This is a genomic window from Biostraticola tofi, from assembly GCF_004343195.1.
Taxonomy (GTDB): domain Bacteria; phylum Pseudomonadota; class Gammaproteobacteria; order Enterobacterales; family Enterobacteriaceae; genus Biostraticola; species Biostraticola tofi.
On the sequence record NZ_SMCR01000003.1, the window covers coordinates 344179 to 545474 of the forward strand.

Here is a 201296-nt window from a genome sequence, read left to right on the forward strand (position 1 = left end):
GCGCTTCGCGTTCTCCTTCAGGCATATCGGGAAAACATAATTCCAGATTGCGTCGGGCAATATGCACTCTGCGCTTGATAAATCGCTTCGCCCCCCGTCCGAATGCGGTACCGATGCGATAGAGCAGAGGATAAGGCAATAACACCAGCAGATACAGGAATCCGATCCCCAGCCACGTCAGCCAGTAACGCGGATGGAGCAAAGCAGGGGTAAATGTGGGGATGTTTGTCATGGTTTCTCGTTTGGAATATAAACGGCTCGCCACCGTCGTCAAAAAAACTGTTCTGTTAATAATTTTAGCTGTTATTTTGACATTATTTTACTAAATCATCAGTAATGCGTGGCACATAATGTGGTATTGCATCATAGGCCACGCATTCTATAGGGGGGGAATGCAATTTCAGTGATTATTCTCTGGCAAAAAGACCTTTGACATAATGGGGCTCACAGCGCAGATACTGGTCGGGCGCAATGGCGGGCGCACCGAGTCTGGCTGCCGCATGCCACGGCCAGCGCGGATCGTAAAGTATTCCACGCGCCAGTGCCACCATATCAGCTTCGCCGGTGGCGACAACCGCCTCCGCCTGTTCAGCTTCGGTTATCAAGCCTACCGCGATGGTTGCCAGACCGGTCTCTGCTTTGATTTGGCGTGCGAAGGGGACTTGATAACCGGGTCCGACCGGAATATGCTGCCGCGCGTCCAGTCCGCCACTGGAAACATGGATGTAATCACATCCCAGGGTTTTTAATGCCTTGCCCAACGCCACCGATTGCTCAATATCCCATCCGCCATCAACCCAGTCACTGCCGGAAATCCGCACGCCAATCGTGATATCCGATGAAATAGCCTGACGTACCGCCTGATAGATTTCAACCGTCAGGCGCAGACGGTTTTCCAGACTGCCGCCGTACTGATCCTGGCGTTGATTGGACAGCGGTGAAAGGAACTGATGAAGCAGGTAACCATGGGCGGCATGAAGCTCGATCAGCTTGAAACCGATGCGTTCGGCGCGCTGGGCACTGGCGACAAAGTCAGCTTTAACCTGTTTGATTTGCGCGATCGTCATGGCCTGCGGCACCAGTCCGGTTTCACCGAAGGGCAGGGCGGAAGGGGCCAGCGTCTGCCAGCCATTCTCTGTGGCGGTGATATAGCCGCCGCCTTGCCAGGGCGGCAAAGTGGAGGCTTTGCGACCCGCATGTCCCAACTGTATACCCAGAGGGATAGCGGAGTGCCTCTTTATCTGGTCAACCACGGTCGTCAACGCCAGTTCGGTTTCATCATCCCAAAGACCCAAATCCTGCGCAGTAATACGCCCGGCAGGATTGATGGCGGTGGCCTCAACGATCAGCAGGCCGGCACCGGACAATGCCAGATTGCCCAAATGAATGGTATGCCAGGAGGTGGCCTTGCCTTCATCGGCGGAATATTGGCACATAGGCGCAATCACAATGCGATTGGGCAGCGCTAACTGGCCAAGCCGGAAGGGTGAAAACAACTGACTCATACACTTTGCCTCTTTACTGTTCATATCATTCAATGCTCGAGCTTCCAGTGTTAGCTAAAAGCAGGATCCGTCAAGCCGTCTTTATGAATTAGTCGGTTAACAGCTGTCTGCCCAGCGATAAAAAAGCATTAAATGTGAGTTTCAAGGATGAAATTCGGCCAAAAGGGGAAGCTGTGTTCGGCGGCAGTTTGAGGTATCATGCTGCCGCTCAGGCTTCTGACCGATCTAGGTCGGTATTTTAATCGCCAACAGGAAACGTACACCATGCCAGTGTTACATAACCGTGTATCCAATGAAGAATTGCGGCTGCGCATGCTCGCGGAAACCGAGCCGCGCACCACCCTCTCTTTCTACCAATATTTTCATATTGCCGATCCCCGGGCCTTTCGTGATGACCTCTACCACGCATGGGTGGCGCTGCAGGTATTTGGCCGGGTCTATATCGCCAATGAAGGGATCAATGCGCAGGTCAGTGTGCCCCAGAGTCTGTTTGAACGTTTGCGGCAGACACTGTATGCGGCCGATCCGGCACTGGCGAATCTGCGCCTGAATGTGGCCCATGAAGATGATGGGAAATCGTTCTGGGTGCTGAGGATGAAAGTCCGCCCGCGTATCGTGGCCGATGGCATCGACGATCCCAGTTTTAATCCAGCCAATGTCGGTCATTATCTGCAGGCTGCTGAGGTTAATGCCATGGCGTCTCGTCCGGATACACTGTTTGTCGATATGCGTAATCATTATGAATATGAAGTGGGTCACTTTGATAACGCGATTGAAATCCCCTCCGACACCTTCCGCGAACAATTGCCGATGGCCGTTGAGATGCTGCAGCATGATAAAGACAAAAATATTGTGATGTACTGCACCGGTGGCATCCGCTGTGAAAAAGCCAGCGCCTATATGCTGCACAATGGCTTTAATAATGTATATCACGTGGAAGGCGGCATTATTGAATACGCCCGCCGGGCAAAAGCCGAGGGGTTGCCGCTAAGATTTACCGGTAAAAACTTTGTCTTTGATGAGCGCCTTGGCGAGCGGATTACCGATGATGTGATTGCCCACTGCCATCAGTGCGGCGTCCAATGCGACAGCCATACCAATTGTCGCAATCAGGGATGCCATCTCCTGTTCATCCAGTGCCCAGCCTGTGCGGAAAAGTATCAGGGCTGCTGCAGTGTTACCTGTCAGGAAGAACTGGCGTTACCTTTTGCCGAGCAGCGCGCCCGCAGGGCAGGTCGCGAAAACGGCATGAAAATATTCAATAAATCACGCCAGCAATTGCGCAACACCTTGCCGGCGGCAGACACTGACGACAAGCAGGCTAAGTGATGCGTTGCGGTCCCGGCGCTAAAGCGACGGGACCGGCGATAGCCGTTTCAAGGCGTCGTTATTGGCGAACGCCTTCGAGGGAAATCTGTAGCTCTACCTGACTGGAAGCCGGGCCCAGATCGGTGGTGATATTATAATCTTTCAGCGTCAAAGTGCCTTCGGCTTCGAAACCGGCCCGGTAGCCACCCCAGGGATCTTTACCCTCGCCTAGCAGCTTGGCCTCAAGCGTAATCGGCTTGGTGACACCGTTCAACGTCAGGTCACCGGTGATATCCAATTCATCACCGTCTTTCTTTACTGACGTCGACACAAAGGTGGCCTGCGGGAATTTAGACACGTTCAGGAACTCTGCGCTGCGCAGGTGCTTGTCACGCTCGGCATGGTTGGTATCGATGCTGTTGGTATTGATCACCACATTGACTTTATCCGCAGCCGGATTGGCCGGATCAAACGTGAAATTGCCGTCAAAGTCTTTAAAGGTGCCATATATCCAGCTATAGCCCAGATGTTTAATCTTGAACTGTACAAAGGCGTGCTGGCCGGCTTTATCGATTTTATACTCCGCAGCTCGGGCTGCTCCTGCCGAAAAGAGAACGGCTGCGCTTAAGGCCAGGCCGAGGGTGGTTTTTTTAAGCATGATACTCTCCGGAATGTGAAAGATAATTACGGTGAAGGATGCCCGAACATCCGCTTGAGCGTGATATCGCCATCCACAAAATGATGCTTGAGAGCGGCCAGGCCGTGCAGTACCGACAGTACGACCACTGTCCAGGCCAGCCAAAGGTGAATATCGCCGGCAAAATCAGCCTGTGCGGCGCCACCGCTGATAAGGGCCGGAACGTCGAGCCAGCTGAAGACGCTAATCGGCTGTCCATCAGCGGTTGAAATCAGATAACCGGTAATCAATATGGCAAACAGCGCTATATACAGGGTCAGATGGGCCACGATAGCGCTGATACGGGTCAGACGGCTATAGCTGCTCAAGGGCGTTGGCGGCGGCGAAACGAAGCGCCAGATAAAGCGGATGACCATAATGGCAAACAATATGCAGCCAATGCTTTTATGGATTTCTGGCGCATTGTGATACCAGGCATCATAATAGCCGAGGGTCACCATCCAAAGACCGAGGGCAAACATGCCATAAACGACCAGCGCAACGGCCCAGTGGATAAACACACTGATCGCGCCAAAATCTTTAGTGGTATTACGCCAACGCATTGTTAACCTCGCCGCAATGTTGATTTGATAAAAACTAAAACAAACTGAAACATAAAATCAACCACAAATATAATGATTTAAAATAAATATTCTTTAAATCAAAAAATTTGAATTAACTAATCAATAATGGCCTTATAAAACGAATGACTTGGCCTGATTCAATGAGTACGTAAAGAAATGTCAGCCTTTTTCGCAGCTTGCCGATCGTTCGCAATAGAGGGTAAAGCGGAAATGGGTTCTTTTTTTTTGAGCAAAAATGAGTAATTGCGAAGGAAACTATTAAAAAATTAATAAAAGTCTTGAGGCAACAAAGTTGAAATAAATATTACGCTAAAAAACTGAGGTAATACTCAGCTTTTACTAACGCCAGAATTATTTAATGATTATCTAAAATTGATATTTATCCAGGCGCTACACATCAGGCCAAAGTGGTGAGTCACTTTGGCCAAAGCTATGCTTGATTCAGCCAAAACGCTTCAGTGAAAACGGGCTCAAATCAAACGCGCTGGTTTTTCCCTGCGCAAACTGGGTCGCGATTTCACCCAGTACGCTGGCAAATTTAAAGCCATGGCCGCTCAAGCCGGTAACCACCATGATCTTGTCATTGTCCGGCAAGGTGTCGATGATAAAATCCTCATCCGGTGACAAATCATAACTGCAGGCCTCACCGCGCAGGCAAACGCCAACCCCTGGCAGGAAGCGGCGCAGGAAATCAAATACTTCGGTGCCATCACTCGGATGGCGGCCAAACGGGGTACGCTGCTCCGCATCGGTTATCGGCTGGCCGCCGTCATGTCTGCCGACTTTAAGCTCGTTCTGGATTGCTGGAAAACCATAATATTGACTGCCGTTGGGCGCGCAGACGGTAAAGGCCGGGAAACGGTTATCCTCGCTGAAACGTCCATCCGCCTGATGCCATGAAAAGACTTTGCGCACCGGGGTCATCGGTAACCATGGCAGCAGCTGCTTTACCCAGGTCCCGGCGGACAGCAGAAGTTTGTGTCCCTTATAGCGACTGCCTTCCTGGGTCATCACTTCAACATGGCTATCGTGGTTGCTGATTTCAGTAACGCTGCAGTTGAATAACTGCGCTCCGCCGGCTTTCTCAGCCAGGGTGATGTAACTGGCGATGGCCTGTTCCGATTTAAGATAGCCGGACTGAGGTTCAAACACGCCAATATAGTCCTCAGGCAAACTGAATACCGGCCAGCGCGCTGAGATTTCACTACTGTTCAGCGTTTCACTGGGCAGTTTCCATGCCTGGGCGCTTAACATGACATTTTTAATAAAGGCGGACTGGCGGGAAGCAAGATTGATGACGCCGCTGCGATGGAAAAGCCGGACACCGCTGAGAGTTGCCAGCTCATCCCATAATGTCTGGGCACGCAACACCAACGGCACGTACTTTTCCCCTTCACCATAGGCATGGCGTATGATACGCGTGTCGCCATGATGGCTGCCACCCTGATGGGGAGGAAAGGCCGAGTCGATCATCAGCACATTGAGACCGGCCTGGGTAGCATAATAGCCTGCCGCTGATCCTACTGAACCACTGCCGACAATAATCAAGTCATAAGTCATTATAATGAGTCCTGTTGCTCCGCCTTTGGGCTGAAACCTGCAGGGCCATTGTACCCTCTTCGGGCTGTCGGTTGTCACCGCTAACTGTCTGAAAATGTCCTGCTGCCGCCAAAAAAAAAGCACCGGCAGAAAACTGCGGTGCTTTGGCAACGGTTAATGAGATTAATGTCTGCGATGATCACGTTCCTGGTACTCGTTTGATTCAATCTTGGCAATACCCGCTTCAAGAATTGAAATAAGCTGCTTGGCGACATCCGTGGTGAGCCACAATGTTCTGTCTACTTCAGCATCTTCAGTCGCCTGGTCGGTGGTATTAAGATAATGCAGGCGAATCATCATAGCGTTGTAAACATCGACGGTGCTGATGTCCCATCCCACTAATGGGTGGGTGTGAATGATATCGTTCTTTCTGTCCATAAATACCCCATATTTGACTCGTTATTAATAATGAGTAACTGCGAGGTTCATGCGGCTTTTTAATAGTAAGCCTATAGAGTATACCCGTTTTACAAAATTTTATCGAAATTACAGATTTTTTTTAACAGGTAGCCTGCGCCGACAAATGCAGCAGGGGAAATCACCCCGTTATTTTCGATGATTCCCGCTATAACGCTCACTCGCAATGGGGTTACTCCGCGGCGGGTGGGATCAGCGGGCTTACTCGCCGGGTCAATTCTTCCGCCAGCTGGGAAAAATATTTTTGCATAGTGGCATCGCGGTTTTGGTTTTGTGACTCCAGCAGCAGATTGTGCACCAACAACTGATTGGCCTTTTCATCCAGGCTGAATGAAAGGTAAGAGAATGCAATCTCCAGGACATTCAGGCGGCGCTGTTGCTCGCTGATTAACTGTAACAACTCACCGAAGGTCATGGTTTCTTCAGGCTTGTCGGCTGTCATGTTACTTCTCCTCACACCCTGAGATGCAGGGTCATTGATAAAAGGACGATGGGTAAGGCTGATTACAAACCAGAAAGAGATATTTGCCAATAGTCACAATGAGAAAAGGTGTCCTGAGTTTCTCCTATTTCAGCTGTCGCAGGCATAAAAAAGCCGGGTAGCGAACCCGGCAAAGCGACAGGACAAAAATTTACTGCGGATCAAACCAGTCATCGGCGCTTTCCCACGTCTCTTGCAGGATATCCGTGATAAGCGCTTTATCTTCTTTGCTGCCACCCATAACGGTGATGCCATTTGAGCCGGCATAGCGAACCTGAACGTGAGTATCGGTAAACTGCTTATCGATACGTGAGGACAATTCCCTTGTTAACGCCTCAAGAGCACCGGCGGGTAACGGGGTAGCTTTGGCCAGAGTAATTTCTACACGCATATAAGATTCTCACAGTAGTGATGCCTGGTTATTTATACAGTAACGTCATCTCACCTGCAAGAGACTTTCAATGAAAATAATTATTCATAAAACCATTTAGGCCTTAACTGACCAACTGAGGGTTTGCCCGGCGAGAAACGGCACCAGACTGTCGCCTACCAGGGCGATATTATCCGGCTGGGTCTCAGGCTGCCGCACCAGTTCTATAGTCTGCTGATTGGCCGGCAGGCCATAGAAAGCCGGACCATTCAACGAGCAGAAGGCTTCCAGGTGCTGCAGAGCGCCGATCTCCTCAAACACCGTCGCATAGGCGGCCAAGGCTGAGGGTGCGTTGAATACCCCGGCACAGCCGCAGTCAGCTTCTTTGCGATGGCGCGCATGGGGGGCAGAGTCGGTGCCGAGGAAGAACCGATCTGATCCTGTGGCTACCGCATTACGCAGCGCCTGCTGGTGGATATTGCGTTTGAGAATCGGCAGGCAGTAGAGGTGAGGACGAATTCCGCCGACCAGCATATGGTTGCGGTTAAACATCAGATGCTGTGGGGTAATGGTTGCCGCCAGATAGCGGTCGGCCGCCAATACATAATCTGCCGCTTCCCGGGTGGTAATATGCTCAAGGACGACTTTCAACTGTGGAAAGTGGCGACGGATCGGCACCAGCACCTGATCAATAAACCGGGCTTCGCGATCAAAGATATCGATTTCGGGATCGGTGACTTCACCATGGATAAGCAGTGGAATACCGTGGTCCTGCATCGCACTCAGCAGTGGATAAATCGCCGTTGCATCGGTGACGCCATGGCTGGAATTGGTGGTGGCGTTGGCCGGATAAAGCTTGGCTGCGGTAAAAACCCCTTGCCGGAAGCCTTCAACCAGCTCTTCCTTTGCCAGGCTATCCGTCAGATAGCAGGTCATTAAGGGGGTGAACTCATGATCGGCCGGCACTGCGGCCAGGATCCGCTGACGATAGGCGATCGCCTGGGCAATGGTGGTCACCGGTGGAGTCAGATTTGGCATGACAATGGCGCGGGCAAAATGCTGGCTGGTGTAGGGGACCACGGTCTTAAGCATGTCATCATCACGCAGATGCACATGCCAGTCATCGGGCCGGCGGATGTTCAGTACGTCAGTTTTTAAGATCATTGGCAAAGCTCCGGCTGGATATAATGCCGCCTGAGAGTATCGTCTCAGGCTAATGCAGGGATAGAAAAAGCCCGCCAATGGCGGGCCTTGTTATACAGTCACTTCTGAATGATTACGCCTCATCGCCCGAGTCGGGCCGCGTGGCCGGGGCTGTCGCCTGGGCTGCTGCGGCATGGCCACCGGCGGCGCCATTGCCCTCGAACTGATAGTCAGGACGCTGCCAGTTGCTCTCTTTAACGGGAGCTGGCTGGTAAGCCGGCGCGGGTGCCTTGGTCATCGGCGCACTGGCATAATGCTTAAAGCGCGTCAGGACCGGTTGCGGCTGTGGCGGCACCGTTACCGCCGCTTTTACCTGCGGCAACGGTGTTTCATCAACTGCAGGCTGGTCGGCAATCGGATTGGCCGGAACGATAGCCTCATGAACGCCGGAGCCAGCCTCGATGTCTTTTTCCGTCCTGACATCATCGTCGGTCGCAACCAGCGTCGCCTCGGCCAGCGGACGGTCTTCAACCGAAGAGGGGATTGGCATCGGTTTAACGCTGTGCTTAACGGTATCGTCAACCGTGGCATCAGCGCTATGTCGGACTGCGGCATGTTCGGCTGCTGCTTCAGCTGATTGCTGAGCGGCGGCATGTTCGATTGCTGCATCGGTTGCCGGTTGAGCGGCGGCATGTTCAACGGCTGCATCAACGCGATGATTGATGGCGGCATCGTCGGCCGCTGCATCAGCGCTGTGCTGGATAGCCGTATTCTTAACCACGTCATCAGCCTGGACAGATGCGCCATCGGCAGAAGGTGCTACATCCGCTGATAACAATGGACCGTTGTCCACGGCGGCAGCAGGCTGCTGCCGTGGAGAGTGCTTATCGGCAACTGCTGCCGGTTGAGCGTTGTCCAGCGTTTGCTCAGCCAAGGACACATCTTCAGGGTCGACAACTGACGGCACCTGGTCAGCGGCTGCTTCCTGAGCGGGCGTCGGCTCCGACGGCACCAATGTGGAACCAGGCTGTTCGGCTGGGGTCAGCGCTGGAGTGGTGTTAACCCCTGTAGACCCATCTGTATCCCTGGACTCATTGACAGAGGCTTCAGCCAACACAGGCAGACTGGCTGCGGCGACCTGGCTTTGTTCAGCCCGGGCCTGCGCTTGCTGGGCGTTGGTCTCCATCTCTGCGACCGAGACGAAGGGGGTATCGGTACGTTCGGCCTGCGCGACCGGATAGCTTATCCATATTTTACCGGAGGCCATTTCAGGTGAAACAAAGGCCCCGGCCAGCGGCATCGGTGATACCGACGGATAGCGCTCATCACGATAGCGACGACGACGCTGACCACTGACGCGCAGATGGCGCGGCGAACGACGTGAGCGACGCGGCAGCCCGGCTTCATTGCCGTTACGGTTGTCGTTCTGGCTTTCAGCAGCCGCTTCAGCATTGTCGCTCTCGGCGACTGGGGTGCTTCTCACGTCGTCAGTCGGGACAGTTGCCGGCAGTGCCATGACGTGCTGTTCGTCGGTGACACGTACTTTCTGACTCAGGGTCCGACGCTGGCGACGCGGCACCAGCGGGGTCGGCTTGTCGTCGTCATTCACGACTGCCTGTTCCTCAACCGGCGCTTCTAGCGGAGCGGCCGTCACTTCCAGTTCAGGCTGTCGACGATCATCCTGACGACGGCGTGAACGCTCACCGCGAGATTCACGACGCGGTTGCTGTTGTTCTTCAATCAGCGGCTGGCCGGCATCTTCGTTAAGCGCATCGACAACGGCGGGGGTCACGTTACGTTTATTTTTACGGTTATCCTCGCGAGGCTCTCTGCGTTCACGAGATTCACGAGGCTCGCGAGGCTCGCGGGGTTCACGCGCCTGGCGGCCTTCCTGCGTTGGACGCGGTTCACGATCGCGGTTTTGTTCACCGTTGCGATCACGGCGACCATTCTGACGACGCTGACCGCGGCGATCCTGGCGACGAGGCGTTGGGGTTTCAACAGTCTCTTCGCTTTTGGCCGGTTCAACCGGCGCCGCTTCCGGTGCCGGAGAGGAGAACCAGCCCTTGATGGCAGACGCCAGGCGACTGATAAGTCCAGGTCCCGCAGGCGTTGCTGGCGATGCCGACTCAGTACTATTGACCGGGGCAGGGGGAGTCGCTGCCTGGGCGGCGGGTTTTTCCTGCGACATCGGTTCAGGCATCACAAAAGCCGCCAGTGCCGGCTGCTCAGGACGTTTACGCTCAGCGGCAATCTCTTCAGAAGGTTGGGCCATTTCGGCTTCATGCAACTGAGGAAGCAGGTAGCTCAGCGTCGGTGCTTCTTCGCCTTTACGTACGCGCAGCACGGCATAATGCGGTGTCTGCATCTGATCGTTAGGCACGATGACGGCTTTAACACCGCCCTGGCGTTTTTCGATAGCGTTAACCGACTCGCGTTTCTCATTAAGCAGGTAAGAGGCGATCGGCACCGGCACGATAGCGTGAACTTCGTGGGTGTTTTCCTTTAGGGCTTCTTCTTCAATCAGGCGCAGGATCGACAGCGACAGGGATTCATTATCACGAATGGTGCCGGTGCCGCCGCAGCGCGGGCAGACATGGTGGCTGGACTCGCCCAGAGACGGTGAGAGTCGCTGACGGGACAGTTCGAGCAGGCCGAATCGTGAAATCCGACCAATCTGGATGCGCGCGCGATCTTGGCGGACCGCTTCTCGCAGGCAGTTTTCAACTTCACGCTGATGACGAACCGGGGTCATGTCGATAAAGTCGATGACGATAAGTCCGCCCAGATCGCGCAGGCGTAACTGGCGGGCGATTTCGTCGGCGGCTTCCAGGTTGGTGTTGAAAGCCGTTTCTTCTATATCGCCGCCGCGGGTTGAGCGCGCAGAGTTGATATCAATCGCCGTCAGCGCCTCAGTGGTATCGATAACGATTGAACCACCTGAAGGCAATCGCACTTCTCGCTGAAAAGCTGATTCGATCTGGGATTCGATCTGGTAGTGGCTAAACAACGGAATTTCGCCGCTGTAGAGTTTAATCTTGCTGGTAAAGTCAGGACGACCTAGTGAGGCAATGTGCTCTTTTGCCACATCCAGCACTTTAGGATTGTCAATCAGGATCTCGCCGATATCCGGGCGCAGGTAATCCCGGAAGGCGCGCACGATGACATTGCTTTCCTGATGAATCAGGAACGGCGCATTACGGCCTTCGGCCGCCTTCTTGATCGCTTCCCAGTGCTTGATGCGGAACGCCAGATCCCACTGCAGCGCCTCGGCAGACTTGCCAACGCCTGCGGTGCGAACGATAAGGCCCATGCCCTCGGGCAGTTCAAGGGAGGAAAGGGCTTCTTTGAGCTCGGTACGATCATCACCTTCGATGCGGCGCGAAATGCCGCCAGCACGGGGATTATTCGGCATCAGTACCAGATAGCTGCCGGCAAGGCTGATAAAAGTGGTCAGAGCAGCGCCTTTATTTCCGCGCTCTTCTTTATCAACCTGGACGATGACTTCCTGGCCTTCACGCAGCACATCCTTGATATTAGGACGGCCATGAGCTGAATACTGGGAAGGAAAATACTCGCGGGCGATTTCTTTCAGGGGAAGAAAACCGTGACGTTCGGCGCCATAGTCGACGAACGCCGCTTCAAGGCTGGGTTCAATCCGAGTAATTTTGCCTTTATAGATATTGGCTTTTTTCTGTTCATGACCCGGACTTTCAATATCCAAATCATACAGTTTCTGGCCATCTACCAGCGCTACGCGCAACTCTTCCTGCTGAGTTGCGTTTATTAACATTCTTTTCATCTTAACTTACTCTTTTTTATGCATTGGCATCAGAGCTGCGGGCAAAAAAACCCCATGACCGGGTAAACACCGACGGCCCCGTGACTTGTCGCAAAGCCGTCAACCTCACGGTTGTCGCTTGCAGAGGGGCGCATTATTTCGGTAGCCTGTCTTTCTACATGAACGACAGCACATTTACAGAAGGAACCACACCTGAGAAATGATGCACAGGATGCGTTCCTTATGCCGGCCAAGCTGCAATCCGCAGCCCGCTAACTGCCTGATTAACCATTACGTCTTACGCCATTGCTGCGTTGAGGCATAATCAGACAAATTTAAAAATTCCTCGCTTTATCACCATTACCGGGATCAACGTGGAAAGTTGAAGCATTATTCCACTCTCGATACACATATAGCAAGGTGACTTTACCCATCGTTAACAAGATTCAGAATTACCGGCTACAACGTCATTGCCTGAACCATGCAATGCCTGAAAAAACCGGTAAAAAACCTTTTATCGATGAAAGAACAGTTAAGCACAGAAAAAGAGGTGGCGCTATGCTGGCGGTATATTTAGAATCGCGCACCATGAAAGAAAATAATCCAGCCGTACAATTTATCACCATTTCTGCCGACAGCGCCGGTCAGCGGATCGACAACTTTTTACGCACTCATCTCAAAGGCGTGCCAAAAAGCCTGATTTATCGCATCGTGCGTAAAGGCGAGGTACGCATCAATAAAAAGCGCATCAAGCCTGAATATAAACTGCAGGATGGCGATGTGATGCGCATCCCGCCAATCAGGCAATCTGAGTCCGAAGACGCGCCGATATCCGTCGGTCTGGATAAAGTGGCAGCCCTGACCGAGGCCATTTTATACGAAGATGAGCATCTGCTTATTCTTAACAAACCTTCGGGTACCGCCGTGCATGGCGGCAGCGGCCTGAGCTTTGGCGTGATTGAGGCTCTGCGCGCACTGCGGCCCGACGCCCGTTTCCTTGAGCTGGTGCACCGCCTGGACCGCGACACGTCCGGCGTGTTGCTGGTTGCCAAGAAGCGTTCTGCCCTGCGCTCGCTCCATGAACAGTTGCGTATGAAGGGCATGCAGAAGGATTACCTGGCGCTGGTGCGCGGCCAGTGGCAGTCTCACACCAAATCGGTGAGCGCTCCGCTGGTAAAAAATATTCTGGCCAGTGGTGAGCGCATTGTGCGCGTCGGCAGCGATGGCAAGCCGTCGGAAACCCGTTTCAAGGTCGAAGAGCGTTTTGATATTGCCACCCTTATCAAAGCCAGCCCGGTTACCGGACGAACCCATCAGATCCGCGTTCACGCCCAGTATGCCGGTCACCCCATCGCCTTTGACGATCGTTATGGCGAGAGCGAGTTCGATCAGCAACTGCGCGGCAGTGGTCTTGGTAGACTGTTTCTGCACGCGGCCGCGCTAACCTTTACCCATCCGGACAGCGGCGACACCCTGCGCATAGAAGCGCCGCTGGATAATCAGCTGCGCCACTGCCTGCTGTGGTTGCGGGCCGGTCACAAAGGCTGAGTGCCATCCCTCTGCTCCAGGCCGGTCACAAAGGCTGCGTGCCATCCCTCTGCTCCAGGCCGGTCACAAAGGCTGAGTGCCATCCCTTTGCTCCAGGCCGGTTACAATGGCTGCGTGCTATCCCTCTGCTCCCGGCGGAGCAGGGGATTGATTCCCTCCTGTCTGAGCATTGAGGTCAGCGCAATAAGCGGCAAGCCGATAAGTGTATTGGGATCGCGTCCGTCCAGGGCGTCAAACAGCGTAATGCCCAGCCCCTCGCTTTTAAAGCTCCCTGCGCTAGTCAGCGGCTGCTCCGCATCCACGTAGCCTTCAATTTCCTCTCGGGTCAGCACTCTAAAACTGACGATAAAGGGTTCCACGCATTGCTGCAGTGTGCCGGTGCGGCTATTCAAGAGCGCCAGACCGGTATAAAAGGTGACTTTATTGCCGCTGGCCTGCTCCAACTGACGAACGGCATTTTCCCGAGTATGGGGCTTGCCGGTAATTTTACCGTCCAACACGCAGCATTGGTCAGAACCGATAATTAAATGATTCGGCCAGCCGGCGACAAGCGCTGCCGCTTTGAGGTGGGCCAAGCGCAGCACCATTTGACCAGGTGATTCGCCTTCAAGGGGTGTTTCATCTATATCTGGCGCAGCCGTGCTGAAAGGCAGCTTGAGTTTTGCCAGCAGTTGGCGGCGAAAGGGGGATGATGAAGCCAAAAGAATTTCACACATTTATTTTTACCGGATGATAGCGTATTTGCGCCGGTCATTTTAAACTGTGTACCGCTATGGAAGCGAATAATGGTCAAAGGAGAGCTAAATTAGGCTTTTTCTTTGACTCCAGGTCATTACAAAGTTAATATGCGCGCCCTATGCAAAAGGTAAAATTACCCTTAACCATTGATGCGGTACGTACCGCTCAGAAACGTCTGGACTACTCCGGTGTCTATACGCCTGAGCTGGTAACCCGTGTTGCCGAATCTGTGGTGAGTGTGGAAAGTGATGTTCAGGCCTCATTGTCCTTTGAAATTGATAATCAGCGCCTGGCGGTTATTCGTGGCAGTGCCGACGTAGCGGTGACGCTACTTTGTCAGCGTTGCAACTCGCCGTTTGCACATCAGGTTCACACGACATTTTGTTTCAGTCCGGTCGTCACCGACGAGCAGGCTGAGGCATTGCCGGACGCGTATGAAGCAGTTTATGTCGACAGTTATGGCGAAATAAACTTGCTGGCAATGATTGAAGATGAAATTATTCTTTCTTTGCCTATCGCTCCGGTTCATGATCCTGAACACTGTGAAGTGTCCGAAGCGGAACAGATATTTGGTCAACTGCCTCCAGAGGTGGAAAAGCCAAATCCATTTTCCGTATTAGCCAGTTTAAAGCGTAAGTAATCAAGGAGTAAGGTCCATGGCCGTACAACAAAACAAACCCACCCGTTCCAAACGTGGCATGCGTCGTTCTCATGACGCCCTGACCACCACCACTGTATCAGTGGACAAAACTTCCGGTGAAACTCACCTGCGTCACCACATCACTGCCGACGGTTTCTACCGCGGCCGCAAAGTTATCGCCAAGTAATTCTTTACTTTACCAAGGCGATACATTGATTCGTCTAACCCTTGCGTTAGATGCAATGGGCGGTGACTTCGGTCCCGCCGTGACAGTGCCTGCTGCATTGCAGGCACTGGCTTCTTATCAGCAACTCGAGTTGCTGCTTGTCGGCTCCCCCGCAGCGATAACCCCTTTACTGGCAAAAACCGATTCCGTTCTGTTGGAGCGCCTGCAGATTATCCCTGCCGAATCCGTTATTGCCAGTGATGCCAGACCTTCCCAGGCGATAAGAGCCAGCCGGGGAACGTCGATGCGCATTGCCCTTGAGCTTATCAAGGAAGGGCGGGCACAAGCGTGCGTCAGCGCGGGTAATACCGGCGCGCTGATGGGGCTGGCCAAATTGCTGATAAAGCCGCTGGATGGCATAACCAGGCCGGCGCTGATGACCGTTCTTCCCCATCAGCAACGAGGCAAAACCGTGGTGCTTGACCTTGGCGCCAACATTGAATGCGATGGCGAGATGCTGGCCCAGTTCGCCATTATGGGCGCTGTGATGGCGGAAGAGATACTCGGCGTGGTTAATCCAAGAGTGGCATTGCTGAACATTGGTGAGGAAGAGACCAAAGGTCTTGACAACATTCATCAGGCAGCATCGATTCTCCAGAGTATTCCGTCGATTAACTATATCGGTTATCTTGAAGCGAATGAGTTATTGACAGGGAAGACCGATGTCATGGTGTGTGACGGTTTTGTAGGCAATGTCACATTAAAAACCATGGAAGGTGTAATAAGAATATTCCTGTCTTTGCTTAAATCCTCCGGGAACGGCGACAGGCAGAGTTGGCTGATGAAGTGGGTCAAGCGCTGGATGCGGGCGCGATTGACACGTCAGTTCGGCCATCTTAATCCCGATCAGTATAATGGCGCTTGTCTGTTAGGTTTACGTGGCATAGTCATCAAGAGCCACGGCGCGGCAAATCAGCGCGCGTTTGCCGTCGCAATCGAACAGGCAATGCAAGCGGTGGAGCGGCAGGTCCCGGAACGGATCGCTGCACGCCTGAATGCGGTACTACCCAAGAGTGATTAAGCGTACATGTTTACAAAGATTCTCGGCACCGGCAGTTATTTGCCGGAGCAGATCAGGTCAAATGCGGACCTCGAAAAAACAGTGGACACCTCCGATGAATGGATCGTGACCCGTACCGGTATCCGTGAACGTCGCATTGCCGGTGCGGATGAAACTGTGTCCACCATGGGGCTCCATGCGGCTCAGAATGCGCTGGACATGGCGGGCGTCAGTGCGGACAAGATCGGTATGATTATCGTCGCCACGACGTCGTCAAGCCATGCATTCCCCAGTTCCGCCTGCCAAATCCAGCAACAGCTCGGGGTTAACGATGCCATTGCTTTCGATATGGCCGCTGCCTGCGCAGGCTTTGCTTATGCCCTGAGCGTCGCTGACCAGTATATCAAGCACGGCTCGGTAGAATATGCCCTGGTGATCGGTTCAGACGCCCTCAGCCGGACCCTGGATCCGGAGGATCGCGGCACGCTGATTCTGTTTGGCGATGGCGCCGGCGCAGTAGTGCTTGGCCGCTCTGAACAGCCGGGAATCATTTCGACCCATCTCCACGCGGACGGCCGTTATGGTGACCTGTTAACGCTGCCTTACCATGATCGAGTCGATCCCGCCAAGCCGGCCTATCTCACCATGGCAGGTAATGAAGTATTTAAAGTGGCCGTCACAGAACTGGCACATATTGTTGACGAAACGCTTACCGCCAATAATATTGACCGCAGTCAACTGGACTGGCTGGTGCCCCATCAGGCGAACCTGCGTATCATCAGCGCTACCGCCAGGCGTCTTGGCATGAGCATGGATAACGTCGTGGTTACGCTGGATCGCCATGGCAACACCTCCGCTGCGTCAGTCCCGCTGGCGCTTGACGAGGCGGTCCGTGACGGACGTATCAAACGCGATCAACTGGTACTGCTGGAAGCGTTCGGCGGCGGGTTCACCTGGGGTTCAGCGCTGCTGCGGTTTTAGTATTACAGGAACGGAATAATGACGACATTAGCTATGGTTTTCCCCGGGCAGGGATCACAGACGGTTGGTATGCTTGCCGCCCTGGCCCTTGAGTATCCGCTGGTGGAAGCCACCTTTGCCGAGGCTCAGGCGGCGCTGGGATACGATTTATGGCAGTTGGTCCAGCAGGGGCCGGCAGAAGAACTGAACAAGACCTGGCAGACCCAACCTGCATTGCTGGCAGCGTCCGTCGCCATCTGGCGAGTATGGGAACAGCAGGGCGGAAGCCGTCCCCAGCTTATGGCCGGCCACAGTCTGGGTGAATACTCGGCACTGGTCTGCGCCGGGGTAATCGATTTTTCGGCGGCGATAAAACTGGTCGAGTTGCGCGGACGCCTGATGCAGGAAGCGGTGCCGGCCGGTACCGGCGCCATGTCAGCGATCATCGGACTCGACAATGCCGCCATTGAGCAAGCCTGTGCCGATGCGGCCCAGGGCGAAGTGGTGTCGCCGGTAAACTTCAATTCGCCGGGGCAGGTGGTCATAGCCGGCCACAAAAATGCGGTTGAACGAGCCGGTGCCGCCTGCAAAGCTGCTGGCGCCAAACGTGCACTGCCGTTGCCAGTCAGCGTGCCGTCACACTGCGCGCTGATGCGCCCTGCGGCGGACAAGCTCGCCCTGGCATTGAATGAAATCGAATTTTCGGCCCCGCTGATACCGGTGGTGAATAACGTTGACGTTAAAGCTGAAACCGATCCTTCGGCGATCCGCCAGGCCCTGGTTCGTCAGCTCTACAGCCCGGTACGCTGGTCCGAATCCGTAGAATATCTCGCCGCCCAGGGCGTCGAGGTATTGATCGAAGTTGGTCCCGGTAAAGTGCTGACCGGTTTGACTAAACGCATTGTCGATACGTTGTCGGGCGTAGCGGTTAACGATCCCGCTTCCCTGACAGCGGCGCTGCAACAATATTAATGGGGAATTGCATGAGTTTCGAAGGTAAAATCGCTCTGGTAACGGGAGCAAGCCGCGGAATTGGCCGTGCGATAGCTGAATTACTGGCTGAGCGCGGCGCCACGGTTATCGGTACCGCCACCAGTGAGAAGGGCGCTGACGCCATCAGTGCCTACCTTGGCGCACAGGGTAAGGGCCTTGAACTTAATGTTTCCGATGCCGCTTCCATCGACGCCTTTTTAGAGAAAGTGCGCGCAGAATTTGGCGAAGTCGACATTTTAGTTAATAATGCGGGTATCACGCGTGATAACCTGCTTATGCGTATGAAAGATGACGAATGGCAGGACATCATTGATACTAATCTGACCTCTGTATTCCGTATGTCAAAAGCGGTAATGCGTGCGATGATGAAAAAACGCCACGGCAGAATCATTACCATCGGTTCTGTTGTCGGTTCCATGGGTAACGCGGGGCAAACCAACTATGCCGCTGCCAAGGCCGGTTTAATCGGCTTTAGCAAGTCTCTGGCTCGTGAAGTGGCCTCTCGTGGCATTACCGTCAATGTCGTTGCGCCAGGTTTTATAGCAACTGATATGACAGAAGCGTTGACAGATGAACATCGCGCGGGCATCTTGTCGCAAATTCCGGCAAACCGCCTCGGTTCCCCGAAAGAAATAGCCAGTGCTGTTGCTTTTTTTGCCTCTGATGAGGCGGCATACATTACCGGTGAAACGATACATGTCAATGGCGGCATGTATATGCTGTAAAAAGCACGAAAATCATTTGCGTTATTTGTGGCAATAACCGCAAAATAGCATAAAATCGTGGTTTGACCAGCCGGGATTTAGTTGCATCTTTTTCAACATTTTATACACTACGAAAACCATCGCGTAAGCGAGTTTTGATAGGAAATTTAAGAGTATGAGCACTATCGAAGAAAGCGTTAAGGCAATCATCGCTGAGCAACTGGGCGTTAAGAAAGAAGAAGTGGTTAACAGTGCTTCTTTTGTTGACGACCTCGGCGCTGACTCACTTGACACCGTTGAGCTGGTAATGGCACTGGAAGAAGAGTTTGATACTGAGATTCCGGACGAAGAAGCTGAAAAAATCACTACTGTTCAGGCAGCAATTGATTTCATTCAGGCAAGCCAGCAGTAATCGAACATCCCTGGGCGGTCATTCGACCGCCTACGTTTTCTGTCCCACAGTTAAATATTATCCCTCCCTGGAGGACAAACGTGTCTAAGCGTCGAGTAGTTGTGACCGGACTTGGCATGTTGTCTCCTGTCGGCAATACCGTAGAATCTACGTGGAGTGCGCTCCTTGCCGGACAGAGTGGCATCGGCCTGATCGACCATTTTGATACCACTGCCTATGCAACACGTTTTGCGGGCTTAGTGAAAAATTTTAATTATGAAGATTTCCTTTCTCGCAAAGAAGCACGCAAGATGGATCCTTTCATTCAGTACGGCGTAGTTGCCGGTATTCAGGCAATGCAGGATTCCGGGCTTGTCGTGACTGAAGAAAACGCGGTGCGTTTTGGTGCAGCCATCGGTTCCGGTATCGGTGGGCTTGGGCTTATCGAGGAAAACCACAGCGCGCTGGTCAGCGGCGGTCCCCGTAAAATAAGTCCCTTTTTTGTTCCGTCCACCATCGTCAATATGGTTGCCGGTCACCTGACCATTATGCTGGGGCTGCGCGGTCCGAGTATATCCATTGCGACTGCCTGTACCACCGGCGTGCACAATATCGGCCAAGCGGCGCGCATCATCGCCTATAACGATGCTGATGTCATGCTGGCTGGTGGGGCTGAAAAAGCCAGTACGCCACTTGGCGTTGGCGGCTTTGGCGCCGCCCGAGCCCTGTCGACCCGGAACGATGATCCCCAGGCTGCCAGCCGTCCATGGGATCGCGACCGTGATGGTTTCGTCCTGGGTGACGGAGCCGGAATGATGGTGCTCGAAGAGTATGAGCATGCTAAAAAACGCGGTGCCCGGATTTACGCCGAGCTGGTCGGTTTTGGCATGAGCAGCGACGCTTATCATATGACTTCCCCGCCGTCCGACGGTGCCGGTGCAGCGCTGGCAATGACCAATGCCCTACGCGATGCAGCCATCACGCCTGAACACATCTCTTATATCAATGCCCACGGAACGTCGACGCCTGCCGGCGATATCGCTGAAACCTTCGCCGTGAAATCGGTATTTGGCGAAGTGGCGCACAAAGTGATGGTCAGCTCGACCAAATCCATGACCGGTCATCTGCTTGGTGCCGCTGGAGCGATTGAATCAATCTTCAGTGTGCTGGCGTTGCGCGATCAGGCGATTCCCCCTACGATCAACCTCGAAAACCCTGATGAAGGCTGCGACCTGGACTATGTTCCCGGGGAAGCGCGTCAGGTTTCAGGGATGGAGTATGCGCTCTGTAACTCTTTCGGTTTTGGCGGCACCAACGGTACGCTGGTATTCCGTAAGATTTAATCGTAAAGTGCTTGATAATGGCCCGTTTAACGGGCCTTTTTTTTTATTTTCGGCGATTGTCTGTTGGGTAAGGAGGGAGAATGAACTGGATAAACGGCGAACCTGCCCTGCATTTGCCCCTTGGCGACCGTTTAATCCAGTGTGGTGATGGTTTTTTTACCACCGCCCGGTTGCGGCACGGACGCATCAGTCTGCTGCCTTATCACCTGGAGCGCTTGTCACTGGCTGCCCAGCGTCTGATGTTTGCTCCGCTTGATATGGCGCTGTTGGCTGAGGAAATACAGCTGGCCGCCGAGTCGGCCGTGGATGGCATCATCAAAGTCATCATCAGCCGCGGCGGCGGCGGCCGTGGCTACAGCATGGCCGGCGTGAGTGTACCGGTGCGAATTATTTGCCACAGTCCAGCGCCAGCGCATTATCCGACCTTGATGCAGCGCGGCGTCGAAATGGCGCTGAGCCCGGTGAGACTGAGTCGTAATCCGCTGTTCGCCGGGCTGAAACACCTCAACCGGCTGGAACAGGTGATGATACGTGCTCATCTTGACCGGGATGGCAATGCCGATGAAGCGCTGGTGCTGGATACTGCTGGTCAGGTGGTGGAATGCTGCGCCGCCAACCTGTTCTGGCGAACTGAGGATCGGGTGTTTACACCACGGTTGAACCAGGCTGGGGTTGAGGGTGTTATGCGCCGGCATATTATCGATACACTTCAGCGTTCGACTTACACTTTTTCAGAAATTGCCGCAGGACCTGAGGCACTCTACGCTGCTGATGAGGTCATAATCTGCAATGCTTTGATGCCCGTGCTGCCGGTCAAACGAATTGAGGCCCGTCGTTATTGTTCGCATCAGCTTTTTAATTATCTTGGCCCATATTGTTAAACAGAGTTTCAGAATGAAAAAAAAGAATCGGATTATAAGCTTCATCATTCTCGGTGCCGCGGCCGCAGCGGCATTTTGTTTTTTTCAAATCAAATACTTCGCTTCTTCTATTCTGACCATCAGCCAGGAAACCATCTTCACTCTGCCCGCCGGCACTCATCGCCAGGGACTTAGCGCATTACTGACCGAGCAGAAAATTGCCAAGGACACCCGCTGGCTGCCCTGGCTGCTGCAGTTGGAACCTGAGCTGGCCAATTTCAAAGCCGGCACATATCGCTTTATGCCGGGGATGACCAACCGGCAAATGCTTGAACTGCTGGCCAGCGGTAAAGAGGCTCAGTTCAGCATCCGCTTTATCGAAGGATCAAGTTTTGCTGACTGGCAGGTTATTTTGTCTGACGCCCCCTACCTCAAGCACCAACTGACCGGCATCAGCGAGCCGCAGCTGGCTGAAAAAATCGGCGCCGACAAGCATAAGCCGATTGAGGGCCGACTGTATCCTGACACCTATCTTTACACGGCCAGTACTACCGATACTGCGTTGCTTAAACGGGCCTGGCAGCAAATGGATAAAATCCTGCAGCAAACCTGGCAAGACCGGGCCGAAGGATTACCCTATGCCTCTGCCGATGGTCTGCTGACCATGGCTTCCATTATCGAAAAAGAAACCGGCGTACCAGAGGAAAGGGCCAGGGTTGCGTCGGTGTTTATCAATCGTTTGCGTATCGGCATGCGACTGCAGACCGACCCGACGGTCATTTATGGCATGGGAAAAAAATATCAGGGCATCCTTACCCGACAAGATTTAAATACCCCGACGCCGTATAATACTTACCAGATTTCTGGACTGCCGCCGGGACCGATTGCCATGCCCGGCAAAGGCGCGCTGAACGCCGCCGCCCATCCTGATAAAACGTCCTATCTTTACTTTGTGGCTGATGGCAAAGGCGGGCATGCCTTTACTACCAATCTGGCGAGCCATAACCAGGCCGTACAGCAGTATCGTAAAATCATGAAGGAAAAGAATGCACAGTAAATTTATCGTAATTGAAGGGCTTGAGGGCGCAGGTAAAACCAGCGCTATCAATGTCGTGGTTGAAACCCTGAAACGTTACGGTGTAGAGAATGTGGTATATACACGCGAACCCGGGGGAACTCCGCTGGCGGAAGCGTTGCGCCAGCTTATCAAAGAAGGCATCGACGGTGATGTGGTCAGCGACAAAGCGGAAGTGCTGATGCTGTATGCCGCCAGAGTGCAGTTGGTTGAACGTGTTATCAAGCCGGCGCTGGCGCGTGGCGCGTGGGTAATAGGCGATCGCCACGACCTTTCTTCCCAGGCCTATCAGGGCGGTGGTCGCGGTATTGATCAGCAGTTGCTTACCCGCTTGCGGAATACGGTGCTGGGCGATTTCAGGCCGGATATGACGCTTTATCTGGATATTCCTCCGGCGCTGGGGCTCAGTCGAGCCAGGGCCAGGGGGGCGCTGGACCGTATCGAGCAGGAGTCACTGGACTTTTTTGACCGCACCCGGGCCCGCTATCAGGCGCTGGCCGCTGAGGACCGGTCTATTCTGACGGTGGATGCTTCCGGCACGCTTGCACAGGTCAGCGCTGGAGTCCGCGGGCAACTTGAACGTTGGCTGGATGCCCAGGGATGTAAGCCGTGAAATGGTACCCCTGGCTCAGCGCGCCCTACCGGCAGATTCTGGCGCGTTATCAGCAAGAGCGTGGCCACCATGCGTTGTTGGTGCATGCTCATGCCGGCTGTGGAGATGCATCGCTGTTTTATGCCATCAGCCGCTGGCTGATGTGCCGGCAGCCGCAGGGCAGTAAAAGCTGCGGCCATTGCCACAGTTGCCAACTGATGATTGCCGGCAACCACCCGGATTTTTATCAGCTTGAGGTCGAAAAAGGCCGCTCGAGCTTGGGCGTCGATGCTGTCCGTCAAGTGGTGGAGGCGTTGTACGGTCATGCTCAGCAAGGCGGGGCCAAGGTAATCTGGCTTGCCAACAGCGAGCTTTTAACCGAACAGGCAGCCAATGCACTGTTGAAAACCCTTGAAGAGCCGCCTGAACACACTTTCTTTCTGCTGGGGTGTCGGGAGCCTTCTCGCCTGCTGTCAACCTTGCGCAGTCGCTGCCTGTACTGGCATTTGCCGGCGCCGGACGAACAGTCCGGCCTTTACTGGCTCGGCCAGCAAGGCGGCCAGGAGCCAACCGCTGCCCTGACGGCGCTGCGTATGCATTATGGCGCGCCGCTGGCGGCGCTTGAACTGCTTGAACCGGCGCGCTGGGCTGAACGTAATGCGCTTTGTGACGGCCTGCAGCGGGCGGTGGTCAACCAGGATTTTATAGCGCTGTTGCCGCTTATCAGTAAAGACAAGGACGATGCGCCGCTTCACTGGCTGCTCAGTCTGCTGACGGATGCGCTGAAATGGCAGCAGGGGGCTTTTGCCTTCGCTATCAATCAGGACAAACCGGAGCTTTTGCAGCTACTGGCGGCGGCTTTTCCGGCCGGCACGCTACACCATCAGTTGCATCAGTGGCTTGATTGTCGCCGGCAATGGCGCGAGATTACCGGCGTCAATCGCGAGTTACTGCTGGTCAACCAATTGCTGAATTGGGAAAGCGACACGCCTGACGGGCGCGCGCATCCCTGGACTTTATAAAAGGGTAGAGTATGTTTTTAGTTGATTCCCATTGTCACCTGGATGGCCTGGATTATGAAAATCTTCATCTGGACGTGGCCGATGTAGCGGATAAAGCCAAGGCCCGGGATGTCCGGCTGATGCTGGCGGTTTCCACTACGCTTGCCGGTTTTGGCAAAATGAACACGCTGATCGGCGAACGTGACGATATCCTGTTTTCCTGTGGCGTACATCCGCTTAATCTGGATGAACCTTACGATTTTGCTACGCTGCGCGATCTTGCATCAGCACCGCGGGTAGTGGCGCTGGGTGAAACCGGTTTGGATTATTATTATCAGCAGGATAACAAGGCCGAGCAGCAGGAGAGCTTTCGTCAGCACATCCGCATTGGTCGAGAACTCAACAAACCGGTTATTGTGCATACCAGAGCGGCGCGGGAAGATACGCTGGCGCTGTTGCAGCAGGAGCAGGCGCGGGAATGCAGCGGGGTGCTGCATTGTTTTACCGAGGATATCAACACGGCTAAAGTACTGCTGGAAATGGGCTTTTATATTTCGTTTTCAGGCATTCTGACGTTTCGTAACGCCGAAGCACTGCGCGATGCCGCTCGATACGTGCCGCTGGATCGGCTGCTGGTTGAAACCGACTCACCCTATCTGGCCCCGGTACCTTACCGAGGGAAAGAAAACCAGCCCGCTTATGTACGGGATGTGGCGGAATATATGGCGGTGCTCAAAGGCGTATCCATTGAAGAGCTGGCGCGTCTGACCAGCGAAAATTTTGGCCGCCTGTTCCATGTGGATGTCAAAACCCGGATGGCCGCTGCTGATGCCCAAGGGTGACGGTGAGCACCGTCTATTTCACATTCGTATTAATGCATGAATAGGGTTATTCTTCCGTCCCAACGGCACTGGCGGGGCGTGCTTATTAGCAGCATCCCCTTCTTTATTCGGCGCTAATAATTAATTTTAGAAGGTTTTTATCCGCAACGTGATTATCGTCAACGTAGCCCATGGCGATTTATTTTACTCTTCGAAATAAATAACAGGCCTCAACCTGAATGAGCGCAAAACCCATGAGTTTTGCGCCGGCGAGAGAAATTTTTTACTCAGGAGTACAGTTCATGTTCAAAAATGCATTTGCCAACCTGCAGAAAGTGGGTAAATCGCTGATGCTGCCAGTTTCCGTATTGCCCATCGCGGGGATCCTGCTTGGCGTGGGTTCAGCGGATTTTACCTGGCTGCCTGTCGTGGTTTCTCATGTTATGGCACAAGCGGGCGGTTCGGTATTTGCCAATATGCCGCTGATTTTTGCCATCGGCGTAGCGCTCGGTTTTACCAATAACGACGGTGTTTCCGCGCTGGCCTCAGTGGTGGCTTACGGTATCATGGTCAAAACCATGGCTGTGGTGGCGCCATTGGTGCTGCATCTATCCCCGGAAGAGATAACCCGCCAGCATTTGGCCGATACCGGCGTACTGGGCGGGATTATTGCGGGCGCGGTAGCGGCCTACATGTTTAATCGCTTCTATCGTATCAAATTGCCGGATTATCTCGGTTTTTTTGCCGGCAAACGTTTTGTTCCCATTATATCCGGCTTATGCGCTATTTTCCTCGGCGTGCTGCTGTCATTTATTTGGCCACCGGTCGGCGCCGCGATCCAGGATTTTTCCCAATGGGCGGCTTATCAGAATCCGGTGGTGGCGTTTGGCATCTATGGGCTGGTGGAACGTGCCTTGGTACCCTTCGGTCTGCATCACATATGGAACGTCCCCTTCCAGATGCAGGTAGGGGAATTTACCAATGCCGCAGGTCAGGTATTCCACGGCGATATCCCTCGCTATATGGCCGGGGACCCAACGGCGGGCAAACTGTCCGGCGGCTTCCTGTTTAAAATGTATGGCCTGCCGGCGGCGGCGATTGCCATCTGGCACTCAGCCAAACCTGCAAACCGGGCCAAGGTCGGCGGGATCATGATCTCCGGCGCCTTGACGGCCTTCCTTACCGGCATTACCGAACCGATTGAATTTGCCTTTATGTTCGTTGCCCCGGTGCTGTATATCATCCATGCTATCCTGGCCGGCCTGGCTTTTCCGCTCTGTATCCTGCTCGGCATGCGTGACGGTATCAGCTTTTCCCACGGCCTGATTGATTTCGTGGTGCTGAGCGGCAACAGCAGCCGTATCTGGCTGTTCCCCCTGGTAGGCATCATCTATGGTCTGGTCTACTACACGCTGTTCCGGGTGTTGATTGTCAAATTGGACCTTAAAACGCCGGGACGCGAAGCCAGCACCACTCAGCAAATCCGGCAGGGCGGCACTGAAATGGCGGCAGCGCTGGTCACTGCCTTCGGCGGTAAAGACAATATCACCAACCTGGATGCCTGCATAACCCGACTACGTATCAGCGTCGCCGACGTGTCCCGAGTCGACCAGGCCGGGCTTAAGCAACTCGGCGCTGCGGGTGTGGTCGTCGCCGGGTCGGGCGTACAGGCTATCTTTGGTACCCGCTCCGACAACCTTAAAACCGACATGGACGAATACATGCGTCAACGTTGACAGCATTCCACACCTGTAACAGGGAGGCGTAAGCCTCCCTGACGGTATCGTTTCTCCCTGCATGACTCGACATTCTGCCAACCCGCGTAATTTCAGGTGACTGGGCGGTTTGAGCCGATAATGGCCTCTTTAAAATCTCACCTAACGCACCGCCTTTTGCTATTGTTACTGGGATAACGAATAATTCGACCAGCAAGGTTGAAACCCGGACAATGAGTCCCGCATACTTGAGCCACAACCTCATGAAACAAGGAAAGAGAACATGGCCGAAGAGACTATCTTCAGTAAAATCATCCGTCGGGAAATCCCCAGCGAGATCCTGTACCAGGACGATCTGGTCACCGCTTTTCGGGATATTACGCCTAAAGCGCCGAGCCATATCCTTATCGTCCCCAATGTGCTGATCCCCACCGCAAACGATGTCCTGGCTGAGCATGAAGCTGCCCTGGGACGCATGATAACCACGGCGGCCAAGATTGCCGAACAGGAAGGCATCGCAGATGATGGCTACCGCCTGATCATCAACTGCAATCGCTACGGCGGACAGGAAGTCTACCACCTCCATATGCACCTGCTCGGCGGCAAACCGCTCGGCCCGCTGCTGGCACACTGATTGGGGTCTATCATGCGTATTGCACTGCCGCTGTTAGCCGCACTGCTGGTTGTCACTGGCTGTAGCAGTAATAAGGCGTTGATCATCAATGATCAACAGTCACTGGTCATGGACTCCAACGTGTTAACCGCCGGCATCACGGCCTCAAGACCGTCCCTGGACACCGATAAAGGACGCAAGCAAGCCTGGGCCGACATCAGCAACGGCCAGAACCATGCCGTCACAATACACTACCGCTTTTATTGGTATGATGAGCAGGGTCTGGATGTGCTGCCCTACCCAGAAACCCATACGTTGGTGGTGCCCTCTGACTCCAGCGTGCGGGTTCAGGCTGTCAACGGCAACCTTGAAGCTCGGCGGGTCCGCCTCTATCTTTACCTTTAAATGATGCTTATGTTGAATATGATGAAAAAATATCTGTTTGTCGTCGTGGCCGCGCTACTGCTGGCAGGCTGTCCCTCTCGTACGCCGGAACCCGAGCAGCCGCCCGCTACCGTCGAGCCGGCTGAACCGCAGCCGCCGGTAACGGTGCCAGAACAGCCTCAACTGCCGCCTCTCCAGCCTGTGCCTTCACCGCCCAAGATAAAAACCATCGACTGGCAAGCCAGCGTCACTCCGCTGGTCAAAAAAATGCTTAATGCCGAGGGTGTCGAACCGGGCAGCGTGCTGCTTATCAACAGCGTAAAAAACAATACCAATGGTAATCTGCAGACCGGCAAAGCCACCGCCAGTCTTTATCAGGCACTGGCGCAGGAAAGTAAATTCAGCGTGATAGGCGAAGAAAAGCTGGCCAATGCCAAGATGACGCTCGGTCTCTCGGTTGATGATAGCCTGGAATCCCGCAGCAAGGCGGTGGGCCTGGCCCGTTATCTCAGCGCCCAATATGTGCTTTACAGCGATGCCAGCGGCGATGCCCGTCAACCTTCACTGGAAATGCAGCTGATGCTGGTGCAGACCGGTGAAATTATCTGGTCAGGTAAAGGTGCAACGCAAGAATAACCCGGAACTGCAGGCGGTGGTCGCCCAGTTGTGTCCTGATAGTCGTCCGGCAAGCGTGACCTATGAACCGGTGTCGGGGCTCACCGGGGAAAGCTGGCGCTTTGACACCGGCCGCCTGCAGGGCTTAGCCAGGGAGGCTTCGCAGGCCAAGAGCCTGCTCGGCGCCAGCCGGCGCCAAGAGTATCGGATTCTCAGACGGCTGCGTCACTGTCACCTGGCCCCCAGTGCTTGGGCTCTGACCCCCGGCTGGCTGCTGGTTGAATGGATAAAGGGCAGGGCGTTTTCAACTGACGAGTGGCAGAACACCCTGGCCGACGGCGGTCTGGCGCGTTGCCTGTCCGGCCTGCATAAGATGCCGTTGCTGGGTTATCCGCTGGCGCTGCCTCAGCGCTTGTTGCGCTGGTGGCATTATGTCGATCCCTCGCGGCGCACGCCTGCCTGGCTCAAGCTGCATAAGCGCTTTACCCGCAGTACGTTGCCCCGGCCGCTGCTGGTAGCGCCGTTGCATATGGATATCCACGCCGGCAACCTGATTATCGGCAGCTATCCTGCACAGCCGATGCATTTTATCGACTGGGAATATGCCGGCGATGGCGATATCGCCCTCGAGCTGGCGGCGCTGTTTCGCGGCAATGATGTGAGCCGGCCGCAACAGATGCAGTTTATTGACGATTACTGCCAGGCATCCGGGCTGCACTATACTGCGCCACAGCTGCTGCGCCAGATCGCCCGGTGGCTGCCGTGGGTCGATTACCTGATGCTGATGTGGTACGAAGTCCGCTGGCAGCAGACCGGCGAAAAAGCGTTCACGGAACTGGCGGACTGTCTCGGCGCCCGTATGGGCCTGCGCCGCTGAAACATCTTCACCGGACGGCCCCCGGCGAATGCAAAATCTGTCGCTGATCAAAGTGATCCCCGGCCTGACGTTGTACCATCAACAGGTATTTGCCGATCGTTCCGGCTATGCTGACTACCCTGAATACAGCGTGAGGCAGCAGTGGCCTCTGCGCTCCAGTTAATGGTTTCTGACGTTTTCAGGCGACTAACATCGACGAGGATATGCATGATTATCTATTTACCCGGCTTTGATTCGAACAGTCCCGGCAACCATGAAAAGGTGCTGCAACTGCAGTTTATCGATCCTGATGTCCGGCTGATTGGCTACAGCACGCTGCATCCCCGCCATGATATGCAGCACTTGCTGAAGGAAGTCGATAAAATGCTGCAGCTGTGCGCGGATGAACGGCCGTTGATTTGCGGGGTAGGCCTAGGCGGATTCTGGGCTGAGCGCATCGGTTTCCTTTGCGATATCCGGCAGGTCATCGTCAATCCCAATTTATGGCCCGAGGAGAACATGCCGGGCAAGATCGACCGGCCGGAAGAGTATCTGGATATCGCGACCAAATGTGTCAGCAATTTTCGCGAGAAAAACCGCGACCGCTGCCTGGTTCTGCTCTCCCGTACCGATGAAGCGCTGGACAGCCAGCGCAGCGCCAAACACCTGTCGGCCTATTATGAAATCATCTGGGACGATGTTCAGACGCATAAATTTAAAAATATCTCCCCGCACCTGCAGCGCATTCAGGCATTTAAAACGTTGGGATAATGCGTCAGCTTTATCCAACTCGCCGCCGTTAGAGCCTTGGAGCTGTAACGAATTTGCCAAGGGAGATATGTTAGTTTATTGATTATCATCAGATAAAGCTTTCCGGCGTTTTCCGACATTCTTAAATAAATTGATATATATCAATTTTGGTATGACCAAATGACCTCAGCATGATATTCTGGCGCCAGCAGATGTTTAATGTAGAGGAACCCTATGTTATCTAAGGATATTTTAATTTACCTTCAGTTAACTTTTGGTTCACATTCCAGGGGGTCGTTTTGACATCACCATTAAAAAAAATCGTTATTGTCGGCGGCGGCGCCGGCGGTCTTGAACTTGCCACCAGCCTGGGCCGCAAGCTCGGACGGAAAAACAAAGCCGAGATCACACTGGTTGACCGGAACAACAGCCATCTCTGGAAACCGCTACTGCACGAAGTCGCTACCGGCACCCTGGATGACGGCGTGGATGCATTGAGTTATATGGCTCATGCGCGTAATCACCATTTTCATTTCCAGCTCGGCAGCCTGACCGATATTGACCGGCAGCAGAAGGTGCTGCATCTGGATGAGATCCGAGATGGCGCAGGTGATCTGTTGGTACCGGCCCGTGCATTGCCTTATGATCTTTTGGTGATGGCGCTGGGCAGCACCTCGAATGACTTTGGTACCCCCGGCGTCAAAGAGCACTGTATTTTCCTCGACAGTCCGGTGCAGGCCAAACGCTTCCATAACGAAATGATTAACTTGTTCCTGAGATTCTCGGCCCAGCATGACGGGGAGGAACGGGTCAATATCGCTATCGTCGGCGGCGGCGCCACCGGCGTGGAATTGTCCGCAGAGCTGCACAACGCGGTTCAGCAACTTCACAGCTATGGCTTCAAGGCGCTGGACAGTAAAGCCCTCAATGTGACGCTGGTGGAAGCAGGCGAACGTATTCTGCCCGCTCTGCCGCCGCGTATATCCGCAGCCGCGCATCAGGAGCTGACCAAGCTGGGCGTAAGCGTACTGACGCAAACCATGGTGACCCAGGCTGATGCCGCCGGGCTGCATACCAAAGACGGTCAGTTGATCCCGGCCGAACTGATGGTATGGGCCGCCGGCATCAAGGCACCGGACTTCCTCAAGGATATCGCCGAACTGGAAACTACCCGCACCAACCAGCTAGTGGTAGGGCCGACACTGCAGACTACTCGGGATGCGGATATTTTTGCCATCGGCGACTGCGCATCATGCCCGCTGCCCAGCGGCGGCTTTGTACCGCCACGTGCCCAGGCGGCACATCAGATGGCTTCGCTGGCTCACAACAACATCCTGGCGTTGCTCAAAGGCCAGCCCCTGAAAGACTATACTTATAAAGACCACGGATCGCTGGTTTCGCTCTCGCGCTTCAGCACCGTTGGCAGTCTGATGGGTAATCTGATGCGCGGTTCGATGATGATAGAAGGACGCATTGCCCGCGCCGTGTATATCTCCTTGTACCGAATGCACCAGATAGCATTGCATGGCTATCTCAAGACCGGCCTGATCATGCTGGTAGGACGTATCAATCGAGTCATCCGCCCTCATCTTAAACTGCACTGACAGATAAACGCAGAACACAGTCGTGTAGCTCAGGCCTGGTGACAACGTCACCAGGTTTTTTTTTGCCTGCTACAAATCCTCGCGTAGTGATAGCCGCTTAGGAATCTTCTCAAACTTATCTTTTTGCCCACCGCGGCTATGCTTTTAGGCAAATAGTCTTATTGCTGACGCCTTAATGTTTGTGCAGACTTCATGTCAACGGCAGGAACTGGTCACGCTCGTCCGCCGTGCAGTACAGGCGTTATGCCAATGACATGAACATCGCCGCAGCATGAAAATATCGCCTGTCCGTGCCGGTGATGTTCAAAGCGTGGTAACACATCAGGAGGATTTCCCGTGAATAAATCAATGTTAGCAGGCGTGGGCATCGGTATCGCCGCAGCATCAGGGATAGCGGCAGTGGCTGGTCTGGATGTCTTCTCCTCCAGCCCTAAATATGCCCAGGTTGTATCGGCATCGCCGATTAACGAAACCATCAAAACGCCTAATCAGCAATGCCGGACCGTCGCGGTGACCCATCGCCGCCAAGTGCAAGACGAAAATAAAATTGCCGGATCGGTGCTGGGTGCCGTGGCGGGCGGCGTACTTGGGCATCAGTTCGGCGGCGGACGAGGTAAAGATGTCGCAACTGTAGCCGGTGCCTTGGCGGGCGGCTATGCCGGCAATCGGGTTCAGGGAAATCTGCAGAATGGCGACACCTACACCACCAATGAGCAGCGTTGTCGCACCGTATATGAAAAATCTCAAAAGCTAATTGGCTATGATGTCACCTATAAGATTGGCGACGAGCAGGGCAAAATCCGCATGGATCGCGATCCAGGCATGAAAATCCCACTCGACAGGCAGGGCCAGCTGATTCTTAACCGCCAGGCCTGACCGGCAAGGTCACGCAGCCGTCATTCCATGACCCCCGCCCCGGCGCTATCCCCGTGGCGGGGGCTGACTTCTGCACTGGCTGGACTTGCCCGGTCAGCAAATGCAGTTGCAATCGTTCAATTAATCCATTGATGCTTATCCGGGCAGCAGATGCTGCTGCAACCCCTCAATCAATCCATTGATGTAGGTGAGCCTCTCCATACGATCCGGCAGCATTTTGATGAACTTCAATCGGCTAGGACCATCCAGGCGATAGGTTTTCGGGTCGCGCTGCAGCAGGCCGATGAGGTAGCCAGGGTCAACTCGATTGTGGTCACTGAATTCGATAAAGCCACCTTTCTCGTTACCCTCGATACGCTTGATGCCCAGCGCCTGTGCCTGCTGTCGCAGTACCGTAATGTCTAGCAAATGCCGGGCAGGGTCCGGCAACTTGCCAAACCTGTCGATAAGTTCCACCTTGATGTCGTCTATTTCTCGGGCATCGGCCGCGCTGGCGATCCGTTTGTAGAACGACAGCCGAGTATTGACATCAGGGATGAACTCTTCCGGCAGCAGCGCCGGCATACGCAATTCCACATCGGTCAATTGGCTGGTGAGATCTTCAAGTGAGGGTTCACGCCCGGCCTTGAAGGCTTCCACCGCACTCTCCAGCATTTCCATATACAGGGTGAAACCGATGGTTTCCATCTGGCCGCTCTGGCCTTCGCCCAGCAATTCACCGGCGCCGCGAATTTCCAGATCGTGGGTCGCCAAGGCAAAACCCGCGCCTAAATCTTCCAGTGAAGCAATGGCCTCAAGCCGTTTATGGGCATCCTGGCTCATTGCCTTGGGCGGCGGCGTCAGCAGATAGGCATAGGCCTGATGATGGGAGCGCCCGACGCGGCCGCGCAGTTGATGCAGTTGCGCCAGTCCAAAATGGTCTGCGCGTTCGATGATGATGGTATTGGCATTGGCGATATCAATACCGGTCTCGATAATCGTGGTGCAGACCAGTACATTGAAGCGCTGGTGATGGAAATCGTTCATTACCCGTTCCAGATCACGTTCCCGCATCTGGCCATGGCCGATGGCGATCCGCGCTTCCGGCACCAGTTCCTGCAGCCGGTGCGTGGCCTTTTCGATATTTTCCACATCGTTGTAAAGATAATACACCTGGCCTCCACGCAGCACTTCACGCAGGATGGCTTCACGCACCACCAGGTTGTCATACTCGCGCACAAAGGTTTTTACCGCCAGGCGGCGGGCCGGCGGCGTGGCGATGATCGACAGATCGCGCATGCCGCTCATTGCCATATTCAGCGTGCGTGGGATCGGCGTGGCGGTGAGGGTCAGGATATCGACATCAGCCCGCATTGCCTTGATGCGTTCTTTATGTCGAACACCGAAGCGATGCTCTTCATCGACAATCAGCAGCCCCAGGTCGCGCCATTTGATGTCATTTTGCAGCAGCTTATGCGTGCCTATCAGAATATCGACTTTGCCCTCACGCGTAAGCTCAAGTACCTGGGCCTGTTCCTTGGCGCTGCGAAAACGCGAAATCATTTCAATGCGAACCGGCCAGTTGGCGAAACGGTCGCGGAAATTATCGTAATGCTGCTGGGCCAGCAGGGTGGTGGGTACCAATACCGCGACCTGTTTGTGATTTTCAATAGCCAGGAAGGCGGCGCGCATCGCTACTTCGGTTTTACCAAAACCGACATCGCCGCAGACCAGACGATCCATCGCCAGCGGCTGGCACATATCGCTCAACACCGCATTGATGGCTTGGGCCTGGTCCGGCGTGGTTTCAAACGGGAAGCCTTCACAGAACAATTGATAGTTTTGCCTGTCGTGTTTGAAGGCAAAACCGGTTTTGGCCGCGCGCTGGGCATAGATATCCAGCAGCTCAGCCGCCACATCGCGCACACGTTCCGCGGCTTTCTGGCGCGCTCGGGCCCAGGCATCGCCGCCCAGCTTGTGAAGGGGTGCGTTTTCATCGGCACCGCCCGCATAGCGGCTGATAAGGTGCAGGGAAGAAACGGGCACATAGAGCTTGTCATGACCTGCATAGGTCAGCATCAGATATTCGGCCTTGATGCCGCCTGCCTCCAGGGTGGTCATACCTGCATAGCGGCCAACGCCATGTTCCAGATGCACCACCGGCTGACCGATATGCAGCTCCGCCAGATTACGGATCAGGGTGTCGACATTGATGGTGCGGCGATTATCCTGCCGACGGCGGCTAACTCGCTCGCCTAATAAATCACCTTCACAGATCAGCGCCCGGTTGCCGGGTACATCAATAAAACCGCGCTCACTGGCACCGATTATCAGGTAAAAACCATGTCCCTCGGCTTCTTCAAGCCGGCTGATAAGTTTGGGGCCAAGCTTGATGCGAGCCAGTAATTCCTGCAGGGTTTCGCGACGCCCCTCGCTTTCGACGGAAAAAATGACGCTGCCTGTGAATTGTTCACAGAATTGGCGCAGTTTTTCCAGCGGCCCTTTACTCTGCGCCTCAACCGCCAGATCGGGCAGGGGCCGGTAATCCATATTGACGTTGCCTGCCTTTTCCGGCAGCAGCTCATTGACCATTTGCACCCGGGGCCACTGCTTGAGCTCGCTGAAAAGGCCGTCCACTCGAAGCCACAGCGACTGGGGCGCCAGCAGGGGGCGCATCGGATCTACTCGGCGATTCTCATAGCGCTGCTCGGCGTCCTGCCAGAAACGCTGAGCGCCGCTTTCTACGTCCCCGGTATTGATGAGCAAGGTATTGGCTGGCAGGTAGCTGAACAACGGCGTCAACGCCTCGGCAAAGAACAGCGGCTGCCAGTATTCGATGCCGGCCGGCAGGGTGCCTTTGCTGACCTGCTGATAAATATGTTCAGCATCGCGCCTGACATCGAACTGCTCGCGCCACTGGCTGCGGAACAGTTCGATGGCCGCTTTATCGGTAGGGAATTCATGGGCCGGCAACAGATTGATGTGCTCGACTTCCTGCAGCGTGCGCTGAGTGTCGACGTCGAAAAGGCGTAGACTGTCGATTTCATCATCAAAGAAATCAATCCGGTAGGGGACATCGCTGCCCATCGGGAACAGGTCGAGCAGGGCGCCACGGGTGGCAAATTCTCCGTGCTCCATGACTTGATCCACACTGCGATAGCCTGCCTGCTCCAGCTGGGCGCGCAGTTTATCCCGGGAAAGGCGCTGGCCTTTTTTCATCAGTAATGCATGGCCGCGCAGGAACGAGTGCGGACATACCCGCTGCATCAGTGTATTGATCGGCAGGATAATGACGCCGCGCTCAAGCGATGGCAGCAGATACAGGGTGGAAAGCCGATCCGAGATAATTTCCTGATGGGGCGAGAAGCTGTCATAAGGCAGCGTTTCCCAATCGGGCAGGGTAAGTACCGGATGCCGGGTAAACTGACGAATTTCATCATACAGTCGCAGGGCGCTCTGCATATCCTGGGCTATCAGCATAACCGGTCCATCATACCGATCGACGATGGCGGCGCATTCCACGGCCGAGGAGGCACCGGTCAGTTGTCCCAGGATCCGCTGTTCGCCCGGACGGGTGGGTAAGGCATAGCGATATGGTTCAGACATAAACAAAGTCAAATCTCTTCTCTTGCAGCGGATGGCTATTACAGCATAGCCTGCGGCGATAGGTTCATGCAGTGGGCATGATGGCGTATGTTGTTAAGCCGGACAAGAATAAAAGCCGGTTTCAGAGGTGGTTAGTGGTTCCATAATAGAGTTGTACCCTTTATTATCCTTGTCAACTTTGCTTTAGCAACCGCACCAGACGGAATTCAATGTATCAACCTGTCGCATTATATATTGGCCTGCGTTATATGCGCGGGCGGGCTTCAGACCGCTTTGGGCGGTTTGTGTCCTGGCTATCTACCATCGGCATCACTCTGGGCGTCATGGCCCTGGTCACGGTATTATCGGTGATGAATGGCTTTGAGCGCGAGCTTGAACATAATATTCTCGGCGTCATGCCCCAGGCGCTGCTGACCACGCCGGCCGGTTCGCTGGATCCGCGCCGTATCACCCTTGATGTCGCGGGCAGGCTAGACGGCGTGAGTCAGGCTGCGCCGCTGACCACCGGCGATGTTATCCTGCAAAGCGCCAAGAGTGTCGCAGTGGGCGTTATGCTCGGCGTTAATCCTGAAGATGATGAACCGCTGTCGCGTTTTCTGGTCAATACCCGCATGGATCAATTACAACCTGGCGGTTACAGGGTGATTATCGGCGAACAGCTGGCGAGCCAGCTGGGGATAAAACGCGGAGATCCGCTGCGTCTGATGGTGCCCGGCGCCAGCCAGTTCACGCCGATGGGGCGTATACCCAGTCAGCGGCTGTTTACCGTTGCCGGCACGTTTAATGCCAGCAGCGAAGTTGATGGCTATGAACTGCTGGTCAATCAGCAGGATGCTTCACGGCTGATGCGCTACCCGGCGGGCAATGTCACCGGCTGGCGCCTGTGGCTGGATAAACCCCTGGCGGTGGACCAGTTCAGCCGGCAGAGCCTGCCTGAGGGCACGGTGCTGAAAGATTGGCGTGAACGCAAGGGTGAATTGTTCCAGGCGGTCCGCATGGAAAAAAACATGATGGGTCTGCTGCTGAGCCTGATTGTTGCCGTCGCCGCCTTTAACATCATAACCTCCCTGGGACTGTTGGTGATGGAAAAGCAGGGTGAAGTCGCGATTTTGCAGACCCAGGGTCTGACGCGTCGGCAAGTGATGCTGGTGTTTATCGTACAGGGCGCCAGCGCCGGTATTATCGGCGCAGTGCTGGGAGCCGGCCTGGGCGCACTGCTTGCAAGTCAATTAAATAATCTGATGCCGTTAATCGGTACCCTTCTGGACGGCGCGGCTTTACCGGTAGCGATTGAGCCGTTGCAGGTGGTCACCATTGCCATCCTGGCCATGGTTGTCGCACTGCTGTCTACGCTTTATCCGTCCTGGCGCGCGGCCGCCGCTCATCCCGCTGAGGCATTACGTTATGAATAACACACCCTTATTACAGTGCAATCACCTGACCAAGCGCTATCAGGAGGGTAAGCTTTATGCCGATGTGCTGCGCGACGTCAGTTTTTCCATGCAGCCTGGCGAGATGATGGCGATCGTCGGCAGCTCTGGCTCAGGCAAAAGCACCTTGCTCCATCTGCTGGGCGGGCTGGACCAACCGACCAGCGGGGAAGTGATTTTCGAGGGCCAGGAATTGAACCGGCTTTCGTCGCCGGCTCGCGCCCAGATGCGTAACCGCCGGCTGGGCTTTATCTACCAGTTCCATCATCTGCTACCGGATTTCAGCGCTCTGGAAAATGTGGCCATGCCGCTGCTGATTGGCGGAGGCACTCCCCAGCAGGCGCAGAAGGATGCGCGTGAAATGCTGGCGGCGGTGGGTCTTGAAAAGCGCAGCCAACATCGCCCGTCCGAGCTGTCCGGCGGTGAGCGTCAGCGTGTCGCTATTGCCCGGGCATTGGTCAATCGCCCCTCGCTGGTGCTGGCCGATGAACCGACCGGTAACCTGGATAAACGCACGGCGGACAGTATTTTTGAATTGCTGGGCGAGCTGAACATGCGACAGGGCACGGCATTCCTGGTCGTGACCCATGATCTGCAGCTGGCTGGCCGATTAAACCGCCAGTTGGAAATGCGCGATGGGCAGTTGCAGGCCGACAGTAATCTGTTGGGAGCCCGCGGATGAGGGGCATGCCGCTTTCATTGCAGATTGCCTTGCGCTTCAGCCGCGGCAGGCGCCGGGGCGGCATGGTCTCGCTGATTTCAGTGATTTCCACTATCGGTATTGCGCTGGGCGTGGCGGTGCTGATTATCGGTCTGAGCGCCATGAACGGTTTTGAACGTCAGCTGGATGAGCGCATTCTGGCGGTGGTGCCCCATGGCGAGATCGAACCGGTAAATCCGCCTTTCGCAGACTGGCAGGGCGTTATAAAGCGGGTGGAGAAGGTTGCGGGCATAGTGGCCGCAGCGCCGTATGTTAATTTTACCGGACTGATTGAACGGGGCGCCAAGCTGCAGGCCATTCAGGTAAAAGGGGTGGATCCGGCAAAGGAATCCCGGCTGAGCGCTCTGCCTTCATTCATTCAAGGTGATGCCTGGCAACAGTTTACCGCTGGAAAGCAGCAAATCATTCTTGGTAAGGGCGTAGCGCAACAGCTAGAGGTCAAGCCGGGTGATTGGCTGACCGTGATGATCCCCAATGCCGACCCGCAGATGAAATTGTTGCAGCCCAAGCGCATTCGCCTGCAGGTCAGCGGCATTCTTTCCCTGAGCGGTATGCTGGATCACAGCTTCGCCATGGTGCCGCTGGCTGATGCCCAGCAGTATCTTGACAAGGGCCAGGATATCAGCGGCATTGCCATCAAGGTCAACGATGTGTTCGCCGCCAATAAGCTGGTGCGCGATGCGGGCGAAGTGACCCAGGCCTACGTCTATATACGAAGCTGGATAGGCACCTATGGCTACATGTATCGGGACATTCAGATGGTCCGCGCCATCATGTACCTGGCGATGGTACTGGTCATCGGGGTGGCCTGCTTTAATATCGTGTCGACGCTGGTCATGGCGGTCAAAGATAAAAGCGGCGATATCGCGATATTGCGCACTCTGGGCGCCAAGGACCGACTGACACGTGCTATTTTTATCTGGTACGGACTGTTATCCGGTTTTACCGGCAGTATCTGCGGCGTGGTAGTGGGTGTACTGGTGGCGCTTAATCTGACGACACTGGTCAAGGGCATCGAGAATGTGATGGGGCATCCGTTGTTATCCGGGGATATCTATTTTATCGATTTCCTTCCGACCGAGCTGCACTGGAGGGACGTCGCAGGCGTTCTGGCCACGGCGCTGTTGCTAAGCCTGCTGGCCAGCTGGTATCCAGCCAGGCGTGCAAGCCGCATTGATCCCGCTAAAGTACTGAGTGGCCGATAATCATGTCTCAAGGATATAAGATGAATGCGTAATCATCGAAGGTTGATCCGGTTTCGTAAAAGTAAACGCCTTCGGGTACAGCGACTGCGATTACGTATTTTCCACCGTGACACGATGGCGGTAACCAAGATGAAAAAACCTTTTGTGGTGGTACTGACAGGAGCGGGCATTTCGGCGGAGTCGGGCATCAGGACCTTCCGGGCAGCAGACGGCCTATGGGAGGATCATCGGGTGGAGGATGTTGCTACCCCCGAGGGATTTGGGCGAGATGCCGCTAAAGTCCAGGCGTTCTACAATGCCCGTCGCAGACAGCTTCAGCAGCCGGATATCAGGCCTAATGCGGCCCACTTTGCGTTGGCAGAACTTGAACAGGTTTTAGGCGACAACTTTCTGCTGGTCACGCAGAATATAGATAACCTGCACGAGCGTGCCGGCAATCGACGAGTGATTCATATGCACGGTGAACTGCTCAAGGTACGCTGTACCGGCAGCGGTCAGATACTTGAGTGGGACAGGGACATCCTCGAGGAGGATCGCTGCCACTGCTGTCAGTTTCCTTCCATACTGCGTCCTCATGTGGTGTGGTTTGGTGAAATGCCTTTGGGAATGGACGATATTTATCAGGCAATCACTAAAGCGGATTACTTCCTTTCGATAGGCACCTCTGGCCATGTATATCCAGCAGCAGGCTTTGTGCATGAAGCCAGGCTCAGCGGAGCCAGAACGGTCGAGCTTAATCTGGAGCCAAGCCAAGTAGAGAGCCAATTCGAAGAAAAATTTTATGGGCCGGCTAGTCAATGCGTTCCTGACTATGTGGATCAATTTATTACCGGTCTTGCCGCCCAGCGCGGATAAACAGATACTCACTCCAATGGAGCGGAAATTTAGAGGCTATACTGACAGCAACAGTATAGCCTCTGCTGATTTTGCCTCTTATTTATTTTAGCCTATCCTCATTGGTTATTTGCCTTTTAAGGCAAACTACCGGGAGTATAGGTTTATAGCTTGATTTGAGCCTCTTTTAACCATGTTGCCGGAATAGTTAATCTTAGAACTTAACGCTATACGGTAATGCCAGCTCGTTTATCGCATCCAGTCCCGGACTAATAATGCCGAGAACCATTAAGCGCACCGGCCATTGCGCCCAATATGGGTGCCTGGGGCGTTGCTAAAAGCCCATTAATCGCGCCTGCTACAACTGATACCGGCTTTTTATGGTGCATCTTATCTTTCAGTATTTGATGGGTAACATTACAGACATCCCTTAGCGCCGCATTGTGCGATGGGCCATTCTAGATACAAGGGCGGGAAGAATCGGGTCTTTGGACAAAATTAACGTGACTAGTACCTGTACTGTAGCATCCTGGCATGATTATTTCCTTTTTGGTTGTTTGAGGGAAAAACGTGTCAAGGGCGTTGAACTCTCACTGAGATTAAGATTAGGGACTCAGGCATCGCTTATTTATCGTGTCTATTCCCTGGCTGAAATCAGGCAAACAAAATAGATTCTTTCAGCAAAGAAATCATAAATAGCCATGGAGCATTTTTCTTTTGATGCGTTCTCAGCGTTTCCCGTTACCTTAAGCACTACACTAGCAATTGCGTCGGGAATGCTCAAACCGAATGCATTGGTCTGAAAATCGCCAGAATTTATTAAATTCTGTAAATAATAGCCGGATACTTTGGCGGATTAGCAATGATTGGTGGGTTATAGAGTTTGTCGCCTCAGCAGGTTATGTTAAGGTTTTGATTGAACCGGGCGTAAGTTTTTTCCCTAACGCGGTGAAAACTGACCTGACACAATATTTGAAATATCGTCGCTGCCCATAATAGGCGAAAGTGAGGCGACAGGCGGAACAAATGGATAAATTACTCGATCGTTTTCTGAATTATGTTTCTTTTGATACCCAATCCAAACCGGGTGTGAAACAAGTCCCCAGCACTGAAGGACAATGGAAGCTCGCCCGCGCGTTGCAGGATGAACTGACCTCGCTGGGATTCGAGCATATTACATTGAGCGATCACGGTTGCCTCATGGCAACGCTGCCGGCCAATGTGGCCTGGCAAGTGCCGGTGATCGGCTTTATTTCCCATATGGATACTTCACCGGATTATACCGCCAAGCATGTGAATCCCCAAGTCGTGGAGAACTATCGGGGCGGCGATATTGCGCTTGGCAACGGAGATGAAATTTTATCTCCGGTGATGTTTCCGGTACTGCATCAACTATTGGGACACACGCTGATTACCACTGATGGTAAAACCCTGCTGGGCGCCGATGATAAAGCCGGGCTGGCTGAAATCATTACCGCCATGGTCCGGCTTCGGCACCAGCAAATTCCCCACGGCGATATCCGGGTGGCGTTTACCCCTGATGAAGAGGTGGGCAAGGGGGCGCAGTTCTTCGATGTTGAGCGTTTTGGCGCTGAATGGGCCTATACCATGGACGGCGGCGGTATCGGCGAACTTGAATATGAGAATTTTAATGCGGCATCAGTGACGATAAAAATTCTGGGTAACAATGTGCATCCGGGCACTGCTAAAGGTGTGATGGTGAATGCGCTTTCGCTTGCCGCTCGCTTTCACTCTCGTATGCCGGTGAATGAAACGCCCGAAGCAACTGAAGGCTACGAGGGTTTTTATCATCTGACCAGCCTTAAGGGTACGGTTGATCGGGCGGAAATGCACTATATCCTGCGTGATTTTGATCGCGCCCGTTTTGAACAACGTAAACAGTTGATGCTGGATCTGGCTGATGAACTGGGCAAAGGAATGCATCCTGACTGTTATATTGAACTGACGATCGAAGACAGTTACTACAATATGCGCGAGCATGTAGTGAGATACCCGCAAATCATAGAGATAGCCACTGAGGCGATCAAAGATTGCGGCCTGGAGCCGATCATAAAACCCATACGGGGTGGCACCGATGGGGCGCAGCTTTCCTTTATGGGCCTGCCTTGTCCGAATCTATTTACCGGCGGTTATAACTATCATGGCAAGCATGAATTTGCCTCCCAAGACGGGATGGAAAAAGCGGTGCAGGTCATCATGCGTATTGCCGAATTGACAGCGGTACACAGTAAAGGTAAGCCACATAAATCATGAGAGTGCGTTAACGCCTGAATGCCTAATATACTGAAGCGCTGAGGTATTGAAGTGCTGCTTAAGCGGTCAACCCCCTCGTGGTTTTCAGGTAAAAAAAACGGACGTCAGGTCCGTTTTTTTATAGGCAGCGGCCGACAGGCAATTCACTGTCTGACCGGCTAGTTTACAAAAAACCAGTACCCACTGTTGATAAGCGCCGCCAATAAGGCCAGAAAGGAGGGATCGTCCAGCGCCTCACCCAGCAGATCGCTATTTACCTGATAATGACTTGCCATTACGCTTGCCGCCTGGTGCTGACTGGTGACCATTTTTTCACCGTTGACAAAACAGGCATCACCTACTTTCAGCACCCGTAAACCGCCAGCACGATGCAAAACTTCGCCCTGCTGCAGTAAATCGTAAATTTCACCTGCCTGATAGGGGGGTTCAGGGGGGGCGAGATCCAGCTCGTGGCGAGACTGGGAAATAAACTCGCCGAACCAGTTATTGAACTCAGTAGGCTGATTGACCAGATCCAGCATCATGTTGCGCAGTGCATCCACTTCGGCAGGCTGCACCAGCGCCGGATCCTCTCGCAGCTGAATATCTGGATCGGTGTAGCGATAACTTCCCAGCTCCTGGGCCAGCACATAATCGGCAAAACCGCTTACCAGCTCCCGGCTACTGGGCGCCCTGAACCCAACTGAGTAATTCAGCGCGTTTTCAAGAGCATAGCCTTCATGAGGGAATCCAGGCGGGATATATAGCACATCGCCAGGTTCCATTTCCTCATCGATAATCGCTTCAAAGGGCTCAACCTGCAGCAGGTCAGGATGAGGACTATGCTGCTTCAAAGGCGTTTTATCGCCGACTCGCCAATGGCGACGACCAGCGCCCTGGATGATGAATACGTCATATTGATCGAAATGGGGACCGACGCCGCCGCCGGGGACCGAGAATGAGATCATCAGATCGTCGATCCGCCAGTCTGGCAGCCGGCGAAAGGGCCGCAATAGTGCGGCGGAGGGCTCGTGCCAGTGATCTACGGCCTGAACCAGCAGCGACCAATTGGTCTCGCCCAGATGATCGAAGCTTTCAAATGGACCGTGACTGACTTGCCAGCGGCCGTCATCATGACTGACCAAACGACTATCGACTTCGTTTTCCATGGCAAGGCCGGCCAGTTCGTCAGGCGAGAGCGGATCGATAAAACCCGAGAATGCGCGTTTGATAATCACCGGCCTCTTTTGCCAGTAGCGCTGCAGAAATTCGTTCCAATCGAGATCGAGTTGATAGTCCATAGTCAATTCCAACAAAGGGGGAAACACTATGGATTATAACGGATAGCCGGGCACGGCGCGGTTTAAATTATCCGACCGGCCGAAAAGCGTTATCCTTTTCGGCCGGGGATATCAGTCTTCATCAGGATGAGATCCCTGCTGACGCTTGAAGATGACTTCAATCAATGCGCCGCCGAGGGCGCTTTCACCCACCAGTATATCACCTTCATATTGTTCCAGAATTTCGGCCGCAACCGATAATCCCAACCCCTGTCCCGGACGGAGGGTATCGGCGCGCTGGCCGCGTTTGAAAATCATCGTTCTCTTGGATGCCGGAATGCCGGGGCCGTCGTCGTCAATCAGCACGTGCAGCTCGTTATCACAGGCTCGGGCGCTCACTTCGACGAATTCCAGGCAATACTTGCAGGCGTTATCCAAAATGTTGCCCATGACTTCCATAAAATCATTTTTATCGCCGATAAAGGTGAGCTCAGGCGAGATATCCAGCGAAATCGACACCCCCTTGCGCTGATACACTTTGTTAAGCGCTGAGCAAAGGCTGTCGAGCAGCGGCGGAACCGAATGCAGCTCACGGCTCAGCACATTGTGATCGGAATGGACGCTGGCGCGATGGAGGTAATAGCCGATTTGCTGGGAAATACGGCTTATCTGCTCAAGCATGATAGGCTCAGCCTGCTCGATATTACTGCCTTTTTCGGTGCGTACCGACCTTAGGGTGGTCTGCATCACCGCAAGCGGGGTTTTCAGGCTGTGGGTCAGATCCGACAGGGTGGAGCGGTATTTCTGGTATCTCTGGCGTTCATTATTAAGCAGAATATTCAGATTGCGCACCAGGATACCCAGCTCGCGCGGCGGATTTTCATCCAGTCTGTCGCGTTCTCCGAGTTCCAGTTCATGCACCTGCTGCACCAGATTTTTAATCGGCCTGAGACTCCAGTGCGCAGCCAGCCACAGCAATGGCATCACCAGCAGCAGGTTGGCCAGCAGTACATAGCTAAACCACTCCCATACCAGGTCGGTACGTTGGAGTTCATGGGGAATGGTATCGACCACAACCACCGTTAACGCGGGCAGACGATCGGTCGCCGAGTAGCGATTAACGGCGACCGAATGGGTCAGGGCATTGCTGTCGTTGCTATCAAATTCCTTCAGCCGATTCTGCGCTCGTGGGTTATCTCCCAGCACCGCGCTTGAGGTGCGGGTATCGGTATCCAGCTCGAAATAGCCGTCCCTCGCCAGCCAATCCTGCTTCAGTCGAGACTCCAGCGCGGGGACATAGCGCTGGCGCCATAAAATATGGCCATGTTCGTCGTAAATCAGTACCAGAGCGGCAAAATTGATATCTATGTTCGGTGGAACCGCAATGGAAAGACGATTGTCTTTCCATTGGGCAAGGCTGAAAAACAGATTACTCTCGCCACGCAGCAGCCGAAAAGAAGCCTTGTCAAAACTGACGCTGTAGCCAATGACTGCGACCATTCCATAGCTTAGTGAAAGCGACATGACAACGAACGCGGTAGCCAATAAAAATCTGACCCGAAGCGAAAACGGTTTTTTATGGTGATACTTGAAAAGGGTCATAAAGCCTAGTTAACATCAAAGCGATAGCCCTGGCCACGAACTGTCGTAATGACTTCATTCGGGTAGTCGGCCTGCATTTTCTTGCGTAAACGTCCCATCAGTACATCAATGGTATGACTTTCCCGCAGTTCGGCATCAGGATAAAGCTGCAGCATCAGCGAATCTTTGCTCACGACTTTGCCGGCATTACGGATCAGCGTTTCGATGATGGTATATTCGAAGGCGGTCAGTTTTATCAGCTCTTCGTTGATCGTCAGCTCGCGGCGCGAGAGGTCGATTTGAAAGGGCGGCAGGCTGATGACCTGCGAGGCCAGCCCGCTGTTACGACGCATCAGCGCCTGCATTCGCGCAACCACTTCTTCGAGATGAAACGGCTTGGTGACATAATCATCCGCACCGGCTTCCAGCACGGTGACTTTGTCTTGCCAGCCCTCACGGGCAGTCAGCACCAGAATCGGGATTTTTACCTGATGAGTGCGCCAGCGACGGATCAGATTCAGTCCATCCTCGTCGGGAAGGCCAAGATCGACGATAGCTATATCAGGCGGATGCTCATGTAAAAAATAATCCGCCTCTCTTGCATCGGCAGCCGCATCCACCTGATGACCCATTTCACGCATTTGTACCGTCAGGTGGTGACGAAGAAGAGAATTATCTTCAATGACCAGAACTCGCATCGCAACTCCTAAATCTAATCGCCAGTAACAAGCCACAGGAGCCTGCCTCTGTAAGCCAGTAAGACCATTCCTCTCATAACGGACGTCTTAAGGAAGGAGTATCCCAGAAGACGACTAAACTTTACTTAAACAGAGCTGGAACCGACTCGGTGCGCCGGTTCCTTTTAAGAAGCGTGATTATTTCAGGTCATCAACCAGGCGTGTAGCGTCGCCGAGATAATTTGCCGGGGTCATCGCTTTCAACCGGGTCTTTTCCGCCGCCGGCAGCGGGAGGCCATCAATGAACACCTGCATATCGGCAGCTGTGACCCGCTTGCCGCGTGTCAGCTCTTTGAGCTTTTCATAAGGTTTCTCAATACCGTAACGGCGCATTACCGTTTGTATCGGCTCAGCCAGCACTTCCCAGTTCTGATCCAGTTCAGCAACAACGTGGGATTCATTGACTTCCAGTTTACTGATGCCTTTCAGGGTTGCCTGGTAAGCAATAGCCGCATAGCCAATGCCGACGCCCAGATTACGCAACACGGTTGAATCAGTAAGATCCCGCTGCCAGCGCGACACCGGCAGTTTGGCTGCCAGGTGCCCCATGACCGCATTGGCTAGCCCAAGATTGCCTTCTGAATTTTCAAAGTCGATCGGGTTGACCTTGTGGGGCATGGTTGACGAGCCAATTTCACCGGCGACAGTCCGCTGTTTAAAGTGATTCAGCGCCACGTATCCCCAGATATCCCGGTCAAAATCGATAAGGATGGTATTGAACCGGCACAGGCAGTCAAATAGCTCGGCGATATAGTCGTGCGGCTCGATCTGGGTGGTGTAGGGGTTCCAGCTTATCCCCAGCCCAGTGACGAATTCCTCACTAAAACGATGCCAGTCAATATCGGGGTAGGCGATGATGTGCGCATTGTAGTTCCCAACGGCTCCATTTATTTTCCCGAGGATTTCCACTTGCGATAATTGGCGGTACTGTCGCTCCATTCGATAAGCGACATTGGCCATCTCTTTGCCGATGGTCGAGGGGGTAGCCGGCTGTCCATGGGTGCGTGACAGCAGAGGAATATCGCGGTATTTGGCAGCCAGAGCCTTGATGCCGTCAATGATTTGACGCCAGTAGGGCAGGATGACGGTTGCACGGGCTGACTGCAGCATCAGCGCATGGGAAAGGTTGTTGATGTCTTCCGAAGTGCATGCAAAGTGGATAAATTCCGATACGTTGTTAAGCGCCGGCACGGCGGCCACTTTTTCTTTCAAAAAATATTCTACCGCTTTGACGTCGTGATTGGTCGTACGTTCAATCGTTTTAATACGCTCAGCGTCTTCAACCGAAAAGTTGGCGGCTATGCTATCAAGGTAATCGTTTGCGTTCTGATCAAAAGGCGGAACTTCCCTAATGTCGGCGCACGCTGCCAACTTCTGCAGCCAGCGGACTTCAACCAGCACGCGGTTTTTCAGCAAACCGTATTCGCTGAAAATAGCGCGCAAGGCGCTGACTTTCTCGCCGTAGCGGCCGTCAACCGGAGAGACGGCGGTCAGAGAGGATAATTCCATCAATTGCAACTCCTGGAGTGATGTTAACATTGTTCAAGAATCTGTGTTGCCTGCTTGAAAAGGCGGTTACGGCCGAACATTAACTGAAGACGGCCACCTCCCACCTGCTGCCACAGGACGGTTGAGCGTATTCCCGCCAGCAGCGTAGCGCGGACCTTTGCCTGTATCTGCGTATTCTGCAACAGGGCGGGCGTTCCGGTAACCTGAATACGCGGCCCCAGTGGGCTGATGACATCGACGTAAATGGCGGCCAGGGCGCTGATAAGGGTATCGGACAATAAATCGTAATGGGACAGCTGACGGTCAAGCTGGCCGATACGCTTCGACAGTTCGCTTAAAGCATCCTGGTTGGCGTTAAGCTTTCGTTCAAGCACCATCAATCCTAGGGTATAGCGCGTCAACTCAGCGCCAAGGCCCTCGCGGTTGGCATTAAGCACCCCCATCATCGCTTCAAGCCCGAGTTTGAGATTGGACTCGGCGTTGCCGAAGACCGCCAGGGTTGAGGGAGGATTGGGATCCAGCAGGCTGTTTAACGAGACACTGAACGGCTGCTCGTCGCACTGACCCTGATGGGCCAACTGCTGTACCAGACGGGCGCTCTGGCAGATACCCGCCAGCGCCAGCGTAATGTCATAATAATTCTTAGCCAAGATATCTCCCGTGCACATCCTGATTATGCGCTAACGCCTGTCCGTCCGACGGGGTGACAGATGCCATATTCATTATAAATAAACCTGTACAGCTTTGTTGTCGATCATGCCACAAATCCAGGCGTAAACCCAGACATGGATAGGGCGCGGCAGCGAATTTATGCCGCGTCGACAAGAATAAACCCGCTTCTCGGGTTGCCGGCGGAGGGTGTCAGGTCCGGCGGTCGCCTGGCCGCTAGCCAGCGTCAGTCGGTAAGCTTTATCCGGCTTTCAATCACGCCGCCGCCGAGGCAGCGCTCCGCCAGGTAAAATACCGCTGACTGGCCAGGGGTTACCGCTGCCACCGGCTGGCTGAAGGTGATAAGCAATTCATTGTCACCGCGCGGCTCGACGGTGCAGGGGATATCGTTCTGGCGGTAGCGGGTCTTGACCACGCACTGCAGGGGGCCGGTCAACGGTTTGCGATCTACCCAGTGAAGCTGACCGGCTATCAGTCCGGTTGACATCAGTCTGGGGTGCTCATGGCCCTGGGCAACCACCAGTTGATTGGCTTCCATATCCTTGTCCACCACATACCAGGGGTCTTCACTGCCTTCGCGTGTGCCGCCGATGCCCAGGCCTTTGCGCTGTCCAAGCGTGTGGTACATCAGTCCTTGATGCTGGCCGACCACTTCGCCATCGGTGCTGACGATCCGGCCCGGCTGTGCCGGCAGATAACGCCCGAGGAACTCCCGAAACTTGCGCTCGCCGATAAAACAGATACCGGTGGAATCTTTTTTATCAGCGGTAACCAGTTCCAGCTCGGCAGCAATGCGCCTTACCTCCGGCTTGGCAAGCTCGCCGACCGGAAACAGGCACTGGGCAATCTGCGCTGAACTGAGGGTGTAGAGAAAATAGCTCTGGTCCTTATTGTCATCCAGACCGCGCAGCAGGTGGCTCTGACCTTGTTCATCATCGACGCGCCGCACGTAGTGGCCGGTCGCAATATAATCTGCCCCCAGGTCTTCGGCGGCAAATTCCAGGAACGCCTTGAACTTGATCTCTTTATTACAAAGGATATCCGGGTTGGGGGTACGGCCGGCCTGGTATTCAGCCAGGAAATGCTCAAACACGTTATCCCAGTATTCTGCGGCGAAGTTAACGGTGTGCAGCGCTATACCCAGCTTGTCGCATACCGCTTGCGCGTCGGCCAGATCGTTGGCGGCGGAGCAGTATTCCTGGTCGTCATCCTCTTCCCAGTTCTTCATAAACAGCCCTTCCACCTGATAACCCTGTTGCATCAGCAGGTAAGCGGAAACGGATGAGTCGACGCCGCCGGACATACCGACGATCACTTTTTTCTGACTGTTTTCTGACATGGGATTCTCACGAACGGATAAAACGGATGACGGGAACAAGCGAGTGATTTTATCACTGTTTGGCACCGGCTCGCCACCTGAACGGGCAACCACCGGCACCAAAAGGCCATTATGCGCTAAATGGCCACTGAAACGCTTTGAGAATATCCAGTGGATACCGGCTCTGTTGCTGGTAACAGCGAATACTTTCCGCCACCAGCGGCGATCTCAACTGAGATGAGGACAGTATCTCATCCGCTTTCAGCCAGTGGCACTGATCGATGTCGTCATCCTGGGGAATGGCGGTGATGCGCCGGGGAAGATCGATGGCGAACAGGAAGCGCATAAACGGGGTGCTGTCCGGCGCAATCCATTGATGCATGGCCAGAAAGCTTTGGGGAAGCGCCTTGATACCCGCCTCCTCCCATAATTCGCGCGAGGCGGCCTGAATAATGGTCTCATCCGCCTCAAGATGGCCAGCCGGCTGGTTCCAGCGCGGATTGCCATGAATGGTCTCTTCGACAATCAGGAAATGATCTTCCGCCTGCACCACACAGGCCACTGTAACGTGAGGTTTGAACATGCGTACTCCTTGGCATTCTCATGGGGGCTGCATGGGGGCTGCCGGCCAATACCAGCCGATCATATCATTTCGATTTCTCGCCATTCGCCGGGTGCCAGGTCAGCCAGGTCCCGATTACCCAACTGGAACCGTATTAGGCGAAGCGTGGGGAAGCCGATATGGGCGGTCATCCGCCGTACCTGGCGGTTGCGGCCTTCGTGAAGCGTAATTCGCAGCCACTGAGTCGGGATGGCCTTACGCTCTCTGATCGGGGGCGTGCGCGGCCATAGCCACTCCGGTTCGTCCACGCACTCGGCCTCTGCAGGCAGGGTCTTGCCGTCGGTAAGCATCATGCCTCTGCGAAAGGCTGTGAGGTCGCTCGCAGTAGGAATTCCTTCAACTTGAGCATAATAGACTTTTGTGGTCTTTTGTCCCGGCTGGGTAAGTCTGGCCTGCAGCTTGCCGTCGTTGGTCAGGATCATCAGCCCTTCGCTGTCGCGGTCCAGCCGGCCTGCGGCATAGATATCAGGCAGTGGAATAAAATTTTTCAGCGTCGTGCGTCCGCTGTCGTCACTGAATTGCGGCAGGACGTCATACGGTTTATTGAATATGACCACAACACGCGGACCGCGCATCACAGGCGCCTCCTTTCGGTGGCTGAATCGTTTAACGTTGTGATTTTTAATAGGGAAGTTCGCCATTGTCTATGCATCAGTTAACATTAAGGGCATTATACTGCAAATCAGTTTGAATTGGCTCAGCGATATTATTCGAGTATTATTGACACGAATCTTACAAGTCATTAACAAAAGTGCGCCTGAAGGAGAGGTTGATGGAAAGCAAAGTCATTGTTCCCGCAGAAGGTCAGAAAATCACGGTTGACGCTCAGGGTAAGTTGGAAGTGCCGGTAAACCCCATCATTCCCTTTATTGAAGGTGATGGCATCGGTGTCGACGTCACCCCCGCGATGATCCACGTTGTTGACGCTGCGGTTGAGAAAGCCTACCAGGGCAAACGTAAAATCTCATGGATGGAAATCTATACCGGTGAAAAATCCACTCACCTCTATGGCGACGACGTCTGGTTACCTGAAGAAACCCTGGAGCTGATTCGCGAATATCGCGTGGCGATCAAAGGCCCCTTGACCACGCCGGTCGGCGGCGGCATTCGCTCGCTTAACGTAGCCCTTCGCCAGCAGCTTGATCTGTATATCTGCCTGCGTCCGGTCCGCTACTATCAGGGCACGCCAAGTCCGGTCAAGCACCCTGAACTGACCAATATGGTGATTTTCCGTGAAAATGCCGAAGATATCTATGCCGGTATCGAATGGAAAGCAGGCAGCCCAGAAGCTGAAAAAGTCATCAAGTTCCTGCAGGAAGAAATGGGCGTCAAGAAAATCCGCTTCCCACAGCAGTGCGGTATCGGTATCAAGCCTTGTTCCGAAGAAGGCACCAAGCGTCTGGTAAAAGCCGCCATTGAATACGCCATCACCAACGAGCGCGACTCGGTGACGCTGGTGCATAAGGGCAACATCATGAAGTTCACCGAAGGTGCCTTCAAGGACTGGGGCTACCAACTGGCGCGCGAAGAGTTTGGCGGCGAGCTGATCGATGGCGGCCCATGGGTGAAAATCAAGAACCCCAACACCGGCAAAGACATCATCATCAAGGACGTCATTGCCGATGCCTTCCTTCAGCAAATCCTGCTGCGTCCGGCAGAATATGATGTTATCGCCTGTATGAACCTCAATGGCGACTACATTTCCGATGCTCTGGCCGCCCAGGTCGGTGGCATTGGTATCGCCCCTGGCGCCAATATCGGCGACGAATGCGCCTTGTTCGAAGCCACTCATGGCACTGCGCCGAAGTATGCCGGCCAGGATAAGGTCAACCCCGGTTCGGTCATCCTGTCTGCGGAAATGATGCTGCGTCATCTGGGCTGGTTCGACGCTGCAGATCTGATTGTGAAGGGTGTGGAAGGGGCAATTGCGGCGAAAACGGTAACCTATGATTTTGAACGTTTGATGGAAGGGGCTAAGCTATTGAAATGTTCTGAATTTGGTGATGCCATTATCAATCACATGTAACAATCAGCTTACCTCGTTGAGCCAACATGGGCCTGAAGCCTATGTTGGCTTTTTTATGACTATTACAACGGTCTAGATATATAGAGCCACAATATGTGCTAAGCATATTCCTATCATTACCCGCCGAACCGGCGATAAGTCAAATTTTCTCACAACCGCCATCTCTGTCGGTTTAAACCTTTATTTTCACCGGCCGCCAATTCGCAAAATTTTCATAAACTGGATTGCCGGGTGAAATGGTCGTGCTATGACCAGGCTTGCCCGCTAGGGCTATTCAATCACTCAGAGTCTTCGCTGCGAACCGGCGGCATCCGAGCCTATCAGGGTGAAAAGTTAATGATGTGCAGTGTGGAATTTCTATATGTCATCTTTAGCTAGTTTTACTCACTTTACTGTAAACTAGGTTTATTAAATGGTAGCATTTCCCGCAAAACCCAAACGTAACGATAAGCCTGGATGTATAGGGCGTAATTGAATTTTGTAAGACTGTTCTTATTGACTTTGGGCGACTGCTTCTCACAATGTGCGAAAAGCAGTACAATTGATGAGCTAAGTAAGCATTCTGGCACAGGGCAGATAAAGTCAGGGGCGGTAGCGTGATATTTTCTAGCTGCCATTTATCATGTGAGTGATGATTTGATGAACAGCCAGGCGGGTTGATACTTATACTTTATCACGAAAATGGGGGGCACTTTTCGAGTTAATCTCAACAGATCTCTGGGATAGCAATGAGAGTGTCTGGATGAGCTTGATAATACGCCTCGAACTATTTTGCACAGCGTAAGTATTGCGTTAAAAGATAAAAGGTTTTTCAAGAGTAAGAGTAGCATACATCAAATCCTCGAGGTTAACCAACACCTACTGGTGATATGTAATAACGCCAAAAAATATGAACGACATCAAGCAATGACATAAGAATGAATTAGTTAGCTAGTTAATTATGTGGGAAATTTAAATGATAAGAATTTGTAAAAGTATGATTGTAAGCTTTCTCAAAAATAGAGATCTTATTTGGCAAATGACCAAGAGAGAGGTGACAGGCCGTTATAAAGGATCATTTTTAGGTCTTGCCTGGTCATTGTTTAATCCACTGATGATGCTGGTTGTTTATACTTTTGTATTTTCGGTCGTCTTTAAAACTCGTTGGGGCACTGACCCGAATGCCGGAAAAGCAGACTTTGCTATTGTGTTATTCACCGGGCTGATCGTTTTTAATCTATTTTCAGAATGTATTGGACGAGCACCTTCCTTAATAACATCAAACGTAAACTATGTAAAGAAGGTTGTTTTCCCATTAGAGATTTTATCTTTTGTTAATTTTTTTGCAGCTCTTTTCCATGCATCTATAAGTCTGGTTGTCCTATTCTTGGCCATTATAATATTCAAACACTCCGTTCATCTTACTGTCTTATTATTGCCAGTAATCATGCTACCGCTGATGTTGGCAATACTTGGTGCCAGTTGGTTCTTGGCCTCTTTAGGCGTATTTGTCAGAGATGTGGCACAGACAATCGGTATTTTAATCAGTATATTAATGTTTATGTCCCCTGTTTTCTATCCTGTCAATGTTTTGCCAATAGCATTTCAAAAGATAATCATGTTGAATCCTTTAGCTTATATGATTGAAGAAGCCAGAAAAGTTGTATTTTTTGGGGTCTTACCTAATTGGGAAATGTTGATAATAAATCTTGTTGTAGGAGCCGTTATCTGCATATCAGGCTACGCATTCTTCCAGAACACCAGAAAAGGATTTGCCGATGTGCTCTGATAAAATAGCTATTTCAGTTGATAATGTTAGCAAGTGCTACCAGATATATGCGAATCCGCGCGATAGACTGAAGCAGTTTTTTGTGCCGAAAGTACAAAATCTCTTCGGGCGGGAAAGAACTAGATATTATGATGAATTTTGGGCATTGAAGGATATCAATTTCGAAATTGAACGTGGTGAGGCTGCGGGCATTATTGGTCGTAATGGTTCCGGTAAAAGCACATTATTACAGATTATCACAGGCACGCTGACACCCACTACCGGAACAGTTAAAACCAATGGCAGAATCGCGGCATTGCTGGAGTTGGGATCAGGGTTTAACCCCGAATTTACCGGCCGTGAAAATATTTATCTTAATGGTTCGGTAATTGGGCTCTCTCGCAAAGAGATCGATAATAAATTCGATGCCATAGCTGGGTTTGCGGATATCGGCGTTCATCTCGATCAGCCTGTTAAGACATATTCAAGCGGTATGATGGTTCGTTTGGCTTTTGCGGTTCAGGTTCAGCTTGAGCCAGATATATTAATTGTTGATGAAGCCCTCGCTGTGGGTGACGCTTTATTTCAAAAGCGGTGCTTTCGGCAGATTGAAAAATTGACCAGCAATGGAGTTACTCTCCTTTTCGTGTCGCATGATCAAGAGTCTGTGAGAACATTAACGAATAAATCGGTATTGCTCGATCGGGGTATCCAACGAAGAACAGGCTTATCTTCAGAAGTTTTGTTGGAATATCGCCGCTTGCTTCACGAAGAAGAGAACCAATATTATGCCAATTTAACTACCGATATTTCTGAAAGAGCTCAGCTAGAGCAGGAAACGGATGTGTCGGAAATAAACATCAAGCCAAGCGAAATCGAAAGCGATGGTTCGCCAGTAGTAGTATTAAGATCTGACAAGCTTTCATTTGGCGAAGGCGAGGCGGTAATCAATCAGGTTGAATTGTATAATGAAAGCGGAGATAGAGTTAATGTATTCAATCCTGGAGAAGTCATCACCATACGTATACACTTTCAAGTAAATCGCGATATAGATAAACTCAATGTAGGTTTGAGGATACGGAACAAAGAAGGGGTAAAGGTTTATTCTTGGGGAACTTTGAATCAGGATATGCAAAATATCAGCTCTGGTACTGATAGTGAACTGTTCTGGAAGCGTAACTTCTCTGCTGGCGTTAAAGAATTTGTTGATCTGCGTTTTGAATGTACTTTAGGCAGCAATCTTTATGAAGTGCAAGCTTCTGTGTCTTATGAAGAAACACCCGATTACTTTTCACAGAAAATATTGCATTGGCGTGATGAAGCCGCTTTCTTTCACGTGCATATATTGCGTGATAGTTACTTTTTTGGTGGCCTGACAGACCTGAAAATGAAAGCCATATGGTGAAAACATGATTGATATTGATACGATTGATAATCTGTATGGGGTTGGACACTATTTACTTATCAACTGTTCAGATAGCACTATACAATATCTAAATAGCCAAGGCTATCTTACCACATCATTACAAAGTGATGTGATTTTCGAAATCGATTGGGAAATAATAAAAAAATCGAATTTACCCTTTGATTTCATAGTGATAGATAATCTGGTTTTTAACGATCTGGATCAAATCGCTACGCTGTTTGATAACATCAAAAATATCTTCAGCGAACAGACGAGAATGGCTATTTTCTTTAATCATAATCAGGGTGCAGTATGTAAAACAGACGTCCTGGATCAGATGGTTACGGCTGGATTTCGCGAAGACATTTCATTCATTGCTGAACCAAAATATAGCCTCAATAACGATACAGGGTATTATGTTGCAATAACCTTAGAATATTATCCACTTGACACGACATTATATTTAACTGCAAATGAGTTGTATAAACAAACCGCCTTTTGTGAGAGCATTAAATATTTGCTTCGACAGAATGAAAGAGTTGCGGTGGTTGGTCTTGATGAGGGCATTGCCGATTCGATCTTGAACCGACGCACTGCCATAAGAGAATGTCATTTATTTCCGCATCTATTGCAATTTTCAGACTTTTTAACCGATGATATATCTTTAAATGGACCATTGGATGATCAGCAAGTTCATTATCCTAAATTTGATTGTATAGTAATCTATTACAGTCATGATAATGATATTAGTGAGATCATGCTTAAAATCATAGATAATATGACTCCTGGTGGCCGCCTAATTATCTCTCGGCCTACTGCCATGAGCATTTCTATTGATCCAGCTTATTTTGATTTAGAAGCAGTTTTTGGATGCTGCAATCGGTTTTCTGAATGGACTTCACTGAATGTTGAAGAAATGTTGTTAGCAAATTTAGTATCTTCAGATTATGACTTTATAACTAGTTGTTACATGAAAAATCCATTCATCGATTATGAAAATTTCAAATACAAAGAAATCAATTATCAGTATAGTTACCCCCCTGAGAACCTGCTTGCCTTTGAAAGAGACTATATTAATCCTTGGATTGTTAAAGCCATGGTAGAGTTTCCATTTCGTAATAAAATTTCATCTACTTTAGAAAAGTATGCTAAATATATCCTATCAAATTATGATGCTCTTTCCCCTGATTATGGTGCAGCACTGGCAATTATAGGCTACCAAAGAATCGGTAATTCGATACAAGAGAATGAAAGTGATATATTAAATATAATCATGCGTTACTGTTCAGGAATTGTTTCGTTACCGAATGCCAGTCCTCATCAAATTCGCTGGTTGATATCTCTTTATGTTCTTAGCGCGGAATTATATAAAAGTAGAGGTCAATTTGATTTGGCTATGGCTTTATATCTCAAAGCGATTGATGTAAAGTACGAAACTTTTAGTTCAACTATAGGAACTAAGATTCTGCAGTCATATTATAACTTGGCGGTAATGTTTTACAGTAGAAAAGAATATTTAAAATCGGAAGAATCAGCAGTCAAAGGAATACTAGAAGGGTATAAAATACTTTCAGTACCTGCCTTGGAGTTATATGGCGATATAAATAAACCCCTGCAGTTCACCTTGTATATCTATCACGACATAGTAGACTGGTTGATAAAGCTAACTAACGCTAAAAACTTATTAAGTTGGAAAAGCGGTTTGCTGAAGTCCATAAACAGTAATTCATGGTCATCTGTGATAAGTGAGCGTTTAAAAATTATCAATAAAATGGATTCATTGGTCCGTGAAAAGGATAGCGCAATTAAAAGTCAAGCTGAAATCCTGGATGACAGATTTGAGGCTATCAAAACCATGGATGCAATGATCAGTGAAAAAGATCAAGTTATCGAAGCCCAAGCCGATATGCTGCAAAAGCGATTTGACATTATTAAGAATATGGACTTAATGATCAAAGAAAGAGATGAGGCAATAAAAGCCCAAGCCAATATTATCGATGAGCGCTGGCAGGCAATGAAAGCAATGGAGAAGATGATAGCGGAACGTGACAATAACATACGCAACTTGGAAAATATTATTAGTAACTCGGATATCAATAATAATCATTGAAAGGGCAACTAAAATTTTACGACCCATCATTTGATTATGTCGTTTCGCTATCCGCTGATTCTAGTTGTTACAATGACAAAATTACGCATGTATTAGGTAAATTATGGCTATAATTTCATGGTTTATACCAAGTTTGATCAAAGGCTCTGGTGGACATCGTACGATGCTACAGCATGCCGAATATCTTGAAAGCAAAGGGCATGTTTGCCATATTTATCTTGAAGACGAAACGGGCATTGGCCAGGCTGCAGATAAGATAAAATCTCTTTTTAGTTTAAGGTTTAACAACGTTTTTTATGGGTGGAATAGCGCAACACCTTCAGATATATGCATCGCGACTATTTGGTATTCTGCAGCTTTTGTAGCAGCTCTCCCTTTTGATTGTAAAAGAATCTATTTTGTCCAAGATTTTGAAGCATGGTTCAATCCCATGGGCGATGCTTATTTGATGGCTGAGAACTCCTACCAATACAATCTTACCCCCATAACCATTGGCCGCTGGTTACGACATGAACTTAAACATCGCTTTAACGTGTATGGATATCATTTCGAATTCGGGGCTAATTTAAGTATTTACCATCCTGTAGGAAACATAAAAAAAGAAAAGGCGATCTGCTTTATTCACCAACCCGATAAACCTCGCAGGTGTTCAAGACTTGGTTTAGAGGCATTGGGCATTGTTAAGCATAGATATCCTGATGTGAATATATATCTTTATGGGTCTGATGGTAAAAGCGATGCCTGGTTCGAACATACAAACTTGGGACTTATAAATCTTGAACAATGCAATGAACTCTATAATAGATGTAGAGTAGGTTTATGTATCAGTTCTTCAAATCCTTCCCGTATTCCATTTGAGATGATGGCAGCGGGCTTACCCGTTGTAGAAATATGGCGAGAAAACAACCTTTATGACTTTCCTCCTGAAGCGGTATTGCTGGCAAACCAAACGCCGGAAAGTCTCGCTGAAGCAATGATTAAAGTATTAGCTGACGAAGACCTGAATGATAAAATGTCCAACTTTGGTGCTGCGTACATGTTGGATAGGGATTTAGCGATAGAGACGCAGCAATTTTACGATTCTATTAATAAGATCATATCGGGTGAGTCAACTCCAACCCATGATATATCCAGAATGTATAATATTCGACCAATAAAAGTTCCAGCGACACGACATGATGGTATGGCGGCATTCAATAGGGTTAAGCCCTCTTTGTTGCGTCGGGTAGCAATGCTCCTTCCGCCTTCATTAAATGGACCATTACGAAAAATCTATCGCTTCATTAAGAAGTAAACGGTACTGATAATGTATAAACTTAAAACTGTAGACGTATGGGACACACTTCTAAGAAGAAAATGTCATCCAGATTTCATAAAGCTTGCTACTGCGAGATATTTTTACTACAAATATTTCAAGTTACATAAAATTACGGACCAGCGTGAGTTATTCAGCTCGAGAGTGTCAATCGAACAGCAACTGGGTGCTCAACATGTGCTGGCTGGGTTTGATGATGAATACCTATTTGAGAATGTATTATTCCAATGGGTAGAAAAATATTTACCTGGCCATGCTCATGAGACCGTACAGCAAATCTCTCATGAGCTTTGTGAGTTTGAATTTTCGCTGGAAATGTCGCTGACCGATGCAGATGAAAATATAAAGGACGTTCTAGCTGCTTATCCTGCAAAAGCAACAATATTTTTGTCAGATTTTTATATGGGAAAAGAAAGATTAGCTAAATTGCTTGAAAAAAACGGGTTTTCATCAATTTTGCAAGGAGGTTATTCTTCTGCTGATATCAAATTGAATAAAAGATCTGGCAAGCTCTTCGAGTACATTCATGAGCAACTTGGAGTTGCTTATGAGGATTGGATTCATTTTGGTGATAATGAATGGTCTGACTGTATCAAACCTGCTGAACTGGGTATCAAGTCTGTACGTTTTCTCCCTGAATATGGGCATAATAAAAGGCTGGAAACTGAGCATGTTTTTTCAGATTCTAATAAATTATTTGCCAAAATATTGAGCGGTGCAGACCAGTCTTTAAAATCCGTCGGTTCTGATGACAAAATTTTCAGTCTAGGGGTGCGTTCTTCACCATTCATCGTAGGTTATAGCCTGTTTATCCTTGAAAAAGCTATAGAATCCGACTCGCGTAAAATATACTTTTTTACCCGTGAAGGAGAGTTTTTTTGTGAGGCTTTTTCAGCAATAATTGACTCCTTAAAAAGTGAAATGCCTGATATTGAATTCCCCGAGTATCAAATTTTGGAAGTGAGTCGTATTGCGACATTTTGCGCGTCATTACAAGACGTTTCAACCGATGAAATGATGAGGCTCTGGAATCTTTATAGCTCTCAGTCTTTGAATGCGCTGTTTAAAACGCTAGATGTAGAACAACATAAATATTCTGTATTTGCCAACAAGCATCACATTCCTCTCGAGGAAGTTATACGTTACCCATGGCAGGATAGCCGCATTATTTCTTTATTTGCCGATGAAGATTTCAAAAAATCTTTGTTAGAAGACATTGAGATAAAAAGAAGCCTGCTGTTGGGCTATTTTATGTCAAAAGGGCTCACAAACCAGCAGGAGAATATTTGTGTCGTTGACGTCGGTTGGCGTGGGACAATACAGGATAATATCGCATTAATATTACCCAAAGTGAATTTTACCGGCGTCTATCTTGGGTTGGCTAAGTACTTAAATCCACAGCCAGGCAACAGCAAAAAATATGCCTATGGCCCTGATCTCAATCTTTCAGACGAATTGCCTTTCTTCCTTGATTCTGTTGCTCCGATAGAAATGATAACAAATTCACCTGCAGGCAGCGTAGTGGGCTATGAAATTGTCAATGGCTCTTACTGCGCTATACGTAAAATTGATGAAGCTGAAAATAAAGCGTGGTACGACTTTACCGCAAAACTACAGAAGGGTGTACTAGCGTCTCTGAATAGTTGGGCTGATTACCTTATCTCACACTCACTTACCAGTCACGATCTCAGACCTCTATCAATGAAGATCTGGGGCGATTTTATTCAGGGAAGCAGTCAAGAACTTAATTCTACCTTTGATTCATTGAACCATAATGAAACGTTCGGGCTGGGTGATTATGTCGCAAAAAGTCATACTCCTACCGTTTCTGATATTTTGAGTTCAACTTACAACTGGCGCAAACGCGCGCAATTGATTGATTTCATTGTGGCTAACCAATGGAGCGAGGGTATCAGGAAACGTAAGGAGCTTTCATTTGTTCGTAAGCACCTGTTAGCCTTTGTTATTGATTTAGCAATATTTTATAAACGCCGATTTCATCGACGTCGCTAATGATAAAAGCCAATCTCGCGCATAATTACACGTTATCAAGGATTGACCTGATGTCATCCCCTTTGTACATGTAACGAGGTATAGGCGGGGTTATTGTTGCCAGTTACAGGACGAGTGATATAGACCTGCTGAATACGGCAATTATACGGTTATTGAGACGGTGCATCAGGGCCGGATATTTCTACCCGAGATGATTCTGAGGCCGCCGTCAGCCAGCCCTTGTCCGACAGAATATGCGTAATCTATACCGGGAGCCCTTGCGGCTCCTTTTTTTTGCCTGTCGGGGGTAAATGTCTCTGTTTAAATTTCGAGCTCTGCTTATAATGATAACAACAAGTAATATCTTGTACCGGGTATGATTATTAACTTACAGTAATCGACCATAACTGCCGGGCTCCTCCGAAGCCTATCGCCTGCTGTCGCAAACCCGCCGTTTCAATTCGGTGGCGGTAGTTGAGGCTCGGGGAATCGTCAGGTCGACTTTTCCGCAGTCCTTCCCTGGGGTCGGCACACATCTGAACACTGAAGGCGCGATTACCGCGCTGAAATCGAGGCAGTTCTTGATCTCGGAACCCGTTGTTTCGGCGTCGGCAGTCTGTTGGCCGGTTATGCCCAAGTGCCGTCCTCACAGTGGAAGGTGGTGACGATAAGGATCACCTATAATACGCTGCTGTCGCTCAAGGGCCTGATGCTCAGCGTACTCTATAAAACGGCTCCTTTAACCCGGGTTACCCTGTTGTCGATCTGGCTGTTATGTCGCCTGATATCCAAGCCGTTATGGCATTTGGCACAGCGCGCCAACGACAGGGATCACCCGCTGGTATTTGAAAAAATCAAACGTATTTCCTCCTGGTACTTCGAAGCCGCACAGCTAAAAAAGGCCATGCCGGTAGGGATCAGCCTGTTGCATAAGAAGATTACCCATCTTAAATCCGAGGTACAGACCGACCCGATGACCGGCTTATATAACCGTTGTGGGCTGAAGCTGGCGGTAGCAGCGCTGCGTGAAGCCCAGCAGCCTTTTGCGATTATCGCCATGGATATCGATCATTTCATAAAGATTAATGATACCTGGGGTCATGATATGGGCGATGAAGTTATCAAACGGCTAGGGCAACTGATCCAGTCCTGCTCTCGGGAAAGCGATATTAGCTGTCGGAGTGGGGGGGAAGAGTTTTTGCTGTTGCTGCCCGCGGCCGATCGCGTAGCCTTCCTCGCTATCGCCGAACGGCTTCGCACTCAGGCCGCGGCCGAACATGTCTCTGGCATCAAGGACATTACCCTGTCCTTGGGGATCGCATTTTATCACCCCAGGCAGGACAAGTCGGAGAACGTCTTCAAACTTGCTGACAAGGCGCTGTACCTGGCCAAGTATGGCGGGCGCAACCGCACCGTAATGCTGGAACAGTGATTACCTCGGCCGCACTTATCAGAATAATGAGAAGAGTAATACGACCGGCAGACTCATGGGCCAGGTCAGGCCGATTATTTTTGCCGTGAACAACTTTACTTTTATTGAGGGGTCATGGCTCAGCAGGTAGGTTACGATCGTGGCAACCACCAAACCAATGAGATAAATACGTTCAATCACTTCCCACGCTGACGACATCTTGCTTACATATTCCTTAACGGTGTTTAACAGCGCGGATTCTAGAGGTTCAACATGCTATATGCAATTATTTATCACTACATCTACAGCTGAATGACGTTATCAATACAATTGGGTCACTTTTGCGGGGCAATGATGATGAGCTACACGCTTTATGGCTATAGAGGTTCAGGATCTGCGGCGGTCGAAATGGCGCTGAACGCGGCCGGTCTGGCGTATACTGTTGTTGAAACCGCCAGTTGGGCTACAGACAGTGACCGGGTGGCGCTTAAACAGGTCAATCCACTGCAGCAGATCCCGACGCTGGTGTTTCCTGACGGCGCGGTGATGACGGAAAGCGCGGCCATGCTTATCCATCTGGGGCTCTGTCATACCGAATCAGGCATTGTTCCTGTTGAGCCCGCTCGTCGCGCTCAAGTACTGCGGGGATTAGTCTTTCTGGCTGCCAATTGTTACAGCGCCGTCGGCATCATCGATTATCCAGAGCGTTGGCTGACGGCAGATGATGATGCCCTTAAGCGTCTGAAAGAGGGAACCACCGGGCGTCTGCATTATCATTGGCAGATGTTTGCCGATACCTTCTCCGGCTGGCCTTTTCTGACCGGCGACCAACCCGGCGCCCTGGATTTCCTGGCGGTAGTGGTATCGCGTTGGTCAGGCACCCGCGCCTTCCTGGCTGAAAAACGGCCGCAATTCAGTCAATTACTGCAGCGAATTGCACAACATCCACGAGCGGCCAGCGTGCTGGCACGGCATGAAATGTGTTAACCCACGGCCTGCTCGGATGCGAGTAGCGCCCCCTCATCCATAACGTTGTTGATGGGACCGCTTGCGACGCAGGTAGTCTTCATCGGCGCGGATTCGGTCCCAGTATCGCTTGAAGATGTCGGCCGCTGCGGCTTTTTTCTGGTCCAGCTTGAAGGGCAGCAGATTGCGCTGCGCATCATACTTTCGACCCCCCGGATGATTAGCATAACGCCTGGCCCGGGTATAGCCCATCTGGATAAATTTGCGCGCCATATCCATGCCGACAAAATCATCCTGGCGGCGATATGCCTCGAACAGCGCATAAATTTGCTCGGCGGAATGACGTGCGCTTTCGACATCCTTGAAGCGCCAGTGCGGCAGGATTTCACGCTTGTAAGGCTGCACCAGCAGCACGCCCTGCTCGCCGCGGCCGACCTGGTACCATTCCGGGTGGGTACGAAAATCAATATTGTCAAAATCCTGCTGATAATTAAAAGGACGCATAGACCTCCTAAGAGCCGCCGGGATTGAGGCGTTAAGCGAGCCGTCGATACTGAAGCCAGCGCTGTTAATCTTCACGCTACTTTCGCATGAAAACAGCATGATCCTGCACATTGGGTGCAACTTCGTGTTTGTTCCTTACACTGCATTATAAATCCACTGCACTAATCCAGATCATTGTTTCTCGATTAAAAGGTCATTATGATGCGTCGCTGGCCACCGTCGGATGATAAAAACACCCTGCGATGGACGGTAATTTAAGGAACAGTTGTTCCGTTTTTTTTGACCTTTGTCTCTGAGGATATATGCATACCAATACGTTGGCGAACCCCGGCCCGCTGGGATTGTTGGGCTTTGGGATGACCACAGTCCTGCTTAATCTGCATAACGCAGGCTTTTTCCCTCTTACTTCAATCATTATCAGTATGGGCATTTTTTATGGTGGTATCGCACAGATTATCGCTGGCCTGATGGAATACAAACACGGCAATACTTTTGGTATGACCGCCTTTACTTCCTATGGCGCTTTTTGGCTGAGTCTGGTGGGAATTTTACTGCTGCCGCGTATGGGCCTGGCTGAACCCAGCGACCCGGTGTTCCTGGGTGTCTTCCTGGCGCTTTGGGGCATATTCACGCTGTTCATGTTTTTAGCCACTCTGCGCGCTAATCGCATGCTGCAATTTGTTTTTGCCAGCCTGACGGTGCTGTTTGCGCTGCTGGCTGTCGGTAATATTGCGGGTAATAGCGGAATTATCGTTATTGCTGGTTATGTGGGGCTGGTCTGCGGTTTCAGCGCCATTTACCTGGCGGTCGCTCAGGTTATCAATGAAAACCTGGGTCGCGTGGTACTGCCAATCGGCGCACGCTGAAACAGGTCATAATCAAAAACGCACCCAGGGCGCTCAGTCGGCACAGGCCGATGTCCACCCTGGGTGCGTTATCGTTATCCGCCGGTCAGAAATGGGTATTCAGGCTCAGATAAAAAGTACGCCCCGCTTCATTATAGGTCGCCGCTCCGGCGCCGTTCATCACTGAACCGGTTGCAGCATTGCCGGTGGTCTGAGCGTTGCCCGCGCGGTATTGACGCTTGTCAAACAGGTTATCGATGCCGACGGTGACGCTGGCAGATTTGTTGACGTCATAAGTCCCGCTTAGACCGACGATCGCATAAGGACTGACTTCATGCCTTTCAGTCCCGGTAACGGCATCCCCCTTGTAGTTATATTTTTTCGGCTTCTGCCGGCCATACCAGGTCAGCGTAGATTGCAGCGACAATGCGTCCATCGCTTGCCAACTGAGCGTTGAATTGACGGTATATTCCGGTATGACCGACAGATAATCGCCGGTGGTTTTGTTCTTGGTTTCGAACATGTAAGTGAAATTATTATTCCATGAAATACGATCGGTGACCGGCACATTCAAGGTGCCCTCCAGCCCCTGAATTACCGCCTTGGGCACATTTTCCCAGCGGTATACATCGGTGGCGCCGGTGCTGGATACGCCGTGCGGCGTATAGCCAGCTTCAATTTTATCGCGGTAATCGTTGTGGAAATAGGTTACCCCAGCCTGATAACCATTGCGGTGAAACTCCAGGCCAATCTCTTTGTTGATACTGGTTTCAGCCTTGAGATCATCATTGCCTATCAGGTAACAGCCGCCGGTGCTGGCTGCACAGCCCTGGCCACGGCTGTAAAGCACATAGTTCGGGTTGGTCTGGTAAAGATTAGGCGCTTTATAGGCGCGGGCTATGCCCATTTTGAGGGTGAAATCATCGCCTAATTCCTGGGATAGGTTAAGCGATGGGCTCCAGTTGGTTCCTGATACCGAGTGATGATCGAAACGCAGCCCCGGCACCAGCATGGTGGTATCGGTCAGTTCCAGATTATCCTCAGCGAACAGAGAAAATATTCGGGCTGATGCGTATGGACTGCGATGGGTGCTGTCCACGCCCTCGATGTCGCCACCCTGCATTGCCTGAGTATTGGACGCCAGGTCCTTCATTTTTTGCTCATTCCACTCAGCGCCAAAGGTGGCGGTCTGCTGCACGCCAAGCTCAAACGGTACGCTGAGTTCGCTATGGCCCAGCAGACTACCCAGATCAATGGAAGAAAATCTGTTTTCTGAAAAAATGCCTTCAGTACCGCCTGCCAGGCCTTCGTTCATACGGTTGTTGCGGGTACGCTCGTACTGCACATAGTTTAGGGTGCTGATGCCATTATCCCAGGCGCCACGCCAGGTCAGAGCATGAGTCTGGCGATAGAGGCGGTTGGTCTCTTCGCCATAGTTGTTTTTGACCAGCGCATTGGTATTGGTGTTCTGAGTATCCCCGGCATACAAGTTCCCCTGCCGGCTGTAGGTGGTTTCAACATCCAGTGTCTGCTGGGGAGCGAATTCCCAGCTCAGCAGGGCATCGATATTTTTATCCACCACGCCTTCGCGCCCGGCGGGCAGGGTATCGGCATAGGTGCCGGTGCGTAATGACTGGTGACCCTGGTTAATATCCTGGGCATCGGCCTGGGTTTTGCTCAGGCCGCCGGATAACCTGAAGCTGAATGCATCGCCCAGCGGACCGGACAGAGAGAAGTCGGTACGCTTGGTCGAACCCTCTTTTTTATGCTCAGGGGCATTCAGGTAAGTATTCCATGAGCCGTGCCAGTCGCCGGTATCGCGCTTGGTGATAATATTGACGACCCCACCGGCGGCGCCGTTGCCATAGCGCGCCGCTGCCGGTCCGCGCAGCACTTCGATACGCTCTATCATCTCGGGCGGTACCCAGGAGGTGTCGCCTCGGGTATCGCGCTCGCCGCGCCAGCCTTGCCGCACCGAGTTTCGGCTACTGACCGGCAGGCCATCTATTAAAATCAATGTATTTTCCGGTCCCATACCGCGGATATCTATCTGGCGGTTATTGCCGCGCTGGCCGCTGGTCGAGTTGCCGGTCAGGTTGACGCCTGGCATGGTGCGGATAATTTCTGAAACGTCACGGGCCGGGGGCCGTTTACGGATTTCATCGGCGCTGATGGTGGATACCCCGGGGGCCTGGAGATTTTGCTGGGCAGCGGTTACCACCAGCGTTTCGCCATCACCGTTGCCAGCGGCAGCATCAGGCGCAGTGGTTGAATCAGCCGATGCGGGGGCCGATGCGGGGGCCGATGTTTTTTCCGAGCTGTTCAGGGGGGGCGCGGCGACGGCCGCACTGCCGCCCAAAGCAAACAGAATCCCTAAAGCGCAACGTGATACAGGGGTATTCATGCCATTCATTCTCCATTGTTTCTGTGCATAGCAAGGCCGCCTAAGCGGCAAATAAAAAAGGCGGCGCAAAATTTTTTATACCATATTGTAAATAGGAATAATTATCAATGGCATTATCCTTTGCAGAGTCAATTAAAATGGGTGGACGCAGACAAGGGGTTAAATAAGGAAGGTAATTGTTAAATATAAAGAAAAATAATGAGGTACTTTATAGTTTATGTGAAACTGCACGGCGCTGAATGGACTAAAGTAAACGGGGCGGACTGCAGTCCGGCGAGCGAGCCTGTAACGGGTGCGATAGCTTATTACCGCAACATCATCGCCTAATACATGTGCCAGGACCGCCGGCAGAATACTGACGGTCCCGGGTCGTTTTAGGCCAGGCCTACAGCGGGCCGCCGCGATCCTGAACATCCTTTATCAGCCGTTTGATCACCTCGGATGATTGGCGCAGGCCGTCATGCTGGAACTCATTGGTCACCCAGGCATTAAGATTACCGACGCGAGCGGCGGTAGCAAGCGACAGTCCGGCATCGACGAACATATCGTCATGATAGATAACCGCTGCTACCGGCACCGGGTTGTCAGCCAATCGCCGGTTGTCATAAAGGGGCGCAAAATCGGCGCGCTGCGACAGCGCTAGCGCTCCGGCACGAAACGGACGCAGAGAACGAATTTCATCAAACATCCATGGATAAATCATTTCCCCGGTAAACAGCAATGGCCGGGCCTGTGTGTCAAATGCCGGGAAGTCGCTGCGTATCCGCTCGGCCGAGCCGTCGGCTGCTTTGTCGCCTTGAGCGTAGAGAACCTCTTGCAGCACGGCATACAGCGGATTGCTGTCGTAGGAAGTCAGCGTCATCATCTGGGCGAGGAAATGATCAGACAACCGGCTTTGTGCGCTATCACTAAAGGCTTCATCGACCAGCCAGTGAACATTCTCAAAACCTGGGGCCATACCGAAATCATTGCCCAGCGTCTGGAAACGCCTGACGCTCAACCGATCGCCGTCCGGCAGCCGGACGTCATGGCTGTCTAGATAATCGGCAATGGCGGCAATCTTGGCGCGGTCATCAGGATACCGTCGGTAGTATTGGGCGTTTTTTTCCATCACCCGCGGATAGGTGCGTCGGTAAACGTCGTCAGCACTGGCATCAAGACCGGAAAGCCCGCCGGTAACATAGCAGGCCGACAGCCCTTGTGGTGCTTGGGACAAATAGGTCAGGGTAAGAAACCCGCCGTAACTTTGCCCCAGAGTCTGCCAGCGCATATCACCGAACAGGGTTTTTCTGACGGCTTCACAGTCGCGGACGATGCTGTCGGCGCGAAACAGGGAGAGATAATCGGCCGCAGGCTGGTCCTCCAGCGCTGCAATGGCTGCGCCTTCCACCGGGCTGCTGCGCCCGGTGCCGCGCTGATCGAGCAGTATCACCCGATGCGTCTTCAGCACCTCGGCCAGCCAGACCGGTCCGCCCCCCACCGGTCGTGGTCCTTTGCCGCCAGGTCCGCCCTGGAGAAAAGCCATTATTGGCAGCGAGGCCTGCTTTTTCGTCGGGCTTACCACTTCGCGGGCGAAAATATCCAGGGTCCTGCCATCTTCGGGACTGGACCAATCAAGCGGAACGGTAAAACGATGATCGCGGATATGCATAGCCGGAAGGGTATATTCAGAAAGCAGCATTAATGCTCCTCAAGCGTGTCTGGCGCAGTATGCCGATAAGGCAGGGTGCCATGATTGTATTTACGATTGCCACAGGGGCATTCAGTCAAGGCGAGGGACCTCCCTTTGGAAGCCCATGCCGATAATACGTCCGGCCAGCAACGGCAACCAGGGTCGTCGTCGCAGCCAGCGGGCCAACGCAGGGGGGTGGCGCACAGGTGCATCAGCAGGTCGGTCGCCTTTGCGGGTCATCATAAGCTGGATCTTTTGTAATGCCCAGGTCGGAAACCGGCGACGGCGCTGTACCCGGCTGAGCTGGCGCAGGCTGACGGACCCGTTTCTCAGCGGCGCTACCAGCAGATTAGCCGCCGCCACCGCATCCTGGATGGCAAGGTTAACCCCGACGCCACCGATAGGCGACATGGCATGAGCGGCATCTCCAATACACAGTAGCCCGGGGGCGGCCCATTGTTCAAGGCGGTCAATGCGAATATCCAGCAGCTTAACCTGTTCCCAGTGAGTAATCTCCTGCTCAAATCGTTCCAGGCTGAAGGGGGAAACGGCCGCGATGTCGGCCAGCAAATGGCCGAGTGGCCGCTGGCGCAGTGCCGGATAGCTGCCTTTGGCAATGCTTACGCCGCACTGCCAATAGTCCCCGCGATCCAGCAGGATGAAATTATTGCTGGGTCCGCCATGCCCACTGGCCCTGGCTTGATCTTCACTACGACGTGGCAGCTTAAGCCATAATACATCTCTTGGGGCGCCGAATTCACGCCGGGGCAGGGCGGCCAGCTCACGCACCACTGACTGTCGACCATCGGCGCCGACCACCAGACGGGCGTGGATAATGCGCTCTACGCCATCAGGCCCATGGCAGGCGACGCCTGTCACCCGGCCATTAGTTTTCAGCAAGGCGCTGACTCGGGTCTGCTTATGCAGGGCAAACGACGGCAGAGTTGATGCTTTATTAGCCAGAAAGTTCAGAAAGTCCCACTGGGGCATAAATGCCATGAATTTGCACCGGGTCGGTAATCGGGTGAAATCCGCCAGGGTGGTGGTGCGACCATTCTTTTCACTCTCCAGCCTTTCAACTCGCTGATGGGGTAGGGTAAGGAATTCATCCAGCAGCCCGAGATGATGCATGATCTCAAGCGTAGAAGGATGGATGGTATCACCGCGGAAATCACGAAGAAAATCAGCATGTTTTTCCAGTACCGTGACGTTGATGCCGGCACGCGCCAGCAGGTAGCCCAGCATCAGTCCGGCCGGTCCGCCGCCGACAATACAGCAGGTGGTATGGTTTTCAGGTGTTTGCAGCACATCGGTCATGGCAGATTCAGCCCGGAATAAAGATGATATTCATCATAGTCTTTAAACCGCTGTCCTGTAAGCGCCCGGCTGATGATTAATAAAGCGTCACTCTTAGTCTTGGCCCGTTTCAACGCCCATCGGCCGCGACGTCCGGCCGATGGGCGCAGCTGAATCACACCGCCGGTTTACTTACCCTGTTTATCATCCAGCTGCGGCAGGCCGGTTTCGTCCGGCGCAGACAGTAGGCCAGTACTGATATAATTGATGAGCTTTTCTCGGGTATCGGTTATATCCAGATTGCGCATCGTCAACTGGCCGATACGGTCCTCTGGAGAGAAGGTGGACTCGCCCTTTTCCATGGTTAGGCGTTCGGCCATATAGGTCAGATTATCCGATACGGTATTCAAAATGGAGTAGTCATTGCCACGGCGCAGTTCCAGCGTCACTTCACCGGTGACGGCGCTGGCTACCCAGCGCTGCAGAGAATCACGCAGCATTAGCGCCTGCGGATCAAACCAGCGGCCCTGGTACAGCAGGCGGCCCAGCTGACGCCCGCTGGCATGATACTGCTCTATGGTGTCTTCGTTATGGATGCCGGTGACCAGTCGCTCGTAGGCGATATGCAGCAGTGCCATGCCCGGAGCCTCATAGATGCCGCGGCTCTTGGCCTCGATGATGCGGTTTTCGATTTGATCGCTCATGCCAAGACCGTGCCGGCCGCCGACTCGGTTGGCTTCCAGCATCAGCTCTACCTGGTCTGTAAACGTCACGCCATTGATCGCGACCGGCAGGCCACGCTCGAAACGCACGGTCACTTCCTCGGCCGGCACCTTGACAGACTCGTCCCAGAATTTGACCCCCATAATCGGATTGACGATTTTAACGCTGGAATTAAGGTATTCCAGCTCCTTGGCTTCATGGGTGGCGCCAAGAATATTGGAGTCAGTCGAATAGGCCTTTTCAGCCGACATTTTGTAGGCAAAACCGGCTTCGTTCATAAATACCGACATCTCATGACGGCCGCCCAGCTCATCGATAAAGTCAGTATCCAGCCAGGGCTTGTAAATCTTGAGCTCAGCGTTGGTCAGCAAGCCATAGCGATAGAAGCGCTCAATATCATTGCCCTTGTAGGTGCTGCCGTCACCCCAGATATTGACGCCGTCTTCTTTCATTGCGGCGACCAGCATGGTGCCGGTTACCGCACGGCCCAGCGGGGTGGTGTTGAAATAGGTCACGCCGGCGGTGGTGTTATGGAATGCGCCGCACTGCAGCGCAGCCAGGCCTTCGGCGACCAGCTGCTTGCGGCAGTCAATCAGGCGCGCTTTCTCGGCACCGTACTCCATCGCATGACGCGGGATGGCATCATAGTCGTCCTCATCCGGCTGACCGAGGTTTGCAGTGTAGGCATAAGGAACCGCGCCTTTTTTACGCATCCACAACAGCGCAGCGCTGGTATCCAGCCCCCCTGAGAAAGCAATGCCGACGCGTTGATTAACCGGTAGGTGCCTGAGAATTGTTTCCATTGATGTACGCCCTTTAAAATACCCTGCGAAAGAATTGATTGCCCACCTAAGTGATAACTCAATTTAACAGTGGCAGTCAAAGCTCTTTGCCTTGAAAATGCGGGATTTTCCGCAATTTAGCCTCTGCCGTTTGCGTCGTTCCTTGGCGGCAGGACCACCCTGACGCTAGTGTAAGAAACTCTGCCGCAAATGCCAATGCATATTTTTGCGATTTTTATGAATTTATATTCGAAATTGACGAGGGTGGCGTGCGCAATTGTTAATGTGACAGTTTGAGCTATATCGATTCAGCTACATCGCCGGCACAGTGTTGCCCGGCGATAGCTTAAGGCAGTTATTCATTCAACAAGCGATACTTCTTTCGGTGCTTCATCTCACTGAAGCGGTTGGGTAAGCGGTGCCTGCTTTTGGTGCGCTGGTGCATCAACAATGAAAAGATCATCAGGGCGATGAGTGAAAGTAGTCCGACAACTGAAAGGATTGTTTGCATAGTAAGATTTCCGGTGATGTCTGAGGGTGGTCCAGGCCTGTTATTTTTGTTTTTGGCGTTGCATCCCGCTGCAAGGGCAGGCAATGCCGCTTGAGCTTGAAGCATACAAGCTCAATATCGGAATGATTCTAGGCATGAGAAAGGGGGTAACGCATACCCTGTTCAGGGTATTCGCTATCTATTGGACAGCGCAGCAGGCGTTATAGGAAACAACAGCTCAACCTGGGTACCGCTTGCGCCACCGTTTATCGCTAACGCCGCGCCTATTTTTTCTGCTCGGGTCCGCATGCCATTTAATCCGCGCGAGCCAGGATGGCTGTCGGCCGGTATCAACCCGTTGCCGTCATCGCTGATAACAATGCGGATATATCTGCCGGCCGGTATTACCGTCAGCGTTATGCAGGAGGACTGTGCATGCTGGATAACATTATTGACCGCTTCCTGGACAATGCGCAGGATAGACAGGGCCGCGTCGGGCGTCAGATCGGGCAGCAGCGGTAAAGGGGTTACACGCCACTCAAGGCGAATACCGAGTGCTTGCAGTCTGGGTTCAAGGCGAAAACGCAGGTTGCCCAGCAGCGGCAACAAGTCCTGCTCGGTCAAATCCAGCGAGTCGATTATGAGCCGCAGATCCTGCAGCGATTCTTCAATATAGCGCGCCAGTTGTTCCCGACTGCTGTCCTGCCGACGGGCAAGGCGCAAGGCGGTTATCAAATGCGCGCCCATGCCGTCATGCATATCCTGCAATATCCGTGAGCGTTCTGTAATGATCGCCGCCCGCTGCTGACGCCGGTTCTCATCATGATCGGCAATAAAACGCTCGGCAAGCCGATAAATCAATACCAGGCTGAAGGGCAGGGCGCCAATAAAACTCAATCTGTAGCTATCCCACTGCAGCCAGTCCATCATGACAAGATTAGACTGGGCAATTGATAGATTCCAGATAAAAGCCGTTGCTGCCAGCAGCCATAACTTGGCCGATCCGAGCCGAAAGCCTTGGTAACACATCTGACCGATGACCAGCATCCGCAGCCCGATATGCGGCCAGGTGAGCAGCCACAGGCGATCGCTGGCCTCACCTCGGGCGATATAGATTAAGGTTATCAGTAGAATAACAGCCGATGTGGCGTGCAGCAGCGGTTCGAACCAGCGCCATTTGCCGGCTGCCAGCCGCCATCCTGCCAGAGACAGCACCCAGAACAGCAAGGTGGTGGCGATTATCCTCAGCCCCTGGCTGGTGCCGACGCCGACCGCCATCGTCGACAGATAGCTCATCAATCCCAGCAGTGACAGCAGCAGCGCCAGCTGCAAGATAAACAGCCGACGCTGTCGCCAGGTATATGCCAGCAGAAAAAAAACCGACCCGGTCATCAGCAGCAGAATCACATAGGGGCTGATGACCTGAATCAGATATCGGCCGAACCAGATGTCATGCAGTGTCTCTGCTTCGCCCAGCGATAGCGCCGATATGCCGCTGCTGACCGCGCTGTTTCCCTGTACGCGAATCGCCAGTTCATTCACGCCAGCATGAAATAACCCGCTGGGAAGCACCACATACAGCGGCTCATCGCTCATCGGCCGGCCCCGCGCGCCATCGCCAAAGCGAACGCCTGGCGTAAGCAGGGAACCATTCAGCCATAGTTCACCGGCCACCGACAGATGTGGTAGATATACCGCCAGCGGACGATCAGGCACACTATCCAGAGTGAACGGCAGCCGATACCAGGCAAAGCCGTTCAGCGCTGGAGTGCGCAGTCGCCAATTATCCGGCAGCTTTACCGATTCACCGATGTCATCGGGTGGCGTAGCCGAGTCGCTGACAATAAAACGGGCGGATTCCAGGCGTAGAGTTTCCGGCAAGCTGGTCGCCGCCCAGGATGCAATCCCCCAGAACAGCAGGGTCAAAAACAGCGCAATCAGCAGCCGTTTACCACGACTGCCGCTTTTTTTCATCAGATAAAGCCCTGGATGCGAGCCTGGATGATGGCGGCGACCCTATTGTGTACGGCCAGTTTGCTGTAGATATTTTTGATATGGGTAGCCACGGTATGGGTCGAGATGTTCATATTCTTGGCGGTTTCGCTGACACTGTACCCTTGAGATATATGACGAAGAATATCGATTTCCCTGGCGGTAAGGCTATCTATTTCGCTGCGGGGTGAGATTTTTTCACTGGGACTGAACCGTTTAAGCAAATGCCGGGCAATCTGCGGTGACAGGGGTGCGCCGCCCTGCTGCAGTAATTTGATGCCGCGGGCGAATTCGTCAATCGCGGTATCCTTGAGTAGATAGCCACGAGCTCCGGCTTCAATGGCCCTGACAACATGCGCTTCATCGCCGAAAATAGTGGCCACCAATACCGTGGTATGTGGCCGCTGCTGCTGCAGCCAGGCGATGAGCTCGACGCCGTCGCCATCAGGCAGGCCCAAATCAACCAGCGCCACATCGGGTGTTTTCTGAGCCAGCAGCAGCCGGGCCTCTGCTAGGTTAGCCGCACTGCCGCAAAGGCTTAAGTCAGGGTGCGAAGCAACCATGGACTCGAATTCCCGTCGCATAGCTTCGTCATCTTCTACCAGTAACACCTTTATAGTGCCAGTATTCATGATTGCGCTCGTTGATCAGGCATCGATCGGGGATGGCAGGTAGTTGCGAGAGTAAGTAATAATTATTCAAATTACACTACCAAAAAATAATGACAAGCGTTTGAATCATTCCGGCGGAAATTTCGTTTCAAGTATCAAAAAGTCAGCCGGACATCGGCATAGGGCGAGTGCGCCAGTGCGGGAACACTGACGCCTTGAGAGGCCTATTTTGGCTTATAACAGGGCGCTGCGTTTTGCCTGCAGCGACTGCCGGCGGCGCTTATATGAAACCTTCATCTGCACTACCAGGAAAATGATGGCCTGGATGATAACGATGCAGGGGCCGGTGGCGGCATCGATATAAAAGCTGACCAGGGTGCCGGCAATACAGGAGAATACCGATACCAGCGTGGCGACGATAAGCATCCGATCAAAGCTGCGACAAAGCTGAAAGGCGGTAATGCCGGGAGATATCAGCATGGCGATGACCAGTATCACGCCGACCGCCTGCAATGAGGCGACAATGGCCAGCGCCAGCAGGCATAGCAGGCCATAGTGCAATAGCTTGACCGACAATCCCAGCACCTTTGCCTGCGCCGGATCGAAACAGTAAAGCATCAGATCCCGGCGTTTCACCAAGATAATCACCGATACCAGCAGCGAGATGACCAGCGTCTGGGTCAGCTCCGCATGGGTAATGCCCAGCACATTGCCGAACAGGATATGGGTAAGGTGCTGATCGGAGTCGACACGCGAAAACATGACCAGCCCCAATGCAAACATGCCTGAGTAAACGATACCCATGACGGTATCTTCTTTGACCCGGCAGTTATCCTTGATATAGCCGGTGGCGGCGGCGCAAAAAATTCCTGATCCGAACGCGCCGAACATCAGCGGCACGCCGGCAAGATAGGCCAGTACAATGCCGGGCAATACGGCATGGGAGATGGCATCCCCCATCAGCGACCAGCCTTTGAGAACCAGAAAGCAGGACAGGATGGCGCAAACGATGCCGGTGGCTACCGCTGCAATCAGCGCACGTTGCATAAAGTCAAAGGCCAGGGGCTCAAGCAGATAATGGATGATATCCATCAGGCCGTACCTCCGGGCTGTTTATTGCGACGCCGGTTGGCCAAGAGCCCGTGCTTGGGTGCAAAAAAGAAAGCCAGCAGGAATACCAGGGTTTGCAGCGTAACGATGACTCCACCGGTTGCGCCATTCAGGAAGTAGCTTATCCAGGCGCCAAGCCCGCTGGTTACCGCACCAGTGATAACGGAAATCATGATAAGTCTGGGAAAGCGGTCGGTCAGCAGATAAGCGGTGGCGCCTGGGGTAATGACCATTGCTATCACCAAAATAGCGCCGACGGTCTGCAGGGCAGCGACGGTACAGGCGCTAAGTAGGGTAAAGAAAATGATTTTCAGGCGAAGTGGCGACAGGCCGATGGACGAAGCGTGTTTTTCATCGAAAAATGTCGCCAGCAAATCTTTCCAGATAACGCAAAGTACCAGGAAAGAAATACCAATAATGATTTGCACCTGGATAACGTCGGCGTCGTCGATACCCAGGATATTGCCGAACAGGATTGACTGCACATTCACCGAGGTAGGGTTAAGCGAAACAATAAGCAGCCCGACGGCAAAGAAGGTTGAGAAAACGAAGCCGATGATAGCATCTTCGCGCAGACGGGTGAAATGCCGCACCAGGGTCATGGACAATGCCGCCAGCATGCCGGTAATAAATGCGCCGGCAGCATAGGGCAGTCCCAAAGCATAAGCCCCGGCAACCCCCGGCACTACTGAATGGGACAGCGCATCGCCCATCAGCGACCAGCCTTTGAGCATCAGATAGGCCGAAAGGAAGGCGCAGACTGCGCCGACGATGGCGCTTACCCAGATGGCTTTGACCATATAGTTGTATTCAAACGGCTGCAGCAGGAGTTCAATCATGATGATAATGCTCGCCGGCGACCCGACGTACTGTGGTCGACTCCGGCTGCGGTAATGTTATGGGGCGATTATCCAGGCGGTCTGCCGCCGGCGACTGACCATTGCCGGCCGGGAGCTCGGAAAGATTGAGGTGGCGCAGCACGCCGCCAAATACCCGCTCAAGATTTTCACGAGTGAAGGTGTCGCCGGTCAGGCCGGCAGCCAGCACCGTACGATTGATCATGACCACCCGATCGCAAAACTCAGGCACGCTGCCCAGATTATGGGTCGAAACCAGCACCAGATGGCCTTCATCTCGCAGCGCGCGCAGCAGATCGATAATGGCATTCTCGGTTTGCACATCGACGCCGGTGAAAGGCTCATCCAGCAGCAACACCCGGCCCTGCTGAGCCAATGCGCGGGCCAGGAACACCCGCTTGCGCTGGCCGCCCGACAATTCACCAATCTGGCGTGCGCGCAGTTCGGTCATGCCGACACGAGCCAAGGCCGTATCGACCTGACGTCGATCCTCGGCGGAGGGGATACGCATAAAAGACATTTTGCCGTAGCGGCCCATCATTACCACATCTTCGACCAGCACCGGGAAGTTCCAATCGACTTCTTCCGACTGAGGCACGTAGGCAATCAGGTTTTTACGCAATGCCCGGGCTACCGGCAGACCGTCCAATGTGACGCTGCCGCGGGAGGGCTTCACCATACCCATGATGCTTTTGAACAAGGTGGATTTACCGCTGCCGTTGATGCCGACCAGCGCGCAGAGGGTACCGCCCTGCAGGCTGAAACTGGCGTCACTTATCGCCGTATGACCATTGTTATAGGTGACGGTAATGTTATCTACCCTGAGCTCGGGCTGGTGGCTGACTTGACTCATTTGCCGAATCCTTTGGCGATGGTATTGACGGTGGAATTAAGCAGGTCAATATAGGTCGGCACCGGGCCATTAGCGGTAGACAGGGAGTCGACATACAGTACGCCGCCGTACTTGGCGCCGGTTTCCTTGCTGACCTGGCGCGCCGGTTTATCGGAAATGGTGCTTTCGCTGAACACCACCGGTATCTGGTTGGCGCGGACGATATCAATCACCTGGCGAACCTGCTGGGGTGTACCCTGTTCATCGGCATTAATCGGCCAGAGATAAGCTTCTTTCAGGTTGTAGTCACGCGTCAGGTAGGAGAAGGCCCCTTCGCTGGTCACCAGATAACGCTGGGCAGCGGGAATCTTATCCAGACGGGCGCGCAGCGGCGCATCGATCTGGTTGATTTTCTGAATATAGGCCGCGGCGTTGCGCTGGTAGATCTCCGCATTGGCCGGATCATACGTGGCCAGGGCCGCACGGATGTTTTCCACATAGATGCGGGCATTGGCCGGCGACATCCAGGCATGCGGGTTGGGATTGCCGTTATAGGGACCTTCACGGATCGGCAACGGCGTGATGCCTTCGGTGACCACTACTGACGGGACGTCATGAACGTTTTCAAAAAAACGGCTGAACCATCTTTCCAGATTCAGGCCGTTCCACAAAATCAGGTCGGCTGACTGTGTTTTGACGATATCGCGCGGTGTTGGCTGATAATCATGAATTTCAGCCCCGGGTTTGGTGATGGACTCGACGTCCGCCGCATCACCGGCAACATTGCGGGCAATATCCTGAATGACCGTGAAAGTGGTAATGACTTTGAATTTCTTACCGCTATCGGCTCTGGCCTTCGCCTCTTCTGCCTGCAGCGCGCCGCTGAACAGGGAGATGACCATACCGATAAGCATCAGTCGTAGCGTAAAAGGGGACCGTAATAGAAATCCGGATTTTTGCAGCGATACAGGCATAGGCATATAGGTGATCCCATGTTGGCGTTAAAGAGAGATACTCAAAAAAAACGGTACTGGTGTCATTGTTGTTATTGATTTGGCGGTGGCGAGTGGGTCAGGGCGGATCATCCCGCTCGCTTAATAAACAGGTATAGCATAGGCTATAATAGATAGCAAAAGCAATTATTGAAAATTTTGTCCTGGTGCCCACTTCGTTTACAATGCACAGCCTATAAGGGTCCTACTCCAATGCCGGGTAGAGAAGAGACCGTAAATACTGAGGAAAAGCATGACCCCTGATAATCAAAAAGAACTGACCGATCCACTGACGCAACTTGTGGATGTGCAGGAACACGTTCAGGGCTTCCTGCAGGTGCGTGAAGCCCACCGTCGTGAGCTGATTGATGACTATGTCGAGCTTATTTCTGATCTGATAAGGGATTGCGGCGAGGCTCGTCAGGTCGATCTGGCGGCCCGTCTGGGCGTGTCTCAGCCTACCGTTGCAAAGATGCTGAAAAGGCTTAATTCAGCCGGCCTGGTTGAGCAATTACCCTACCGGGGGGTTTTTCTCACACCCGAAGGCGAAGCTCTGGCGGAGCAGAGCCGAGCGCGCCATCATGTCGTGGAATCTTTTCTGCTGGCGCTCGGTGTCAGCCCGGACACCGCCCGACGTGATGCCGAGGGCATAGAACATCACGTCAGTGATGAGACCTTGTCGATTTTCAAAGCGTTTACCGTGCGTAACACCATTGAAGGTTAGCGCCGCTTCATTCTGGCAGAGATACTGCGCCGCCTGTATCTCTTCCAGTAAGCGCTAATATCGTTAAGTAAGCGCTCAAACCGTTACGTTTTTACTCCTTCGACATAACCTGCCGCTTTTCTGCCGTTAGATCGTTTTTCTGTGTGCTATAACCCCCGCGATATCCGTTTGCGATAACCCACGACGATTGAAACGATAGAATTCGGGAGTGCCCTGTGTTTTTAACCCCTTTGCTTTCCGCAGTTGCGGTGATGCTAATGACGCTGTCCCTGCAGGCGATGGCGAATTCTCATGTCGGGACGGCTATCGGTCGCTTTCAGGCGGCGGATATCCCCCCCCGGCTGGATGCCGAATCCTGCAGCGGCAAGATGTACGACAATGCCCGTATCGAATGGGTCAACCCGGTGTTTCGCCCCGGACTCGCCCTGTTTGCCATCAGAAGCAGCCTGACCGGCGTCGATGCGTTCACCGTACCGCTGAGTGCGCCGGATTACCGGATTCTGCTGGCCCAGGTGGCGAAGCAAAACCAGAAAATCGATTTTTGCCTGTCATCAGTCCTCACCCTGGAATCGTACCGGTTCCGTCATTAAGAGATGGACGCCTATATGCGCTCAACTGAACCAAAAATGATCCAGTTGCCGATACATCGCCTGGCGTTTGTCGTCAGAAATGAATGAGGCCTCCAGGCTGTTGCGCAGCAGGGTGTAGCACTGCTGTTCCGTCAGATCCAGCGCATCGATCAGCGCCCGGTAATTCTGGTTGACGTGACCGCCGAAATACGCCGGATCGTCCGAATTTACCGTTACCGCAACGCCTTTTTCCAGCAGGGTTTTCAGGTTGTGGTCGGAAAGGGAATCAAAGACGCACAGCTTCAGGTTGGACAGCGGGCAGACCGTCAGCGCGATACGCGATTGGGCTAGTCGTTCAACCAGTTGAGGATCTTCCAGGCAGCGGACGCCATGATCAATACGTTCCACCCGGAGAATATCCAGCGCTTCATAAATATATGAGACCGGACCTTCTTCCCCGGCATGAGCGACCAACCGCATTTTTCTGCCGAGGGCCTGGCTGAACACCCGGGCGAATTTTGCCGGCGGATGCCCCAGCTCAGAAGAATCCAGTCCGATACCTATCAGTCGATGGGCGTACTGTTCAAAATAGGGCAGGGCCTGATTAAATGTCCGCAGCGCATCTTCTTCAGACAGATGACGCAGGAAACAGAGAATCAGACGGCTGCTGAGGCCGCGTTTTTCGCCCTCGGCCAGGCCTCGTTCGATACCGGCCAGCATGGTTTCCATACTGACGCCTCTGACGGTATGCGTCTGGGGATCAAAGAATATCTCGCTATGGATAATGCCGTTGTCCAGCGCCTGGTCTACATAGGCGCAGGTCATATCGTAGAAATCTTCTTCATGAATCAGTACACTCGCGCCGGCATAGTAGATATCCAAAAACGATTGCAGACTGGTAAAGGCATAGGCGGCTTGCAACGATTCTACCGAGGAGTAGGGCAGAGTAATGCCGTTACGTTCGGCCAGTGAAAAGATCAATTCCGGCTCAAGGGAGCCTTCAATATGGATATGCAGTTCGGCCTTGGGCGCCCGATCAACTTTTTCCTTCAGTTTCAGACGTGCGGCGGCACTGGTGGACTGTGGGGTATCGGGTGTGGTGTCAACCGGGACATTCTGGTTTGAAATCATGAAAGCGCATCCATAAAAGTCGTGCTTGTGCAGTGAGTGAGGTCCTACAGCTAGAAATCAGACGATGTTCGACCCTTTTTGTCAAGCAAGGCCGCGTGGGGCAAAGACTTTATGACGGTATTTTACGCAGATGCAACTGCGTTAAACCTAAATGGCGTCTTTTACGGCAACACTTACGCCGCAACCTGGGGAGGAACGGCGATAACACCGGCAGGAAAGTGATAATGTCGGCAGCCCGGCGCTGGCGGCATGCAACCGCTGAAGACCGGCTTGCCGCTATTACCCGCCCAGCGAGAAGCGGTGACGATACTGGGCGGGGTTAACGCCATAATGGCGCTGGAACAAGCGGCGCAGATTTTGCTCATGGCGTAGGCCCACCTGGTCGGCCACGGTTTTGATGCTGCTGCCGGTTGTCTCCAGCGCCAGCCTTGCGGCCTCGAGACGCATAAGCTCCACCGTTTTGGCAGGGGTCGTCCCCATGGTGGCGGCGTAGAGTCTGGCAAAATTGCGTGGCGACATGCAGGCGGCCTCTGCCAGCCGTTCAATCCGTAAATCATCTTCCAGATGACTGGCGATCCAGGCGTGCAGATCGGCAAACAGCCCCTGGTCAGCATACTGGGCGCTCAGCGGAGCCGAATACTGGGACTGACCGCCGGGCCGTTTCATATAGACTACCATGTCCCGGGCGCAACTGATGGCGGTCCGGTGGCCGTAATCACGTTCAATCAGCGCCAATGCCAAATCGATGCCCGCCGTGACGCCGGCGGTGGACCAGATATTGCCCTGTTCCAGGAAAATAGCGTCTGCCTCAACGCGCAGCGACGGATATCTGGCGGCCAGTTCATCAGCCCAGCGCCAGTGGGTAGTAACCCTGCAGCCCTCCATCAGACCGCTTTCAGCCAGAATAAACGCGCCGGTGCACACTGAGCAGATTCGGCCGAACTGGCCGGCGTGACGGCGAACCCAGTCGGCGATTGCCGGCTGATCGGGTGGGATGCCATTGCTACTGCCGCCCGGCAGCAGCAGGGTATCGACGTCTTCAGGGAGGCATGCCTCCAGCGCTTCACTCCATAACGTCAATCCTGCTCCGCTGATAACCGCCCCGCCGGCCACAGAGGCCACTTTGACCCGATAGGCATTGCCGGGCGGATCCTGCAAACGATTGGCTTCTTCAAATGCCTGTATCGGGCCGGTGACATCCAGCAGGTTTACCCCCGGGTAAATGACAACCAGCAGCCGATGCGGCGTCCCTTTGTGGCTACGACTCAATGGAAACCTCCGGCTTGCCCTGTTGTTTGGCGCGTTCATCCCATACCCACCACGCGGTCATCAAGGCCGCCAGTATAATCAGGGGAACAATAATGATGTTGACTGTCTGCCAGCCAAAATAGGCCAGTACCGGTCCGGCGGCAAGTGTAGCGACTGTGGTTGCGCCATAGCGAATAAATTCCGCCAGACCCTGGGTACGGGCCCGTTCGGCCGGTCGGCAGGCATTGCTGAGCAGAGTGGTTCCGCCAACGAACATGAAATTCCAGCCCACCCCGAGGAAGAACAGCGCGGCGTAAAAGGCATCCAGACTCTCAGACAGCATTGCCACCGCCACGCAGACCAGGTTCAGCAGCATGCCGGTGAATAGCATCACCGGCAGTCCTAGCCGGCTTATCAGGTAACCGGTTATCAAGGAGGGGGCATACATGCCCACCAGATGCCACTGAATGATTGATGCGCCATCGCTGACCGAATGATGACTGGCCATCGCCGCCAGCGGGGCGGCGGTCATCACGAACATCATGGTGACCGCGCCGATAATATTATTGCCTATAGACGCGATAAATACCGGCTGCCGCAGGACTTCCCGTTGCGGCCTTGCCGGTAACGCCGCGTCAGCCGGCATGGCGGCAGGTGCAGTTGCAGTCGGCGTTTGGCGGTATAACAGCAGCAGCAGGCCCGAGAGGACGCAAAGGACAAACACCATCAGATAGGCGCCGGTAAAGATACCGGTGGTAAATAGGCCTTGGCTCCATGAGGCTACTGCCGGGCCGAGGACGGCGGCAATCACCCCGCCGGTGAGCACCAGGGAAATAGCCTGACTTTTGCGGGCGGCGCTGACCGAATCGGCTGCGGCCAGTCGATAATACTGGGCAAAGGCTTGATAAATACCCACGCCGGCGGTTCCGGCACAGAACAGCCAAAAATTGCCGTAGGAGACCGCCACCGTCGAGATAAGCCCACCGGCGGCGCCGATCAACGAACCAAGGATAAATCCGCGCTGGCGGCCCAGTCGATGTATCAGTTGGGAGGCATAAAGCGTGGATACCGCGCCGGCCACGGTAATCAGGGCGAACGGCAAGGTGGCCAGGTTTTTATCAGGCGCCAGCTGATAGCCGGCCAGCGCGGTCAGCGTTAAATCGATAGAAATGGCGCAGGTAAACAGGCCCTGACATAGGGCGAGAATCAGTGCATTCCTGCCGCCGTTAGCCTGCAGATAGGTGCTGAGCCCTGAAAATGTTATCGACATTTTTAGCTAATCTCGTTGCATAGTGAACCGCTATATCATCATAACCCGGGCCAGGGATTCACTGACAACGATCCTTCAAATCCTGCCATTCAATTAATCTGGCCTGAGCTTAATCGGCGTTTATCCGGGCTTTTGCGCCGCCATTCCAGCGGCCAGATTTTGCACAGCATGCACACCACTTGGATCATTCTGCTGCATAGGTTAATAAGTTATTTACCGAAACCGGGCTATGCTGCACACCAGATGCCTCTTTGTCATGCTAAGGAGAAGTAATGAATGGCGTATGTCGGTCTGGACTCATCCCGATAATTGGTTTTATGCCGGTGCCGCCGGCGCCGGAGCCATATGATAAATTCCTGCTGGCACTGCTAAACAACGCTGTGGCTTTACACCGTCTGGAACCGGTAAAAGGTCTGGAGGGCTTTATTAAGGGTTTTAGTGATGTTCAAAAAGAGATTGGCGAGATGCTGGGTTGTGAACGTCATGTCGATATTTTACATACCCGTTTGTATAGTTTCAACGCCATGATTGAGCAGTGTTACCGGTCGTTCAGTCAGCCCGAGGGTCAAACCATTGAGCAGCGTTTCGTCGCTGCCCGGGCCCTTGGCTCGACAATCCGATCTCTGGGACCCTGGCTGGCTCACTTGCTGCAAAGACCTGAGAGCCTGTTTTGTTATCCGTTGGTATCGCCGCTTGATCTCTCATTTCGCCATGCAACGTTGGGATATGATCGCTATCTCAGTGATATTCAGCAGCAACTGGAGCATTTGCACAGCCAGTGGGCTCATCAGGGAATAGCCTGCCTGATGATGTCGCTGAAACTCAGCGAAGATTATCTTGTCACTTGTCTGTCAAAGCGTATCTGTATCCAAAATCCCTCCCCAGACCGCCCCAGTTCAACCGACACTGAAAAATTAATCAGTTTACACCTGCGGCTTTTTGAATTTACCGGCGTGATGGAAAGGCTGCTCCTGAGTTTATATTGCGGGACGCTCTATGAGGGCGAGTTTGAAACGGGATTCACAGCGATTGATGAGCAAATAACAGAGATAGAACTGCTGTTCAAATTTGATCATGAACTGCCGCTGAATTGACCGTGAGCAAAATAATGAGCTGATGTTGTGAAAAAGGCGGGCACTCCCTGCCCTGAGAATCACTTCCTGTTATTTCTGTGCACAGCTGAAATCGCCATAGCTCGGTTCTGCCAGTAGCCCCGGAATCATAAAGGTTTTGCAGGCAAATTTGCGTCCCCTGGCGGTAGTCGCATCAAATGTTACGGTACTGCCGCCCAATGCATCAGGCGTGCCTTTCTGTACATTACTCAGGGTGACTTCATCGGTGGATGCCAGGCCCAGCAAGTTGGCGGTTCCCTGATGTAATTTCAGCTGATTAGGGGTCGAACTGCAGCCCGCTAATAGCGTGACAGCCGAAAAGACCAGGCAGGCGGCAAATTTCCTGTTCATTTGAATATCCTTTTATTATTAGTTATGACTTCACTAGTGGTTGCTGTAATAAATAATCGAAACTAAATATTTTTTCAAGATATTAATATAACAAAATTTAATACTGCCAGGTCATGATTATGCTGCCTGGGCAATGCGTTATGCGCTATTAAGTCAAGAATACGGACAATGCTGGATTTTAATTCTTTTTTCGTATTAATTGATAGATTAAAGTCTTGTGATGATGGTTTTTTTATTTAAGTTAAATAAGCGTGTAGAAAACAAATAGGCTGCTCTAAAGTTCCTGTCATCAATAAAGCAACCCCACCGTGGGGGGGTAATATCTCGCCAGGCGAACTATTATTTCGCCAGGCGAACTATTATTTCGCCGGAGAGTATGATGGCAGCAAACTGCCCGGCGAATTTTGATCTGAAGCGGGAATCAATGCTTGATGATATACATTTGTCGGGCGAAGTATTCACCCGACGCAGAGGCCTTGAATCCACCGACCCAGGGTTTGACTAATTGAGGTTGTACATAGTGATAAACCGGAATGGCCGGGGCCTGCTCCGCCAGTATGGCTTCAGCCTGGTTGTAGTTTATCTCCCGTTCAGCCTGTGTTGTTGCCGTCAGAGTGCGGTTCATGGCCGCATCGTATTGCCGGTCGGAGAAGTGGGATGAATTGTTGCTGTCATGGGTCATGAAATTATTCAGAAAGGTCGACGGGCCAGCCAGTCCACCAATCCAGCCATATCGCACCAACTGGTAATCACCACTTCTTTTGGTATCAAGCATGGTTTTCCATTCCTGGTTTTTCATCTCCACCTCGACACCCAGGTTCTTCTTCCACATAGAGCTCGCGGCAATGGCTATCCGCTGGTGGTTTTCACTGGTATTGAATAATAACGTCACTTTCAGCGGGTTTTGGGGGCCAAAACCCGCCTCCGCCAACAGCTTTCTCGCCTGTTGAATGCGTTTTTCCCTGGGCCACTGACTGTAAGGGGCCGGGGTAATGTGATAGCCGGCGATATTCTGCGGCGTAAAATGCCAGGCCGCGGTCTGGCCCTGACCGACCACTTTGTCGGCGATGATATCTTTATCCAACCCCATGTTCAGCGCCCGTCGCACGCGAGCGTCATCATAAGGCGGTTTCTGGGTATTGAATTCATAGTAATAGGTCGCCAGCAGGGGAGACACCCGCACTTCGTCACCCAGCTTCTTTTTCAATTGGGCAAACTGGGTCGTGGGAATGGTGGCGGTAACATCAATCTCGCCGGCACGGTAGCGGTTAACTTCGGCAGTTTCGGCGCTTATCGGCAGATAAGTGATTTTATTGATCACCGTTTTTGCGTTATCCCAATACTGTTGGTTGCGCACGCCTACCAATTTCTCGTTAACAGACCATTCAGAAAGGGTATAGGCACCACTGCTGACCATATTTTGCGGCTGGGTCCATTTATCGCCAAATTTTTCCACGGTCTGCGGGTTAACGATAAATAACGAAGCTTGCTCTACCATCTGCAAAAACCAGGGCAGCGGCGCATTAAGGGTGACCTGTACCGTCTGGGCATCCAGTGCTTTTACCCCCAGATCCGCAACCGGCTTGGTGCCCTTGATGATGGCGTCGGCATTGAGCACGTTCATCGATTCCAGGTAGGTAGCGAAGGGAGAGGCATTCGCAGGATTAACCAGTCGCTGCCAGCTCCATACCCACTGTTCGGCGGTGATTGGCTCGCCATTGGACCATTTAATGCCCGGTCGCAAATGAAACAGGTATTCGGTCGGGGTGGGTTGTTCCCAGCGCTGGGCCAGACGGCCTTCCAGCGAACCGTCATCATTGACATGCAGCAGGGGTTCAAAAAAATCGGCCAGTATATGCATTTCCACATTGCTTTCCGCCTTAAGCGGGTCGAGAGTTGCCGGTTCGGAACCATTGGACTCGACCAGCTCCTGGCGTTCGGCAAGCACCGTACCGGCCGGAACCTCGGCTGCTACCGCGCTGTTCCAGACCGGTATTGCTGCACCGAGCAGGCATAAGACCCTTAACCTATTCTTGTGCGATACAACCTCTTGCTCTTCCATCTGCAACTCCTGTCATCGAATAAGAACCGTTTTGACGTGATTTCATTCAGTTCTTATTTTCACTACAGTAATTATTGAAGAAGGTCAAACAGGTTGTCCGTCAGGCTGCCTCCGCCAGCACAAACATGCCATAGGGATGGATTTTCAAGAATAACTGATCGCCTTCGCTGGGCTGCAGTTCAGTCGCATTGACCTGCAACAGCAAGGTCTGACCCTGCCAGTCAACCATCACTTCATACTGCGGACCCATATAGGCGACATGCCGCACCGTGCAACTCTGGCTGTCCGATCCCTGCTGGCTCAGGGTGATGGCTTCCGGCCTTACCCCGACGGTGCAGCGCTCGACACCTACGGCAAAACCGGTTGGCCTTGGCAGTCGATAGCCCAGGATATCCACGCTGTCTGGATAAATCGCTGCCGGGAAGACATTGGCGTCGCCCATGAAATTAGCCATAAAGCGCGATGCCGGACGGCGGTAGAGATCCTGCGGGGCGCCCATCTGCATTATCTGGCCTTTATTCATTACCAGTACCGTATCCGATACGGCAAAAGCTTCGCTTTGATCATGGGTTACATACAGTGAGGTGATATTGAACTGACGCTGCAGTTGGCGGATTTTTTCGCGCATACTGCGGCGCAGATTAGCATCGAGGTTGCTCAGGGGTTCATCAAACAGCAGGACCTTGGGCTTAAGTATCAGCGCCCGCGCCAGAGCGACCCGCTGCTGCTGGCCACCTGAAATCTGATCCACATAGCGATCGGCAAAGCCTTCAAGATCGACCAGCGCTAATGCCTCATTTACCCGTTGGCGAATTTCCGCCTGCGGGCGTCCCTGCATTTTCAGCCCGTAACCGATATTTTCTCCCAGCGACATATGGGGAAACAGCGCGTAGGACTGGAATACCATGCAGATATCCCGTTGCTGGATGGAGCGGTCGGTGACATCTTCGCCATCAATAAAGATACGGCCATCGCTGGGTTTTTCCAGGCCGGCGACCAATCGCAGCACAGTGGTTTTGCCGCAGCCGGAAGGCCCCAGCAGGGTAACCATATGTCCTCGGGGGATGCGCAGATCCAGGTTTTCCAATACCCTATTGGTCCCAAAGCGCTTGGCGATCCCTTTCAGTTCGACGAAGGCGGTTTCGGTGGTTGAGTCATTCATGTCTAGGTGCTCCGAAATTAGTGGCCAGTATTGGCTTTTGAGCGGGCAGTGCGCGCTTCGCCGACCAGGTAATCAAACAGGAAGATAATTGCCAGCATCACCACAATCAGGATTGATCCATACGCAATAGCCACGCCGTATTCGCCGTCCTCGACCCGGTTAAGGATATAGGCGGTCGCCACACGGGTGTCCGGCGTTACCAGAAAGACGATGGCGCTGACGGTGGTAATGGCGCGCACAAAGCTATAGACCAGCGCCGACAGAATGGCCGGGCGCAACAGCGGCAGCAGGATGTACCAGATGGTGCGCATCGAACCGGCGCGCAGGCTGAGGGAGGCTTCGTCCAGCGATTTATCCAACTGGCCCAGCCCGGCGATGCCGGCCCGGATGCCCACCGGCACATTACGCATGATCATAGAGATGATAACGATGGCGGCGGTACCGGTCAGGTACACCGGGGCGCCGTTAAACGCCAGGATATAGGATATGCCGGCCACGGTGCCCGGTACTGCGAAACACAGCATGGTGGTGAATTCCAGGGTCTTCTTGCCGCGAAACTGCTGGCGCACCACGATGTAGGCAATCAGTAGACCGAAAAAGGCGGTGATGGGCGCCGCGATGCCGGCATAGAGCAGGGTGTCCAGCAATGAAGGCCAGGCGCCGTCGCTGAATCCACGACCGAACAGATTGCTGAAATTATCCAGCGTCAGGGTATAGTCAACCCCCCAGTTGACGGTGAAACTGCCGTAAAAAATGCTGCCGTAAAGCAGGGCATTGAAACCGATCCAGACCAGCACCAGCAATGACACCATCCATACCAGTGATACTGGCAGCGGCTGAACGTCACCCCGGGAGGATTTGCCTGAAATAGTCACATAGGAGCGCTTTCCAATCCACATATACTGAATGCAGAACACCAGCAGCGAGAACACCAGCAGTATTACGCCGAGGGTACTGGCAGCCGGGTAATCCAGTTGGGCGCCGGTGATGTAAAAATATATCTGCGTTGCCAATACATCAAAATTGCCTCCCAGCACCAATGGATTACTGAAATCCGCCAGGGATTGAACGATAACAATCAGAAAGGCATTGGCCAGCGCCGGCTTGAGCAACGGCAGGAAAATACGATGAAAGGTCTGATAGCGGTTAGCGCGTAGGGTATAGGAGGCTTCTTCCAGCGACGGATGAATGGTTTTGATCGCACCGTCGAGGATCATGAAAGCCATCGGAGTGAAGGCCAGTACCTGGGCCAGCCAGATGCCGGTAAAACCGTATAGCCAGTTGGTATTGGTCAGGCCGAACACGCTGACCATCAATTCGGTAACATAGCCTGAACGGCCCATCATTAACGTGACGCCAAGACCGACGATAAAAGGCGGGGTGACTATCGGCAGAATGGAAAAAATACGACCAATCACCGCCGAACGCCGGGCAATACGGGTGGTATAAATGGCCAATACCAGTCCAAAGAAGGTGCAGCCGACCCCGACCGCCGCCGCCAGCAGGAACGAATTCCAAATCACCTGGATAATATGCGATTGGCTGAGGATCTGCATAAACTGCAGTGGCGCGAACTGGCCGCTGTCGTTGGTGAACATCGGAACAAATATCGCAATGCTGGGATAAAGAATAAACAGCCCGACCAATGAGACCACGGTGACCAACGCGCCCAGCACAAAGCGATCACCGCCCAGCCATTCAAGCTTTGCCAGTGCCTGGCTGATGATAGCACCCAGGGCGACAAAAATGCCCAGGGTGGCATAGCCCAAGCCCCGTTCCGCCAGGGTAGCGCTGACCAGCATAAACAGCGCACAAAATACCGCCCAGCCGGCATCAAACAGATGCCGGCGACGCGACGGGACGTTGCCGCCGGCAAATCTCGGTAGCAGCGCCATAGGTAATACCAGCCACAGCAGGCTGATATTCAGCCCTGACCAGCCGTATGCGGCCAGTATTTCCTCAGCGGAGGAATCAACCAGGCCATAATCCAGGCTCCAGGCCGGCAGCAGGGCGAACGAAACCACTATCAAACCTAGCCAGGCGAATACGGCATCCCGACCCTTGCGAGAACGTAGGGTTAAGGTGTCAGACATGGGAAAACCCTCAATATGAAAAATAACAGACGACGCAAAAAGCCCGGTATTGAAACCGGGCCAGGCAAGCATTACTTGCTCATTTTGACTTCATTGACCCAGCGGGTGATCAACTGTTTGCGCGTATCCGCAGCCCCGTATTTATCCATGTCATAATTAATAAGTTTAAGATCGCTCATCTTCAGCGAATTGGGTGAGGTGTCGGCCTGGGTATTGGTCAGGATTTGGTAAGATTGTCCCTTTTTCCATGACAGCTCCTGCGCCTCTTTGGATAAAGCCCAGTCAACAAACAACTTGGCATTATCCAGGTTGCGTGCTCCTTTCAGGATACTGATGCCGCCCACTTCATAGCCTGAGCCTTCACAGGGTGAAATCAGTTTCAGCGGCGCGCCTTTTTCTTTTTCCAGCGAGTAATCGTGCAGGAAGCCAATGCCGATGGCGGTTTCGCCTCTGGCAGCGTTACGGGCGGGAGCAATGCCCGACTTGGTGTATTGGGAGACGTTGGCGTTCAGTTTTTTCAAGTAATCAAAGGCCGGTTCATCGCCCCACAGCTGGGCAAAGGTGGCCAAGGCGGTGTATGCGGTCCCGGAACTCTGCGGGTCGGCTATCTGGATTTCCCCTTTATAGATGGGATCTGTCAAGTCCTTCCAGCATTTGGGTTCGGGCAGATTTTTTTCTTTCAGCCGATCGGTGTTAATACCAAAGCCGAGAATGCCGACATACACCGCGGACGAGTAATTGCCCTTACGCTTGGCCGGATCTCGGAACTGCGGCATGATGTGCTCAAGATTGGCGGATACATAGGGAATGAGCAAATCCATTTCACCGGCCTGGGATTGAGGATCCAATGTGCCGCCATACCAAACATCCGCCTGGGGGTTCCTTTTCTCTGCTTCAACTTTGGCGAGGGTGCTGCCGGAGCCATTGCGGATAAAGGAGGTTTTGACGTCGTATTTCTCACCGAAGGCGCGGGTTTCTTCTTCGCAGAAGGTGTTGGTCGCGCTGCAATAGACCACCAAACGGCCTTTTGCCAGGGCTCCCCCCGGTAAGGCGGAAGCCAGCAGTGTAGCGGCAACGGCAGTAGCAAGCAGGGTACATTTCATGATGGTGTCCTTATAGGGTTAAAACATCGATTGTCCGATGACTGACTACCTGACCGGCGCTCTGCACCGGAGAGCCAGACGCTCAATCGATGCTTTCCATACTCGCCGATCGCTCTTTCTTATTGACGCTTGCCATCAGCAATGGCATCAGCAGCAAGCCTATACAGGCCGCCGCAGCCGTGAGCAGGGCGAAGAAACCGGGCCATCCGGCCTGCTGTATCCATTGTGCCAACGGCCAGCCGGCCAGGGCGGCACCCAGGTAAGCAAACAGGCCGAGAAAGCCGGTTACCGTGCCTGCTGCCTCTTTATGGGCATATTCGGTTGCCGCCAGTCCAACCAGCATCTGCGGGCCGAAAACAAAAAAACCAACGCTGAACAGACAAAGGGCCAACAGCGGACTGTGCTGCACCGGTGCCAGCCATAGCGCCGCTACGCTTAGGAACAATCCCAGGGCGAACAGCAAAATCATCGGCGCCCGCTGGCCACGAAACAGTAAATCCGATCCCCAGCCGGCAAACAGCGCCCCCAGCAGTCCACCCAGTTCGAAAAGCAACATGGTGGCATTAGCGCCGAGCAGATGTCCGCCGCGGCTTTCCGACAGCCAGAGAATCCCCCAGTCGTTGATCGCGATACGAATCAGGTAGACCAGCACATATGACAGACCCAGCAGCCAGATGGCCCGATTCTGCAACACCGTCAGCCTGAACATGTTCCCCAGCGACATCCGTGGGCTCAACTGCTCCTGTCTTAATTCCAGCGGGTCGCGCCGCCAGCGTCCGACACTCGGCAGTCCCATTTCCTGCGGCGTTCCTGCCAAGGCGCGGCATAGCCAAAGTCCCATCGCTATGCCGATAACGCCCGGTACCATCATTGCCGCCTGCCACCCCCACAGGGTGGCAACCCAGCCGGACAGCAGCGGCATGGCCGCACCGCCGATATTGATGGAGGTATTCCAGCCGCCCCACCACAGGCCGCGCTCATTGCGTGAATACCAATGGGTCAGCAGCCTGGCGCAAGGCGGCCAGCCCCAGCCCTGAAAGAACCCGTTGAGCGTCCAGATAAGCAGCAACAAGCCCAGCGAATCAAACAATGTAAACAGCAGATTCAGTAAGCCGGTCATCAGTAGGCCGACGCCCATAAACCACCGGGCGCCGATAACATCCTGCACCATGCCTGATACAAATTTCGAACCGCCATAGGCCAGGTAGAACAGCGTCACCATCAAGCCGATATCGCTTTTATCCAGCCCAAGTTCCGCCTGCATCACCGGCATGGCGTAGGTCAAGCTGCGCCGGGTCAGATAGAAGGCGGCATAACCGACCGCCATCGATATCAGCAGACGTATGCGCCAGTAGCGGAACTGCTGCCCAATGGTTTGTCTACCGGATGATGTCAGCGGCATGGTCAGTCTCCGATAAGTGAGGCGAGTGTAGCCATGAAAGGCAGGGCAGGGCATGAGAGCGGGTCGTAGTCACCTAGGAAAAAGTCCTGGATCAGCGGTAATTTGTTCTAAATGTGTGGGCAGCTTAACAGTTATCCGGGTACCCGGACGGCGGCTAAGGGTCCATTCCCCCCCCAGCGCCTGCACCCGTTCACCAATACCTCGCAGTCCAAAGCCGGAAGAGAGGTCGTCGGGCAGGCCGATACCGTCATCGCTGACCATCAGAATGATCATTTGCTGTTCCTGACTGAGGGAGACCCGAATGCACTGGGCATCGGCATGTTTGTTGATGTTATTGAGCAATTCCTGCACCAGCCGGTAGAGCGTATATATCAGCGTGTCATCAGTCGGGCAGGGCGACAGCCTGAAATCAAGCCGGAAATCGATCTGCTGTTCGGCAAAGGCGAATTCATCAGCCAGGTGGCGGAGCGCATTTTCCAGTGACATTTCATCAAGCACCGGTGGCCGCAGCTGGCGCAGCAACTGACGGGTAGTCTGATGAATACGCTGGGATAACTGGCCGATTTGCCTGGCCGCCAACTGGACGGATTCTGTTTGGCGGCCGCGGTCCAGCAGCATCGCCTGAATCTGGATAGCCGTGATGTTTTGGCCGATTTCATCATGCAACTCCCGAGCGATGGTTTTACGAATGGCCTCTTCGGTGTGCACCTGACGCTTTAGCAGCAGGCGCCGGTTATGCAGCTCCAGCTCCAGCCGCTGGCGATAGCGTTGCAGATGATCAGCCAACTGTTGCTGACGACTGACGGCAATACCCAGACCGATACCGAGCAGCGCCTGGGTGGAGATAAACAGTTCCAGTTCGGTCAGGTCATTAAAAGCCCCGCCCCACTGCCGAGTTACCGCAATGATCAAACTGCCGACCAATGCCGCCAGCACCCCGCCTTGCCAGCCAAAGGCGTAGGCCATCGCGACATTAGGCAGGAACATCAGCAGCAGCAGCAGCCGTTCCAGGACGGGAGAAAGCATCATCTGGATGCCGACGGCAATGGCAAAAAAAAGGGAACACCAGATCAGCAGTGACGTCCGCAGGGGCGGGTCCGGTATAGCCTGAGCCAGCAGGCTTTGCAGATGCTGCTGTTTAAGGTACTCATAGATAAGGTAGATAAAAGGCGCCAGCAGGACCCCGCCGGTAAAGGTCGCCAGAAAGGTCTGATAGGCAGGGGCGGACAGCCACAGTCCGGGCACCAGGGTCTGCAGCACACTGTTCAATGTAACGGCGGCCAGCAGCACCAGCAGGCGTTGCCAGTAGAGCGTGACCCGATGCCAGTGTCGCTGTACCAGCCAGGCTATCGCCAGGCTTAGCCAGGGTGACAGCAGCAATATCTCGCCGTTACCGGTAAAACCGGTCGCCAGCAGCCAGCAGAGCAATGCGCTTTCGACCATCAGCATTGCCGGCCAGTAACGACGGGACAGCAAAATCATCAATGCCATCCGCAATCCCTGGGGCAATAGCAGCACCGCCTGCTGGCCCTGCTGATTCAGGTAGAAACTTATCACCCATAATGAGAGCCAGCACAGGCTGTAGAACATCGCCAGGAACAGCGTCAGGGCGCTGTGTCGTTTGGGGCGCATCGCTTCAGCTTCCGGCGATCAGTTGATGATGCAGGGCAAAATGCACCAGCTCCACCGTGGTTTCGCACTGCAGTTTACCCAGCACATTGGCGCGATGGACATGGACAGTTTTATGGCTGAGCGCCAACCGCTCGGCAATGGTTCTCACGCTGATACCCGACACCAGCAGATTGAAGACTTCCCGCTCCCGAGGCGTCAGGCTTTGCAGCACCGGGGGCGTTTGCTGGATGCGACGCAGCGCCAGCAGCGCATCAGCACACAGGTACTTGCCGCCGGCATGCACCGTTCTGACCGCCTGGACCAGCTCTTCCGGCCCGCAGCGTTTGGTCAGGTAACCACTGGCGCCGGCATCCAGGGCACTTTGTACAAAGGCGGTAGAATCATAAATACTGAGGATAATCGCCCGGAATGACGGGCGGTGTTTTCGCAGACGAGCCAGCAGGCTGAGCCCGCTTTCGTCCGGCATGGCGATATCCATTATGGCTACATCGATATGCAGCGTCAGCAATGCTGACCAGGCTGAGGCGGCTGAAGCATACTGGCCGGCAATCGTCATATCCTGTTCCAGAGACAGCAACTGGGCGAAACCAGAGCGAACCACTATATGGTCATCAACAAGGGCAATATTAATCATTTTCAGGCTGCAAGGAGGATTTTTCACGCATCATGCTTACAGATAGGTCGTTAAGCAAATATAGACCTGGAAAATGATAATCAGCTTGCAAAATTAACCGGTAAAACGGTTGAATAATCGTTTTATGCAATAGTGATTCCGTCAGGCGATAATGCTGATGGTGGGCGCTGGACTCATTGACGGATGCGGCGTTATCCTGAGCGCAATTGAGGTCATATTTAAAGGAAATTACATGTCGCGCACGGTGTATGTCAACGGCAGTTATGTCGCAGAGCAGGATGCGAAAATATCCATATTCGATCGGGGATTTCTGTTCGGCGATGCGATCTATGAAGTCACCGCCGTGCTGAACGGCAGGTTGGTGGATAATCCGGGGCATCTGGCGCGGCTTGAGCGTTCATGCGGCGAATTGGGACTGGTACTGCCCATTCGGCAGGATCAACTGGTCGCTATCCAGCATAAGCTTATCGATATCAACCAACTGCAGGAAGGGTCAGTGTATATTCAGCTTTCCAGGGGGACTGACGGCGATCGAGATTTTCATTTTCCCCAACCTTCGGTACAGGCCACGCTGGTGGTGTTTACCCAGGCGCGTAAGCTGGTGGACAATTCGCAGGCGCGTAATGGAATCAGGGTCGTTACGCTGGACGATATCCGCTGGCAGCGCAGGGATATTAAAGTGGTTGCGCTGCTGGCCGCCTGCCTCGCCAAGCAGCAGGCGCAGAGCCTGGGCGCAGATGATGCTTTCCTGGTCGCCGAAGACGGCACCATTACCGAAGGCAGTTCCTGCAATGCGTTCATTATCGATAAACAGGGGCATATCATTACTCGTCCGCTGGGACGGGACCTGCTGCACGGCATTACCCGCCGGGCACTGCTGGAACTGGCCGACCAGCAGGGAATAGTCCTTGAAGAGCGTCCTTTCACCCGCGAAGAAGCCTATCAGGCCGCAGAAGCATTTATCACCTCGGCCACGTCATTTGTCTGGCCGGTGACCCATATTGATGGTCACCGGCTGGGCGACGGCGCGCCAGGCCCGATGACCCGTCGCCTGCAGCAGCTTTACCATGCCGTTGCTGCAGGCGCGGCTGAACCGCCGCCAAGCTGAATAGCTCTGGTAACGCAGGTGCTGGGTAATTGCCTGCAACAGATGCCGCCCCTGCCGCGGCGGCTACTCCATCTGTTGTTAATCGGGATGAGGTTCTGGCTGAACCCGACACCAAGGACGTCCAGGAACAACTACCTCCTGTCCTGCGACCTTTTACACCCTAGCGATGTCGGGTCGCCGGCTGGGCATCATAGAAACTGACGATACTGGCAGCAATGGCGGAGGCGATTTTATCTCTGAAAGCATTGCTGCCGAGCAGCCGTTCTTCTGCCGGGTTGGTGATAAAAGAGGTCTCCACCAGCACCGAAGGGATCGACGGGGACTTGAGCACCGCAAAGGCAGCCTGTTCAGTATGCTGGCTATGCAGCGTGTGCACTGGGCGGATATGATTCAGGATATGCTTACCCAGAATCAGGCTGTTGTTGATGGTATCGGTCTGCACCAGATCGAACAGCGCGGTTTTCAGATAATCGTCAGTGGTCGGGGTTTTGATGCCGCCCAGCCGGTCAACCGCGTTTTCCTTCTGCGACAGGTAGCGCGCCATGGCGCTGCTGGCGCCCCGATTGGACAGGGCGAATACCGATGCGCCATGGGCGGCAGAATCGGTAAATCCATCGGCATGAATCGACATAAACAGGTCGGCGCCGTGCTGGTGCGCAATCTCCACCCGCTGGGCCAGCGGGATGAAGTGATCGCTCTCACGGGTCAATCGGACATCATAACCGGCCAACCCGTTTAATTTAGCGCGTAAATGGTTGGCGATTTCCAGCACGATATGTTTTTCTTCCGCTCCGCCATGGCCGATAGCACCGGAATCAATACCGCCGTGACCGGGGTCCAGCATGATGATTTTTTTGCCGCCGGCAGGTTTGGCAACTGATCGGGCGGTTTTTCGCGGCAGTAATCGGGATGCGGTCTGTTCAGCATGGGCAAAAACCGGCGGCAGTCCGGCAAGGGCCGCCGCCAGGCCGGTCAGTAATAGCTGGCGCCGACGCAGGGAAGAAGGGTGACGGCCATTGTTTTTCATAAGTAGGTGCCCGGAAATCCCTATAAGGATAGTCGTGCGATGTTATAACACTTTGATGCATACAAATGTGTCTAACCTTAAGCTTATCTTTCTTGGGCTATCTATCTACCCGCCAGCGGATAACCCCCCCCAAAGGGATGGCCGGTCTTAACATATCGAGCGGCATACCGGTTCGCAAGCGCCTTGCCTTAGCCCGCCGCTTCAGCTTTTGGCGGCAATCGGCCATTGACTGAGGGTGATGCCCGGGCATCGGCGCTGTCGCCGAAATCCTGCAGCACCGCCGCCAGGCTGGCCAGCGGAATTATCTTTGCCCAGGTCAGGATTGCGGAAATGTTTGAGCCGGCGCGGCCAATACAGTCAGCCGTCACAACCGGCTGCGGTCCTGGGTAAGCGTCGCAGAGACATTTTTTGCCTTGGCCGGCCGCGGGTATTTATGCAGCCAACGGCCACTGACCATACGCCAGTAAAAAAACGCGCCGCGTACAATCCAGTCCAGGAACATCCCCAGCCAGATACCCACCACACCCATGCCCAACATGATGCCAAGCGCATACCCTGCCAGGATACGGCAGCCCCACATGCCCAGCAGCGAAATCCACATGGTAAATCTGGCATCCCGGGCACCTTTCAGGCCAGCGGGCAGGACCCATGAGGCTGCCCAGAACGGCATAAAGGCGGCGTTGAGCCAGACCAGTATTTTCACGACATCTATGACATCAGGTTCATTGGTATAGAAAGCGGCCAGCAGACCGGCAAACGGTGCACTGACTAATGCCAATGCGCATAATCCCAGTGTGGATAACCAGAATATATGTGTCAGTTGCCGTTCAGCCTGTCCTATCTGTCCTTTGCCAAGACGAGTACCGATAATAATGGTGGACGCCGAACCCAGGGCATTACCGGGAAGGTTGATTAAAGACACGATAGAGAAAGCAATAAAATTGCCGGCGATGACATTGGTGCCCATGCCGGCGACAAATACCTGAGTCAGCAATTTACCGCCATTAAACAGCACAGATTCGATACTGGCGGGCAATCCAATACCCAGTACCTCTTTGAGGATGCCCAGATCCAGACGGCCGAAATAACTTTTAAGTGAAATCTTCAGCGCCGGGTTAAATCCCACCATCAGGACGACGATGACGATGGCCGCGCCGATATAGCGCGAAATCGTCATGCCGAGGCCAGCACCGATAAAGCCGAGTCCTCCCCAGGAGAAACAGCCATATATCAATACGCTGCTGAGCATGATGTTGAGGATATTCATACCGCCATTAATGATCATCGGAATTTTGGTATTTCCCGCCCCTCGCAAAGCGCCGCTGCCGATAAGAACAATGGCGGCGGCCGGATAGCTCCAGGCGGTAATGCGCAGATAGGTCAGCGCCAGGCTTTTGACTTGCGGGTCGGCGCTGCCGGCAATGACATCGATAATACCCTGACCAGAAAATTCGATACCGACCGCCAGCAAAACAGCAATCAGGGTCATCAGCGTCAGCGATTGGCGGGTGGCCGCCCGAGCCCGTTTCGGGTTGCGCTTGCCCAGGCTGAATGCCACCACTACCGTGGTGCCAAGATCAACAGCGGCGAAAAAGGCAATGACCACCATGCTGAAACTTTCCGCCAGACCGACGGCTGCCATTGCCTCCTTGCCCAGCCAACTGACCAGAAAGGTGCTCAATACGCCCATCAGCAGCACACACATATTCTCAAAGAAAATGGGTACCGCTAACGGCGTGATTTCACGCCAAAACAGCACGCGATAGGAACGACGTTTGGGATACCACTTGGTTCGCTGTATCAGGTGGGACACTGAACTTCTGATGTTATGCAAGATCATTTCAGCCACTGAGGGGATTAAGAATCGCTCTAACTATGATCATGGTAAATGTAACGCCATTATGCAAAGTCTTTTTAAGGAATTGGGGTGATAAACAAGCGGATATTTCTGCTGCGGGTACTGAGCTAACCGTTTTTCCGTTTTAGTCCCGCCAAAATACCCTTATACGATGGTCGGCGATCCTCGGCACTGTCTGCGACAGTGACTGACGATGATGTCTACCGCTACCGATAATCATTTCTACAGTGACTGACGATGACTGTGAACGTCACTGATGATGTTTTGGATCACAGCCGTTACGTCGACAACCACCGTATTGCCAGCCACAGGGACTGAAAAGGCGTTCAATAGTCGATAATGATGTTATTAACTGAATCTCACCAGGCTGTGGTAAAGAATTAGCCTTTCTACACCTTCGCAGACAGCGTCATATTCGAGGTTATTGACTGCCATTATGCTCGAGGTTAATGGCTAGCATTTTTACCAGGCCACTGCGCTCCCCTACGGGCCTGAAAATAACGATGAAAGCAGGGTAAAATATATCCCATACTTATTACATGGAATATATTTTCAGGTTTTTTTATAAATAAAATGTAATTTTTTAATGCAAACGTAGTATATTCCATTCCCACGTTAATCGCAGTTTAGTGCTATTTTTTATAGGGTTATTCTCTGCGTAACCCCTCATTAAAATAGCGCTTTTTTTAAGGGGATTATCTGCCGTTTGCTTGGTCGGCCCATTAATCGAAGGGTTGTTTTTCTGCGGTGCCAGGGGGTGCCGGATATATCTGCATATATAAATAATAATTGGCAAGGATTGCCGCTGCATTGCTGTAAGACTTTGTATGAGCATAAATATAATACGCCATTGTTATGAGGTAAGGCATGTTCGCGCATACTCAAAAAATAACATTACATACGTTCATCTCTACCAGGCTGGTTACCGGTGCAGTGACCTTGACCTTATGCGCCTATGCACAGGCCGAAACAACCGTGACAGCCCAACCGATAAAGGGCCACGCCGGCAATCAGAAAATGTCAGTCAATCCGCCCGTCGAAAACCCTGCAGCCAAAGATTCCACCGGGGAAATATTAACGGTCTATGCTGCTATGCTTGATGATCGCCCAGGCAGCACTACCACCCTTACCGCCAATGAGATGCAGAAAAACGGCGGCAATGATTTTGGCTCGATAATGCGTTATCAGCCACTGATCAGCGCCACCGGATCCAGTACCGGTTCAAGTTCTGGCAAAAGCGGCTATGACCGATCGGGCTATACCGGTTATAACATCCGTGGCCTTGAAAGCAATCGGGTCGGCATTGATGTGGACGGTATTTCTCTGCCGAATGCCACCGGCAGAAGCTATGCCAGCCGGGCAGGGCTTAATACTTTTGGCATTGGCCGCGATTATATCGATCCTTACCTGTATGGCTCAGTAAACATCGAGTCCGGTGCAACCCCGGTAGACCGGCCGAATACCGCTATCGGCGGCGCGGTATCTTTCCATCCCAAATCAGCTGACGATTACCTTACTCCGGCTAAATCGAGCTATTTCGGCTATCAGAGCGCCTATGATTCAGCCAACCGCGGCTGGCATAACGGGATAACCGCAGCGGCGGGAGATGAAACCCTGCGCGGCATCGTGGTTTTCAGTCGGCGCGATGGACAGGAAACGCGTAATAACAGCGGCAGTCGGCAGGCATACCCAACCAACTGGCATTCCAATGCGGTCCTGGCCGCCGGTATCTGGCAGCCTAATGACCAGCATAAACTGACTGCCAGCGCTGATGTCTATGACAAGACCAGCCATAGTCATTTCGATTCCTGGGATACGTCAGGCAGCGCAATACTCGGCACGGCCCGGCAAAGCAGCGACACCCGTCGCTGGAGCGTCAGCCTGAAAGACGAGTGGACGCCTTACAATGGGTGGATCGACAGCGTTGAATCGCGTATCTACTACCAACAGGCCCAGGCACACGATGACACCTACCTGCCGCAAACCGCCGCCACTTGGCAATCGGTGCTTTCTGACTACAATGTCGCTTCCCTGGGCGCAGAAACCCGGTTGGCCAAGACGCTGGGCCGCCATGACCTGAGCCTGGGGTTCAATGCCAGGCAGATCCGGACTGAACGTCCCTTCAGTCAGCGGCCGGCGCAGAATATGTTGAGCGTCATCATGCCGCCGGAAGCCGACAGCCGCAGCTATACCCTGGCCGGCTTCCTGCAGGATCAGATCAACTTCGATCTGGCCGGACATGACTTCAGTGTTGTGCCTGGCCTACGGATAGTTCATCAAACCACCAAAGCGGATAACCTGTCCAGGCTGACCACCGGCAGCACGGTTGTCGATACCGATGAGGTGACCACCCTCTATGGCGATAACAACCGTGATACCAAAGTGCTGCCCTCGCTGGCGCTGATGTACAGCATCACGCCCCGGCTGATGACCTATCTGCACTATAAGCGTGGGGTGCAGTTCCCCGACGCCAGCCAGCTTTACGGCTCCTGGAACCTGGGGTCATCCTATGCCGGCCCTGCGCAATATGCGCTGATTGGTAATACCGGCCTCAGGAGCGAGACCAGCAATAACCTGGAATGGGGTCTTAAAGGAGAAGCGGTAGCAGGGGTGACGGTGAAAACGTCGTTATTCTACAATACCTATAAAGACTTTATTGCCAACACGCGCTATACCCGCTCGGCTCATCCAGGCGCGTTTACGCATGTTCCGTCCAATATCTATACCATTTATCAGGCTGAAAACCGCGATAAAGCCTATATCTGGGGCGGTGAAATCAGTACCAGGATAAATTTCGGCAGTTGGTATGAAACGGCTGATGGCCTGAGCGCAATCCTTGCCGTCGGTTATAACGAAGGCAAAGCTAAATCGAGTTATGAGGGTGATAAATATGTTGATCTGGACAGTATCGCGCCGGTGAAAGCGGTGGCCGGGCTTGCCTGGGATGACCCGGCTAAACGCTACGGCGCCGCGGTAACCGCGACCTTCCAGAAAGGGAAACGCGCCAGCGCCACCACGCGACAGAGCTATAATAACAGCGGTTCGGCAATGACCGACCCCACGGCTGAATACATGCGAGTGCCGGGCTATGGGCTGGTCGATCTCACCGGCTACTGGCAGGCGACCAGGCACGTCAAGCTCAGCGGTGGCATCTATAACCTGACCGATCGCAAATACTGGGATTACCTGAGCAGCCGCCAACTGACCCAGACCACTCAGCAGGACGGCTATAATAAAGTGCTGGCGGTCGAGCCGGGACGTTCGTTCCAGGTTGGCGTCAATATCGACTTCTGACCCACGACTCTGCTGTTTGCCGGACAGGCTGTCGGCAGCGGCTATCTCAGCCTTCACATCTCAAGCCCCCGCCATCGACGGGGGCTTTTTGCCATCATCGGCACCGGCATACGCAATAATGAAGATATGACAAATAATATCGCCTAAACATTTTGCATTTATTATTGTTAGCATATTAACAATGCACTACCATGAATTACCTTTATATTATAACGTTCATGGATTATCGATGCGTTTACTGGCTACGTTGTTCCCCCTGATTTTACTGCTTTCCGCCTGCAGCAGTAAGCCATCGTCTACTGCGCCGGGGCCTTCAGGTGCGACGGTAACCGGGGGATTCCTGCTGGAGCCCGATCACAAACGCCTGCTCAACGATGCGTCCGGTCCGCTTGCTACCGGTGACTATGCATTTAACCCGGCGGCAGAAGCGTTCGTCGATAAACTGGTGAGGGAACACGGTTTCGATCGCCAGCAGTTGCACAGTGTACTGGCTCAGACGCGCCGACTGGATTGGGTGATCAAACTGATGGACCGACAGGCACCGGTTGGACGCCCTCCTTCAGGGCCGAATGGTGCCTGGCTGCGTTACCGAAGCAAGTTTATTACTCCTGATAATATACAAAACGGTGTCGCTTTCTGGGACCAATACCAGGATGCCCTGCAGCGGGCCTGGCAGGTCTACGGCGTACCGCCCCAGATTATCGTCGGTATTATCGGCGTCGAAACCCGCTGGGGACGCGTGATGGGAAAAACCCGCATTATCGATGCCCTGGCAACCCTGGCATTTGCTTATCCGCGCCGGGCCGAATACTTTGCCTCTGAGCTTGAAACCTTCCTGCTGATGGCCCGTACCGAAGGCGACGACCCGCTGGATTTGCGTGGCTCATACGCCGGTGCGATGGGATATGGACAGTTTATGCCCTCTTCCTTTAAAAATTACGCGGTGGATTTCAATGGCGACGGACATATTAATCTGTGGGATCCCGAAGATGCCATCGGCAGCGTAGCGAATTATTTCAAAGCCCATGGCTGGGTCAAGGGCGGGCCAGTCGCGGTTCCGGCGACCGGGCAGGCACCGATGCTTGACCAGGGGTTCCAGACTCGCTATGCCGTCAGCGAACTGACCGCTGCCGGCCTGCGTCCTCAGTCTTCACTGGCTGGCTATCCTGAGGCCAGTCTGCTGCGACTCGATTACGGCAGCTACTACCAGTATTGGTTCGGCCTGCCGAACTTCTATGCGATTACCCGTTATAACCACAGCACTCATTATGCCATGGCAGTGTGGCAGCTCGGGGAAGCGGTAGGGCGCGCGCGTCAGGGTCAAGGATTGTTGGACTAAGGATCGCCAAACGGAATTGATGGGCTCAGGCAAGGGTTCACCTAAAAAAGGCCTGATTACGATCTTTGCAACAGGGATCACCGACAGCGCAGCGCAGAACCAGTCAGGTTGTTCACCCTGCGCATCCCTGACGTCTTCAGGTGGGCGGCCCATTGGTAGAATGGCGATGGGTATATTTTCATTCATGGATTACGGTCCAATTTTTACCCGCATTGATGCGGGAAATTCATTTATTAGACGAGCATTATTCCAGAAATACGCTTCACTCAGTAAACGTTATTGCAGACAAATTACCGTAATTTAAGGTGAAGGGACTGAACACGATGAACGGTGTGAATATGTCTCAGCACTCTCTTTCACAACACGATGCGCTGTTTAAGAAATTCCTTGGTGATATTGACATCGCCCGCGATTTCTTCCAAATACATTTACCGGCAAACCTGAAGCAAAAATGTGATTTCAGCACGCTGTCGCTGATGCCGGGGTCATTTATTGAAGATAATCTACGCCACCAGTGCAGCGATATGCTTTATATGCTGCAGACCACCGCGGGTAATGGATATATATATTGCCTGCTAGAACACCAGAGCCGTCCTGAAAAACAGATGGCGTTCAGGCTAATGCGCTATAGCATCGCCGCCATGCACCAGCATCTCGGACAGGGACACAGCCTGCTGCCGGTGGTTATCCCGCTGCTATTTTACCATGGCAGCACCTCGCCTTATCCTTACAGTAACTGCTGGCTTAACGGTTTTTCGGATCCTTCGCTTGCCGCACTGGTTTACGCCAGCGATTTTCCTCTGATTGATATCACCGTCATTCCGGATCAGGAAATACTGACCCATAGACATGTGGCGTTACTGGAGCTGGTACAAAAGCACATTCGCACGCGTGATATCGCAGAAATCGGCCATGCATTAGGAGATTTAATGCGGCACCAGTCGCTAAAGCCTGAGATTTTCCGCGCGCTGATGTATTATATTTTTGAACGGGGTTTTGTTTCAGATCACGGCCAGTTTTTGCAGGCTATTACCGAACGGACGAATGTAAATCAGGAGGATATGATGGCCATAGGACCTACATTAAGAGAATGCGGTCGCCAAGAGGGCTTACAAGAGGGCTTAAAAGAGGGACGCCAGGAATCAACGCGCTTTATTGCCTGGCAACTGATGGTCAATGGGGTCGAACGCGAGGTTATCAAACGATCGACCGGCCTGACCGAAAAAGAATTGGCACAAATTACACGCCCCTGATATTTTGGCGGTAACCTGAAAGTGTTACCGCCTTATTTAACGATTGCAGCAATTGCCAATTCAGGTTGTTCATATTATCGCCGCGTTGCGGTGAGGAAGACTTTCCCCTGAGAATATCGCTGCAGTACTGGTTGTTATTTTTTCCCTCCCTCCCTTATTCTATTTCGGAGAACTTCAGGCGCGTCGAGCACATCGGGTGCCGGGCGTAAAGGCAGCATCTCGTTAACGTGAAAGAAGGAGAGCACATAATGTCCCGTCTTACTGCTAAAGATTTTCAGCCAGAGTTGCTTGAATTGTATGATTTTTACGCCCATGGAAAGATTACCAAACGCGAGTTTCTCGAGCTGGCGGCCAAATACACTGCCGGCGGCCTGACGGCGCTGTCTTTACTGTCTCTAATGAGTCCGAATTACGCGCTGGCCCAGCAAGTTGAGTTTACCGATCCCGATATCCTGGCCGAATATATTACCTATCCGTCGCCCAATGGCCATGGTGAAGTCCGTGGCTACCTGGTTCGGCCGGCCAAGCTGGTGGGCAAGGCGCCCGGCGTGGTAGTGGTCCATGAAAACCGCGGGCTTAATCCTTACATTGAAGACGTCGCCCGCCGGGTGGCCAAAGAGGGCTTTATCGCCCTGGCGCCGGACGGGCTGAGCTCGGTTGGCGGCTATCCTGGCAACGATGATAAAGGACGGGAGCTGCAGCAGCAGGTGGACCCGACCCGACTGATGAACGACTTTTTCGCCGCCGTCGAGTTCATGATGCAGCACCCCCAGTCCACCGCCAAGGTGGGCATTACCGGCTTCTGCTATGGCGGAGGCGTCGCGAACGCCGCTGCGGTGGCATATCCTGAGCTGGCCGCAGCGGTGCCGTTTTATGGCCGCCAGCCCAATCCGCAGGATGTGCCGCGTATCAAAGCGCCGCTGCTTATCCATTATGCAGCGCTGGACAGCCGTATCAATGAAGGTTGGCCTGCCTATGAGGCGGCCCTCAAAGCCGCGGGAAAAACCTTCGAAGCTTATATTTATCCAGGCGTTAACCATGGCTTTCATAACGATTCCACACCACGTTATGACCAGGCAGCGGCCAAACTCGCCTGGGATCGGACAATGGATTGGTTTAAACGCTATCTGGTCTGATCCGGCAAAAAAAACATGCCGGGCTGAACAGCCCGGCGATCACCACCTCAGAGATTAATTAATGACAGACAGTGCACAGCGCAAAGCGCAGATAAAATACCCCGCTCGGGTACGCAATGAACTCAGTTTTCGTCAGTTAACAGTCAGTGAAAGCCGCCGGATAGCCAGCTGCTTCCAGCGGATTACTGTTGTAGGCGCAGACCTGGAAGGCTTTACATCACCAGGCTTTGATGACCACATCAAACTGTTTTTCCCCGATGCTGCAAACGGACCGGTCACGAAACCCACCATGACCGATGCAGGCATATCATGGCAGGGGGATATACGCCCTCCCGCCAGGGACTATACGCCGTTGTATGATGCTGAGCGCCAACAGCTGGCGATCGACTTTTATATTCATGATGGCGGCCTGGCAAGCCAGTGGGCGCTCAACGCCAAGTCCGGTGACAGTCTGATTATAGGTGGGCCGCGCGGTTCGCTGGTGGTGCCAGAAGACTATGCCCGGCAGATTTATGTCTGCGATGAGTCAGGCATGCCGGCGCTGAGAAGACGCCTTGAGGCCCTGGTCCTTTCCGGTCATACCCGTGGCGTAACGGCATTAATCAGTCTGTCCGATGCCGCAGCAAAAGATTATCTTGCCCACCTGCAGCAATGTGATCTGCAGTGGTTTGCGCGCAGCGAAAACCCCGGCGCAACCGCCGCACTCCGTCAGCGGTTGAGTGAACTGGATATTGCCGCGGCCGATTATTTTATCTGGCTGACCGGGGAGGCCAGCGAGGTCAAACTGCTGGCGGGAGATACCGAAGGCCGAGGCCATATCGATGCCGACCTGCTGCGTAGCGTGGCTTATTGGCATAAAAAATAACAGCACACAGCCAGGCTGGTTGTTACGTAAGCACGGTATCAACAGAGTATCCGTTAGCAAAAAAACCGGCATTAGCCGGTTTATCTTACCTAGATCTTATGCGTGCTGTCCGCCGACGATAGCCGGAGGCTGAGTTATTCTGTCGGGGTGGTGCGGATCAGATAGTCAAAGGCGCTCAGTGATGCCTTAGCGCCTTCACCGCTGGCAATGATGATTTGTTTATAAGGCACCGTAGTACAGTCTCCGGCAGCAAATACCCCCTTAACGGTGGTTTCGCATTTGGCGTCGATCAGGATTTCACCGATACGATTGCGCTCTACCGTGCCTTCCAACCATTGTGTGTTGGGCAGCAGGCCTATCTGGACAAATACACCCGCCAGAGTCAGTTCCTGTACCGCATCTGTCAGCCGGTCTTTATACTGCAGCCCGGTCAGTTTGGTACCGTCGCCTCTAACTTCAGTGGTCTGGGCATTGAGGACGATATCGACGTTATTCAGGCTGCGAACCTTGGCCTGCAGTACCGAATCGGCCTTCAGCTCTGGCGCAAATTCCAGCAAAGTAACGTGTTCGACGATGCCTGCCAGGTCAATTGCGGCCTCAACTCCCGAGTTGCCTCCGCCAATCACCGCCACGCGTTTGCCCTTGAATAACGGACCATCACAGTGAGGGCAGTATGTCACGCCGCGGGTACGGTACAGTTCCTCGCCCGGCACGTTCATATTGCGCCAGCGGGCGCCGGTGGCGATGATAATGCTGCGGGCTTTCAACCGTGCGCCAGAAGCGGTTTCAATCTGATGCATCTGGCCTGCTTTGGCTGCTGGAATAAGTCGGGCTGCGCTCTGGACGTCGATCACATCGACATCATATTCATCCACATGGGCTTTCAGTGAATTGGCCAGCCTGGCCCCTTCGGTTTTAGGCACCGAAATATAATTTTCGATATCCACCGTATCCAGCACCTGACCGCCAAAACGCTCGCCCATCAGACCGGTGCGGATGCCTTTACGGGCAGAGTAAATAGCGGCCGCTGCGCCCGCCGGGCCGCTGCCGATAATCAGCACATCATAAGACGTTCGGGCCGACAGTTCAGATGCTGCGCGTTTTTCAGCCCCGGTGTCGATTTTATTGACGATTTCACTCAACGTCATACGACCCTGACCAAATTCCTTGCCGTTAAGGAATACGGCCGGAACGCCCATGATATTGCGTTCCTGAATTTCGTTCTGAAACACGCCGCCATCAATCGCGGTGTGGCTGATGCGCGGATTAAGGATAGCCATCAGGTTCAGTGCCTGCACCACATCCGGGCAATTGTGGCAGGTCAGGGAATAATAGGTTTCAAAATGGTATTCACCGTCGAGTTGGCGGACTTGATCCAGCACCGACTGGGCTTCTTTGGACGGGTGACCGCCCACCTGAAGCAGGGCCAGCACCAATGAGGTGAATTCGTGTCCCAGTGGGGAACCGGCGAATCGCGGCCCTACCTCTCTCCCGGGGTTGGTCACCAGGAACGAGGGCTTACGCACTGGCAACAGGGTGTTTTCAATCAGGGTAACTTTATCTGACAATTCGACAATCTCTGCCAGGAGCTCCCTGATATCGGATGAACGTGCGCTATCATCCAGTGTAGCAATCAACTCAACAGGTTTGGTCAGTCTCTCAAGATAGGCCTTGAGTTGGGTTTTCATTGTGTTGTCGAGCATGGGTGTCTCCCCGGCAGAAAAAAACGGGTGCCAGGCACCCGATTATGATGAAGATACAGGAAATGGCGCGGTAGATCAGATTTTGCCGACCAGGTCCAGCGACGGTGCCAGGGTGGCATCGCCTTCTTGCCATTTTGCCGGGCAGACTTCGCCGGGATGGCTGGCAACATATTGAGCCGCTTTGATTTTACGCAGCAGATCGGATGCATCACGGCCAATGCCTTCAGCAGTCACTTCCAGTGCCTGGATAATGCCCTGAGGGTCAACGATAAAGGTGCCGCGATCGGCCAGACCTTCGTCTTCGCGCAGGTTTTCAAAGTTGCGGGTCAGCGCACCGGTCGGGTCACCGATCATCGCATACTTGATTTTAGCGATAGTGTCAGAGCTGCCGTGCCAGGCTTTGTGAGTGAAGTGGGTATCGGTCGAAACAGAGTAAATTTCTACACCCAGGCGCTGGAATTCGTCGTAATGGTCAGCTACATCGCCAAGTTCGGTCGGGCAGACAAACGTAAAATCGGCAGGATAGAAGAAGAATACGCTCCACTTGCCTTCCACACTTTTCTCGGTGACTTCGATAAATTCACCGTTTTTAAACGCTTGATTTTTGAATGGCTTGATTTTGGTATTGATTAAGGACATCGCTGTTCCCTCCTGGTGAGTGATAAGGAAGAAACTACAGAGTTTTGTGATCCATATCCAATACGTATGCTTTATCGATTAGATAGGTAATAGCTAACAACAACTGCGCCCAGGGGATGCTAAATCCACTAGGGGCAGCATTCATCAGTCACCCGGTGTTAGTTGGCAGGATAGCGCATTTCCGCACACGGGAAGTCACTCATGACCGGTGGCGGGTTTATCGGAATGTCCTAAGGGGCGGTCAGGGAAACAATGGTCGCGCAGCCGCCTTTTGAGTTCGGCCGCATCAGGGAAGCCGCCGTCAGTCTTTCTGTCCCAGATAAGCATGCCGTCGACGGTGATCTGATAAATACCGCCGGTGCCCGGTAGCAGTGTCACGGAAGCAAGCTCAGTACTGAAAGTATTCAGCAGTTCCTGGGCCATCCAGCCGGCACGTAATAGCCAATTGCATTGGGAACAATAGTGAATAGTGATCGCTGGCAAGCTTTTCATAGGCAGGATCTATTGGATAAAGGAAAGCGATATGTTCAGATATCGTATTGTGCTTGTCAAGTCACTGACATCACGCTGGGTTAATCGTTAATCGTTAATCGTTAATCGTTAATCGTTAATCGTTAATCGTTAATCGTTAATCGTTAATCGCCATTAGCCATTAGCCATTAGCCAATAGCCAATAGCCAATAGCCAATAGCCAATAGCAGATAGTTAAATTGGGGTGCTGTTAATCAGCAATTTGTACACAATGAAAACCATTAGACTTTAATTGCTGAGTCTCCCTTGCAGTAGGGCAGGGGTAGCAGCAGAAAGCACCGCCCGGTTGGTCCGGGAGGCGCTCTGCCTTGGCGTGTATATCAGTTAGCAACTACCTGCCCTAGAAGGAGGTTGTGACACCGGCATAGTAGGCGCGGCCCGGTTCATTATACGTCGAAGCACCGTCATTGCGGCGATAGATGCGCTTATCAAGCAGATTGCTGATACCCGCATTCAACCGCACATGCTCAGTGATTTCATAATTCACGCCTATGCCCGCCACAGAATAGCTGCCGATTTCGCTTTCTGATAAACCCTTTCTTTCAGCATAGATTTCTGGCGTGGTCCGGGGTTTCTGTTTTCCATACAGGGTCCAGCTGATATGGGTGGACAATTTGTCATTGACTTGCCAGTCCAGCAGGGTATTGACGGTATACTCAGGAATAATGGATAACGGATTGCCGGTATCCTTTAGCTTGGATGTCATCATATAAGTGGCATTCGTGTTCCAGCTCAGTTTATCTTCAACCAACGGTACCAGCAAGTTAGCCTCCAGTCCCTCAACCAAAGCCTTACCCCCATTTTCCCATCTAAGTACCTTGGTCCCTTTTGATGTCGTACTGATCACCTCTGTTCCTGAAACCACTTTATTTTTGTAATCGTTGCGGAAATAAGTGATGCCAGCGTGATAGCCGTTATGGGTAAATTCGAGGCCGATTTCTTTGTTGATGCTGATTTCGGGCTCCAGGTCGCTATTACCCATAAGGTAGCAGCCTTCTTTGCCCATAGTTATCGGGCAGCCATTGCCTCGGGAGGTCATCAGATAGCCCTGGCTGGATTGATACAGATTGGGGGCTTTGAACACGCGGCCAATCCCGGCCTTCACCGTCAATTGGTCGCTCAGCTGCTGCGAGTAGTTAAGACTCGGACTATAGTTGGAGCCGAATCTGCTGTGATAATCAAAGCGCAGGCCCGGAATAAGCTTACTCCCCGGAGTGACTTCAATATTATCCTCAAGGTAGATAGCACTCAGTTCAGCGCTGTTTTTACTGCTTCGGTGCGCAGGATCTCCAGAGACTGAACCTATTGAGTTTTCAGATGCGTGATAGCTGGTAGCAGAGGGATCGTTCAATTGCTCCCGGTTCCATTCGGCACCCAGAGTGGCTGTTTGTTCCCAGAGCAAATTAAAGGGAACAGTCAACTCCCCGGTCATCGAATAATTTCGCAGTCGGCTGGTAGAATAGGCCAGATCATTTTGAATCCGACCTTCACCACTGCCTGCCATGCCTTCTTTCAACCGGGTATTGTTGGTTTTTTCGTAGTAGAAACCGGTTTTGGATTGTCCCCAGTCCCAGAGGCCATTATGGGTAACGCCATAGTTCTGTCGATACAATCTGTTGGTTTCAGCCGCCGATTTTGCCAAGTTCTCGGTAGCGGCGCTACTGCTGCTGTATTGGGTATCGCCGGCGTAGATATTACCTTGCCTGCTGTAGCCGGCCTCAAAGTCAATGATTTGATTGGGCGTCATTTTCCATGAAACAACGCTGTTGATATCTCTGTTGCGTACCCCTTCACGACCTGCTGCCTGGGAGCCGTTTTGCTGGGTATTAAGATCCCAGCTATCTCCGTCGGTTTTATTCAGGTTGCCGTAAAGCCGCAGGGTAAGAGTATCGTCCACCAAGGGACCGCTCAGGCTGAAGTTGGCGCGTCGGGTGGCGCCTTCTTGGCTGTCTTCAGGCTGATTGCCATAGATCGACAATGATCCGCTCCAGCGATTAGTGGGTCGTTTGGTAATGATATTGATTACGCCGCCAGCCGCACCGGAACCGTAGCGCGACGCCGCTGGGCCACGAATGACTTCTATCCGCTCGACCATTTCCGCCGGTACCCAGTTACTGTCGCCCCGGGTATCCCTTTCACCACGCCAACTGTAGCGTACTGCATCCCGGGATCGAACCGGATGGCCATCAACCAAGATAAGGGTATTCTCCGGCCCCATGCCGCGGATATCAATCTGCCGGTTATTTCCCCGGCTGCCGGTGGCACTGTTGCCGGTCAGATTAACCCCGGGCATTTTGCGAATAATGTCTGATAAATCGTTGACTGGCGGTGATTTTTTTATATCGTCGGCGGTAATGATTGACACGCCCGGCTGCTGTTTTAGCGCCTCTTCTGCCGAGGCTTGAACGATCAGTTCTTCTTCATGGACGGCTTCGTCCTCTGGCGTGGCATAGACATTGTGACTGAGAAGGCCCATCAGTATTACGGCGAGGGGGGATTTCACCTTTATTATTGTTGATCCATACATATATTTTGACCACTCCTGGTGTATAAATTCCTTGTGTAAGCTGGGAATACTAATGATAATGATTATCATTGTCTACATTTGGTAAGCAAATATCACTAAATATGTCATAATGATTCGTGTAATTGAATTTTCAATATATTGAATTTTATGATATTTTTAATTTTTGGCTAAAGTATATGGAGTGATTTGGAATAATTTGGCCAACATAGCCAGCCATTAGACAGTAGCGAGAAGCGCTCAGCCGACGCAAGGCTGTTTGCTGAGCTTAACCTCAACAGAACCTTAAAACCTGTCACGACCCGCTCTCACTGTTAGAGGAGAGGTTATGAAACAGTGGTGATTCACTTTATGAAGAGATATTACAATATGATCGAGATAATTAATATTCAGGGTGCATTCATTACTCCTGCCGAAGCCATGTTCAATGGCCTGACATTTTGATTAACAGCTGCTTGAAGGTGTAAATACATTCCTCGTTTTTTTTAAATTGGTATTGTCAAAATGAGGATCACATTGCTGGTATGCATTGATTATCAACCAGCATTTGCTGATATCTCCGGTCAAAAAAAATAGACTTGCCGACAAATACGCTTGTGAATCCCAAGGAGATTACGTTTTTCTCGTCTGAGATGCTAAATGATCATTTTAGCACCCCTCTCCCTCAGCTGCGTAACAGCAGGCGAATGAAGGGCCGGGCGAAAGTGATGCGCGGCAGCGGGTTATTTCGCCTAAGCGGAAAATAACCCTTAAGACGAAGCCGCTGAAAGACGAAGCCGCCGATTGACGATAAGCCGATTTTTTTAAAACATTTTATCTGAATAATTAGTTGAAAAGTGTATATCATGACGGTAATTTCGAAAATTACTTAATTATTATTAACGATATTAATTTTAAATTAATTATAGTATTAGTCGGTGTTTTGCTGTTCTTTTAGTGCTTGACATTGAATTGCTGGCTGTATAAAAATGAAACACAAGGAGTTCAGATTTATTATAGGCAGTGAAATACTTTATCTAAAACAATATATTTTTATGTGAGCCGATGAGGTAGATGACATTTATTTTTAAAATTGCAAGCGGCTCAACACTATCTTGTTAAAATGTCACTCATCAAACTCTGAATATAATCAGTCCGGCTAGCTCCGGTGTCTATCAATTTAGATTTTATCCGTGGGCCGGTTTACATAAACCAAGGACGATGGGATGAGGAATGTGTGAAAAAAACGATCAGGGGCAGGTCATCTTCCGTTCAGATTCGCCCTCGGCACTCTGGTGCTATACGCCCGCCATTCTGAAAACCTCTAGCGGAAGACTGATCGTGACAATGGATGTTGGCGGGCCCGCTCTTGATGATGCTGACCTGAATCTGGCCTATAACCCGCTGTCTTCTGCTACCAAGCGAAAGGGAATCGGAAAAATCTTGTCATCCGATGATCAGGGGTACAGCTGGAATGAAGTTTGCACATATCCATTCTGGCATGCGCGACCGTTTGAAAGCCGGGGGATGCTGTATGTGATAGGCAACGCCGGCGGGCTTTATATTATTAAATCCGAGGATGACGGTAATACCTGGTCAGCACCTCATGCCCTGACCGAACAGCGATTATGGCATGCGGCGGCGACCAATGTACTGCAGGAAAACGGGTTTATTTATCTTTGTATGGATCTGCGTTCGGATCGCAGCATCAAAGGCTGGAACGTGGCCGGTCTGACGCCAGTCATATTGCGAGGAAATGAAAGCGGTTGTTTGCTTGAAAAAACATCATGGACATTTTCCCATGGCCTTTCGTTCATTGATATGTTCGGCAGTATCAGCAGGGGAAGCGGGGAATATTTCGGTATCCCATTTTATCCATCGCATGTCGACCGCCCGATGGCATTGGCACCGGATATTCATGCATCGCCGCCAGGATGGCTTGAAGGGAATATCGTGCGTATCACTGATCCCAGGCATATTTGGTACGATCCAAATCAAAAGACGCTGCACATTATTCTCAGGGCCAATACCAATGGGGCGGGCTATGCCGCCGTCATCAAGGCGGTGGAGCGACAAAACGGGGATATATTCTTACAAAGAATAATCGCACCCTCTGGCAGGACAATACTCTTTATCCCCTTTCCCGGCGGTGGGATGAAATTTTATATTGCCTATGACCCGATAAGTTCTCTTTATTGGCTGGCGACGTCGATCGTGACCGATTCCATGTGTGTTCTAACGGCTAGGCCCAAGGGAAGATATAATCTTCCCTCTAATCAGCGCAATATCCTGGGTTTATTTTATTCAATGAATTGCGTGGACTGGTTATTCGCAGATGTCATTAGTAAGGGTAAAAACGAATTTCATTCCAGAAATTACCCGGCATTTATCTTTGATGGAGAGGATATTCTATTGGTTTCAAGGTCCGGTGATGATTTGGCCCGGGACGGGCAATATACCAACCTGATAACGCTCCACCGTATAGAGGGATTTCGCCGTTTGGCGAAAATATAGGCTTCAGACAAGGAGAGTGAGATGCCAGAACGCTATCAGATATCCAGGCAATTGCATAAGCTTGCCTCGCAGGTTATTCCAGGCGGTGTTTCCAGTAATAATCGAGCCAGCTGGCAGCCGCACCCCTTATTCTATCTGCGCGGGGAAGGCGCTTATGTCTGGGATGTCGACGGGCACCGTTATATTGATTATGTGCTGGGCAGGGGGCCGCTCATTACCGGTCATTCCCATCCTGCCATTATTGAGGCTATCGTCAGCCAATATCGGCAGGGGCAATTCTTTGCCGGTCAAACCGAGTTGGAATGCGCGCTGGCGCATAAAATCAGGCAATTAGTGCCCGGAATGCAGATGACGCGGTTTTGTAATTCCGGATCTGAAGCCGTGCATGTTGCCTTGCGACTGGCAAGATCGGTCACCGGGCGAGAGAAAATTATCCGCTTTGAAGGGCATTACCATGGATGGTTCGACAATATTGCCTGGGGTTTTGCTGCGCCGGCTGAGCATGAAACTCGCCATCAGGGCATTTTGCCGATGTCATTGGGTCAGGCGGCAAGCGATGTCGGTAATATTGTCTCCTTGCCCTGGAATGACGCTGATGCCTTGGAGAGTGCCTTATCCGTGCACGCCGGAGAAATCGCAGCGGTTATCACCGAACCCATCATGTTCAACAGTTTCTGGAGCAATATCCTGCCTGAGAAAGGCTTTTTATCCAAAGTACGCGAGCTTTGCGATGCTCATCAGACGCTACTCATTTTTGATGAGATACAGACTGGTTTCAGGACCTCGATAGGCGGCGCCCAGTCAAGCTATGGTGTCGTACCCGATATGTCTACCTTTGCGAAAGCATTAGGCGGTCCTGTATGTCTCGGCGCTGTGACCGGCAAACAGCATCTGATGGAACGGCTGTCCAGTACCCAGACAATACATACCGGAACCTATAACGCATTTCCCCCTTTCCTGGCGGGTGCATTGGCTCATCTGGAGGTGATTACTCAGCATAATGCTGCTGCGTTGACTCAGATACACCGCCTGAGCGAGCGGCTGTATAACGGTTTGCAGCAACTGGCCATGCAATCGCCGCTGCCGCTGCAGGTACGCTGCAGCCCCGGGGCGGTCACAACTCTTTTCAGGCACAGCTCAGCCAAGGTCTCCGACTATCGTACTGCCCGCCAGCAACTAATGCAGGATCTTACCGGCCGCTGGCATGCCGCCTTGCAAGTGCAGGGCATCAGGATTACACCGGAAGGGTTGTGGTATCTGTCGGTAATCCATACGGAAAACGACATTGCTCAGACGCTTGAAAAGGCCGCCAGGGCATTGACTGAACTGGAACAGACCAGGAGCGAATAATGACAGCGCGAACAAGGAATGTGATAGCCAGACTCGATCGGCCAGGCCGGTTTAACTTCCATTATCCTGAATTGGATGATGATATAGCTGCTGGATTTATCAGGGTAAAAATCAGCCATTGCGGAGTCTGCGGTACTGACCGTTCTTTTTATCTGGGCCATCGCGACGAAGGTTACCCCATTTCACTGGGGCATGAACATTGCGGCGTGGTAACGGCGACAGGTGAGGGTGTCAGCGCGTTTAAGGAAGGTGAACGGATCGCCATCGATCCGAATTATCGTTGCGGCCAATGCGCATTCTGCCTGAGGCGAATGGGGCACTTATGCGTCAAAGGCGCGGAGCAGCACTATTCCAACCGCGGTTATGCGCGCTTTATCGATATTCATCATTCCTATGCACAAGTGATGCCTGATTATCGCAGCGATCACATCGGTGCGCTGATTGAACCTCTTTCGGTTGCCCTGCATGGCCTGGCGCTGAGCACCCTGGATGACCGTGAAGGCGATATCCTGATTCAAGGCTGTGGAGGGCTTGGGACAATGCTTGCCTTTGCCTTGCTTGAGAGCAGCGACAGGGATATTTATCTTAACGATAATCATGATTTTAAAATGGATAATATTCGTTCCCTTTATCCGAGTCGAATCAAACATCACCATAGCCAACGTCAATACAGCTTGATATTTGAAGCGACCGGGCAATCGTCCGGCTTTTATTCATCCTGTCGCTTGCTGGATAAATGCGCCCGATTGCTGGTGCTAAGTCGATATCATGCCGATGAGCCCTTTATTCCGGAGCGTTTCCCCTGGAAGCAACCGGAAATCAAATTTTGCCATCTGAATGGCGACAGCATTCACATGACCGAAGCTGCCCGGCTTTTAGCCACCAGTTGGAGTGAACATCATGACCACCTGCTCAGTTTTCATCCATTTGAACAGATAAACCAGGTGTTCGAAGAATATGAAAATATCAAATCCAACAAAAAAATCATTCTCAGTGAATGATGCTTAATTCAGCGCCGTCTGTCTTGAAGAGGTCTTTCTTGAATATTCTTACCGTTATACCTAGCCGACTGGCTTCATCACGCTTACCTCAAAAAGCCTTGGCCGACATTAACGGCCTGCCAATGATTGTGCATGTCTGGCAACGGGGCATAGAAGCCGATCTGGGGCCGGTGGTGGTTGCCTGCGGCAACCCGGAAATTGCCGATGCGGTCCGCAGTGCCGGTGGTACGGCAGTGCTTACCGATCCGGCGTTAAACAGCGGTTCAGACCGGGTGTATGCCGCGGTGCAAATGATAGATCCCGAGAGCAAGTTCGATGTGATCATCAATCTTCAGGGGGACATGCCGACCGCTGAACCGGCAATGCTGCGCAGGTTGATCGAACCGTTGCAACATCCTGCAGGCGAAATGGCTACGCTTGCAAGCGTCATCACCCAGGCGGATGAGCTTGAGTCTGACGCAGTGGTAAAAGCCGCGATTGCCTTTCCCTATGAAGGGGCGGCCGTCGGCCGAGCACTGTATTTCAGTCGCGCCGTCCTGCCGTGGGGCAAGGGTGATAACTATCACCATATCGGGCTTTATGCATATAAACGCAGCGCATTAGCCAGGTTCTCACAATGGCCGGCCGGTATCCTGGAACGGCGAGAGAGGCTGGAACAGCTTAGGGCGCTAGAGCAGGGGATGCGTATCGATGTGTCAATTGTGCAGACCAACCCGCTGGGTGTTGACCGGTTGGAAGATCTGAACATGGCCAGAGAACTGTTGCTCTGACCCGGCAACCTACAGTAAAGGAATACGCTATGGATAAGAATGAAATACTACGTATCGGATGTCGCGTGCTGAATCGCGAAGCTCATGCCCTTCAGCAGATTTCAGCCACGCTTGCGCAAGATGGTTTTTATGAAGCCGTCAGACTACTGCATAACACCCTTGGACATATTGTGATAAGCGGCGTCGGCAAAAGCGGCCATATCGGCAGGAAAATATCATCTTGCCTGTCCTCGACCGGTTCGCCGAGTTATTTCCTGCATCCCACCGAAGCCCAGCATGGCGATCTGGGGATGCTGGCGGAAAATGATACCGTGCTGCTGATCTCCTACAGTGGAAAAACCCGTGAAATTCTCGAATTCTTACCGTATTTGCAGCAGCGGCGGTTGCCCATCGTTTCCCTTACCGGCGACCAGAGTTCTCCCCTGGCCAAAGCTGCCGATGTCAGTCTTGGCTTTGTTATTGAACGCGAAGCGTGTTCGTTTGATATCGTGCCAACCGTCAGTACCTGCGCCACGCTTGCCTTGGGCGATGCCCTCACCATAGCGTTGATGGAGTTGAATGGCTTCACCAGCAGTGATTTTTACAGTAACCACCCCTCAGGCAATTTGGGGAAGGTGCTCGCTGACACCCTCGATAATGATCTGTTCGAAAACTGAACAGGGCATTTTGTTTTAACGTCTGAAACAGCCTGCGGCTGTGAAGACGTTAGCCTCCCTTGCCACTGGACTCGGTAATGCATGCTTTAAACGGATGTTTATTGGCACTGCTGGCTATAACGCTATCCCAGATGGGATCGGCACTGTCCTTGACGCTGGTCGGCTCATTGGGAATAGCGATGACGGCGTGGTTGCGGCTGGTGATAAGCGCGGTGGTTATTTTAACGGTCCTCAGATGGCGAAAGATTGCCATCACCCTGACTGGCGAGATCCTGATATTGGCTGTATCAGTCGCCGGCATGGCATTTCTGTTCATCAAGTCGTTAACGTTTATTCCTCTGCCGGCGGCCACCGCGTTGCAGTTTATCGGTCCGTGCGTGCTTTCCTTCATCACCGCCGCCAAGGCGCTGGAATATCTTTTCTCGCTGTTCGCCCTGGCAGGAATGGCCCTGGTTACGCTGGATCTGGCGGCAATACCTTTAGCCTGGCAGGGCATATGCTGTGCGTTATTGTCCGGTGGGTTCTGGGCGCTATATATCATTGTTTCAAAAAAGGCCGGTAAGCGGCATGACGGCTTTAACTGTTTATCAATGGCGATCGTGTGGGCCTCCTGTGGCATGACGCCATTTATGATGAGCCATTTTTCATTGCCTTCGCTGGGTGAGTTGCTGATGGCGGTGCTGGCGGCCTGTTGCCTGCCACTGTTGCCTTACTTCCTGGAAATGTCGGCGCTCAGACGCATTAATACCTACACCTTCAGTCTTATCACCAGCCTGGAGCCTTGCGTTTCGGTTGCCATCAGCTTCTTGCTGCTGGGACACCACAGCACCAGGATGCAGCTTTTCGGCACCGGGCTTATCGTTATTGCCTGTGGATCCGCGAGCTTTTTCGCGCACCACAATGAGCGTCGGCGGCATAGACCCCCGGTGCGCTGATGGGTAACCCAGACCTTATTGCCGCCGGTCCCTTTTTAGAAGTAATTGATGATATTATGCTTATTATCATTGGAATGCAGTCATTCCATAGAGGATGCTATAATTCAATATAAAATGGCCAGTTATCCCTGCTTGCTGTAGTGTCAGTATCCATACCAGATCTTGCAGCCAAAAATCTGTTCCTGAAAATCCGGAGAGAATGCATGAAAGGGTTGGCGATAAAATCTGGCGAAGTCGGACTTCCTCGGTACTTGCTGCTGCTGGTCGCTGCCGTCCTGCTACCTTTGCTGCTCGGGGTAGTGTTCAGCTTTGTCGCCGCCCGGCAGGAAATCAAACAGGAACTTGAAACCACCTCCAAAGCCATTTTGCACCAGGCGGAGTCGATCAGCCGCCAGGCCTGGCAGATGGTATCTTACCTCGGCCGGTTCAGAGGCCAATTATGCCCGGAAGTCCTGCCGGAACTGGTTCGCCTGGCGACGCTTTCACCTTATTTCCGCTCGCTCGGTCTCATTCAGGGCCAGGACATGTACTGCTCCTCGATTGCGGGCGACAACCGCATACCTTTCAATGAAATCATCATCCAGCCGTTGCCTTCACCTTTTCCCGTCCTGTGGAATACCTCGCTGCGCGTTACCCGTGGCGTTAAAACACGGCCGGCGGTCATGTTCAGCGAGATGCCTTCGGCAGATTTTGGCGCATTTGCCATTGTCGATGCCCAATATCTGATCGATATCATGAGCGCTATTGGCAGTTCGCAGAATTATTTACTGGGTATAAAATTCGGTGAAGGCTATCTGATAGAGGAGGGGCATCCGGACCGCCAAGCGTTTGGCTTTATTTCACCTAGCCATCACCGGGAAAGTGCCGCTCATGATGCCATCAGCGTAGATGTGACGATCCCGGCATCCAGAATGATGAGGCTGTGGTGGCAGGGTTTCATCACCTTTCTGCCTTTCGGACTGATAATTTCGTTTATTTTTGTGTCGTTCGTCCGCTCTTGGCAGCAACGGAAAATGTCATTGAAAGACGAACTGCGCAAGGGAATGCTCAATAATGAATTCGCCGTGCATTACCAGCCGGTTTATGACACCGTCAGGGAGCGCTGCGGTGGGGCGGAGGCTTTACTGCGTTGGAATCGCGCCGGCGGCAGGTCCATCAGCCCGGACGTTTTTATTACCGCGGCGGAAAGTGAAGGATTAATCATCCCACTGACGCTACATCTGTTCCAATTGCTGGCTGCTGATGTCAGGCATTGGCAGGTGCCAGATGATTTTCACTTAGGTATCAATATCGCCGCTGAGCACATTCAGCATCCTGACTTTGCGGATGATATCCGTAGACTTGCCGCCCAGCTGTCACCTCATCATGTGAAGATTACCCTTGAGCTGACTGAGCGCAGCCTGATAAGCAATACCTCCGATGTGATGCTAAAGCTGACGCAATTGCGCAAAGAGGGCTTCCTGATTGCAATTGATGATTTTGGCACCGGCCATTGCTCCCTTTCCTATCTGCAGACTTTTCCTCTCGATTATCTCAAGATCGATAAAGGGTTTGTTGGCACCATTGAGTCTGCCGCAAATGATACTCCGATACTTGATACTATAATAAGCCTCAGTAAGCGGTTAAAACTGGCTATGGTAGCGGAGGGAGTGAGCAGTGCTGAGGAATATCAATACCTCAAGCATTGTGGGGTGGAATATATGCAGGGATACTTATATGCCCGCCCGATGGCAAGTCGGCAATTCGTCTACTGGCTGCAAGAGCGGGGTGAAGGGCCGATGGAGGTAGCCCCTGTTTATCAGGGGCGACACTAAAACCGCTAGCTCTAAGGGCCTAGCAAAGGGTATACCGGCCTTCTGTACAGCCAACGGGCCTTATACCTGGGCCATGCCGCCATCAATACACAGCTCAGCGCCGGTGATGTAGCTGCTCTCATCACTTGCCAGAAACAGCGCCGCCGCCGCCACTTCCGTCGCCCGACCCAACCGGCGCAGCGGGATCATATCGATTGCCGATTGCCGCAACTCATCGGAGACGTTATCGAACATACTGGTATCAATCGGACCCGGACTCAGGGTATTTACCCTGATACTGCGGCCGGCAAGTTCATTACTCCAGGTCCTGGCATAAGACCTGACCGCCGCCTTGGTTGCGCCATAGGTACCGTAGCCCGGCGTGCCAATAAAGCCGGCTATCGAACCGATTAAGACTACGGATCCGCCTGCGCTCATCAGCGGCAGTGCTTTCTGAACGCTGAACAGGGTCGCGCGGCTATTGGTAGCGAATATCTGATCAATATGCTCAGGGCCGGTCTCGGCCAGGCTGGCACATTCAGCGATGCCTGATGCGGTCACCAAGATATCAATAATGCCTTTTTGGGCTTTTACCCGCGCATAAAGTCTATCGAGGTCTTCGCTGGCAGTGACATCGCCTGCGATGGCTTCCACATTATCGCCCAAAGCGGCAACCGCTTGATCCAGCACCGCCTGACGACGGCCCATAATAAAGACATAGGCCCCTTCGGCAACGAATCGCTCCACTACCGCCAGACCAATGCCGCTGCCTCCGCCGGTGATGACCGCTATTTTTCCCTTAAGTGCTGATGAATTTGGAACCGGTGCTTTTACTGCTGACGATGTAGAGGTGGACATAGTATGACCTCACTAAAATAAGGAAATAGGATGATATATCCTGTATATCTAGTGTCAATTACGCACCGCTCAGTGCCTAGATATACATCGATATACCGCTGTCAGTACCCTCTAAGGCCAGCCGCTCGCTACGACAGACGTCTTCTCTTACCCCACCGCGTCGACCAGCATATCGATAAAACAACGCACTTTGGCCGTCAGATACCTGCGGGTCGGATATAGGATGTAAACCGGGATTTCATTGGTCCGGTATTCAGCGAACAAGGGGATAAGCTCACCGTTGTTCACCGATTGGCGAATAATAAACTCCGGCAGTAGGGCGATGCCCATACCGGCAACTGCGGCATCCCTTAGTGCCTCGGCACTGTCAAAATAGCATCGGTCATTGCCCCGGATATCAGTTACCTCGCCCTGCGAATGCAACAATTGCCAGGAGAGCGGCCGATAATGCGTGCCATACATCAGTCGGTCATGATGAATGATGTCCGCCAGCGTTTCAGGTTTTCCTTGCCGATGCAGATAGTCCGGAGAGGCTACCATCGCGCTGCTAAAACGAGTGAGTGTCCTGACCACCAGATTTGAGGTGTCATCCGGCGGTACGCCCAGTCGGATAGCCAGGTCTAAACCTCCTTCAATCAGGTCTTTAACGCCATCGCTGAAATTGACTTCAATCTTGACTTCTGGCCAGCGCTCAGCGTAATCACGTAAAACCGGCAACAACTGGCTGCGGCCGAAGGCTGCTGCCACCGTCAATTTAAGCGTTCCTTTAGGATAGGGTTTGTCCTGCCGGATGTTAGCGGCCGCCTCTTCCAGATCCTGTAGCGCCTGGGCACATCGTTGATAGAACAGCGAACCTTCGGCCGTTAACGACAAAGAACGCGTGGTGCGGTGAAACAGGCGGACGCCGAGTTGCTGTTCCAGTCTGGCCACCGATTTACCGATGGCGGAACGGGTAAGACCGAGCTTTAGGCCCGCGGCGGCAAAGCTCTGTTCTTTTGCCACACTGATAAATGCGTTGAGAGAGTTCATTTCCATCATTGTTACCTGAAATGACGTTGGGGATATTCGGCTTACTCAGTGTAGAAACTCATTCACCAATTATCACTATATAGTTGTGTTTCGAGAACAATATGACCCTTAGAGGTGTGATAATGCTGTACAGTCAATCAGTAGAAAGTCGGCTTGAACAATGGAGGCAAAGCGCCGCAGATCTTGGGCGGGCACTGAATAAAGACCCGGACGTGAAGTGGCCAGCGGCGCGAAAGATCTATCTTGATACCCTGGCAAGGCTGTTTCCTGCGCCGGCGAATGTGCTGGTTTCCGACCTGACGATGGCGGGCATGCCCACCTCGGTGATTGCCCCAGCAACGCTTAACGGCGATCGCGTGATGCTTTATCTGCATGGCGGCGGTTATGCCAGCGGCGGACGCCAGGCCTATCACGGGCTAGGCGGCCAGTTCGCCAATCTTCTCAATGCCGAGGTGTATATCCCTGATTACCGCCTGGCGCCTGAGCACCCGTTTCCGGCGGCCATTGATGATGTCCTGGCCGCCTATCTTTTCTTAATCGATGAAGGCCGGGATCCTGCTTCAATTGTTATCTCCGGCGACTCGGCCGGCGGAGCGATGGTGGTCACCCTGATGCGCAAAATACGGGATTTGGGCCTAGCTCAGCCAGCGGCCGGGGTGGCGATATCACCGTGGGCCAACCTAGAACACACCGGTAGGTCTGCCTGCGATCGCGAAGGTCGGGATCCGCTTTGCAGCGCCGAATTTCTTGGGCTGCTGGCCGATAATTTCCTCGGTCATGAACTGCCATCACACCCGGATGCCTCACCGGTGTTTGCCGATGTCAGGAACATCGCGCCGGTAATGATCCAGATTGGCGAAAACGAGGTAATGATGAGCGATGGCATCAGGCTGGCAGGGCATCTGGCAGAACAGCGGGTAAGGGTGAGCCTGGAAGTCTGGCCGGAGATGTTTCATGTATGGCATTTATTTTTTCAACATTTACCCCAGGCCGACAAAGCCCTGGAAAATGCCGCCGCTTTCCTGTTAGCAGCACTCAAAGAACGGGAATAGCGCCGCTTGCCTAGCCATGCCGTTGGACGCCAGGTCGTCCACGGCATCATTGCATTCACTCTCTATCGCTATTGCTGCCGCTGAATAAACAACAATAAGTGGCGGCTATGACTCATGCCCATTGGCAAGCGGGGGGAGTAGCAGGGTCATGGCGAACTCTGCCGGATGTGACGGGCGATAACCTCTGTTAACTGCGCTTCATCCTTACTGACCAGTGCATCGATCATTTGGGCATGCTCACGGGATGACTGTTCTACCCGGTCACGGGTAGTCCACTGCTGTACCGGGGCTGAACTGGTTCTTTGGCGGATATCGGCCACCAGATTAACCAGTTCAAGGTTGCCGCACAGGGACAGCAATTGATGATGGAATGCCAGATTGGCTTCGTACAGCTCAAGGGTGGTGCCGATCTGCAGCAGGCGGTCGAAATTCGCCGACAAACCCGCAAGTGTCTCGATATCGGCTGGGCGGGCGTTTGCCACAATATGTCCGGCGACGCCGGTTTCCAGTAGAATGCGTATCTCGGCAACCTCGCGCGCTTGCCGGCCATCGGGCTGATAGACGTGATAGCCGCGATTAGGCACATGGACCACCAGGCGTTTCTGGGCTAAACGGTCAAGGGCGCGACGCACCTCTGGTCGGCCGCAGCTGTAGCGCCGTTCCAAATCAATCTGTTTGAGCCAGGCACCCGGCGTCAGGGTCCCGGTCTGGATGTCATGCAGGATCATCTCCATGACGTGGTCGGTCATCGCCGACGAGGTCGTTTGCCGCTTTAATCTATTCATGCATGAATTATCTCAAGTTGACGAAGGTATTCTGCCATCCACCGCCGGCTATTGCCACTACTGCCGCTGCCCCAGTGGCACCCTCGATAACACCGCTTATGGCGCAATCTGCCGCTACGCCCTGTGCGACACAGGCCAGCGCCACTGCCGCCAGCGACGGCGCTGATAGCCCAGAGTCTCCAGGTCGCTGACCTTCGGAACATAGGGTTAACTTATATCTGCAGACAAGCGTTGCAGCGGGAAATGAAGCGTCATAAATTGGTACCAATCATGGAACACATTTGAGGACGCTATGAGCAACGATAATCTGACGGATGCAGTCTCTGCGCTGATCGAGTACAAACAACAGGCTTTTTTTGCCTTGAGCGACCAAGTCTGGGACTCCCCCGAAACCAATTATCAGGAACACCAGTCGGTGGCGGCCCATATCACCCGGCTTCGGCAGGAGGGGTTTCGCATCCAGCACAACCTGGCCGGCTTGCCGACATCGGTCATGGGAGAGGCGGGCGAAGGGGGGCCGGTTATCGCTATCCTGGGCGAATTCGATGCGTTGCCCTGCCTGAGCCAGCAGGCCGGCATTGCCGAGCAGCGTCCCCAGGTCGAAGGGGGCAACGGTCATGGCTGTGGCCATAATCTGCTCGGAGCCGGGGCGATGCTGGCGGCTAGCGCAGTAAAAGACTACCTGGCGGATCACGGGCTTGCCGGGCGCATACGCTATTACGGCTGTCCGGCGGAAGAGGGGGGGTCAGCCAAAGGCTTTATGGTCCGTGCCGGGGTCTTTGATGATGTGGATATCGCCATTTCCTGGCATCCGGCGGCCTTTACCGGCGTCAATAACCCGATATCCCTGGCCTGTAATGAGCTTGATTTTCATTTCAGCGGGCGTGCCGCCCATGCCTCATCGGCACCCCATCTGGGCCGCAGCGCCCTGGATGCGGTTGAGCTGATGAATGTCGGTGTCAACTATATGCGTGAGCATATGCCCAGCAGCGCCCGTATCCACTATGCGGTTACCGATACCGGCGGCCATTCACCGAATGTGGTGCAGGCCAGGGCCAGGGTGCGCTACCTGATTCGGTCGCGGACCCTGTCCGAATTACTGCAGTTGGTCGAGCGGGTCAAAAATGTCGCCCGCGGCGCCGCGTTGATGACTGAAACAACCATGCGTTGCGAAGTACTGAGCGGCGATGCCAATCTTATCGGCAATACCCCGCTGGAGCAGTTGATGCACCGGCACATTGAGCGGCTGGGACCGCCGCCCTTCGATGAGCAGGACCGTCTGGTGGCATCCCAGTTTCAACAGACCTTCAGTCCAGAGGATATCGCTGCGTCTTTTGGCCGCTTTGGCCTGCCGGTGCGGCCTGATGTGCCGCTGTGCGATCTGACATTTCCTCCTGAGAGCGGCGATGGCACGCTGGTGGGATCCACCGACGTCGGCACCGTCAGCTGGGTGGTGCCTACGGTGCAGATGCGCGGGGCGACCTACGCCATCGGTACGCCGGGACACTCATGGCAATTGGTGGCGCAGGGGAAACTGCCCGCTGCCCACAAAGGCATGGCGCACTCGGCCAAGGCGATGGCGGCGACCGCCGTTGACCTGTTTTGCGACCCGGAACAGGTCCGGCGTGCTAAAGCCGATTTTGCGGCTCGGCTGGCCGACCGGCCGTTTGTCAATCCCATCCCGGATGATGTCACTCCCCCGCTGCCGGAGGCATCCTGATGAGCGCGTTTTCGCTGATGCCGGACCAGGCGCGACTGATGGCCCATATCGCTGAGTTTGCCAAGCGTGTCAAACTGTCAGGTTCGGCAAAAGAGCTGGAAAGCTTTCTCTATCTGCAACAGCAGATGGACAGTTTCGGCTACCAGACCAGGCTGCTGTCCCATGATGCCTGGATAAGCCTGCCGGTCAGCGCTCGGGTGCTGATTGAGGGAAACGGTATCGGCTGCATCACGCATTCCATGTCCGTCTCGACCGATCAGTCCGGCATCAGCGCGCCGCTGGTGTATGTCGGTGAAGGCCGTGAGGCGGATTTTTCAGCCGCTGAGGTGAGCGGTAAAATTGTGCTGGTGGATGGCATTACCACCGAGGACGTGACGCTACTGGCCTGCGAGCATGGCGCGCTGGGGCAATTGCATATCAGCCCGACTGAACATCTGTATGAAATGTGTGTTTCGCCGGTGTGGGGCAGTCCATCGCAGCATACCCGTCAACAACTGCCCACCAGCGCCATTTGCACGATTTCCCGCGATGACGGCGCTGTCTTGCGCGATCGTTGCCGCAACGCCGAGCCGGTGGTGGTTACGCTGGTCACTGAGGTCGATACCGGCTGGCGCAAAACGCCGATCCTGGTGGCTGAACTGCCAGCGCCAAGCGAAGGAGCGGATGCGCCTTTTGTGCTGTTCGCCGGCCATCACGATACCTGGCATTACGGCGTCATGGACAACGGCGGAGCCAATGCCACCATGCTGGAAGCCGCCCGTTTGCTGGCCAGCCAGCAACAGCAGTGGCAGCGCGGGCTGCGGCTTTGTTTCTGGTCCGGCCATTCCCATGGCCGCTATTCCGGATCAGCCTGGTATGCGGATGAACACTGGGATGAACTCAACCGGCGTTGCGTGGCCCACGTCAATGTGGACTCCACCGGTGGCGAGAATGCCAGCGTGCTGACAAATTCCGCGGTAATCGACGAGTTGAAAGCAGTCGCTGCCGAAGCGGTAGCCGCCGTCAGCGGGCAGCAGCATCAAGGACGCCGTCACGGCCGCGCCGCCGATCAGTCATTCTGGGGTATCGGGCTGCCTTCGATGTTCGGCAGTCTGAGCCATCAGCCGCCAGGCCCGGTGAAAATGCTGACGGCCCTCGGCTGGTGGTGGCATACCCCCCACGATACCGTCGAACATATCAGTCCGGCGAATCTTACCCGGGACACCGACATCGTGCTGCGAGTGCTGTGGCGGTTGCTGTGTTCGCCGGTGGTTCCGTTGGACTACACCGCCTTTTGCCACTCGCTCGGCGAACAACTGTCCGCTATTGCTCCGCGGCTGGCTGGGCGGGTGGATATCGAATTGCTGGAGCAGCGTCTCAAGCTGCTGCAGGCGGCGGCCGAGCGGATAAATCATCTGGCCGCGAATGCCGGCGGCCCTCTGGCTGCCGATATCAACCAGGCGCTGATGGCGGCTTCCAGGCAACTGGTGCCGCTGAACTACACCGCCGGCCATCGTTTTAGCCATGACAGTGCGCTGCCTCATCCGGCCTGGCCTGCGCTGTCAGGTCTGCGGGAACTGGCTGCACTGCCGCCAGGTGACCCGGATGAGCTGTTTTATGCGGTACACGCGCGGCAGTGCCGTAACCTGGTCGCCCATGCGCTGCAGGAAGCCTGCCGTGCGCTGGCGTCGATAAATACTGTTGCGTCTGCCTAAACGATGGCGCATTACCCCGTCGGCCTGCGGGCCGGCCATTGCTGACTGGAATCTGAGTATGAAAAAGAACCTGCTTTTGCTGGCCGCGCTGTCGATGGCTTTTACCGGCGCGGCGCCGGCCCAAATGCCCAAGACCGTGAAAGTCGCTATTGAGGGCGCATTTCCGCCGTGGAATGCCCTGGACTCCAGTGGCAAACTGGAAGGATTTGACGTGGATTTAATCAGCTGGCTCTGTCGTCGCGCTGCAGTGGAGTGTCAGTTGTCAAGCGGTGCCTGGGCGACGCTGGTCCCCGGTCTCAACCTGGGAAAATACGATGTGGTGATGACGCTTGGGATTAATGAAAAACGTAAAAAGGTGGTCGATTTTACATTGCCTTACGCCAGCGGCGTAGCCAGTTTTCTGGTGCTGAAAAACAGTGATCTTGCAGGGCTGCCAATGACCGGGCAGCGTCTCAATCTCAATGATAAAGCCCGGGCAGACGGGGTGATGGCCGCCATCGGTCAAAAGCTCAAAGGCAAAACCGTCGGCGTGGTGCAGTCCACCAGCCAGGAACAATTGATGAACAGCTATTTTGGCGACAGCGTTAAGGTCCGCACCTATCGCAGCTCAGCGGAACGCGATTTAGATATCAAGGCTGGCCGGATTGATGCGGGTTTTGACAGTGGCGTTTACGCCCGTTTTATCATGAGTAAGGCGGGCAACCAAGACCTGACCAATGCCGGTCCTGACCTGAAGGGCTCAGTGCTGGCGACAGATGTCGCTATGGGGATGCGCAAAGGGGAGGCGGATCTGAAGGCACGCTTTGACGGAGCCATTAAAGCCGCCGCAGCCGAGGGGGTAATACGTCAGTTGTCCGAGAAGTGGAGCAAACTGGATCTGACGCCTGACTACCCGTAAGAGGTGCTAGTCGCCCACTTTGGATAGATGGCCGGCACCACCAAGGGTAAGCACTGCTGGTCAGGGATCCTTACCCTCTGTCAGCACTTTTCCTTCATCAACGAAATCCTGCTGGCGAAATCAGAAATGGACAACGGGAGAATGAAGAAATAGGTGCGCAGAAAAGACAGAGCAGGACATTGAGGTTTACCCGTCAAGTCGCTTTGAGAAAGCCTTTAAACGCCTGAACAAAGATGAGCAGGGCAAGGTTGATGAAGAGATAGACAGCATCACATTCGATTTGCACTCTTTAGCGCCAGGGGTCATAACTACCGCTGGCGCTAAGCGCAACAGCTGACTGAAAATCATTACAATGGGGTAATGTCCTGCCCAAACCACTTCATCCCCAGCCGCTTCAGCGTGCCGTCCTGTTTGGCCTTCAAAATGGCCTCGTCGAACAGCTGCTTCAGCTCCGGATCGGACTTGCGTAAGCCGATGGCGGAACCACTGCCCAGCAGCCCACCGATAAAGGAAGGTCCTGACAATACCATATTGGCGTTGCCTGATTTCTCACGGGCGCCATTAAGATAGGTGCTGGAGGCAATGATAAAATCAACCCGGCCGGCGGCCAGATCCAGATCATGCTCCTCGGTGGTTTTATATTCCCGGACTTTTACCACCCCTTTCAGATAATGGTTAAGAAAGTTGGCGGCAATCGAGGCGGTCTGTACGCCGATGGTTTTGCCTGCAATCAGCGGCTTGATTTTCTCCAGCTCCTTGATGGCGCCGGCCTCGTCTTTGGTCAATGAAAAACGCACCCCGGTATCGGGCAGTTTCGCCAGCGGGCTGTCTTTGAGGGCGGCAAAGGTCTGGCCGGAGTTGCTGTAAGGCAGGGAAAATGCTATCACCTCGCGGCGCTTTTCGGTGGCCGACATTCCCGACATGATGGCATCGAATTTACCGGCGTTCAGCGCCGGGATCATGCCGGTAAAGGGCTGGATAACGATCTCGCATGTTACCTTCATCGAGTCGCACAGTATTTTATAGAGATCAATTTCATAGCCATCCAGCGTACCGTCCGGTTTGGTGAAATTGAACGGTCGGAAGGCCCCTTCAGTGCCGATACGCACGGTGGTCCATTTTTTACCTTCTGCCGCCTGGCCGGCAAAGCTTGTGGCCAGCGTCGCCGTCATGCAGAGTGCGCACATCAAACGGGATAACGTCATTGTTGATTTACCTCACCTGAAATTGCCAAACCAAATATCACCGCAGCGATATCAAGAAAAAAACCACTAAGACGCCTGGCGAGAATGTTTCACCAGGGGAACGCTTTTCTGTGCCCGCAGGTGCGGGGTAAGACGGTATTCAAGCCACTGCAACAGCCGGGTAAGCACTAAATTGATCGCCAGATAGATAGCCCCTGCCACCGTAAACACTTCCAGAGCACGGTAGGTTTCGGCGATAAGGCCGGCAGCAATGCCGGTCACTTCCATCAGGGTAATGATTGAGGCCAGCGAGGTGGATTTCACCATCGAAATCATTTCGTTGCCATAGGCCGGCAGGGCCTGGCGCAACGCCACCGGCAGTACGATGCGTCTTAGCACCTGCAGCCGCGTCATGCCGCAGCTCCAGGCGGCCTCTATCTGCCCATAGGGCACCGATTGCAGGCCGCCGCGGATGATTTCGCTGGCATAGGCCGCGGTACATAACGTCAACGACAGCAGGGCGCACCAGTAAGGCTCGCGCAGCAGCGGCCAAAAAAGACTGTCGCGCACCGCCGGAAACTGGCCCAGTCCGTAGTAAATCAAAAACATCTGCACCAGCAGCGGCGAGCCGCGAAAGATAAACACATAGGCGCGCGCAATCATGTCCAGCAGCCTGAGGCCGGACTGTCGCAGCAACGCCAGCGCCAGCGCCAGGAAGAAGCCGAGCAGCACTGAGCCGAACGCCAGCGCCAGCGTCAGGGGGATGCCCGGCAACAGCAGTAACAGCGTTTCCTGCAGAAATTGGATATCCATCAACGCGCCGCTCCCCGTGAGTAGTAAGACTCCGCTTTGCGCAGCGACCAGCCGGAGAAGGCTGAGATCAGTAGATAAAGCAGCGCGGCGGCAATAAAGAAATCGAAGGGACGGCCGGTTGAGCCGGAGCCGGTCTGTGCCTGGGTCAGCAATTCGGCCACGCCGGTAACTGAAATCAGCGCCGATTCTTTCAGCACCAACTGCCAGACATTGCCCATTGAAGGCAGGGCGAAGCGCAGCGCCAGCGGCGCCAGAATGCGCCGGAACCGGGTGGCGCGGCTCATGCCGCAAGCGATGGCGGCTTCCAGTTCGCCCGGCGCGATAGCCCGGTAAGCGCCGCGAAACACCTCTGTTTGCTGGGCGCCGGCGGTAATGCCGACCGCCATCATCCCGGCCAAAAAGCCCGGAAAGGCAATAAACCCATCAGCATTGAACATCCGGCCTACGGCGGAGAGCACGCTGCTGCCGCCAAAGTAGAACAGATAAATCACCAGCAAATCAGGAATGCCGCGCAGCACGGTGGTATAGATATCAGCCATGACGCGCATCGCTTTGTTACCGCTGATTTTAGCCCAGGCCATCAGTGCGCCGATGGCGGCACTGAGCACAAAACCGCTCAGCGATAGGGCGATGGTGACCATCATCCCTGACAGCAGCAGTGGCCCCCAGCCCTGTTCGCCGAAGCTGACTAACTGCCAAAAACTTACAGGTTCCATATCTCCCCCGAAATGGTGACCACCGGTTGTCGGCTATGCATGCTGCTTTGGAAAAGGCGGCTCGACGTCGTCGGGAATCGGATTGACAAATTCAACGCCGTTCAGCCTCGTTGCATGTTCGGCCTGCGCCTGGGCGATAAGGTCAGGATGGGTAAACAGATCCGCTGCGGTGCTGGCCATGATTTTGGCGGCGTGCATCATGCCTTTATGGGCTGCCGGCGCCTTGCCCTGCGCGACCAACTGCCATGAGTGGCCCGGCGTGCCGATGGCATAGGTTGCGCCATAAACCTGTACCGTCGGCACGACCCAACTGACGGTGCCTACATCGGTAGAGCCGACCATATCGCTGTAGGGACGACGCAACGGCAGGATCTCATCGCACAACGGGCGCTGATAATCCACCGGCAGGCTGTAGCGCTCATAAGCGCTGCGAATCTCTTCCTGGCCCAGGGTCTGTTGAAAACGGACCGCATACTCGGCATCAGCCCGGTCGAACGGGGGCGGGCCCAGTAATTCCAGATGAGACTGCATCCGCTGTTCCAATACGCTGTTGCCAATCAGATTGGCATCACCGCTCAGCACCTGGCGGGTGAAGGTGGTTTCGGTCATCAATGCCGCGCCAGCGGCGATATTATCCACCCGTTTAACCAGTTGCTGCAGACCCGGCAGTTCGCGGGCGCGAATCAGATAGCGCACAGTGGCATTGGCCTGCACCACATTAGGGGAGTGACCGCCGGTGTCGGTAACGGCGTAATGGATCCGCGCACTGCTGGGCATATGCTCGCGCATATAATTGACGCCGACATTCATCAATTCAACCGCATCCAGGGCGCTGCGTCCCAGGTGCGGGCTGGCCGAGGCATGAGCCGCCCGCCCGCTGAAGTGGTAATTTATCTCGTTACAGGCCAGGGAATTGGCCTCGATCACGCCGCTGAAGGCATTAGGATGCCAGCAGATGGCGATATCCACATCAGCAAATACCCCGGCGCGCACCATAAAGCCTTTGGCTGAACCGCCTTCTTCCGCCGGACAGCCATACCAGCGTACCCGGCCCGGCAACCGGTGTTCAGCCAGCCAGGCTTTGACGGCGCTGGCAGCCTGCAGGGCGGCGGTACCCAGCAGGTTATGGCCGCAGCCATGGCCGTTGCCGCCGGCCACCACCGGTGCCGGCTCGGCGACATCCGCCTGCTGGCTGAGGCCGGGCAGAGCATCATATTCTCCCAGGATAGCAATCACCGGTCCTCCGCTGCCGGCTTCCCCCATCATCGCGGTTGGGATGCCGGCGATACCTCTTGTTACCCTGAAGCCCTGGGTTTCGAGCATTTCAGCCAGCAATTGCGCGGAGCGGTATTCGGTGTAATTGACTTCCGGCGTCTCCCATAGCTTATCGCTAAGGGCGCAAAAGGGGCCGCGGGTTTCATCAATAAACGACCAGATTTGTTTCAGTGTCTCAGTGTCAGGATGCGGAACTGCCAGGGGAGTGCTGTTGGTAAAGGTCATCTGGCCGGCCTCTTGAGCTTAAGCGTTTATTCGCGGTACAAGAGTGAAAGCAAGATGCAGGCCAAATTGGTGCCAATTTTGAAAAGCAGGGTAACATGCCTTCCCCGCAGCGGAAAAAAACCTATCCCATCAGCTGTATTGGCGTAGCGAGGGCTGGACATCAGGCCCTAAAGCAGCGCGTTTGGAACCGCAGTGCACCATCAGGGTGCGCAAAGTTAACCAGTTGTCCATAATATAAAATTAATTGAATGATAATTATTATCATATATAATCACCTGCCCACTGCATGTCATGTAGCCTGCACGGCGCGTGGACACATGACCGGGCTTGCGGTTCGGCTTCATACCGGGCGTTTCAGGCGTTAGCGCCTCCCTGTTTTGTCTTTGATTGACCGCCAAAAGGTAATTCAATTTGGGCACTACCGATAAAAAATTAAAGACCTATCTTGCGCATCGGGCCGAATTTATCAATTATGCCTCGGCGATTGTCGGCGATCGCGCTCAGGGTGAGGATGTGGTGCAGGAAGCGTATATCCGACTTAACGCCACCCCGTCAGATCGGCAGATTGACCAGCCGGTGGGCTATTTCAGACGCATTATCCGTAACCTGGCCATCGACTGGTGCCGGCGGGCCACCACCGAGCGCCAGCGGTTGGACAGCGATGCGGATTTGACTTTGGTCGCCGGTGACCATCCCTCGCAGGAAGAACTGATCTCGCATCAATACGAACTGCGTATTATGATAGAGGCGATGGCCGAACTGCCCGACCGGACCCGCCAAGTGCTGCACATGCATCGCGTTGATGGCTGTACGCTGAAAAGCATCGCCGAGCAGTTTGATATTTCTGTTACCCAGGCGCACTCGCTGGTATTCGACGGGCTCAACCATTGTCGCCGACGTCTGGCCGAGCGCAGTTAACCGGCTGCCGGTAAACGCAGGACGTCAGAACACGCCAACCAAGGGTCGGGTCAACGCCCTGACTGCCAAAGGGAAGATGTCCATTAAATCTAACAGTAGCGACACCCGGGCCAGCCGTGAAGCGCTCGACTGGCTGATCATTTTGCAGGAAAATCCACACGATACTGAGCAGCAGGCGCGTTTCAACGCCTGGCACCAGCGCTGCCCGGAGAACGGCGCCGCCTGGCGTGAGGCGCAGCGTGTAGGGAATTTGCTCAGCGACCTCCATGCCCTGACCGAAACATCGTTAAGAGAGCCCAACGCTGCCTTGGCTGAGCCTAGCCCAACCCGGCGTCACCGTTTCGCCTGGTCTGCCGGCCTGTCGCTGGCGGCGGTAGCTCTATGTATGCTGCTGTCGGCACCGGCATTCAACATCTGGCTGGCGAAGGACTATGCCACCGCCACTGCCGAAAACCGTCCTATCCAGCTGGATGACGGCAGCATGCTGCATCTGGGCGCCGACAGCGCCATCAGTATTGATTTCGAGCCGACAGTGCGGCGGGTCAGGCTACTGGCGGGCGAAGCCTACTTTGAGGTCCAGCCCGATAAAAGCCGGCCGTTCCGGGTGGATGCCGGTCAGGTCGAGATCAGTGTGCTGGGTACTGCGTTCGATGTGCGGATCTCAGACGACACGGTCAAGATAGCGGTTAACCACGGTCGAGTGCAGGTAGACGCGCCGGTGGCAGACCCGCGCCTGGAAGCACCGCTGCTGGCAGGAGACTGGGTATCTATCACCGGTCGCCAGCAGATTAAGCGCGGCAACGATGCGCCGGAACTGGTCGCGTCATGGCGCAGCGGGAAACTTATCGTCAAAAATCGCCCGATCGGCGAGGTGATAGATGATATCCGGCGCCATTATCACGGCGCCATCATTCTGACCGATAAAACAGTAGCCGGGCATCGGATAACCGGCATGTACGATCTCAGCATGCCGGTGGAGGCGCTGCGCGCCATTGCCCAGACCCAGGGAGGGCAGGTACGGCAAATCAGCCCTTGGGTTACTTTCATTTCAATGCATTGATATTCCCCTCTTTTAGCCATATCGCAAAATAATCCCTTTTATTTCAGAAAAAACGCCGCGCTATTTCGTTCTTTAGACAGAGGGATTGACCCGGCGACGCGCCAGTCAGTTTTACCGCTAACGGCAGAGGGCTTGAACATGATGGGCAAAGGGATGATGAACGGAATAGCGGGGGCCGCAATGGTGGCATTAGGGGGAAGCATGCCGGCAATGGCAGAGCAGGGTCCTACTCTGGCGGAAATCCGCGCCGGCGACGCCAGACCGCTGGATGTCACCTCCGAATCGCTGCATATCGCCCAAGAATCGCTGCATAAGGCCCCCCAATCTCTGCATATCGCCCCCCAATCGCTGCAGAATGCCCTGATTCAGTTCAGTCTGCAGACCGGTATGCAAACCTCGGCCGATGCCGCGTTGCTACAGGGAATGACGTCACCCGGCGCCACCGGAACCCTGGCGCCGGCCGCCGCCATCAATCAATTGCTGGCCGGCACCGGCCTGCATTATCGCTTTACCGGCCCCGCTTCGCTGGTGATTGTCCGCAGTGAGCAGGGAAGCCTGGCGTCGTCGGACAGCTTGACGGTGGTTGCCGGGGTTGAAAATCCCACTGGCCCGGTCGACGGCTACCGGGCGACCCGCACGCTGACCGGCACCAAAACCGATACGCCGCTGCGCGATATTCCCCAATCTATCCAGGTAGTGCCCAGGGCGGTGCTTGACGATCAGCAGGCAAGCGGCCTTTCTGAAGCGGTGGAAAATGTGTCCGGTGTGCAGCAAAGCGGGACTTCAGGTAACCGATCGGAAACTTTTAGGGTGCGTGGATTCTCCTCACCGGGCTATGCCATTGATGGGGTGATGCTGAACTATGCCGGCGATCGTCCCGAAACCCTGCTCGATCTGGCCAATGTGGAACGGGTCGAAGTACTGAAAGGCCCGGCCTCCGCCCTCTACGGTCGAGGCCAGCCGGGTGGATTAATCAATATAGTGACGCGTCGGCCAAGCTATCAGTCAGAGGGCGACGGCACGCTGCAGGCCGGCAGTTTTGGCTTCAGACGCGCGGAGGGCTCCATAAGCGGTCCGTTAAACGAAGACAAGACGCTGACCGGACGTTTCTCGGCGGCCGGCCAGACCGAGGAGGGGTTCCAGAATCATCGCCGGGACAGTGAGCGTGAGTTCGGCAGTGTCGCCCTGCGCTGGGAGCCGAACCAACTGACGAGTTTTACTTTCGGACTGGATCACACCCGGCAAAAAATGCCGTTTGACCGTGGGCTGGTGGTGACGCCGGAAAATGAAGTCTTGCTGCAGCCGCGGCGCTTCTTGGCAGAAAAATGGTCGGCCATCGATGCCAGGAAAACCCGGCTGTCACTGGGTGCGGAACACAGCGTCAATGACCAGTTAACCCTGCGCGGCTCCCTGCGCTATGACGATGCCCGGGTGCAGGATACCGGTATCGACTATCGTTCGCTGGATGACGATGGCCGCACCCTTGGCCGCCGCTTTACCGATCGGCAAGAAGACTCGCGTAATATTGATGCTCAAATGGAGGCGCAGCTGCAATTCTACACCGGCGGCATTGATCATCAACTGCTCGGCGGTATTCAGTACACCCGTTCGCGAATGGATTTCACCTCGTACCGGGCCAATATCGATGATATCGATATCTACCAGCCGGTGTATGGCGCAGTGAAGCCGACCCCGAAAATCAACTCGGATTATGTTGAAAACATCACTATGGCGTCGGTGTTCCTGCAGGATCAGATTGCATTCAATCCCCAGTGGAAGGCGCTGGCAGGGCTGCGTTACGACCATGTCGATCAGAAAATGAACCAGAAGATCGGCGACGGCGAACCGGACATGAGCGATGGGGCCATTACCGGTCGCCTGGGCCTGGTTTATCAACCGGTAGAGCCGATTGCGCTCTATGCCAGCTATGCCGACAGTTTCGCCCCCCAGGGCGGGCAGTCCCGCGCTGGCAAGGCGCTGGCGCCGGAGGAGGGATGGCAGGTCGAAAGCGGCGTCAAGGTTGATCTGATTCCTGACCGTCTGTCGCTGACCACTGCGGTGTTTCAGATCACTAAAACCAACGTCAAGGCCAGCGATCCGCTGGACTCGGACTATTCGGTGACCACCGGTGAGCAGCGCGTGCGCGGCATAGAAATGGACATCACCGGCGAGATCATGCCGGGGTGGCGGGTGCTGGCATCGGCCGCTTATCTGGATGCGCAGATTACCAAAGACAAAGATTATGACCCTGGCAACCGCCTGAGCGGAGTACCCCGTGCCAGCGGCAGCCTGTGGAGCACCTATCAATTACAGGGCGGTTTATTATCAGGGTTGAAATTTGGCACCGGGATACAGGCGGTTGATACCCGAAAAGGCGACCTGGATAACAGCTTTTCCGTGGGCGGCTATTATCGCCTGGACGCCATGGTCTCTTACCCGATCAATAAGCACCTCACGGTGTCGCTGCACGGCCGAAATCTCACTGATCAGCAATACATCGCGACACCGGTCAGCCGGACCGAAAATCATCCAGGCGCACCGAGAAGCATTGTCGCGGCAGTCAAGGCCACGTTCTGATGCGGCGGGCCCAATGAACCGGCTGACGCCGACGCTCGCGGCGCGTCTTTCTCAGGTGTCTTTCAGCTATGGCCATCAGGCCATACTGCATCAGGTTTCCTTGGCCGTTCGGCCGGGCGAATTCCTGGCGATTATCGGTCCGAATGGCTGTGGTAAGAGCACCCTGTTAAAGCTATTGGCCGGCTTGTTGCGCCCGTCAGCCGGCCAGGTGCTGATTGACGGGCTGGACATCGCCGGTTTCAGTCGGCGGCAACTGGCTAAGCGTCTGGCGCTGCTGGCACAGTCCGGCGGTCTGCCGGACGGCATGCTGGTCAGCGATCTGGTCAGTATGGGCCGCTATATGCATGAGTCCTGGCTCAAGCGCCAGACGCCGGACGATCGGCGACAGGTCACGCGGGCGCTGCAGCGAATGGCCATTGACACGCTGGCTGACCGGCCACTGGGGCAGCTTTCAGGCGGCCAGCTTCAGCGGGCGCGAATGGCGATGACCCTGGCCCAGGACGCGCCGATACTGTTGCTTGATGAACCGACCAATCATCTCGATTTGAAACACCAATATGGCGTGCTGGATATCGCCCGGGCGGAAGCCAGGGCGGGTCGGGCGGTGGTCGCGGTGCTGCATGATTTGACCCAGGCCAGCCTGTACGCCGATCGATTGATACTGATGCATCAGGGACACATCGCGGCCATCGGCACACCAGCGACGGTGCTGACGGACGATAATATCGCCGATGTGTACGGCATCCGGACCCGGTTGGTGGCCGTTGGCAAGGCGGTGATCCCCATTCCGCTGGGGGCGCTGGAATGACGGCGGTTCGGTTGTTACTGGCGCTTTGCTGTCTGGCGTTGCTGGCGGCGGTGCATCTGACCGTTGGCGCCCGCCCGGTCGGTGGGGCCGAGGTTATTGCCGCACTGACCGATTATGACCCGCGCAATTACGCGCATATCGTTATCATCAAGCAGCGGCTCAGTCGGTTGGCGGTGGCGATGGCCCTCGGCGCCATGCTTGCCGCCTCAGGCTATGTGCTGCAAAAGCTGCTGCGTAATCCGCTGGTATCGCCATCGACGCTTGGGATCAATAGCGGCGCTGCGGCATTTGCCATCGGCGGCATTTATTTTTTCGGTCTTAACGGCACCGAGATTGTCTGGCCGGCGATGGCCGGCGGCGTCATTGGCCTGATGGTCGCGTTCTTCGCCGCCAGCCTGCTGGGGGGAGGAGGTCGGCAGCCTTTTAATCTGGTGCTGGGCGGCGTGATGAGCGCCACGCTGTTTTCGTCGCTATCGGCGTTTGTGCTGTCGCTGGACCCGGATGGGTTTGGCGATATGCTCGGCTGGCTGGTGGGTGACATCGGCATCTTCGACTATCAGCTGCTGCAGGCCTTCTGGCCGGCGGTACTGATGGCGCTGTTACTGCTGTTGTCACTGTCCCGCGCTTTGGATGTGATGGCGCTGGGAGATGATCAGGCGGCGGCGCTGGGGATCAATCCCTTGTGGATCCTGCGGCTGACGCTGGCCGGGGCGGTCGCGCTGCCGGTGCTGTCGGTGACCATCGCCGGTCCGATAGGTTTTGTCGGGTTGATTGTTCCCCATATGGCGAAGTTGTTTGCCGGCGAAAGCGGACTGGCGCCGTTGCTGCTGGCCATGCTGCTCGGCAGTCTGCTGCTGACCGGTGCAGATATACTGGCGCGAAGCCTGCTGGCACCGCAACTGTTAAATGTCGGCACCATTATGTCCCTGGTCGGCGGCAGCGGATTCTTGTTGATTATCGTCACCCTGATGCGCAGGCGGCCGAGATGAACGCCCATTATTATCTGCGTATCGGCGGCCTGCACATTCCCTTTTCTCGGCGCTTGCTGACGGCGGCGGCGCTGCTGGCGGCGGCGCTGGCTATCGTTGCCGTCGTTGCGCTGTGGCAGGGTACTACCGCCATTGCCGCTGATGACCTGCTGCGCTGGCTGTCCTCGCCGGGGGCAGCCGCCGACCACCAACTGAACGCCATCATGCAACTGCGGCTGCCGCGCATCGCCGTCGCCATACTGGGCGGCGCGATGGTGGCGGCGTCCGGCTATCTGCTGCAGGTGGTTTCCGGCAATGGCTTGGCGGATCCAGGTATTATCGGTATTTCCCAAGGTGCCAGCGCCAGCATCCTGCTGGGTGCGGTGTCATTCGGTATTCCTGCCGATTGGCTGGCGCTGACCGGTCTGGTCGGCGGACTGCTCACCGGCGTGCTGGTCTTGGCGCTGGCCTTTCACCTCAATGCCGCCAATGGCCTGATTCTGATTGGTCTGGCGGTCAGCGTCACGCTTGGCGCAGTGATTGAAATCGTGATGGTCAGCGGCGGAATCACCCAGTTTGCCCGCTACCTGACCTGGTCACACGGATCGCTGGCTGCGGTGTCGGCCGATGATGCCGCCAGGCTCGGGCAATGGGCGCTGGCGCTTTGCCTGCCTTTGCTTTATGCGCCGCGGCTGATGGCCCCGCTCAGGCTTGGTTCCGCTCAGGCCGCCGGCATCGGCGCATCGCCGCAGTGGTTCCGACCCGCACTGATCCTGCTGGCGACCGCGCTGGTAGCACCGGTGGTGGCCATCGCCGGACCCCTTTCCTTCGTCGGCCTCATCGCCGCCCATATCGCCCGGCGCATGGTCGCCGACCGCTGTGGCGAGATCCTGCCGGTGGCGATGCTGATTGGCGCATTATTGATGCTGCTGGCAGATTTGGCCGGACGTACGCTGTTCCTGCCGCTGATTATCCCCGCCGGTCTGATGGTATCGCTGGCGGGCGTTATAGGTTTTCTTATCGTCGCCCGCACCCGCAGACAGTAACAGGAGAACGCCACGTGATTCGGATTATTTTCATTATGATGTGTGGCTTAATGTCATTTGTCGCCGCCGGCCGCAGCGTCACCGATCATCTGGGACGGGCAGTGAATGTGCCGGATACGCCACAGCGGATTGTGTCACTGCACGACTGGACCCTGACGGTGATGGCCCATGAACTGGGCGCTCACCTGGTAGGCAGCACTGGCCGGCTGGGGCCCGACGGCCACTATTTTATTCGCGGCGGCCGGGAACTGTTTGGCCTGGATTTCAGCGCTGTCGCGCTGGCCTCGGTGCATGGTAAGCCGGACCTGGAGCGGATAAGCATGTTGAAGCCGGATCTGATCCTGGCCAACAGCGGTGATTATGCGTCGTTGATTAGCCAGCTCTCAACCATCGCGCCTACGCTGATGTTCAACCCGGAACAGGGGCGGCCGATGCTGAGCCTATACCAGGACCTGGCCGGCTGGCTCGGTCGGGAGAGCCAGTTCGGTGCATTGAAGCAGCACTATCATGAGCGGGTGGCCGAGTGGCGCCAGCGGCTTAAGGCTACCGGTGCCCCGGCCGCGACCTATGTGGCGATACGGGTGAATGGCCGCGACGGCACCATTGACGTTCTGAAAGACTATGGCGCCCTGACCACCGTGATGGACGACCTGGGTTACCGACCCATGCCGATCGTGGCATCGGTACCGGCAGGCACCAATCGGATGATAATGGCCGCCGAATTGATTGAGTCAATTGATGCGGACTATATCGTAACCTCTTACCTGCCTGAAAAAGGAGAAACCGCCGACAGCGTTTATCAGGATCTGGATCGCATCGCCCCCGGCGCCAGAGGGTTTTTGCAGGCATTTACGCAACGCCAGACCATCAGCCTTTCACGCTATCAAGTCTATCCACCGAGTTTCAAGGGACTGGAACTGACCCTGGAACGCCTCAGCGCGACGATCCAGCAATCCGGACAGCCTTAAGGTAATGTAACGAATAGGTATTTGCCCCTTGGTTAATCACCGTACCGTTTTGACTCCCCGCACCGTTGCGGGATGTTACCGGTATCACAGAAAACAAATATCGTAAATTAGCTACCATATTTCGCAATTGCGGTCAGTCCCCCCTGCACCTATAACCAGTCCTGGCTCCTCCCTTTTCAGTTCCCTACTGGGCTGAAGTTTGGTGAAAACTCTAAAAACGGCAGGAAGAACTATGACGGTAAAGTTATCCGTAAAAGAAAAGATAAGTTACGGTCTGGGGGATATGGCAAGTCATATTGGCCTGGATAATGTGATCATTTTCTTGACCTTCTACTATACCGATGTGGTGGGCTTACCGGCGGTGTTTGTCGGCACCATGTTTCTGGTGGCCCGGGTGGCGGATGCCATTGTTGATCCCGCCATGGGGCTTATCGCTGACCGAACGAACACCCGTTTCGGCAAGTTTCGCCCTTATATTCTCTGGCTGGCGCTGCCTTTCGGCGTCAGTTGCCTGCTGGTGTATGCGGTGCCGGAATCATTATCGCTGGGCGGCAAAATGATCTATGCCAGCGTCACCTACTGTCTGATGATGCTGATGTATACCGCCATTAATATCCCCTATTGCTCGATGGGGGCGATTATTACCGCCGATAACAGCCAGCGTATTTCACTACAGTCCTATCGCTTCTTCCTGGCGACCCTGGGCGGGGCGATGTCGACCTTCCTGATGATGCCGTTGGCCGAGATGCTTGGCGGCGGCAACCGGCTGGACGGTTATTTCGGCGCCATGGCGATCATGTCAGCGATTGCCGTCGTCATGTTTTTGCTGTGCTTTATGAACACCAAAGAACGGATCAGCGCGCCGCCCACCCATGCCAATTTCATGGCTGACTTACGCGACTTGATTAAAAACGATCAGTGGCGGGTAGTCGCCATGCTGATCTTCTTCAATATCTCCTTCGGCGTGGTGCGCCTGGGCGCCATGATGTATTACGTGACCTATTATCTGGGCAACGCCAGCTATTTTATGTGGCTACTGTCGGCACATATCATCGGTAAAAGCCTGGGCAGCCTGTTGGTCAAACCGTTGACCCGCAATCGCAGCAAGCTGGCGGCATTTACCTTCTGCGCAATAGTCACCGGGGTTTTCAGCATCGCCATTTTCTTCGTACCGGCCTGGATTTCACTGCTGGTGGGAATGACGCTGCTGGTGTCGACTTTCTATCAGGTCACCACCACGCTGATGTGGGTGATGATGTCCGATGTGGTGGATTACGGTGAGTTCAAGCAGGGGAAACGGATGGACGGCACGGTATTTTCCACCCTGTTGGCGATTTTGAAAATGGGTATGGCGGTCAGTGGGGCGGTAGTCGGATGGACGCTGGGACTCAGTGGCTATGTGCCTCAGGCCGCGCAGCAGAATGCGGCTGCGATGATATCGATTATCGCGCTGTTTTCGCTGGTGCCGGGAGTGCTGTCGTTGTGCAGCGCCCTGGCAATGCGCTGGTACAAACTGAACGATGCCACCATGAAACAGATTAATCAGTCGAAAATTTCCGCAGAGCCACAGCCCGAGCGCTCGCCACTTATCCAGACACAGGAGCCATCATGAGCGAATTAATCGCTGAGAAAAACCGTATTCTCTGGCATTTTGACCAGCAGACACTGGTGATTGAACCTTGGGGCGATAATAGCCTGCGCGTACGCGCCACCTGCCGCCCTGAACTTAATGACAAGCTCTGGGCACTGCTGCCGCCTGGCAAGCAGCCTCAATCAACCATAAGTCAGGGCAGTGAAAGCTTGACCCTGCGCAACGGCGATATCAGCGCCACGGTGAACTGCTGCTTGAAGAGTACTGGCGTCAGCGTTCGACCGTGGGGATCGGCGCGACAGAGAAGAGCCAGGACAAATACATCAGCGCACTGAAGATGGATGCCCGGGAGTTCAAACCCATTCCCGGCGGCAAGCATCAGCTAACCGTGCGTTTTGAATCGCGCCCGGAGGAAAAAATCTATGGCATGGGACAATATCAGCAAAATTGCCTGGACTTGAAAGGCTGTACGCTGGAGCTGGCCCAGCGCAATTCCCAGGCCAGCGTGCCGTTTATGCTGTCGAGTCTGGGCTACGGATTGTTGTGGAATAACCCGGCTATCGGCGAGGCGGTGTTCGGCAAAAATATGACCCGCTGGCAAGCCCAGGTGACCGAGCAGATGGATTACTGGATAACCGCCGGCAGCGCACCGGCGCAGATTATGCGTCAATACGCCGAGGCCACCGGCAAGGCGCCAAAAATGCCGGCGTTCGCCACCGGCTTTTGGCAATGCAAGCTGCGTTATCGCAGTCAGCAGGAAGTGCTGGAAGTGGCGCGCGAATACCAACGCCGTCAACTGCCGCTGTCGGTGATAGTGATTGATTTCTTCCACTGGCCTAATCAGGGCACCTGGTGCTTCGACCCGCTGGACTGGCCCGATCCCAAGGCGATGGTCGCTGAACTCAACTCCCTGGGCATTGAAACGATGGTGTCGGTCTGGCCGACCGTCGACAGCCGTACCGACAATTACAAGGAAATGAAGTCAAAAGGATTTCTGGTCAATACCGACCGGGGGGTGTCGGTAAACCTGGATTTCCTCGGCAATTGCACCTTTTTTGACGCGACCCATCCGGGGGCCCGCCAGTTTGTCTGGGAAAAGGTAAAGCAAAACTACTACGACCTGGGTATTCGCACCTTTTGGCTGGATGAAGCCGAACCTGAATACCGCGCCTATGATTTTGATAACTACCGCTACCATCTGGGCCCGGTGCTGGAAGTCGGCAATATTTATCCGCAAAAATTCGCCCAGGGTTTTTACGACGGCCTGCGCCAGCAGGGTGAGGAAGACATCATCAATCTGGTGCGCTGTTCCTGGGCCGGCAGTCAGCGTTATGGCGTATTGGCCTGGTCCGGTGATATTCATTCCTCATTCCACGCCTTGCGTAACCAGATAGCGGCGGGGCTGAATATGGGATTGGCCGGTATTCCCTGGTGGACCACTGATATCGGCGGATTCCAAGGTGGGGATGTCAACAGTCCAGCGTTCCAGGAGTTATTGATCCGCTGGTTCCAATGGGGGGTATTCTGCCCGGTCATGCGTCTGCATGGCTATCGGGAACCACAGGTGCAGCCGGCCGAGCCCTGGCGTGACGGTATCGCCCAGTGTAACAGCGGTGCGCCCAATGAGGTCTGGAGCTATGGCGAAGAGAACTATCAATTGATGGCCGACGGGTTGCAGCTGCGGGAAAAGCTGCGGCCTTATATCAGCCAGGTGATGGATGAAGCCCATGAGCAGGGCGACCCGGTGATGCGTACCCTGTTTTATCAGTATCCGGGACAGCCGCAAAGCTGGCAAGTGGAAGACCAGTATTTACTCGGCGCCGATATTCTGGTTGCGCCGATACTCTACGCCGGCCAGCGGCAACGCAGCGTCTGGCTGCCGGCAGGTGAAACCTGGGTGGCGCTGAATGGGGAGCGCTATCAGGGTGGACAAACCATTACCGCTCAGGCGCCGATCAGTGAAATTCCGGTATTTATCCGCGATGGGGCTGAGGTATTATCTCAACTGATCTGATGCAGACTGGAGGCGGATATCGCCGGTATTATCAATACGCCGGTGATGTCTGCTAAGGCCATTGCCTGCAGGAAAATGTGGCCGCATCAGGAATTCAAAACGTCGAAATCACTACATCACGACATCACGACATCTCGACATCACGACATCACGACATCACGACATCACGACCTCACGACATCACAACCTCACGCCATCACGACATCACAACATTAATGCATCACTGCATCGCAACCTCATTGCTTCACTATTGCTTCATTGCTTGGTTAGCTGATGGTTCAATCGCCAATCGCCAATCGCCAATCGCCAATCGCCTAATGACTGTGCGGCGGGCCATCGATGTAATACACATTGCCGTTCGCGGCGGCGGACGTCTCCGGGGCAGGGGCGAACAGGGCATTATAGCGCTGCCGGAAAAGGGCCAGTTCGGTCGGATCGGGCTCTATATCACGCAGGAACAGCAGGGCCAGGCGGACCTGCTTAGGCGTGAGTTCGGCAGGCAACTGGGCTTTATCAAGTACGCTGTGCCAGAACGTCAGGCTGGTTTCGCTATCATCGAGAATAGAGGTCTGGTAGATAACCAGCACGCCTGCGGCATTGCTGATATGTGATTCGGTGTTGTGCAACAGATAAGCCACGAATTCGCCGGCAGGGATTTTACCCATGTGGCTGAACATTGACTCGACATAGAGCGGTTCAATGTTCAGTCGCTTGGTCAGCGCCTGGGACGCACGCCGGGAATCTGAGTTCAAGAGACGAAAACCAATGATAAACACCACGGCAAGTGTTGCCAGCATTAACCAAATCATGAGACATCCTTTTGAAAATCGAGCCCTATCTTAAAAGTAAAATGCGCTAAATAACACCGGACTCTCCGCTGCTTTCACATCATTTGCTGCATAACCGAGAAAGGCTTGCGGCTCTTTTCAATTCCATGAACGCATAGTAAGGTGTTTGCCCACTTGTATTTAACCGTAGCTGAAGGGTAATGATGTCCACACTGCAAGGCACTGATCGTATTTTAACCACCCACGTCGGCAGTCTTCCCCGTCCGGTGAAATTGCTCGACCTGATGAAACTGAATATCGAAGGCGCGCAAAACCAGGCTGAACTGGAAAACTGCATTCAGCAAGCCGTTATCGAGTCCGTTGCGCAGCAGGTCGAAGACGGCATCGATATCGTCACTGACGGCGAACAGTCCAAAGTCGGTTTCTTTGCTTATGTTCGTGACCGCATGAGCGGATTTTCACCCCGTCCAGGACAGGGCTATGCCGCCTTCGATGCGGAAGTCAACGCTTTCCCGGAGTACTACCAACACTATTTTGGCGAGGCGATGCTCGGTGGCAATCTGGTTCCTTTTGTACCGGTTGCCTGTACCGGCCCGATCGCCTATCACGGCGTTGCGCAACTACAGCGTGACCTGGATAATCTGAAGATTGCCATGGGTAAAGCGTCGGCCCATTCGGCCTTTATCCCTTCAGTTGCGCCTACCGGCGTCGGCAGTAATGAGTTTTATGCCAGCGAAGGCGACTATCTGGCCGCGGTGGCTGAGGCATTGCGTGTCGAGTACAAAGCGGTAATTGACGCCGGCTTCAGCCTGCAGATTGATGACCCGTTCCTGCCCGATCTGTTTGCCGATCCTACGCTGGATAACCGCGCTATTCATCGCAAAGCCGGGGAGTATGTGGAGATCCTGAATCATGCGCTGAGAGGGTTGCCGCAAGAAAAAATCCGTTACCATACCTGTTACAGTATCAATGAAGGTCCGCGTATTCATGATGTGCCGTTTGTCGAGTTCGTGCGCTATATGCTGAATATTAATGCGGCGGATTATTCCTTCGAAGCTGGCAACGTTCGCCATGAGCATGAATACCATTTGTGGGAAGACATCAAGCTGCCGGCCGGCAAGCGGTTGATTCCGGGTGTGATCTGCCATGCCAGCAATACGGTTGAACATCCGGAGCTGATTGCCGAGCGGCTGGTTCGCTTTGCCGAACGAGTGGGACGTGAGAATGTGCTTGCCGGCGCTGACTGCGGCTTCTCATCCCAGGCCACCTACCGCACCGAAGTGCATCCGACGGTAATCCGTGAAAAATTTCGCGCCATGCGCGCCGGCGCTGAGCTTGCCAGTAAAAAACTCTGGAATAAATAAGCTTGCCAGACCCTGACCGGCCCACGCGTAGGGGATTTCATGCGAAGGCCGGCCCTGCGCCGGGGCGGATGTTTTACCTATTGCAAGCGACGGCCTGCCTTCTACCGGCGATCACATTTCTGCCAGCCTGGGGAATCGGCATTTAGCGGCCTGGGCGACCACCGCCGGTTATCAGGGGCGAGCTCTGACGGCGTTCTGCCTGTCCCTGCCAACTGAGCGATGATCCCGTTCCTGCCTGCCCCGCTGCAACCGTCTGGCGACATTAGTGCTAAGCTTATATGCAATGACCCTGCCTGCACTTTTTCACTTTCAGGCTGACTAAGCGATGCCCCAGAATAAAAAAAACGCGACGCCGTTAAGCCGCTTTCAGCCGGCGACCCGCCAGTGGTTCGCCAAGGCCTTTAGCCAGCCAACGCCCGCTCAGCAGGAGGCCTGGTCGGCAATCAGCGCCGGTGACTGCACATTGGTTATCGCGCCTACCGGTTCCGGCAAGACGCTGGCGGCTTTTCTGCACGCCATCGACCAACTGTTCGAGGAGCGCGAACGCCAGCCCGAGCGTCAGAAGCACACGGCCACTCGGGTGGTGTATATCTCGCCGATCAAAGCGCTGGGCACTGATGTCAGACGCAATCTAAGCCTACCGCTGGAGGGTGTTAACGCCGTGCGCGGTAAACGGGGCGATCCGCCGGTGGAACTGACGGTCGGGATGCGCACCGGTGATACGCCGGTGGCCGAGCGCGCCCGACTGCTGCGGCGCCCACCGGATATCCTGATTACTACCCCGGAGTCGCTGTATCTGATGCTGACCTCCAAGGCGCGGGAAACATTGCGCGGCGTGACCACGGTGATAGTCGATGAAATCCATGCGGTAGCCGGCACCAAGCGGGGTTCGCACCTGGCCTTGAGCCTGGAGCGGCTGGATGCGCTGTTGCCCGCGCCGGCGCAGCGTATCGGCTTGTCGGCGACAGTGCGACCGGCAGCAGATGTGGCTCGCTTCTTGGGCGGTGCGCAGCCGGTTACGCTGGTCAATCCGCCATCACATCGGCCGCTTGATATTCACATCGTGGTACCGGTGGTCGACATGACCGATATTCCGGCGCGCGATGACGGTCCGCCGGAGACCAGATCCTCTGGGCGGGCCGGCTCTATCTGGCCTCACGTCGAGGCCAGTATCCTTGATGAAATCCTTCGCTGCCGCTCCACTATCGTATTTACCAATTCCCGCGGGTTGGCTGAAAAGCTGACCGCCCGGCTGAATGAAGGCTATAGCCGGCGCAGCGAGGCAGGGCAGCAAGATCAACCGGAGGCGGAGCATTATCTCTCCAACTCGGGCGGCACTGGCAAACGTGCCAGCGGCGAGCTGCCAACCTTGGCCCGTTCCCATCATGGCTCGGTATCCAAAGAGCAGCGGGCGCAGATCGAGGCGGCGCTCAAATCCGGCGAACTGCGTTGCGTGGTGGCCACCTCAAGCCTGGAACTGGGTATCGATATGGGCCTGGTCGATAACGTCATTCAGGTAGGGGCACCGCCTTCTGTGGCCAGTGCGCTGCAGCGTGTCGGCCGAGCCGGCCATCAGGTCGGCGGCAGATCAACCGGGGTGTTTTTTCCCCGTACCCGCTTTGATTTGATTGAAACCACCGTCACGGTAGAGCGCATGCTGGCCGCAAAGCTGGAAGCGATTGCCATACCGCGAAACCCACTCGATGTACTGGCGCAGCATACCGTCGCCGCCGTCGCCATGGAGCCGCTGGATATTGAGCAATGGTTTGACCGGGTAAGGCGGGCCGAACCGTTTCGCGCTTTACCGCGCAGCGCCTTCGACGCCACACTGGACATGCTGTCCGGCCGCTATCCCTCCGAAGCCTTCAGCGAGTTTCGGCCACGCCTGTTATGGGATCGCGACAGCGGCCTGCTGACGGCGCGTCCTGGCGCCCAGCAACTGTCGGTCACCAGCGGCGGCACTATCCCGGACCGGGGTATGTACAGTGTCGTGCTGCCGGAAGGCGATGAACAGCGCGGCGCTCGTCGGGTAGGGGAGCTGGATGAAGAGATGGTGTATGAGTCCAGGGTCAACGACGTGATTACGCTGGGCGCCAGCTCTTGGCGGATCCAGCAAATCACTCATGACCAGGTGGTAGTGGTACCCGCACCGGGCCGCTCAGCCCGACTGCCGTTCTGGCACGGTGAAAAGCTGGGCCGACCGGCCGAACTGGGACAGGCTATCGGGGCTTTTATCGGCGAAATCGATAAAGCACTTCCTCAGCGGGGACAACCGCTGGCTGATGACAGCCCCATGGCTGCCAGGCTCAGGATCGCCGGCCTTAACCCTGACGCCTGCAATAATCTGCTGGACCTGGTGGTCGAGCAGCGAGAGTCTACCGGCGCGGTTCCCACTGACCAGACCCTGGTGATTGAGCGCTGCCGGGATGAAAGCGGCGACTGGCGAGTGATGTTACATTCACCCTATGGGCAACGGGTACATGCCCCCTGGGGGCTGGCGATCGCTGCCCGCGTCCGCCAGCGTTGGCATATCGACCCGACGGTGGTCGCCAGCGATGACGGCATCATCATTCGCCTGCCTGACGCCGCCGGTCGCCTTCCCGGCGCCGAGCTGTTTGTGTTCGATAGCCACGGCATGCTGCAGATCATTACCGATGCCGTCGGACAATCGGCGCTGTTTGCCGCTCGTTTTCGCGAATGTGCGGCGCGCGCTTTACTGCTGCCGCGTCAACGGCCAGGGAAACGTTCTCCGCTATGGCAGCAGCGTCTGCGCGCCAGCCAATTATTGGATATTGCCCGCGAACACCATGATTTTCCTTTGATTATCGAGACCGCCAGAGAATGTCTGCAAGATGTTTATGATTTGAACGCCCTGCAGTCGCTGATGCAGCGGCTACATGCAGGCTCAGTCCAACTGCGCGAGGTAACGACTGAGACGCCTTCGCCGTTTGCCGCTAATCTGCTGTTCGGCTATGTCATAGAATTGATGTATCAGGGCGACGTGCCGGTGGCCGAGCACCGGGCGTCGATGCTGCAGCTCGACAGCGGTTTACTGGGCGAACTGCTGGGGCAGGTAGAACTGGGCGAGTTGGTTGAGCCGGGCGTGGTGGCGCAGGTAGAGCAAGAACTGCAACGCACCGCCAAGACGCGCCAGGCCAGGGGCCTGGAAGGGCTAGTCGATTTACTGCGTGAACTGGGACCCCTCAATGCCGCGGAGATTGCCGCCCGTATGGCCGATACGGCGTCAGGGGACGCTCTGGCTCAACTGGAAGCCGCGCGGCGTATTATTCAGCTACGCATCGCCGGTGAACCCCGCTGGGCCAGTATCGAAGACGCCGCTCGATTGCGCGATGCGCTGGGCTGTCGTCTGCCCCCGGCTATCCCGAGGGATTTTCTGCAATCGGTGCATGCGCCGCTGCGCGACCTGCTCAGTCGTTATGCGCGTACCCATGGCCCGTTTACCCCGGCCCAGATGGCGGCGCGGTTCGGTCTGGGCATTGCGATAGTCAACGAGCAGATCGGACAACTGCGCAGTACCGGCCAGCTGATTCCCTGCAACGTTGCTGGGAAAACGCGCCAAGATGCTGCGCCGGACCCATCAGCTGAACACATCGAGCCCGGCGAAAGTGCGCCGCAGTGGGTCTGGGATGGCGTATTCCGTCGCCTGCGGGCACGTTCACTGCAGGCGGCCCGCGAGGCTACTCAACCGGTACCGCGGGCGGCGTATGTGCAACTGATCCTTGAACGCCAGGGGGTGTTGTTCGACGCCGGCGTGGCGCCGAAAGGCAGTGAGCCGGACGCGGCCAAAGGCGCATTCGAAGGTGTCCCGGGGCTGGCGCGGGTCATTGAATTGCTGGCGGGTGTGGCATTGCCGGCGTCGCTTTGGGAGAGCCAGGTGTTGCCGGCCAGGGTGCAGGACTACCGGCCGGCGATGCTGGATGAACTGATGGCTGCTGGTCAGGTCATGTGGGCAGGCCATGAAGCGTCCGGCGATAATGACGGGCTGATATCCTTGCATCTGCGGGACAATGCCGGTGCCACCTTGCCGCTGGCGACAGCGGATCCCGGCGCCGGGTCCCTGTCCCCCCTGCAGCAGGCAATTCTCAGTGTACTGGCCGATGGTGGCGCGTACTTTGTGCCGCAGCTGGCGCAGCTTGCCCAGGCCCGCCTGGCGGGAGACGATACCGGGCTCTCCGCAGCGGCCAGCGATCCGGCTGATGTTGCCCAGGCTCTGTGGGATCTGGCCTGGCACGGGCAAGTCACCAGTGACACCTGGTCGCCGCTGCGCCTGCTTACCGGCTCACGGCCGCCAGTGCGCTCGCGGCCGTCCCGTCCCCAGCGGCATCGACGTCAGGTGGCGGGATGGGTGCCGGTCTGGCAACCGGCCAAGCCCCAGCCGGCGAGCAGTATCCGCTCGGGCGAGGCGGCGCAGGCCGGCCGCTGGGCATTGCTCAGCGGGGCGCCGGTCAATCCGACGCTCAGGGCGGTTATCCAGACTGAGAACCTGTTTGACCGCTATGGGGTGATCAGTCGAGGTGTCGCAATCGCTGAACAACTGCCGGGGGGATTTCCGGCCTTGCAACCGGTACTGCGCCAGATGGAACAGGCGGGCCGGGTGCTGCGCGGGCGATTTATCACCCATCTCGGGGCTGCGCAGTTTGCCGATAAAGAGTGCATTGAACGTCTGCGTGAGCTTGCCCAGCAAAGCTCTGCAGAACCGGTAGCGCTTGCCGCCGCTGATCCGGCCAATGCGTTCGGCTGGCTGCTGCCGTGGCCCGCCCACCCTTCAGGCATACGACCCGCCCGCCGTGCCGGTGCCCTGGTGGTTATTTGCCAGGGTAGGCTGAGCGGTTATCTGGCGCAAAGCGGTCGGCAGTTGCTGACTTTTTTTGAGAAGCAAGCTGACGTTGACGCCGATCGGCATGCCCAGCTGCTGGCGGCATTGACCGCCGCGTTAAAACGCGAGCAGCGGCGAGGGTTTACGCTGGAGTCCATCGACGGACAATCGGCCCAGGCCAGTCCGCTGGCCAAAGCCTTGCCGGCAGCAGGCTTTTCACGGGTGCCGCAGGGCTATGCCTGGTATGGATAAGCCGCCGTTCTCGACAGGTTGCCGGCATCAATCGCAGTGCATTTCCCTTTAACGGCGCGTCTGAACTGCTTTCGATCGGCAGTGCTTCAATCGCATGGAGCGGGCGGCACAATGGTCAGGCTGCTCCTGGCGGCCGATGATTTCTGGTGCCGGCCATGACAGTTGCTACCTCTGCCAGATTGCACCTGCCCATGAACGGCCGAAAAATGGTCTATGATTGTTCTTCATAATTGAGCGCTTTTGGATTAAAAGAGGCTAATGAATGGAGTCCAGATCATTTTCTAAAAGTTGGGGTGCGGAATACCTGGCTGCCGGGACCGTACGCTTTCGCCTTTGGGCGACCGGACAGGCGCGGGTGACGCTGCGCCTTGCCGGCGAAGATCATGCGATGACGCCGAGCGGCGACGGCTGGTTCGAATTGCTGGTCACTGGCGTGTCACCGGGCGCCGAATACCAGTTTGTACTGGCCGACGGCACCGCGGTACCGGATCCAGCCTCCCGCGCCCAGAAGGCCGCTGTCAACGGTCCCTCGCTGGTTATCGATCCTGGCCGCTATCAATGGCGCAACACCGATTGGTCTGGACGCCGGTGGGAACAATCCGTGGTTTACGAGATGCATATCGGCACCTTTACCCCTGAGGGAACTTTCCAGGCGGCGATGGCCAAACTGCCGTATCTGGCCGAACTCGGTATTACCATGGTCGAGATATTGCCGCTGTCGCAATTCGGCGGCAATCGTGGCTGGGGTTATGATGGCGTGCTGCTTTACGCGCCGCATTCCGCCTATGGTACGCCGGACGATTTCAAAGCATTGGTCGATACTGCCCACGGGCACGGCATCTCGGTGGTGCTGGATATCGTACTCAACCATTTTGGCCCGGAAGGCAATTATCTGCCACTGCTGGCGCCGGACTTCTTTCATAAAGATCGGATGACCCCATGGGGGGCCGGGATCGCCTATGACGTCGATGCCGCCCGCCGCTATATGCTGGAGGCGCCGCTCTACTGGCTGGAGGAATACAACCTTGACGGACTGCGCTTCGATGCCATCGACCAAATTGTCGATGATGCCGACCAGCACCTGCTGGTGGCTATTGCCGAACGCATTCGCGCCCGGATAACCGAGCGGCCGATTCATCTGACCACTGAGGACAGCCGCAACATCATTTTCCTGCACCCGCGCGCGGAAGATGGCTCTGCGCCGCTGTTCACCGGCGAATGGAACGACGATTTCCATAATGCGGTACATGTTTTCGCCACCGGCGAGAGCCATGGCTATTACCAGGACTTTGCCGAGCAGCCCGAACGTTTGGTGGCCAGGGTACTGGCGGAGGGGTTTGCCTATCAGGGCGACATTTCACCGCAGACCGGTAAACCGCGCGGCGTCAAAAGCACCGGCCAGCCGCCGGTCGCCTTTGTTGATTTTATCCAGAACCACGATCAGATCGGCAATCGCGCCCAGGGCGAGAGGCTTATCCAATTGGCGGGCGCTGATTGTACCCGGGTGCTGTTCGCCACCTTGCTGCTCTCTCCGCACATTCCGCTGCTGTTTATGGGTGAGGAATATGGCGAGACTCAGCCGTTTCTGTTCTTTACCGATTTCCAGGGGGATCTGGCCAACGCGGTGCGAGAGGGACGGGCCAGGGAATTCGAGGGCCATGCCGGCCATGAGGGGGAAAGCGTGCCCGATCCGAATGCCCCCAGTACCTTTGAGCGGTCAAAACTTGACTGGAAAAAGCCTGACAGCACCCTCGGCCGGCAGTGGCTGGCGCTGACCCGAGAACTGCTGGCGCTGCGCCAAAAATACGTGGTGCCGCTGCTGGCCTCGCCAGGCAGTAGTGCCGGCCAGATAGTGAAGACCGCACCTGGCCTGGTTGCCGTCAGATGGACTTTCCCGGCAGGGATACTTTCACTGTCGCTCAATATTGGCGAACAAGACCAGCCGCTTACCGACCAGCCGGGCGAGACACTGTTTGCCTGGCCTGAAGGGACCGAACGCCTGGTGCCGAATTCCGTTATCGTCCGCCTTGCCCCAGGAGCCGCCAAGTGAACATTCCGACCGCTTCTTATCGTATTCAATTTCGTAATGGCATGACCTTTGACCGCGCAGCTGACCTGGTACCTTATCTGCAGCGGCTGGGCATCAGCCATCTGTATGCCTCGCCGCTGTTCGCCGCCACGGCCGAATCGACCCACGGCTACGACGTAACCGACGTTAATCAGCTGGAACCGTCCCTGGGTGGTCGCGAGGGGTTTTTACGGCTGGTCAACGCCCTGAAACAGGCCGGGCTGGGCCTGATTATCGATATTGTACCCAATCATATGGCGGCTTCGCTGGAAAATCCGTGGTGGCGCGATGTTATCGAGAACGGCGAACACAGCCGCTATGCCCGCCATTTCGACATCGATTGGTCGCGGCCGTTGACCTTGCCATTTCTGGGGGACAGCTTTGCATCGCTGGTGGCAAACGGAGAGATTACCGTTGAGGCGCACCCCCAGACCGGCAAACCGGTATTCGCCTACCACACTAGTTATTATCCGCTCGCCGCCGATAGCTGGCAGGGACGGAAAGACGAAGTGCTGGCCATGACCGACAAAACCGCCATCGCCAGACTGCACCAGTGCCAGCCCTATCGGCTGATGTGCTGGCGGGAAGCGCCGCGTGACCTTTCCTATCGTCGCTTTTTTGAAATCACCGGCCTGGTCGGCGTCCGGGTCGAGGACCCTGCGGTGTTTGACGATACGCACCGGCTGATCCTTGAACTGGTCCATTCCGGGGCGGTTGATGGGTTACGGGTCGATCATGTTGATGGGCTGGCAGACCCGAAAGCCTACCTGGAACGGTTGCGCCGGGAAGCCGGTCCGGACTGCTATATCACCGTCGAAAAAATCCTGGCTGAGGGTGAACGCCTGCCGGCTGACTGGCCGGTTTCCGGCACCACCGGGTACGAATTTGTGGCATCTCTTTCAGCGGTGCTGGTGGATGGCGAGAATATTGACCGACTGCGCCGGGCGTATGACCAGGCGGTGGGGCAACCGGTTGACATGGCCGCTGAACTACGGGCAGCCAAACTGTTGATGGCGGACAAGAATTTCGAGGGTGAATTCACCCGGTTAGTGAATATTGCCCTGAGCATTGCCCAAACCGATACATTGAAGCTGGATGAGGGCTTGGTCCGATCAGCCCTGCGCGAACTACTGGTGGCGTTCCCGGTCTATCGGACCTACGGTACCGGCCAAGGGCTGACGCCGGCCGACCTCAGCCTACTGCAGAAGGTCGCCACCGGGGTCAGCGTCGGCGATAATCCTCCGGCACCTGCGGCGCTCGACTTTATTGTTCGCATTATAACGGGGGACGTTTCTGCCGCTGCCCGGCAGGCGGCTGCCACGTTTTGCCGCCGCTGCCAGCAGCTCACCGGCCCGCTAATGGCCAAGTCGGTTGAAGACACGCTGTTTTTCCGCCAGCATGCGGCGCTGGCCCTGAACGAGGTGGGCGCCGAACCCTTGCCGCAGTCGTTTTCGCCTGCCCAGTTCCACCGAGATATGCAGACCCGGCTGGAACGCCAGCCTGCTGGGCTCTCAACGACCTCAACCCATGACACCAAACGCGGGGAAGATGCCCGCGCCCGGCTTTATACGCTCAGCGAAGCGCCGGACCACTGGGCCGCATCCGTCGCCCGCTGGCGTCAGATAAACCATGACCACATCCGGCTGCTGGACGATGGCCCGGCACCTGAACCCGCGGTTGAATGGATGCTCTATCAGGCGCTTGCCGGTGTTTGGCCGACAACGCTGCAACCCGGCGACGCCCAAGGGCTGTCAGCGCTTGCCGAGCGGTTTGCCGCCTATGTGGAAAAAGCGCTGCGCGAAGCCAAGCTGCGGACAAACTGGGGCGATGGCAATCAGGACTATGAGCATGCGGTGATCGACTATGCCCGTCACCTGCTGTCGCCGGCTGACCCCGCTTTCCTGCAGGATTTCTGCACCACTCTGCAACCCTTTATCCGCGCCGGTCTGCTGAATAGCCTTACCCAGACCATCATCAAGCTGACGGCGCCGGGCGTGCCGGACATCTATCAGGGCAGCGAGACCTTCGACTTGAGCCTCGCCGATCCCGACAACCGACGCGAACCGGATTTTGCCGCTTTGGCAGGCCTGCTGGATGAGCCGCTACCGCCGGGCGCTGCAACAGAGCAACACTGGCTGCTTGGCCAGGTAAAGCAGCAAGCTATCGCCAGGCTCTTGGCGGTGCGCCAGCAATGGCCGGCGCTGTTCGCCGAGGGGGACTACCTGCCGCTGACCGTCAGCGGGGAACAGGCGCAGAACCTGCTGGCCTTTGCGCGGGTTAAGGGTGATGAGTGCCTTATTGTCATCGTTCCGCGAGTGGTTTATCGGTTGCTTGAAGGCAGCCTGGCCGATCAGTATATCCTCCGCTGGGTCGAGGCGGAGATCGTACTGCCATCGCCGTTGGCGCATCGCCGCTATCGTGACATTCTCAGCGGGGAAAGCCTGGTGGTGACTGACCGCGTTGACCTGGCATCCGTTGCAGGCGGTGTGGCGCGGGTATTACGGAGTGCGGCAGCCGATATCGGCCCAAAGTGAGTGGCCGACGATAATGTCAGTCAGCCAGGCAAGCCGCGCCGGAACAGCATCGGTCCGGCGAGATTGGCGATCAGCGGTTTTTACTTAATGGTGCGGCTTTCACCCGGATAGACCAGGCCGATCTGCTGCCTGATGGTATCAAGGGTCGCCATTATCTGCACCGATTGTTCCGGCGGCATAATCGCCGACCGGGTCCCGGTCCTGACCAGACGTTCCATTTCCAACGCCTGGAACTGCATGCCGCGATGGGCGACCGGCTCGGCATAGGTTTCCAGCACCTGGCCCTGATAGTCTTCAACCCGAAACGACGTGGGGCAGTACCAGACGGCATCGATGACGATACGCGCCTTGGAACCATAAATCACCGCCCCGTTGGGGCCGGCACAATCCAGGGCAGATACGGTGGTGGACATGGCTCCGCCTTGATGCTGCATCACCGTGGCGATTTCAGCATCGACGCCAGTCGCGGTAAAACGAGCAGTCGCTTGGATCGCGGTGGGCGCACCCAGCATATCCCAGGCGAAAGAAACCGGGTAAATCCCCAGATCCAGCAGCGCGCCGCCGCCCAGTTCCAGCGCATTCAGCCGGTGCTGCGGATCGGTCGGTAAAAATTGGCGATGTTCAGCCGACACCGACCGCAACTGGCCCAGCACGCCGGCGTCGATAATTTGGTGGATACGCTGCATATGCGGCAAAAAACGCGTCCACATCGCCTCCAGGACAATCAGGTTTTTGTCGGCCGCGCGCGCAACAATTTTTTTGGCCTGCTGGGCGTTCAAGGTGAACGGTTTTTCAATCAGCACATGTTTACCGGCCTCCAGCGCCAGCAGGGCGGCGTCAATATGCTGTGGATGTGGGGTGGCCACATAGACGATATCCACCGCCGGGTCTGCCACCAGTTGCTGGTAACTGCCATGGGCGGCGGGGATAGCGAACCGCTTGGCGAATGCGCTGGCCTTCTGGGCCGAGCGCGACCCCACCGCAGTCACCGTTAACCCAGAAGCTATCAGATCCCGAGTGAATAGCTCAGCAATCCATCCGGTGGCCAGCACACCCCAGCCAAGTGACTTATTCATTTATTTCCCCTCGAAGAAACCCCTTTGTGCTTTTTATCATACAAGATCACTCATCATAATTTGCGTATTCTTTGTGGTGTGGTGCCAACGCCGCATAACAAAGCCCTGCGCATCAAGGCGGTATCACTGAAGCCGACCTGGCGATGCCGCTTCGCCGCGCAGCGATTCGTCGCCTGACGACATAAGCGGGAATATGCATGAGCAATTACTCATTGCGCAATGAGGATACTTTGCTTTAATGCGAATATTGAACTGCTTATGATGGCGTATGCCTATATCAATGCCCTGGTATTCAGCGGACGCCGGCTGATAGTCCCGAGCCTGCCCTATGCCTTGGGTACCGGCGGTGTTATCGCCGGTTACAGTGTCACTGACGGCGTACGGCTTTCCGGCGCCCCTATCGCCTATACGGTATAGATGAGCGCGCTATGGGGCATCATGATGCCGCTGTTGTTTATCGGCCGGTGCGGCGTGAAACCAGCGTATTTTTTGCGGCATTAATCGGTTATTTTTTCCTGGCGTAAAGGATAACGGTCCGCAAGATAGTTGCCTGTACGCTGATAGTGATCGGCACAATCATCATTGGTTGACCGCCGCCTGCCTGGTTTTCAGTGATAACGGCTGGCTGGAGCCGCCTGGCTTTTGGACAGTAAGTCACTCTCTGTAGAGGATGAAAATAATGAACCTATCCGAACATCCCACTATCGCCCTGATCGGCCCCGGGGCTATCGGCACCACCGTAGCGGCGGCACTGCATGAGGTCGGACACACGCCAACCCTTTGCGGGCGCACGGCGCGCGATCGGCTGGATCTGCGCCATGACGGCGGACATATCGTGGTGCCCGGGCCGGTGCATACTGATCCTGCCGGCGTCCATACCCCCTTTGACCTGGTGTTCGTCGCGGTCAAGTCTACCCAGGTGGCGGCGACGGCCCCGTGGCTTGCGGCGCTGTGCAGTGAGCAGACAGTGGTCTGCGTGCTGCAAAACGGGGTGGAACAACAAGCGATGTTCGCACCTTACCTGGCCGGCCGGCCGGTGTTGCCTTCCGTGGTGTGGTTTCCCGCCCAACGCGAACCGGATAACGCAGTATGGCTGCGTCGCGCAGCGCGGCTCACTTTGCCTGATGTGCCGCAAAACAAGGTGGTTCAGGCGGTGCTGAGCGGCAGCCGCTGCGCGGTCGACATTGCAGCGGATTTCACCTCGGTGGCCTGGCGCAAGCTGCTGGTGAATGCCGTCGCCGGATTAATGGTTCTGACGGGTCGCCGTTCCGGCATGTACACCCGAACCGATATCACCGGTCTGGCCCTGGCCTATCTGCACGAGTGTCTGGCGGTGGCCCGGGCAGAGGGCGCCAATCTGGGTGATGAGGTCGCGCAGCAAATTGTTGATGGCTTTCAGCGCTCCCCGGCCGATTTAGGCACCTCCATCCTGGCCGATCGACAAGCCGGCAACCCGCTTGAATGGGACTGTCGCAATGGCGTAATACAGCGATACGGCCGGGCGCACGGCATTCCTACCCCGATTAGCGAACTGCTGGTGCCATTGCTGGCGGCGGCCAGCGATGGGCCTGGCTGATAGCAAATCTTCTTGTACAATTGTGCCATTGATCAGTGAAGTCGGTGGAGATAATACTATGAAAATAAAATGGCCAGTTGTCGTGCTGGCTTGCGCGGTCATTGGCTGTACACTGCTGCACCCTGATGATTTTCGCTGTAGCTGTTTTCAATAGAATGGCCGAAGGGTAAGTTCCAGACCCAATAGCCCGAGAAACAACAGGAAAAACATTCTAAAACGGCTGGGGCTGAGTCTGGTGCGGATCATCTGTCCCAGCCACATCCCCATCAGCGCAGGTATAATGGCCAGCGCCGACAGCCCCATTTCTTGCGGACGGAACGCGCCGTGCAGCAGCAGCCCGACGGCCAGCGCCAGGGTGGAAACGGTAAATGACATTCCCAGCGCCTGCACCAACAGGTCTTTATCCAGCCTGAGCGATTGCAGATAAGGCACTGCCGGCATCACAAAAACGCCGGTGGCGCCGGTCACTGCGCCGGTGATAAGCCCGATGATTGGCGACAGCCAGGGCTCAACCCGGCCAGGTACCGCCAACACCGGCGACACCAGCGCATAACCCGCATACACCAGCAGCGCCACCCCTAAGGTCAGGCCCGACCAGCGAGGATCGGTAGCCACCAGCAGCGACGATCCGCCCAGGGTACCCAGCACGATGCATAGCATCATCGGCCACAATCTGCGCAGCAGGGGGCCTCTGCTGGACCCGGCCAGCCACTGCCAGATATTGGTCACTAGCGACGGCAGTACCAGCATGGCCGCCGCCGCCGCCGGCGGCATAACCAGGCCCAGCAGTCCCATCGCCACCGTAGGCAGGCCCATACCGGTCACGCCTTTGACCAGCCCGGCAACCAGAAACGTAGTCGTGGCCAATGTCAGAAAAACGAAAGATTCATTCATCGCTGTATTGAAGCCGGTCAGCGCGTTGGGCACAATGTGGAATTCATCCTCTATCCTTCGGTGAATCCGAAGGGTTAAGCACCGGATAGCGATATGAGACTCGATCTGGCTGACCTGCATCTGTTCTTGTGCATTGTCGACGCGGGCAGCATTACCCAAGGGGCGGCGCGCGCCCATCTGGCGCTGGCCTCGGCCAGCGAACGCCTGCGCCGCATAGAAGACGATGCTGGCGTGATGCTGCTAGAGCGACATCCTCGCGGCGTGACCACCACCGAAGCCGGGGAAGCGCTGGCTCACCATGCCAGACTGATGCTGCGCCAGCAGGCGCGGCTCAAAAGTGAATTGCAGGACTTTGCTACAGGCAACCGGGGCACGCTGCATCTCTATGCCAACACCGCGGCCCTGACCGAGTTTCTGCCGGCCAGGCTGGCGCCGTGGCTGGCTGAGCGGCCCCAACTGCAGGTTGAGCTGAAAGAGCGCACCAGCGCGGACATTGTGCGCAGTATTGCCGCCGGACGGGTCGAGGCCGGCATCGTTTCCGATGCCGTTTCAGCGCCTACGCTGGTACTTCAACCCGTCGCCAGGGATCATCTGGTGCTGATCGTGCCCGCCGGGCACCGGCTGGCATCGGTAGGCAAGGTATCTTTGGCCGAGGTTATCGATGAGCCTTTTGTCGGCCTGGCGCAGGGTAACGCACTGCAGGAACATCTGGATGACCATGCGCGCGCTGCCGGCCATGCGCTGGCATTGCGTATCCGTATGAAAACCTTCGCGGGCCTGGGTGAAATGGTGGCGCACGGTGTTGGCCTGGGCATCATGCCGCAGGCCGTCGCCGGTCGTTACCGTCGGCGACTTGGCTATCGGATACTGGCATTGAATGATGGCTGGGCGCAACGCCAGCTGTGTTTATGCTATGGCAGTTGGCAAGCGCTATCCTCGCCTATGCAGAGCCTGCTGTCCCACCTAGGTAAGAAAAACGCTGCTGGCTGAACCGTTAACGCATGACTACTATTGCTATGACATATCGCTAGGGCGTTTAACATCTCCTCGGTTGTAATACCTTGGCGACACCGAGGTGGATATTGTTGCAGTCCCAAGGGGCTGTTCCCTGGGTATGCCTCACATGCTTGATGTTTCAATATCAAACAGCGGAAATGATATACTCCCTTTTTTCGGCAGAGTGATTGTCACCCTATGAAAGCGCCTGGTAACAAATCGCCCACAATTACAGATATCGCCCGTCTCGCGGGCGTCAGCAGTATTACCGTTTCCCGCACTTTTACCGACCCCTACAAGGTGAAAACCCTCACGCGCGAGAAGATCCTGCGGATAGCCCGTGAAGTTGAATACGTGCCCAATATATTTGCACAGAATATCAAATCTTCTCAAAGCCCGATCATCGGTATAGTTACGGACGATACCTTTAATCAGAGTTACTCATACGTGATTCAAGAATTGTGTCTGCGCGCGGAGGCAAAGGGATATTCGGTGATGATCTTTACCACCGGCGGTGGTCGCGCGTCTGAAGTGAAAGCGATCAATACGCTGGTGGGCTATAAAGCGGCAGGAGTAGTATTGTCGGTGATTAGCGATACCCCCGACTACGACGTGAGCCACCTTAAAATTCTGCATCACTCGCCTACAAAACTTATCCAGTTAGATCGCCAATTTGACACCTCCTTACCGGCTGTTTTTGTCAACGATGAGCGGGCCGGCAGGCTTATCGCTTCGGTCATTACCGAAAAATCCTGGCGCCATATTCTGGTGATTGGTGGCCATGAGCACTCGCGTATCACTCAGGCGCGGGTAAACAGTATCCTTCAGAACATTCCTGCCACCACCCAGGTTACCTGCCTGTATGCGGACTATCGCTATGATAAAGCGAAAGAGATAATTGCCGCCCACTTCTCCAGTGGCGTGATGAATTACGATGCAATTGTAGGAATTAACGGTGCCATCTCCCTTGCAGCGCGCAGTGTCGCGACAACATGGTCACTGAAGAGTGTTGCGTTCCTCTCTATTGACGACATACCCAACGCCGAAGATTTTGGGTTTTTTTACCCCTCTGTCGTTCATGACTACAAGCAATGGGCGACCATCGTTGCCGAGAACCTGGTGGCGGCTATTGAAGACCGCCCCTGGCAGCAGCGTACGGTAATTAACGGTTTTCTAAAAAATTACCGCTAGCCAGCGACCTGGTCCTGGATGATGGCAGTGCCGGGCTCCAAATGTTCATGTGAACATATATAGAGTTTTATATCATCAATAAAATTCCGCATGAATCATTTGTGTTTTTTGTAAGTAAAATGAAATTTTTAAATTATTGAAATAAAATGATTTTTAAAAAATAATGTCATCATGATCACAAAAACATGCAGTGTGATTATAAATGTTTACGAAAACATTTTAAGGTGCATGAACACTCATCATGTACGGGAAATGAAGTTGTGAACATAAAACCCACCTTAATCAAACAACTGGTCAATTATGGCCCGAAAGACTATCGCCTGGTCTCTGCGCCGCTGCCGGAGCCAAAAGCGAATGAACTGCTGGTAAAAGTCGGTGCATGCGGCATCTGCGCCTCTGATTTTCACTGCTACCACGGGGCGCCGATGTTTTGGGGCAACGAGACGTTTCCTCCGTATGTCAAAACCCCGGTGGTCAGCGGCCATGAGTTCTACGGTACCGTTCATGCGGCCGGCCCGAATGCGCTGGAACATTTCGGCGTCGCGCTCGGCGACCGGGTCATTGCGGAACAGATCGTACCTTGCGATAAATGCCGTTTTTGCCGCAATGGGCAGTACTGGATGTGTGAAAAACACGATATCTACGGTTTTCAGAAAGATGACGCCGATGGGGGCATGACGGAATACATGCTGTTTAAACCTACCAGTCGTGTACACAAAATCCCGCAGTCGCTGTCGCTGGAAGAGTGCGCGCTGATTGAGCCGTTCTCCTGTTCGGTACACGCGGTCAATCGTGGCGATATTCAGTTTAACGACGTCGTCGTGCTGGCCGGCGCCGGAACCTTAGGGCTTGGTATGATACAGGCCATCAAACTCAAAACCCCAAAGAAACTCATTGTTATCGATACGATGCCGCACCGCCTGGCGCTGGCGAGCAAGCTTGGCGCAGATGAAGTGATGAATCCGCTTGAAGAGGATGTCATCGCGAAAGTGAAGGCGATGACCGACGGCTATGGCTGCGATGTCTACATTGAAGCTACCGGCAACCCGGCGGCCGTCAATCAGGGGCTGCAAATGATCCGCAAGCTTGGGCGCTTTGTTGAATTCAGTGTGTTTAGCCGTGAGACCTCGGTTGACTGGTCAATCATCGGCGACAGAAAAGAGCTGGATATCCGTGGCGCGCATTTGAGCCCTGGCTGCTACGAGACGGTTATTGATCTCTTTAGCCGCAAGCTTATGACGGCAGAAAACATCGTGACGCATCAGTTTCCGCTCGACCGTTGGGAGCAGGCCTTTGCAACATTTGGCACCGCCGAAGCAATCAAAGTGCTGCTGGTACCACACGCGCAATAATGAGTTTTACATCCAAGATCAGGTGTTGGCAACCCTACAATATGCCAGCACCGTACCCCAATCCACCATGCTTCGGGGCACATAACAATGAAACAGCGAAAGATAGGATTACATCATTATCTGGCGTACGGCTCGGGAGACTTTCTCGGCGCTGGCACGGCAGTGTTAACCTCGGCCTGGCTGCTCTATTTCTATACCAGCTTTTGCGGGCTGACACCCATCGAAGCGACCATGATCTTTGCCTGCGCACGCGTGCTCGATGCAGTGGTAAGCCCGCTGATGGGCTATGTGAGCGACAACTTTGGCGGCACCTGGCTGGGGCGGCGCTTTGGCCGACGAAAATTCTTTATCTTACTGGGTATTCCTTCCATATTCAGCTACAGCATTATGTGGGTTGGAGACATGGGTTTCTGGTATTACCTGCTCACCTACCTGCTGTTTGATATCGTCTATACCATGATTCTGGTGCCCTATGAAACATTGGTACCTGAAATGACAGATGACTTTAAGCACAAGTCGAAATTCTCCGGGGCGCGCATCGCCATGGGACAGCTTTCAGCCATACTTGCAGCCTTTCTGCCGGGCGTTTTTCTGTCGCATTTCGGCAAAGACAATCCGCTGTCTTTCTTTTACGCAAGCCTGGTTCTGGCTGTGATTTGTGCCATTGTCCTGACGTTGGTCTACTGCTTTACCTGGGAACGGCCTTCAGAGCTGAAATCTGAAGCAGAGCGCCAGCAGGCGCGGGGCGATGAAAGCCTGACGCTGGGCGCTCGCCTCAAACGCCTGCGGATCGAATTGACCTCCACTTTTCGCATCAAGATTTTCCGCCAGCACCTGGGGTTATACCTCGGCGGCTATATCGCGCAGGATGTGTTCAATGCCGTGTTCACCTATTACGTCGTGTTTGTGCTTATGCAGACGGCGCAAACCGCATCAAACTTAATGGGCGTGATGGCAATCCTGCAGTTCGTTGCGGTCATTGGCATGATCCCACTGTGTATCCGCTTTGGGCCGGCACCGGCCTATCGCGTTGTGGTGGTGCTGTTTGGCCTGGCATCCGTCTCGTTTGCCCTGGTCTACTACGCAGGAATGAGCGATGTTTATTCGCTGCTCCTGTTTATTTCCGCCGTGGCTGGGCTGGGGCGTGGCGGGATCAACTATATTCCCTGGAATATCTACACCTATATTTCTGATGTGGATGAGACCATTACCGCTCAGCGGCGTGAGGGCATATTCGCCGGCGTAATGACTATGACGCGCAAAGCCTCGCAGGCGGGGGCTGTCATGCTGGTAGGGATCATCATGCAGCTGTCCGGTTTCGTGTCGGGCAAGAGCGTGCAGGATCCACAGGTCAGCCACACCATCTTGCAGATACTGAGCTTTGGTACCCTGGGGGTATTGGCTATCGGATTTCTGATTTCTCTGAAATTCAAGCTTAATTTGCAGAGTCATCAACTACTGCAACAGGAGAATCAGCGTATGCGCAGAGCCAATCGCCCGCTGCCGGAAAGCGTTTCGCCTGATGCGCGGGCAACATTAGAAATGCTGACCGGCATGAAATACGAATCCTTGTGGGGTAACAATAACATCGGCTATCTCAATCGCCAGAAAGCACCGCCCGTGAAAGCGAATGGAGCCCCTATACCGCCTACTTCTTCTGAAAATGACAAATATGCAGGATGACAAATATGACGATTTATCCGGTAAAACACAGCGCCTTGCTGCGCCAACAGGAACACTTTATCTGCCGTGATGCGCTTAAAGCGTTAATCCATAAGGTGACCAGTAATCTCGTTGCCATTGAAGATACCACGGGGGAATTCGCATTGCATCTGGATGACGGCCGGATTATTGACGCCAAGGGCTGGGCGGCAGGATGGGAGTGGACCCATGGCGTCGGCCTGTACGGTATTTTTCAATACTACCGGCAGACGAGCGATGAGTCGATGCGCGCTATTATTGACGACTGGTTTAAAGCCCGGCTGTCGGAGGGCACGCCGACTAAAAATGTGAATACAGTCTGCCCACTGTTAACCCTCGCATATCGCTATGAAGAAACCCGCAATCCGGCCTGGCTGCCGCTGCTGGAGCGTTGGGCCGAATGGGTGATGTACCAGATGCCGCGTACGGAAAAAGGCGGGATTCAGCACGTTGTTATTCATAAAGAAAATAACCAGCAGCTGTGGGATGACACCCTGATGATGACGGTGATGCCGCTGGCTAAGATCGGCAAACTGCTTGGGCGTCAGGAATATGTTGAAGAAGCCAAGTTTCAGTTCCTCACCCATATACAGTATCTGATGGACCGGGAAACCGGGCTGTGGTTCCATGGCTGGACGTTTGAAGGCAATCACAACTTTTCACGCGCTCGCTGGGCGAGAGGGAACAGCTGGTTGACGGTAGCTATCCCTGATTTTATCGAACTGCTGGATCTGCCGGAATACGATGCAACGCGCCGTTTTTTACTGGAAGTATTGAACAGCCAAGTCAGCGCACTGGTTCATTTGCAGGATGAAAGCGGTCTTTGGCATACACTGCTAGATGACAGCGACTCCTATCTGGAGAGCTCGGCAACCGCAGGATTTGCCTATGGCATTCTGAAGGCGGTGCGTAAACGCTATATTGATGCTGCTTATGGAAAAGTCGGGCAGAAGGCGATACGTGGCGTGATTAACTGTATCAGTGATGAAGGAGAACTTACGCAGTGTTCATTCGGTACAGAAATGGGACCCGATCTGGAGTATTACCGCCAGATCCCATTGACGTCGATGCCGTACGGGCAGGCGATGGCAATATTGTGTATGGCTGAGTATTTGCATGTTTACCTCTAAGGGCATGACGCATTTTCGTCTGGACGCTAAGCACCGTCTTAATTAGTCTGCCACTGGCATGCGGGTAGCACAACGAATACTGCCCGCACCGCATTTTCCGATGCCATTCATGATTACCTCACTAAATGAGCCGCGAGCGAGGGTGAAATACTGTCTAGATCCATTCAATATTGACTGCGAAACGAAAATTTACATCCCTGTGCCGTGAGTCGTAGAAGGGCCCCAACAATCACCACTCTGCCAGGGGATATTTCCTGTCTGGCCGACTGACACCGGACCATGACCGGCCAGGGGCCGTTCCGTTGTTGGTGCAGAAGCGCACCTGCCTGGTGCAGCGGGTGGCGAAATACGGGCATATCAGTAGGGAAACTCGCCTAATCAGCCCCCTTAAAAACTGGCACGGCGTTTGCTGCAAGATAATACCGCCATGGTCAGCCCTGGTTGATACAGGCAACGTTGCCTGCTGCGGTCTACATTCCAGCGCAGCGTTACACCGGGCGCATACAATTTATCATTGGCAAAGAAGCCCCATCGACTTAACCGGTCGGCGGGGCTTTTTTTTATTTTGGGAGCATAGTGATGGGAAAACTCAAACAATGGTTTCAGGGACCTCAGGATATTACTGAGGCTGAAGCCGTAGAGGATTACGCGGTAGGGCGGGTGCCTGCGCATTATCGCTGGCCGATTCCGGCCATTATTCTGGTGTTGCTGGGCAACTCCACTGCGATGTTCTGGTTCAGCCTCGGCGCTGATATGAGCTACCAGGTCGGCTGGCCAACGCTTTTGCTGCCGATTGCCTATCTGGTGGTGTTCGCCACCCTTATCGGCGCCTGCATTATGAGGCTGGCGAGCAGGGAGGGATTGTCGCTGAACCTGATGACCCGCGGCCTCGGTTTCGGTTATATGGGCTCGGCCTTCACCTCGCTTATCTATGCCATCAACTTTATCTTCTATTTCCTGTTTGAAGGTACCATCGTTTCCCATGCCATCGCCAATTATGCCGGCATCGCGGTTAATTCACCGGCCGGAGTGGCTATTTTTGCCGTGACCGGCCTGGCCGCTATCTGGTTTGTCTGGAAAGGCATGTCGTCGATGCAGTTCCTGCAAACCTGGGGCGTGCCGATCTTTATCCTGCTGTTTGGCTTTTGCATTTGGCAACTGACCCACCACTACCAGCCGATCGGTTTCTCCGGCTGGCATGCAAAAAGCGACGTCGACAGCAACGCCCTGTGGTTGGTCATGAATATGGCCAATGGCCAGATTGTGTTCCAGGGACTGATGGCGACTGATTACGGCCGCTTTGCCAAACCCGGGGTGACGCATAAGGGTACCGCTACCATTATGCTGGGAATGTTGATGCCGATCGTGGTGGTGATGCTGTTCGGCGCCTTTATGGCCTACACCCTGATGCCGAATATCAAACAAGGCGATGCTTGGTCGCTGGCGTTGGATCCGGGTTTTGTGTTCCCGCTGATTATTGGCCTGACCGGCGTGCTGTTCGCCATCATTACCCAGATCCGCATCAACGTGCTCAACCTTTACTCCGGTTCGATTGCGCTGTCCAATACCATGGATATGGCCTTTAACTATCGCCCGGGTCGGCAATGGTGGATGGTGCTGGTCTGGGCATTGGGCGTCATCTTCTATGTGTTTAATGTCCTGCAGTATACCGGCACGTTTCTCTCGATAACCGGCATTCTGACCAATACCTGGGTATTTATCATCCTGGCTGATTACTTTATCTGCCGCAAATTATTCAAACTGGCGCCTAGCGACTTTATCGAATATCGCAAAGAGTATCTGCGGATGTGGAATCCCTCAGGCACTATCGCTTTGGTCATGGCGGTCGCGGTGGGTGCGGCGGGCGTGCTGGGGCTTTACCCGATGGTATACGCCTCCTTTATCGCCATGCTGGTGGGCCCGATAATCCATGTGATCCTAAGCGTCGCCACCCGCGGCCAGTACTATTTCAACACCTTCCCGCTGGATATGCCGACCGATTGGCGTCCTTCAGACGCGTACAGCGGCCCCAAGCCGCAATTCGCCCCACAACTTAACAAGGAAGCTGAATAATGACCGGGACACCCTTGCAGGTAGCGGCCATCCAGTTTGAGCCGACGCAGTTTCAAAAAGAGGATAATGTTCGCCAGTTGCTGATACTGGCCGCAGAGGCGGCCAAAGGCGGCGCCCGGCTGATTGTGATGCCGGAAATGGCCACCACCGGTTATTGCTGGCGCGACCGGCAGGAAGTAGCGCCTTATGTGGAAAGCGTCGATGGCGAGACCTGCCAGCGTTTCTGCGCCCTGGCGCGCGAGCATCACTGTTATCTGGTGGTGGGCATGCCGGAAGAAGATAGCCACACCGGCCTTTATTACAACAGTGCGGTACTGATCGGCCCTGCGGGGATCATTGGCGTGCACCGCAAGACCCATCCCTATATTTCGGAACCTAAATGGGCGGCCAATGGCGACCTGGGGCATCAGGTGTTTGCCACGCCGATCGGCAATATTGCCTTGCTGATTTGCATGGATATCCACTTTATAGAAACCGCGCGCCTGGCGGCGGTCGGTGGTGCGCAGATTATCTGTCATATCAGCAATTGGCTGGCTGAGCGTACCCCGTCGCCTTACTGGCTGACTCGCGCCTGGGAGAATGGCTGTGCGCTGGTTGAAAGCAACCGCTGGGGCTGGGAGCGCACAGTACAGTTCAGTGGCGGCAGCTGTGTGGTGGACAGTGACGGCCGGCTGTTGGCGGCCCGTGATGACGGCGACGGCATTGTGGCGGCCACTATCACGCTGACGCCGCATAATGTGGCGCTGCAAAAGCGTCGCCCTGAGCTTTACCAGCGCCTGATGACCAACACCTTCAGCTGGAATCCCGGCGATTTTTTTGGCCTGTACGGATTGGAACCATTGCCCCGGGGAAAGCGGTCTGCGGTGGCTGTAGCCCAGTTTACCCCACTGCCCGAGCCGCAACTCAATCTGCGTAAGATGCGTGAATTTGCCCAGGCGGCCAAAGCCAATGGCGCCGAGCTGGTGGTGTTTCCTGAAAAGGCATTAACCGGGGGCGATGGATCTGAACAGGCCATCAGCGCCGACCATCCGGCGATCGCCGCGTTTTTGCAGTTGGCAATGGAACTGGATCTGGCCTTGCTGACCGGCTGGATCGAGCAGGAAGGGGATGTTTATTACAACAGCGCCCTGCTGGTCGGCACGCAAGGGATCATTGCCCATTATCGCCAGATCCACCTTAACCGTGCCGATAGGCTGTGGGCGACGGCGGGTGAACGCTGGGTCAGCGCCGATCTCCCTTGCGGCCGGATCGGTTTGCTGTTGGGAGAGGATTTGCTGATGCCGGAATCCGGCCGCATTCTGGCGCTGGAGGGCTGCGATGTGATTGCCTGCCCGGCGTCGCTTGCTGAACCCTTGCCGCTGGCCCACCGTGGCACCGTGATTCGCCACAACTACCCGATCCCCACCGGCGCCGACCCGTTGCACTGCCTGCTGCCGCGAGTGCGAGCAGGTGAGAATAACGTGTGGCTGGCGTTTGCCAACAGCTGCGACCCAGAGCACGGCAGTTTTGGCATCAGCGGCATTTATGGCCCGGATACCTTCGCATTCCCACGCTCGGAAGCTAAAGTCATGCAAACTGAAGGAATGGCCACCCTGACGATTGATACCGGCGACAGCAGCGTGCCTTACCCGACCCATGTGGTGCGGCGAAAAGATCTGGTATTGATGCGTCAACCGCACTATTACTCGGCACTGGTGGTCAACTCCCGACATGACGTCAGGTAACGGTGGCCTGCGGGCCATTTTTAAGGGTGAATCGATGCAATCAAGCGGCACTGCCAATGATAAAAAAACAGTCATTCCGGTCGGCATTCTCTATTCGGTTTCCGGTGATTACGGCGTCATTGGCCGTGAAATGCTGAATGGCATTCTGTTGTCTGTCGAGGAGGTCAATGCCAATCCGGCGTTTAACTTTACCCTGGCGCCGATCGTCTACGATCCCGGCGGGTCATTGGATAAGTATTTCGACTATTGCCACGACCTGCTCTATCGCCATGGCGTGCGTCATATTGTCGGCTGCTATACTTCCGCCTCACGGAAAATAATACTGCCGCTGGTCGAAGGCGCTAATGCGTTGCTCTGGCACCCGGCGCGCTATGAGGGTTTCGAAAGCAGCAATAACGTCATTTATCTGGGCGCGGCGCCCAATCAGCATGTGATTCCGATGCTGAGCTGGCTATTGGAACACCACCCGCCGCAGATTTATCATGTCGGTTCCAATTATGTCTGGTCCTGGGAAATTGATCGCATCACCCGTGAAGTGATTGAACCGGTGGGGGGAGAACTGGTGGCCAGCCAGTTGCTGCCGCTGGGTGAAACCGACGTACAGTCTATCATCGACGATATCGTGGCCAAGCGGCCCAAGGTGGTGCTGGCAACGTTGGTAGGGATTTCCGCCTATCGTTTCTATCACGCCTGGCATGCCGCCGCCCAGCAGCATCCATTCCTGGCCACAGATACCTTGGTCAAGCTCAGCCTGACGCTCTGTGAACCCGAGGTCGCGTTGATTGGCGCCGCGGCGCTGGAAGGTTATCTGGTCTCATCAGCCTGGTTCCAGTCGATCGACACACCGCAGAACCAGCAATTCCTCAGTCGCTATCGCCAGCGTTTCGGCGACCACAGTTCGCCCTCGGTGGACTCGCAGGCCGCCTGGCTGGCCGGGCAATTTCTGGCTCGCGCCATCGGCAACTGCGGCAGCGACGATGTCGCCCAGGTGCGTACCGCCGTGTGGCAGGATGAGATCGATGGCCCGGCGGGAAAAGTACGCATCGATGCCGACAATAATCATGCCTGGTTAACGCCTCATATGGCGCGCTGTGAGCAGGGTGTGCTGAAAACCTTCTGGCAGGCGCCGATGCCGGTGAAACCGGATCCCTGGTTAACCTGGATCGATTTGGCCCTGGTGGCGCAAGAGGGCAGCGCTTGATGCATGATGTCAAAGTACGTATCGCTGGCTTGAAAGTCGGTGCGATTGGCTGCAATGGGCGCGACCGGCAGCATTTGCAGCAGCAGTTTGCCCGTCTCGGGGTTGCAGCCTGCTTTTACGATGATTTTCCGCCGCCGGCGGCCTTTGACGGGTTGCAGCTGATTGTGTTCGATGGCGACAACCCGCAGCTATTTCACCCCTCGCATCGTCTGCCGTGGCCTGAGTTGCCGAAAATAGTGCTGACGGCGATGGAAACGCCATCCCGCCTGCAGTGGATTATTCAACAGCAGATTTCCGGCTATCTGCGTAAACCGGTGCGCTCCGATGGGGTGATGACCGCATTGACGTTGGCGCTGGCGTTTGACGCCCGGCAGCAGGCGCTGACGGCGCAGTTGCAACAGCAGGATGAGCGCTTGAAGGCCAGGCGGTTTCTGTTTGCCGCCCAATTGTGCCTGATGCAACATTTGGCTCTGGGCGAAGAGGGGGCCTATAGGCTGTTGCGCCGTATGGCGATGCGGCAGCAGAAAACGATTGAACACTGCAGTATCGATTTGCTGGCCAATCGGCAGGGATATCTGAGGATGGCGAAGGCGTTGCTTGAGGAGCGGGATAGTTGAGTGGTCTGGAAAAGGGATCAAGGCCACTAGGGGTAATTGCCCGTTCGGCGAAGACGCCTGCCTGGCGATGCCAACCTGGTTTTGGCTGGACTGCCGGATCACTCCGGCATCTTTTGCCAGTTCGCATCTTCATGCCCGTATTTTCCGCCCCAGTCGACATCCTTGATACGCTCAAGTTGCCACTGTCCTTGGGCATGTTGAGTCAACTCATACGGCAGACCGCGGCACTGACGCAAACGCAGGTCTACCTGTAAGCCGAACTGGTAGTAATGGCCTTTCTGCGGCACAAAACTCATCGCGCTGCTGCAACGGTTATTGCTGCCGCTATACACCAGGCCAATACGCGTTTTTCTTCCTGCGATCACCGGGGATTCGTAATAATCGCTCCAGGACGATGTGTCCTGGCCACTGGCGACCGGCATGCCGGCCTCCCGGGTGTGGGTCAATATAAACTCGCTGCTACGTACCAGACCGCCCTCATGCTGCCCCTGATTCTCCTGCTGGATTGATGCACGTTCAGTACCGCCTACAATACGTACCCATGCCATAGCTGGGCTGGGGGCGGGCGGTGTGAAGAATTGATTATGGGGAAACAGGCTGCAGCCGCTGGATAGCATCAACAGCAAGGGCAGGGTGGTTTTAACCAACATACGGGAACTCCACGTCTGGGTCACGCTGTCAGCGCCAGCAGTCCCGCCACCAGCTCGCGGGCTTCTTGCTGATAGTTTTCACCCCAGCTTGCCGACCCGCCATCGGGGCGACCCTGCTCGTCCCATTCTGCCAATGCGAGGCCATTAACGATCTCCAGTTCAAACCACTGCCGCTGCCACGCGTCGGCATCCATGACCAATGCGCTGTCCTGCCATAAACATTCGGTTTGCGCGACAAAATTCGCAAAGTTAAACCCATCCTCAGCCGCACACTCTGCCAACGCGATCAATGCTGTTTTACTTAGCATAGGTAAGAGGGTACTCCTCACTCGTCGCCATAAAAACTGAGATATTAATTAATAAAACTAATTAAAACTAATTAAAACTAATTAAAACTAATTAAAACTCAATGCATAATAATTTGAACATCAATTTTTCGGCGTGTTTTTGCTGACATCCTGCTTGCCGGGGTTACATTGCTCCTGTGTACCGGGAAAATAAAATCTGCCTGCGGGGTCCGGATCCGTGCCACCAGGACACCCTCGACGACCGGTCGTATTATCTGAACGGTCGCCGTTCGAGCCATTCCCTCCATCAGCACCGTTCCCGCCATCTCCCCCATCACCGCCATTGGCGGCACTCACTGAAAAGGAAAGCACGACGAAAGCACAGATAAAAAAACGATTAATCATGATTCTGATTCCATTGTTGAGCAGTTCAGACAGTGATAGAGCGTGAATCACAACTGCAATGAGACATTTTCGGGGGGTGACTGTTGCAAGCAGATTATCCGTTTTTTCGCTCAACGCTGCACGAAATGTTTCAAGGCCAGACGAGCCAGCGATCAAGAACCGTTTTTGCATGGTCAATATCTGCGTATGGCCCAGACGGGATAGTGACATTATGGTTGCAAGCGACAGTTCATTTTCGCAACGATAGCATCTTCAGCCCTGGGTAAGGATACCTCGTCTGTCATTGCAGCAATGATGGCCGTCACTCAGTCCGATTAGCATTAACCCTATCTGGCAACGGAATAACGCTTAGCCCGGCCTGAGTTGTCTGTCGGCTTCCTGAGATTTGGCGAGCTTATTTGGCCAGGATTTCAGCTCGAACGATGTCTGCACCGGCACTTAATGCATTCAGCTTGCCCCTGGCAACTCGACGAGATAAGGGCGTCATGCCACAGTTGGTGCAAGGATAAAGTTTGTCGGCGTCGACAAACTGCAGCGCTTTACGCAGCGTATTGGCAACTTGCTCTGGTGTCTCAATGGCATTGGTGGCCACGTCAATGGCCCCAACCATCACTTTTTTACCCCGAATCAGTTCAATCAGATCCATGGGAACACGTGAATTCTGACATTCCAGGGAAATTATATCGATATTGGATTTTTGCAATTTGGGGAAAATTTCTTCATATTGTCGCCACTCTGTCCCCAGCGTTTTTTTCCAATCGGTATTGGCTTTGATGCCATAACCGTAGCAAATATGGACCGCAGTTTCACATTGCAACCCTTCGATGGCTCTTTCCAGCGCGGCAATCCCCCAGTCATTCACCTCATCAAAAAACACATTAAAAGCGGGTTCATCGAATTGGATAATATCAACGCCGGCGGCCGCTAATTCTTTGGCCTCTTGATTAAGAATTTTGGCGAATTCCCAAGCCAATTTTTCGCGACTTTTATAATGGCTATCATACAGTGTATCTATCATCGTCATGGGACCTGGTAAAGCCCATTTAATCGGTTGATCGGTTTGCTGACGTAAAAACCGGGCATCTTCAACAAAAACCGGCTTTTGACGCGTCACCGGGCCAACGACTGTCGGAACGCTCGCTTCATAGCGGTTGCGAATTTTAACCACCTCACGTTTCTCAAAATCAACGCCGCTGAGGTTCTCGATAAACGTGGTAACAAAATGCTGGCGTGTTTGCTCGCCGTCACTGACGATATCTATCCCGGCCTGTTGCTGATCGGCCAGGCACAGACGCAGCGCATCTCGCTTGCCCTCAGCTAATTCTTCATCGTGCAATTTCCAAGGCGACCAAAGCGTTTCAGGCTGTGCCAGCCAAGAGGGTTTAGGTAAACTGCCCGCCGTTGACGTGGGTAATAACTTTTTCATAAAAAATGACCTTGTTTTCGGTTAATCAAAGCACGGCATCAATAGACCATTGCTCAAGAAGCGTTTGGTAGGGTTTGATAAAGTGCTCCTCAGTAAACTTTCCCTGTTCAATGGCCAATTGGCTGCGTTCTTCTCGATCATAAACAATTTGAGTAATAGAGTAATCCTGGTGATTCAAGCTAGGCTGGTAGGTTTTCCCTGCTGCTGAGTTGGCATTGTAAATCTCAGGTCGGTAAATCTTTTGAAACGTTTCCATCGTGCTGATAGTGCTCATAAGCTCGAGGTTGGTATAATCGCTAAGCAAATCACCAGAAAAATAAAATGCCAAAGGCGCAACACTGTTTGGCGGCATAAAATAGCGAGCCTGTAGTCCCATTTTTGCAAAATAGTGATCGGTCAAGGAGAGGTCATTTTGCTGATATTCTTCGCCCAACACCGGATGTTGATTATCTGTACGATAATAGATGTTTTTGCTTGACACGCTTAGGCATATAACTGGTTGTTTATTAAAGCTATTTTTGTAGGTTTCTGATTTTACGAATGACTTGAATATTTTGCCATGTATGTCGCCAAAATTATCAGGTATGCTGAATGCCGTCTGATGTTTATTATGCTCTGGCAGCACCACGCTAAAATCATAATCCCGCACGTAAGAGGAAAAGTTATTCCCGACAATGCCGTCTATGCGCTGGTTGATTTTCTTATCAACGATAGTCGTTTTTAATATTTCAATCGCTGGAAAGGCATCGGCATGGCCATTAATGTTGACATTCAACTCAGCGGAAATGATTTCAAGTTCGACAGAATAACGATCTCCTTTGGGGTTATCCCAGTGCGCCAGAGAATTGAACCGATTGTCAATCATTCTTAAGGTGTTGCGCAAGTTCTCCTGACGTTTATCGCCCCGGGCTAAATTAGCGAAGTTGGTCGTGATGCGAGTGTTTGCAGAAGGGTTGTAGTTCTCATCGAAAAAAATGCGCTTGATAGTAAATGTAAACTCTTTATTCATCGCAATCTGGTATCCTAATTTTTGAATGAAAACCGGGGCTTGTTGGTTGCTTCTCAGGGCTTCCCCGTTTTTTCTTGTTTCCCATTGATCAGTATTAATATTATATATAATTATTAACAGTGCATCCTTTATGCCTGAGTCAGTCATTGAGTAAAAGTGATTTAATTTCATAGAACATGAGACTTCCTCATGTTCTGCTGTGCGCTGATGAACGCTGATGAACGCTGATGAACGCTGATGAACGCTGATGAACGCTGAGGAGCGGTGAGGCCAGTGAAACCCCGGTCACAGCATATTGCAGGCTGGAGTTGATAGGATGTCGAGCGGCAACGCCCCAAGAGGCGGGTGGGAAAGCTCCTCAATCCGCTGTCGCCGGGGTGGAGAGTTTGGGCCAACAGCGCCCGTTTTAAAGCCTACAGACCTAGATCGCTTAGACTCGGGTGCTCGTCTGGACGTCTGCCTAGCGGCCAGTGGAACAGGCGTTCGGATTCTTTGATAGGCATATCGTTCACGCAGGCAAAGCGGCGCTTCATTAACCCATCCTGGTTGAATTCCCAGTTTTCATTGCCATAAGAGCGGAACCAGTTACCCGAATCATCGTGCCATTCATAGGCATATCGTACGGCGATGCGGTTGTCAGTAAATGCCCAAAGCTCTTTGATCAGTCGATAATCCAGTTCTTTCTTCCATTTCCGCTCCAGAAATGCCTGAGCTTCTGCACGGTTAGTCGCAAATTCTGCTCGGTTTCGCCAGTGGGTATCCAGAGAATAAGCCGTTGCCACTTTAGCCGGGTCGCGGCTATTCCAGCCATCTTCGGCCAGCCTGATTTTTTCAATCGCGCTTTCACGAGTGAATGGCGGTAAAGGGGGACGTATAGTCATGTGAGAAACCTCAAGCAGTGTCATGTAGACAGGTCTGTCTACTCGTGTTAATTTAGTACTGAAAAATAGCACTGTCAACACACCCGTTAACATTGTTTGACCAGGAGTTTCACTCATAATGGGTAATGAAAAAAAAGTCAGCGTAAAAGAAAAAATACTGTTAACCGCGCACGATTTATTCTATTCCACAGGTTTTAGGGCGACCGGTGTGGATAAAATCATAAAGCAGGCGAAGGTAACAAAAGTGACTTTTTATCGCCATTATCCAAGTAAAAACTTATTGATATTGGCCTATCTGCATTATCGGCATGACATATGGATCAACTGGTTTCGTCATACCCTGAGCAGCAAGCTCGATGAAAGTAAAAAACCGCTTATTGCGCTCTCTGAAACGCTTGATGAATGGTTCCGTTGCGCTACTTTCCGAGGTTGTGCATTCATTAATGCAACAGCTGAGGCTGAATCCGAGGATATCGCCCAAGAGATCAAGGTCATTTGCCGTAACCATAAATGCGAAGTGGAGCAAACGGTGGCTTCGTTGATAAGCGTGATAGAGAAGGGATTGGCGAGGGAAATAATGATGCTTATTGATGGGGCGATTATCCATGCGCAAATGGGCATGGAGGCGGATGAGGTTACCGACCGGTTAAAAAAGGGCCTGGAGAGATTACTGTCTGGCACCTGATTCGATATCCCTCTGTGGCGAGTGTGCGTCTCCTGTGACATCAATCGAGTCCACGCAGCGTTATAGAGACACTGGCTTTCAGAACGGGCAGGGATGACGGGCTTTCATCCACTCCCCGCTGATGGGATGCACAAAATGCAGTTCACTGGCGTGCAGCATCAATCGCGGCGTCTGTTCGGTGCCGGGCAGCAGGCGCCCGCCATACAGGTCGCAGCCGAGAATAGGGTGGCCCAACTGCTGGCAGTGAATGCGCAGTTGATGGGTGCGCCCGGTTTCAGGGGTTAACTGTACCCGTGTCAATGGCAGTAATGCCCCATTTTCCTGCTCTCGATAAATGCGCTCGACCACCTGATAGCGGGAGCGAGCCGGCTTGCCGTGGAGGGGGCAAATCGACATCAGCGGAAAGCGCGCCGGGTCTTTGGCAATCGCGCGGTCGATCATCCCTTCGTTGTGCTCTAAATGCCCGCAGAGCAGGGCGCTATAGATCTTGGTCACGGTGCGCTGACTGAACTGCTGGCAGAGAGCCGCATTGATAGCCTTATTACGGGCAATCACCATCAACCCGGAAGTACCGAAATCCAGACGATGGACCAGGGTGCAGCCGGGAAATAGCTGTACCAACCGATGATGTACCGAATCGATGTTTTGCGGATTTTTCCCCGAAAGGCTTAGCAGCCCGGCGGGTTTATTGATAAGCACCAGGTGGTCGTCCTGATAAACAGTCTCTATCTGATCATGGCACGGCGGAGCAATAAAGGTATCGATAATTGTAGACATCAGGCTGCCCGGCTGGGAAGTGGCAGCGGATAATAACGAATCGACGTTGATCAGGCCAGAAATGCTGGCTTGAGAATGGACTCGCACCACTGGCGAAAATGGGTAGAAGTACGGGTGTCGGCTGTCCTGACGACACCCAGATCGAGTCCTTCACCTTTCGCTCGGGCCATGGCGGCCATGCCTTCCGCCATGCCTTCAGAGAAGCCGAAACGCAGGAACTGCGCCTGGTAAGCCTCCAGCGGAATCTGCTGATAGGCGATGTCGCGACCCAGCACTTCACTCATGATCCGCGCCATGTGATTGAAAGAGATATTCTCCGGGCCCAGCACCGGCACCTCCTGCTGTCCCTGCCAGCGATCATCCAGCAGCCAGCGCGCGGCCACCTCGGCGATATCTGCTGTTGAGCAGGATGGCAGCGGCAGATCGCCGGCAATCGGTAAAAAGAACCTCCCTTGTTCGCGCAAGGGCTGCAACTGCATCAGCAGGTTGTCCATGAAGGAAGGCATGGCCAGCGCACGCAGATGTACACCCGTGGCGGCGATCAGATCGTCCATCGCCAGCGAGCCGGTCACATAGCCCGCATTCGCCGCCTGAGGGGTGCCGCGGCCCAGAGCGGTAATATCCACAACCTGAGTGATACCGCTGGTTTTTATCGCAGCGGCGGCAGGGCGGCTGAAATCCACATACGCCTGGGTAACGTCTGTTGCTTTGGGGTTGGCCGGCACCAGCCAGAACAGGCTGCGCGCGCCAGCGAAGGCACGCTGGACCGTCGCGGCATCCCCATGGCTGCCCTCTATGATGTCAACCCGTGCGCGTGTCTCCGCGGGGAGCGTTGAGGCATCGCGCGCGATGACCCGGACCGGTCGGTTTGCCGCGAGCAGGTGATTAAGCAACTGACTGCCAATCTTGCTGGTTGGCGCGGTTACCACAATCATCAGTATCTCCTTGAGGAAGTGATCGGCATCGGGCAAGCGCCCTGGCCGTCGTTTTGTTGATAAGCTAGCTTATTCCTTGGAGTGCGAACGATCCATGCTCTAGAGTACGTATTATTTTATTAATCGTTCCGCCAACCGAGCGGGTCAATGCTCGCCTACCAGACTGGCTCTTCCGGCAAAACATGCAAAGGGTTGCTTGAGGTAGGGTTTATCATGCAGGCCGGCTGTTTTTTACCGGGCGGGTTAGCAAACATACCAACATAGTGAATTCTTATATGTCGCTTCTATCATAAAGCATGTCGTAAACATCTCCTTCAATCCCCATAAAGCCTGACACTATTTCAGCGCTAAGCCTCACTATACCGGTCGGCGGCAAGTTTCGCCGGTGTGTACCACTGCGCGCCCGATTTCCGTTTTGCCCGTCACGGCAAATACCCATCGCGGCGCGGCGATCCTCAACAGGGGCGATTATGGTGCTGTATTTGATTCGGCGATTGATCCTGGCCGCAGCAGTGATGCTGGTGGCGATTTCGGTGTTGTTTTGTCTGGTGTTCGTGGTGCCGGGCGACCCCGCCTCGGTGGCGCTGGGGCCGCGGGCGACCGAGGCGCAAAAACAGGCGCTGCGCGGGCAAATGGGTCTGGACCAGCCTGCGCCGGTGCAGATGGGGCGCTTTATCGCGCGAGTGGTGCAAGGGGATTTGGGCGAGGACGTGCTAACCCATCGTCCGGTAAATCAACTGATCGCCAGGGCGCTGCCGAACACGCTGCTGCTGGCATTGTCTGCCATTGCCTGGGCGATGCTGCTGGGCATACCGCTGGGCTGTTATGCCGCGCTGCGGCAAAACGGCTGGGGAGACAAATTAATAGGTGTGGTGTCGATAGGCGTTATCTCGCTGCCGGCGTTTGTGGTGGCGATTTACGCCATGCTGGTGTTTTCCGTCACGTTGCGGTGGTTTCCGGCGATAGGCGGCGGGCGCGTCGGTGATATTGGTTCCCAGTTCCACGCACTGGTGTTGCCCGCCCTGACCGTCAGCCTGAGCTGGGTCGGCTATCTGGCGCGCTTGGTGCGCGCGTCCATGCTGGAAGTGCTGAAAGAGAACCATATCCGCACCTACCGCGCCTTCGGCATCAGTGATGCGCGCATTGTGCTGCGCTACGCACTGCCGATAGCGGTGGTGCCAGTGGTTTCCGTGCTGGGCGTTGGTATGGGATCGTTGCTGTCCGGCGCAGTACTGACCGAAATTGTGTTTGCCCGCCCGGGACTGGGGAAACTGGCCTACGACTCGGTGATATCGCGTAATTTCCCGGTGGTAATGGGAACGGTGGTTATCACGTCGATGCTGTACGTGCTGGCCAACCTGATAGCCGATTTACTGAATACCTTGCTCGATCCCCGTACTCGCCAGGAGATGTCATGATGGATGTCACGACCAATACGTTGACGCCGCAAGTCACACCGGCGGCTCCCGCCGCCAACGCGCGGTCATGGTTACGCGTACCGCTGCTGGTGTGGGGAACCGGGATGGGACGTTTCGCGCTGATTTGCGTCAGCGTGATGATCCTGGGCGCGGTCTTCGCGCCCTGGCTGGCGCCGCATGATCCCTTTGCCATCAAAGCGGCGCTGCGCCTGAAAGGGCCGAGTATCGCCTATTGGCTAGGGAATGACCAATTGGGACGCGATGTGTTCTCGCGTCTTATCTACGGCACCCGCATTGCTATGACGGTGGCTTTTCTCGGCGCGGGATGTGCACTGCTGATCGGCACGTTACTTGGCCTGGTGGCGGGGTATGGCCCGCGTCAACTCGATACCTTGTTGATGCTGTTGTGCGATTCTGTGATGTCGATTCCGATGATCTTGTTCGCTCTGGCCGCGGTCACGGTAATAGGGTCGAGCGTCTCGACCATTATCGTGATTGTGATGACGTTTATGGCGCCGGGCTACTTCAGGGTGGTGCGCAGCCAGACGCGGGTGCTGCGCCAGCGGGAGTATGTCATTGCTGCGCGCGCAATGGGCGCATCGCCGTTTAGCGTGGTGACCCGGCACTTGCTGCCAAATATGGCCGGTACGCTGCTGGTGCTGGTGGCGATGGATATTCCGGCGGTTATCGCCATCGAGTCCGGGCTGAGCTTTCTCGGCCAGGGGGTGCAGGCACCCAACGCCAGTTGGGGCACGGTATTGAATGACGGCTATGCATGGATCCGCCAGGCGCCCCATATCGTTATCGCCGCCGGTGCACCGATTATTATCGCGACCCTGGGGTTTACCTTTCTCGGCGAAGCGTTACGCGACGCGCTGGACCCACGCACGACTCGCGCCGCAAAAAAAGGAGTAACTCGATGAGTTTGCTGGAAATCGATGATTTATCCGTCACCTATGAATCTCCCGATGGACCGTTGCAGGCGCTGCGCAACGTATCTTTGCGGCTGGAAAAAGGTGAGGTGCTGGGGCTGGTGGGTGAGAGCGGCTCCGGCAAATCGACGCTGGTCAGCGCATTGCTGATGCTGTTGCCGGACAACGTGCGCACCAGCGGACGGCTTGGCTGGCACGGCAACGATCTGTTAGCCCTGCCGACCCCGGCGCGCCGTCAGCTACGCGGCAACGGTATTGCCACTGTTTCCCAGGATCCGTTTACTGCCCTCAACCCGGTGGTGACTATCGGCAAACAGCTGGTGGCGTTCCAGCACCATAAAGCCGGCTCCCGGCGCGAGAAACAGACGCGCGCTGTTTCCATGCTGGAGCGCGTCGGTATCTCCGACCCGGCGGGACGAATGAAGCAATATCCCCATGAACTGAGCGGCGGCATTCGCCAACGTATCGCCATCGCGGCGGCCCTGCTCACCGAACCGGAACTGTTGATAGCCGACGAACCGACCACCGCGCTGGACGCCACCACCGAAATGCAGGTGGTGGAGCTGCTAAACGCCAGCCGCCGTCTGGTGGACGGGGCGATTATCTTCGTCACCCATGATTTGCATCTGGTCAGTTCGCTTTGCGACAAAGTGGCGGTGATGTATGCCGGTGAAATCATTGAAACCGGCCCGTGCCGGGAGGTGTTCGCCTCACCATTGCACCCGTACACCCGGGCGCTGTTGGCCTGCGATCCGGCGCGTATCGATACGCCGACTCGCGAGCTGCCGTTTATTGCCGGCTCGGTACCGGTGCCTGGCATGGAGCGGGTGGGCTGCCCCTTTCAGCCGCGCTGCAGCGAGGCATTTGCTCCCTGCGAGCGCGTAAATCCGCCGGCGATATTCTCCGCCGACGGTGCGCGGATGGTTTGCTGTCATAAGGGGATTAAACATGCTTGAGATCGACGATGTGGTGGTGCGGTACAAAATGGGAGGCCTGTTCAACCGCCTGAAAACCGGCGCGCCCCGCCATATAGAGGTGCTGGCGGGCGTCAGCCTGCAGGTACCCGCGGGCAAAACCGTTGGGCTTATCGGCGAAAGCGGCAGCGGCAAAACCACTCTGGGTCGCGCGGTTATCGGCATGGCGCCGGTGAGTCGCGGCACCATTGTGGTGAACGGCAGGGAGCCGCGTGACGGCAGCGACTTTTCCTGGCGTCCAGTGCGACGCGAAACCGGGCTGATTTTTCAAGATCCCATGGCGGCACTCGACCCGCGCATGACGGTGGCCCAATTGGTGACAGAGCCGTTCGCGGTCAATGGTCTGGCGGTGAACCGCCGGCAAACCGCGGCGCGGCTGCTGGACCAGGTCGGACTGTCGTCGCTGTTTCTCGATCGCTATCCCCATCAATTATCCGGCGGCCAGGCGCGCCGGGTGGCGGTGGCGCGCGCCGTGGCGCTGCGACCGAAGCTGATTGTTGCCGATGAGCCCACCGCCGGGCTGGATCTCTCAGTGCAAGGCGAGCTGTTGAACCTATTGACTAAACTGCAGCGCGAGCTGGGAATGAGCTACCTGATTATCACTCACAATCTGGCCATCACCCGACATGTTACCGACCGCATCGCGATTATGTACCTTGGCCGTATTGTGGAAAGCGGACCGACGGAGGCGCTGTTTCGCGCGCCTGCGCACCCCTATACCCATGCGCTGCTGAGCGCAAAACAGAAAAACAGCAGCGGTGCGCTACCGGGGGACATTCCCACGTTGACGCACCGGCCACAGGGCTGCGAGTTTCATACCCGTTGCCCGATGGCGACGGAACGTTGCCGCCAAGAAGCGCCGTCGTTGCGCAGGTTGCGCGATGAGCATCAGGTGTCTTGTCACACCCCTTTGATTAATGGTTAAACGCCGCACGCGGTACAGGAGAGGTTTCATGAAGGGTCCTTTAATGAATAGACGCGAATTATTGAAAACGATGGCTATCCTGGCGGCGGGTGCATCCAGCTCAGCGCTGTTGCCCGGCGGAATACGTATGGCGAGCGCTGCCGACGGCGCGCAGAAAATTCTCCGTGTGCAAAACGATCAGGACATCACCAATCTTGATCCGGCGAACCGCAGCGGGTGGTATGACGAAATGGTGATGTTTGCTATTTATTCCGGGCTATGCCAGTACCAAGATGGCACCGACTGGGGCTGGCAGCTTGATGCCGCCGAAAAGTTGGAGCAGGTCGACCCGGTGACTATCCACTTTAGGCTAAAACCCGGTATTTTGTGGAGTGGCGATTTTGGCGAGATGACGGCGGAGGATGTGAAATACTCCTACGAGCGTTTTCTCGACCCTACGCTGTCGGCGATTTACGCCAGCGATTGGGCCGCGCTCGATCATGTGGAAGTGACCAGTACCTACGAGGGCATTATCCATCTTAAACATCCGTTCGCCCCGCTGTTTACCAGCACCTTGCCCCATGCCTCCGGACTGATTATATGTAAAAAAGCGGTGCAGGCCAGCAAAGACCAAAAAATCGGTACCGATCCGCTGGCCTGCTCTGGCCCTTACCGCATCGGTAACTGGACGCCGCGGGAAAAGCTCACTCTGGTGCGCAACGAGCGCTGGCGTGGCGCGGCCACTGATTTCGACCAGATCCAACTGATACCTATTGGCGATCTCAACACCGCGGAAATGGCCTTCGAGGCCGGCGATCTGGATATGACCAAGATTAACCTCAGCGCGGTGGCTAAATACCAACAGGGTAATGGCGACGCAACGTTGACCCTGCGTCCGGCGCTGGCGTACACCTGGCTGGGGATGAACGTAGATCACCCCAAACTTAAAGACCTGCGCGTGCGTCGAGCCATTCAGCAGGCAATCGACGTGCCCGCGGTGCTTGACGCGGGATTTGGCGGTGCGGTGAAACCGGCATACGGCTTGGTGCCGCCACCGCTGCCGGGTGCGCGCGGCAAAACGATTTACCCGTACTCCCCCGATACGGCAAAAGCGCTATTAAAACAGGCTGGCGTTTCCGGGCTGCAGCTGCGTCTGGACTTCAGCGCCTCCACGGATATCAGCACCATCGCCCAGGTGATTCAGGCGCAACTGGCAGAAATAGGCATTACGCTTGAAATAAATCAAATGGATGGCGCGGCGTTCGTCGCCGCAGGGCAGGAGTCCGCGGGGGATGGCTGGAAGGACTCGCAACTGCGTATCACCACCTTTACCACCGCTCCAGACCCCAGTTGGGTCACTGCCTGGTTTACCTGTTCCCAGGTCGGCATTTGGAATACACAGCGCACCTGCGAGGAAACATGGGACACGCTTAACAGCGAAGCGGCGGTGGAGCAGGACGCGGCCAAACGGGCGGCGATGTATGTCAAGCTGCAGGACAAGCTTGAAGAAACCGGCGCCTACGTTTTCCTCTATCACGGCAGCAATGCGTGGGTGACGCCGACCTCCATCAAAGGCGCCTGGACACCGGATGGCCAGTGGCCTTTGTTTCGCGACATTAAACGCGTCTGACCGGGCCCCCGCGATTTCGCTACCTCGCGCCTGACGCTTTGTTCGGCGCTTTTCAACCTTTATCAGAGTGACCTGATGCGGGAGCTATTTTGACGACTGCACGTATTCCTCTTACATCCAAAAAAGGATTCAGGAGCCTGGGAAGTGCACTACAGCACCCTAATTATCGCCGGTTTTTTAGCGGTCAATTTTTATCGGTTATCGGTAACTGGGTGCAAACCATCGCGCTGGGCTGGCTGGTGTGGCGCCTCGGACTGGCCTCGCCCTGGTTGCTAGGGCTGCTGGCGTTTTGCAGTCAGGGGCCGATTTTGCTGTTTGGACTGTTTACCGGCGTCATCGTTGACCGCTGCGACAGGCGGCGCTTGCTGATTGCCACCCAAACCGGTCAGACCCTGCTGATGGCCTTGCTGGCGCTGTTAACCTTTACCCACAGTATTACCGACCACATCGCCATTATAGTGGCGCTGGGACTGGGGCTGATAAGTGCCTTCGATCTCCCGGGGCGCCAATCGCTGGTGGTGGATTTAGTGGTGTATGAAGACTTGAGCAACGCCCTGGCGCTTAACTCGGTCATTTTCAATGGCGCGCGTCTGGTAGGCCCGGCGCTGGGCGGATTACTGGTGGAGCAGGTGGGCGAAGCCTGGTGTTTCGCCCTGATAGCCGTCTCGTATATTCCGCTGATTGCATTTCTCTCGACGATGCGCATTCCCGCCCGCGTCATCCCGCCGCGCGTTGGCGGGATAGTGCAGGAGATGCAGGAAGGGCTGCGCTTTTTGCGACAAGATAGCGACGCGCTCCGGATCCTGCTGCTGGTGGGACTGTGCAGCCTGACCAGCGTGCCCTATTTTTCCTTCCTGCCCATGCTGGCGGATAAGGTGCTGCATAACGGTGCTGGCGGGGCGGGGATGTTGATGAGTATCACCGGCATCGGCGCGCTGATAGCCGCGCTGCGCCTTGCCTGGAAAAGCGATATCGCGGCGATGCGCCCCTGGCCGCTGTGGGCCTCGGTGATGCTGGCGCTGGCGCAAATCGCCCTCGGGCTGTCCCACTACTTTTGGCTGAGCGGCATCATTGCCGGACTTATCGGCTATGCCATTTTGACGCAAAACCTGGCCTCGAATTCGTTGCTGCAACTCCGGGTGCCGGATGCCCTGCGCGGACGGCTGATGTCATTTTATTCGATGATGCTTATCGGCACGGTACCGGTGGGAGCCATTATTTGCGGCGTGTTGGCCGCTGCCATCGGCCTGCCGCTGACACTGATTATCGGCGGTGTGTCGTGTCTGCTCGGCAGCGCGGCAATAGCGGCCTGGGCGGCGATGACCGCCCGGCAACGCACAGCAGAAAAACCTTAATATCCTGGAGGAACACATGTCTGAATCAATTAACACCGCGCCCGCGGCCGCAGATTACCAACAGGTCACCATTCCCCTGCAGGACGGCACGGTGCTGACCGCCCGGCTGTGGCTGCCGACTGGCGAACGCACGGTGCCGCTGGTGATGGAGTGGATTCCCTATCGTCAGTCCGACAATACCGCGGTGGGCGATTCGATGGTGCATGGCTATTTTGCTCAGAACGGCATCGCCGGGCTCCGGGTCGACCTGCGCGGCAGCGGGAATTCTACCGGTCTGCTGCATGACGAATATCTGCCCCGGGAGCAGGACGATGCCCTGGAAGTTATCGAATGGGTGACCGACCAGCCGTGGAGCAATGGCAGCGTGGGCATGATCGGTATCTCTTGGGGCGGCTTCGCGGCTTTACAGGTAGCGGCACGCCGTCCGCCCGCGCTAAAGGCGATTATCACCTGCTGCTCTACTGATGATCGATACCGCGACGACGTCCACTATATGGGCGGCGCGCTGCTCACCGACGGCCTGCAGTGGGGCAGCGGGTTGTTTACCCAGTTGGGACGGCCGCTGGATCCGCACTATGCCGGCGACGCCTGGCGCGAACACTGGCTGGCGCGGCTGGCAGGGATGGCGCCGCCGTTGAACACTTGGCTGGCGCACCCGCAACCGGATGCTTACTGGCGTCATGGCTCCATCAATCAGGACTACAGCGCGATACAGTGCCCGGTCTATGCGGTCGGCGGTTGGACCGATGGCTATTCCGACGCTATTTTGCGCATGATGGAGCATTTATCGGTACCGCGTCAGGCGCTTATCGGGCCATGGACCCATATTTACCCGCACTGGGGCATCCCCGGCCCGGCAATGGATTTTCTGGCGCAGTGTGTGCGCTGGTGGCGGCATTGGCTGCTGGATGAGGATAGCGGCGTCATGGAAGACCCCATGCTGCAGCTCTGGCAGGGGGAAAATCTGCGGCCCGACGCGGCGGATCTGGCCATTGACGGCCACTGGATTTGCGCGCCGCGCTGGCCACTGGCGCAAGCGGAACAGCGCTACTGGCTTGAGCCTGGGCGGCTGACGGATCAACCGCTGGCGTCCCAGCCGGCATTGGTGGTGGATAGCCCAGTGCATTGCGGGCTGCTGGCGGGAGAATGGTGTCCGCGCGATGGCGGAGGCGGCGCGCCGGAATTCCAGCACGATCAACGCCCGGACGACGGGCTTTCCTGCTGTTTCGATACCCCGCTACTGACAGAAGAACTGGTCGTGCTCGGCAAAGCAACGCTGCGGCTGCAGGTCGCCTTCGACTCGCCGTCCGCGATGTTGGTGCTGCGCCTGAATGAAGTGGCGGCCGACGGGCGTTCCGGACGGGTTACCTTCGGCGTCCATCGACTGACACGCCCACAGGGTGTCGCCGCGGGCGAACCCTTTCCGGTGGAATTGCCGTTAAAAGGGGTCAGCTATCGCTTCGCGCCGGGCAAGCGCCTGCGGCTGGCGCTTTCTACTACTTATTGGCCGATGGTGTGGGCGGAGCCGGAGCAGGGGGCGGTGCGCCTCTTCCCGTCCAGCGCCTGCCTGCATCTGCCGCTGCGCCCCGCCGAGGCGACCGATAAGCGTAACCCATTCGCGCCGGCGAGCGAAGCGCCGCCCATTGCCCATGAGGTATTGGCACACGAGGTCAGCACGCGGCAAATTCACTGGGATGCCGGCAGCGACCGCTGGCAGTTGACCATGGATGCCCAGCGTCAGAAAACCCGGATTGAGGAGCTGAGCTTTGATGGCGAAAGCCACGATGTCTATGAAATTGGCCGCACGCGCGACAGCGCCAGCATGACATCGCAACGTATTCAGCGCTATGTCCGTCCCGGCTGGCATATCGAGCTGCGCACGGATATGCGCCTGTGCTGGGTGGAGGGGAAGCTGCAACTGACGTCGCGTTATGAGGCCTATGAAAACCAACAGAAGGTGTTTGAACGCCAATGGCACCAACAATTCGAGACCGGAAAAAGTGCTTGAGCGTCAAGGCAGTCGCGTCGTAGACAAAAATTGTATGACGCATCGGCCCGAAACTCGGACATAGTAAGATTTTGCCCGGCGGCCAAGGAGAGTGGTTAAGTGACAGTCGGTATGCTCAACGCGAGACCTTGCGTATTCACCTTTCTGCTGGGGGATGATTTTTCCATGATGAGCCTGGCGGCGGCCATAGAGCCGCTGCGTTCCTGCAACCGCCTGCAGGAAAAACAGGCATTCCGCTGGCATCTGGCCAGCCTGAATGGAGAAACCGTAACGGCCGCCAACGGGATAGCCTTCGCTACTCTCCCGGTAAGCGAGGTATTGGCGCACACCGATTATCTGTTTATTTGCGGCGGTGAGCGGGTGGTGGCTCCGCGCGTTGAACGGGGTTATTTGGCGATACTGCGTCAGGCGGCGCGCCAGGGGTTGGCTATCGGGGCGTTGTCCACCGGGACGTTTTTGCTGGCGAAATGCGGCCTGCTAAAGGGCTACCGCTGCACCATCCATTGGGAAAGCCTGTCGGCATTTAGCGAGAGCTGGCCCGATATTCATTGCACCCGCACCCTGTTTGAAATCGATCGCAACCGGCTAACCTGCGCCGGCGGCACGGCGGCGATGGATATGATGCTGCACTTGATAGGCGATCGTATCGGCCAGCCGGAGGCCCAGGCGGTGGCCAGCCAGTTTCATCATGACAGAATACGCAATATGGCCGAACAGCAGCGCGGCGGCGCGACGCTACAGACGGTGGCGCCGCCCACGGTACAAAGCGCCATCGCGGTGATGAGGGCGCATCTGGAAAACCCGCTGATGATGGATGACCTGGCTCACCGCGTCGGCGTTGGCAAGCGCCAGCTGGAGCGCCTGTTCGCCCAGTATGTGGAGAAAACACCCCAGCGTTTTTATCTGGAATTACGCCTGCAGCAGGCGCGGGAAATGCTGATCTATTCCGACCAGTCGGTCATTGATATTGCCCTGTCGGTGGGATTCAATTCCACCTCACACTTCGCCGCCTGGTTCCGCCGGGTGTTCGGCATTCTGCCGTCCAGAGTCCGGCGTGGGCGGCGCGGTAAATATCAGTGATCCGCCAGGTGATACGCATTTGAACGCCGATCCTGTAGACCCGGATGCTGCTGTCGCCAACGCTTAAGGGCAGAGATATCCAGATCGGTGATTAGCGTCCCGGCGCCGGCGCCGGCCAGCGCAGCCAGCGGCTGTCCATCCGGGCCGGCCAGGCGGCTCATGCCGATGCAGGGCGATGGGCCGTGAGAGTCTCCGCGATTGGCGAACACGACAAAATAACCGTTCTCGTAAGCGCGGGTAGGGACCACCTGCTGCGGGATTAGCTCATACCCTTGCGTGGTGGCGCTGATACACAACAGGCACGCCGCGCCCTGCTGCGCATACTGTCGGCTCAGTTCCGGAAAATCCAGGTCGTAACAAATCGCCATGCCGAAGCGGATTTCGTTCAGCACGAAGGACTGCAGATCCTCACCGGGGGTAAACAGTGCGCTTTCGTAACCCGACCATAAATGGATTTTTCGGTAGTTCGTCAGGCATTCCCCCTGCGGGCCAATGGCGCACAGGGCATTATACAGCCGTTCTCCCGCCTGTTCCGCATAGCCAAACACCAGGGTCTGCCGACGCCGGCGCGCCAGGTCGGCTATTTGGCGCAGGGTATCGCCATCGCGCGCCAGCGCCTGCCGGCGGATCCGCTGCGGACAGTCATAGCCGCACAGCGCCAACTCCGGCCATATCACCATCTGCGCGTCGGGCAATCGGTCGATGGCCGCCGTCATCCAGGGGATGATTGCCGCTTCCCCGTTGGGAGCGTCGTCTACCTGTACCAGGCCGATACGCATTATTGCTCCTCTCCCTCATACGGGAACAAAAGGACATTGTCCGGGAAAAAAGCGAAACGGTGGCGCCACTGCCGACTAAAACAGAGCTCATCGCCGTGGTGGGCTTGGAGTGTCGACTCCAGTTGCCAGCCCTGCTCATCGCAGGTCAAAATGCTGCGGGTATCAAGGGTGGCCCGCCAACCGCCGCGGGTAAAGCTGGCGTGGCGCACCGCTTCGCTCCGGGCGTCGGATGGATCCCGTGCGTTGATCCGATAATGTTCATGCCCCAGCGCTTCCAGGCGCAGGCCAGTTTCGGCGATGCGCAGTGCGCCGAGGTTGCGCACTACCTCAAGCGTGGTATCGCCATCGCCCATCTCCCGCGATAAACGCAGACGGCCGCGTTCGGGCGGCACCAACACCTGTGCGGCCAGCGGCGGCGGCGCCCATGCCTCGCCCAGCCTGGGGGCTTCACAGGCGTTATGCCGCACCGGCAGTTGCATATGGCCGGCGCTTAATGTCAGCGTGGTGAGCCAGGGCAGCGGCGCGGCCAGCGGCCAATAAGCCGACGAGACCGCCAGCCGCAGGCGATAGCCGACCGGCACTTCAAAAGCCGCCGCCTTTAGCGCCAGGGAAACCGTGTATTCCTCGCCGGGACAGAGCGCCTGGTGCTGGTCGACGCCGTCGCGTTGACACAGGTTAAGCAGGCCATAACTGATGCGGATACTGACGCCGTCTGGCGCCACGGCGTTGAGACGCACCGCCGCCAGCGCCTGGGGCCGGTCTGCGCTTAGCGATAGCGCCACCTGTACCTGTCCGACCAACTGCAGCGTTGCCTTCAGCGGCGGGCTGTCGAAGCAGCAAGAACCGGCATCGTCCTCCCGTTGATCGCCGGGCATATCCGGCCCTGAACCATAAGGGCACCATTCGCCGGAGGCTAGCCCGGTGGTGGCCGGCGAACAGACGCTGCGGCAGAAGACTTCCGCGGGCTCAGTCTGCAATCCCTGCGGCGACAGATACCAGGTGTGCGGCGCAATGGCCGGGCTCGGCCAGGTGGCCTCTGCCGTCCAGTGCCCCAGCCGATTATCATAACGGGTGCGCGGCGCTTGGGCTTCCTGCATCCAGTAGGTCAGCATCGGCTCGTCCATTATTCCGCTATCCTCGCCCTTTAGCCAGTGATCAAACCAGCGCTTAAGGTAGTGGATAAAGTCCATGCGCGGTCCCGGCGAGGCGACATGGGGAAACGCGTGCCCCCACGGACCGATAAGCCCTTTGCGCGGCGCCGACAGCCCGGCCAGCAAGCGTGGGACGGTGTTGGTATAGCCGTCCGCCCAGCCACCGACCGCCAGCACTGCAGCTTCTATTGCGCCATAATTTTCGCACACCGAACCGCTTCGCCAGTAGGCGTCGCGCGTCGGATGGCTCATCCAGCGCGCCGCCGGTGGGGTATCCATCGCCGCCAGCCGCTCTAGCCACTGGTCCTTCCAGCGTTCGCCGACAATCGCCGGATCGGGCGGGGTTGGCGTCCAGGTGAATAACGTGGCGCCGTATTGCAGGTTGTCGCTGAGCAGCGCGCCACCCATATAGTGCATATCGTCAGCGAAACGGTCGTCGGTGGAGCAGGCGGTGACAATGGCCTTTAGCGCCGGGGGGCGCAGCGCGGCGATTTGCAGTGCGTTGAACCCGCTCCAAGAGATGCCTATCATGCCGACATTGCCGCTACACCAGGGCTGGGAGGCTATCCAGCCGATGACTTCACAGGCGTCCCGCCACTCCTGTGGCGTATATTCGTCGTTCATCACCCCATCAGAGTCGCCCGCGCCACGCATGTCGACACGAATGGCGGCATAACCACAATCAGCCAGCGCCGGATGAAGAATAGCGTCATCGCCTCGATGGCGGTCACGCCGCCGATAGGGCAGATATTCCAGCACCGCAGGCACCGGCGCCGCGCTTGCCGGCAACCACAGCCGCGCCGCGAGACGGCAGCCATCGCTGAGGGTTATCCATTCGGTTTCAACGATACGCATCGATTTTCCTAACAGGCGAGCCACGAATAAGGGCTATTCTGGCATAGCCCACGACAGAAAAGGCCAGGTTTACGACCTGTTTTAAGGCGGATGCGACAGAGGGAGATGTCAGGAGACATGCTGGGTCAAGAGGAGACCTGTCAGCAGGCCGAAGGAGGATGTTGATCTCTTCCCTGAAAATCACCTCCTGCTCTTTAGGTTCTGTCATAAAGAGGGTGCTCTGAGAGGAAAAACATACTGGGCAACGCCGGGCGGAGGGCGTGAAAAAAATGAATCTTTCGAGCATGCCGCTATACGCGAATTATGTAAGGAAGTCATTCGCGATTATCATTGGTGGACAATAGAAGAAACCATACACACCAATGAGACAATTTTTCCACGCGATTTAATCATTAACATACTTGAAAGCAAGTCAGCCTGATCTTCGATGTTAACTGCATCATGATATCCTGAACGTTCGCTTCTGGCACTCAGGAGCCGCTCAGGCCCAGCATGGCAAGGAAACAATAATATCAATCAGGGCGCTAAGCCAGTTCTGGCAAGGCTCATGGTTCCACGGCGTAATAATTCGCTATGATGATAAAAATGAACAGGATATCGAAGATGAAAACAGTCGAATTTTTACTGTACACCCTAAAACCCGGCACCGGGAAAGACTTCCACAGGATAATGATGGAGGAGAGTGCTCCACTTCACCGTCTAGCGGGTATGGATATCATTTCTTTTGGTATATCAGCCCATGACGACGATGCTTACTATTTGATCAGAGCTTATGATAGCCTCTCCCAGCTGAAATCCTCTCAGGAATCTTTTTATAACAGCGAAGAGTGGCGTCTTGGCCCCCGGCAGGCCATTATCGATAGAATCAGTGTCAGCGTTAAATCCGTGCTCATGCTTAGCAACAATGCAATTGAGAATTTACGATCCAGCTGATTGTTCAGCATGGGCTTTCTGCCCATCACAGCAAAATCTTTAAGTTGAACTGTTGATGTATGCCTGAGCCGTTCATCTGGTGATATGAGGTGTCTTAACGGCAGCTTAGAGCGAAAAGCAGAATGACGTGGTTAGCGCAGCGGGTCCGTGGCCGGTATTTTTATCTCTATCTGATAGAAGACATTTTTAGTCGAAAAATTGTCGGTTACGAAGTTCATGAAGAGGAAAATGGCGAGCATGCCGCCGCTCTGCTGCATCGTACCGTATTACGTGAACGGTGCTACCGGCAACCGTTGGTGCTGCACGCCGACAACGGTGCACCCATGAAGTCTCGGACGTTAAAGGCAATACGGGAAGAACTGAATATCACGGGTTCGCACAGTCGGCCTCGGGTCAGTAATGATAATCCGTATGTGGAGTCACTGTTCAGGACGTTGAAATACGTCCCGCTATGGCCGTCAGCCGGCTTCGTCGATCTGGAAGAAGCCCGACAGTGGGTCGAGCGCTTTAGTCGATGGTATAACGAAGAGCATAGGCATAGCGCCATCGGTTATGTGACGCCGGAACAACGCCATCAGGGACAAGATAGTAGCCTGCTGGCAAACAGGAAAGCAGTATATGAGGCGGCCAGGAAAATCCGCCCGAAACGTTGGTCAAAACCATTGGGGCGGTATATAAGATTTACGGCACATATCCAGATAATATGACCACCATTGCATCATCGCCCAGCGGGCTTCCAGATGTTCTGCTTTGTGGATATAAGCCATGTGCTCGGTATTGCGCTCCAGATGACTCATCTGGCGTTCTACTGCGTCCTTTGCCCATAAACCCGATTCCATCAGCGCACTGCATGCTATCGCCCGGAAGCCGTGGCCACACATATCCTTTTTCGTGTCGTAGCCCATCAGCCGCAGTGCCTCGTTGACCGTGTTTTCACACATCGGTTTATACGGGTCATGGTCGCCGGAGAAGACCAGTTCATTATTACCGGTGATATCCTTAATCTGTTTCAGAATGGCGATGGCCTGTTCTGAAAGGGGGACGATATGCGGCATTCGCATTTTGGCACCGCGCCCGGAATAACGCACTCCAGCAATGGGTTCTCGCGTCGCGGGTATGCGATCGGCGCAGATGCTGTACATTCAGGTGGTGTAGCGCTTCACGGCTACGAAAGTACAGCGTTTTATAAATTGTCTCAGGTGATATTCGCAGTGTTTTTTGACGCGGCTTGGTTCGCCTTAACCATCCTGATACTTGCACTGAAGACCACTTCATCTCCAGCTTTTCCAGAACAAGCTCTCGCAACGGCAAATTCTGATCCAGTAAGCACGGTTTTGGTCTTTTCGCCATCCTGTCGTCCGTTAAAAAAATGATGGACATCATCTTTGACAATTGGACGAGCAATTAACAGACGGCACTGAGACGACGCTTACTAAGAACCCTCAACGAAACGGTAAAGTAGATGCGCCTCTCTCTACCGGGGGAGTGCGCCATTGACAGTACGTCTGTTTCGCTGCCGCTAACCTTCGATCGCCTGTTTGCGTCCCCAGGTGTGTCTCGGTCGATTTAAATTGAATTAACCAACGGCCGGAGTCGGGAAACGGTCTCGGGCAGTTGCTGACGTAACAGACAATCCAGATAATCATCCGTGCTGAAAAGGGGATTTTTCAGTGAAGCACGATGTGCCCTGGCAGCATCAAGGACCGTGCTGATATGTAGATCTGCCAGCTCGGAAATAAATTTGTCTGGGTGAATGGCGTGGAGGTTGTATGCCTTTAAAGCAATCTTGGGGAAATCTTTTAGGTTAAAGGTCACGATGGCTTCAGCCTGAGCCACTATAGCAGCTGCCACGACATGCCGGTCATCAACATCCGGCAGGCCGACAATACCGGAAATAAGAGAACGATGCCCCGTAACCAGCGCGCCTGGCACGTAACTGTCCATTAAGCTCACGAACCCTTTGCAGTTTTTCCCTATCAAGGTCTGGTCGGTTCAGCAGAAGATTACGGATCCATTCTTCATGTATGTCCTCTGTCCAGCGGGCCCTGAATTGATCCCCAACAGCCAGGTACATTAAAAAACTGCGCAGTGGGGCGGGATACAGAACGCACGCGTCCAGAATAACCGTATAGTGTGAACTCATTCGTAACCGAGCCCCAATTCCTGATCGAGCGCAGACAGTTCGTCAAGTGCTGATATTCGCGCAGCGCGGGTCCGTTCACGGTAAGCCACAATATCCGTGTAGCGTAATTTTCGACGGTTACCGATGCGATGATAGGGAATTTCGGCGTTATCCAGCATCCTGATGAGGGTAGGCCTCGAGACATTCAACATGTCTGCCGCTTCCTGGGTCGTCAATTCCGATCCAATCGGGATAAGCTTGACGGAATTGCCGTCGCCCAATTCAGTTAATACGTCAATAAGCAGACGCAAAGCACTGACCGGGATGTCCATGTTATGCACCACACCCTGTCTATCTGTCATTGTTACTTTTTGTATTTCTGCTCGGGTTTCAAGCACCGCGGACAATTCACGGCTGCTCAACCTGGCCAGTGCGGCTTCCTCAGAGGAGGGCCGCTTTTGCTGAAGATGATTCATCGTGATTTTCTCCGTTACGAATTTTTAGAGTTATCCGCAATATTCGAACGCTATGCAAGTTATTCGCAATATGCGAACGAGGAGTGGTTTCTTTTAGAACAACCGCAGGTCGCGTCCGACTCCAGGTTGCGCAAAGCGCAGGACTAGACACTGAAAAGACGGCCAGCAGCTCTGCGTTACCGGGATGACGATCGGGGGTTGATCTGTTGCCCTACGCCGACAACAAAATTTGATCTGTCATCCTCGCCAATCTGGGTCCAATCACGTCTGGCAGTTAGCTCTGTGCCAAAGCGGACATTATCACCGCCACCATATGTAAGCATGTCATTCGAAATAGGAGTGATACTCAGGCACTCTGATGTCAGATATGTACATGAAAAATTCCGAAAAAAAACCTAATTCACGACCTCAATCGTGTTCCAGGACGCCCGGTTACGGAACCTGATATATACAAGTTGCACAATTCATCTCTACAGGGTTATTTATGATGTGCATACGAGCTTTTTGTTTATTGTCTGTGTTCCTTTACTGCATACAAGTGCAGGCATCCCCAGGCTTTCGTCAGATAACGCTATCAGACCCAAAGTCCGAAACTCTAAATTTGACTGTGTGGTATCCAGTTTCTTCTGAGGGAAGAACAGTTAATATAGGAAGTAATCCCGCTTTCGTTGGCGTTACGGTGAACCCCGATGCACCCCCATTACCTGGAGTACATCCTCTCCTGGTTATTTCACACGGATATAACGGAAACTGGCGGAATTTGTCCTGGATTGCTGCGGCGATGGCTGCAGAGGGATATATTGTTGCCGCCCCGGATCATCCAGGCACTACCACTTTTGATCAGAATCCGTTAGATGCTAAAAAGTTGTGGCGACGTCCGCACGATATTTCTCGGGTTATTGATTTCGTCATAGATTCGCCCGCACTTTTCGGGGCAACGGACAAGGGACGTATTGCTGCTTTAGGGCATTCTCTTGGCGGATGGACGGTAATGTCGCTAGCGGGTGCGCGATTTAAACCCTCCCTGTTTATCCACGATTGTCAAAACCATCCCAAACGGGGCGACTGCCGGTTAACAGAAAGACTTGGCATAAATGAAACGCTTTCTCTGGAAAAAATATCCGCAAATAACAGGGATGCAAGGATCCGGGCTGTAGTCTCTCTTGATCTAGGATTAGCACCTGGTTTTACCCCTAAAAGTCTGAATACTATCAATATTCCCGTCCTGATTTTAGCTGCACAGGCGGACAGATTGGCAGAATTACCCGCAGAGCAGGAGTCTGGATACCTGGCTGCCGAAATGAATCCAAATAGGAGGCAATATGAGACCGTTGAAGGCGCGACACATTTCAGTTTCATGCAGCTTTGTAAACCCGGCGCTGAAAATATCCTAAACGAAGAATCACCTGGTGACGATGTTGTGTGCCAAGATAGCCTCCATGCAAAGAGATCGAATATTCATCAAAATCTGGTTCGTAAGATCAGTGCATTCCTGAATTCTACGCTTGATTACGCGGCATCTTCTGTCGGAACAAGGTAGGTGATACGCCAGACACTCGCAGAAATTCACGATTAAAATTTGATTTAGTCGTGAATCCAGACTCCAACATTATATCCGTCACAGGCAATGGGGTGTTTAACAGCCGTTCCTTTGCCCATTCAATCCTGAAGCCATTGATCCACTGCGATACATTGCATTGACTTACCGTATTGACTGCACTTGAAAGTTGTCGTGCTGGTATACCTGTTTTTCTGGCCAGAATACTCAGTGTTAGGTCGGGATTAAGATAGATTTTTGTTTCACGAACGTGTTTCTCGAGTCTACTATAAATCTCCTCAAACTCTCCCGCGGGTACTACAATACTCTCGGGGGACGTTTCTTCCCGCTTATCATTTCCTGATACAGCTGTCCTTCCCGCACTGACAATAGCCGCGGCGATGAGAGGAAGCAGTGTCATTTGGAAAATGACAATCATACCCGGAGCCTGTTTTCCACCGGTGATGCTGAAGTCAAATGTAACCGCAAGATCTGTCATTGCAGATATACACAGAAAGCAGCCTGCGAAAAAAGCCATCTTTACCGTATGTGTTGACTCCGCCAGCCGATTCAGTGTGAAGTTACGCTCCCCCTGCCATGCAATACGAAAGAGGCCACATCCGTATCCTGTAAAAATGATAAATAGGATGAAATCAGTCGCCGCCGGCCAAACCATCCTGAGCAATAAGGCAATGGTTGGGGGTAATAGCAGCAATATCCAGCGACGCTGCTTACTGATTTCAGTCATTGAGATGAAACTGTGCCACGCGAGAGGGGGCAGAAGTATTGCCAAGACGGATTGAATGTTCCTAAGCATGGCTGACTCGTATTCCCAGCGCAGAGTGCTTACAGAAAGAAGGACTGTGCAGGCAATAAGAAAACGCAGTGTACCGCTGTGGCGATTTTTTTCAGGAAATAGCACCATTACTATTAGAACTAATAGCGCAAGCAAAGTAATAACAGGAAAGGGGACAGAAAACATAACCACAGTACCATCATAAAAATTTACAAGGCATATTTACACACATGAAGGTAATCTGTCTCCTTCAACGTAGTACAAACAGTACAACAATCCATTAAGACGCGATTTGTCTCTGGAAGATTTATCTCATCTCTAACCCTTCTCATTCTTTGATGATCCGTCTGCCTGATCCTACCCACGTAATGTGGACATGGTCCTTAGCGAGGTTATGGTTTTCAAATTGTTCCGGGCGTTTAGGCCGCCAGAGCGCCATTTGCAATGCATCACACGTAAGCTGTGCCGTCATACGCAGTGACATCGACCAGCCAATTACGGTACGCGACCACAGGTCGATGACCACCGCCAGGTACAACCAGCCCTCGTCCGTACGTAAATACGTGATGTCACCTGCCCACTTTTGGTTCGGGCCGCTGGCGCTGAAGTCCTGATTCAGCAGATTATCTGATACAGGCAGACCATGTTCACGATAGCTGACCGGGCTGAACTTCCGGGTAGCTTTCGCCCGCTGCCCCTGACGACGGAGGCTGGCGGCAATGGTTTTGATGTTGTACTCCGCTAGTTCATCAGCGAGACGTGGCGCACCATAACGCTGTTTCGCCTCAGTGAATGCCTTACGGACAGCAGCATCATAGATGAGCCTGAACTGCTGTCGCTTGCCTGGCTGATGGCTGCGCAGACGCCAGACATACCAGCCGCTGCGCGCAACCCGAAGCACACGACACATGGTTTTGACGCTAAACTCAGCCCGATACTTTTCGATAAAGGCATACTTCATTTCAGGCGCTTCGCGAAGTATGTCGCGGCCTTTTGGAGAATGGCCAGCTCTTCTGCCTGCTCCGCCAGGCATAAAGCTGTGATTCATACAGGCTGAGTTCTCGGGCAGCAGCGGCAACACCGATGCGTTCTGCAAGCTTCAGGGCTTCGCTGCGACATTTAGGCGTGTGTTGCTTACGGGATTTTTTGCTGGTTGATGCTGGTGTTGTCATGAGTCACCTCTGATTGAGAGTTTGCTCACTTAGTCGCGTGTCCACTATTGGTGGGTAAGATCAATTTCATCAGGCTTTCTGATAAGGGACAGCATTCTAATCCATGCATCCAGTAATTCCGGGGTAACTGGCGCTACTGAAAATCCTGAATGATAGAGATAAGCGTCACCAGTGTCGGGAATCTTGTCCAGCAGATCGGCAATGATTTCAGGCTTGGGCGTCAGGCTGACAGCCAGATAAGGTGCATTTGTAACGTAATCAGGAAACACATTCTACTGCGGGTAAGTCTACTGACATGACAAAATAAGTAGCTGGATTGTAGTTTAATGTCCTTCCGCCGACAGTCATGCTTTTTGAACCTGTCAGGATCAGATTAATCATAGGCTCATAAACAGCAGAAAGTCTGTGCTCAGGAATTTCTCCCTGCACCATTGCTGCCCGGGGAATTCCCGTCTCTGTTCGCTGATTTCCGGCTCCGGATGCCAGTTCTCATAGTTCGCGTAATTTATTTTCCATCAGCGATTGATAACACGTCTCCGTTACCCACAACAGCATAAAAGCAGAATCGGGCAACAATCAAAGCGGATCGCATAAGCCAGCGATAATCCCGGCGCGTAACCTGTGTAGCGTATTCTTTCAGTTACAGGAGCAATCATGAAACACGTTCTGATTACCGGGGGCAGCAGGGGAATTGGTGCCAGCACAGCGATCGAGTGTGCAAGGCGTGGATTTGGCGTCATTCTGACGTGGAACAACCAGGCTGAATCAGCGCAATCCGTTGTCAAGAGCATCCAAGCCTCCGGTGGTAAAGCCATTGCTATGAAGCTGAATGTTGGCGACGTCGGTAGTTTTGATGAGTTCCGAGCTGCACTTGAGCGAGTGATGAAAGCACAATGGAATACAACAGGTCTTGATGGCCTCGTTAATAACGCCGGCTACGGACTCTTTAACCCCATTGAAGCCGTAACTGAGGAACAATTTAATGGCTTGATGAATGTGCATCTCAAGGGGCCATTCTTTCTGATACAGAAGCTGCTGCCTCTTCTGCGCAGAGACTCCTGCATTGTCAATATCACAAGCGCTACCACGCGTGTCGCCACCGCTGGTGTCGCCCCTTACGCAGCATTTAAGGGGGGGCTTGAAGTCCTGAGTCGCTACATGGCGAAGGAATTTGGCGAACGTGGGATTAGAGTGAACGCAGTATCACCTGGCCCCATCCGCACTGAACTTGGTGGTGGGCTTAATGACGAATTTGAATCTCTGCTCGCTTCACAAACTGCGCTGGGACGCGTTGGTGAGCCTCATGAAGTCGCTCGGGTGATTGCCTCTTTGCTGACGGACGATGGGGGCTGGATCATTGCGCAGTCAATCGAGGTTGCGGGTGGCTATAACGTCTGATAAAGGAATTTATTTTGCTTGATCATATTTTTATCTCAGTCAGTGACCCTGTACGTTCAATCGCATTTTATGAGCGCGTACTGCCTGTTCTTGGCATCGTAAACCGCCATGACTATGACGGTGCGCAGGGGCCTCATGGACACCCTGACCTTAAAGGATTTGGTGCAAATGGCCGGATATTTTTCTGGCTCAGGCAGGGGACTGTTTGCGCTGATGCTGTCCACGTAGGTTTCATCGCAGAATCGGAGTTCATGGTTGTAATGGTCTAATCAAACCGGACACTTTGTTAGAGATATAATGAGCAACGCTAACGAGGTGAGAATGCGAAGAAAAACATTTACCCATGAGTTCAAGCAGGAATGTGTCAATTTGGTTTTGCAGCACA

General features: G+C 54.3%; 168 protein-coding genes and 7 pseudogenes (1 of these 175 running past the window's edge). 97 read left to right on the forward strand and 78 right to left on the reverse strand.

Translation table 11 applies throughout. The features are described from left to right. Together EDC52_RS08950 and EDC52_RS08955 are read right to left on the reverse strand one after the other, a co-directional pair. On the reverse strand, positions 1-232 hold the beginning of the coding sequence (locus EDC52_RS08950) for a Kdo(2)-lipid IV(A) acyltransferase (protein ID WP_131864980.1). The gene continues 689 nt to the left of window position 1, outside the view; only the first 232 of its 921 coding nucleotides appear in the window; the start codon lies at positions 230-232; its stop codon lies off the left edge, out of view. A gap of 175 nt (positions 233-407) precedes the next feature. After that, positions 408-1505, reverse strand: a complete 1098-nt coding sequence (locus EDC52_RS08955) for an NADH:flavin oxidoreductase/NADH oxidase (protein WP_131864981.1) — start codon at positions 1503-1505, stop codon at positions 408-410. 264 nt (positions 1506-1769) lie between these two features. On the opposite strand from EDC52_RS08955, the gene trhO reads away from it, so the two are divergent. Continuing rightward, on the forward strand, positions 1770-2834 hold the full coding sequence (gene trhO, locus EDC52_RS08960) for an oxygen-dependent tRNA uridine(34) hydroxylase TrhO (protein ID WP_131864982.1): 1065 nt from the start codon (positions 1770-1772) through the stop codon (positions 2832-2834). A gap of 58 nt (positions 2835-2892) precedes the next feature. On the opposite strand, the gene EDC52_RS08965 is transcribed toward trhO, so the two are convergent. From EDC52_RS08965 to rne, 8 genes are all read right to left on the reverse strand, one after another. Next, a complete protein-coding gene (locus EDC52_RS08965; RefSeq protein ID WP_131864983.1) occupies positions 2893-3471 on the reverse strand; it encodes a YceI family protein in 579 nt (192 codons plus the stop codon). A gap of 26 nt (positions 3472-3497) precedes the next feature. Then, positions 3498-4052 carry a cytochrome b gene (locus EDC52_RS08970; RefSeq protein WP_131864984.1) on the reverse strand — a complete coding sequence of 185 codons (555 nt, stop codon included), beginning with the start codon at positions 4050-4052 and terminating at the stop codon, positions 3498-3500. A 462-nt stretch (positions 4053-4514) separates the two neighbouring features. After that, entirely contained in the window at positions 4515-5633 is a 1119-nt protein-coding gene (solA, locus tag EDC52_RS08975; protein ID WP_131864985.1) for an N-methyl-L-tryptophan oxidase, read from the reverse strand. Between the two features lie 162 nt (positions 5634-5795). Then, positions 5796-6050, reverse strand: a complete 255-nt coding sequence (gene bssS, locus EDC52_RS08980) for a biofilm formation regulator BssS (protein WP_131864986.1) — start codon at positions 6048-6050, stop codon at positions 5796-5798. A 211-nt stretch (positions 6051-6261) separates the two neighbouring features. Beyond that, positions 6262-6531, reverse strand: a complete 270-nt coding sequence (locus EDC52_RS08985; RefSeq protein ID WP_131864987.1) for a hypothetical protein — start codon at positions 6529-6531, stop codon at positions 6262-6264. A 190-nt stretch (positions 6532-6721) separates the two neighbouring features. Beyond that, positions 6722-6961 carry a DNA damage-inducible protein I gene (dinI, locus tag EDC52_RS08990; RefSeq protein WP_131864988.1) on the reverse strand — a complete coding sequence of 80 codons (240 nt, stop codon included), beginning with the start codon at positions 6959-6961 and terminating at the stop codon, positions 6722-6724. 96 nt (positions 6962-7057) lie between these two features. Further along, complete coding sequence (pyrC, locus tag EDC52_RS08995) at positions 7058-8104, reverse strand: dihydroorotase (RefSeq protein ID WP_131864989.1); 1047 nt, start codon at positions 8102-8104, stop codon at positions 7058-7060. Between the two features lie 112 nt (positions 8105-8216). Then, the gene (rne, locus tag EDC52_RS09000; RefSeq protein WP_131864990.1) at positions 8217-11885 is read right to left on the reverse strand and encodes a ribonuclease E; all 3669 of its coding nucleotides are present in this window, start codon (positions 11883-11885) and stop codon (positions 8217-8219) included. Between the two features lie 567 nt (positions 11886-12452). On the opposite strand from rne, the gene rluC reads away from it, so the two are divergent. Continuing rightward, positions 12453-13412, forward strand: a complete 960-nt coding sequence (gene rluC, locus EDC52_RS09010; protein ID WP_131865152.1) for a 23S rRNA pseudouridine(955/2504/2580) synthase RluC — start codon at positions 12453-12455, stop codon at positions 13410-13412. Positions 13413-13513: 101 nt separating this feature from the next. Here rluC and EDC52_RS09015 read toward each other — a convergent pair whose 3' ends face one another. Further along, positions 13514-14128: a Maf family protein gene (locus EDC52_RS09015; RefSeq protein ID WP_131864992.1), complete on the reverse strand. Its 615-nt coding sequence runs from the start codon at positions 14126-14128 to the stop codon at positions 13514-13516. Between the two features lie 140 nt (positions 14129-14268). On the opposite strand from EDC52_RS09015, the gene yceD reads away from it, so the two are divergent. From yceD to EDC52_RS09125, 22 genes are all read left to right on the forward strand, one after another. Beyond that, entirely contained in the window at positions 14269-14790 is a 522-nt protein-coding gene (gene yceD, locus EDC52_RS09020; protein WP_131864993.1) for a 23S rRNA accumulation protein YceD, read from the forward strand. A 16-nt stretch (positions 14791-14806) separates the two neighbouring features. Then, on the forward strand, positions 14807-14977 hold the full coding sequence (gene rpmF, locus EDC52_RS09025) for a 50S ribosomal protein L32 (protein WP_131864994.1): 171 nt from the start codon (positions 14807-14809) through the stop codon (positions 14975-14977). A gap of 25 nt (positions 14978-15002) precedes the next feature. Next, positions 15003-16037, forward strand: a complete 1035-nt coding sequence (gene plsX, locus EDC52_RS09030; RefSeq protein WP_131864995.1) for a phosphate acyltransferase PlsX — start codon at positions 15003-15005, stop codon at positions 16035-16037. Positions 16038-16043: 6 nt separating this feature from the next. Continuing rightward, entirely contained in the window at positions 16044-16997 is a 954-nt protein-coding gene (locus EDC52_RS09035) for a beta-ketoacyl-ACP synthase III (RefSeq protein ID WP_131864996.1), read from the forward strand. Between the two features lie 18 nt (positions 16998-17015). Then, entirely contained in the window at positions 17016-17948 is a 933-nt protein-coding gene (fabD, locus tag EDC52_RS09040; protein ID WP_131864997.1) for an ACP S-malonyltransferase, read from the forward strand. An 11-nt stretch (positions 17949-17959) separates the two neighbouring features. Next, positions 17960-18694 carry a 3-oxoacyl-ACP reductase FabG gene (gene fabG / locus EDC52_RS09045; protein WP_131864998.1) on the forward strand — a complete coding sequence of 245 codons (735 nt, stop codon included), beginning with the start codon at positions 17960-17962 and terminating at the stop codon, positions 18692-18694. A 154-nt stretch (positions 18695-18848) separates the two neighbouring features. Beyond that, on the forward strand, positions 18849-19085 hold the full coding sequence (acpP, locus tag EDC52_RS09055; RefSeq protein ID WP_131864999.1) for an acyl carrier protein: 237 nt from the start codon (positions 18849-18851) through the stop codon (positions 19083-19085). Positions 19086-19165: 80 nt separating this feature from the next. After that, positions 19166-20407 (forward strand): beta-ketoacyl-ACP synthase II, encoded by a 1242-nt coding sequence (gene fabF / locus EDC52_RS09060; RefSeq protein WP_131865000.1) that lies wholly within the window; start codon positions 19166-19168, stop codon positions 20405-20407. 80 nt (positions 20408-20487) lie between these two features. Beyond that, positions 20488-21288, forward strand: a complete 801-nt coding sequence (pabC, locus tag EDC52_RS09065; protein WP_131865001.1) for an aminodeoxychorismate lyase — start codon at positions 20488-20490, stop codon at positions 21286-21288. Positions 21289-21301: 13 nt separating this feature from the next. After that, entirely contained in the window at positions 21302-22324 is a 1023-nt protein-coding gene (gene mltG / locus EDC52_RS09070; protein WP_131865002.1) for an endolytic transglycosylase MltG, read from the forward strand. After that, positions 22314-22955: a dTMP kinase gene (tmk, locus tag EDC52_RS09075; protein ID WP_131865003.1), complete on the forward strand. Its 642-nt coding sequence runs from the start codon at positions 22314-22316 to the stop codon at positions 22953-22955. The genes mltG and tmk overlap by 11 nt, the downstream gene beginning before the upstream one ends. Further along, positions 22952-23956 carry a DNA polymerase III subunit delta' gene (holB, locus tag EDC52_RS09080; RefSeq protein WP_131865004.1) on the forward strand — a complete coding sequence of 335 codons (1005 nt, stop codon included), beginning with the start codon at positions 22952-22954 and terminating at the stop codon, positions 23954-23956. Before tmk ends, holB begins: the two co-directional genes overlap by 4 nt. An 11-nt stretch (positions 23957-23967) precedes the next feature. Next, positions 23968-24777: a metal-dependent hydrolase gene (locus EDC52_RS09085; protein WP_131865005.1), complete on the forward strand. Its 810-nt coding sequence runs from the start codon at positions 23968-23970 to the stop codon at positions 24775-24777. 281 nt (positions 24778-25058) lie between these two features. Beyond that, positions 25059-26492, forward strand: a complete 1434-nt coding sequence (ptsG, locus tag EDC52_RS09090) for a PTS glucose transporter subunit IIBC (protein ID WP_131865006.1) — start codon at positions 25059-25061, stop codon at positions 26490-26492. A gap of 262 nt (positions 26493-26754) precedes the next feature. Continuing rightward, positions 26755-27105 (forward strand): purine nucleoside phosphoramidase, encoded by a 351-nt coding sequence (gene hinT / locus EDC52_RS09095; RefSeq protein WP_131865007.1) that lies wholly within the window; start codon positions 26755-26757, stop codon positions 27103-27105. Between the two features lie 12 nt (positions 27106-27117). Continuing rightward, on the forward strand, positions 27118-27489 hold the full coding sequence (locus EDC52_RS09100; RefSeq protein WP_131865008.1) for a YcfL family protein: 372 nt from the start codon (positions 27118-27120) through the stop codon (positions 27487-27489). A 21-nt stretch (positions 27490-27510) separates the two neighbouring features. Beyond that, positions 27511-28104 (forward strand): penicillin-binding protein activator LpoB, encoded by a 594-nt coding sequence (lpoB, locus tag EDC52_RS09105; RefSeq protein ID WP_131865153.1) that lies wholly within the window; start codon positions 27511-27513, stop codon positions 28102-28104. Next, entirely contained in the window at positions 28064-28960 is an 897-nt protein-coding gene (locus tag EDC52_RS09110) for a phosphotransferase (protein WP_230467985.1), read from the forward strand. Before lpoB ends, EDC52_RS09110 begins: the two co-directional genes overlap by 41 nt. A 28-nt stretch (positions 28961-28988) precedes the next feature. Continuing rightward, a complete protein-coding gene (locus EDC52_RS20240; protein ID WP_268990346.1) occupies positions 28989-29123 on the forward strand; it encodes a hypothetical protein in 135 nt (44 codons plus the stop codon). Between the two features lie 44 nt (positions 29124-29167). Next, positions 29168-29710, forward strand: a complete 543-nt coding sequence (ycfP, locus tag EDC52_RS09115; RefSeq protein ID WP_131865009.1) for an alpha/beta hydrolase YcfP — start codon at positions 29168-29170, stop codon at positions 29708-29710. Positions 29711-29988: 278 nt separating this feature from the next. Then, entirely contained in the window at positions 29989-31293 is a 1305-nt protein-coding gene (locus tag EDC52_RS09120) for an NAD(P)/FAD-dependent oxidoreductase (RefSeq protein WP_131865010.1), read from the forward strand. Between the two features lie 336 nt (positions 31294-31629). After that, positions 31630-32169 carry a glycine zipper 2TM domain-containing protein gene (locus tag EDC52_RS09125; protein ID WP_131865011.1) on the forward strand — a complete coding sequence of 180 codons (540 nt, stop codon included), beginning with the start codon at positions 31630-31632 and terminating at the stop codon, positions 32167-32169. 135 nt (positions 32170-32304) lie between these two features. On the opposite strand, the gene mfd is transcribed toward EDC52_RS09125, so the two are convergent. Continuing rightward, positions 32305-35754: a transcription-repair coupling factor gene (gene mfd / locus EDC52_RS09130; RefSeq protein WP_131865012.1), complete on the reverse strand. Its 3450-nt coding sequence runs from the start codon at positions 35752-35754 to the stop codon at positions 32305-32307. A gap of 209 nt (positions 35755-35963) precedes the next feature. On the opposite strand from mfd, the gene lolC reads away from it, so the two are divergent. From lolC to pepT, 5 genes are all read left to right on the forward strand, one after another. Beyond that, complete coding sequence (gene lolC / locus EDC52_RS09135; protein WP_131865013.1) at positions 35964-37166, forward strand: lipoprotein-releasing ABC transporter permease subunit LolC; 1203 nt, start codon at positions 35964-35966, stop codon at positions 37164-37166. Continuing rightward, positions 37159-37866, forward strand: coding sequence for a lipoprotein-releasing ABC transporter ATP-binding protein LolD (gene lolD, locus EDC52_RS09140; RefSeq protein ID WP_131865014.1), 708 nt, complete (start codon positions 37159-37161; stop codon positions 37864-37866). Before lolC ends, lolD begins: the two co-directional genes overlap by 8 nt. Before the next feature lie 5 nt (positions 37867-37871). Then, positions 37872-39110: a lipoprotein-releasing ABC transporter permease subunit LolE gene (gene lolE, locus EDC52_RS09145; protein ID WP_131865015.1), complete on the forward strand. Its 1239-nt coding sequence runs from the start codon at positions 37872-37874 to the stop codon at positions 39108-39110. A 24-nt stretch (positions 39111-39134) separates the two neighbouring features. Further along, the gene (gene cobB, locus EDC52_RS09150) at positions 39135-39965 is read left to right on the forward strand and encodes a Sir2 family NAD+-dependent deacetylase (RefSeq protein WP_131865016.1); all 831 of its coding nucleotides are present in this window, start codon (positions 39135-39137) and stop codon (positions 39963-39965) included. 1005 nt (positions 39966-40970) lie between these two features. Further along, the gene (gene pepT, locus EDC52_RS09155) at positions 40971-42218 is read left to right on the forward strand and encodes a peptidase T (protein WP_131865017.1); all 1248 of its coding nucleotides are present in this window, start codon (positions 40971-40973) and stop codon (positions 42216-42218) included. 158 nt (positions 42219-42376) lie between these two features. Here the strand turns inward: pepT and EDC52_RS09160 are convergent, their stop codons facing one another. The 8 genes from EDC52_RS09160 to rluE all read right to left on the reverse strand — a co-directional run bounded on the left by EDC52_RS09160 (position 42377) and on the right by rluE (position 50554). Further along, the gene (locus tag EDC52_RS09160; RefSeq protein WP_131865018.1) at positions 42377-43498 is read right to left on the reverse strand and encodes a ribosomal protein uL16 3-hydroxylase; all 1122 of its coding nucleotides are present in this window, start codon (positions 43496-43498) and stop codon (positions 42377-42379) included. A 111-nt stretch (positions 43499-43609) separates the two neighbouring features. Beyond that, a complete protein-coding gene (gene phoQ, locus EDC52_RS09165) occupies positions 43610-45079 on the reverse strand; it encodes a two-component system sensor histidine kinase PhoQ (protein ID WP_131865019.1) in 1470 nt (489 codons plus the stop codon). Between the two features lie 5 nt (positions 45080-45084). Further along, a complete protein-coding gene (gene phoP / locus EDC52_RS09170) occupies positions 45085-45756 on the reverse strand; it encodes a two-component system response regulator PhoP (RefSeq protein WP_131865020.1) in 672 nt (223 codons plus the stop codon). 177 nt (positions 45757-45933) lie between these two features. Beyond that, positions 45934-47304, reverse strand: coding sequence for an adenylosuccinate lyase (purB, locus tag EDC52_RS09175; protein WP_131865021.1), 1371 nt, complete (start codon positions 47302-47304; stop codon positions 45934-45936). 23 nt (positions 47305-47327) lie between these two features. Beyond that, a complete protein-coding gene (gene hflD, locus EDC52_RS09180) occupies positions 47328-47954 on the reverse strand; it encodes a high frequency lysogenization protein HflD (RefSeq protein WP_131865022.1) in 627 nt (208 codons plus the stop codon). A gap of 245 nt (positions 47955-48199) precedes the next feature. Next, complete coding sequence (mnmA, locus tag EDC52_RS09185; RefSeq protein WP_131865023.1) at positions 48200-49312, reverse strand: tRNA 2-thiouridine(34) synthase MnmA; 1113 nt, start codon at positions 49310-49312, stop codon at positions 48200-48202. A 109-nt stretch (positions 49313-49421) separates the two neighbouring features. Next, positions 49422-49874 carry an NUDIX domain-containing protein gene (locus tag EDC52_RS09190; protein WP_131865024.1) on the reverse strand — a complete coding sequence of 151 codons (453 nt, stop codon included), beginning with the start codon at positions 49872-49874 and terminating at the stop codon, positions 49422-49424. 59 nt (positions 49875-49933) lie between these two features. Then, entirely contained in the window at positions 49934-50554 is a 621-nt protein-coding gene (gene rluE / locus EDC52_RS09195; RefSeq protein WP_131865025.1) for a 23S rRNA pseudouridine(2457) synthase RluE, read from the reverse strand. A gap of 131 nt (positions 50555-50685) precedes the next feature. Here rluE and icd point away from each other — a divergent pair, with 131 nt between their 5' ends. The 7 genes from icd to EDC52_RS09230 all read left to right on the forward strand — a co-directional run bounded on the left by icd (position 50686) and on the right by EDC52_RS09230 (position 61940). Then, positions 50686-51939, forward strand: a complete 1254-nt coding sequence (gene icd / locus EDC52_RS09200; protein WP_131865026.1) for an NADP-dependent isocitrate dehydrogenase — start codon at positions 50686-50688, stop codon at positions 51937-51939. A gap of 976 nt (positions 51940-52915) precedes the next feature. Further along, positions 52916-53707 (forward strand): ABC transporter permease, encoded by a 792-nt coding sequence (locus tag EDC52_RS09205; protein WP_230467986.1) that lies wholly within the window; start codon positions 52916-52918, stop codon positions 53705-53707. Continuing rightward, on the forward strand, positions 53697-55091 hold the full coding sequence (locus EDC52_RS09210) for an ABC transporter ATP-binding protein (protein WP_131865028.1): 1395 nt from the start codon (positions 53697-53699) through the stop codon (positions 55089-55091). Before EDC52_RS09205 ends, EDC52_RS09210 begins: the two co-directional genes overlap by 11 nt. Positions 55092-55095: 4 nt before the next feature. Further along, the gene (locus EDC52_RS09215; RefSeq protein WP_131865029.1) at positions 55096-57201 is read left to right on the forward strand and encodes a hypothetical protein; all 2106 of its coding nucleotides are present in this window, start codon (positions 55096-55098) and stop codon (positions 57199-57201) included. Between the two features lie 103 nt (positions 57202-57304). Beyond that, a complete protein-coding gene (locus tag EDC52_RS09220) occupies positions 57305-58495 on the forward strand; it encodes a glycosyltransferase family 4 protein (RefSeq protein WP_131865030.1) in 1191 nt (396 codons plus the stop codon). 12 nt (positions 58496-58507) lie between these two features. Further along, positions 58508-60529, forward strand: coding sequence for a hypothetical protein (locus EDC52_RS09225; protein WP_131865031.1), 2022 nt, complete (start codon positions 58508-58510; stop codon positions 60527-60529). A gap of 616 nt (positions 60530-61145) precedes the next feature. Continuing rightward, complete coding sequence (locus EDC52_RS09230) at positions 61146-61940, forward strand: GGDEF domain-containing protein (RefSeq protein ID WP_131865032.1); 795 nt, start codon at positions 61146-61148, stop codon at positions 61938-61940. A gap of 18 nt (positions 61941-61958) precedes the next feature. On the opposite strand, the gene EDC52_RS09235 is transcribed toward EDC52_RS09230, so the two are convergent. Then, positions 61959-62138 carry a GhoT/OrtT family toxin gene (locus EDC52_RS09235; protein WP_131865033.1) on the reverse strand — a complete coding sequence of 60 codons (180 nt, stop codon included), beginning with the start codon at positions 62136-62138 and terminating at the stop codon, positions 61959-61961. A 138-nt stretch (positions 62139-62276) separates the two neighbouring features. Between EDC52_RS09235 and EDC52_RS09240 the strand changes: the two genes are divergently transcribed. After that, positions 62277-62906 carry a glutathione S-transferase family protein gene (locus EDC52_RS09240; RefSeq protein WP_268990347.1) on the forward strand — a complete coding sequence of 210 codons (630 nt, stop codon included), beginning with the start codon at positions 62277-62279 and terminating at the stop codon, positions 62904-62906. Between the two features lie 33 nt (positions 62907-62939). On the opposite strand, the gene EDC52_RS09245 is transcribed toward EDC52_RS09240, so the two are convergent. Next, the gene (locus EDC52_RS09245) at positions 62940-63389 is read right to left on the reverse strand and encodes a DUF4385 domain-containing protein (RefSeq protein ID WP_131865034.1); all 450 of its coding nucleotides are present in this window, start codon (positions 63387-63389) and stop codon (positions 62940-62942) included. A 302-nt stretch (positions 63390-63691) separates the two neighbouring features. On the opposite strand from EDC52_RS09245, the gene satP reads away from it, so the two are divergent. Then, positions 63692-64255 carry an acetate uptake transporter gene (satP, locus tag EDC52_RS09250; protein WP_131865035.1) on the forward strand — a complete coding sequence of 188 codons (564 nt, stop codon included), beginning with the start codon at positions 63692-63694 and terminating at the stop codon, positions 64253-64255. Between the two features lie 85 nt (positions 64256-64340). Here satP and EDC52_RS09255 read toward each other — a convergent pair whose 3' ends face one another. From EDC52_RS09255 to EDC52_RS09305, 11 genes are all read right to left on the reverse strand, one after another. Next, positions 64341-66638 carry a TonB-dependent siderophore receptor gene (locus EDC52_RS09255; RefSeq protein WP_131865036.1) on the reverse strand — a complete coding sequence of 766 codons (2298 nt, stop codon included), beginning with the start codon at positions 66636-66638 and terminating at the stop codon, positions 64341-64343. Positions 66639-67023: 385 nt separating this feature from the next. Then, the gene (locus EDC52_RS09260) at positions 67024-68319 is read right to left on the reverse strand and encodes an alpha/beta fold hydrolase (protein ID WP_165911682.1); all 1296 of its coding nucleotides are present in this window, start codon (positions 68317-68319) and stop codon (positions 67024-67026) included. 81 nt (positions 68320-68400) lie between these two features. Next, positions 68401-69627, reverse strand: a complete 1227-nt coding sequence (locus EDC52_RS09265; protein WP_131865037.1) for an FAD-dependent oxidoreductase — start codon at positions 69625-69627, stop codon at positions 68401-68403. Between the two features lie 167 nt (positions 69628-69794). Beyond that, on the reverse strand, positions 69795-71132 hold the full coding sequence (argG, locus tag EDC52_RS09270) for an argininosuccinate synthase (protein WP_131865038.1): 1338 nt from the start codon (positions 71130-71132) through the stop codon (positions 69795-69797). A 334-nt stretch (positions 71133-71466) separates the two neighbouring features. Further along, a complete protein-coding gene (locus EDC52_RS09275) occupies positions 71467-71727 on the reverse strand; it encodes a hypothetical protein (protein WP_131865039.1) in 261 nt (86 codons plus the stop codon). A 69-nt stretch (positions 71728-71796) separates the two neighbouring features. Continuing rightward, entirely contained in the window at positions 71797-73575 is a 1779-nt protein-coding gene (locus tag EDC52_RS09280; RefSeq protein WP_131865040.1) for a sensor histidine kinase, read from the reverse strand. Then, positions 73575-74225 carry a response regulator gene (locus EDC52_RS09285; protein WP_131865041.1) on the reverse strand — a complete coding sequence of 217 codons (651 nt, stop codon included), beginning with the start codon at positions 74223-74225 and terminating at the stop codon, positions 73575-73577. The genes EDC52_RS09280 and EDC52_RS09285 overlap by 1 nt, the downstream gene beginning before the upstream one ends. Positions 74226-74438: 213 nt before the next feature. Beyond that, a complete protein-coding gene (locus EDC52_RS09290) occupies positions 74439-75296 on the reverse strand; it encodes a metal ABC transporter permease (protein WP_131865042.1) in 858 nt (285 codons plus the stop codon). Further along, the gene (locus EDC52_RS09295; protein WP_131865043.1) at positions 75296-76153 is read right to left on the reverse strand and encodes a metal ABC transporter permease; all 858 of its coding nucleotides are present in this window, start codon (positions 76151-76153) and stop codon (positions 75296-75298) included. The genes EDC52_RS09290 and EDC52_RS09295 overlap by 1 nt, the downstream gene beginning before the upstream one ends. Further along, complete coding sequence (locus tag EDC52_RS09300) at positions 76146-77024, reverse strand: manganese/iron ABC transporter ATP-binding protein (RefSeq protein WP_131865044.1); 879 nt, start codon at positions 77022-77024, stop codon at positions 76146-76148. The genes EDC52_RS09295 and EDC52_RS09300 overlap by 8 nt, the downstream gene beginning before the upstream one ends. Beyond that, a complete protein-coding gene (locus tag EDC52_RS09305; protein ID WP_230468006.1) occupies positions 77021-77905 on the reverse strand; it encodes a metal ABC transporter substrate-binding protein in 885 nt (294 codons plus the stop codon). The genes EDC52_RS09300 and EDC52_RS09305 overlap by 4 nt, the downstream gene beginning before the upstream one ends. A gap of 343 nt (positions 77906-78248) precedes the next feature. Between EDC52_RS09305 and mntR the strand changes: the two genes are divergently transcribed. Both mntR and EDC52_RS09315 read left to right on the forward strand, forming a co-directional pair. Beyond that, entirely contained in the window at positions 78249-78719 is a 471-nt protein-coding gene (gene mntR / locus EDC52_RS09310) for a manganese-binding transcriptional regulator MntR (protein WP_131865046.1), read from the forward strand. A 215-nt stretch (positions 78720-78934) separates the two neighbouring features. Then, positions 78935-79309: a hypothetical protein gene (locus tag EDC52_RS09315; RefSeq protein WP_131865047.1), complete on the forward strand. Its 375-nt coding sequence runs from the start codon at positions 78935-78937 to the stop codon at positions 79307-79309. Positions 79310-79330: 21 nt separating this feature from the next. Here the strand turns inward: EDC52_RS09315 and EDC52_RS09320 are convergent, their stop codons facing one another. The 3 genes from EDC52_RS09320 to EDC52_RS09330 form a co-directional block, all read right to left on the reverse strand. Then, positions 79331-80419, reverse strand: a complete 1089-nt coding sequence (locus EDC52_RS09320) for an adenosine deaminase (RefSeq protein WP_131865048.1) — start codon at positions 80417-80419, stop codon at positions 79331-79333. Between the two features lie 279 nt (positions 80420-80698). Further along, positions 80699-81688 carry a GlxA family transcriptional regulator gene (locus EDC52_RS09325; RefSeq protein WP_230467988.1) on the reverse strand — a complete coding sequence of 330 codons (990 nt, stop codon included), beginning with the start codon at positions 81686-81688 and terminating at the stop codon, positions 80699-80701. Further along, complete coding sequence (locus tag EDC52_RS09330; protein WP_131865050.1) at positions 81678-82937, reverse strand: MFS transporter; 1260 nt, start codon at positions 82935-82937, stop codon at positions 81678-81680. The genes EDC52_RS09325 and EDC52_RS09330 overlap by 11 nt, the downstream gene beginning before the upstream one ends. A gap of 272 nt (positions 82938-83209) precedes the next feature. Between EDC52_RS09330 and EDC52_RS09335 the strand changes: the two genes are divergently transcribed. Further along, positions 83210-84031 carry a hypothetical protein gene (locus EDC52_RS09335; protein WP_131865051.1) on the forward strand — a complete coding sequence of 274 codons (822 nt, stop codon included), beginning with the start codon at positions 83210-83212 and terminating at the stop codon, positions 84029-84031. 69 nt (positions 84032-84100) lie between these two features. On the opposite strand, the gene EDC52_RS09340 is transcribed toward EDC52_RS09335, so the two are convergent. The 8 genes from EDC52_RS09340 to EDC52_RS09375 all read right to left on the reverse strand — a co-directional run bounded on the left by EDC52_RS09340 (position 84101) and on the right by EDC52_RS09375 (position 94488). Continuing rightward, positions 84101-84400, reverse strand: coding sequence for a hypothetical protein (locus EDC52_RS09340; RefSeq protein ID WP_131865052.1), 300 nt, complete (start codon positions 84398-84400; stop codon positions 84101-84103). Positions 84401-84821: 421 nt separating this feature from the next. Continuing rightward, on the reverse strand, positions 84822-86462 hold the full coding sequence (locus EDC52_RS09345) for an ABC transporter substrate-binding protein (RefSeq protein ID WP_131865053.1): 1641 nt from the start codon (positions 86460-86462) through the stop codon (positions 84822-84824). Positions 86463-86562: 100 nt separating this feature from the next. After that, on the reverse strand, positions 86563-87624 hold the full coding sequence (gene fbpC / locus EDC52_RS09350; protein WP_131865054.1) for a ferric ABC transporter ATP-binding protein: 1062 nt from the start codon (positions 87622-87624) through the stop codon (positions 86563-86565). Between the two features lie 17 nt (positions 87625-87641). Continuing rightward, positions 87642-89717, reverse strand: a complete 2076-nt coding sequence (locus EDC52_RS09355; protein ID WP_131865055.1) for an ABC transporter permease — start codon at positions 89715-89717, stop codon at positions 87642-87644. Between the two features lie 71 nt (positions 89718-89788). Further along, positions 89789-90820, reverse strand: a complete 1032-nt coding sequence (locus tag EDC52_RS09360; RefSeq protein ID WP_131865056.1) for an ABC transporter substrate-binding protein — start codon at positions 90818-90820, stop codon at positions 89789-89791. An 82-nt stretch (positions 90821-90902) separates the two neighbouring features. Further along, positions 90903-92222: an MFS transporter family glucose-6-phosphate receptor UhpC gene (uhpC, locus tag EDC52_RS09365; RefSeq protein WP_131865057.1), complete on the reverse strand. Its 1320-nt coding sequence runs from the start codon at positions 92220-92222 to the stop codon at positions 90903-90905. Positions 92223-92291: 69 nt separating this feature from the next. Beyond that, positions 92292-93854 (reverse strand): MASE1 domain-containing sensor histidine kinase, encoded by a 1563-nt coding sequence (locus EDC52_RS09370; protein ID WP_131865058.1) that lies wholly within the window; start codon positions 93852-93854, stop codon positions 92292-92294. A gap of 4 nt (positions 93855-93858) precedes the next feature. Further along, positions 93859-94488: a response regulator transcription factor gene (locus tag EDC52_RS09375; RefSeq protein WP_131865157.1), complete on the reverse strand. Its 630-nt coding sequence runs from the start codon at positions 94486-94488 to the stop codon at positions 93859-93861. A 232-nt stretch (positions 94489-94720) separates the two neighbouring features. Here EDC52_RS09375 and EDC52_RS09380 point away from each other — a divergent pair, with 232 nt between their 5' ends. Further along, on the forward strand, positions 94721-95596 hold the full coding sequence (locus tag EDC52_RS09380) for a D-amino-acid transaminase (RefSeq protein ID WP_131865059.1): 876 nt from the start codon (positions 94721-94723) through the stop codon (positions 95594-95596). 160 nt (positions 95597-95756) lie between these two features. Here EDC52_RS09380 and amiA read toward each other — a convergent pair whose 3' ends face one another. From amiA to EDC52_RS09395, 3 genes are all read right to left on the reverse strand, one after another. Next, the gene (gene amiA, locus EDC52_RS09385; RefSeq protein ID WP_131865060.1) at positions 95757-96623 is read right to left on the reverse strand and encodes an N-acetylmuramoyl-L-alanine amidase AmiA; all 867 of its coding nucleotides are present in this window, start codon (positions 96621-96623) and stop codon (positions 95757-95759) included. A gap of 188 nt (positions 96624-96811) precedes the next feature. Next, positions 96812-96991 (reverse strand): hypothetical protein, encoded by a 180-nt coding sequence (locus EDC52_RS09390; RefSeq protein WP_131865061.1) that lies wholly within the window; start codon positions 96989-96991, stop codon positions 96812-96814. Beyond that, complete coding sequence (locus EDC52_RS09395; RefSeq protein ID WP_131865062.1) at positions 96988-98463, reverse strand: EmmdR/YeeO family multidrug/toxin efflux MATE transporter; 1476 nt, start codon at positions 98461-98463, stop codon at positions 96988-96990. Before EDC52_RS09395 ends, EDC52_RS09390 begins: the two co-directional genes overlap by 4 nt. Before the next feature lie 885 nt (positions 98464-99348). Here EDC52_RS09395 and EDC52_RS09400 point away from each other — a divergent pair. The 5 genes from EDC52_RS09400 to EDC52_RS09420 all read left to right on the forward strand — a co-directional run bounded on the left by EDC52_RS09400 (position 99349) and on the right by EDC52_RS09420 (position 106368). After that, positions 99349-101775, forward strand: a complete 2427-nt coding sequence (locus EDC52_RS09400) for a TonB-dependent receptor domain-containing protein (RefSeq protein WP_131865063.1) — start codon at positions 99349-99351, stop codon at positions 101773-101775. 229 nt (positions 101776-102004) lie between these two features. After that, positions 102005-103114: a lytic murein transglycosylase B gene (mltB, locus tag EDC52_RS09405; RefSeq protein ID WP_131865064.1), complete on the forward strand. Its 1110-nt coding sequence runs from the start codon at positions 102005-102007 to the stop codon at positions 103112-103114. A gap of 338 nt (positions 103115-103452) precedes the next feature. Further along, positions 103453-104367 (forward strand): Rpn family recombination-promoting nuclease/putative transposase, encoded by a 915-nt coding sequence (locus tag EDC52_RS09410; RefSeq protein WP_131865065.1) that lies wholly within the window; start codon positions 103453-103455, stop codon positions 104365-104367. A 248-nt stretch (positions 104368-104615) separates the two neighbouring features. After that, positions 104616-105503: a YghX family hydrolase gene (gene yghX / locus EDC52_RS09415; protein WP_131865066.1), complete on the forward strand. Its 888-nt coding sequence runs from the start codon at positions 104616-104618 to the stop codon at positions 105501-105503. A gap of 61 nt (positions 105504-105564) precedes the next feature. Further along, positions 105565-106368: a siderophore-interacting protein gene (locus EDC52_RS09420; RefSeq protein WP_131865067.1), complete on the forward strand. Its 804-nt coding sequence runs from the start codon at positions 105565-105567 to the stop codon at positions 106366-106368. Positions 106369-106502: 134 nt separating this feature from the next. Here EDC52_RS09420 and ahpF read toward each other — a convergent pair whose 3' ends face one another. The 4 genes from ahpF to EDC52_RS09440 all read right to left on the reverse strand — a co-directional run bounded on the left by ahpF (position 106503) and on the right by EDC52_RS09440 (position 111768). Then, on the reverse strand, positions 106503-108071 hold the full coding sequence (gene ahpF / locus EDC52_RS09425; protein ID WP_131865068.1) for an alkyl hydroperoxide reductase subunit F: 1569 nt from the start codon (positions 108069-108071) through the stop codon (positions 106503-106505). Positions 108072-108146: 75 nt separating this feature from the next. Further along, entirely contained in the window at positions 108147-108710 is a 564-nt protein-coding gene (ahpC, locus tag EDC52_RS09430) for an alkyl hydroperoxide reductase subunit C (protein ID WP_131865069.1), read from the reverse strand. A 195-nt stretch (positions 108711-108905) separates the two neighbouring features. Further along, complete coding sequence (locus EDC52_RS09435) at positions 108906-109202, reverse strand: SelT/SelW/SelH family protein (protein WP_131865070.1); 297 nt, start codon at positions 109200-109202, stop codon at positions 108906-108908. Positions 109203-109581: 379 nt separating this feature from the next. Further along, positions 109582-111768 carry a TonB-dependent siderophore receptor gene (locus EDC52_RS09440; protein WP_131865071.1) on the reverse strand — a complete coding sequence of 729 codons (2187 nt, stop codon included), beginning with the start codon at positions 111766-111768 and terminating at the stop codon, positions 109582-109584. Between the two features lie 1209 nt (positions 111769-112977). Here EDC52_RS09440 and EDC52_RS09445 point away from each other — a divergent pair. The 7 genes from EDC52_RS09445 (at position 112978) to EDC52_RS09475 (ending at position 120784) form a co-directional block, all read left to right on the forward strand. After that, entirely contained in the window at positions 112978-114258 is a 1281-nt protein-coding gene (locus EDC52_RS09445; protein WP_131865072.1) for a beta propeller repeat protein, read from the forward strand. A 21-nt stretch (positions 114259-114279) separates the two neighbouring features. Next, positions 114280-115608 (forward strand): aspartate aminotransferase family protein, encoded by a 1329-nt coding sequence (locus EDC52_RS09450; protein ID WP_131865073.1) that lies wholly within the window; start codon positions 114280-114282, stop codon positions 115606-115608. Continuing rightward, positions 115608-116609 (forward strand): alcohol dehydrogenase catalytic domain-containing protein, encoded by a 1002-nt coding sequence (locus EDC52_RS09455; RefSeq protein WP_131865074.1) that lies wholly within the window; start codon positions 115608-115610, stop codon positions 116607-116609. The genes EDC52_RS09450 and EDC52_RS09455 overlap by 1 nt, the downstream gene beginning before the upstream one ends. Before the next feature lie 38 nt (positions 116610-116647). Further along, the gene (locus EDC52_RS09460) at positions 116648-117379 is read left to right on the forward strand and encodes a 3-deoxy-manno-octulosonate cytidylyltransferase (RefSeq protein ID WP_230467989.1); all 732 of its coding nucleotides are present in this window, start codon (positions 116648-116650) and stop codon (positions 117377-117379) included. 29 nt (positions 117380-117408) lie between these two features. Continuing rightward, on the forward strand, positions 117409-118035 hold the full coding sequence (locus EDC52_RS09465; protein WP_131865075.1) for a KpsF/GutQ family sugar-phosphate isomerase: 627 nt from the start codon (positions 117409-117411) through the stop codon (positions 118033-118035). 77 nt (positions 118036-118112) lie between these two features. Then, positions 118113-118970 (forward strand): EamA family transporter, encoded by an 858-nt coding sequence (locus EDC52_RS09470; RefSeq protein WP_131865076.1) that lies wholly within the window; start codon positions 118113-118115, stop codon positions 118968-118970. A 203-nt stretch (positions 118971-119173) separates the two neighbouring features. Then, positions 119174-120784 (forward strand): EAL domain-containing protein, encoded by a 1611-nt coding sequence (locus tag EDC52_RS09475; protein WP_131865077.1) that lies wholly within the window; start codon positions 119174-119176, stop codon positions 120782-120784. Positions 120785-120844: 60 nt separating this feature from the next. Here the strand turns inward: EDC52_RS09475 and EDC52_RS09480 are convergent, their stop codons facing one another. Next, a complete protein-coding gene (locus EDC52_RS09480; RefSeq protein WP_131865078.1) occupies positions 120845-121621 on the reverse strand; it encodes an SDR family NAD(P)-dependent oxidoreductase in 777 nt (258 codons plus the stop codon). 147 nt (positions 121622-121768) lie between these two features. Then, complete coding sequence (locus tag EDC52_RS09485; RefSeq protein ID WP_230467990.1) at positions 121769-122650, reverse strand: LysR family transcriptional regulator; 882 nt, start codon at positions 122648-122650, stop codon at positions 121769-121771. A gap of 122 nt (positions 122651-122772) precedes the next feature. Between EDC52_RS09485 and EDC52_RS09490 the strand changes: the two genes are divergently transcribed. After that, positions 122773-123702, forward strand: coding sequence for an alpha/beta hydrolase (locus EDC52_RS09490; RefSeq protein ID WP_131865080.1), 930 nt, complete (start codon positions 122773-122775; stop codon positions 123700-123702). Positions 123703-123848: 146 nt separating this feature from the next. On the opposite strand, the gene EDC52_RS09495 is transcribed toward EDC52_RS09490, so the two are convergent. Beyond that, positions 123849-124487: a GntR family transcriptional regulator gene (locus EDC52_RS09495; RefSeq protein ID WP_131865081.1), complete on the reverse strand. Its 639-nt coding sequence runs from the start codon at positions 124485-124487 to the stop codon at positions 123849-123851. A 292-nt stretch (positions 124488-124779) separates the two neighbouring features. Between EDC52_RS09495 and EDC52_RS09500 the strand changes: the two genes are divergently transcribed. From EDC52_RS09500 to EDC52_RS09510, 3 genes are read left to right on the forward strand one after another with little or no spacing between them, the layout of a single operon-like run. After that, positions 124780-126207 (forward strand): M20 family metallopeptidase, encoded by a 1428-nt coding sequence (locus tag EDC52_RS09500; protein WP_131865082.1) that lies wholly within the window; start codon positions 124780-124782, stop codon positions 126205-126207. Continuing rightward, the gene (locus EDC52_RS09505) at positions 126207-127901 is read left to right on the forward strand and encodes a M28 family peptidase (RefSeq protein ID WP_131865083.1); all 1695 of its coding nucleotides are present in this window, start codon (positions 126207-126209) and stop codon (positions 127899-127901) included. Before EDC52_RS09500 ends, EDC52_RS09505 begins: the two co-directional genes overlap by 1 nt. A gap of 58 nt (positions 127902-127959) precedes the next feature. Further along, a complete protein-coding gene (locus EDC52_RS09510; RefSeq protein WP_131865084.1) occupies positions 127960-128799 on the forward strand; it encodes a transporter substrate-binding domain-containing protein in 840 nt (279 codons plus the stop codon). 347 nt (positions 128800-129146) lie between these two features. On the opposite strand, the gene EDC52_RS09515 is transcribed toward EDC52_RS09510, so the two are convergent. The 4 genes from EDC52_RS09515 to EDC52_RS09530 all read right to left on the reverse strand — a co-directional run bounded on the left by EDC52_RS09515 (position 129147) and on the right by EDC52_RS09530 (position 133012). Beyond that, positions 129147-130004 (reverse strand): transporter substrate-binding domain-containing protein, encoded by an 858-nt coding sequence (locus tag EDC52_RS09515; RefSeq protein WP_131865085.1) that lies wholly within the window; start codon positions 130002-130004, stop codon positions 129147-129149. Between the two features lie 66 nt (positions 130005-130070). After that, the gene (locus EDC52_RS09520) at positions 130071-130796 is read right to left on the reverse strand and encodes an ABC transporter permease (protein ID WP_131865086.1); all 726 of its coding nucleotides are present in this window, start codon (positions 130794-130796) and stop codon (positions 130071-130073) included. After that, entirely contained in the window at positions 130796-131512 is a 717-nt protein-coding gene (locus EDC52_RS09525; RefSeq protein ID WP_131865087.1) for an ABC transporter permease, read from the reverse strand. The genes EDC52_RS09520 and EDC52_RS09525 overlap by 1 nt, the downstream gene beginning before the upstream one ends. Before the next feature lie 33 nt (positions 131513-131545). Continuing rightward, positions 131546-133012, reverse strand: a complete 1467-nt coding sequence (locus tag EDC52_RS09530) for a M20 family metallopeptidase (RefSeq protein ID WP_131865088.1) — start codon at positions 133010-133012, stop codon at positions 131546-131548. Between the two features lie 411 nt (positions 133013-133423). Here EDC52_RS09530 and EDC52_RS09535 point away from each other — a divergent pair, with 411 nt between their 5' ends. The 9 genes and pseudogenes from EDC52_RS09535 (at position 133424) to EDC52_RS09575 (ending at position 144962) form a co-directional block, all read left to right on the forward strand. Beyond that, positions 133424-133930: a sigma-70 family RNA polymerase sigma factor gene (locus EDC52_RS09535; RefSeq protein WP_131865089.1), complete on the forward strand. Its 507-nt coding sequence runs from the start codon at positions 133424-133426 to the stop codon at positions 133928-133930. 76 nt (positions 133931-134006) lie between these two features. Next, positions 134007-134990, forward strand: coding sequence for a FecR family protein (locus tag EDC52_RS09540; protein ID WP_131865090.1), 984 nt, complete (start codon positions 134007-134009; stop codon positions 134988-134990). Positions 134991-135128: 138 nt separating this feature from the next. After that, entirely contained in the window at positions 135129-137567 is a 2439-nt protein-coding gene (locus tag EDC52_RS09545) for a TonB-dependent siderophore receptor (protein WP_131865091.1), read from the forward strand. A 13-nt stretch (positions 137568-137580) separates the two neighbouring features. Next, a complete protein-coding gene (locus EDC52_RS09550) occupies positions 137581-138375 on the forward strand; it encodes an ABC transporter ATP-binding protein (protein WP_131865092.1) in 795 nt (264 codons plus the stop codon). After that, entirely contained in the window at positions 138372-139364 is a 993-nt protein-coding gene (locus tag EDC52_RS09555) for a FecCD family ABC transporter permease (protein ID WP_131865093.1), read from the forward strand. Before EDC52_RS09550 ends, EDC52_RS09555 begins: the two co-directional genes overlap by 4 nt. Beyond that, on the forward strand, positions 139361-140389 hold the full coding sequence (locus tag EDC52_RS09560; RefSeq protein WP_131865094.1) for a FecCD family ABC transporter permease: 1029 nt from the start codon (positions 139361-139363) through the stop codon (positions 140387-140389). Before EDC52_RS09555 ends, EDC52_RS09560 begins: the two co-directional genes overlap by 4 nt. Before the next feature lie 14 nt (positions 140390-140403). After that, positions 140404-141357, forward strand: coding sequence for an ABC transporter substrate-binding protein (locus tag EDC52_RS09565; RefSeq protein ID WP_131865095.1), 954 nt, complete (start codon positions 140404-140406; stop codon positions 141355-141357). 232 nt (positions 141358-141589) lie between these two features. Beyond that, a complete protein-coding gene (locus EDC52_RS09570; protein WP_131865096.1) occupies positions 141590-142969 on the forward strand; it encodes a glycoside-pentoside-hexuronide (GPH):cation symporter in 1380 nt (459 codons plus the stop codon). Next, positions 142966-144962: pseudogene (locus EDC52_RS09575) on the forward strand (glycoside hydrolase family 31 protein). The gene EDC52_RS09570 and the pseudogene EDC52_RS09575 overlap by 4 nt, the downstream one beginning before the upstream one ends. 314 nt (positions 144963-145276) lie before the next feature. Here EDC52_RS09575 and EDC52_RS09580 read toward each other — a convergent pair. Further along, positions 145277-145771: a DUF1198 family protein gene (locus tag EDC52_RS09580; protein ID WP_131865097.1), complete on the reverse strand. Its 495-nt coding sequence runs from the start codon at positions 145769-145771 to the stop codon at positions 145277-145279. 179 nt (positions 145772-145950) lie between these two features. Here EDC52_RS09580 and EDC52_RS09585 point away from each other — a divergent pair, with 179 nt between their 5' ends. The 4 genes from EDC52_RS09585 (at position 145951) to treY (ending at position 156805) form a co-directional block, all read left to right on the forward strand. Next, the gene (locus tag EDC52_RS09585; RefSeq protein ID WP_230467991.1) at positions 145951-147114 is read left to right on the forward strand and encodes a cobalamin-independent methionine synthase II family protein; all 1164 of its coding nucleotides are present in this window, start codon (positions 145951-145953) and stop codon (positions 147112-147114) included. A gap of 325 nt (positions 147115-147439) precedes the next feature. Then, on the forward strand, positions 147440-152203 hold the full coding sequence (locus EDC52_RS09590; RefSeq protein WP_131865098.1) for an ATP-dependent helicase: 4764 nt from the start codon (positions 147440-147442) through the stop codon (positions 152201-152203). Between the two features lie 262 nt (positions 152204-152465). Beyond that, positions 152466-154253, forward strand: a complete 1788-nt coding sequence (gene treZ / locus EDC52_RS09595) for a malto-oligosyltrehalose trehalohydrolase (RefSeq protein WP_131865099.1) — start codon at positions 152466-152468, stop codon at positions 154251-154253. Then, positions 154250-156805 (forward strand): malto-oligosyltrehalose synthase, encoded by a 2556-nt coding sequence (gene treY, locus EDC52_RS09600; RefSeq protein ID WP_131865100.1) that lies wholly within the window; start codon positions 154250-154252, stop codon positions 156803-156805. Before treZ ends, treY begins: the two co-directional genes overlap by 4 nt. 80 nt (positions 156806-156885) lie before the next feature. Here the strand turns inward: treY and EDC52_RS09605 are convergent, their stop codons facing one another. Further along, complete coding sequence (locus EDC52_RS09605; protein ID WP_131865101.1) at positions 156886-157881, reverse strand: Gfo/Idh/MocA family protein; 996 nt, start codon at positions 157879-157881, stop codon at positions 156886-156888. Between the two features lie 258 nt (positions 157882-158139). Between EDC52_RS09605 and EDC52_RS19860 the strand changes: the two genes are divergently transcribed. Together EDC52_RS19860 and EDC52_RS09610 are read left to right on the forward strand one after the other, a co-directional pair. Next, complete coding sequence (locus EDC52_RS19860) at positions 158140-158298, forward strand: hypothetical protein (protein WP_165911683.1); 159 nt, start codon at positions 158140-158142, stop codon at positions 158296-158298. Between the two features lie 262 nt (positions 158299-158560). Next, a complete protein-coding gene (locus EDC52_RS09610) occupies positions 158561-159457 on the forward strand; it encodes an oxidoreductase (protein WP_131865102.1) in 897 nt (298 codons plus the stop codon). 147 nt (positions 159458-159604) lie between these two features. Here EDC52_RS09610 and EDC52_RS09615 read toward each other — a convergent pair whose 3' ends face one another. After that, positions 159605-160351, reverse strand: coding sequence for a sulfite exporter TauE/SafE family protein (locus tag EDC52_RS09615; protein WP_131865160.1), 747 nt, complete (start codon positions 160349-160351; stop codon positions 159605-159607). A 93-nt stretch (positions 160352-160444) separates the two neighbouring features. Here EDC52_RS09615 and EDC52_RS09620 point away from each other — a divergent pair, with 93 nt between their 5' ends. The 9 genes from EDC52_RS09620 (at position 160445) to EDC52_RS09660 (ending at position 172336) form a co-directional block, all read left to right on the forward strand. Further along, positions 160445-161341 carry a LysR family transcriptional regulator gene (locus tag EDC52_RS09620; protein ID WP_131865103.1) on the forward strand — a complete coding sequence of 299 codons (897 nt, stop codon included), beginning with the start codon at positions 160445-160447 and terminating at the stop codon, positions 161339-161341. A 204-nt stretch (positions 161342-161545) separates the two neighbouring features. Next, positions 161546-162538, forward strand: a complete 993-nt coding sequence (locus EDC52_RS09625; RefSeq protein WP_131865104.1) for a LacI family DNA-binding transcriptional regulator — start codon at positions 161546-161548, stop codon at positions 162536-162538. A gap of 260 nt (positions 162539-162798) precedes the next feature. Next, positions 162799-163890, forward strand: coding sequence for an alcohol dehydrogenase catalytic domain-containing protein (locus EDC52_RS09630; RefSeq protein WP_131865161.1), 1092 nt, complete (start codon positions 162799-162801; stop codon positions 163888-163890). Positions 163891-163977: 87 nt separating this feature from the next. Then, positions 163978-165573, forward strand: coding sequence for an MFS transporter (locus tag EDC52_RS09635; protein WP_131865105.1), 1596 nt, complete (start codon positions 163978-163980; stop codon positions 165571-165573). Positions 165574-165578: 5 nt separating this feature from the next. Further along, positions 165579-166721: a beta-galactosidase BglB gene (gene bglB, locus EDC52_RS09640; RefSeq protein ID WP_131865106.1), complete on the forward strand. Its 1143-nt coding sequence runs from the start codon at positions 165579-165581 to the stop codon at positions 166719-166721. Between the two features lie 579 nt (positions 166722-167300). Then, positions 167301-168794, forward strand: coding sequence for a purine-cytosine permease family protein (locus EDC52_RS09645; protein WP_131865107.1), 1494 nt, complete (start codon positions 167301-167303; stop codon positions 168792-168794). Next, the gene (locus EDC52_RS09650; protein ID WP_131865108.1) at positions 168794-170518 is read left to right on the forward strand and encodes a nitrilase-related carbon-nitrogen hydrolase; all 1725 of its coding nucleotides are present in this window, start codon (positions 168794-168796) and stop codon (positions 170516-170518) included. The genes EDC52_RS09645 and EDC52_RS09650 overlap by 1 nt, the downstream gene beginning before the upstream one ends. A gap of 34 nt (positions 170519-170552) precedes the next feature. Then, a complete protein-coding gene (locus EDC52_RS09655; RefSeq protein WP_131865109.1) occupies positions 170553-171719 on the forward strand; it encodes a transporter substrate-binding domain-containing protein in 1167 nt (388 codons plus the stop codon). Further along, the gene (locus tag EDC52_RS09660; RefSeq protein WP_131865110.1) at positions 171719-172336 is read left to right on the forward strand and encodes an ANTAR domain-containing response regulator; all 618 of its coding nucleotides are present in this window, start codon (positions 171719-171721) and stop codon (positions 172334-172336) included. Before EDC52_RS09655 ends, EDC52_RS09660 begins: the two co-directional genes overlap by 1 nt. Before the next feature lie 98 nt (positions 172337-172434). Here EDC52_RS09660 and EDC52_RS09665 read toward each other — a convergent pair whose 3' ends face one another. The 6 genes from EDC52_RS09665 to EDC52_RS09690 form a co-directional block, all read right to left on the reverse strand. Further along, the gene (locus tag EDC52_RS09665) at positions 172435-172986 is read right to left on the reverse strand and encodes a hypothetical protein (protein ID WP_131865111.1); all 552 of its coding nucleotides are present in this window, start codon (positions 172984-172986) and stop codon (positions 172435-172437) included. 20 nt (positions 172987-173006) lie between these two features. Then, entirely contained in the window at positions 173007-173294 is a 288-nt protein-coding gene (locus tag EDC52_RS09670; protein WP_131865112.1) for a hypothetical protein, read from the reverse strand. Between the two features lie 120 nt (positions 173295-173414). Then, positions 173415-173849: a hypothetical protein gene (locus EDC52_RS20045; RefSeq protein ID WP_230467993.1), complete on the reverse strand. Its 435-nt coding sequence runs from the start codon at positions 173847-173849 to the stop codon at positions 173415-173417. 223 nt (positions 173850-174072) lie between these two features. Then, positions 174073-175104 (reverse strand): methionine synthase, encoded by a 1032-nt coding sequence (locus EDC52_RS09680; protein WP_131865113.1) that lies wholly within the window; start codon positions 175102-175104, stop codon positions 174073-174075. A gap of 25 nt (positions 175105-175129) precedes the next feature. Next, the gene (locus tag EDC52_RS09685) at positions 175130-176113 is read right to left on the reverse strand and encodes a DUF1852 domain-containing protein (RefSeq protein WP_131865163.1); all 984 of its coding nucleotides are present in this window, start codon (positions 176111-176113) and stop codon (positions 175130-175132) included. A 413-nt stretch (positions 176114-176526) separates the two neighbouring features. Then, positions 176527-176994, reverse strand: coding sequence for a nuclear transport factor 2 family protein (locus tag EDC52_RS09690; protein WP_131865114.1), 468 nt, complete (start codon positions 176992-176994; stop codon positions 176527-176529). A gap of 118 nt (positions 176995-177112) precedes the next feature. Between EDC52_RS09690 and EDC52_RS09695 the strand changes: the two genes are divergently transcribed. Next, positions 177113-177679: a TetR/AcrR family transcriptional regulator gene (locus tag EDC52_RS09695; RefSeq protein WP_131865115.1), complete on the forward strand. Its 567-nt coding sequence runs from the start codon at positions 177113-177115 to the stop codon at positions 177677-177679. 78 nt (positions 177680-177757) lie between these two features. On the opposite strand, the gene EDC52_RS09700 is transcribed toward EDC52_RS09695, so the two are convergent. Continuing rightward, positions 177758-178456: an RluA family pseudouridine synthase gene (locus EDC52_RS09700; protein WP_131865116.1), complete on the reverse strand. Its 699-nt coding sequence runs from the start codon at positions 178454-178456 to the stop codon at positions 177758-177760. Positions 178457-178506: 50 nt separating this feature from the next. After that, a complete protein-coding gene (locus EDC52_RS09705) occupies positions 178507-179391 on the reverse strand; it encodes an NmrA family NAD(P)-binding protein (RefSeq protein ID WP_131865117.1) in 885 nt (294 codons plus the stop codon). Positions 179392-179861: 470 nt separating this feature from the next. On the opposite strand from EDC52_RS09705, the gene EDC52_RS09710 reads away from it, so the two are divergent. From EDC52_RS09710 to EDC52_RS09745, 8 genes are all read left to right on the forward strand, one after another. Continuing rightward, positions 179862-180809, forward strand: a complete 948-nt coding sequence (locus tag EDC52_RS09710; protein ID WP_131865118.1) for an ABC transporter permease — start codon at positions 179862-179864, stop codon at positions 180807-180809. Next, entirely contained in the window at positions 180806-181732 is a 927-nt protein-coding gene (locus tag EDC52_RS09715) for an ABC transporter permease (protein ID WP_230467994.1), read from the forward strand. Before EDC52_RS09710 ends, EDC52_RS09715 begins: the two co-directional genes overlap by 4 nt. Continuing rightward, positions 181729-182697 carry an ABC transporter ATP-binding protein gene (locus tag EDC52_RS09720; RefSeq protein WP_131865119.1) on the forward strand — a complete coding sequence of 323 codons (969 nt, stop codon included), beginning with the start codon at positions 181729-181731 and terminating at the stop codon, positions 182695-182697. Before EDC52_RS09715 ends, EDC52_RS09720 begins: the two co-directional genes overlap by 4 nt. Continuing rightward, positions 182690-183640 carry an oligopeptide/dipeptide ABC transporter ATP-binding protein gene (locus EDC52_RS09725; protein WP_131865120.1) on the forward strand — a complete coding sequence of 317 codons (951 nt, stop codon included), beginning with the start codon at positions 182690-182692 and terminating at the stop codon, positions 183638-183640. The genes EDC52_RS09720 and EDC52_RS09725 overlap by 8 nt, the downstream gene beginning before the upstream one ends. A gap of 43 nt (positions 183641-183683) precedes the next feature. Next, a complete protein-coding gene (locus EDC52_RS09730; RefSeq protein ID WP_230467995.1) occupies positions 183684-185249 on the forward strand; it encodes an ABC transporter substrate-binding protein in 1566 nt (521 codons plus the stop codon). An 89-nt stretch (positions 185250-185338) separates the two neighbouring features. Then, positions 185339-186604 carry an MFS transporter gene (locus EDC52_RS09735; RefSeq protein ID WP_165911684.1) on the forward strand — a complete coding sequence of 422 codons (1266 nt, stop codon included), beginning with the start codon at positions 185339-185341 and terminating at the stop codon, positions 186602-186604. Positions 186605-186620: 16 nt separating this feature from the next. Then, positions 186621-188612: a CocE/NonD family hydrolase gene (locus EDC52_RS09740; RefSeq protein ID WP_131865123.1), complete on the forward strand. Its 1992-nt coding sequence runs from the start codon at positions 186621-186623 to the stop codon at positions 188610-188612. A gap of 99 nt (positions 188613-188711) precedes the next feature. Next, positions 188712-189692 (forward strand): GlxA family transcriptional regulator, encoded by a 981-nt coding sequence (locus EDC52_RS09745; protein WP_230467996.1) that lies wholly within the window; start codon positions 188712-188714, stop codon positions 189690-189692. Here the strand turns inward: EDC52_RS09745 and EDC52_RS09750 are convergent. Both EDC52_RS09750 and EDC52_RS09755 read right to left on the reverse strand, forming a co-directional pair. Then, positions 189686-190471, reverse strand: a complete 786-nt coding sequence (locus EDC52_RS09750) for a nitrilase-related carbon-nitrogen hydrolase (RefSeq protein ID WP_131865124.1) — start codon at positions 190469-190471, stop codon at positions 189686-189688. The two genes, EDC52_RS09745 and EDC52_RS09750, sit on opposite strands and share 7 nt — an antisense overlap. Further along, positions 190471-192477: a CocE/NonD family hydrolase gene (locus EDC52_RS09755; protein ID WP_131865125.1), complete on the reverse strand. Its 2007-nt coding sequence runs from the start codon at positions 192475-192477 to the stop codon at positions 190471-190473. The genes EDC52_RS09750 and EDC52_RS09755 overlap by 1 nt, the downstream gene beginning before the upstream one ends. Before the next feature lie 187 nt (positions 192478-192664). Here EDC52_RS09755 and EDC52_RS09760 point away from each other — a divergent pair, with 187 nt between their 5' ends. The 3 genes and pseudogenes from EDC52_RS09760 to EDC52_RS09770 form a co-directional block, all read left to right on the forward strand. Then, positions 192665-192898, forward strand: a complete 234-nt coding sequence (locus tag EDC52_RS09760) for an NUDIX domain-containing protein (RefSeq protein ID WP_131865166.1) — start codon at positions 192665-192667, stop codon at positions 192896-192898. 182 nt (positions 192899-193080) lie between these two features. After that, positions 193081-193410: an NIPSNAP family protein gene (locus tag EDC52_RS09765; RefSeq protein WP_131865126.1), complete on the forward strand. Its 330-nt coding sequence runs from the start codon at positions 193081-193083 to the stop codon at positions 193408-193410. 122 nt (positions 193411-193532) lie between these two features. Beyond that, a pseudogene (locus EDC52_RS09770) lies at positions 193533-194117 on the forward strand (transposase); the annotation flags it as partial. Here EDC52_RS09770 and EDC52_RS09775 read toward each other — a convergent pair. The 4 genes and pseudogenes from EDC52_RS09775 to EDC52_RS09790 form a co-directional block, all read right to left on the reverse strand. Beyond that, a pseudogene (locus tag EDC52_RS09775) lies at positions 194064-194528 on the reverse strand (tyrosine-type recombinase/integrase); the annotation flags it as partial. The pseudogenes EDC52_RS09770 and EDC52_RS09775 sit on opposite strands and share 54 nt — an antisense overlap. Beyond that, positions 194506-194766: pseudogene (locus tag EDC52_RS09780) on the reverse strand (hypothetical protein); the annotation flags it as partial. The pseudogenes EDC52_RS09780 and EDC52_RS09775, both read right to left, overlap by 23 nt. Positions 194767-194976: 210 nt before the next feature. Then, positions 194977-195354: a hypothetical protein gene (locus EDC52_RS09785; protein WP_230467997.1), complete on the reverse strand. Its 378-nt coding sequence runs from the start codon at positions 195352-195354 to the stop codon at positions 194977-194979. A gap of 195 nt (positions 195355-195549) precedes the next feature. Next, positions 195550-196008: a helix-turn-helix domain-containing protein gene (locus EDC52_RS09790; protein WP_131865129.1), complete on the reverse strand. Its 459-nt coding sequence runs from the start codon at positions 196006-196008 to the stop codon at positions 195550-195552. A 487-nt stretch (positions 196009-196495) separates the two neighbouring features. On the opposite strand from EDC52_RS09790, the gene EDC52_RS09795 reads away from it, so the two are divergent. Next, positions 196496-197548 (forward strand): alpha/beta hydrolase family protein, encoded by a 1053-nt coding sequence (locus tag EDC52_RS09795; protein ID WP_268990348.1) that lies wholly within the window; start codon positions 196496-196498, stop codon positions 197546-197548. Here EDC52_RS09795 and EDC52_RS09800 read toward each other — a convergent pair. The 3 genes and pseudogenes from EDC52_RS09800 to EDC52_RS09810 form a co-directional block, all read right to left on the reverse strand. After that, entirely contained in the window at positions 197508-198527 is a 1020-nt protein-coding gene (locus EDC52_RS09800; RefSeq protein WP_131865131.1) for a helix-turn-helix domain-containing protein, read from the reverse strand. The two genes, EDC52_RS09795 and EDC52_RS09800, sit on opposite strands and share 41 nt — an antisense overlap. A 208-nt stretch (positions 198528-198735) precedes the next feature. Beyond that, a pseudogene (locus EDC52_RS09805) lies at positions 198736-199513 on the reverse strand (IS3 family transposase); the annotation flags it as partial. Between the two features lie 62 nt (positions 199514-199575). After that, a pseudogene (locus EDC52_RS09810) lies at positions 199576-199999 on the reverse strand (AraC family transcriptional regulator); the annotation flags it as partial. A gap of 168 nt (positions 200000-200167) precedes the next feature. On the opposite strand from EDC52_RS09810, the gene EDC52_RS09815 reads away from it, so the two are divergent. Next, complete coding sequence (locus tag EDC52_RS09815) at positions 200168-200911, forward strand: SDR family NAD(P)-dependent oxidoreductase (protein WP_131865132.1); 744 nt, start codon at positions 200168-200170, stop codon at positions 200909-200911. A 14-nt stretch (positions 200912-200925) separates the two neighbouring features. Next, a pseudogene (locus tag EDC52_RS09820) lies at positions 200926-201168 on the forward strand (VOC family protein); the annotation flags it as partial. Positions 201169-201296 lie beyond the last annotated feature (128 nt).

Excerpts from the sequence above, each read along its gene's own strand:
- EDC52_RS09550 (WP_131865092.1), top strand. The coding sequence starts at position 137,581 with ATGAACCGGCTGACGCCGACGCTCGCGGCGCGTCTTTCTCAGGTGTCT.
- lolD (WP_131865014.1), top strand. The coding sequence starts at position 37,159 with ATGAATAACACACCCTTATTACAGTGCAATCACCTGACCAAGCGCTAT.
- EDC52_RS09610 (WP_131865102.1), top strand. The coding sequence starts at position 158,561 with ATGAACCTATCCGAACATCCCACTATCGCCCTGATCGGCCCCGGGGCT.
- EDC52_RS09330 (WP_131865050.1), bottom strand. The coding sequence starts at position 82,937 with ATGTCGATAACATTTTCAGGGCTCAGCACCTATCTGCAGGCTAACGGC.
- EDC52_RS09455 (WP_131865074.1), top strand. The coding sequence starts at position 115,608 with ATGACAGCGCGAACAAGGAATGTGATAGCCAGACTCGATCGGCCAGGC.
- EDC52_RS09440 (WP_131865071.1), bottom strand. The coding sequence starts at position 111,768 with ATGTATGGATCAACAATAATAAAGGTGAAATCCCCCCTCGCCGTAATA.
- EDC52_RS09370 (WP_131865058.1), bottom strand. The coding sequence starts at position 93,854 with ATGCGCCCCAAACGACACAGCGCCCTGACGCTGTTCCTGGCGATGTTC.
- pabC (WP_131865001.1), top strand. The coding sequence starts at position 20,488 with ATGAACTGGATAAACGGCGAACCTGCCCTGCATTTGCCCCTTGGCGAC.
- EDC52_RS09245 (WP_131865034.1), bottom strand. The coding sequence starts at position 63,389 with ATGCGTCCTTTTAATTATCAGCAGGATTTTGACAATATTGATTTTCGT.
- EDC52_RS09755 (WP_131865125.1), bottom strand. The coding sequence starts at position 192,477 with ATGCGTATCGTTGAAACCGAATGGATAACCCTCAGCGATGGCTGCCGT.
- bglB (WP_131865106.1), top strand. The coding sequence starts at position 165,579 with ATGACGATTTATCCGGTAAAACACAGCGCCTTGCTGCGCCAACAGGAA.
- EDC52_RS09800 (WP_131865131.1), bottom strand. The coding sequence starts at position 198,527 with ATGTTTTCTGTCCCCTTTCCTGTTATTACTTTGCTTGCGCTATTAGTT.
- EDC52_RS09435 (WP_131865070.1), bottom strand. The coding sequence starts at position 109,202 with ATGAAAAGCTTGCCAGCGATCACTATTCACTATTGTTCCCAATGCAAT.
- ahpC (WP_131865069.1), bottom strand. The coding sequence starts at position 108,710 with ATGTCCTTAATCAATACCAAAATCAAGCCATTCAAAAATCAAGCGTTT.
- EDC52_RS19860 (WP_165911683.1), top strand. The coding sequence starts at position 158,140 with ATGATGGCGTATGCCTATATCAATGCCCTGGTATTCAGCGGACGCCGG.
- EDC52_RS09265 (WP_131865037.1), bottom strand. The coding sequence starts at position 69,627 with ATGACCGATGTGCTGCAAACACCTGAAAACCATACCACCTGCTGTATT.
- EDC52_RS09765 (WP_131865126.1), top strand. The coding sequence starts at position 193,081 with ATGAAAACAGTCGAATTTTTACTGTACACCCTAAAACCCGGCACCGGG.
- rluE (WP_131865025.1), bottom strand. The coding sequence starts at position 50,554 with ATGGCGAACTTCCCTATTAAAAATCACAACGTTAAACGATTCAGCCAC.
- EDC52_RS09700 (WP_131865116.1), bottom strand. The coding sequence starts at position 178,456 with ATGTCTACAATTATCGATACCTTTATTGCTCCGCCGTGCCATGATCAG.
- EDC52_RS09505 (WP_131865083.1), top strand. The coding sequence starts at position 126,207 with ATGAGCGCGTTTTCGCTGATGCCGGACCAGGCGCGACTGATGGCCCAT.
- EDC52_RS09560 (WP_131865094.1), top strand. The coding sequence starts at position 139,361 with ATGAACGCCCATTATTATCTGCGTATCGGCGGCCTGCACATTCCCTTT.
- EDC52_RS09665 (WP_131865111.1), bottom strand. The coding sequence starts at position 172,986 with ATGTTGGTTAAAACCACCCTGCCCTTGCTGTTGATGCTATCCAGCGGC.
- EDC52_RS09580 (WP_131865097.1), bottom strand. The coding sequence starts at position 145,771 with ATGATTTGGTTAATGCTGGCAACACTTGCCGTGGTGTTTATCATTGGT.
- dinI (WP_131864988.1), bottom strand. The coding sequence starts at position 6,961 with ATGCGTGTAGAAATTACTCTGGCCAAAGCTACCCCGTTACCCGCCGGT.
- EDC52_RS09420 (WP_131865067.1), top strand. The coding sequence starts at position 105,565 with ATGACAGACAGTGCACAGCGCAAAGCGCAGATAAAATACCCCGCTCGG.
- satP (WP_131865035.1), top strand. The coding sequence starts at position 63,692 with ATGCATACCAATACGTTGGCGAACCCCGGCCCGCTGGGATTGTTGGGC.
- EDC52_RS09225 (WP_131865031.1), top strand. The coding sequence starts at position 58,508 with ATGTATAAACTTAAAACTGTAGACGTATGGGACACACTTCTAAGAAGA.
- EDC52_RS09710 (WP_131865118.1), top strand. The coding sequence starts at position 179,862 with ATGGTGCTGTATTTGATTCGGCGATTGATCCTGGCCGCAGCAGTGATG.
- fabD (WP_131864997.1), top strand. The coding sequence starts at position 17,016 with ATGACGACATTAGCTATGGTTTTCCCCGGGCAGGGATCACAGACGGTT.
- mntR (WP_131865046.1), top strand. The coding sequence starts at position 78,249 with ATGACCCCTGATAATCAAAAAGAACTGACCGATCCACTGACGCAACTT.
- EDC52_RS08985 (WP_131864987.1), bottom strand. The coding sequence starts at position 6,531 with ATGACAGCCGACAAGCCTGAAGAAACCATGACCTTCGGTGAGTTGTTA.
- cobB (WP_131865016.1), top strand. The coding sequence starts at position 39,135 with ATGCGTAATCATCGAAGGTTGATCCGGTTTCGTAAAAGTAAACGCCTT.
- lolC (WP_131865013.1), top strand. The coding sequence starts at position 35,964 with ATGTATCAACCTGTCGCATTATATATTGGCCTGCGTTATATGCGCGGG.
- EDC52_RS09210 (WP_131865028.1), top strand. The coding sequence starts at position 53,697 with ATGTGCTCTGATAAAATAGCTATTTCAGTTGATAATGTTAGCAAGTGC.
- bssS (WP_131864986.1), bottom strand. The coding sequence starts at position 6,050 with ATGGACAGAAAGAACGATATCATTCACACCCACCCATTAGTGGGATGG.
- ptsG (WP_131865006.1), top strand. The coding sequence starts at position 25,059 with ATGTTCAAAAATGCATTTGCCAACCTGCAGAAAGTGGGTAAATCGCTG.
- treZ (WP_131865099.1), top strand. The coding sequence starts at position 152,466 with ATGGAGTCCAGATCATTTTCTAAAAGTTGGGGTGCGGAATACCTGGCT.
- EDC52_RS09300 (WP_131865044.1), bottom strand. The coding sequence starts at position 77,024 with ATGAGTCAAGTCAGCCACCAGCCCGAGCTCAGGGTAGATAACATTACC.
- EDC52_RS09500 (WP_131865082.1), top strand. The coding sequence starts at position 124,780 with ATGAGCAACGATAATCTGACGGATGCAGTCTCTGCGCTGATCGAGTAC.
- EDC52_RS09685 (WP_131865163.1), bottom strand. The coding sequence starts at position 176,113 with ATGAATAAAGAGTTTACATTTACTATCAAGCGCATTTTTTTCGATGAG.
- EDC52_RS09620 (WP_131865103.1), top strand. The coding sequence starts at position 160,445 with ATGAGACTCGATCTGGCTGACCTGCATCTGTTCTTGTGCATTGTCGAC.
- EDC52_RS09740 (WP_131865123.1), top strand. The coding sequence starts at position 186,621 with ATGTCTGAATCAATTAACACCGCGCCCGCGGCCGCAGATTACCAACAG.
- fabG (WP_131864998.1), top strand. The coding sequence starts at position 17,960 with ATGAGTTTCGAAGGTAAAATCGCTCTGGTAACGGGAGCAAGCCGCGGA.
- ahpF (WP_131865068.1), bottom strand. The coding sequence starts at position 108,071 with ATGCTCGACAACACAATGAAAACCCAACTCAAGGCCTATCTTGAGAGA.
- EDC52_RS09355 (WP_131865055.1), bottom strand. The coding sequence starts at position 89,717 with ATGTCTGACACCTTAACCCTACGTTCTCGCAAGGGTCGGGATGCCGTA.
- EDC52_RS09650 (WP_131865108.1), top strand. The coding sequence starts at position 168,794 with ATGACCGGGACACCCTTGCAGGTAGCGGCCATCCAGTTTGAGCCGACG.
- EDC52_RS09625 (WP_131865104.1), top strand. The coding sequence starts at position 161,546 with ATGAAAGCGCCTGGTAACAAATCGCCCACAATTACAGATATCGCCCGT.
- EDC52_RS09590 (WP_131865098.1), top strand. The coding sequence starts at position 147,440 with ATGCCCCAGAATAAAAAAAACGCGACGCCGTTAAGCCGCTTTCAGCCG.
- EDC52_RS09480 (WP_131865078.1), bottom strand. The coding sequence starts at position 121,621 with ATGTCCACCTCTACATCGTCAGCAGTAAAAGCACCGGTTCCAAATTCA.
- EDC52_RS09450 (WP_131865073.1), top strand. The coding sequence starts at position 114,280 with ATGCCAGAACGCTATCAGATATCCAGGCAATTGCATAAGCTTGCCTCG.
- mltB (WP_131865064.1), top strand. The coding sequence starts at position 102,005 with ATGCGTTTACTGGCTACGTTGTTCCCCCTGATTTTACTGCTTTCCGCC.
- EDC52_RS09280 (WP_131865040.1), bottom strand. The coding sequence starts at position 73,575 with ATGAAAAAAAGCGGCAGTCGTGGTAAACGGCTGCTGATTGCGCTGTTT.
- EDC52_RS09475 (WP_131865077.1), top strand. The coding sequence starts at position 119,174 with ATGAAAGGGTTGGCGATAAAATCTGGCGAAGTCGGACTTCCTCGGTAC.
- EDC52_RS08955 (WP_131864981.1), bottom strand. The coding sequence starts at position 1,505 with ATGAGTCAGTTGTTTTCACCCTTCCGGCTTGGCCAGTTAGCGCTGCCC.
- mfd (WP_131865012.1), bottom strand. The coding sequence starts at position 35,754 with ATGTCTGAACCATATCGCTATGCCTTACCCACCCGTCCGGGCGAACAG.
- EDC52_RS09375 (WP_131865157.1), bottom strand. The coding sequence starts at position 94,488 with ATGATTAATATTGCCCTTGTTGATGACCATATAGTGGTTCGCTCTGGT.
- EDC52_RS09785 (WP_230467997.1), bottom strand. The coding sequence starts at position 195,354 with ATGGACAGTTACGTGCCAGGCGCGCTGGTTACGGGGCATCGTTCTCTT.
- EDC52_RS09670 (WP_131865112.1), bottom strand. The coding sequence starts at position 173,294 with ATGCTAAGTAAAACAGCATTGATCGCGTTGGCAGAGTGTGCGGCTGAG.
- rne (WP_131864990.1), bottom strand. The coding sequence starts at position 11,885 with ATGAAAAGAATGTTAATAAACGCAACTCAGCAGGAAGAGTTGCGCGTA.
- EDC52_RS09615 (WP_131865160.1), bottom strand. The coding sequence starts at position 160,351 with ATGAATGAATCTTTCGTTTTTCTGACATTGGCCACGACTACGTTTCTG.
- EDC52_RS09160 (WP_131865018.1), bottom strand. The coding sequence starts at position 43,498 with ATGGACTATCAACTCGATCTCGATTGGAACGAATTTCTGCAGCGCTAC.
- EDC52_RS09240 (WP_268990347.1), top strand. The coding sequence starts at position 62,277 with ATGAGCTACACGCTTTATGGCTATAGAGGTTCAGGATCTGCGGCGGTC.
- EDC52_RS09655 (WP_131865109.1), top strand. The coding sequence starts at position 170,553 with ATGCAATCAAGCGGCACTGCCAATGATAAAAAAACAGTCATTCCGGTC.
- pyrC (WP_131864989.1), bottom strand. The coding sequence starts at position 8,104 with ATGATCTTAAAAACTGACGTACTGAACATCCGCCGGCCCGATGACTGG.
- EDC52_RS09720 (WP_131865119.1), top strand. The coding sequence starts at position 181,729 with ATGAGTTTGCTGGAAATCGATGATTTATCCGTCACCTATGAATCTCCC.
- fbpC (WP_131865054.1), bottom strand. The coding sequence starts at position 87,624 with ATGAATGACTCAACCACCGAAACCGCCTTCGTCGAACTGAAAGGGATC.
- EDC52_RS09570 (WP_131865096.1), top strand. The coding sequence starts at position 141,590 with ATGACGGTAAAGTTATCCGTAAAAGAAAAGATAAGTTACGGTCTGGGG.
- yghX (WP_131865066.1), top strand. The coding sequence starts at position 104,616 with ATGTCCCGTCTTACTGCTAAAGATTTTCAGCCAGAGTTGCTTGAATTG.
- hinT (WP_131865007.1), top strand. The coding sequence starts at position 26,755 with ATGGCCGAAGAGACTATCTTCAGTAAAATCATCCGTCGGGAAATCCCC.
- EDC52_RS09725 (WP_131865120.1), top strand. The coding sequence starts at position 182,690 with ATGCTTGAGATCGACGATGTGGTGGTGCGGTACAAAATGGGAGGCCTG.
- EDC52_RS09750 (WP_131865124.1), bottom strand. The coding sequence starts at position 190,471 with ATGCGTATCGGCCTGGTACAGGTAGACGACGCTCCCAACGGGGAAGCG.
- EDC52_RS09360 (WP_131865056.1), bottom strand. The coding sequence starts at position 90,820 with ATGAAATGTACCCTGCTTGCTACTGCCGTTGCCGCTACACTGCTGGCT.
- EDC52_RS09235 (WP_131865033.1), bottom strand. The coding sequence starts at position 62,138 with ATGTCGTCAGCGTGGGAAGTGATTGAACGTATTTATCTCATTGGTTTG.
- EDC52_RS09400 (WP_131865063.1), top strand. The coding sequence starts at position 99,349 with ATGTTCGCGCATACTCAAAAAATAACATTACATACGTTCATCTCTACC.
- EDC52_RS09815 (WP_131865132.1), top strand. The coding sequence starts at position 200,168 with ATGAAACACGTTCTGATTACCGGGGGCAGCAGGGGAATTGGTGCCAGC.
- EDC52_RS09795 (WP_268990348.1), top strand. The coding sequence starts at position 196,496 with ATGTGCATACGAGCTTTTTGTTTATTGTCTGTGTTCCTTTACTGCATA.
- EDC52_RS08970 (WP_131864984.1), bottom strand. The coding sequence starts at position 4,052 with ATGCGTTGGCGTAATACCACTAAAGATTTTGGCGCGATCAGTGTGTTT.
- tmk (WP_131865003.1), top strand. The coding sequence starts at position 22,314 with ATGCACAGTAAATTTATCGTAATTGAAGGGCTTGAGGGCGCAGGTAAA.
- rluC (WP_131865152.1), top strand. The coding sequence starts at position 12,453 with ATGAAAGAAAATAATCCAGCCGTACAATTTATCACCATTTCTGCCGAC.
- trhO (WP_131864982.1), top strand. The coding sequence starts at position 1,770 with ATGCCAGTGTTACATAACCGTGTATCCAATGAAGAATTGCGGCTGCGC.
- EDC52_RS09275 (WP_131865039.1), bottom strand. The coding sequence starts at position 71,727 with ATGCTTCAAGCTCAAGCGGCATTGCCTGCCCTTGCAGCGGGATGCAAC.
- solA (WP_131864985.1), bottom strand. The coding sequence starts at position 5,633 with ATGACTTATGACTTGATTATTGTCGGCAGTGGTTCAGTAGGATCAGCG.
- EDC52_RS09605 (WP_131865101.1), bottom strand. The coding sequence starts at position 157,881 with ATGAATAAGTCACTTGGCTGGGGTGTGCTGGCCACCGGATGGATTGCT.
- EDC52_RS09525 (WP_131865087.1), bottom strand. The coding sequence starts at position 131,512 with ATGGAACCTGTAAGTTTTTGGCAGTTAGTCAGCTTCGGCGAACAGGGC.
- EDC52_RS09305 (WP_230468006.1), bottom strand. The coding sequence starts at position 77,905 with ATGGTCATCTCCCTGTTCAGCGGCGCGCTGCAGGCAGAAGAGGCGAAG.
- EDC52_RS09790 (WP_131865129.1), bottom strand. The coding sequence starts at position 196,008 with ATGAATCATCTTCAGCAAAAGCGGCCCTCCTCTGAGGAAGCCGCACTG.
- EDC52_RS09730 (WP_230467995.1), top strand. The coding sequence starts at position 183,684 with ATGAATAGACGCGAATTATTGAAAACGATGGCTATCCTGGCGGCGGGT.
- phoP (WP_131865020.1), bottom strand. The coding sequence starts at position 45,756 with ATGCGAGTTCTGGTCATTGAAGATAATTCTCTTCTTCGTCACCACCTG.
- EDC52_RS09585 (WP_230467991.1), top strand. The coding sequence starts at position 145,951 with ATGATGTCCACACTGCAAGGCACTGATCGTATTTTAACCACCCACGTC.
- EDC52_RS09035 (WP_131864996.1), top strand. The coding sequence starts at position 16,044 with ATGTTTACAAAGATTCTCGGCACCGGCAGTTATTTGCCGGAGCAGATC.
- EDC52_RS09465 (WP_131865075.1), top strand. The coding sequence starts at position 117,409 with ATGGATAAGAATGAAATACTACGTATCGGATGTCGCGTGCTGAATCGC.
- EDC52_RS09380 (WP_131865059.1), top strand. The coding sequence starts at position 94,721 with ATGTCGCGCACGGTGTATGTCAACGGCAGTTATGTCGCAGAGCAGGAT.
- EDC52_RS09530 (WP_131865088.1), bottom strand. The coding sequence starts at position 133,012 with ATGACCTTTACCAACAGCACTCCCCTGGCAGTTCCGCATCCTGACACT.
- EDC52_RS09290 (WP_131865042.1), bottom strand. The coding sequence starts at position 75,296 with ATGGATATCATCCATTATCTGCTTGAGCCCCTGGCCTTTGACTTTATG.
- EDC52_RS09255 (WP_131865036.1), bottom strand. The coding sequence starts at position 66,638 with ATGAATACCCCTGTATCACGTTGCGCTTTAGGGATTCTGTTTGCTTTG.
- lpoB (WP_131865153.1), top strand. The coding sequence starts at position 27,511 with ATGAAAAAATATCTGTTTGTCGTCGTGGCCGCGCTACTGCTGGCAGGC.
- EDC52_RS09215 (WP_131865029.1), top strand. The coding sequence starts at position 55,096 with ATGATTGATATTGATACGATTGATAATCTGTATGGGGTTGGACACTAT.
- EDC52_RS09515 (WP_131865085.1), bottom strand. The coding sequence starts at position 130,004 with ATGACGTTATCCCGTTTGATGTGCGCACTCTGCATGACGGCGACGCTG.
- EDC52_RS09335 (WP_131865051.1), top strand. The coding sequence starts at position 83,210 with ATGAATGGCGTATGTCGGTCTGGACTCATCCCGATAATTGGTTTTATG.
- EDC52_RS09410 (WP_131865065.1), top strand. The coding sequence starts at position 103,453 with ATGTCTCAGCACTCTCTTTCACAACACGATGCGCTGTTTAAGAAATTC.
- amiA (WP_131865060.1), bottom strand. The coding sequence starts at position 96,623 with ATGAAAAACAATGGCCGTCACCCTTCTTCCCTGCGTCGGCGCCAGCTA.
- EDC52_RS09690 (WP_131865114.1), bottom strand. The coding sequence starts at position 176,994 with ATGACTATACGTCCCCCTTTACCGCCATTCACTCGTGAAAGCGCGATT.
- EDC52_RS09190 (WP_131865024.1), bottom strand. The coding sequence starts at position 49,874 with ATGTTCAAACCTCACGTTACAGTGGCCTGTGTGGTGCAGGCGGAAGAT.
- EDC52_RS09260 (WP_165911682.1), bottom strand. The coding sequence starts at position 68,319 with ATGCTGCTTTCTGAATATACCCTTCCGGCTATGCATATCCGCGATCAT.
- EDC52_RS09520 (WP_131865086.1), bottom strand. The coding sequence starts at position 130,796 with ATGGATATCCAATTTCTGCAGGAAACGCTGTTACTGCTGTTGCCGGGC.
- EDC52_RS09285 (WP_131865041.1), bottom strand. The coding sequence starts at position 74,225 with ATGAATACTGGCACTATAAAGGTGTTACTGGTAGAAGATGACGAAGCT.
- EDC52_RS09705 (WP_131865117.1), bottom strand. The coding sequence starts at position 179,391 with ATGATTGTGGTAACCGCGCCAACCAGCAAGATTGGCAGTCAGTTGCTT.
- EDC52_RS09340 (WP_131865052.1), bottom strand. The coding sequence starts at position 84,400 with ATGAACAGGAAATTTGCCGCCTGCCTGGTCTTTTCGGCTGTCACGCTA.
- uhpC (WP_131865057.1), bottom strand. The coding sequence starts at position 92,222 with ATGCCGCTGACATCATCCGGTAGACAAACCATTGGGCAGCAGTTCCGC.
- EDC52_RS09545 (WP_131865091.1), top strand. The coding sequence starts at position 135,129 with ATGATGGGCAAAGGGATGATGAACGGAATAGCGGGGGCCGCAATGGTG.
- EDC52_RS09220 (WP_131865030.1), top strand. The coding sequence starts at position 57,305 with ATGGCTATAATTTCATGGTTTATACCAAGTTTGATCAAAGGCTCTGGT.
- phoQ (WP_131865019.1), bottom strand. The coding sequence starts at position 45,079 with ATGACCCTTTTCAAGTATCACCATAAAAAACCGTTTTCGCTTCGGGTC.
- EDC52_RS09485 (WP_230467990.1), bottom strand. The coding sequence starts at position 122,650 with ATGAACTCTCTCAACGCATTTATCAGTGTGGCAAAAGAACAGAGCTTT.
- EDC52_RS09540 (WP_131865090.1), top strand. The coding sequence starts at position 134,007 with ATGTCCATTAAATCTAACAGTAGCGACACCCGGGCCAGCCGTGAAGCG.
- mltG (WP_131865002.1), top strand. The coding sequence starts at position 21,302 with ATGAAAAAAAAGAATCGGATTATAAGCTTCATCATTCTCGGTGCCGCG.
- EDC52_RS09660 (WP_131865110.1), top strand. The coding sequence starts at position 171,719 with ATGCATGATGTCAAAGTACGTATCGCTGGCTTGAAAGTCGGTGCGATT.
- EDC52_RS09495 (WP_131865081.1), bottom strand. The coding sequence starts at position 124,487 with ATGAATAGATTAAAGCGGCAAACGACCTCGTCGGCGATGACCGACCAC.
- EDC52_RS09100 (WP_131865008.1), top strand. The coding sequence starts at position 27,118 with ATGCGTATTGCACTGCCGCTGTTAGCCGCACTGCTGGTTGTCACTGGC.
- EDC52_RS09695 (WP_131865115.1), top strand. The coding sequence starts at position 177,113 with ATGGGTAATGAAAAAAAAGTCAGCGTAAAAGAAAAAATACTGTTAACC.
- ycfP (WP_131865009.1), top strand. The coding sequence starts at position 29,168 with ATGATTATCTATTTACCCGGCTTTGATTCGAACAGTCCCGGCAACCAT.
- EDC52_RS09015 (WP_131864992.1), bottom strand. The coding sequence starts at position 14,128 with ATGTGTGAAATTCTTTTGGCTTCATCATCCCCCTTTCGCCGCCAACTG.
- EDC52_RS09635 (WP_131865105.1), top strand. The coding sequence starts at position 163,978 with ATGAAACAGCGAAAGATAGGATTACATCATTATCTGGCGTACGGCTCG.
- EDC52_RS09555 (WP_131865093.1), top strand. The coding sequence starts at position 138,372 with ATGACGGCGGTTCGGTTGTTACTGGCGCTTTGCTGTCTGGCGTTGCTG.
- EDC52_RS09295 (WP_131865043.1), bottom strand. The coding sequence starts at position 76,153 with ATGATTGAACTCCTGCTGCAGCCGTTTGAATACAACTATATGGTCAAA.
- mnmA (WP_131865023.1), bottom strand. The coding sequence starts at position 49,312 with ATGTCAGAAAACAGTCAGAAAAAAGTGATCGTCGGTATGTCCGGCGGC.
- EDC52_RS09510 (WP_131865084.1), top strand. The coding sequence starts at position 127,960 with ATGAAAAAGAACCTGCTTTTGCTGGCCGCGCTGTCGATGGCTTTTACC.
- EDC52_RS09395 (WP_131865062.1), bottom strand. The coding sequence starts at position 98,463 with ATGATCTTGCATAACATCAGAAGTTCAGTGTCCCACCTGATACAGCGA.
- EDC52_RS09470 (WP_131865076.1), top strand. The coding sequence starts at position 118,113 with ATGCATGCTTTAAACGGATGTTTATTGGCACTGCTGGCTATAACGCTA.
- EDC52_RS09715 (WP_230467994.1), top strand. The coding sequence starts at position 180,806 with ATGATGGATGTCACGACCAATACGTTGACGCCGCAAGTCACACCGGCG.
- EDC52_RS09445 (WP_131865072.1), top strand. The coding sequence starts at position 112,978 with ATGTGTGAAAAAAACGATCAGGGGCAGGTCATCTTCCGTTCAGATTCG.
- lolE (WP_131865015.1), top strand. The coding sequence starts at position 37,872 with ATGCCGCTTTCATTGCAGATTGCCTTGCGCTTCAGCCGCGGCAGGCGC.
- acpP (WP_131864999.1), top strand. The coding sequence starts at position 18,849 with ATGAGCACTATCGAAGAAAGCGTTAAGGCAATCATCGCTGAGCAACTG.
- EDC52_RS20045 (WP_230467993.1), bottom strand. The coding sequence starts at position 173,849 with ATGCAAAAACGGTTCTTGATCGCTGGCTCGTCTGGCCTTGAAACATTT.
- EDC52_RS09345 (WP_131865053.1), bottom strand. The coding sequence starts at position 86,462 with ATGGAAGAGCAAGAGGTTGTATCGCACAAGAATAGGTTAAGGGTCTTA.
- EDC52_RS09645 (WP_131865107.1), top strand. The coding sequence starts at position 167,301 with ATGGGAAAACTCAAACAATGGTTTCAGGGACCTCAGGATATTACTGAG.
- argG (WP_131865038.1), bottom strand. The coding sequence starts at position 71,132 with ATGGAAACAATTCTCAGGCACCTACCGGTTAATCAACGCGTCGGCATT.
- yceD (WP_131864993.1), top strand. The coding sequence starts at position 14,269 with ATGCAAAAGGTAAAATTACCCTTAACCATTGATGCGGTACGTACCGCT.
- EDC52_RS09680 (WP_131865113.1), bottom strand. The coding sequence starts at position 175,104 with ATGAAAAAGTTATTACCCACGTCAACGGCGGGCAGTTTACCTAAACCC.
- EDC52_RS09320 (WP_131865048.1), bottom strand. The coding sequence starts at position 80,419 with ATGATTTCAAACCAGAATGTCCCGGTTGACACCACACCCGATACCCCA.
- EDC52_RS20240 (WP_268990346.1), top strand. The coding sequence starts at position 28,989 with ATGCAAAATCTGTCGCTGATCAAAGTGATCCCCGGCCTGACGTTGTAC.
- EDC52_RS09205 (WP_230467986.1), top strand. The coding sequence starts at position 52,916 with ATGATTGTAAGCTTTCTCAAAAATAGAGATCTTATTTGGCAAATGACC.
- EDC52_RS09085 (WP_131865005.1), top strand. The coding sequence starts at position 23,968 with ATGTTTTTAGTTGATTCCCATTGTCACCTGGATGGCCTGGATTATGAA.
- pepT (WP_131865017.1), top strand. The coding sequence starts at position 40,971 with ATGGATAAATTACTCGATCGTTTTCTGAATTATGTTTCTTTTGATACC.
- EDC52_RS09490 (WP_131865080.1), top strand. The coding sequence starts at position 122,773 with ATGCTGTACAGTCAATCAGTAGAAAGTCGGCTTGAACAATGGAGGCAA.
- purB (WP_131865021.1), bottom strand. The coding sequence starts at position 47,304 with ATGGAATTATCCTCTCTGACCGCCGTCTCTCCGGTTGACGGCCGCTAC.
- rpmF (WP_131864994.1), top strand. The coding sequence starts at position 14,807 with ATGGCCGTACAACAAAACAAACCCACCCGTTCCAAACGTGGCATGCGT.
- icd (WP_131865026.1), top strand. The coding sequence starts at position 50,686 with ATGGAAAGCAAAGTCATTGTTCCCGCAGAAGGTCAGAAAATCACGGTT.
- EDC52_RS08965 (WP_131864983.1), bottom strand. The coding sequence starts at position 3,471 with ATGCTTAAAAAAACCACCCTCGGCCTGGCCTTAAGCGCAGCCGTTCTC.